Source organism: Virgibacillus ndiopensis (genome assembly GCF_900187325.1).
Taxonomy (GTDB): Bacteria; Bacillota; Bacilli; order Bacillales; family Amphibacillaceae; genus Virgibacillus_E; species Virgibacillus_E ndiopensis.
The window spans coordinates 173,015-403,700 of record NZ_FZMZ01000005.1 but is presented as its reverse complement, the minus strand read 5'-3'; the positions used below and the strand labels follow the sequence as shown (position 1 = coordinate 403,700).

At 36.0% G+C, this 230,686-nt stretch carries 233 protein-coding genes, 1 pseudogene and 1 other annotated feature (1 of these 235 only partly in view); of the genes and pseudogenes, 17 read left to right on the top strand and 217 right to left on the bottom strand.

Annotated features, from left to right (window positions below):
• Positions 1-147: 147 nt before the first annotated feature.
• Entirely contained in the window at positions 148-615 is a 468-nt protein-coding gene (locus tag CS937_RS09305) for a DUF2621 domain-containing protein (RefSeq protein WP_099158195.1), read from the top strand.
• Between the two features lie 13 nt (positions 616-628).
• On the opposite strand, the gene CS937_RS09300 is transcribed toward CS937_RS09305, so the two are convergent.
• The 9 genes from CS937_RS09300 to CS937_RS09260 form a co-directional block, all read right to left on the bottom strand.
• Positions 629-1,105, bottom strand: coding sequence for a CcdC family protein (locus tag CS937_RS09300; RefSeq protein WP_099158194.1), 477 nt, complete (start codon positions 1,103-1,105; stop codon positions 629-631).
• A 24-nt stretch (positions 1,106-1,129) separates the two neighbouring features.
• A complete protein-coding gene (locus CS937_RS09295; protein WP_099158193.1) occupies positions 1,130-1,516 on the bottom strand; it encodes a response regulator in 387 nt (128 codons plus the stop codon).
• 24 nt (positions 1,517-1,540) lie between these two features.
• Positions 1,541-1,966, bottom strand: a complete 426-nt coding sequence (locus tag CS937_RS09290) for a Na(+)/H(+) antiporter subunit B (RefSeq protein ID WP_099158192.1) — start codon at positions 1,964-1,966, stop codon at positions 1,541-1,543.
• Between the two features lie 79 nt (positions 1,967-2,045).
• Positions 2,046-2,750: a cytochrome c biogenesis CcdA family protein gene (locus tag CS937_RS09285; protein WP_099158847.1), complete on the bottom strand. Its 705-nt coding sequence runs from the start codon at positions 2,748-2,750 to the stop codon at positions 2,046-2,048.
• 214 nt (positions 2,751-2,964) lie between these two features.
• Positions 2,965-3,186 (bottom strand): YneF family protein, encoded by a 222-nt coding sequence (locus tag CS937_RS09280; protein ID WP_099158191.1) that lies wholly within the window; start codon positions 3,184-3,186, stop codon positions 2,965-2,967.
• 44 nt (positions 3,187-3,230) lie between these two features.
• Positions 3,231-3,689, bottom strand: coding sequence for a sporulation inhibitor of replication protein SirA (gene sirA, locus CS937_RS09275; protein ID WP_176555800.1), 459 nt, complete (start codon positions 3,687-3,689; stop codon positions 3,231-3,233).
• Positions 3,690-3,828: 139 nt separating this feature from the next.
• Positions 3,829-5,835, bottom strand: a complete 2,007-nt coding sequence (gene tkt / locus CS937_RS09270; RefSeq protein WP_099158189.1) for a transketolase — start codon at positions 5,833-5,835, stop codon at positions 3,829-3,831.
• Positions 5,836-5,962: 127 nt separating this feature from the next.
• The gene (locus tag CS937_RS09265; RefSeq protein WP_099158188.1) at positions 5,963-6,196 is read right to left on the bottom strand and encodes a DUF896 domain-containing protein; all 234 of its coding nucleotides are present in this window, start codon (positions 6,194-6,196) and stop codon (positions 5,963-5,965) included.
• A 68-nt stretch (positions 6,197-6,264) separates the two neighbouring features.
• Positions 6,265-6,924, bottom strand: a complete 660-nt coding sequence (locus tag CS937_RS09260) for a YneB family resolvase-like protein (RefSeq protein ID WP_099158187.1) — start codon at positions 6,922-6,924, stop codon at positions 6,265-6,267.
• A gap of 282 nt (positions 6,925-7,206) precedes the next feature.
• Between CS937_RS09260 and lexA the strand changes: the two genes are divergently transcribed.
• The 3 genes from lexA (at position 7,207) to CS937_RS09245 (ending at position 9,911) form a co-directional block, all read left to right on the top strand.
• Positions 7,207-7,830 (top strand): transcriptional repressor LexA, encoded by a 624-nt coding sequence (gene lexA / locus CS937_RS09255; protein ID WP_099158186.1) that lies wholly within the window; start codon positions 7,207-7,209, stop codon positions 7,828-7,830.
• A 1,111-nt stretch (positions 7,831-8,941) separates the two neighbouring features.
• A complete protein-coding gene (locus CS937_RS09250; RefSeq protein ID WP_099158185.1) occupies positions 8,942-9,154 on the top strand; it encodes a YhjD family protein in 213 nt (70 codons plus the stop codon).
• 277 nt (positions 9,155-9,431) lie between these two features.
• On the top strand, positions 9,432-9,911 hold the full coding sequence (locus tag CS937_RS09245; protein ID WP_099158184.1) for a PH domain-containing protein: 480 nt from the start codon (positions 9,432-9,434) through the stop codon (positions 9,909-9,911).
• A gap of 349 nt (positions 9,912-10,260) precedes the next feature.
• Here the strand turns inward: CS937_RS09245 and CS937_RS09240 are convergent, their stop codons facing one another.
• The 124 genes from CS937_RS09240 to smc form a co-directional block, all read right to left on the bottom strand.
• Positions 10,261-11,499: an IS256 family transposase gene (locus tag CS937_RS09240; protein WP_099157448.1), complete on the bottom strand. Its 1,239-nt coding sequence runs from the start codon at positions 11,497-11,499 to the stop codon at positions 10,261-10,263.
• 585 nt (positions 11,500-12,084) lie between these two features.
• On the bottom strand, positions 12,085-13,422 hold the full coding sequence (glnA, locus tag CS937_RS09225; protein ID WP_099158183.1) for a type I glutamate--ammonia ligase: 1,338 nt from the start codon (positions 13,420-13,422) through the stop codon (positions 12,085-12,087).
• Positions 13,423-13,459: 37 nt separating this feature from the next.
• Entirely contained in the window at positions 13,460-13,858 is a 399-nt protein-coding gene (locus CS937_RS09220) for a MerR family transcriptional regulator (protein WP_099158182.1), read from the bottom strand.
• A 130-nt stretch (positions 13,859-13,988) separates the two neighbouring features.
• Positions 13,989-15,233: a methionine gamma-lyase family protein gene (locus CS937_RS09215; protein WP_099158181.1), complete on the bottom strand. Its 1,245-nt coding sequence runs from the start codon at positions 15,231-15,233 to the stop codon at positions 13,989-13,991.
• A gap of 7 nt (positions 15,234-15,240) precedes the next feature.
• On the bottom strand, positions 15,241-16,476 hold the full coding sequence (gene hflX / locus CS937_RS09210) for a GTPase HflX (protein ID WP_099158180.1): 1,236 nt from the start codon (positions 16,474-16,476) through the stop codon (positions 15,241-15,243).
• A 163-nt stretch (positions 16,477-16,639) separates the two neighbouring features.
• Entirely contained in the window at positions 16,640-17,545 is a 906-nt protein-coding gene (gene spoVK / locus CS937_RS09205; protein ID WP_099158846.1) for a stage V sporulation protein K, read from the bottom strand.
• 158 nt (positions 17,546-17,703) lie between these two features.
• Positions 17,704-17,928 carry an RNA chaperone Hfq gene (hfq, locus tag CS937_RS09200; protein WP_099158179.1) on the bottom strand — a complete coding sequence of 75 codons (225 nt, stop codon included), beginning with the start codon at positions 17,926-17,928 and terminating at the stop codon, positions 17,704-17,706.
• 43 nt (positions 17,929-17,971) lie between these two features.
• Entirely contained in the window at positions 17,972-18,907 is a 936-nt protein-coding gene (gene miaA / locus CS937_RS09195; RefSeq protein ID WP_099158178.1) for a tRNA (adenosine(37)-N6)-dimethylallyltransferase MiaA, read from the bottom strand.
• 25 nt (positions 18,908-18,932) lie between these two features.
• On the bottom strand, positions 18,933-19,382 hold the full coding sequence (locus CS937_RS09190; RefSeq protein WP_099158177.1) for a Dps family protein: 450 nt from the start codon (positions 19,380-19,382) through the stop codon (positions 18,933-18,935).
• A 57-nt stretch (positions 19,383-19,439) separates the two neighbouring features.
• Positions 19,440-21,290, bottom strand: a complete 1,851-nt coding sequence (gene mutL, locus CS937_RS09185) for a DNA mismatch repair endonuclease MutL (RefSeq protein ID WP_099158176.1) — start codon at positions 21,288-21,290, stop codon at positions 19,440-19,442.
• Positions 21,291-21,350: 60 nt separating this feature from the next.
• A complete protein-coding gene (gene mutS / locus CS937_RS09180) occupies positions 21,351-23,927 on the bottom strand; it encodes a DNA mismatch repair protein MutS (protein ID WP_099158175.1) in 2,577 nt (858 codons plus the stop codon).
• A 124-nt stretch (positions 23,928-24,051) separates the two neighbouring features.
• The gene (cotE, locus tag CS937_RS09175; protein ID WP_099158174.1) at positions 24,052-24,621 is read right to left on the bottom strand and encodes an outer spore coat protein CotE; all 570 of its coding nucleotides are present in this window, start codon (positions 24,619-24,621) and stop codon (positions 24,052-24,054) included.
• Between the two features lie 178 nt (positions 24,622-24,799).
• Entirely contained in the window at positions 24,800-25,228 is a 429-nt protein-coding gene (locus tag CS937_RS09170) for a YlbF/YmcA family competence regulator (RefSeq protein ID WP_099158173.1), read from the bottom strand.
• Position 25,229: 1 nt separating this feature from the next.
• Positions 25,230-26,798, bottom strand: a complete 1,569-nt coding sequence (miaB, locus tag CS937_RS09165) for a tRNA (N6-isopentenyl adenosine(37)-C2)-methylthiotransferase MiaB (protein ID WP_099158172.1) — start codon at positions 26,796-26,798, stop codon at positions 25,230-25,232.
• A gap of 204 nt (positions 26,799-27,002) precedes the next feature.
• Positions 27,003-27,263 carry a stage V sporulation protein SpoVS gene (gene spoVS / locus CS937_RS09160; protein WP_099158171.1) on the bottom strand — a complete coding sequence of 87 codons (261 nt, stop codon included), beginning with the start codon at positions 27,261-27,263 and terminating at the stop codon, positions 27,003-27,005.
• 143 nt (positions 27,264-27,406) lie between these two features.
• Positions 27,407-28,204: a TIGR00282 family metallophosphoesterase gene (locus CS937_RS09155; RefSeq protein WP_099158170.1), complete on the bottom strand. Its 798-nt coding sequence runs from the start codon at positions 28,202-28,204 to the stop codon at positions 27,407-27,409.
• A 262-nt stretch (positions 28,205-28,466) separates the two neighbouring features.
• A complete protein-coding gene (rny, locus tag CS937_RS09150) occupies positions 28,467-30,026 on the bottom strand; it encodes a ribonuclease Y (protein ID WP_099158169.1) in 1,560 nt (519 codons plus the stop codon).
• 339 nt (positions 30,027-30,365) lie between these two features.
• Positions 30,366-31,403 carry a recombinase RecA gene (gene recA, locus CS937_RS09145; protein WP_099158168.1) on the bottom strand — a complete coding sequence of 346 codons (1,038 nt, stop codon included), beginning with the start codon at positions 31,401-31,403 and terminating at the stop codon, positions 30,366-30,368.
• Positions 31,404-31,578: 175 nt separating this feature from the next.
• Positions 31,579-32,823, bottom strand: a complete 1,245-nt coding sequence (locus tag CS937_RS09140; RefSeq protein WP_099158167.1) for a competence/damage-inducible protein A — start codon at positions 32,821-32,823, stop codon at positions 31,579-31,581.
• Complete coding sequence (gene pgsA / locus CS937_RS09135; protein ID WP_099158166.1) at positions 32,823-33,401, bottom strand: CDP-diacylglycerol--glycerol-3-phosphate 3-phosphatidyltransferase; 579 nt, start codon at positions 33,399-33,401, stop codon at positions 32,823-32,825. Before pgsA ends, CS937_RS09140 begins: the two co-directional genes overlap by 1 nt.
• Before the next feature lie 80 nt (positions 33,402-33,481).
• Positions 33,482-34,408, bottom strand: a complete 927-nt coding sequence (locus tag CS937_RS09130; RefSeq protein ID WP_099158165.1) for a helix-turn-helix domain-containing protein — start codon at positions 34,406-34,408, stop codon at positions 33,482-33,484.
• Between the two features lie 17 nt (positions 34,409-34,425).
• Positions 34,426-35,217, bottom strand: coding sequence for a DUF3388 domain-containing protein (locus CS937_RS09125; RefSeq protein WP_099158164.1), 792 nt, complete (start codon positions 35,215-35,217; stop codon positions 34,426-34,428).
• 360 nt (positions 35,218-35,577) lie between these two features.
• Entirely contained in the window at positions 35,578-35,832 is a 255-nt protein-coding gene (locus CS937_RS09120; RefSeq protein ID WP_099158163.1) for a DUF3243 domain-containing protein, read from the bottom strand.
• 83 nt (positions 35,833-35,915) lie between these two features.
• The gene (gene ymfI / locus CS937_RS09115; RefSeq protein ID WP_099158162.1) at positions 35,916-36,632 is read right to left on the bottom strand and encodes an elongation factor P 5-aminopentanone reductase; all 717 of its coding nucleotides are present in this window, start codon (positions 36,630-36,632) and stop codon (positions 35,916-35,918) included.
• Positions 36,633-36,641: 9 nt separating this feature from the next.
• Positions 36,642-37,925: an EF-P 5-aminopentanol modification-associated protein YfmH gene (yfmH, locus tag CS937_RS09110; RefSeq protein WP_099158161.1), complete on the bottom strand. Its 1,284-nt coding sequence runs from the start codon at positions 37,923-37,925 to the stop codon at positions 36,642-36,644.
• A complete protein-coding gene (gene yfmF / locus CS937_RS09105; RefSeq protein ID WP_099158160.1) occupies positions 37,918-39,207 on the bottom strand; it encodes an EF-P 5-aminopentanol modification-associated protein YfmF in 1,290 nt (429 codons plus the stop codon). The genes yfmH and yfmF overlap by 8 nt, the downstream gene beginning before the upstream one ends.
• A gap of 148 nt (positions 39,208-39,355) precedes the next feature.
• On the bottom strand, positions 39,356-40,309 hold the full coding sequence (locus tag CS937_RS09100) for an ABC transporter permease (protein WP_099158159.1): 954 nt from the start codon (positions 40,307-40,309) through the stop codon (positions 39,356-39,358).
• A complete protein-coding gene (locus tag CS937_RS09095) occupies positions 40,310-41,356 on the bottom strand; it encodes an ABC transporter permease (protein ID WP_099158158.1) in 1,047 nt (348 codons plus the stop codon).
• Positions 41,343-42,884 (bottom strand): ABC transporter ATP-binding protein, encoded by a 1,542-nt coding sequence (locus CS937_RS09090; protein ID WP_099158845.1) that lies wholly within the window; start codon positions 42,882-42,884, stop codon positions 41,343-41,345. The genes CS937_RS09095 and CS937_RS09090 overlap by 14 nt, the downstream gene beginning before the upstream one ends.
• Before the next feature lie 141 nt (positions 42,885-43,025).
• The gene (locus CS937_RS09085) at positions 43,026-44,138 is read right to left on the bottom strand and encodes a BMP family lipoprotein (protein WP_099158157.1); all 1,113 of its coding nucleotides are present in this window, start codon (positions 44,136-44,138) and stop codon (positions 43,026-43,028) included.
• 132 nt (positions 44,139-44,270) lie between these two features.
• A complete protein-coding gene (locus CS937_RS09080) occupies positions 44,271-44,996 on the bottom strand; it encodes a GntR family transcriptional regulator (RefSeq protein WP_099158156.1) in 726 nt (241 codons plus the stop codon).
• A gap of 298 nt (positions 44,997-45,294) precedes the next feature.
• Positions 45,295-47,556 carry an FtsK/SpoIIIE family DNA translocase gene (locus CS937_RS09075; protein ID WP_099158155.1) on the bottom strand — a complete coding sequence of 754 codons (2,262 nt, stop codon included), beginning with the start codon at positions 47,554-47,556 and terminating at the stop codon, positions 45,295-45,297.
• Positions 47,557-47,826: 270 nt separating this feature from the next.
• Entirely contained in the window at positions 47,827-48,033 is a 207-nt protein-coding gene (locus CS937_RS09070) for a YlzJ-like family protein (protein ID WP_099158154.1), read from the bottom strand.
• Positions 48,030-48,764: a ClpP family protease gene (locus CS937_RS09065; RefSeq protein WP_099158153.1), complete on the bottom strand. Its 735-nt coding sequence runs from the start codon at positions 48,762-48,764 to the stop codon at positions 48,030-48,032. The genes CS937_RS09070 and CS937_RS09065 overlap by 4 nt, the downstream gene beginning before the upstream one ends.
• Positions 48,765-48,858: 94 nt before the next feature.
• Complete coding sequence (gene dapA, locus CS937_RS09060) at positions 48,859-49,725, bottom strand: 4-hydroxy-tetrahydrodipicolinate synthase (protein ID WP_099158152.1); 867 nt, start codon at positions 49,723-49,725, stop codon at positions 48,859-48,861.
• Positions 49,726-49,761: 36 nt separating this feature from the next.
• On the bottom strand, positions 49,762-50,988 hold the full coding sequence (gene dapG / locus CS937_RS09055; RefSeq protein WP_099158151.1) for an aspartate kinase: 1,227 nt from the start codon (positions 50,986-50,988) through the stop codon (positions 49,762-49,764).
• Positions 50,989-51,023: 35 nt separating this feature from the next.
• On the bottom strand, positions 51,024-52,070 hold the full coding sequence (gene asd, locus CS937_RS09050) for an aspartate-semialdehyde dehydrogenase (RefSeq protein WP_099158150.1): 1,047 nt from the start codon (positions 52,068-52,070) through the stop codon (positions 51,024-51,026).
• Between the two features lie 61 nt (positions 52,071-52,131).
• The gene (gene dpaB / locus CS937_RS09045) at positions 52,132-52,722 is read right to left on the bottom strand and encodes a dipicolinate synthase subunit B (RefSeq protein WP_099158149.1); all 591 of its coding nucleotides are present in this window, start codon (positions 52,720-52,722) and stop codon (positions 52,132-52,134) included.
• Entirely contained in the window at positions 52,719-53,606 is an 888-nt protein-coding gene (gene dpaA / locus CS937_RS09040) for a dipicolinic acid synthetase subunit A (protein ID WP_099158148.1), read from the bottom strand. The genes dpaB and dpaA overlap by 4 nt, the downstream gene beginning before the upstream one ends.
• 159 nt (positions 53,607-53,765) lie before the next feature.
• Positions 53,766-53,999, bottom strand: a complete 234-nt coding sequence (locus tag CS937_RS09035; protein WP_099158147.1) for a YlmC/YmxH family sporulation protein — start codon at positions 53,997-53,999, stop codon at positions 53,766-53,768.
• A 585-nt stretch (positions 54,000-54,584) separates the two neighbouring features.
• Entirely contained in the window at positions 54,585-55,808 is a 1,224-nt protein-coding gene (locus CS937_RS09030) for a M16 family metallopeptidase (protein WP_099158146.1), read from the bottom strand.
• Positions 55,809-55,911: 103 nt separating this feature from the next.
• Entirely contained in the window at positions 55,912-56,865 is a 954-nt protein-coding gene (locus CS937_RS09025; RefSeq protein WP_099158145.1) for a polysaccharide deacetylase family protein, read from the bottom strand.
• 182 nt (positions 56,866-57,047) lie between these two features.
• Entirely contained in the window at positions 57,048-59,162 is a 2,115-nt protein-coding gene (gene pnp, locus CS937_RS09020; protein ID WP_099158144.1) for a polyribonucleotide nucleotidyltransferase, read from the bottom strand.
• Between the two features lie 206 nt (positions 59,163-59,368).
• Positions 59,369-59,638, bottom strand: a complete 270-nt coding sequence (gene rpsO / locus CS937_RS09015; protein ID WP_099158143.1) for a 30S ribosomal protein S15 — start codon at positions 59,636-59,638, stop codon at positions 59,369-59,371.
• A gap of 256 nt (positions 59,639-59,894) precedes the next feature.
• Positions 59,895-60,833: a riboflavin biosynthesis protein RibF gene (ribF, locus tag CS937_RS09010; protein ID WP_099158142.1), complete on the bottom strand. Its 939-nt coding sequence runs from the start codon at positions 60,831-60,833 to the stop codon at positions 59,895-59,897.
• 22 nt (positions 60,834-60,855) lie between these two features.
• A complete protein-coding gene (truB, locus tag CS937_RS09005; RefSeq protein WP_099158141.1) occupies positions 60,856-61,749 on the bottom strand; it encodes a tRNA pseudouridine(55) synthase TruB in 894 nt (297 codons plus the stop codon).
• 223 nt (positions 61,750-61,972) lie between these two features.
• Positions 61,973-62,317 carry a 30S ribosome-binding factor RbfA gene (gene rbfA / locus CS937_RS09000; protein WP_099158140.1) on the bottom strand — a complete coding sequence of 115 codons (345 nt, stop codon included), beginning with the start codon at positions 62,315-62,317 and terminating at the stop codon, positions 61,973-61,975.
• A gap of 131 nt (positions 62,318-62,448) precedes the next feature.
• Entirely contained in the window at positions 62,449-62,727 is a 279-nt protein-coding gene (locus CS937_RS08995) for a DUF503 domain-containing protein (protein ID WP_099158139.1), read from the bottom strand.
• The gene (infB, locus tag CS937_RS08990) at positions 62,724-64,898 is read right to left on the bottom strand and encodes a translation initiation factor IF-2 (protein WP_099158138.1); all 2,175 of its coding nucleotides are present in this window, start codon (positions 64,896-64,898) and stop codon (positions 62,724-62,726) included. Before infB ends, CS937_RS08995 begins: the two co-directional genes overlap by 4 nt.
• 20 nt (positions 64,899-64,918) lie before the next feature.
• Positions 64,919-65,221: a L7Ae/L30e/S12e/Gadd45 family ribosomal protein gene (locus CS937_RS08985; RefSeq protein WP_099158137.1), complete on the bottom strand. Its 303-nt coding sequence runs from the start codon at positions 65,219-65,221 to the stop codon at positions 64,919-64,921.
• Between the two features lies 1 nt (position 65,222).
• Positions 65,223-65,492 carry an RNase P modulator RnpM gene (rnpM, locus tag CS937_RS08980; protein WP_099158136.1) on the bottom strand — a complete coding sequence of 90 codons (270 nt, stop codon included), beginning with the start codon at positions 65,490-65,492 and terminating at the stop codon, positions 65,223-65,225.
• A 14-nt stretch (positions 65,493-65,506) separates the two neighbouring features.
• Positions 65,507-66,616, bottom strand: a complete 1,110-nt coding sequence (gene nusA / locus CS937_RS08975) for a transcription termination factor NusA (protein WP_099158135.1) — start codon at positions 66,614-66,616, stop codon at positions 65,507-65,509.
• Between the two features lie 15 nt (positions 66,617-66,631).
• Positions 66,632-67,102, bottom strand: a complete 471-nt coding sequence (gene rimP, locus CS937_RS08970) for a ribosome maturation factor RimP (protein ID WP_099158134.1) — start codon at positions 67,100-67,102, stop codon at positions 66,632-66,634.
• A 322-nt stretch (positions 67,103-67,424) separates the two neighbouring features.
• On the bottom strand, positions 67,425-68,276 hold the full coding sequence (locus CS937_RS08965) for an STAS domain-containing protein (protein ID WP_099158133.1): 852 nt from the start codon (positions 68,274-68,276) through the stop codon (positions 67,425-67,427).
• Between the two features lie 179 nt (positions 68,277-68,455).
• Complete coding sequence (locus CS937_RS08960) at positions 68,456-72,745, bottom strand: PolC-type DNA polymerase III (RefSeq protein WP_099158132.1); 4,290 nt, start codon at positions 72,743-72,745, stop codon at positions 68,456-68,458.
• 102 nt (positions 72,746-72,847) lie between these two features.
• A complete protein-coding gene (gene rseP / locus CS937_RS08955; protein WP_099158131.1) occupies positions 72,848-74,107 on the bottom strand; it encodes an RIP metalloprotease RseP in 1,260 nt (419 codons plus the stop codon).
• A 101-nt stretch (positions 74,108-74,208) separates the two neighbouring features.
• Entirely contained in the window at positions 74,209-75,006 is a 798-nt protein-coding gene (locus CS937_RS08950) for a phosphatidate cytidylyltransferase (RefSeq protein ID WP_099158130.1), read from the bottom strand.
• 15 nt (positions 75,007-75,021) lie between these two features.
• The gene (locus CS937_RS08945; protein ID WP_099158129.1) at positions 75,022-75,792 is read right to left on the bottom strand and encodes an undecaprenyl pyrophosphate synthase; all 771 of its coding nucleotides are present in this window, start codon (positions 75,790-75,792) and stop codon (positions 75,022-75,024) included.
• A 304-nt stretch (positions 75,793-76,096) separates the two neighbouring features.
• Entirely contained in the window at positions 76,097-76,654 is a 558-nt protein-coding gene (frr, locus tag CS937_RS08940; RefSeq protein WP_099158128.1) for a ribosome recycling factor, read from the bottom strand.
• Positions 76,655-76,656: 2 nt separating this feature from the next.
• Positions 76,657-77,379, bottom strand: a complete 723-nt coding sequence (gene pyrH, locus CS937_RS08935) for a UMP kinase (protein ID WP_099158127.1) — start codon at positions 77,377-77,379, stop codon at positions 76,657-76,659.
• A 111-nt stretch (positions 77,380-77,490) separates the two neighbouring features.
• The gene (gene tsf, locus CS937_RS08930; RefSeq protein WP_099158126.1) at positions 77,491-78,375 is read right to left on the bottom strand and encodes a translation elongation factor Ts; all 885 of its coding nucleotides are present in this window, start codon (positions 78,373-78,375) and stop codon (positions 77,491-77,493) included.
• Between the two features lie 98 nt (positions 78,376-78,473).
• Positions 78,474-79,217, bottom strand: a complete 744-nt coding sequence (gene rpsB / locus CS937_RS08925) for a 30S ribosomal protein S2 (RefSeq protein ID WP_099158125.1) — start codon at positions 79,215-79,217, stop codon at positions 78,474-78,476.
• Between the two features lie 173 nt (positions 79,218-79,390).
• A complete protein-coding gene (locus tag CS937_RS08920) occupies positions 79,391-79,855 on the bottom strand; it encodes a DUF6115 domain-containing protein (RefSeq protein WP_099158124.1) in 465 nt (154 codons plus the stop codon).
• Positions 79,856-79,865: 10 nt separating this feature from the next.
• Positions 79,866-80,168: a hypothetical protein gene (locus tag CS937_RS08915; protein WP_099158123.1), complete on the bottom strand. Its 303-nt coding sequence runs from the start codon at positions 80,166-80,168 to the stop codon at positions 79,866-79,868.
• Between the two features lie 30 nt (positions 80,169-80,198).
• Positions 80,199-81,566, bottom strand: coding sequence for a flagellar assembly protein A (locus CS937_RS08910; protein ID WP_099158122.1), 1,368 nt, complete (start codon positions 81,564-81,566; stop codon positions 80,199-80,201).
• 33 nt (positions 81,567-81,599) lie between these two features.
• Positions 81,600-82,382 carry a FliA/WhiG family RNA polymerase sigma factor gene (locus tag CS937_RS08905; protein WP_099158121.1) on the bottom strand — a complete coding sequence of 261 codons (783 nt, stop codon included), beginning with the start codon at positions 82,380-82,382 and terminating at the stop codon, positions 81,600-81,602.
• An 18-nt stretch (positions 82,383-82,400) separates the two neighbouring features.
• Complete coding sequence (locus tag CS937_RS08900; RefSeq protein WP_099158120.1) at positions 82,401-82,895, bottom strand: chemotaxis protein CheD; 495 nt, start codon at positions 82,893-82,895, stop codon at positions 82,401-82,403.
• The gene (locus CS937_RS08895) at positions 82,888-83,526 is read right to left on the bottom strand and encodes a chemotaxis protein CheC (protein WP_099158119.1); all 639 of its coding nucleotides are present in this window, start codon (positions 83,524-83,526) and stop codon (positions 82,888-82,890) included. The genes CS937_RS08900 and CS937_RS08895 overlap by 8 nt, the downstream gene beginning before the upstream one ends.
• Before the next feature lie 5 nt (positions 83,527-83,531).
• Entirely contained in the window at positions 83,532-84,002 is a 471-nt protein-coding gene (locus CS937_RS08890; RefSeq protein WP_099158118.1) for a chemotaxis protein CheW, read from the bottom strand.
• A 23-nt stretch (positions 84,003-84,025) separates the two neighbouring features.
• Positions 84,026-86,050 (bottom strand): chemotaxis protein CheA, encoded by a 2,025-nt coding sequence (locus CS937_RS08885; protein WP_099158117.1) that lies wholly within the window; start codon positions 86,048-86,050, stop codon positions 84,026-84,028.
• A gap of 11 nt (positions 86,051-86,061) precedes the next feature.
• Complete coding sequence (locus CS937_RS08880; RefSeq protein ID WP_099158116.1) at positions 86,062-87,117, bottom strand: protein-glutamate methylesterase/protein-glutamine glutaminase; 1,056 nt, start codon at positions 87,115-87,117, stop codon at positions 86,062-86,064.
• A gap of 7 nt (positions 87,118-87,124) precedes the next feature.
• Entirely contained in the window at positions 87,125-87,988 is an 864-nt protein-coding gene (locus CS937_RS08875; RefSeq protein ID WP_099158115.1) for a MinD/ParA family protein, read from the bottom strand.
• Positions 87,981-89,096 carry a flagellar biosynthesis GTPase FlhF gene (gene flhF, locus CS937_RS08870; protein ID WP_099158114.1) on the bottom strand — a complete coding sequence of 372 codons (1,116 nt, stop codon included), beginning with the start codon at positions 89,094-89,096 and terminating at the stop codon, positions 87,981-87,983. The genes CS937_RS08875 and flhF overlap by 8 nt, the downstream gene beginning before the upstream one ends.
• Positions 89,093-91,126: a flagellar biosynthesis protein FlhA gene (gene flhA, locus CS937_RS08865; RefSeq protein ID WP_099158113.1), complete on the bottom strand. Its 2,034-nt coding sequence runs from the start codon at positions 91,124-91,126 to the stop codon at positions 89,093-89,095. Before flhA ends, flhF begins: the two co-directional genes overlap by 4 nt.
• An 18-nt stretch (positions 91,127-91,144) precedes the next feature.
• Positions 91,145-92,224, bottom strand: a complete 1,080-nt coding sequence (flhB, locus tag CS937_RS08860) for a flagellar biosynthesis protein FlhB (protein ID WP_099158112.1) — start codon at positions 92,222-92,224, stop codon at positions 91,145-91,147.
• A 1-nt stretch (position 92,225) separates the two neighbouring features.
• The gene (gene fliR / locus CS937_RS08855; RefSeq protein WP_099158111.1) at positions 92,226-93,005 is read right to left on the bottom strand and encodes a flagellar biosynthetic protein FliR; all 780 of its coding nucleotides are present in this window, start codon (positions 93,003-93,005) and stop codon (positions 92,226-92,228) included.
• 3 nt (positions 93,006-93,008) lie between these two features.
• Entirely contained in the window at positions 93,009-93,278 is a 270-nt protein-coding gene (gene fliQ / locus CS937_RS08850; protein ID WP_099158110.1) for a flagellar biosynthesis protein FliQ, read from the bottom strand.
• An 18-nt stretch (positions 93,279-93,296) separates the two neighbouring features.
• Positions 93,297-93,962 (bottom strand): flagellar type III secretion system pore protein FliP, encoded by a 666-nt coding sequence (gene fliP / locus CS937_RS08845; RefSeq protein WP_099158109.1) that lies wholly within the window; start codon positions 93,960-93,962, stop codon positions 93,297-93,299.
• Complete coding sequence (locus tag CS937_RS08840; protein WP_099158108.1) at positions 93,955-94,617, bottom strand: flagellar biosynthetic protein FliO; 663 nt, start codon at positions 94,615-94,617, stop codon at positions 93,955-93,957. Before CS937_RS08840 ends, fliP begins: the two co-directional genes overlap by 8 nt.
• 16 nt (positions 94,618-94,633) lie before the next feature.
• On the bottom strand, positions 94,634-94,996 hold the full coding sequence (locus CS937_RS08835; protein WP_099158107.1) for a response regulator: 363 nt from the start codon (positions 94,994-94,996) through the stop codon (positions 94,634-94,636).
• Between the two features lie 21 nt (positions 94,997-95,017).
• Positions 95,018-96,187: a flagellar motor switch phosphatase FliY gene (gene fliY, locus CS937_RS08830; protein ID WP_099158106.1), complete on the bottom strand. Its 1,170-nt coding sequence runs from the start codon at positions 96,185-96,187 to the stop codon at positions 95,018-95,020.
• The gene (gene fliM, locus CS937_RS08825; protein WP_099158105.1) at positions 96,177-97,175 is read right to left on the bottom strand and encodes a flagellar motor switch protein FliM; all 999 of its coding nucleotides are present in this window, start codon (positions 97,173-97,175) and stop codon (positions 96,177-96,179) included. Before fliM ends, fliY begins: the two co-directional genes overlap by 11 nt.
• A gap of 40 nt (positions 97,176-97,215) precedes the next feature.
• Positions 97,216-97,638: a flagellar basal body-associated protein FliL gene (gene fliL, locus CS937_RS08820; protein WP_099158104.1), complete on the bottom strand. Its 423-nt coding sequence runs from the start codon at positions 97,636-97,638 to the stop codon at positions 97,216-97,218.
• Positions 97,631-97,849, bottom strand: a complete 219-nt coding sequence (locus CS937_RS08815; RefSeq protein WP_099158103.1) for a flagellar FlbD family protein — start codon at positions 97,847-97,849, stop codon at positions 97,631-97,633. Before CS937_RS08815 ends, fliL begins: the two co-directional genes overlap by 8 nt.
• A gap of 47 nt (positions 97,850-97,896) precedes the next feature.
• Complete coding sequence (locus CS937_RS08810) at positions 97,897-99,000, bottom strand: flagellar hook-basal body complex protein (RefSeq protein WP_099158102.1); 1,104 nt, start codon at positions 98,998-99,000, stop codon at positions 97,897-97,899.
• An 83-nt stretch (positions 99,001-99,083) separates the two neighbouring features.
• Positions 99,084-99,458, bottom strand: a complete 375-nt coding sequence (locus CS937_RS08805; RefSeq protein ID WP_099158101.1) for a TIGR02530 family flagellar biosynthesis protein — start codon at positions 99,456-99,458, stop codon at positions 99,084-99,086.
• A gap of 4 nt (positions 99,459-99,462) precedes the next feature.
• Positions 99,463-99,963, bottom strand: coding sequence for a flagellar hook assembly protein FlgD (gene flgD, locus CS937_RS08800; protein ID WP_099158844.1), 501 nt, complete (start codon positions 99,961-99,963; stop codon positions 99,463-99,465).
• A 9-nt stretch (positions 99,964-99,972) separates the two neighbouring features.
• Positions 99,973-101,259: a flagellar hook-length control protein FliK gene (locus tag CS937_RS08795; protein ID WP_099158100.1), complete on the bottom strand. Its 1,287-nt coding sequence runs from the start codon at positions 101,257-101,259 to the stop codon at positions 99,973-99,975.
• Positions 101,260-101,290: 31 nt separating this feature from the next.
• Positions 101,291-101,899 carry a MotE family protein gene (locus CS937_RS08790; protein ID WP_099158099.1) on the bottom strand — a complete coding sequence of 203 codons (609 nt, stop codon included), beginning with the start codon at positions 101,897-101,899 and terminating at the stop codon, positions 101,291-101,293.
• A 5-nt stretch (positions 101,900-101,904) separates the two neighbouring features.
• On the bottom strand, positions 101,905-102,351 hold the full coding sequence (fliJ, locus tag CS937_RS08785) for a flagellar export protein FliJ (RefSeq protein WP_099158098.1): 447 nt from the start codon (positions 102,349-102,351) through the stop codon (positions 101,905-101,907).
• Complete coding sequence (gene fliI / locus CS937_RS08780) at positions 102,351-103,670, bottom strand: flagellar protein export ATPase FliI (protein WP_099158097.1); 1,320 nt, start codon at positions 103,668-103,670, stop codon at positions 102,351-102,353. The genes fliJ and fliI overlap by 1 nt, the downstream gene beginning before the upstream one ends.
• Before the next feature lie 3 nt (positions 103,671-103,673).
• Positions 103,674-104,432 (bottom strand): flagellar assembly protein FliH, encoded by a 759-nt coding sequence (gene fliH / locus CS937_RS08775; protein WP_099158096.1) that lies wholly within the window; start codon positions 104,430-104,432, stop codon positions 103,674-103,676.
• Complete coding sequence (gene fliG / locus CS937_RS08770; protein WP_099158095.1) at positions 104,425-105,435, bottom strand: flagellar motor switch protein FliG; 1,011 nt, start codon at positions 105,433-105,435, stop codon at positions 104,425-104,427. Before fliG ends, fliH begins: the two co-directional genes overlap by 8 nt.
• An 11-nt stretch (positions 105,436-105,446) precedes the next feature.
• Complete coding sequence (gene fliF, locus CS937_RS08765; protein ID WP_099158094.1) at positions 105,447-107,048, bottom strand: flagellar basal-body MS-ring/collar protein FliF; 1,602 nt, start codon at positions 107,046-107,048, stop codon at positions 105,447-105,449.
• Between the two features lie 135 nt (positions 107,049-107,183).
• Positions 107,184-107,489 (bottom strand): flagellar hook-basal body complex protein FliE, encoded by a 306-nt coding sequence (gene fliE, locus CS937_RS08760; protein ID WP_099158093.1) that lies wholly within the window; start codon positions 107,487-107,489, stop codon positions 107,184-107,186.
• 15 nt (positions 107,490-107,504) lie between these two features.
• Positions 107,505-107,960, bottom strand: coding sequence for a flagellar basal body rod protein FlgC (flgC, locus tag CS937_RS08755; RefSeq protein WP_099158092.1), 456 nt, complete (start codon positions 107,958-107,960; stop codon positions 107,505-107,507).
• Positions 107,961-107,962: 2 nt separating this feature from the next.
• A complete protein-coding gene (gene flgB / locus CS937_RS08750; protein ID WP_099158091.1) occupies positions 107,963-108,361 on the bottom strand; it encodes a flagellar basal body rod protein FlgB in 399 nt (132 codons plus the stop codon).
• A 316-nt stretch (positions 108,362-108,677) separates the two neighbouring features.
• Positions 108,678-109,457, bottom strand: a complete 780-nt coding sequence (gene codY, locus CS937_RS08745; RefSeq protein WP_099158090.1) for a GTP-sensing pleiotropic transcriptional regulator CodY — start codon at positions 109,455-109,457, stop codon at positions 108,678-108,680.
• 27 nt (positions 109,458-109,484) lie between these two features.
• On the bottom strand, positions 109,485-110,876 hold the full coding sequence (hslU, locus tag CS937_RS08740; protein ID WP_099158089.1) for an ATP-dependent protease ATPase subunit HslU: 1,392 nt from the start codon (positions 110,874-110,876) through the stop codon (positions 109,485-109,487).
• A gap of 18 nt (positions 110,877-110,894) precedes the next feature.
• Complete coding sequence (gene hslV, locus CS937_RS08735) at positions 110,895-111,440, bottom strand: ATP-dependent protease subunit HslV (protein WP_099158088.1); 546 nt, start codon at positions 111,438-111,440, stop codon at positions 110,895-110,897.
• Positions 111,433-112,374 (bottom strand): tyrosine recombinase XerC, encoded by a 942-nt coding sequence (xerC, locus tag CS937_RS08730; RefSeq protein WP_099158087.1) that lies wholly within the window; start codon positions 112,372-112,374, stop codon positions 111,433-111,435. Before xerC ends, hslV begins: the two co-directional genes overlap by 8 nt.
• A gap of 259 nt (positions 112,375-112,633) precedes the next feature.
• The gene (locus tag CS937_RS08725) at positions 112,634-112,945 is read right to left on the bottom strand and encodes a hypothetical protein (RefSeq protein ID WP_099158086.1); all 312 of its coding nucleotides are present in this window, start codon (positions 112,943-112,945) and stop codon (positions 112,634-112,636) included.
• Positions 112,946-113,087: 142 nt separating this feature from the next.
• The gene (gene topA / locus CS937_RS08720) at positions 113,088-115,166 is read right to left on the bottom strand and encodes a type I DNA topoisomerase (RefSeq protein WP_099158085.1); all 2,079 of its coding nucleotides are present in this window, start codon (positions 115,164-115,166) and stop codon (positions 113,088-113,090) included.
• 133 nt (positions 115,167-115,299) lie between these two features.
• A complete protein-coding gene (gene dprA / locus CS937_RS08715; protein WP_099158084.1) occupies positions 115,300-116,199 on the bottom strand; it encodes a DNA-processing protein DprA in 900 nt (299 codons plus the stop codon).
• A 92-nt stretch (positions 116,200-116,291) separates the two neighbouring features.
• Positions 116,292-117,194 (bottom strand): succinate--CoA ligase subunit alpha, encoded by a 903-nt coding sequence (sucD, locus tag CS937_RS08710; RefSeq protein ID WP_099158083.1) that lies wholly within the window; start codon positions 117,192-117,194, stop codon positions 116,292-116,294.
• 65 nt (positions 117,195-117,259) lie between these two features.
• Positions 117,260-118,420 (bottom strand): ADP-forming succinate--CoA ligase subunit beta, encoded by a 1,161-nt coding sequence (gene sucC, locus CS937_RS08705; protein ID WP_099158082.1) that lies wholly within the window; start codon positions 118,418-118,420, stop codon positions 117,260-117,262.
• Positions 118,421-118,536: 116 nt separating this feature from the next.
• Complete coding sequence (locus CS937_RS08700) at positions 118,537-118,803, bottom strand: EscU/YscU/HrcU family type III secretion system export apparatus switch protein (protein WP_099158081.1); 267 nt, start codon at positions 118,801-118,803, stop codon at positions 118,537-118,539.
• Positions 118,800-120,431, bottom strand: a complete 1,632-nt coding sequence (locus tag CS937_RS08695; protein WP_176555799.1) for a hypothetical protein — start codon at positions 120,429-120,431, stop codon at positions 118,800-118,802. The genes CS937_RS08700 and CS937_RS08695 overlap by 4 nt, the downstream gene beginning before the upstream one ends.
• 158 nt (positions 120,432-120,589) lie before the next feature.
• Positions 120,590-121,360: a ribonuclease HII gene (locus CS937_RS08690; protein WP_099158079.1), complete on the bottom strand. Its 771-nt coding sequence runs from the start codon at positions 121,358-121,360 to the stop codon at positions 120,590-120,592.
• 292 nt (positions 121,361-121,652) lie between these two features.
• Complete coding sequence (ylqF, locus tag CS937_RS08685; RefSeq protein ID WP_099158078.1) at positions 121,653-122,501, bottom strand: ribosome biogenesis GTPase YlqF; 849 nt, start codon at positions 122,499-122,501, stop codon at positions 121,653-121,655.
• A 9-nt stretch (positions 122,502-122,510) separates the two neighbouring features.
• The gene (gene lepB / locus CS937_RS08680) at positions 122,511-123,074 is read right to left on the bottom strand and encodes a signal peptidase I (RefSeq protein WP_099158077.1); all 564 of its coding nucleotides are present in this window, start codon (positions 123,072-123,074) and stop codon (positions 122,511-122,513) included.
• A 206-nt stretch (positions 123,075-123,280) separates the two neighbouring features.
• The gene (gene rplS, locus CS937_RS08675) at positions 123,281-123,628 is read right to left on the bottom strand and encodes a 50S ribosomal protein L19 (RefSeq protein ID WP_099158076.1); all 348 of its coding nucleotides are present in this window, start codon (positions 123,626-123,628) and stop codon (positions 123,281-123,283) included.
• Between the two features lie 165 nt (positions 123,629-123,793).
• Complete coding sequence (locus tag CS937_RS08670; RefSeq protein ID WP_099158075.1) at positions 123,794-124,000, bottom strand: hypothetical protein; 207 nt, start codon at positions 123,998-124,000, stop codon at positions 123,794-123,796.
• Between the two features lie 22 nt (positions 124,001-124,022).
• On the bottom strand, positions 124,023-124,925 hold the full coding sequence (locus CS937_RS08665; protein WP_099158074.1) for a gluzincin family metallopeptidase: 903 nt from the start codon (positions 124,923-124,925) through the stop codon (positions 124,023-124,025).
• A 142-nt stretch (positions 124,926-125,067) separates the two neighbouring features.
• A complete protein-coding gene (gene trmD / locus CS937_RS08660; protein ID WP_099158073.1) occupies positions 125,068-125,796 on the bottom strand; it encodes a tRNA (guanosine(37)-N1)-methyltransferase TrmD in 729 nt (242 codons plus the stop codon).
• Entirely contained in the window at positions 125,796-126,311 is a 516-nt protein-coding gene (gene rimM / locus CS937_RS08655) for a ribosome maturation factor RimM (protein WP_099158072.1), read from the bottom strand. The genes trmD and rimM overlap by 1 nt, the downstream gene beginning before the upstream one ends.
• 12 nt (positions 126,312-126,323) lie before the next feature.
• The gene (locus CS937_RS08650) at positions 126,324-126,713 is read right to left on the bottom strand and encodes a YlqD family protein (protein WP_099158071.1); all 390 of its coding nucleotides are present in this window, start codon (positions 126,711-126,713) and stop codon (positions 126,324-126,326) included.
• Between the two features lie 86 nt (positions 126,714-126,799).
• Positions 126,800-127,027 carry a KH domain-containing protein gene (locus tag CS937_RS08645; RefSeq protein ID WP_099158070.1) on the bottom strand — a complete coding sequence of 76 codons (228 nt, stop codon included), beginning with the start codon at positions 127,025-127,027 and terminating at the stop codon, positions 126,800-126,802.
• A gap of 20 nt (positions 127,028-127,047) precedes the next feature.
• Positions 127,048-127,314 carry a 30S ribosomal protein S16 gene (gene rpsP / locus CS937_RS08640; RefSeq protein WP_099158069.1) on the bottom strand — a complete coding sequence of 89 codons (267 nt, stop codon included), beginning with the start codon at positions 127,312-127,314 and terminating at the stop codon, positions 127,048-127,050.
• A gap of 75 nt (positions 127,315-127,389) precedes the next feature.
• A complete protein-coding gene (locus CS937_RS19185) occupies positions 127,390-127,575 on the bottom strand; it encodes a hypothetical protein (RefSeq protein ID WP_141554343.1) in 186 nt (61 codons plus the stop codon).
• Between the two features lie 158 nt (positions 127,576-127,733).
• Positions 127,734-129,077 carry a signal recognition particle protein gene (ffh, locus tag CS937_RS08635; protein WP_099158068.1) on the bottom strand — a complete coding sequence of 448 codons (1,344 nt, stop codon included), beginning with the start codon at positions 129,075-129,077 and terminating at the stop codon, positions 127,734-127,736.
• A gap of 13 nt (positions 129,078-129,090) precedes the next feature.
• Positions 129,091-129,420 (bottom strand): putative DNA-binding protein, encoded by a 330-nt coding sequence (locus tag CS937_RS08630; protein WP_099158067.1) that lies wholly within the window; start codon positions 129,418-129,420, stop codon positions 129,091-129,093.
• Positions 129,421-129,476: 56 nt separating this feature from the next.
• Positions 129,477-130,472 (bottom strand): signal recognition particle-docking protein FtsY, encoded by a 996-nt coding sequence (gene ftsY / locus CS937_RS08625; protein WP_099158066.1) that lies wholly within the window; start codon positions 130,470-130,472, stop codon positions 129,477-129,479.
• Between the two features lie 18 nt (positions 130,473-130,490).
• Complete coding sequence (gene smc / locus CS937_RS08620; protein WP_099158065.1) at positions 130,491-134,057, bottom strand: chromosome segregation protein SMC; 3,567 nt, start codon at positions 134,055-134,057, stop codon at positions 130,491-130,493.
• 407 nt (positions 134,058-134,464) lie between these two features.
• On the opposite strand from smc, the gene CS937_RS08615 reads away from it, so the two are divergent.
• The gene (locus CS937_RS08615) at positions 134,465-134,689 is read left to right on the top strand and encodes a DUF1128 domain-containing protein (protein WP_099158843.1); all 225 of its coding nucleotides are present in this window, start codon (positions 134,465-134,467) and stop codon (positions 134,687-134,689) included.
• A gap of 120 nt (positions 134,690-134,809) precedes the next feature.
• Here CS937_RS08615 and rnc read toward each other — a convergent pair whose 3' ends face one another.
• The 10 genes from rnc to CS937_RS19440 form a co-directional block, all read right to left on the bottom strand.
• Positions 134,810-135,493 carry a ribonuclease III gene (gene rnc / locus CS937_RS08610; RefSeq protein ID WP_099158064.1) on the bottom strand — a complete coding sequence of 228 codons (684 nt, stop codon included), beginning with the start codon at positions 135,491-135,493 and terminating at the stop codon, positions 134,810-134,812.
• A gap of 241 nt (positions 135,494-135,734) precedes the next feature.
• The gene (gene acpP, locus CS937_RS08605) at positions 135,735-135,971 is read right to left on the bottom strand and encodes an acyl carrier protein (RefSeq protein ID WP_099158063.1); all 237 of its coding nucleotides are present in this window, start codon (positions 135,969-135,971) and stop codon (positions 135,735-135,737) included.
• Positions 135,972-136,037: 66 nt separating this feature from the next.
• The gene (gene fabG, locus CS937_RS08600) at positions 136,038-136,778 is read right to left on the bottom strand and encodes a 3-oxoacyl-[acyl-carrier-protein] reductase (protein WP_099158062.1); all 741 of its coding nucleotides are present in this window, start codon (positions 136,776-136,778) and stop codon (positions 136,038-136,040) included.
• A complete protein-coding gene (gene fabD / locus CS937_RS08595) occupies positions 136,778-137,719 on the bottom strand; it encodes an ACP S-malonyltransferase (RefSeq protein WP_099158061.1) in 942 nt (313 codons plus the stop codon). Before fabD ends, fabG begins: the two co-directional genes overlap by 1 nt.
• Positions 137,716-138,723, bottom strand: a complete 1,008-nt coding sequence (gene plsX, locus CS937_RS08590) for a phosphate acyltransferase PlsX (protein ID WP_099158060.1) — start codon at positions 138,721-138,723, stop codon at positions 137,716-137,718. The genes fabD and plsX overlap by 4 nt, the downstream gene beginning before the upstream one ends.
• Positions 138,707-139,300, bottom strand: coding sequence for a transcription factor FapR (gene fapR, locus CS937_RS08585; RefSeq protein ID WP_099158059.1), 594 nt, complete (start codon positions 139,298-139,300; stop codon positions 138,707-138,709). Before fapR ends, plsX begins: the two co-directional genes overlap by 17 nt.
• Positions 139,301-139,397: 97 nt before the next feature.
• Positions 139,398-141,431: an ATP-dependent DNA helicase RecG gene (gene recG, locus CS937_RS08580; protein ID WP_099158058.1), complete on the bottom strand. Its 2,034-nt coding sequence runs from the start codon at positions 141,429-141,431 to the stop codon at positions 139,398-139,400.
• A 6-nt stretch (positions 141,432-141,437) separates the two neighbouring features.
• Entirely contained in the window at positions 141,438-142,322 is an 885-nt protein-coding gene (sdaAA, locus tag CS937_RS08575; protein ID WP_099158057.1) for an L-serine ammonia-lyase, iron-sulfur-dependent, subunit alpha, read from the bottom strand.
• Positions 142,323-142,363: 41 nt separating this feature from the next.
• A complete protein-coding gene (gene sdaAB / locus CS937_RS08570; RefSeq protein ID WP_099158056.1) occupies positions 142,364-143,026 on the bottom strand; it encodes an L-serine ammonia-lyase, iron-sulfur-dependent subunit beta in 663 nt (220 codons plus the stop codon).
• A 175-nt stretch (positions 143,027-143,201) separates the two neighbouring features.
• On the bottom strand, positions 143,202-143,372 hold the full coding sequence (locus tag CS937_RS19440) for a hypothetical protein (RefSeq protein ID WP_176555798.1): 171 nt from the start codon (positions 143,370-143,372) through the stop codon (positions 143,202-143,204).
• 391 nt (positions 143,373-143,763) lie between these two features.
• On the opposite strand from CS937_RS19440, the pseudogene CS937_RS08565 reads away from it, so the two are divergent.
• Together CS937_RS08565 and CS937_RS08560 are read left to right on the top strand one after the other, a co-directional pair.
• Positions 143,764-143,991: pseudogene (locus CS937_RS08565) on the top strand (YitT family protein); the annotation flags it as partial.
• 255 nt (positions 143,992-144,246) lie between these two features.
• A complete protein-coding gene (locus CS937_RS08560; protein ID WP_099158054.1) occupies positions 144,247-145,317 on the top strand; it encodes an HD-GYP domain-containing protein in 1,071 nt (356 codons plus the stop codon).
• Positions 145,318-145,379: 62 nt separating this feature from the next.
• Here the strand turns inward: CS937_RS08560 and sda are convergent, their stop codons facing one another.
• Positions 145,380-145,505 carry a sporulation histidine kinase inhibitor Sda gene (gene sda / locus CS937_RS08555; protein ID WP_099158842.1) on the bottom strand — a complete coding sequence of 42 codons (126 nt, stop codon included), beginning with the start codon at positions 145,503-145,505 and terminating at the stop codon, positions 145,380-145,382.
• 707 nt (positions 145,506-146,212) lie between these two features.
• Between sda and CS937_RS08550 the strand changes: the two genes are divergently transcribed.
• On the top strand, positions 146,213-146,758 hold the full coding sequence (locus CS937_RS08550; RefSeq protein WP_099158053.1) for a CBO0543 family protein: 546 nt from the start codon (positions 146,213-146,215) through the stop codon (positions 146,756-146,758).
• Here the strand turns inward: CS937_RS08550 and CS937_RS08545 are convergent.
• Positions 146,751-147,092: a DnaB-like helicase C-terminal domain-containing protein gene (locus CS937_RS08545; RefSeq protein ID WP_099158052.1), complete on the bottom strand. Its 342-nt coding sequence runs from the start codon at positions 147,090-147,092 to the stop codon at positions 146,751-146,753. The two genes, CS937_RS08550 and CS937_RS08545, sit on opposite strands and share 8 nt — an antisense overlap.
• 198 nt (positions 147,093-147,290) lie before the next feature.
• On the opposite strand from CS937_RS08545, the gene CS937_RS19435 reads away from it, so the two are divergent.
• Both CS937_RS19435 and CS937_RS08540 read left to right on the top strand, forming a co-directional pair.
• Positions 147,291-147,458, top strand: a complete 168-nt coding sequence (locus CS937_RS19435) for a hypothetical protein (protein WP_176555797.1) — start codon at positions 147,291-147,293, stop codon at positions 147,456-147,458.
• 248 nt (positions 147,459-147,706) lie between these two features.
• Positions 147,707-148,993, top strand: coding sequence for an NCS2 family permease (locus tag CS937_RS08540; protein ID WP_099158051.1), 1,287 nt, complete (start codon positions 147,707-147,709; stop codon positions 148,991-148,993).
• A gap of 94 nt (positions 148,994-149,087) precedes the next feature.
• Here CS937_RS08540 and CS937_RS08535 read toward each other — a convergent pair whose 3' ends face one another.
• Both CS937_RS08535 and CS937_RS08530 read right to left on the bottom strand, forming a co-directional pair.
• Positions 149,088-150,749: a DAK2 domain-containing protein gene (locus CS937_RS08535; RefSeq protein WP_176555796.1), complete on the bottom strand. Its 1,662-nt coding sequence runs from the start codon at positions 150,747-150,749 to the stop codon at positions 149,088-149,090.
• 37 nt (positions 150,750-150,786) lie between these two features.
• Complete coding sequence (locus CS937_RS08530) at positions 150,787-151,149, bottom strand: Asp23/Gls24 family envelope stress response protein (protein ID WP_099158050.1); 363 nt, start codon at positions 151,147-151,149, stop codon at positions 150,787-150,789.
• A 224-nt stretch (positions 151,150-151,373) separates the two neighbouring features.
• Here CS937_RS08530 and rpmB point away from each other — a divergent pair, with 224 nt between their 5' ends.
• Entirely contained in the window at positions 151,374-151,562 is a 189-nt protein-coding gene (rpmB, locus tag CS937_RS08525; protein WP_072886868.1) for a 50S ribosomal protein L28, read from the top strand.
• A gap of 114 nt (positions 151,563-151,676) precedes the next feature.
• Here the strand turns inward: rpmB and spoVM are convergent, their stop codons facing one another.
• From spoVM to CS937_RS08450, 15 genes are all read right to left on the bottom strand, one after another.
• On the bottom strand, positions 151,677-151,787 hold the full coding sequence (spoVM, locus tag CS937_RS08520; protein WP_229683073.1) for a stage V sporulation protein SpoVM: 111 nt from the start codon (positions 151,785-151,787) through the stop codon (positions 151,677-151,679).
• A gap of 3 nt (positions 151,788-151,790) precedes the next feature.
• Positions 151,791-152,459 (bottom strand): thiamine diphosphokinase, encoded by a 669-nt coding sequence (locus tag CS937_RS08515; protein ID WP_099158048.1) that lies wholly within the window; start codon positions 152,457-152,459, stop codon positions 151,791-151,793.
• A gap of 4 nt (positions 152,460-152,463) precedes the next feature.
• A complete protein-coding gene (gene rpe / locus CS937_RS08510) occupies positions 152,464-153,120 on the bottom strand; it encodes a ribulose-phosphate 3-epimerase (RefSeq protein ID WP_099158047.1) in 657 nt (218 codons plus the stop codon).
• A 2-nt stretch (positions 153,121-153,122) separates the two neighbouring features.
• Positions 153,123-154,004, bottom strand: a complete 882-nt coding sequence (rsgA, locus tag CS937_RS08505) for a ribosome small subunit-dependent GTPase A (protein WP_099158046.1) — start codon at positions 154,002-154,004, stop codon at positions 153,123-153,125.
• A complete protein-coding gene (pknB, locus tag CS937_RS08500; protein WP_099158045.1) occupies positions 154,005-156,071 on the bottom strand; it encodes a Stk1 family PASTA domain-containing Ser/Thr kinase in 2,067 nt (688 codons plus the stop codon).
• Positions 156,065-156,826 carry a Stp1/IreP family PP2C-type Ser/Thr phosphatase gene (locus CS937_RS08495; protein WP_099158044.1) on the bottom strand — a complete coding sequence of 254 codons (762 nt, stop codon included), beginning with the start codon at positions 156,824-156,826 and terminating at the stop codon, positions 156,065-156,067. The genes pknB and CS937_RS08495 overlap by 7 nt, the downstream gene beginning before the upstream one ends.
• Before the next feature lie 253 nt (positions 156,827-157,079).
• On the bottom strand, positions 157,080-158,429 hold the full coding sequence (gene rsmB, locus CS937_RS08490; protein ID WP_099158043.1) for a 16S rRNA (cytosine(967)-C(5))-methyltransferase RsmB: 1,350 nt from the start codon (positions 158,427-158,429) through the stop codon (positions 157,080-157,082).
• Positions 158,426-159,370 carry a methionyl-tRNA formyltransferase gene (fmt, locus tag CS937_RS08485; RefSeq protein WP_176555795.1) on the bottom strand — a complete coding sequence of 315 codons (945 nt, stop codon included), beginning with the start codon at positions 159,368-159,370 and terminating at the stop codon, positions 158,426-158,428. The genes rsmB and fmt overlap by 4 nt, the downstream gene beginning before the upstream one ends.
• Before the next feature lie 16 nt (positions 159,371-159,386).
• Positions 159,387-161,795 (bottom strand): primosomal protein N', encoded by a 2,409-nt coding sequence (priA, locus tag CS937_RS08480; protein ID WP_099158041.1) that lies wholly within the window; start codon positions 161,793-161,795, stop codon positions 159,387-159,389.
• Complete coding sequence (coaBC, locus tag CS937_RS08475) at positions 161,792-163,000, bottom strand: bifunctional phosphopantothenoylcysteine decarboxylase/phosphopantothenate--cysteine ligase CoaBC (protein WP_099158040.1); 1,209 nt, start codon at positions 162,998-163,000, stop codon at positions 161,792-161,794. The genes priA and coaBC overlap by 4 nt, the downstream gene beginning before the upstream one ends.
• A gap of 120 nt (positions 163,001-163,120) precedes the next feature.
• Positions 163,121-163,315: a DNA-directed RNA polymerase subunit omega gene (gene rpoZ / locus CS937_RS08470; protein WP_099158039.1), complete on the bottom strand. Its 195-nt coding sequence runs from the start codon at positions 163,313-163,315 to the stop codon at positions 163,121-163,123.
• The gene (gene gmk / locus CS937_RS08465) at positions 163,312-163,932 is read right to left on the bottom strand and encodes a guanylate kinase (protein ID WP_099158038.1); all 621 of its coding nucleotides are present in this window, start codon (positions 163,930-163,932) and stop codon (positions 163,312-163,314) included. The genes rpoZ and gmk overlap by 4 nt, the downstream gene beginning before the upstream one ends.
• Before the next feature lie 155 nt (positions 163,933-164,087).
• Complete coding sequence (gene remA / locus CS937_RS08460) at positions 164,088-164,345, bottom strand: extracellular matrix/biofilm regulator RemA (protein ID WP_099158037.1); 258 nt, start codon at positions 164,343-164,345, stop codon at positions 164,088-164,090.
• Between the two features lie 113 nt (positions 164,346-164,458).
• Positions 164,459-165,340, bottom strand: a complete 882-nt coding sequence (locus tag CS937_RS08455) for a YicC/YloC family endoribonuclease (protein ID WP_099158036.1) — start codon at positions 165,338-165,340, stop codon at positions 164,459-164,461.
• Positions 165,341-166,032: 692 nt separating this feature from the next.
• On the bottom strand, positions 166,033-168,684 hold the full coding sequence (locus tag CS937_RS08450) for a calcium-translocating P-type ATPase, SERCA-type (RefSeq protein WP_099158035.1): 2,652 nt from the start codon (positions 168,682-168,684) through the stop codon (positions 166,033-166,035).
• A gap of 126 nt (positions 168,685-168,810) precedes the next feature.
• Here CS937_RS08450 and CS937_RS08445 point away from each other — a divergent pair, with 126 nt between their 5' ends.
• Complete coding sequence (locus CS937_RS08445) at positions 168,811-170,520, top strand: Rqc2 family fibronectin-binding protein (protein WP_099158034.1); 1,710 nt, start codon at positions 168,811-168,813, stop codon at positions 170,518-170,520.
• A gap of 79 nt (positions 170,521-170,599) precedes the next feature.
• On the opposite strand, the gene CS937_RS08440 is transcribed toward CS937_RS08445, so the two are convergent.
• Positions 170,600-171,019: an organic hydroperoxide resistance protein gene (locus CS937_RS08440; protein WP_099158033.1), complete on the bottom strand. Its 420-nt coding sequence runs from the start codon at positions 171,017-171,019 to the stop codon at positions 170,600-170,602.
• A gap of 63 nt (positions 171,020-171,082) precedes the next feature.
• Complete coding sequence (locus CS937_RS08435) at positions 171,083-171,943, bottom strand: LysR family transcriptional regulator (RefSeq protein WP_099158032.1); 861 nt, start codon at positions 171,941-171,943, stop codon at positions 171,083-171,085.
• Positions 171,944-172,056: 113 nt separating this feature from the next.
• Here CS937_RS08435 and CS937_RS08430 point away from each other — a divergent pair, with 113 nt between their 5' ends.
• Positions 172,057-172,818 carry a class I SAM-dependent methyltransferase gene (locus CS937_RS08430; protein ID WP_099158031.1) on the top strand — a complete coding sequence of 254 codons (762 nt, stop codon included), beginning with the start codon at positions 172,057-172,059 and terminating at the stop codon, positions 172,816-172,818.
• A 50-nt stretch (positions 172,819-172,868) separates the two neighbouring features.
• On the opposite strand, the gene CS937_RS08425 is transcribed toward CS937_RS08430, so the two are convergent.
• From CS937_RS08425 to CS937_RS08400, 6 genes are all read right to left on the bottom strand, one after another.
• Positions 172,869-173,519 carry a TVP38/TMEM64 family protein gene (locus CS937_RS08425; RefSeq protein ID WP_141554342.1) on the bottom strand — a complete coding sequence of 217 codons (651 nt, stop codon included), beginning with the start codon at positions 173,517-173,519 and terminating at the stop codon, positions 172,869-172,871.
• A gap of 38 nt (positions 173,520-173,557) precedes the next feature.
• Positions 173,558-174,217 carry a hypothetical protein gene (locus tag CS937_RS08420; RefSeq protein ID WP_099158029.1) on the bottom strand — a complete coding sequence of 220 codons (660 nt, stop codon included), beginning with the start codon at positions 174,215-174,217 and terminating at the stop codon, positions 173,558-173,560.
• Between the two features lie 38 nt (positions 174,218-174,255).
• Entirely contained in the window at positions 174,256-174,852 is a 597-nt protein-coding gene (gene sipW / locus CS937_RS08415) for a signal peptidase I SipW (protein ID WP_099158028.1), read from the bottom strand.
• Entirely contained in the window at positions 174,836-175,723 is an 888-nt protein-coding gene (gene tapA / locus CS937_RS08410; RefSeq protein ID WP_099158027.1) for an amyloid fiber anchoring/assembly protein TapA, read from the bottom strand. The genes sipW and tapA overlap by 17 nt, the downstream gene beginning before the upstream one ends.
• A 162-nt stretch (positions 175,724-175,885) precedes the next feature.
• Positions 175,886-176,455, bottom strand: coding sequence for a TasA family protein (locus CS937_RS08405; protein WP_099158026.1), 570 nt, complete (start codon positions 176,453-176,455; stop codon positions 175,886-175,888).
• A gap of 150 nt (positions 176,456-176,605) precedes the next feature.
• Complete coding sequence (locus CS937_RS08400; protein ID WP_099158025.1) at positions 176,606-177,232, bottom strand: TasA family protein; 627 nt, start codon at positions 177,230-177,232, stop codon at positions 176,606-176,608.
• Between the two features lie 397 nt (positions 177,233-177,629).
• On the opposite strand from CS937_RS08400, the gene CS937_RS08395 reads away from it, so the two are divergent.
• A complete protein-coding gene (locus CS937_RS08395) occupies positions 177,630-177,974 on the top strand; it encodes a helix-turn-helix domain-containing protein (protein WP_099158024.1) in 345 nt (114 codons plus the stop codon).
• Between the two features lie 77 nt (positions 177,975-178,051).
• Here CS937_RS08395 and CS937_RS08390 read toward each other — a convergent pair.
• The 42 genes from CS937_RS08390 to CS937_RS08185 all read right to left on the bottom strand — a co-directional run bounded on the left by CS937_RS08390 (position 178,052) and on the right by CS937_RS08185 (position 224,442).
• A protein-coding gene (locus CS937_RS08390) for an IS3 family transposase (protein WP_425445469.1) occupies positions 178,052-179,160 on the bottom strand; the annotation gives its coding sequence in 2 pieces (ribosomal slippage) (positions 178,052-178,932 and positions 178,932-179,160; 1,110 coding nt in all).
• Positions 179,161-179,335: 175 nt separating this feature from the next.
• Positions 179,336-179,950, bottom strand: a complete 615-nt coding sequence (pyrE, locus tag CS937_RS08385; RefSeq protein WP_099158022.1) for an orotate phosphoribosyltransferase — start codon at positions 179,948-179,950, stop codon at positions 179,336-179,338.
• Positions 179,934-180,647 (bottom strand): orotidine-5'-phosphate decarboxylase, encoded by a 714-nt coding sequence (pyrF, locus tag CS937_RS08380; RefSeq protein ID WP_099158021.1) that lies wholly within the window; start codon positions 180,645-180,647, stop codon positions 179,934-179,936. The genes pyrE and pyrF overlap by 17 nt, the downstream gene beginning before the upstream one ends.
• Complete coding sequence (locus tag CS937_RS08375) at positions 180,647-181,558, bottom strand: dihydroorotate dehydrogenase (protein ID WP_099158020.1); 912 nt, start codon at positions 181,556-181,558, stop codon at positions 180,647-180,649. Before CS937_RS08375 ends, pyrF begins: the two co-directional genes overlap by 1 nt.
• Complete coding sequence (locus tag CS937_RS08370) at positions 181,555-182,307, bottom strand: dihydroorotate dehydrogenase electron transfer subunit (protein ID WP_099158019.1); 753 nt, start codon at positions 182,305-182,307, stop codon at positions 181,555-181,557. The genes CS937_RS08375 and CS937_RS08370 overlap by 4 nt, the downstream gene beginning before the upstream one ends.
• The gene (gene carB, locus CS937_RS08365; protein ID WP_099158018.1) at positions 182,304-185,504 is read right to left on the bottom strand and encodes a carbamoyl-phosphate synthase large subunit; all 3,201 of its coding nucleotides are present in this window, start codon (positions 185,502-185,504) and stop codon (positions 182,304-182,306) included. The genes CS937_RS08370 and carB overlap by 4 nt, the downstream gene beginning before the upstream one ends.
• Positions 185,497-186,597 (bottom strand): carbamoyl phosphate synthase small subunit, encoded by a 1,101-nt coding sequence (locus tag CS937_RS08360; RefSeq protein ID WP_099158017.1) that lies wholly within the window; start codon positions 186,595-186,597, stop codon positions 185,497-185,499. Before CS937_RS08360 ends, carB begins: the two co-directional genes overlap by 8 nt.
• A complete protein-coding gene (locus CS937_RS08355) occupies positions 186,590-187,870 on the bottom strand; it encodes a dihydroorotase (RefSeq protein ID WP_099158016.1) in 1,281 nt (426 codons plus the stop codon). The genes CS937_RS08360 and CS937_RS08355 overlap by 8 nt, the downstream gene beginning before the upstream one ends.
• Positions 187,830-188,750, bottom strand: coding sequence for an aspartate carbamoyltransferase catalytic subunit (locus CS937_RS08350; RefSeq protein ID WP_099158840.1), 921 nt, complete (start codon positions 188,748-188,750; stop codon positions 187,830-187,832). The genes CS937_RS08355 and CS937_RS08350 overlap by 41 nt, the downstream gene beginning before the upstream one ends.
• A 139-nt stretch (positions 188,751-188,889) precedes the next feature.
• Positions 188,890-189,432 (bottom strand): bifunctional pyr operon transcriptional regulator/uracil phosphoribosyltransferase PyrR, encoded by a 543-nt coding sequence (gene pyrR / locus CS937_RS08345; RefSeq protein ID WP_099158015.1) that lies wholly within the window; start codon positions 189,430-189,432, stop codon positions 188,890-188,892.
• Between the two features lie 175 nt (positions 189,433-189,607).
• The gene (locus CS937_RS08340; RefSeq protein WP_099158014.1) at positions 189,608-190,519 is read right to left on the bottom strand and encodes an RluA family pseudouridine synthase; all 912 of its coding nucleotides are present in this window, start codon (positions 190,517-190,519) and stop codon (positions 189,608-189,610) included.
• Positions 190,516-190,986, bottom strand: coding sequence for a signal peptidase II (lspA, locus tag CS937_RS08335; protein WP_099158013.1), 471 nt, complete (start codon positions 190,984-190,986; stop codon positions 190,516-190,518). Before lspA ends, CS937_RS08340 begins: the two co-directional genes overlap by 4 nt.
• Before the next feature lie 97 nt (positions 190,987-191,083).
• Positions 191,084-193,846, bottom strand: a complete 2,763-nt coding sequence (gene ileS, locus CS937_RS08330) for an isoleucine--tRNA ligase (RefSeq protein ID WP_099158012.1) — start codon at positions 193,844-193,846, stop codon at positions 191,084-191,086.
• A gap of 597 nt (positions 193,847-194,443) precedes the next feature.
• Positions 194,444-194,662 (bottom strand) — a binding site (T-box leader).
• 58 nt (positions 194,663-194,720) lie between these two features.
• Positions 194,721-195,224, bottom strand: a complete 504-nt coding sequence (locus CS937_RS08325; RefSeq protein ID WP_099158011.1) for a DivIVA domain-containing protein — start codon at positions 195,222-195,224, stop codon at positions 194,721-194,723.
• A gap of 104 nt (positions 195,225-195,328) precedes the next feature.
• On the bottom strand, positions 195,329-196,102 hold the full coding sequence (locus tag CS937_RS08320) for a YlmH family RNA-binding protein (RefSeq protein WP_099158010.1): 774 nt from the start codon (positions 196,100-196,102) through the stop codon (positions 195,329-195,331).
• Between the two features lie 11 nt (positions 196,103-196,113).
• Positions 196,114-196,380 carry a YggT family protein gene (locus tag CS937_RS08315; protein WP_099158009.1) on the bottom strand — a complete coding sequence of 89 codons (267 nt, stop codon included), beginning with the start codon at positions 196,378-196,380 and terminating at the stop codon, positions 196,114-196,116.
• Between the two features lie 6 nt (positions 196,381-196,386).
• Positions 196,387-196,824 carry a cell division protein SepF gene (locus CS937_RS08310; RefSeq protein WP_099158008.1) on the bottom strand — a complete coding sequence of 146 codons (438 nt, stop codon included), beginning with the start codon at positions 196,822-196,824 and terminating at the stop codon, positions 196,387-196,389.
• A gap of 12 nt (positions 196,825-196,836) precedes the next feature.
• On the bottom strand, positions 196,837-197,514 hold the full coding sequence (locus CS937_RS08305) for a YggS family pyridoxal phosphate-dependent enzyme (protein ID WP_176555794.1): 678 nt from the start codon (positions 197,512-197,514) through the stop codon (positions 196,837-196,839).
• Positions 197,515-197,540: 26 nt separating this feature from the next.
• Positions 197,541-198,350 carry a peptidoglycan editing factor PgeF gene (pgeF, locus tag CS937_RS08300; RefSeq protein ID WP_099158006.1) on the bottom strand — a complete coding sequence of 270 codons (810 nt, stop codon included), beginning with the start codon at positions 198,348-198,350 and terminating at the stop codon, positions 197,541-197,543.
• 56 nt (positions 198,351-198,406) lie between these two features.
• Positions 198,407-198,676 (bottom strand): YlmC/YmxH family sporulation protein, encoded by a 270-nt coding sequence (locus CS937_RS08295; protein ID WP_099158005.1) that lies wholly within the window; start codon positions 198,674-198,676, stop codon positions 198,407-198,409.
• Between the two features lie 377 nt (positions 198,677-199,053).
• Positions 199,054-199,833: an RNA polymerase sporulation sigma factor SigG gene (gene sigG / locus CS937_RS08290; protein ID WP_099158004.1), complete on the bottom strand. Its 780-nt coding sequence runs from the start codon at positions 199,831-199,833 to the stop codon at positions 199,054-199,056.
• 127 nt (positions 199,834-199,960) lie between these two features.
• Positions 199,961-200,680, bottom strand: a complete 720-nt coding sequence (sigE, locus tag CS937_RS08285; RefSeq protein ID WP_099158003.1) for an RNA polymerase sporulation sigma factor SigE — start codon at positions 200,678-200,680, stop codon at positions 199,961-199,963.
• A 16-nt stretch (positions 200,681-200,696) separates the two neighbouring features.
• A complete protein-coding gene (gene spoIIGA / locus CS937_RS08280) occupies positions 200,697-201,617 on the bottom strand; it encodes a sigma-E processing peptidase SpoIIGA (RefSeq protein WP_099158002.1) in 921 nt (306 codons plus the stop codon).
• A 311-nt stretch (positions 201,618-201,928) separates the two neighbouring features.
• Positions 201,929-203,071 (bottom strand): cell division protein FtsZ, encoded by a 1,143-nt coding sequence (gene ftsZ / locus CS937_RS08275; RefSeq protein WP_099158001.1) that lies wholly within the window; start codon positions 203,069-203,071, stop codon positions 201,929-201,931.
• A 219-nt stretch (positions 203,072-203,290) separates the two neighbouring features.
• A complete protein-coding gene (ftsA, locus tag CS937_RS08270) occupies positions 203,291-204,577 on the bottom strand; it encodes a cell division protein FtsA (RefSeq protein ID WP_099158000.1) in 1,287 nt (428 codons plus the stop codon).
• 169 nt (positions 204,578-204,746) lie between these two features.
• Positions 204,747-205,115, bottom strand: coding sequence for a small basic family protein (locus CS937_RS08265; RefSeq protein WP_099157999.1), 369 nt, complete (start codon positions 205,113-205,115; stop codon positions 204,747-204,749).
• 2 nt (positions 205,116-205,117) lie between these two features.
• Positions 205,118-205,846, bottom strand: a complete 729-nt coding sequence (locus tag CS937_RS08260) for a DUF881 domain-containing protein (RefSeq protein WP_099157998.1) — start codon at positions 205,844-205,846, stop codon at positions 205,118-205,120.
• Between the two features lie 5 nt (positions 205,847-205,851).
• Complete coding sequence (locus CS937_RS08255; protein ID WP_099157997.1) at positions 205,852-206,553, bottom strand: DUF881 domain-containing protein; 702 nt, start codon at positions 206,551-206,553, stop codon at positions 205,852-205,854.
• Positions 206,537-207,328 carry a cell division protein FtsQ/DivIB gene (locus CS937_RS08250; protein ID WP_099157996.1) on the bottom strand — a complete coding sequence of 264 codons (792 nt, stop codon included), beginning with the start codon at positions 207,326-207,328 and terminating at the stop codon, positions 206,537-206,539. Before CS937_RS08250 ends, CS937_RS08255 begins: the two co-directional genes overlap by 17 nt.
• 636 nt (positions 207,329-207,964) lie before the next feature.
• Complete coding sequence (gene spoVE, locus CS937_RS08245) at positions 207,965-209,077, bottom strand: stage V sporulation protein E (protein WP_099157995.1); 1,113 nt, start codon at positions 209,075-209,077, stop codon at positions 207,965-207,967.
• Between the two features lie 87 nt (positions 209,078-209,164).
• Positions 209,165-210,514 (bottom strand): UDP-N-acetylmuramoyl-L-alanine--D-glutamate ligase, encoded by a 1,350-nt coding sequence (gene murD / locus CS937_RS08240; protein WP_099157994.1) that lies wholly within the window; start codon positions 210,512-210,514, stop codon positions 209,165-209,167.
• Positions 210,511-211,497: a phospho-N-acetylmuramoyl-pentapeptide-transferase gene (gene mraY / locus CS937_RS08235; protein WP_099157993.1), complete on the bottom strand. Its 987-nt coding sequence runs from the start codon at positions 211,495-211,497 to the stop codon at positions 210,511-210,513. The genes murD and mraY overlap by 4 nt, the downstream gene beginning before the upstream one ends.
• Before the next feature lie 36 nt (positions 211,498-211,533).
• The gene (locus CS937_RS08230) at positions 211,534-212,898 is read right to left on the bottom strand and encodes a UDP-N-acetylmuramoyl-tripeptide--D-alanyl-D-alanine ligase (protein ID WP_099157992.1); all 1,365 of its coding nucleotides are present in this window, start codon (positions 212,896-212,898) and stop codon (positions 211,534-211,536) included.
• Positions 212,899-212,900: 2 nt separating this feature from the next.
• On the bottom strand, positions 212,901-214,373 hold the full coding sequence (locus CS937_RS08225; protein WP_099157991.1) for a UDP-N-acetylmuramoyl-L-alanyl-D-glutamate--2,6-diaminopimelate ligase: 1,473 nt from the start codon (positions 214,371-214,373) through the stop codon (positions 212,901-212,903).
• A 256-nt stretch (positions 214,374-214,629) separates the two neighbouring features.
• Entirely contained in the window at positions 214,630-216,573 is a 1,944-nt protein-coding gene (locus tag CS937_RS08220) for a stage V sporulation protein D (protein ID WP_099157990.1), read from the bottom strand.
• A gap of 96 nt (positions 216,574-216,669) precedes the next feature.
• The gene (locus CS937_RS08215) at positions 216,670-218,886 is read right to left on the bottom strand and encodes a penicillin-binding protein (protein ID WP_099157989.1); all 2,217 of its coding nucleotides are present in this window, start codon (positions 218,884-218,886) and stop codon (positions 216,670-216,672) included.
• 16 nt (positions 218,887-218,902) lie between these two features.
• Positions 218,903-219,277, bottom strand: coding sequence for a cell division protein FtsL (ftsL, locus tag CS937_RS08210; protein ID WP_099157988.1), 375 nt, complete (start codon positions 219,275-219,277; stop codon positions 218,903-218,905).
• On the bottom strand, positions 219,277-220,254 hold the full coding sequence (rsmH, locus tag CS937_RS08205) for a 16S rRNA (cytosine(1402)-N(4))-methyltransferase RsmH (RefSeq protein WP_099157987.1): 978 nt from the start codon (positions 220,252-220,254) through the stop codon (positions 219,277-219,279). The genes ftsL and rsmH overlap by 1 nt, the downstream gene beginning before the upstream one ends.
• A gap of 24 nt (positions 220,255-220,278) precedes the next feature.
• On the bottom strand, positions 220,279-220,710 hold the full coding sequence (gene mraZ / locus CS937_RS08200; protein ID WP_099157986.1) for a division/cell wall cluster transcriptional repressor MraZ: 432 nt from the start codon (positions 220,708-220,710) through the stop codon (positions 220,279-220,281).
• A gap of 588 nt (positions 220,711-221,298) precedes the next feature.
• Complete coding sequence (gene bshC / locus CS937_RS08195) at positions 221,299-222,924, bottom strand: bacillithiol biosynthesis cysteine-adding enzyme BshC (RefSeq protein ID WP_099157985.1); 1,626 nt, start codon at positions 222,922-222,924, stop codon at positions 221,299-221,301.
• A gap of 256 nt (positions 222,925-223,180) precedes the next feature.
• Complete coding sequence (locus CS937_RS08190) at positions 223,181-223,561, bottom strand: DUF3397 domain-containing protein (protein WP_099157984.1); 381 nt, start codon at positions 223,559-223,561, stop codon at positions 223,181-223,183.
• 2 nt (positions 223,562-223,563) lie between these two features.
• Positions 223,564-224,442 (bottom strand): 2-dehydropantoate 2-reductase, encoded by an 879-nt coding sequence (locus tag CS937_RS08185; protein WP_099157983.1) that lies wholly within the window; start codon positions 224,440-224,442, stop codon positions 223,564-223,566.
• A 182-nt stretch (positions 224,443-224,624) separates the two neighbouring features.
• On the opposite strand from CS937_RS08185, the gene CS937_RS08180 reads away from it, so the two are divergent.
• Positions 224,625-225,095 (top strand): N-acetyltransferase, encoded by a 471-nt coding sequence (locus CS937_RS08180; RefSeq protein WP_099157982.1) that lies wholly within the window; start codon positions 224,625-224,627, stop codon positions 225,093-225,095.
• A 287-nt stretch (positions 225,096-225,382) separates the two neighbouring features.
• Here CS937_RS08180 and CS937_RS08175 read toward each other — a convergent pair whose 3' ends face one another.
• The 4 genes from CS937_RS08175 to CS937_RS08160 all read right to left on the bottom strand — a co-directional run bounded on the left by CS937_RS08175 (position 225,383) and on the right by CS937_RS08160 (position 227,682).
• The gene (locus tag CS937_RS08175) at positions 225,383-225,868 is read right to left on the bottom strand and encodes an RsfA family transcriptional regulator (RefSeq protein WP_099157981.1); all 486 of its coding nucleotides are present in this window, start codon (positions 225,866-225,868) and stop codon (positions 225,383-225,385) included.
• A gap of 92 nt (positions 225,869-225,960) precedes the next feature.
• Positions 225,961-226,719, bottom strand: coding sequence for an enoyl-CoA hydratase/isomerase family protein (locus tag CS937_RS08170; RefSeq protein ID WP_099157980.1), 759 nt, complete (start codon positions 226,717-226,719; stop codon positions 225,961-225,963).
• A gap of 225 nt (positions 226,720-226,944) precedes the next feature.
• The gene (gene rpmF / locus CS937_RS08165) at positions 226,945-227,118 is read right to left on the bottom strand and encodes a 50S ribosomal protein L32 (RefSeq protein ID WP_099157979.1); all 174 of its coding nucleotides are present in this window, start codon (positions 227,116-227,118) and stop codon (positions 226,945-226,947) included.
• A gap of 39 nt (positions 227,119-227,157) precedes the next feature.
• The gene (locus CS937_RS08160; RefSeq protein ID WP_099157978.1) at positions 227,158-227,682 is read right to left on the bottom strand and encodes a YceD family protein; all 525 of its coding nucleotides are present in this window, start codon (positions 227,680-227,682) and stop codon (positions 227,158-227,160) included.
• 214 nt (positions 227,683-227,896) lie between these two features.
• Between CS937_RS08160 and CS937_RS08155 the strand changes: the two genes are divergently transcribed.
• Positions 227,897-229,108, top strand: a complete 1,212-nt coding sequence (locus tag CS937_RS08155) for a nucleotidyltransferase (protein WP_099157977.1) — start codon at positions 227,897-227,899, stop codon at positions 229,106-229,108.
• Positions 229,109-229,154: 46 nt separating this feature from the next.
• Here the strand turns inward: CS937_RS08155 and CS937_RS08150 are convergent, their stop codons facing one another.
• On the bottom strand, positions 229,155-230,171 hold the full coding sequence (locus CS937_RS08150; RefSeq protein WP_099157976.1) for a SepM family pheromone-processing serine protease: 1,017 nt from the start codon (positions 230,169-230,171) through the stop codon (positions 229,155-229,157).
• A gap of 245 nt (positions 230,172-230,416) precedes the next feature.
• Here CS937_RS08150 and ylbJ point away from each other — a divergent pair, with 245 nt between their 5' ends.
• A protein-coding gene (gene ylbJ, locus CS937_RS08145; RefSeq protein ID WP_099157975.1) for a sporulation integral membrane protein YlbJ crosses the window boundary here: on the top strand, positions 230,417-230,686 show its start. It continues 939 nt past the right edge of the window; the window shows 270 of its 1,209 coding nt (coding positions 1-270); it begins with the start codon at positions 230,417-230,419; its stop codon lies beyond the right edge, outside the window.

The window sequence follows — 230,686 nt, the reverse complement described above, 5'->3', positions numbered from 1 at the left end:
AATTGTATTATCGTAAATAATAATTATAAATTCTTACCCAATTATTTGTAATGTTACTATAAACAACGATAAAAATAAATCTTTTGTACTGTTTACATTCAATATTCTATCAATTTTAATCGTTTTGTCAGAGAAGAAGGTGATTATATGTCAGTAATTGTCGATTATTTAATCGTAATATGGGGAATTTTATTAATTAGCTTAATGTCAATTGGTGGATTCTTTATGTTTCGTAAGTTTTTAAAACGTTTGCCCAAAGAGGATGGAAAATCTACACTTGACTGGGAAGAGTTTTACATGGAAAAAACAAGACACATGTGGAATGATGATGAAAAAAAATTACTGGAAGAACTTGTATCTCCAGTACCAGAATTGTTTAGAGATGTAGCTAGACAAAAAATCGCTAGTAAAATAGGTGAAGTCGCTCTACATAAAAATCAAAAGACGATTACCCAAGATGTTCTTATCGAAGGCTACATTATAGCGACTCCTAAACGTGATCATAAATTTTTAAGGAAAAAATTGCGTGAAAAAGAAATAGATGTTACACCTTATGAAGCATTGTTTGAGCTTTCACCTGATTCCTACAGAAATATAAAAAAGCGTTCACAATAACGTGACCGCTTTTTTATATGCTCTTATATTCTAATTGTTTTGCTAGCTTTTTGAATTTAAATAACATTGCAGCTCGCCATGTCACAATCATGCCAAACGCGAGTAAAAAAAACATTCCACTTGTTTCGCCTAAAGAAATAGTATTACCTATTGCTAACTTAATAAGAATTCTTACTAGTAATAAACCAAAAAGAATAAAAACAAACGACTTTGATGGAATTAAATAAATATCCTTCTCTTTTATCTCAAATTTAGATGTTTTAATAAGAAAAATGGAGAAGACAATTCCTAAAACTAACGCCTCAATTATTTCCTGTCCATTTAAACGAAATTCCGGAAACAAAAACATAAGTGCACCTGTACTCATAAAAATAGGTGGTAAAATAATTTTCTTTACACTTGCAGGTTTCTTGGCTGCTTTTAACCGTACAAAAATCATCAAAACAGCCATACATGCTGCACCTATTGTACTTGCTATTACCCAAAACATACTAAATCAACTCTTTCTAAGGTGCTAAAGCTTTGTATCAGTTGGTTCAATTTTATGTAAAACTCGATTTATTGTTTCTAGTACTCGATTTTCATCAAACGGCTTAACAATAAAGTCTTTTGCACCAATTTCAATCGCCTCTACAACAACCTTCTGCTGCCCCATAGCTGAACATACAACAATTTTTGCTTTTTCATCATATTTCATAATTTCTTTAATTGCATCAATTCCATTCATAACTGGCATGGTGATATCCATCGTAACTAGATCTGGTTCCATGTTTTTATAAAGTTCTACAGCTTCTGCACCATCTTTTGCTTCTCCGATAATGTCATGATTTTCTCTTTTTAGTATAGTTGCTAATGTAACTCTCATAAATTTTGCATCGTCCACTACAAGTATCTTTGCCATTTCTATTATTTCCCCCAACAATAGTTATTGATCATTTGCAATGGTCAAAATGATCGTCATTGTTACTCCCAATACTGTTACATAAACGCCAATATCAAAAAGCATTGCAGTTGCAAGCTCAATTTCCCCAAACAGTGGAAATGTGAAGTAACCAAACGTGTGCGATAAAAATGGTTCGTTGAAAGCAAACGATCCGACACCAGTTACAACAGCTATAAGTAAGCCGATTGGTATTAATGTCCGAAAGTTTATAGGTAGTATTTTTTTAACTGTTTCTATTCCATAAGACATATACATCAAGACAAAAGCTGATGCAGTCATTAAACCACCAACAAACCCTCCACCAGGTGAGTTATGACCCGCCAATAATAAATAAATAGCAAACCCTAACAATATAAAGGCAATCAATGATGTCGTAGTCCGTAGAATAAGGTCATTTGGTTTGTACATAAATGCGAGTCCCTTCCTTGATTTCTCTAACTAATATAATAATACAAAAGTTTTAAAAAATCTAATATAAGTGTTACAACTAGAATCCAGAAAATCCAAACCATTCATTTAAAAAAGAAGTAAGTTTTGTCATCCAGTCAAAAAATAGTGCTATACCCATCAGGATCATAATATAGCCTCCCATTTTGAGCAAAAGAGGGCTATGCCGTTTAATCCATGAAAGTTTACCAATAAAAAATGATAAAATTAAGAACGGTAATGAAAAGCCTAGCACATAACTGATCATCATAATCATTCCAAGATCAGGTTGAGTTGCTGTGAGCGAAACTACAACCATTAATATTGGTCCCATACAAGGGGTCCATCCCAATGAGAAAGCCATACCAATTATAAATGAGCCGAAAAAACCCGCTGGTCGATTTCTAAATGTAATTTTTTTATCTTTCATCAAAAATTCAAAGTTTAAGATACCAACAATAACTAAACCAAAAAATACAATTACTATAGCCCCTATTTGTCTTATAATATCTTTGTATGTAGTTAAAAATTCACCAACAAACGATGAGGTAAATCCAAGAATTAAAAATACACTTGAAAATCCAACTAAAAAGAATATAGTATGTAAAAGACTTTTTTTGTTAAATATCTTATTTTCTTCTTTTATTTCACTAACACTCATACCAGTTATATACGATAGAAAGGCAGGATATAGTGGAAGAACACATGGTGAGATAAACGATAAGAATCCTGCACCAAATGCAATAAATACATTAATATCAGTCAATTCAGACATAACCATCCTCCTAAAACATTCACTTTACTTATTTTAACAGATTCTAAGTTATGAGAAAGCAAATGAATTTGACAATTAATCAAACCTTTCTTAAACAACGGAGGAGATAGAGCTTAATAGTTTGAAATACCCCTTATTACCTAGTGGTAGCAAGGGGTATAGTGCAATGGTTTTTGCATTACCTTATATATGAGATAAGTGCTTTTTATTTTCCTTGTTGGTTATTCATTGCACGCATCATTTGATTGATTTTCTTCTGTGATGGTTTTTGACCCATTTGCATCATCAGAGTCCTGAGCATTTGCTCATTAATTGGTGGGTTTTTCTTTAAATAACTCATCATATACTTTCTAGCAATGAAAAATCCAAGAGCAACTCCAGCAATAAGAGCGACTATTGCTATTAATACGACCCAAATCACGTCCATTCAAGCTTTCCTCCTTCATGTTGTCTCTAATACAGTATAGTAAATCAAAGATAAGAATACAATACTTCTTGATTGATGTGTACTCTTTCTTTTGTTACTGGTGAAATCCAACCATAGTCTTCCCTATCATTTCCCATAATAAATAAAAATGGATGAAAAGAACGTAATGCTGGAAACAGTAACTTTTCTGCATCATGCAACATTTCACAACGAAAGTTTAAATGTTTTTTGTGTATATGTAAAGAAATATAGTGTTCGGCGTTAAATATTTCGAGAAAATTACCTTGTAATTTTGTGGTAACACTAGATTGATGGCATTTTTTTATGTGAGTTATCAATGTTGTGGATGGAAACGCATTTGTTATGAAATGGTATTGTTTAGATAAATCAACTCTATCTAAATTGTGTTGATATTCTTTAATAAATCTATATAAAATATCTCTCTTGTGGAAATAACGATAAGCAAATTCTTCCTTAATCCAATAAATAGAATAATTACCCAATATTAATCGCCTCCCCTTTACAGTCTATTATACTTATTCTAGTTAAAAACATTGTCATATCACGTTGCAGATTAGCACTAGTTTTGTCGCACTAGACAAAAAAAGAAAGTGGCCCAAAAATTTAGCCACTTTCTTTTAATTATTTATTCAATAAGTCTTCAACATGTTTCACAACGTTCTCGACTGTAAATCCATATTCTTCTATTACTTTTTCACCTTTTGCTGAAGCACCAAAAGTATCGATACCAATAATGGATCCTTGTTCGCCTACATATCGATCCCAACCAAATGAGGAAGCCATTTCAATTCCAACACGAGTTTTCACATTCGATGGAATTACTTCATTTTTATATGCCACATCTTGTTCATTAAAACGATCCCATGAAGGCATACTTACGACACTTACATCGATCCCTTTTTCTTTTAAGGCGTTCTTAGCTGATACAGCTAATTGTACTTCTGAACCAGTTGCAAGAAGCAAAGCATCTGGAACTTCTTTTGTTGCTTTACTAATTACATATGCTCCTTTTTTAACACCTTCATATGCACGCTCTTTCGTACCTTCTAATGTTGGTAATCCTTGTCTTGTTAATATTAATGCTGTAGGTTTATCATCAGATTCTACTGCTAAGCGCCAAGCAGCTTGCGTTTCGTTTCCATCTGCTGGACGGATAAGTGATAGACCTGGCATTGCACGAAATGCTGCTAATTGTTCAACAGGTTCGTGTGTTGGTCCGTCTTCACCAACCGCAACTGAATCATGTGTAAACACATATGTTACAGGCGTTTTCATAATTGATGAAAGTCTAACTGCTGGACGTAAGTAGTCACTAAATACAAAGAATGTACCTGCATATACTTTTAAACCTCCATGTAATGCTATTCCATTCAATGCTGCAGCCATTGCATGCTCACGTACACCAAACCAAATGTTACGACCAGCATAGTTATTACGTGAAAAGTCTCCCTCATCTTTAATAGCTGTTTTATTTGAACCCGCTAAATCAGCGCTACCACCAAAGAAATATGGTACAGATTTAGCTATTGCGTTTAGGACTTCACCAGATGATGCTCTAGTTGCCAATTTATCTTTTTTAGGTTCATATACAGGTAAGTCTTGTTCCCAGTTTTCAGGAAGTTCACCATTCATAGCAAGTTCTAATTCTTTTGCTAATTCAGGATATTTCTCTTTATAATCGTTAAACAATTTGTTCCAATTTTCTTCAGATCCAGCACCTTGCTTGCCAATTTTTTCATTGAAATCAGCATAGACTTCTTCAGGTACGTTGAAATCCTCATGTTCCCATTTATAATATTCTTTTGTTAATTTCACTTCGTCAGTTCCAAGTGGAGCACCATGAGATGCTGCAGAATTTGATTTATTCGGTGAACCATAGCCAATGATTGTTTTTATTTCTATCAATGTAGGTTGCTCCGTATTTTCTTTTGCCTGTTTAATAGCAGCGCGTAATGCTTCCAAATCGTTACCGTCTTCTACTCTGATAACTTCCCAACCATATGCTTTAAAGCGTTCTTCCGTATTATCAGAGAAGGAACGATCTAGTTCACCATCTAATGAAATATCATTAGAATCATATAATGCAATTAATTTACCTAATCCCAGATGACCAGCGAGTGATGCTGTTTCATGTGAGATGCCTTCCATTAAATCTCCATCACTTACAATAGCGTATGTGAAATGATCAATAATAGACAAATTTTCTTTATTATATTTTGCAGCTAGGTGTGCTTCCGCCATTGCCATTCCGACTGACATTGCAATACCTTGTCCCAATGGCCCTGTAGTTGCTTCTACACCGTCTGTATGGTGTACTTCAGGATGTCCTGGTGTTTTAGAATTCCATTGACGAAAATCTTTTAAATCATCAATGGTAACATCATACCCTGATAAATGCAGTAATGCGTATAAAAGCATTGAACCATGTCCAGCAGAAAGAACAAAACGGTCACGGTTAAACCACTTTGAATTTTTAGGGTTATGATTCATGAAATCTGTCCAAAGCGTATAAGCCATTGGCGCAGCACCCATTGGTAAACCTGGATGACCAGAATTTGCGTTTTCAATTGCATCAATTGCTAATGTTCGAATGGTGTTAATTGATAATTGTTCTGTGTTTTTTGACATGTTAGTTCCCCTTTCTAATTAAAAGGATTATATAATCCCTTATCATTCTATAATGAATTATAGACTGTAACAAGTGAAATGTGATTTTACCTTACTCTATCGCGAAGCTTTAAATTAGGGTTTGGATCTAATTGTCTTTGTTTTTACTTTGCAAATCTTTAACTTTTTGTGGTGTAACATCGTTTCCTTCGTGGTCTACAACTGTCATTGATTTAAATTGATTTTTAAACGAGCTACGTACATTTTGTAAATATTCCTGCCTAAGCCCTTTTTGCTCTTTCTTCTCTGTTTCTGTTAATCCTTCTGACTTAGCTTTTTGAGCAAGTTCATTTATACGATTCAACTTAACTTTAGATATCATGGAATTACCTCCTCGAAATAACGCATAGAAAAAAGCAAGAACGATAACGGTGTCCTTGCTTGTTTATATTACCTTTCCTCTGTGTTAGATTCAAGCATTATATATTCCTGATATCTTCTGTGCACCGTTGCCTTAGAGACTGAATAACCCATGCCATTTAGTGTGTTCGCAATTTCGGCAAACGTCAAATTTTTGTTTCTTAATTGAATAACTTCATCGATAGGGAATATCTTTCTTTCTCTACCAGGTGCCTTATCTCGATTTGATAAGTTTTTACTCGGATCATACCCGTCATGGACTGCCCTTCTCATTCCCCGTTTAATTTTAGCATTATGAATTCTCCGCTGATATTCTTCAACAACACTTACAATTTGCAGCACCATTGAATCAGATTCCGATAATTCAAGTTTTCCATCGTGTATCGCTGTATAAATCGAAATATTTAATTTTTGTATTTGATGAAATAGAGCTATTTTTGTGTTCCCTCTACCTAATCTAGTCTCATCTTGAATAAGTAAACAATCTGCTTTTTTTGTAGAAAAATAATCCAGCATACGAAAGATACCTTTACGTTCAACGTCATACCCACTCGCCTGTTCCTGAATGATATCTACAATTGAAATGTTGTATTGCTGCGCTAAAATCGTAAGCTCTTGTTTTTGTCTTGCTAGAGATGTTTCCTGTGCTTCTTTATCAGTGCTGACCCGACAATATATAATAGCTTTCACTTTAGATGCTCCTTAAAAATACTAAGTATACTACGAACTTGTAACCATGGAAAAGTATAAAAATACTAGAGTGAATACAAACGTCGCAAGATAAAATGCATCCGTTTTTGTTAGTTTCCCAAACATATTATCAGCCCCTCCTCCGAACAAGAACCTTTGTTCGTATACAATACTATACCGAACAAATGATCCTGTCAATAGTTTTTCGAACGAATGTTTGCTTTTTTAAAATTCTAGTGATAAACTATTATTAATAAATCCTATGTGTGAGGTGTTCGTTAAATGACAAAACTCTCCAAGAGACAAGAAATGATTCTGGATTATATTAAAGATGAGGTAAGTAAAAAGGGTTATCCACCGTCAGTAAGAGAGATAGCCGAAGCAGTTGGATTGGCATCTAGTTCTACAGTTCACGGCCATCTAGCAAGAATAGAAAGTAAGGGTTATATTAGAAGGGACCCGACTAAACCTAGAGCAATTGAAATTTTAGATCTATCAGAAGAGAGTAATATTCCAAGAGAAGAAGCTAGATATGCACCGGTAATTGGTAAAGTTACAGCAGGGATACCGATTACTGCTGTTGAAAACATAGAGGAATTTATTCCACTACCAATTTCAAGTGTTGCCCCAGATGAAAACGTATATGTGTTGGTAATTGAGGGTGAAAGTATGATAGAAGCAGGTATTTTAGATGGAGATAAAGTTGTTGTGAAACAACAGAGTACGGCGCAAAATGGTGATATTGTCGTTGCAATGACTGAAGATGACGAAGCGACTGTGAAACGTTTCTTCAAAGAAAAAGATCATATTCGCTTACAACCGGAAAACGCAACAATGGATCCATTAATATATAAAAACGTTACTATTTTAGGTAAAGTTATTGGACTTCATCGAACTATTCATTAAAAGTAATAAAACCCTTGATACATTAGTATCAAGGGTTTTATCTTTAGTATGAAGTTAAATACTGTTAACTCTCCCAAGGATGAACGGATTGGATTCTATACTAGACTATTTTTTGCTTACAAACATTATTAAAAATAGCTAATTTAAATATTTTAAAATTTAGCTTTTCAAATTAATTTCTATTCTTTCAAATATATGTGGTTGAATAGAGGTTGTTTTCGTGCGTGCAATAAATAGGAAGAGAAGGGGTATTTTATGTCTCCTTCCTACCTATTTAATAGGTACCAATTTTGCTCGTTATACTATCGCCAGCTACAAGAACGTAATTAGGCACACCGATTTCACCTAATATATTGTATTAACTACTAATGATCCGCTAGAATCACGAACTACAAAGTTGCTACTTCCACCAACAGGGAATGCTTCATTTCTCCCCGGCTTTAAAATAAATATAAGCATCTTTCTGTATTAATTTATGAGTAAGTTGTTCATTATGTTTCAATTTCTTGCTGCCTACTATTTCAATTCCTTCTTTTGTTCAGGAAATAAGCGTTCTCATTCAAACTAATAGAATCTGTTAATTGTTTTAATGTATAATAAAATTAGTGTTACGAACGCTTTTTGTATCGTGAAGGATCTGTATTTGCGTTCTTGTTAGTATCTCTAAATTCGATAAAGAGGTCAGTACCTTCATTTATCTGTTCGTGAGATTCACATGCTACAACCTTTCTATTTGTGACGTAATGATTTTGAAGTAAATTCTCGACTTGTTTATTTGTGATACGTGATACATTTCCGTACCATCCTTATATATTGCTCTGCCAGGTATTTTTTTAAATCGGCAGCTTGCGGATTTCCTTCACCCAAAACAACTATTCGACTAATCGTTATTGCGATAATATTCTTTTTCTGACTCCAATTTAAGCATTACTTTCTGTAGCAAATCGTAAATTTCGTTAAACAGGTAAGAGTATACCCTAATTAGAAAATGCTTTTAAATTAGCTGATCTGCTAAAATGCAAATCCGATGATCTCTACGAACGAAAATAGTTGATAGTTTATACATCCTTACATAAAATAAGAACAAACATTCTTATGTGCGGTGATATAAATGATTAAAGAACTAATCGATAAATACATTGCTCTATCAATGGCCATAAATGTATTTAAACAAGACCGTGAATCACTTGTAGGATCCAAAGTAGCTGTGGTTTATTTTGCTAAGATTAATGCAATAATCGAGCAAATGAAAAACGACTTCTATTCAATTAAATGGAAACTTTTGAATAAATATCATTTGGAAGTAAGAAGTATTGGTAATTAAATACGAGTGTAAAAATCGATTACGAGAGGATTAGATTTGTTGAGTGTATGATAGAAGAAAACTCACTACGTAAATCTGCTAAAATTGTTGGCAATGTATCTCACGTTTAAATAGAGGATGGTTACATCTCTCGTGTCTCAAGAACCAGCTTCCTAAAATGAAAGTATTATGCAAGAAATCTGTAATGAAATATTAAAATAAACCTACTATTAACATCAATTGAATTATTTTGATATGTTATCCATATAAATAAATTACCTTTTAGGAGGATTAAATAATGAAAAAAGATAAAAGACACTATAAGGAATTTAAAAAAATAGTGCATTCTGATGAACATCATCATTTTTACTTTACTGCATGGATGAACCATAAACGCGGGATATTGGCATTAACTGATAAGCGGTTGGTTTATGTCAGAAACAGCTTCTTATCTGGAGTTACAGTAAGGGATTTCTTAATAAAAGATATTCGTTCCTTCCAATACCATATTAATAAGCACTACGCTAATACTCTTTACATTAATTATTCAGGAAAAAATACTGAGATTAATGCAGCGACAACACGAGAAACTATTGAAGAATTGAAAGAAATTATTGAAAGGGCTAATCGATCTAAAATTAATCCTTCCGAAACGGACACCAACGCGAATGTGACTACCCTTACTCAACTCAATCAACTCGCTAAATTAAAGGAACAAGGCATCTTGACGGAAGCAGAGATTCAAGAACAAAAGAAGAAAATCTTAAAAAACAATTGAAATATATTTTTTAAAATGAATGTGGAGCCTTTAATATATGGTAATGAGTGAGAAAAAGATGGAAACTATAATGCTTTTGCATCGATGACTTTTGACAAATACAAGCAAGACCAAGTTGTTTAAATGAGATATGGAGAAAAAAATGGAAAAAGAAGTTATGGTTTTGGTATTTTTGATAGACCTATTAAAAACTTTAGAGAAATTTTAAATGCTGAAATTCCAAAAATGATGTTATTTCTGAGGAAAAAGACAATGCAATAAATGAAGAATTTGCGGGAAATGTCCAGCGTTGTAGATGAAATAATGTTAAATAGAAATCCCATAGGGCTTGTCAAGAAAAGTGTGTAAGTTATTCTAAATATTTTAACACACGTTTATTAAGATGGTCATGTATTAATAGCTGGTTCATCACCATTGCCCATTGTTGAATATGGCCACCTTCCCATTTGTTTTCAAGTTCTTTCGTTCGTAAATATAATACTTTTAGAAGAGCGTTCTCATTTGGGAATGCTCCTTTTTTAGTCACTTTTCTAAAGCTAGAATGTATGCTTTCTACCGCATTGGTAGTGTACATGATTTTGCGTATGGCACTTCCATAATCAAATAGTTGTTCCACATGGGAGAAGTTTCGTTTCCATACGTCAATAGCTCCTGGATAGGCAGACCATTGTTGTTGAAAGCTTTCGAATGCACTATGACAAGCCTTAAGACTTGGTGCAGCGTAAACCTTTTTTAATGCAGCAGTAAAAGCTTTATAGTCTTTACTTGGAACATACTTAATCGAATTTCTAATGAGATGAACAATACAGCGTTGTACGACAACTTGTGGGAAAATGGCACGAGCTCCATCTTCTAATCCACTTACTCCATCCATGGAAATAAAGAAAATATCTTCTACACCACGAGCTTTTATTTCATCAAAGATTTGCATCCATTTATGTTTACTTTCCGTTTCATTTAACCATAGACCAAGAATGTCTTTCTTTCCTTCCATGGTATAGCCTAACATGGTATAAACAGCGTATTTCTTGGTTTCGTAGTCATTACGTATCGTCGTATAAAGGCAATCTACAAATACAAATGGATAACAGTTACTTAAAGGGCGACTTTGCCACTCTTCTAAATCAGGAAGCACTGTATCGGTAATATCGGATATCATTTCATGAGACACGGAGAATCCATAGATATCTTCAATCGTGGATGAAATATCTCGCTGAGACATTCCTCTTGCATACATGGAGATGACTTTATCCTCGATGGCAGAAACATCTCTTTTACGCTTTGGAATAAGCTCTGGTTCAAATGAACCGTCACGATCACGAGGTACAGCAATATCCACTTCGCCAGCAGTCGTTTTGACTTTCTTTTTTCCGTACCCGTTCCGTCTATTGTTTGTTTCTTTTTCTCCCTTATCATTGGATTCATAGCCCAAATGATGATTCATTTCACCTTTTAACATCGATTCAAACATAGGTCCAAATATGTCCTTTAATGCATCTTGCATATCTTCTACAGACTTTGGTTGATACTGTTCAATAATCTTGTTAGCTAATTCTATGGAGTTGGGATCTCTTTTAGGTTTGCCCATTTAAAACACTCCTTTAGCTTTATAGTTATTATTCTACCAAATAAAAAACTGTGTGAGTAAGAAACCGTACGCATTTCTTACTTACACAGTTAATATTACACTCCCATCCCATATAAAATAAATTAAAATTTCATCTTAGCTTGGGCAAAACAAATTCAAACGAACATCAATGATTTGTATCATCACAATCTTAATTTAGTGTTATGTAGAAAAGATGGAAAACTTCATGCCGAAATCAAGTTTATTTAATGCACTTGAACGTATTTTAAAACGATCTAAAATAAAACAATTACCTGTTCACTCCTTATGCCTTACTGATGCAGTTCTTTTAATTGAAGCTGGATCAAGTATGAAGTATATACAAAAAAACTTGGCCATGGTAGTATGCAAATCACATCCGATGTATACTCTCCTGTTTCCCAGAAGATTGAGAAGGATAACACCGATCAATTTGAAAAAAACTATATGGCCAAGATTTTAAAATAATATTTTTTTATAACTTTTTTGGGTGTTTCGTGGGTAAAACCTATATCACAGCCTTAACAGACATGCGTACCCACAACACGAAATCCTGTTATATCAATATTAGTATGAAGTTAAATACTGTTCTCTCTCCCAAGGATGAACGGTCGTTCTAAACATATCCCATTCAATCTCCTTCGCTTCAATGAAATGTTCAAATAAATGTTCACCTAAAGCTTCAATGATTGTTTCATCCTTTTGTAATTCTTCAAGAGCATCCATTAACGTTGCAGGTAAATCTTTAATTCCGTTTTTCTCTCTTTCAGCTTTATCCATTACATAAATATTACGATCAACCGCAGATGGTGGTGTTAATTTATTTTTAACACCATCTAATCCAGAAGCAAGCAATACCGACATGGCTAAATATGGATTGGCTGATGGATCTACACTTCTCGCCTCAATACGTGTACTTAAACCTCTTGAAAAAGGTATACGAATAAGTGGACTCCTATTCATTCCAGACCAAGCCACATAACATGGTGCTTCATAACCAGGGACAAGTCGTTTATATGAATTTACTGTCGGGTTTGTTATTGCAGTAAAGTTAGTTGCATGTTTGATTACGCCTGCTGTGAACTGATACGCTACCTCACTTAATTGCAATTCGCCACTTGGATCAAAGAATTTATTTTCCCCATCCTGGAATAATGACATATTTACATGCATTCCAGATCCGTTAACACCAAATAATGGTTTTGGCATAAATGTAGCATGCAAATTATGTTTTCTAGCAATGGTTTTTACCACTAATTTAAATGTTTGAATATCATCTGCATGTTTTACTGCATCAGAATATTTAAAATCAATTTCATGCTGTCCTGGAGCAACTTCATGATGTGAAGCTTCAATTTCAAAGCCCATTTCTTCTAGCTCAAGCACGATATCACGGCGACAATTTTCTCCTAAGTCTGTAGGGGCAAGGTCAAAATATCCACCTTTATCATTAAGCTCTAATGAGGGTTCTCCTCTTTCATCTAGCTTAAATAAGAAAAATTCTGGTTCAGTACCAATATTAAATGCTGTAAAACCAAGCTCCTCCATTTTTTTCAGATTACGCTTTAAGTTATATCGTGGACAACCTTCAAACGGAGTGCCGTCAGGATTGTAAATGTCGCAAATAAAACGTGCTACTTTACCTTTATCTGATGTCCATGGAAATACAACAAATGTATCTAGATCCGGATACAAGTACATATCTGATTCTTCTATACGAACAAATCCTTCAATAGATGATCCGTCAAACATCATTTTATTGTCCAATGCTTTTTCCAATTGACTTAAAGGTATCTCAACATTTTTAATTGTTCCAAGCATATCGGTAAACTGCAAGCGAATAAATCGAACATTTTCCTCCTCAATCATTTTGTAAATTTGTTCTTTTGATAATTTCGAGCCCATCTTTTTTCCTCCCAATGTTTATAAAAGTTTAATTATGTTATTGGAAAAACCTAGATAACTCACCTTGTCTTAAGCTAGATTTTCCCATTCTTCCCGCTTCATATAATTCATTTTTAAGCATTTTTCGCAAATCCTTATCAGATAATAGAGCATACTGTTCTTCTTTTTTCTGTTTTTCCATTAGCATTTTCTGCTCTTCCATGACCAATAAATGTTTAATTCCTGCTAAATTAATTCCTTTATCAAGCAAGTCTTTAATCTCAAGCAAACGATCAACGTCGTTAAATGAAAATAAACGTTGATTCCCTGATGTCCTTTCAGGGTTTATAAGGCCATGTTCTTCATAATTCCGTATTTGTCTTGCGGTTAGTTCGGTCAATTTTTTTACGATTCCTATTGAGAATAAGGGCATGGAACGCCGGTCTTGATCGTTCATATACGTTGACCCCCTTCATTTATTATATTTAAAGTTTACAATATGTTATGTATATTGTCAATTGAATGTTAGATTTTCTTACATAAAAAATTAAAAAAGAAAAAGAGTGGCTAAACCACTCTTACATACCCTATTTTGAATTGAGATAACCTTTATCAACTAAATTGGTCACCGATTCTTTTAAAGCAATTTTTACATGCTCATACGTTAATCCACCTTGAACAAACGCTGTAAACGGCGCTCTGATTGGACCATCTGCTGTTAATTCAAGACTTGCACCTTGAATAAATGTTCCTGCAGCCATAATCACATCATCATCATACCCCGGCATTTCACTAGGGTATGGAGTAACAAATGAATTGATTGGTGAATTTTGCTGTATTGTTTGACAAAAAGCAATCATTTGTTCAGCATTTTCAAATGTTACGGATTGAATTAAGTCTGTTCGCTTTTCTAAATAATGCGGTTTTGTTGTAAACCCGGCTAATTCTAAAAATCTTGCTGTAAATACAGCACCTTTCAATGCTTCACCCACAATATGCGGCGCTATGAAGAACCCTTGGTACATTTCCTGCAGCATATGTAATGTAGCACCTGTTTCCTTACCTAACCCTGGCGCGGTTAGGCGATGCGCACATTGTGTAACAAGATCTTTACGTCCAACTATATATCCTCCTGCACGAACAATGCCTCCACCTGGATTCTTAATCAATGAACCAGCTATAATATCTGCTCCAACATGTAATGGTTCGATAGGTTCAACAAATTCTCCATAGCAATTATCAACAAAGATAATTAAATCCGTATTTATCTTTTTAATGAATTTTACCATTTTCTTGATTTCCGAAATGGTAAATGATGGTCTGTCATCGTAGCCCTTGGACCGTTGAATACCAATTACTTTTGTTTTATCCGTAATTAACTTTTGTACCATCTCAAAATTTACAGAACCATCTGGTAATAAATCTACTTCGTTATAATTTATCCCAAAATCCTTCAAAGAACCCGTGTTTTTCCCGCGTTTACCAATAACTGATTCCAATGTATCATAAGGCTTCCCGGTTATATAGATCAATTCATCGTTTGGTCGTAGCAGACCAAATAATGTTGTAGATATAGCATGTGTCCCTGATACGATTTGCGGTCTGACCAATGCATCCTCTCCACCAAACACATCTGCATAAACGGCTTCCAGTACTTCTCTGCCATAATCATCATACCCATAACCTGTGGTGGTATTAAAATGACTGTCACTGACTCGATTTTTCTTAAATGCATCAAGAACACGTTTTTGATTTATTTCAACTGTTTTTCTTATTTCCTCGTGAAGAATTTCACAATCTGTTTCTGCTAGTTGTACATAGCGTTTAATCATTACTACATTAATTCCCCTTCAGTTGGCTTGTTAACGGGTGTTCCTCCCTAACAAAGCCTTTTACTTTGTATTTTGCTTGATCTTCATCAAAATATCTTTCTTCCATTATGGTTTCATTTTCAATTCTATTTATTAATTTTCCTTCAACGGGACTAATCTCAGCACTGTACCAATCCCACTCATCCTTCAAAATAACTTCAATCTTTGTCAACAATCTACTGACATCCTGCTCGTCAAAAGCACTAATTTGAATGGATGGATGATTGGACGGGATGAAATCTTCGTTTAATTTGTCCGTTTTATTATACACTGTCAACATAGGAATTGTATTTGCACCTAATTCATCCAAAAGACTAAGAACTGTATCCTGATGTTGTACCTGGTCCGGATGTGATGCATCCACAACATGTAATATAAAATCCGCCTCTGTAACCTCTTCTAATGTAGAACGAAATGCGGCAATCAGCGTAGTCGGTAGTTCTTGAAGAAAACCAACTGTATCTGTAAGTAACGTTCTGAACCCTGATGGTAAATGAATTTGTCTTGTGAGCGGATCGAGTGTTGCAAACAATTGATCCTCTTCAAGTGAATGACTTTTCGTAATACGATTAAATAAGGTAGATTTTCCGGCATTTGTATAGCCTACGATTGCAATTTGAAATACATTGTTTGTTTTTCTCCGCTTACGATATTGTTCTCGCTGACTTACAGCTATCTTTAGTCGGCGTTTAATATCATATATTTTACGCCTTATGTGTCGTTGATCTGTCTCTAATTTTGTTTCACCAGGGCCACGTGTACCAATTCCCGCACCTAAACGAGATAGCGCCAACCCTTGACCACGGAGCCTCGGTAACATATATTCTAATTGTGCAAGTTCGACTTGGAGTTTACCTTCCTTCGTATGAGCACGTTGTGCGAAAATATCTAAAATTAGTTGGCTTCGATCAATTAACCGAACTCCCAACTGATCACTAAGATTTCGCAATTGACCAGCAGACAATTCATCATTTGCAATAACTAAATCAATATCAAGCTCCTGTATATCTCGTGAGGTTTCTTCGATTTTCCCTTCTCCAATATAATGTGCATGATGAATCTTTTCCCGATTTTGTGTAACAACCTTTAGCACTGTTCCACCAGCTGTATTACTTAGGGACTTTATTTCTTCTAATGATGAGTAAAAACGTTCGTCAGTATACTCTTGTTTTTTCACTGCAATGACTAGTATTTTTTCTGTCATGTATCGATTACCTCTTTCTTTTCTATCAGCATGCCTATATCATAGCAAAGAAAAATCCCCATCACAATTTATGAACAAAACCGAAGCCCCTGGGTAGCGACGAATGGAATGGACTGGACCGAACCGCAGGAGATAAAGAAATCTCGATGAGCGTAAGCGCCAATTACATTTCCTCAAAACTTAAATCACTTCCGATCAATTTCATCAAATCCTCAGGTGAATACTGTTCGTTCTTAATTAAACGAACTGCATGCCTACGTATCGACTGTTCAATCACATTTCGTACATACCGAGCGTTTGCGAAATTGCGCTCAACTTCACGGGTTTTTCTATATAAGTGCTCCTGTAATTTCCATTCCGCTTCTTGAGTTAATTGATACTCTCTTAATGTAACCATTTGTTTAGCGATATCCATTAGTTGGTTAACATCGTAATCATGAAAATCTAGAATAAATGGAAATCTAGACTTCAGGCCCGGGTTGAGTAACAAAAATCGTTCCATTTCATATGGATAACCTGCTAAAATCAAAACAAAATCATTTTGGTTATCCTCCATATGTTTTACTAATGTATCAATGGCTTCTTTTCCAAAATCCTTCTCGCCACCTCGAGCCAATGAATAGGCTTCATCAATAAAAAGCACTCCACCCATTGCCTTTTGAATTACCGCACGTGTTTTTTGAGCTGTTTGACCAATATATTCACCAACCAAATCCGCCCGTTCTGCCTCAATAAGATGGCCTTTTGACAATATTTCCATATCAAAATACATTTTAGCAAGCTTTCTTGCAACAGTAGTTTTACCTGTACCAGGATTGCCCTTAAATAACATATGAAGCACTTGTTTTGAACATGCTAGCCCCATTTGTTTTCTTCGTTCATTAATTACGATCGTAGCATATATCTCCTTAATTGTTTGTTTAAGGTTATCCATACCTATGAATGATGAGAATTCTTGATCAATATGCATGAATGGGCCACTTTCAATATGCCTTTTATCCGTATCAAGTTTTACACCTTTGTTATCATGCAAAACGATATTTATTTTCCCATTTTTATTGCGAACCATTTGTGTTTCCAATTCATCACCCCTCAGTCATCATAGTATACGTGATAAACTGAAAAGTTGTGACAAACGCCCATAAAACATTACGCTGGAGCAAATAGTTTAAGGGTAAAAATACACAAGCAAAACGGATACCCCATATAGAGTATCCGTTAAATTACCTATTCTTTATCGAGTGACACATTTTTAACCGGAGCAAATGTGGAAATTGCGTGTTTGAAAATGAGTTGTTGTTTTCCATCGGTTTCTAATAATACAGTGAAATTATCGAATGCTTTTACTATTCCTCTTAATTGGAATCCGTTTGTCAGAAATACCGTAACTGAAATGTGATCTTTCCTCAGCTGGTTTAAATATTGATCTTGGATATTCACTGATTGCGCCATTGCACTTCCTCCTCTTTTTCTATCTGTATATATATATTTATTTCTACTTTTCTTCCAACATTCCTGCTAAATCTTCTAAAATGTTTCGAATTTTTTCATTAATCGTCGAAGGAGTAAGCGAATACCATGTCACATTCATTTTGTTTTTAAACCATGTGTACTGCCGCTTCGCATATCTTCTAGAATTTTGTTTTAACTGCTCAATTGACTCTTCCAAGCTTTGTTCCCCTTTAAAATAAGGAATAAACTCTTTATAACCAATTGCCCGCATGGATTGACAGGTTGAAAAACCACTGTTGAATAAAGACCTTACTTCATCTAATAACCCATTTTCCATCATTCTATCAATTCGTTCATTTATTCGATTGTACAAAAGTTTTCGATCCATCTCCAATCCTATAAAAATAGGATTGTAAGGTGATTCTTTCTCTTGATTTTCCTGGTATTCGGACATCGTCATTCCAGTTGTTTCATAGATTTCAATCGCTCGTATTAACCGTCTATGGTTGTTGGGATGAACTTTACTTGCCTGTTGAGGATCTATTTCTTTCAAGTAATTGTAAAGAGGAGCAGAACCCTCGTTTACTATACGTTCTTCTAATCGCTTTGTTAACGTAGTATCACGCTTTTGATTCGAAAAATTATAATTATACAATGCTGCCTGAATGTAAAGCCCACTTCCTCCAGCAATAATTGGAATATGGTTATGATCAGAAATGTCATCAATATATTTCTGAACATTATACTGAAAATCTGCGACTGAAAATTCCTCATTAGGTTCTTTTATATCGAGCATATAATGGGGAATTTCTTGCATTTCCTCCATTGTAATTTTGGCGGTACCTATATCCATTCCTTTATATACTTGCATCGAATCTCCACTGATAATTTCTCCATTGAAAGCTTTAGCAATTTCAATACTTAGCTGCGTTTTCCCTACTGCGGTCGGGCCAACGACCACAATTACAGTTTTCTTCATCATTATTCCCCTAGATCACAAAGTTTTATTCATATGCACGATATGCGTGGAGCATCCAAACATATTTTTCTAGTTTCCCTTGGATAGCTACCAATAAATCAGTAGTTGGTTCATCATTATTTTCTGCTGCTAGTTTATACCCTTCACTCTGTATTTCATTAATGATTTGCTGATAATCTTCTATTAATTGTTGAATTATTTCATTTTCTTTATCATCAGCATTTGCTTCAACCAATGTTGCCTCTTTTAAATACTTAACCATCGTAGCCAGTGGTTTTCCATCAATCATTAAAATTCGTTCTGCAATTTCATCTAGATCAGCCGCAACTGTTGTATACATTTCTTCAAATTTCTCATGTAATTGAAAAAAGTGTCTCCCTTGAACAAACCAATGGTACCGATGCAGTTTTACATATAGCACAAAATAATTAGACAATAGTTGATTTAAAAAGTTTACTAATCGCTGATTATCCATAAACATACACCTCGCAGTTTTTATTAGCTTGTACGAGGTGCACGTGAATTATACATATTACATGACCCGCTTGAACATTTTCTCCAATTCGTAGGAAGAGAAATGTACAATTATTGGTCTACCATGTGGGCATGTAAATGGATCTGTTGTTGATCGTAAATCTTCTAACAGGCGAAACATATCATCCTGATTTAAGTAATGATTTGCTTTAATTGACCTTTTACATGACATTAGTATTGCTGCATCTTCCCTAATTGACTCGATATTAATTCGTTCTTCCTCCATAATTTGCGCAATCATTTCCCGGATGACTTCTTCTTCAAATCCTTGTGGAAACCAATTTGGATGGGAACGAATAATATACGACTGATTTCCAAACGATTCAAAGAACAGACCAACCTTCTCAAGTTCTTCCTTACATTGCTCAATAAAAATGGCTTCCTGTTTGGAAAAATCAAACGTCATTGGTATGAGGAGCTCTTGCGACTCGTTAGTAGCTTTACCTAGTTTTTGTTTAAAAAACTCATATTTAACTCGCTCTTGGGCCGCATGTTGATCGATCATATATAGGCCGTTTTCATTTTGAGCTATAATGTATGTCCCGTGTAATTGACCGATTGGGTACATCGTAGGAACACGTGGTGAATCTACCTTTTCTGTTTCTTCTTGTTTTTCAACCATAGACAATGTTTTAGGTTGAATCGTTTCTGGTATTGCTACATCTGGTTGATTATCTTTCGTAAATTCCTCTGTTGAAACATTGTTTTGACTGAATGGCATTTGATTTTCATTTATTCTTCTATCAGAATTCCAATTGATCGTTGGAGTTTTTTTAGATATAGTATCAAATTCCATTGTATTTTGGATGGAATTATTATTCTGATTTTGATTATGTTTTTCTTTCTGTTCCAATTCAGGAATTAATGTAATCTCCCTAAACTTTTTTCTGATTGTTTCTTCAATTGCACTAAACAATTCCTTATCTTTACTAAACCGAACTTCGAGCTTTGTTGGGTGAACATTAACATCGACTAAAATAGGATCCATTTCTATTGAGATAACCACAATAGGTTGTCGTCCTATTGGTAACAGTGTATGGTACCCTCTAATAATTGCCTGTGATAATGGAATGCTTTTTATATATCTACCGTTAATAATAGTAGATATATAGTTACGTGATGCACGAGTAACCTCAGGTTTTGCGATAAATCCGTTTATCGCAAAGTCGAGTGTTTCATGTTGAATAGGAATCATTTTTTTCGCCACGCTCATTCCATAAACGTGTGAGACAACTTGTAATAAATCTCCGCTGCCTGATGTTTTAAAAAGCTGTTTTCCATTATGTGTTGCTTCAAAGCGAATAGTTGGATGCGAAAGAGCTAAACGATTTAACAGATCGGTAATATGCCCTAGTTCAGTATGAATCGTCTTCATATACTTTAACCTTGCAGGCGTGTTGAAAAACAAATCTTCAACATTTATTTCCGATCCTTTACGCGCATCGCTTTTGCTTTTCTCGATCACTTTTCCGCCTTCCATTCGGAGAAATGTACCTGCTTCATTACCTTGAGACGTTTTGACTGTCAATCGACTGACTGCTGCAATACTTGCCAACGCTTCACCACGAAATCCAAGCGTTTTTACGTGAAATAAATCAGTTTCATTTTTAATTTTGCTTGTAGCATGTCGTAAAAAAGCTGTTTCACAGTCTTTCTCTGCCATCCCATCTCCATCATCGGTTATCTTAATTTGCTGTAGCCCAGCCTCTGCTAAATCTACCTTAATCCAAGTACTATTTGCATCAATACTATTTTCAATTAATTCCTTAACTACAGACGCAGGACGTTCGACTACCTCTCCAGCAGCTATCTTATTTGCAAGTGCATCGGACATTTGAAAAATTTTCATGGAAAACGATCCTTTCATAATTGCGATATTTCTGCTTGGCTTATAAGGTACAACACACATTTATTTTGTAAGTTTTTGTAAACGATACAATTCATTCATAGCTTGAAGTGGTGTCATATCGAATAAATCTAAATTCAAAAGCTCCTGTATTACTTTCGTTTCAGATTTTGTCTCATTTTTCTTTGTAGTAACCTTTTCTTCTTCAACAAAGAAAGATAATTGGGCAGTTTCATCATAGTTCGAATCCCTTTTTTCCTTCAATTCTTTATTTTCAAATTCATGTAAAATTGTATTTGCTCGATCAATCAATTTTTCAGGTAAGTTTGCTAATTTAGCAACATGTATACCGTAACTTTCATCTGCTGCCCCATCATTAATTTGATGGAGAAATACTACATTACCTTCATATTCTTCAGCTCTAACATGTATATTTTTTAACTTATCCAATGAATCCTCTAGTGCGGTCAATTCATGGTAATGTGTTGAGAATAGTGTTTTTGCATGGATATTATTATGGATGTATTCTACTATCGCCTGTGCTAACGCCATACCATCGTAAGTACTCGTCCCTCGGCCAATTTCATCAAGCAGAATTAAACTTTTGTCCGTTGCATTTGCAATAGCATGATTTGCTTCTAGCATTTCTACCATAAATGTACTTTGGCCAGAAACCAGATCATCTGCAGCACCAATTCGCGTAAAAATTTGATCAAAGATAAGAAGATCTGCTTGATCACACGGTACAAAACAACCAATTTGTCCCATGATTACAGTTAATGCTAATTGCCGCATATACGTGCTTTTACCTGACATATTAGGACCTGTAATCAGTAATATATCCCTGTCTTTATCTAAATGAACATCATTCGGAACAAATGATCCATCTTTCATCACTTGCTCTATTACAGGGTGTCTACCATTTTTAATCGTCAATGTACCTTCTACAAAACTTGGCCGTTTATAATGGTTCTCCTCACTGACAGTTGCAAATGCTTGTAAAACATCAATTTTACTAACAACTTCAGCTAATTCCTGTAAAACCGGTATTTGCTCTTTTAATTGTTCGCGAATTTCGATAAACAGGCTGTACTCTAATTCCACACTTTTTTCTTCTGCTTCTAAAATTAGCTGTTCTTTTTCTTTTAATTCCGGTGTAATGTAGCGTTCTGCATTTGTTAATGTTTGTTTCCGTTCATATTTTCCTTCAGGCAGCAAATGTAAATTGGCTTTTGTCACTTCAATGTAATAACCAAACACACGGTTATAACCGATTTTTAATGACTTAATGTTTGTTTCCTGTTTTTCTTTCTGCTCCAATTCAGCTATCCATTGCTTTCCGTTTTTCGACGCATCCCGATACGTATCTAACGTTTCATTATATCCATCTTTAATAATTGAACCTTCTTTAATTGAAACTGGTGGTTCATCTACTAAACTAGCTTCTAGTAATGAAACAATTTCCCCTGGCCATACAATATTTTCTCCTAATTCATTTATTTGCTCATGACCAAATTGATTTAGAGTATTCTTTATTTCAGGAATTTTCTCCAATGAATGTTTCAACTGAACTAAGTCGCGTGCATTTACATTGCCAAAAGCGATCCTTCCAGCAAGACGCTCTAAGTCATAAACTGATTTTAATGCTTCCCTCAATGAATCTCGTTCTATAAAAGCTTGATAAAAACCATCAACAATATTAAGTCTTTTTTCAATAAGGGTTTTATTAATTAGCGGTCGTTCTAGCCATTTTTTTAACAACCTCGACCCCATCGCAGTTACCGTGCGATCAAGAACCCATAATAAACTGCCATGTTTTCCTTTCTTTATGATGGTCTCCGTTAACTCTAAGTTTCGTTTAGAGTACATATCAAGGGATAAGTAATTTTTGAGTTCAATTACTTTGGCAGGCTGTAAATGATCAAGTGAACGTTTTTGTGTATGTTGTATATAGTTTAATAAACGACTAAATGCCTTCATCAATCGTTCATCATTCAATTCATCACACAAATTACGGTATTCCCCATTAAACGTGATTTCATCTTGATAGGATACCGTAACATTTAACTTTCCACGTAATTCTTGTTGCCAGTTCTCGGGTAAATTAGAGGAGACAACGATTTCTTTTATTGGCTGATTATATAACTCATGAATAACTGCGTCCCAGCCATGAGTAACTAAAGCAAGGCTATTTTCACCAGTCGACAAATCATTGTAAACAATGACATACGATCCATCATTAAAGTGTGAGAGACTGGCTATATAGTTATTTTCTCTTTCGCTTAGCATGTTACTCTCCATTACCGTTCCTGGTGTAATCAGTTGTACGACTTCTCGCTTGACTACACCTTTAGCTACTTTTGGATCTTCAACCTGTTCACATATAGCAACTTTATACCCCTTAGATATTAAATTTTTTATGTAATTATCTGCCGAATGATATGGGACCCCGCACATTGGAATTGGTTCAGTTTGACCCGCATTCTTTTTAGTAAGGGTTATTTCTAATTCTCTTGCTGCATTGATTGCATCATCAAAAAACATTTCATAAAAATCGCCTAACCGAAAAAATAAAAAAGCATCCTTATGATCTGCTTTAATTTTTATATATTGTTCCATCATTGGTGTGTATTTTGCCATTTTTAATCCTCCAAAACAAGCCGTATATAATATAATTATAGCATATTTTGTAGTATCGAGGCGACTTGTTCATATACCTAACAAACAAAAAAAACTTACGAGAGAATGATCCCTCGTAAGCTTTTTAATCTTTACTGCTACTTTCGTTTAAGAAATCATGATTGACCTCACTTAACTCATCATCTGTAATATCGAATCCCCAATCATCGTCATCATCAAAATCATAACCTTTAGGATCTACTCTAACACTAATCTTGGTTTCACCTATAATTTGGACAACGAATTCGCGTTCGATTTCCACAACAATTTTATGACCCTGATTAGCAATTTTGCATTCCAGACAATTTGGTTGCTGAATCACTTTAGCGATAACATCATAATCATCATTCAAGCAATGGTCATCTTTGACAGAGAGCGGAATAACATCACAATAGGTTACTCGTTCTGTTACAACCTCTGTTTTTGTATTGTCATTGTACGAATACCAGATATTAATGTCATAGCTACCATTGACTTCAACAGTATCCTCCGATTTTTTCTTAGCATTATACAAGTGATTTATTACCCAGCAACCAAGAATGCTTGAAGGTCTATGTGACGGTGATATGGAATGAGTTGCTTGCGTGAATTTACGTCCCTTACCACAAACAGCTTTTGTAATAATTTCTCTATATTCTTGATCAAGAAAACTCATAATTACGTATACCTCCTTTTTCTCATAGTCATTTTATGCAAGACAAATACCTAAAGTGCATAGCAATCCTATGAAAGATTAGAAGATAAAAATAAATCGTTAAAAATGCTTTTGTAGGTAACTGTTTATAGATATAAAAAAACCAAGTAGAAAAATTCATTCCTACTTGGTTGTGTTTTTAATGGCCACATGCGGAGCCGTTTTTTGCTTTTGAACCTGTTTCACCAGCTAATACATCTCCACCGGTTGATTCGATAACTTGATTCGTAACTTCCCTAGCAATTGTTCCTGTGACAAGCTGCAAGACATCATTAACGACAATTTGAGTTTCTTTAAATTCCTGTACGACTGGAATGTCATCAATTTCTTCTTGTAAACGGTCGATTTCCGCCTCAACTTTTTTCAACGCTTCTGTTTTATTATAAGCTTGAAAGTTTACAGCTTGTTTTTGTAGTGCTTTAATACGTGAAATTAATTGCTGTACCTTTTTATTATCATTGATCTTCGCTTCCACTTGTTTAAAGCGATCGATTTCTTCTGTATTTGCAAGCATGTCAGCTAATTTCTTTGCTTCATCTAATATTTGTGTGCGTGTATATTCAGCCATATTACTCCACCTCTACTGTATTTTCTACCATTATACCATTTAACGACCATGTTTTTGCATCCGTTATTTCAACTTCCACAATATGTCCAATTGCCGATTTCGGTCCTTTAAAGTTAACTAATTTGTTTTTCTCTGTGTAGCCAGCGAGAACATCAGGATCTTTTTTACTCTCGCCTTCAACTAAAACCTTAACTCTTTTCTTGTCATATTTCTTCATAGATTCGGCAGATTGTTTGTTAACAAGGTCATTCAAACGATATAGACGTTGTTTTTTAACTTCTTCTGGTACATCATCTTTTTTACGTGCTGCTGGTGTACCCTCACGAGGTGAGTAGATAAATGTATACGCAGCCTCAAAGCCAACTTCTTCAACAAGTGTCATGGTTTCTTCAAATTGTTCATCCGTTTCATTTGGGAAACCAACGATGATATCTGTTGTAAGTGTAGCGTTAGGCATAGCCTCACGTATTTTTTGTACTAATTCTAAGTATTCTTCACGCGTATATTTACGGTTCATTTTTTTCAATACTTCACTGCTTCCAGACTGAACTGGTAAATGAATATGATCAAGTAAGTTTCCACCTTTTGCAAGTACCTCAATTAGGCGATCATCAAAATCACGTGGATGTGATGTAGTAAAACGTATACGTGGAATATCAATTTTATGAATATCATCCATCAGATCACCAAGACCATATGTCAGATCATCAAAGTCTTTCCCGTATGCATTAACATTCTGACCAAGCAATGTGACTTCCTGATAGCCCTGCGCTGCTAATTGACGTACCTCTTGAATAATATCTTCTGGTCTGCGACTACGCTCTTTTCCACGTGTCATTGGTACAATACAATACGTACAGAACTTATCACATCCATACATAATATTTACCCATGCTTTAATTTTTCCTTTACGGGCTTTTGGAAGGTTTTCAATAATATCGCCTTCTTTAGACCATACTTCTACAACCTTTTCCTTACCGAACATAGCTTCTTTTACTAGTTGAGGTAAACGGTGAATATTATGTGTTCCAAAAATCAAATCAACTTGTGGATGTTTTTTCATAATCCGATTTACGACAGATTCTTCTTGTGACATACACCCACATACACCTAAGATTAAATCTGGTTTTTCCAATTTAAGTGGCTTTAAGTGTCCAATTTCACCGAAAACCTTATTTTCTGCGTTTTCACGAATTGCACATGTATTTAACAATATAATGTCTGCTTCATTTGTATCAGAGGTTGATTCATAGCCCATGTCGGTCAATATCCCTGCCATTACCTCTGTATCATGTTCGTTCATTTGACAGCCGTATGTACGGATCAAAAACTTTTTCCCTTCACCGATATTCTCCATATCTTCAGGGATGCCAAAGTCATAATGAACATTAACTTTGTCGCGACCGCGTTTTCGTGCTTTGTTGAGATTTGGTGGTTCGTATGTTGTTTCAAAATACTTCGCAAAATCGGCACTTGTTTTTTCATTTAATGGTTTGTCCTGACCGGATTTTTTGTCCGCGGCATCTACCTGGTTAATTTGCGACTGTTCTTTTCGCTGTTGTTCGTTCATAATGAAACTCCTTTCTATATTTAAAAAACGCTTAACTTACAAAGACATACATTGTATCAGTATAAAGCCTATAATCAAATTAAACAATACATGAGCGTTAAGCGCAAACAAAAATTCTTTTATACTAAGTCTGTTTCTTATGCAATAAAAAATAGTGTTACGTACAACGCAACACTAACACTTGTTAAATAATGTCTATATAATTTATCTAGGTTCTACAATCAACTTAATTGCTGTACGTTCTTCATTGTCGATCATAATATCGGTAAAGGCCGGGATACAAATTAAATCAACTCCACTAGGTGCTACAAACCCTCTGGCGATGGCTACTGCTTTCACGGCTTGGTTTAATGCACCTGCACCGATTGCTTGAATTTCCGCTGAGCCACGTTCTCGTAAGACGTTCGCAAGTGCGCCTGCTACTGAATTTGGACTTGATTTTGCTGACACTTTTAATATATCCATTACTAGTACCTCCTTCATTTACTATTGTAGTTCTAATGCTACTATATTCTTGGAGATGATAGCTTATTACCTTATTATGCAGGAATAATTCTAAAAACTCAAATAGTTAAAGTCGCTAGTAGATATGGCAGATAAACAGAGAATCACCTGAAAAACGGATGGTCATCATTTATTAAAATACGCTCAACCTTAGAAGCACGTCCATCTTTGTCGTTGATTGTTACTAAAAAACCATTTAGTTGTGTTCTACCCTTTTTATCAACTTCAAAACGTACAGGTAAATTTGTTAGAAATTTTTTCAATACAGCTTCCTTTTCAGTCCCCAAAATAGCATCATAAGGTCCTGTCATCCCTACATCCGTAATATATGCTGTACCTTGAGGTAAAATGCGTTCGTCTGCTGTTTGAGTATGTGTATGTGTACCAACGACAGCGCTTACTCTTCCATCGACATACCAGCCCATTGCTTGTTTTTCACTTGTTGCTTCTGCATGAAAATCAAGAAAAATTATGTTTGTACGCTGTCTAGCTTCCTTTATCAACTCATCTACTTTTCGAAATGGATCATCAAGAGCAGGCAAGAAAGTCCGTCCTTGCATATTAATAACAGCTACTTCTGTTCCATTCAAATTATAGTAAACAATCCCCTTCCCAGGAGTACCCTCTGGAAAGTTTGCAGGACGTATCATATATTTGGCATCATGTATAAACTCAAATATATCTTTTTTGTCCCAAGTGTGATTCCCCATTGTAATAACCTGAGCACCACTCTCTAAAAACTGTTTATATATTTTTTCAGTTATTCCTTTGCCAGATGCCGCGTTTTCACCATTTATTATTGTAATGTGTGGACGATATTTTTCTTTTAATTTTGGCAAATATTCCTGAACCATATCACGTCCTGGTGAACCTACTATGTCACCAATAAATAATATTTTCATTTCCATAATCATCCTATCTATAAAAGTATCATTAGTGTTTCATAACGGAATATGTATTGTCAATTTTACTGGAACAAAAGCATAAATACCCATAACATGGGATGCCCTCGGATAACACAGATAGCTTAAACGTTAGCGCATAAAGGGCGGTTATATGAAGTATTCCTATCCGCCAAAGATGGGCCTGGCTTACCATCGTTAGTTTAATGGAACCATGTTACTTTACCTGCCAAAAAAATAAAAGCAGCCAGATTGACCGCTTTTATTTTGCATATTCAACTGCTCTTGTTTCTCGAATAACAGTTACTTTGATATGTCCCGGATAATCGAGTTCTCCTTCAATTCGTTTGCGTATATCACGTGCAATTCGAACTGATTCAATGTCGTCGATCTCATCGGGTTTTACTATTATACGAATTTCTCTTCCAGCTTGGATAGCAAACGATTTTTCAACACCACCAAACGATTCAGAAATCTCTTCAAGTTTTTCCAACCGTTTAATATAGTTCTCAAGCGTTTCACTTCTTGCTCCAGGTCTAGCAGCAGATAGTGCATCTGCAGCAGCTACTAGTACAGAAATGATTGATGTTGGTTCCTCGTCACCATGGTGGGAAGCAATTGAATTAATAACAACTTCATGTTCTTTATACTTCATTGCAAGCTCTTTACCAATTTCAACATGGCTGCCTTCTACCTCATGATCAATTGCTTTTCCGATATCATGTAGAAGACCCGCTCTTCTTGCAAGTGTTACATCTTCACCTAATTCAGCAGCAAGCAACCCTGATAGGAATGCTACTTCGGTAGAATGCTTCAATACATTTTGACCATAGCTTGTACGATATTTTAGACGACCGAGTATTTTTACAAGGTCTGGATGTAGACCATGTACACCAACTTCAAACGTTGTTTCCTCTCCAACTTCCCGTATATATTCGTCAACTTCACGTCTAGCTTTATCCACCATTTCTTCAATTCTTGCAGGGTGAATTCTGCCATCCTGTACAAGTTTTTCTAACGCCATACGAGCGGTTTCTCTCCTAATAGGATCAAAACCTGATAAAATTACGGCCTCTGGTGTATCATCGATAATTAAGTCAATTCCAGTTAACGTTTCTAATGTACGTATATTACGACCTTCACGTCCTATGATACGACCTTTCATCTCATCATTTGGAAGGTTTACAACAGATACAGTTGTTTCAGCAACGTGGTCTGCAGCACAGCGCTGTAACGCTAAGGAAAGAATGTTTTTAGCTTTTTTATCAGCTTCTTCTTTCGCACGATTCTCAGCTTCTTTTATCATTAACGCTGACTCATGTGTAACCTCTTGTTCGATACGCTCTAAAATTACTTGTCTTGCTTGGTCAGTAGTATATCCTGAAATGCGTTCAAGCTCCGTTTGCTGCTCTTGAATCATAGCTCCCACTTTGCTTTCCATTTCTTCAATTTGTTGTTGTTTTTCTGTTAGCGATTGTTCCTTTCTTTCTAATAAGAGTTCTCGCTTATCCAGTGTTTCACTTTTTCTGTCCAGATTCTCTTCTTTTTGCATTAGACGATTTTCTTGTTTCTGCATTTCATTTCGTCTCTCACGCAGATCTTGTTCCATCTGCTGGCGAAGTGTATGATTCTCTTCTTTCGCCTCAAGAAGTGCCTCTTTCTTAGCGGCATCTGCATTCCGATGTGCTTCATCTACTATTTGCTTAGCTAGCTTTTCTGCACTAGAAATTTTAGCTTCAGCTATAGATTTACGAATCAGATAACCAACAACAATACCGACGATTAGGGTAAGCAAAATGGAGATGATTAAGGTAATGTCCACGGTTTCACCTCCTATTGCTATAAAGTTGTACAATTCATTATTGTCGGCATGTACAAAAATCAATTAGAAATAAATGACAAAAATTGTATAATAGAAATTATAAAATTATACATATTAATTTTAATTGTCATGTCAGCCAATGTCAAGGAAACGTCACAATTAAAAAAGTCTGATTAGAATAACTTTCTCTCAATAATTGGACATATAGTACCAAGTATCAACTAGTAATCATACATTCTCATTCTATCCATATTTTCTCCATAGAAGACAAAAAACCTCTGCAAAATTAATATTTTGCAAAGGCTTTTTTTAAGAGTAGTTATCCTACATTAAAGGACTTTATACATCTAACGTTTCTTGTTGTTCTTCCCCAACGGATTGGTCTTCAGTTTCATCTAAATTATAATGTTTACGAATGGCGTCATGTATTTCCGCCATTACATTATCATTTTCTTTCAAAAATTGTTTAGCATTTTCTCTTCCTTGACCAAGTCTTTCTTCATTATATGAATACCATGCGCCACTTTTTAATACGATATCCAAATCTGAACCAATATCAAGTATTTCACCCTCTTTTGAAATACCTTGCCCATACATAATATCTACTTCTGCCTGTTTAAAAGGAGGAGCAACTTTATTTTTAACTACTTTAATCCTTGCTTTATTCCCTACCATATCATTACCTTGTTTTAGTGTTTCCGCGCGACGGACCTCTAGTCTAACAGATGAATAGAATTTTAGAGCGCGTCCACCTGGAGTAGTTTCTGGGTTACCGAACATGACGCCAATTTTTTCACGAATTTGGTTAATAAAAATAGCAGTAGTTTTCGATTTATTAATTGATCCCGAAAGCTTTCTTAATGCTTGAGACATCAGACGTGCTTGTAGACCTACGTGAGAATCACCCATCTCACCTTCGATTTCCGCTTTTGGAACTAAAGCAGCAACTGAATCCACAACTATAATATCTACTGCACCACTGCGTACAAGTGCCTCAGCGATTTCCAATGCCTGCTCACCAGTATCTGGCTGTGATAAAAGCAGGTCGTCAATATTTACACCCAAAGCTCTTGCATAAGTAGGATCTAGCGCATGCTCTGCATCGATAAACGCTGCTTGTCCACCTTGTTTTTGTGCTTCAGCAATCGCATGTAACGCAACCGTTGTTTTACCAGATGACTCAGGTCCATATATTTCGATTACCCTGCCTCTTGGATAACCACCAACACCCAATGCAACATCCAATGCTAATGATCCACTAGGAACCGTTGCGATTTTTTGTCCAGCTTGTTCACCGAGTTTCATAATTGAACCTTTGCCAAATTGCTTCTCAATTTGTCTTAACGCCATATCTAAAGCTTGTTTTTTATCACTCAACGAGCTTACCTCCTTTAATTATCTATTTCCATCATACCTTGTTTTTGATGATTTGCCAACAATAAATCGAATAAATGTTCTCATTTTTACAGAGTTTATTTTCTATAAAACTATAATTTGCCTGTCACATGGCTAGTAAAAATCAATTTCCCATAACAAATTAATGGAAACTTTGCTATTTTAAATGTTTCAACAAAAGTTCATACCCTTTTTGTACAGTTTTACTTCTAACCGTCTGCCTGTTTCCCTGGAATATAAATTTCTCAACATGATGACCATTTTGGCTATCTGAAATCGCTATATACACTGTTCCAGGGGGATTTCCTTCTATAGGGTCTGGTCCTGCTACTCCAGTAAAACTAATACCGATATTAGATGCTAATAAGTTTTTAACATTTACAGCCATTTCAACCGCACATTCTTCACTAACTGTTCCTCGTTGATAAATTGTTTCAGGTGCAATTTTTAATACGTTTTCCTTAACTTTTGTATCATAGCATACAATCCCACCAGTACAAACAGAAGATGCGCCCTCATTTACAATTAGTCTGTCAGTAAACATGCCACCTGTAAGACTTTCAGCTGCTGCAATTGTCATTCTTTTTTCTCTTAACAAGTCAAATACTTTAGTCTCTAGAGATTGATCATCAAAACCGTAAAAATAGGTACCCACTTTGTCAAAGATTCGACTTTGTGTTTTTTCTATTAAAGTTGCTGCTTCATCCATTGTATCTGCTTTGGCTGTTAGGCGAATTGCTACACCTTGCTCCTGAGCAAGTGGTGCAATAGTTGGATTTGTCTGTTGCTGAATAAGTGTGCTCAATTCATGCTCCAAGGTAGCTTCACCAATTCCAATAAACTTGAGCATTGTAGATTTTATAACTTTGCTTTCTCCAGTCAGTTGTCTGAAAAAGGGAAGAACATCATTTGTAATCATTGATTTCATTTCTTTAGGAACGCCAGGAAGAAAAATCCATGTCTTTTTTTGATAGGATACAATCATTCCCGGAGCCATCCCAACTTTGTTTTCAATCACATTAGCACCTGCGAAAACGCGGGCCTGTTTTTTGTTGTTCGGAGTCATTCTACGTTTTTGTTTTTCGAAGTAGGATTCAATCTTGTTCATCGATTCCTTATGTTCAACCATTTTCAAGTTAGAAATGTTCTGAAATGCTTCTCTTGTAAGATCATCATCTGTTGGCCCAAGTCCACCTGTTACAATAATAACATCAGATCGTTTGGCAGATTGTACAAATTGCTCTTGTACTCGATGTAAATTATCCCCAACAACAGTATGATAATAAACGTCAAGCCCATGTAATGCTAGCTGCTGTGAGATCCATTGTGCATTTGTATTGGCAATTTGGCCAAGTAAAAGTTCGGTACCAACTGCAACAATTTCAGATTTTAGCTGTGTCATTATTTAGAATCCCTCATCACATTCCAGTTTTTAACAAAATAATCATATCCAGAAAGAGCGGTGAAAAATAACGCAACATAGAGCATGATTGTTGCAAATGGAAAATTTACATAAGAAAACGGGAAATTATGTAATAACAATGCTGAAATTGCAACTATCTGTGTAACAGTTTTTAATTTCCCCATTTTACTTGCAGCAAGGACAACCCCTTCTCCAGCTGCAACTAAGCGTAATCCTGTTACAGCAAACTCACGACTTATAATAATAATTACAACCCATGCAGGTGCTAAACCCATCTCAACTAATAGAATAAGTGCAGCAGATACAAGCAATTTGTCCGCGAGTGGGTCAAGGAATTTTCCTAAATTAGTAACAAGGTTGTGTTTTCTTGCATAATAACCATCGATCCAATCGGTTGTAGACGCAACAATGAATAGTAATGCAGCGGCAAAGTGTGAAACTGGTAAAGCTGTCTCATTGATTTGCCATTCTCCCCAATTAAACGGGACACTAAGCAGCACGATAAAAATCGGGATAAGAAAAATACGTGAAAGTGTAATTCTATTTGGTATGTTCATAACTTTTCCTCCTAGTTTTGTTATAACGGTATAAAACCCTTCCACAAAGGATGAAGGGGAAGGGTTTTTACCAATATTAGCTATGACTGCTGTTCTGGTGTCTTATTAATATTGATCCAAATATATTGGGAAACTATTTCTGGGTTAACAGGATATTCCAATTCAACACCATTTATTGTGATATCCAATTCAGGAGCTTTCCCAACATTGAAACGCACACGATCTTCACCCGATATATCAATCTCAAGTGGAGATTTTTCAGAAGTGACCATACCTGAATAGTAAGGTTTTCCATCTTCGTTTTTAACATCTAACCATGATTCCCCATCTGATTCGAAGGTTACTTTTACCTCTTCACCTGCATTTTCTAAAGCAAGCGTCGATTCAGGGCGATTACCTGTACCCTTCTCAACCACTGTCAACTTAGGTTTAGGATCTTCTGATTCAAGTTCATCCTGATTAGTCTCATCTGTTTTCTCTTCATTTGCTGCATCATTCGTCGTTGATTCTTCAGTATTTGAACTATCCTCAGTTTGACTATCGTTATCATCAGGATTATAAATTATTTCGTTGTCATCCTTTTGTTCTACAGGCTCCGTCTTATCGTCAGAAGCTGTTTTTTGAATAAAAAACCATGCAGCAAAAATAATACCAATTACCAGTAAAATGACGATAATGGTAGGTATAATAGAGAAAATCGACGAATTCTTAGTAGGATTATTTTCTTTTCTTGAACGTTGTATTCGTGTATATTGTTCCGTATCATTTTCTTCAGTTTTAGGAATTTCTTCCTTGTATTCCACTAAAAGCTCATCTGGATCTAGTCCCACGGCAGTTGCATATTCTTTTATAAACGCCCTTGCGTAAAACTTACCCGGCAAAATCTGAAAATTACCTTCTTCGATTGCAAGTAAGTACCTTTTTTGTATTTTGGTTGTTTCTTGAAGACTTTCTAGAGATATATCTTTAGAAAGTCTTGCCTCTTTCAGCCTTGCCCCTATTTCCATAAATAACACCATCCATTTTAAAAATCAAAAGTTGAAAAACCGTTCTCTTGATTAAATTGTTGTTCTGCAATTGGTTCGTAAGTAATTTCTTCATCTTCATTACTGCGAAGCTCTATTATATAATCAAAATCATCTAACTCATACTCCGTTGATTGTACAAACATATCTGGATGCTCGACAACTTTAATGGCTGGCAATTGCATAATTTCTCTAATTAATTGCCAATGTTTTTCATTTGCTCTTCGTGTTGATACAATACCATCAATAATATATAAATTATCACTATCGTATTCATCTTGAATTAATTGACTTCGGATGGTCTGCTTTAACAATGTGCTTGACACAAATAACCAGCGTTTATTAGCACATACACTCGCCGCAACAATTGATTCCGTCTTCCCAACACGCGGCATTCCCCGAATTCCGATTAATTTATGACCTTCTTTTTTATATAACTCAGCCATAAAATCCACAAGTAAACCTAGCTCGTTGCGAACAAAACGAAACGTCTTTTTGTCATCAACATCACTGTTAATATACCGTCCATGTCGTACTGCCAATTTATCACGTAATTTAGGTTTCCTCATTTTAGTAATTTTTATTGTATCCATTGTTTGTAATATAGATTTTAACCTAGTAATTTGTTCATCTTGATTGGAAAGAAGCAGCATTCCCCGTCTCGAATTCTCAACCCCGTTAATCGAAATGATATTTATGGATAACATACCTAATAAAGATGAAATGTCGCCCAATAATCCAGGTCGGTTATATTGGATTTCATATTCAAGATACCACTCTGTTTTCTCCATAATACGCTCCTTATTTACATGCCATATTAATTTAAGTAACAATCGTAAAATAGATTCTATCTTATATAATATATGATTTTCGGTTCAGTGAAAAGGAGATTATTCATATAAATATGGATTCCTAGAAAAATATTCAAAAATTAACTATTTCAGTTTTTATGGCCATCTTCCAAAAAGTTGCCATATTAGAAGCAAAAAAATCATTCGGACTATCTTTGAGTACCAATTTACAGTGCTTACATTAGAATGCATAAGGGGCAGGAAAAAATGTAATTGATTTAACACTGATCGTTGGGTGACTTTTTCCTCTTCAACAAAAATAAAGAAGCTGAGTAATGCAACAGCTTCTTTATTAAAAAATTAATTTGTTTTCCCTTGTACAAGTTTAACCATGGAGTTTGCGATTGCGTGTCGTTCGTCTTGAGAAGCAGCATTCCATAATTCACTCAATATTGCTTCTTCACTATTTTTTGCATCGGTATGTTTGGATAGGTAATCGCCTACTTCAAATGCCATATTTGAAATGGTTTGCTGGCTCATACCCTCTTGTTGCGCCTGTTCTAATCTATTGGCTAAAAAATCTTTCCAGGTATCAAAGTTATCCAATACTGACATGGTGTAGCCTCCTCATTTATTTTTACATGTATAGTATTTGAATTCCAATCTGGTTTATACATGTAAAACAAGTTTCGATTGACTTACCACCCGCCATTTATTCGAATAATTTCACCTTGTATATAATTAGATCTATCATCCAAAAGAAAGCTTACTGTATGTGCAACTTCATCCGGTAACCCTGCACGATTCATTGGTATCTCATTTATAACTGTTTCTCTTTCCGAAGCCGATAAATTTGCATTCATTTTTGTATCAATAAAACCAGGGCTAACTGCATTTACTGATATTCCGCTCGGCGCAACTTCTTTCGCCAAAGCTTTCACAAAGCTATTTTGCGCTCCTTTAACTGAAGAATATATTACCTCATTGCCTGCTCCAATGTCCCCCCATATAGATGTTATAAAGACAATATTTCCCGATTGATTTCGGATCAATCGTGGTAATAAGTTGTTCGTTATGATCCATGGTGCTTTCACATGTAAAGTAAGCATTTCTTCCATATCCACAACGTTTGTATGTTGAAATAACCCGTAGTGAGCATTTCCACTAGCAAATATGATGGAGTCAACAGGAAACACAACCTTTTTTAGAAAAGCTTCAATTCCTTGATCATGACGTAAATCCGCTTGTATTTCCATTAAAATACTTTCTTCAGCTACTTTATTCCTTAAGCAATCAATTGCCTCTTTGTTTATATGAAAATGTAACAGTAACTGATATCCTTCCCTAGCAAGACGTTCGGCAATAGCAACTCCTATATCACCACTAGCTCCAATTATAAGTACATTCTTTCCCATTCTATCCCCTTATTCTGCAACAATTTTACAAACCGACAACCGCTCCTTTTCAATCCAGCTTTGAAGAAAGGTGTTTGCTTGTTCTAATGTTAACGATTGAATTGTTGGTATTAGTTCAAATAAATCAATTCCAACTGTACGATAATGTATAAATTTGTTACTAACAAATTCGAGTGAATTCATTGCTCTCAATAACTGACCAATTTTCTTTTTCTTCATGCGATCAAATTCTTCATTACTAAGTTCTGCCTGATTAGTACTTAGTAGCATTTCGGTAATTCTTTTTGTGAATTCTTCCGGTTTTGATGTGTTCCCTCCGATTAAAGAATACCCAAAGTTTTTCTCTAAATTTGTTTCAAAATAAAAGCTGGCATCAATAAGTTGCTCGTCATACAATGTTTGATAAAATGATCCACCTTTTGAAAAGTAATGATCTAATACCATATTTTGTAGTAAATCCTTTATTAAAAATTCTTCCCCATTTAATGCCGTAAACGATTCTTTAATTCCTATCGTACATTTTGGAATAGAAACAGGCATAATTATTTTGTTTTCCTTCATAGCAACTTCTTTCGGTTCATCGGGGAAATCACGTTTAATTTCATCCATTTTTACAAAGTTTTTATTCGCCTGGTTATCTTTAATCAAATTCATCATGTTGTCTGGATCAAAATTTCCTGCAATAAACAGTGTCATATTTTCAGGATGGTAAAACGTATTATAGCAAGTGTATAGATCATCTTTCGTGATGGAATTAATCGATTCAACCGTGCCAGCAATGTCAATATTTACTGGGTGATTTTTAAACATACTCTTGATTGTCCCCATAAAAGCCTGCCAATCGGGTTGATCATCGTACATGGTAATCTCTTGAGCAATTATGCCTTTTTCTTTTTCTACCGATTTTTCCGAGAAATAAGGGTCTTGAACAAAGTCAATTAACGTTTCAACATTTTTATCAATATGATTTGTCGCTGAAAATAAATAAGCCGTTTTAGTAAAAGATGTGAAGGCGTTAGCAGAGGCACCTTGTTTACCGAAATCAGCAAATACATCTCTGTCTTCTTTTTCAAACAATTTATGTTCTAAGAAATGAGCAACACCTTCAGGCACAGTGATTTGTTCGTTTTCCTTGATTGGAACAAATGTTTGATCAATAGACCCATAATTTGTTGAAAAAATACCATACGTTTTTGCCATATCTGTTTTTGGCAACAAATACACCGATAAACCATTATCAAACCTCTCAGAATAAATTGTTTCACCGATATCCGCATAAGATTGTTTATTCATTTGAGTTACCTCCCTCATTTGTCAACAGGTACACTGTGTCTTGCTCAATCTTGTTGGCAATGTCGATTACGTTTTCCTTTGTCACTTGTTTAATATTCGAAATTAGTTGCTCTGGTGAAAGTTTTTTATTTGCCACAACCTGTTGGTACAACAATTCAATTAAGCCCTGTGGATGATCCATTGTTTCCAACAATTGATTAACAATTAATTCTTTCGTTTCACTCATGTTATCCTCTGTAAATTCACCTTTTTTCATTGTATCCATTTGAAGTTCGATAATCTCTCTTGCTTTTTCATAATCTTCTGGAGCAATACCACTAAAAACAAATAATAATCCTTTGTGACTTTCTAGACGAGATGCGGCGTAATAAGCCAAACTATTTTTTTCACGGACATTTATAAACAATTTAGAATTAGGAAATCCACCGAAAATACCATTAAAAACCTGTAATGCAAAATAATCATCATCTTGATACGTACAATTTGTTCGATAACCTAAATGTAGTTTTGCTTGTTGGATAGATTGTTTTTCAATGACAACATTTGGTTTTTCCTGTTTTTTTGGTTGAGTATCTTCTTGAATGAACGAAATATTAGCCTCTTCACGCTGCAAATGATTCGTAATTTTCTCCTTCATCGTTGTAGTTTCAAAGTCACCCAATAGATAAAGGTCTAATTGATCCTCTTTCACCATCGTCTGATAATAAGAATACAAATTTTCCGCTGTTATCGAAGAGAGATCTTCTTCATACCCATGCAAATGGGTACTATACTGTTCATCTTTACACATTGCATCAATCAAGCGCATATTTGCATAGCTCATTTTATCGTCTTGAATAGCGCTTATTTTTTGCTTAAGTGTTTCTTTTTCACGATCCACAATTGTTGAAACAAATGCCCCATTCTCGGTATTTGGATGAAAAATTATTTCGTTAAACAATTCTAGCGCTTCATCAATAATTGGTGACTGATCGGCAATAAACTTATGATTAGCTATTTCTAAGCGAATGGTAATGATATGATGATTCCCTTTTTTTGTACCATTAATTGACAAAACAGCTCCATAAAGTTCGTCTAATTTTGTTTGCAATGTCCTACTGCTTGTATAACATTTGGTACCTTGTTGTAATATATATGGAAGCAATGCTCTTTTAGTTATGGTTTCACGTTGCAAAGACGCCTTAAATTTAGCCACTATATTGATGGTTTTGTATTTTCTTGTTGGAACAAGGTGTACATTCATACCGTTACTATTTAGAACCTCTTCTGTAACTTCAGTCATTCTGTCTCCTCCATTATTATGTATTTGATTAAATGATCCTTCTTACTATTTCAATTTCAATTATATCTATTCCTTTTATTATAGGCTATTTTTGGAAAAAATAAAAAAACTGACTTGAATAATTTATAATCAAGTCAGTTTTTTTACATTATCTGCTACCTTTAATATACGGGACACCATTTGCTTTTGGTGCTTCTGATCGTCCTACAAAACCTGCTAAAGCAAGAATGGTTAATACATATGGCGCGATCAACAAGAATACTTGTGGTACATCTTCTAAGAATGGAACACCAGCACTGATGACACTTAGACTTTGAGCAAAGCCAAAGAATAATGCTGCTCCCATCGCACCAAGCGGATGCCATTTACCAAATATTACTGCAGCGAGTGACATAAAACCTTGGCCGACGATTGTTGCATGGGAAAAGTTAAGTGCAATAGTCAATGCAAAAACGGAACCACCTAGTCCTCCCATTGCACCAGAAATGATTACAGCTATATAACGCATTTTATAAACATTTATACCATTTGTATCAGCAGCTGCTGGATGTTCACCTACTGCTCTTAAACGTAAGCCAAAAGGTGTTTTATGAAGTACATACCATGCAACAAATGCTAATATAATAGCTAAATAAGAAGTCAAATAGATACCTTGGAAAAAGATATCACCAATGACTGGAACTTTGCTTAAAAGCGGGATATCCATTGTATAAAATGGCTTTGTAACCATATCAGTTTGCCCTTTGTCATACCATTGCTTTGTAAGGAAAACCCCTAAACCAAGTGCCAGAAAATTTATAGCCACACCACTAACAACTTGGTCTGCTCTAAATGAAACAGACGCTACAGCGTGAATTATTGAGAATATAGCAGAAACAACCATAGCAACAATAATCGATAACCAAGGTGTCCAGTCGCCAAATACATCAGCAAATGTTAAGTTAAATACAATACCAACAAATGCCCCCATTACCATTAAACCTTCTAAACCAATATTAACAACACCAGAACGTTCACTGAATACTCCGCCTAAGGCCGTAAAAATAAGAGGTGCTGAAAAGAATAGTGCTGGTGGAATGATTGATTGTAAAATATCTACCATTTATTTCCCCTCCTTTTTAAAGCGAAGTAAAATCCATCGTATAATGTAACTTGATGCAACAAAGAAAATAATCAATGCAATGATAATATCAACAAGCTCAGTTGGTACTTCTGCCCCTGTTGGCATATTGATAGCACCTACTTTTAATACACCAAACAAGATAGCAGCAAGTACAACACCTAAAGCGGTATTTGCTCCCAGTAAGGCTACTGCGATACCATCAAAACCCAAGTTCGTGAAGCCAGACATAACCGAAATTGATCCATAAGTTCCTAAACCTTCCATGGCACCTGCCAATCCTGCAAATGCACCAGCAATTACCATCGATAGAATAATATTTTTACTAACCTTCATTCCGGCATACTTTGAAGCATGTTGATTAAAGCCAACCGCTTTTAACTCATATCCAATGGTTGTCCGTTGCATAATAAACCACATAACCACTGCTGCAAATAAGGCAATTAAAATACCATAATGCATACGAGAAAAAAACGTTAATCCTTGCAACCATTCAGAAGCTAACGATGCAGAAGGAGGAATAATTTCAGTTGAATCCATATTATCTGTTAAAACACTTCTTATAATTTCATTTGTACAATATAAAGCGATATAATTCATCATGATAGTTACAATAACTTCATGAACACCAAGTTTTGCCTTTAATATGCCTGGTATAAATCCCCAAATTGCCCCTGCTACTGCTGCAGCAATAACTGCTAATGGTAAATGAATAATCATTGGCGCATCTATGGCCAGTCCAACCCATACAGCGGCGAGCCAACCAACAATAACCTGTCCTTCTGCTCCGATGTTAAATAAGCCTGATCTAAAAGCAAATGCAACCGCTAGACCTGTTAAAATGTAAGGTGTTATTTGCCTTACTGTTTCTCCCATGAAATATAAATCACCAAATGCACCATTCCACAATGCTGTATAACCAGCAATTGGATTATACCCTGAAACAAGCATAATGATTGCACCAGCAATTAAACCTAGTAAAACAGATATAATCGGTACGAGTATATTAAACAATTTATTCGATGCCATTCCAATCACCTGCCTCTGTCTTATTACTACCTGCCATAAGAAGTCCTAATTCTTGTTCGTTTGTTTCCTCAGGCTTCACGTTTGCCACTATTTTACCGTCAAACATAACAGAAATCGTATCACTTACATCTATTATTTCATCTAGTTCAAACGAGATTAATAGAACTGCTTTTCCTTTGTCACGTTCTTCAATCAATTTTTTATGAATAAATTCTATTGCGCCTACATCTAATCCTCTCGTTGGTTGTGCAGCAATTAATAGATCCGGCGAACGATCTACTTCACGACCAATGATCGCTTTTTGTTGATTTCCACCAGAAAGAGCACGTGCTTTTGTATATTCACTTGGCGTACGTACATCATATTCTTTAATTAATTTATTTGCTTTTTTGTAAATTTCTTTATAATTCAATACGGTTCCCTTTGAAAAAGGTTTTTGATAATACGTTTGTAATACCATATTCTCGCCAATTGGATAGTCCAAAACAAGTCCATATTTATGACGATCCTGTGGTATATGTCCAATTCCACTTTCAGTAACCTTACGTGGTTTCATATTCGTTATATCTTTATTATTTAGCTTAATTGTTCCAGATTCAGTTTTTCGGAGACCGGTAATAGCCTCAATAAGTTCGGTTTGACCATTTCCATCAATACCTGCTATCCCAACAATTTCACCTGCACGTAATTCAAGATTAAGACCCTTAACCAAGTCTACTTTTCTAGCATCTTTTACATATAAATCATCAATTTTTAATACAGTTTCTTTTGGATTTGCTTCTGTTTTTTCCGTTTTAAAGCTAATCTCGCGACCTACCATTAAAGAAGCAAGTTCAGTAGCGTTTGTATTTTCTACATCTACTGTTTTGATACCTTTACCCTTCCGAATTACAGTACAACGGTCACATACTTCCATAATTTCCTTTAACTTATGTGTAATCAAAATAATTGATTTGCCTTCCTTAATTAATGAACGCATAATCTCAATTAAATCTTTAATTTCTTGAGGGGTAAGTACAGCTGTTGGTTCATCAAAAATAAGCACGTCAGCACCACGATATAGCGTTTTCAGGATTTCAACGCGTTGTTGCATACCCACTGAAATATCACTAATTTTCGCAGTTGGATCTACTTTCAAACCATAGCGATCAGAAAGTTCCTGAATTTCTTTTTCTGCTTTTTTTATATCTATTTTCCCACTCTTCTTTTTCGGTTCATTACCTAAAATAATATTTTGTGTAACTGTAAATGGTTCTACCAACATAAAATGCTGATGAACCATACCAATTCCTAAATCATTTGCTATATTTGGATTGGTAATATTCACTTTTTTGCCTTTAACTTTAATTTCACCTTTTTCCGGCTGATACAAACCAAACAGTACATTCATTAAAGTTGACTTTCCTGCACCATTTTCTCCTAATAATGCATGTATTTCACCTTTTTTAACTTGTACAGTTATATTATCGTTTGCAACTATGCCAGGAAATTCTTTACGTATATTTAGCATCTCAATAACGTAATCCACCACTATTCACCCCTCTTAATAAAAATTACTGGTTAATAAAAACCACCAAATGAAAAGGCCGGAAAACATGTTAACTTTTCATTTAAAGATTTTTAGCCATGTTTAGTTTGAAAAAGGCTGGTAATTCCAGCCTTTTTCATTTTATAATGCTTTAAGAAAAGCGTCTGTTTCTTCGCGAGTTTTAGGAACTTCAACCTCGCCATTTACAATTTTCTCTTTCCATTCTTCTACGGCTTTTACAATATCATCTGTCATAGCTTCTTTATTTGTCATAGCTACACTTACAGCCTCATCCTCTAAACCATACTCTAGGATTTCTCCACCAGGGAATTCCCCATTCATTGATTTATTAGCAAGGTCTTGTACAGCGATATCTACACGTTTAACCATTGACGTTAAAGTAACGTTATAATCATCAATTTGTCCCTCAGCATATTGGTCACGGTCAACACCAATTACCCAAACATCTTGATCGGGATTGTTTTGTTTGATGTCTTTTGCTTGAGCGAATACACCATTACCTGTTGCGCCTGAAGCATGATAAATAACGTCAATTCCATTGTTATACATATTTGAAGCAATCAGTTTACCTTTATCAGCTGCTCCAAATGATTCAGCATATTGTACTTCAACTTCGATATCAGGGTTTACTGATTTAACACCAGCAATAAAACCAGATTCAAATTTGTTAATTAAAGGCGAATCAACTCCACCTACAAATCCAACTTTGTTTGACTTTGTTTTCTTAGCAGCTGCAACACCTACTAAGAATGATCCTTGATGCTCTTTAAATGTAACACTTGCAACATTTGGCTGCTCTACAACATCATCAACAATTGCAAAATGTGTATCCGGATATTGTTTTGATACTTTTGTAATATCTTCTTTTAGTTTGAAACCAATTCCAAAAATTAAATTATACTTTTGTTTAACAAGACGTGTTAGATTTGGCATATATTGAGATTTGTCATCTGATTGTGCGTAATCAAAACCATTTCCTTTTGTTAGGTCGTGCTCTTTCCCCCAAGCTTTTAGCCCTTCCCACGCTGATTGGTTAAATGACTTATCATCAACTCCACCTACATCAGTTACCATTGCTGCACTGAAGTCAGAAGCTCCTTCGCTGCTTGCATCATCTTCTGATTTACTATCGTTTCCCTTTGTTTCGTCATCCCCTGAACTTCCGCATGCTGCCAGCACCATTCCAAGCGTTAACAGTAAAGCAAATAGTAATAAAAATTTACGATTTTTCAATCAAAAAACCCCCTACTTTTGAATTGTATAAATAAGAATAAATGACTTGACGCAATAAGTAGTTCGTCTGTTTTACGACCACCTCCCTAAAGTGTCTATAAATCTTAAAATAAAGTTACAGTTTGAAACCCTTTACATACGTTTTCGTAAAACATGAAAACTAAACATATCCGATCTGAAATAATTCGCTGAGTATAGTACTGGTTCGTCTTCTGCTGTATAATGCATTTGTTTTAGTAACAACAATGATTGCTCTGGTTCACAGCCCAAAATATCATATATACGATCATGATAACTTATCGGTTCAATAAATGTAACAGCATAAGCAATTCGTTTTCCAGTATGGTTTTCCATTAGTTGAAATAATGAATCCTCTTTATGTACAAATTCTAATGGGATTAAACCTTCTGGAACCTTATCAATACAAAAAACAACCGGTTCATTATTTGCAGTTCGAACTCGCTCAATTTTTGCTAATGTTTTTATTTCTTTTGGAGAAAATCTTTTTCGGTCTTCCTCCGTAGGTTCAATAAATTCCGTTGATAGGTATTCAGAACCCGGTGCTTTTCCAGATTGTTTGATCATGTTTGTAACACTATTTAACTGTTCAATACCTGATGAAAATATTGGTTTTGGATTAACAAATGTTCCTACACCATGTCGTCTAGTTACAACATTCTCTTCTTCCAGAATTCTTAACGCCTCTCGCAACGTAGCTCGCGAAACCCCTAGATGCTTGGACAATTGAAATTCAGATGGAAGCTTTTGCTTTTCTTTGTAGATACCGCTTTCAATATCGCGCTTAATTTCATCAATAACCTGCAAATATAAATGACGTGAATCTAATTTAATCGACATGATGACCTCCTACAAATAAAATAATAAAATAATATAAAAGCCTTATGTTAAGCTAATTTTCTAAATAATCGAGCAAGAGATCTGACATCTGACGTATGACTGTAATGTCCGAAATAAATATATCATTTTTACGGAAGGAAATAAACAGTTATAGGACAAATTTCTTAAAAAATTTATGCAATCTCTCAAATTTCGACAAAATAACGCTACCATTTTACCGATATACTACAACAGACAGTATCTTCCTGAATGGATAGATACTGCCTGTATTTAATTTACCACTATAGAATAAATATGGTTAAGAGGTTTTCTCTTCTGATTGTGATATCAAGACTGTTCTAGGTTTACTTCCCTCATATGGTCCAACTATCCCTCTGTCTTCCATCGCATCAATTAACCGTGCTGCTCGTGTATAACCAATTCGGAACCTTCGTTGTAACATTGATACACTAGCACTTTGCATTTCAGTAATTAATTGCACAGCATCGTCATATAATTCATCATCGACTTCTGATGCTACTTCAGCTGTATCTTCTGGAATCATTTCTTCCTGATAGCTAGCTTTTTGTTGGTCAACACAATGATCAACAATTCGTTCTACTTCTTCATCTGATAGAAACGCACCTTGCACCCTTGTTGGCTTTGATGCCCCAACAGGCATAAACAGCATATCTCCACGCCCTAGTAGCTTCTCAGCACCACCTGAATCTAAAATGGTTCGTGAATCCGTTTGTGATGATACACTAAATGCTATACGTGATGGAATATTTGCTTTGATCACACCTGTTATAACATCTACAGATGGACGTTGTGTCGCGATTATTAAATGAATTCCTGCGGCCCTTGCCATCTGTGCCAATCTAGTTATAGAATCTTCTACATCACTGGATGCTACCATCATTAAATCAGCTAGCTCATCTACTAAAACAACGACATATGGAAGGTTAGGCTGTTGATCTTCAGCTGTTAGATTATATTTCCGTATATATTCATTATACCCTTCAATATTTCTCGTTCCTGTATCAGAAAAGAGGTCATATCGTCGCTCCATTTCAGCCACAACTTTTTTTAATGCCCTTGAAGCTTTTTTAGGATCCGTTACGACTGGAGCTAGCAAATGAGGAATTCCGTTATAAACATTCAATTCAACCTTCTTCGGATCAATCATCATCATTTTCACTTCATGTGGTTTAGCCCGCATTAAAATCGTCGTAATAATACCATTCACGCAGACACTCTTCCCACTTCCTGTTGCACCCGCAATCAATAAATGCGGCATTTTATTTAATTCACCAACTACTGCATCACCAGAAATATCTCTACCTAATGCAAATAACAGTTTAGATGCGTGCTTCATTGACGTATCGAGAACTTCCCGTAGCGATACCATTGCCACTTCCTGATTTGGCACTTCGATACCAACTGCAGATTTTCCTGGTATCGGTGCTTCAATCCGAATATCCTTTGCGGCTAATGCAAGGGCTAGATCATCGTGCAAGCCAACAATCTTGCTTACCTTCACACCCGCTTCTGGATAAACTTCATATTTTGTTACAGCTGGTCCAACATGAACCTTCGTCACTCTTGCCTTAACACCAAAGCTATTAAATGTCCGCTCCAATTTACGTACTGTAGCTTGAATATGTGATTTTTCATGTTGCTGTGAATTGTATGCCGGCTCAGCTAGTATACTAGGTGACGGCAATTCATATTCATAATTCTCTGTTTCTGTCATTGGCATTGCATTTTCAATTTCTATCTCATCAGTTTCTTGCTCATCTTCTTTTATTTCTTTTGTTTTCGGTTCCTCTTGTGGTGGATTGTCAAATGAATAGGCAACATCAGTAAAATCCTGAATCACTGGTTCATCTTGGTTAACGATATCATCATCATTTTTTGCTTCTAGAACATCAAGATCATCGGATATGGCTTTTTTCTCACGATACGCTTGAAAACGATCTTTATATTTTCTAAGTGTCTCTTTTATCTTTTTCAAGAATTTAGAAAAAAAGTCTCCGATTGAAAAATCCGTCATGAAAATAAAACCAATTAAAATTGAAAAAACGGCTACTATCTTTGCCCCCACTGCTGAAAACAAATAATAGCAAAAAGCAAATAGTATGGCTCCAATCAAACCGCCACCAGTTTGCATAGCTGTACCCTGCCCATTTAAATACGCAAAGAAGTTATCCCAGGTTGCTTTAAGTATCGATGTATCTCCAGTTAATAGCAACAAGCGTTCAAATGTTTGAATATGTGTTAATAACAGGCTTCCTGAAAGAATGATATAAAAACCTATCATTTTTTTATGGGTAAAGTCTGGATAGCGTCTTTTAACCATCAGGATGACACCGGTTATTAGTAAAAATATCGAAGCGATAAAATACCAGATTCCTAAAAAGAAACGAAATATATTCTCTAGACCACTTGGGATAGCACCATCACTTATTGCCCCAGCACCACTTCCAAAGATTGCTAGAAAAATAAATAATAGACCTAGTAATTCATATTTAACTTGTTTTTTTAGTTGTTTTTTTCTTTTCTTTCTCTTTTTTGCCACACTGTTCACCTCTATTATGCAAAAATAGATGAATTTAGAAACCCCTGCCAATATTCTGGCAAGGGTTACGTATCTATACAAATACTTCCATGATTATTATATCATAGATTGGCATGTGTGAAAGTAAAACGTGATAATAATCTTTTAGCGAGCGCGGGTTTCGTAATGATCTTTTCGGATGGATTCTTGTTATCCACCCCCTCCTACTAGTAACGCATGAGCCTTCTCTGAAAGGCAGTTACGAGACAAACACCCACTTCGAAAGCAGCCTTAACGAAAAACAGTACCTGGAGTAAACCTATCATCTAAAAAATCCTGTGGATCGGTTGACAGCAATTGTAATAATTGATAGGACCCATCTTCTGATTGTTCTACATACATTTCTTTACCTTGATATGTTACACACTGTCTACTTTTGAACGCTTCCTCAGAATATGGAAAAATATCTGTTTCAGATAATGGTGTATAAAGAATCATTGTATCACCTTACCTTCTCTATCCTTATTTACATTTATCAATTCATTCACCTTTTTCATTGCTTCTGTAACTCCACCAACCTCATCAATCAAACCAAATTCCACAGCGTCAGTACCGACAACATTTGTCCCGATATCTCTGGTTAAATTACCTTTTTCAAACATAAGTTCCTTAAATTTTTCCTCTTTAATATTCGAATGATGCGTTACAAAATTGATCACCCGATCTTGCATCTTATCCAAATACTCAAATGTTTGTGGAACACCTATAACTAACCCAGTTAATCGAATAGGATGAATGGTCATGGTGGCAGTCGGAACAATAAAAGAATAGTCAGTGGAGACTGCAATCGGTACCCCAATAGAATGCCCGCCACCTAAAACAATGGAAACGGTTGGTTTTGAAATAGAGGCGATCATTTCTGATAAAGCAAGGCCAGCTTCAACATCTCCACCGACTGTGTTTAGCAAAATAACAAGACCCTCTATTTTGGGATTCTGCTCAATTGCTATCAGTTGTGGAAGTAAATGTTCATATTTTGTTGTCTTATTTTGTGGTGGTAATTGTACATGCCCCTCTACTTGTCCAATAATGGAGAGTACATGAATATTTGAATCCGGAGCCTGGGGCACGTTTGACTGACCCAACTGCTGTATTTTTTGAACTAGTGATGAAGGATTGGACTGATCATTTTGGTTTTGATCCTCTTTTTTTGATTTATCTTCATTCATTTATCGACACTCCTTTTTTGTGTTCACACTATCTGTAGTATGAACGAAAAAGAAGTGTTGCATGCATAAAGAAAGGGCAAACCAGTAATCTGGTCTACCCATCAATCAATTCTTTTATTTCATTCTCTTCATCTTTTGTAAGAGTTAACAATGGTAAACGAACCCCACCAGTGGCAATACCTTTTATGTTAAGAGCTGCTTTTACGGGAGTAGGTGATGGATATTTAAATAGTCCAGCCATTATCGGTAACACACTTCGATGAATGGATGACGCTTTTTTTACGTCACCAGCGTGATATGCTTGAACCATTTCTTGAATTTCCTTTCCAATTATATGGGAAGCAACGGAGACAATCCCATCAGCTCCAATAGCTAACATCGGCAACGTAAGACTATCATCACCAGAATATACAGTAAAATTACTGGTTGTATTTTCAATAATATTCGCCACCTGTTCCAAATCTCCACTCGCTTCTTTTACGGAAACTATATTCGAGATATTACTTAAATCAATAATTGTATCTGCACTCATTTTAACAACAGATCTCCCTGGTATATTATATAACATAACTGGAAGAGTTGTTTCATTAGCTATAGCCGCAAAATGCTCATACAATCCGCGCTGGTTTGGTTTGTTATAATATGGCGCAACAAGCATAATAGCATCTACACCACAATTTTCTGCTTCTTTTGTTAACAATATGGATGAAGCAGTATTATTCGTACCTGTTCCAGCAATAACTGGAACTCTCTTGTTAACTACTTTTACAACGTGTTTAAAAAGGCTAATTTTTTCTTCCGTTGTTAACGTTGGTGACTCACCAGTTGTACCGGCGACGACTAAACCATCTGTTCCATTATTAAGCAAATAATTAATTAACATGGTTGTTTGCTCATAATCAATATTTCCTTGATCATCAAACGGGGTTACCATTGCTGAAAGCACATTACCAAAATTCATGTCAATCCCCTTCCATTCTTAGGTGCAATGAACGTGCTATAATTTTTCCATTATGCTTAAATTGAAAGCATCATGAAGGGCATTTACTGCTTTTATTAGGTCTTTCTCGTAGATTAAGACCCAAATAGTTGTATGACTGTCGGCGGATTGAAGTATTTGTACTCCAGAAGTTGTTAACGATTGAACTATTATAGAGGCAACTCCCGGAATTCCCGTCATACCTGCTCCAACAGCAGATACTTTTGCGCACTTTTCGGTTATTTCCGGTTGAAATCCTAGTCTTCTTAAAATATCAATGGCTCTTTTGGTAAACGCATTTGGTACTGTGTAGATAACTCCTGTTGGGGAAATATTGATAAAGTCAACAGAAATCCCGGCCTCTGCCATTGCTTTAAACACTTCGGAATGGAGCCGGTGAGCTTCTTCTTTCGCATGAACCTTAATTTGTGTAATAGATGCCATGTGTGCTATCCCGGTAATTAATCTGTCTGCTACATCCATACCTGATTCTTGAACTCTAGATGTTGTTACGAGTGTACCCTGGTCCTCGGAATGAGTAGATCTGACGCGGATTGGAATTTTTGCCTGCATCGCAATTTCAACAGCCCTAGGGTGAATGACTTTCGCCCCTTGATATGCTAAATTACATATCTCCGTGTATGTCACAACATCCAATGAGCGTGCATTTTTTACAACTCGTGGATCAGCGGTCATTATCCCATTTACATCAGTAAATATCTCAATTCGTTCTGCTTGTAAGGCAGCGCCCAAAGCGGATGCAGTTGTATCACTTCCGCCACGGCCAATTGTTGTAATCTCGCCATTTTTAGTCTGACCTTGGAAACCTGCCACAACAACAACATCATGCTCACTGAATTCCTTTACTATTCTTCTAGGATTGACTCCTTTAATTTTTGCTTGATTAAAATCTTCGTTTGTAACAAAACCAGCCTGGGCACCTGTTATTGCCGTTGAGGCGATGTGTTGTTTTCGTAATTCATTTGACAATACCACTGAAGCAATAGTTTCCCCACAAGACATTAATAAATCCAGTTCTCGATTAGAATTGTGTCCTTCAGGAAAACCAACCAAATCCAAAAGTGTATCGGTTGCATATGGATCAGGCTTTCTTCCTAATGCAGATACTACAACAACTAGTTTATAGTTTTTCATTAACGCAGCTTTTATATGTTTAATAACATGATTCCGATTTTCTTCTGATTGTACAGAAGTTCCACCAAATTTTTGAATTATAATCTGCATTGTTACACCTCTACCTTAAAATCTGTAACACCTTCTTAAAGCCAATTATTTTGAATTAAACGTTCAGCAATCTGCACCGTATTCCATGCAGCACCCTTCAATAAGTTATCGGAGACAACCCATAAATGAAATCCATTCGATTTATCGATATCCTTTCGTACTCTTCCTACAAATACTTCCTCCTTATTTGCAGCACTTAGAGGGGTAGGATATGTTTGCGTACTTGGATCATCTTCCAATACAACACCTTCAGCATTCGTTAATACATCCCACAGATCCTTAACCGCTAAATTATCCTGTTCTAATTCTACATATACACTCTCAGCATGTGATGTAAAGAAAGGCAATCTAACACATGTTGCTACTACGGATAATTCAGGCGAATGCATAATTTTTTTCGTCTCGTTAATCATTTTCATTTCCTCAAATGTATAGCCATTTTCTTGGAATACATCTATTTGTGGTAGTGCATTAAATGCAATTGGAAAGTGCTTTTTATCCCCTTTTACAGGTAATAGTTCTGCTGTCATTTCCTGGTTTTCTAAATATTGTTTTGTTTGATTTTCCAGCTCGTTACATGCTTGATTTCCAGACCCAGAGACAGCCTGATATGTTGATACAATAACTCGCGATAGACCAAAAGCTTTTTTGAGAGGCTGCAGTGCTGCAACCATTTGGATTGTCGAACAATTAGGATTTGCTATAATTCCATTATGTGCTTTAATATCCGATTCATTTACCTCTGGAACTACAAGTGGAACATTTTCATCCATTCTAAATGCACTTGTGTTATCGATAACCACTGCACCATGTTCAACAGCTTTTGGTGCTAATGCTTTAGAAACAGATCCCCCTGCAGAGAATAAAGCGATATCTATTCCAGCAAAACTTTCAGCTGTAGCCTTTTCTACTATAATTTCTTGGTTATTGAAAAGGAGTTTTTTTCCTGCAGATCGTTCCGAAGATAAAAGTTTTAACGTATCGATTGGAAATTTTTTATCCTCTAAAATTTGAACGATTTTTTGACCTACTGCACCTGTTGCACCAACTATTGCAATATTATATGCTGTTTTACTTGTCATTGTTATGACTCCCTTCCCTAGTTTGCAATATTTATAAAATTAATAATTAGTGTATCATATATTAGTCTACAAACGGAACAATAACAGGTTGAATTTGTTTATGATCCAGTGCAGTTTCTATGGTATCAGGCAAATAATCCATTTTAGCAACAAGAGAATTAGGCTTCTTGTATGGATCATCCTGCCCATATGGAATAAAATAAATAAACTTACTTGCCATTAATCGCATTAAATTTACACCATTTAATCCAAGAGCATCATTTGTAGATATCCCCAAAACAACAGGACTTTGATTTCGCATAGTTGCTTTAGCCGCCATTAAAACAGGTGAATCAGTAAGCGCATTTGCTAGCTTGCTCATGGAATTCCCTGTTAACGGAGCGATTACCATGCAATCTAACGGATATTTAGGTCCTAATGGTTCCGCTTCCGGCATTGTTGAAATTACACGTTTCCCAGTAATCGTTTCAATTTTTTTGATATGGTCCTCCGCCTTACCAAACTTTGTATCTATATTTTTAACTGTGTAAGTAACAATTGGAACTACATCTGCTTTTGCATCCACTAACCGCTGCAGTTGAGGAAAAACCTGATCATACGTACAATGTGACCCCGTTAATCCAAATCCAATTCGTTTTCCTTCAAGATTCATTCTGCATTCTCCTTTCCCTCTAATAAAAATTGTTTAATTACATCTGCAAGTATTTTTCCAGATGTTTTTGGTGCAACGATTCCAGGTAAACTACGTGCTAAAATTGCTTTTATACCACGTCTGTCAGCATAATCAAAATCAGTGCCTCCTGGTTTTGAAGCCAAATCGATTATTAATGCATGTGAAGGTAAATGCTGAATGGAATCTTCCGTAATAACACGTGATGGAATCGTATTAATTAATAGATCGCATTTGTCTGTATGCTCGTGTAAATTTGCTAAAGGTATTGCTGTTAAACCCATTTCGGTAATCCTTGCCAAATCCCTAATACTTCTTGCGCAAACGGAAACTTTTGCTCCTAGTGCTGAAAATTTATTTGCCACCGTATTTCCAACTCTGCCAAACCCTGTGACGATTACGCGTGAAGAGTGAATTGTATAATCTGTATGTTCAATAGCCATCATAATTGTTCCTTCTGCTGTTGGAATTGAATTGTAAATTGCAACATCATCACGATCAAACAAAGGAATCAATGAAAGATTTAATTCTTTTGTGACAGATGTTAAATAAACACTCGTTATCCCAGTAAAAATAAGCGTTGATTTTTTTAATTGACTAAACCACTCTTTTTCCAATTTAATATGTTGGTCTGAAAAAACAGTTTTAACAATACCGTTTTGGTCTGTACCAGTAATTGGAAAAATTACTGCATCTAATTTTTCTGGCTCTAGCTCATTGAAATCGATTTGTTTTAAACCTGTGAATCCTTGCTCTAATTTATCAAATCCTACTAGAAAAATTGTTGTATCAGGAAGCTCTTTCAACTGTCGTATTAATTCTAAATATCGTCCATCACCGCCTAATACAGCTATAAATCGACTCATTATTGTAAAACACCCCTCACCATATTAATACATACTTTTTAAACATCCTGTATTAAGTCATTTCCATATAGCTTATGTGTTAAATAGGTGTTAGTGATTAGTCTTTTGCTGAAAATAAAAAAAGACTAGTATCATGTAAACGATACTAGCCTTCGATAGTTAATCAATCTCTATCATTATCATGTCTTCACCTATCTTTTTAATCGCATTCCAGCGTATTTTTGTTTCATCACCCTCCTTTTTTAAACCAAACCATTTGTAATTAGGAATTATAAATGATTCAATCTGTCCGGTTTTTTCGTTTATTTCTAAATCGGTTTGCCCTAAAACGCCTAATCTTGCACCTTGGGAAACATCAACAATTTCTTTCCCGCTTATATCCTTATAACGCATGACAATTCTCCTCCCTGCCCTTTTTTCTTGTTGGCTCATTCGTAAATTTTGTTACATTTTAACTTCGTAGTTTCCGTAAAATGCGACGTAAGTGATTTAATTGTTAAATCTAATTCTTGATCGTCGTCCGGGATCGCTACGGGCGGATGCTTTCCGCGGGCACGGCCTCAACCTCCTCGAGAAAACCACTCTGCGGGGTCTTCGGACTCGTGCTGTTCCCGCAGGAGTCACACCCTCCGCTCACCCGGACTAGTGATGTGGTATAATGCGGTCTTCTATAACAATTTTTATTCCACCTATGGACCGTAAACGCACACCAGCGAAGGAAATACACGGAGACTCCTGTGGGATAGTGAAGACGATGAGACCCCACAGTGAGTGGGTTTCTCACGAGGAGGCTCATCGCGAGCCCACGGAAAGCGTAGTGTATTTCCGCAGCGGTAGAAGGTCACCAAACATAATTTTTCGTCATGTCGCAGTTTATGTATATTGTGTAATAACAGCAGTCTTCTTTTATTACATGTATATGTATAAAAAAATAACCTATGTTGAAAACATAGGTTATTTATGGATACACTAAGAATATCAGGCTTCAACTTTTGGTGCAATTAATGCTTTGGATGCTGGCTGTTTAAAAATTGACTGAATAACGGATTGAATTGAATCATGATTAACAGCATCTATTTCTTTAATCATCTCATCTAATGTACGATGACGTTTTAACAATAATTCATTCTTTCCGTTTCGACTCATACGGCTACTAGTACTTTCTAAACTAAGCATAAGGTTTCCTTTAAATTGTTCTTTACTATTGGTTAGCTCTTTATCCGTTAGACCCCGGTCAATTAACGTATCCACAGTCTGCTTAATCGTATCTTGCAATAGTGGTAACTGCTCTTTTCCAGTTCCAGCGTAGATAGTTAATAACCCATTGTCCAGAAATGAGGAATGATAAGAAAATACGGAATACGCTAACCCTTTGTTTTCCCTCACATCTTGAAACAGTCTTGAACTCATACTTCCACCAAGCACGTTATTCATAATTACTAAACTGTATGTGTATTCATCACCAACCGGAAAACCTTCATAACCTAAACATAAATGAGCTTGTTCAGTATCTTTATTTCTTTCAATATTATTTGCCAAGAAAATTGGTTTACTAATTTCTTCACGGCGATTATTCGATTCGTATGTGCCAAAATAGTTTTCGACTTTATTAATAAATGTATGATCAACATTACCGGCAATCGATACAACAACATTTTCAGGTGTATAACATTGAGAAATATAATTACGTAAAGTATCTGGTTTGAAGCCTTTTAAATGTTCCTCAGTACCTAAAATCGGGTATCCTAAAGGATGCTCACCATATGCTGCACGTGCCAACAAATCATGAACAATATCATCAGGAGTATCCTCATACATTTTTATTTCTTCTAAAACGACTTTTTTCTCCCGTTCCATTTCTTCTTCATCAAATGATGAATGAAAAAACATATCTGCTAAAATATCTAAAGCTAATTCTTTATGTGTATCAAGTACTTTTGCATAAAAGCAAGTGTATTCTTTAGAGGTAAACGCGTTGACTTGACCACCTATAGCATCAAATGCTTCAGCTATGTCTTTCGCAGATCTTGATTTGGTACCTTTAAAAAACATATGCTCAATAAAATGTGAGATACCATTATCCAGCTGTGTCTCATTACGTGAACCAGTTAAAACCCATATTCCAATTGTGACTGATCTTACTGCCGGTATTGTCTCTAAAACAATTCTAAGTCCGTTTTTACTTGTATGTTTTTCAATCAATTAGTTGTCCTCCCAAAATTTAACTATACTGTGAAATAACTAAAATTACATAATGAACCATGCCCTGCTCTAGAACATCTAAATTAGCGATTCCGTTTATTTTTTATCTTTCCTCAGTAAGCAAACTATCAACCGTACCTATTCTATATCCCTTTTTCTTTATGTTTTGGATTAAAGGTTTTAATCCCTGTGCAATTGAATTTGTTGGATGCATTAAGACCATGGCACCTGGATGAATTTTGCTCATTACTCGGTTCATCATAACAGAAACAGTTGGATTCTTCCAATCAATCGTATCTACACTCCAAAGAATTGTCTCCATATTTAATTCATCTGCTATTTTTACTACTTGATCGTTAAAGCCCCCACTCGGTGGAGCAAACCATTTTGGCGTTTTACCAGTAATCGCTTTGATTATATCATTTGTTTGTTCTATTTGTTCCCTTATTTCCTTATTTGATAAGCGTTCCATTGCTGGATGATTGTAGGCATGATTTCCAATGGTATGACCCTGTTCATCTATCATTTTAACCAAATCAGCGTTATCCTTAGCCCATTTGCCCTCAATGAAAAATGTAGCCTTTACTTCTTGTTCCTTTAATGTTTTTAAAATATTCGGGATGTACTCTGTACCCCAGGAAACATTTATTAAAAATGCAACCATTTGTTTTTCAGGGTGTCCGCGATATATAGGTGCAGGCGGCAGGTCTTCCATTGTAACTTTTGGAGGAACCTGGTCGTAAACAAGTAATGATTTATCAAATACACCCTTTTCTTTCATTTGTTGGTATGATTTATTAATATTTACTTTCCTCCCATTACGACCGGGAGTTTTTTTCCAAATCTCATCAATTACCGCATTTTGAGGAGATACAGCAAACTCGGAACTTTTTTGCTTTATTTCTTTATATAAAACATCTTCTTGTTTGCTCACATTTTCGATGGAGTTCGAAAATGTTTTCACATCATTTACAATAAATGGATTGTAATCATTATTAAACGATATTGCTACAATAATTATAAAAACAATAATATGTACAATACGATAACGGTACATACATATCCCTCCTCATTCACATATATGAAAAATGAGGACAAGATATGCTTATAAAAACGTTTGCCACGATATTAAGGATACTTACGTTCGAAAAGAGTCAGTAAATTAGCCGATTCCATGGTTATTATAACCAATAAAAAAAGAAACTGGTTTTCCAGCTTCTTGTTTCTTTGTTTTTCATATTAAGATTTAGTTTGTTCGCTTTTTTCCTTTTGTTCCTTCAATACCGCTTTTCGTGAAAGGTTAACTCTACCTTGATGATCAATTTCCTTAACTTTAACCATTATTTGATCACCAATTGAAACGACATCTTCCACTTTATTTGTTCGTTCTTCAGCTAGTTCGGATATGTGAACCAAACCATCTTTACCTTTAAACAATTCAACGAATGCCCCAAATTTTTCGATTCGCTTAACCGTTCCTAAGTACATTTGACCAACTTCAACTTCCCTAACAAGGTCCCCAATAATTTGTTTTGCTTTCTCATTCATTATAGAATCTGTTGAGGAAATAAATACATTACCATCTTGTTCAATATCTATTTTTACACCAGTCTCATCAATAATCTGATTAATTTGTTTACCACTTGGTCCAATTACATCACGGATTTTATCAGGATTAATCTTCATAGTTAAAATTTTTGGTGCATATTGTGATAATTCTGTTTTAGGTTCCTTAATTGTTGCAAGCATAGAATCTAAAATTTGCATACGACCTTTTTTAGCCTGTGTTAATGCTTCAGATAAAATTTCTCTTGATAACCCGTCAATTTTGATATCCATTTGTAACGCGGTAACACCTTGTGCTGTTCCAGCCACCTTAAAGTCCATATCACCTAACGCATCTTCCATACCTTGAATATCTGTTAAAATCGTATAATCGTCTCCGGATTTAACAAGACCCATTGCAATACCTGCTACTGGCGCCTTAATTGGAACACCTGCATCCATCATTGCTAATGTACTTGCGCAGATACTTGCCTGTGATGTAGATCCATTTGACTCCAACACTTCAGACACAAGACGAATTGTATAAGGGAAAACCTTGTCTGACGGTATAACTTTTTCAAGCGCTCGTTCCCCAAGTGCTCCATGTCCAATTTCACGTCGACCTGGTCCACGGATTGGGCCAGTAGCACCAACACTATATTGTGGGAAATTATAATGATGCATAAAACGTTTAGACTCTTCTAAATCTAACCCATCTAATATCTGTACATCACCTAATGCTCCAAGTGTACAGATGCTTAATGCTTGCGTTTGGCCACGTGTAAATAAACCAGATCCATGTGTTCTAGGCAATACGCCGACACGTGATGATAAAGGACGAATATCATCGATTTTACGACCGTCTGGACGTACTTTTTCTTTTGTAATTAAGCGACGAACTTCCTCTTTTACCATTTTATCCAAAATTGATTTTACTTGCTTTACAACATCATCTTCTTGTTCTTCATACAATGCAACGATTTCTTCTTTAACAGCATCAATTGCATCTTCTCTAGCATGTTTTTCTTGTACTTGTATTGCAGCAACTAATTTTTCTTTTGCTTCATTCTCCACTTTTGTAGTCAATTCTTGGTCAGGCTCGAATAAAATCACATCTGATTTTGCCTGTCCAATCGCTGCAACAATTTCCTCTTGAAAAGCAACTAGACGAGTAATTTCCTGATGTCCGAACATAATTGCCTCAAGCATATCTTCTTCAGGAATTTCCTGTGCACCGGCCTCTACCATATTAATTGCATCTTTTGTTCCGGCAACTGTTAAATCAATATCGCTTTTCTCTTCTTGCTCAACTGTTGGATTAATTATAAACTCTCCATCAACTCGTCCAACATGAACACCTGCAATTGGTTCTTCGAACGGAATGTCTGAAACGCTTAAAGCGATTGAGGAACCAATCATTGCAGCAATTTCTGTTGAACAATCTTGATCTACACTCATAACAGTACTAATTACTTGTACTTCGTTTCGAAAACCATCTGGGAAAAGTGGACGGATTGGTCTATCAATTAAACGTGATGCAAGTATTGCTTTTTCACTTGGTCTTCCTTCACGTTTGATAAACCCTCCAGGTATTTTACCTACAGCATATAATCGTTCTTCATAATTAACTGTCAAAGGAAAGAACGGTAAATCCTTTGGTTCCTTTGATGCCGTTGCAACGGACAACACGGATGTGTCTCCATATCTTATCATACAAGCTCCATTAGCTTGTTTAGCTAGTTCTCCAATTTCTACAATAAATTTTTTACCAGCAATATCTGTGGAGAAGACTTGTTTTTCATCTGCCATTAGTTGTAGTACTCCTTTCAATAACATTCTATCTCTCATTTTATAGTTAATAGGCTGAAAAGTAAATTTTATGTATTAAAAAATTCAAAAGTGTACGCTCTTGCCCAGTGACGAAGCTTAACATCGTTACCACATTTTATCCAAGATTCACAATTCATTATCTTAAAAGTATAAAAAAAGCGGGATTACTCCCGCTTTTTCCAAGGTTATCTACGTAAACCAAGTTTTTTAATTAGATCACGATAACGTGTAACGTCTTTGTTACGTAAATAGTTAAGTAAATTACGACGTTTACCAACCATTTTCAAAAGACCACGACGTGAATGATGATCCTTTTTATGAACTCGTAAATGTTCATTTAATGTTGTGATTTCCTCTGTAAGGACAGCGATTTGTACTTCTGGAGAACCAGTGTCATTATCATGAACTTTGTATTCATTAATAAGTTCATTTTTACGTTCTTTTGTGATTGCCATCCTGTTCACCTCCTATTAGTTGTTCATATCCCCATTCCCCTAGCAAACGTCGGAGTTTCGATTTGCCAAGCGAAGGTTTTACGTTGTTAAGAATACATCTTTTCAACATAAATTGCAAGTTTTTTAGTATGACAATTTCCAAAAAGATAGTAGCTTTTTCAATGCTGAATCTATATCCGGAACGGTAGCTCTAACATTAACTTACATTCTGTAAAAAGTGACAACCTATCAAAAAAGCCATTAGTATAAATATATATTACTTGGAAAAATAACGACGGATTTTTGCTTCATCATTACTAATTTCTTCAACAAGCTCTTCAACGCTGTTAAACTTCTTCTCATCACGAATGTACTTATGCCATTCAAGCTTAAGTTCTTCCCCATACAAATCGTTATTGTAATCAAAAATATTTACTTCTATAGAAGGTTCTACAACACCTGATTTAAAAGTAGGATTAACACCTAAATTAGCCATACCTTCATATACTTCATTTTTGTACAAAACTTTGACGGCATATACCCCAATTTTGGGCAACAATGCATTTGGATCAATACGCAAATTAGCTGTTGGATAACCAATTGTTCTTCCACGCTTATCTCCGTCTACTACGATCCCATAAATAGAAAGCGGTCTATCTAATAACTCATTTGTAGCTTCTACTTCTCCATTTTTAAGCAGCTCTCTGATCTTAGTAGAACTTACTTTCTCGTTGTCTAATTCAACTTTATCAATTATCGAATAGGAAAACGCTCCCTTTGCGTGGTCGCCAATTACTTTCATGTTTCCCTTTCCTTTATGACCATATGAGTAATCGAATCCCGCAACTAAATGATGAATATTTAGCCCAATTATAAAATGGTCAATAAAATCTTGTGGCGACAATGTGGACAATTCTTGATTAAAATTAATAATATACAATCGGTCAACTTGCATTTGCTGCAAAATTTCCTGTTTTTCTCTAAGTGGTGTAATGTACCTTACATGTTGAACGTCTTTCTTTAAAACAACTGATGGATGTGGGTGAAATGTAATTACCGCACTTTCCATATTTTTGTTCTTTGCCTCATCAACAGCTGTTTGAATAACCTTTTGATGTCCTTTATGTATTCCATCAAAAAAGCCAATAGCAGCAACTGTCTTTGGAAGTTCCTCCAAAACTAATGTATGGGGATATGTTAATTCAATCGTACGCACGTTTTAATCACCTACACTTTTCTTATCCAACTTGAAAAACACGAACTGGCTTAATCTGATCGTCTTTTTCAGGATGTGTTTGATAGATTGCTAATACTTGATCATCGTACATGATAACAAACGGATCGGTCGTGAACCTTTTATCCGGTTTAACTAACTTTTGTCCATTCAACACTTTTTCCTTGAGTTCCTCACTTACCATTAACCGATCTAGATGAGTAAGCCCACTTGAAATAGGCAAAAGTATATTATCCTGTTGTTCTGATTCAACAGCTCGTTCAATTTCGTTAAACGTATACGTATCCTCTTTCATAAAAGAACCCGTTTCTGTTCTGATTAAATCTGACATATGTGCAGGATATCCTATTCTTGCTCCGATATCAACACATAATGTCCTGATATATGTACCCTTTGAGCAGATTACCTTTACCTTAAAAGAATTGTTATTTTGTTGCTCTATTAATTCTATCTCAAAAATAGTGACTTGTCTTTTCGGACGTTCTACGGTTTGGTTAACTCTTGCATATTCATAAAGCTTTTTACCATTAACTTTTACCGCAGAATACATTGGTGGAATTTGTGTTATAACGCCTTTAAAAGATTTTAATACATCAACAATATCCTGTTTCATTGGTGGCCTTGTCACCGGTTTTTGTTCCACAATTGATCCATGAGCATCTTCCGTATCTGTGGCTGTACCTAATGTGACTTCAGCTATGTACGTTTTTTTCGTATTCGTTAAAAAAGGAACAATTTTTGTAGCTTGTCCAACACAAATTGGAAGAACCCCCTCCACTTCAGGGTCAAGCGTGCCTGTATGACCAACTTTTTTAGTATGTAATAATTTTCTAATTCTAAAAACACAATCATGAGATGTCATACCTTTTGGCTTCCATAACGGTAAAATACCATCCATAACATTCGGGCCTCCAATGTACAAAAGCGAACCGGACAAGACCTGCTACGCAAAGCATTAGTTAAGGGGCAAGCGATTGTTTTTTAGTGCTTGAATTGCCCACTGACAGTCTAGCGAGGTTAAACGGTGCTAACGCTTTTGAAAATTTTATTAATAAACAAGTACAAGGAAAAATCTGACCCATTGCTACCTTGAGTCAGATTCCCGTGTATTTACCCGTTCATTATTTGTTGTTTAAATCACGTAAAATGGTTTCAATACGATTGCCATATTCATACGCTTCATCAAATTCAAACGTTAGTTCAGGCGTTTTACGTAAGCGAATACGTTGCCCAACTTCTGAACGAATAAATCCCTTCGCCTTGGCTAAACCAACAAGCGTATCATGCTTTTGTTGGTCATCGCCTAAAACAGAGATAAATATTTTTGCTTGTTGTAAGTCACCGGTCACCTCAACATCTGTGACGGTAACAAAACCTACTCGTGGATCTTTTATCTTTCGAGTAAGAATTTCACCAAGTTCCTTCTTCATTTGTTCTGCTACTCTGTTTGCTCGTAAATCACTCATATAATCACCTCATATTAAGAAAAACGCCAACTCATTCTTCTAGTTGCCAGAGATCAGAAGTCGGATTGGGTGAAATAATCGAGTTTACAAATTTCACTTTCTCCAACTACCCTCTAATTTTTGTTACAACATTACAAATGCTCCACGTTTGTAATGGTACGCTCTAATTCAGGAAATGTATCCATAATCCTTAGAACCTCTTGAATTACTTGTTCTGCATGATTTTTATCGTTTGAAATGGTGACAATACCTACCTTTGTCCGCTGCCACAAGTCATGATAATCCAATTCCGTTACAGCAACATTGAAATCATTCCGTAGTTTTGCCAGCATTCGCTTTATAACAGAACGCTTAGCTTTTAGTGAATGTCCATCATAAAGCATACATTCTACTTCAGCATAGATAATCATTTACGTTCAATTTCTTCCATAACAAACGCTTCAATTACATCGCCTTCTTTAATATCATTAAAGTTTGCAATTGTTATACCACATTCATAACCTTGTGCCACTTCTTTTACATCATCTTTGAAACGTTTTAGTGCATCAATTTCGCCTTCAAATTGTACCACACCATTGCGAATCAGTCGTACACCTGAATCTCGTGTGATTTTACCTTCTGTCACATAGCTACCAGCAATTGTTCCAATACGGGATACTTTAAAGATTTCACGGACTTCTGCTTGCCCAATAACTTTTTCTTCAAATTCAGGGTCAAGCATCCCCTTCATTGCTGCCTCTATTTCTTCGATTACTTTATAGATTACGCGATGTAAGCGAACATCTACTTTTTCAGATTCTGCCGCTTTTTTAGCATTAGCATCTGGACGAACATTAAAGCCAACTACAATTGCATTTGATGCAGAAGCTAAAATAATATCAGATTCAGTAATTGCACCGACACCAGTATGGATAATCTTAATTTTTACACCTTCTACTTCGATTTTACGTAAAGAAGATGCCATTGCTTCAGCAGAGCCTTGAACGTCTGCTTTAATAATAATATTTATTTCTTTCATTTCACCTTGTTTAATTTGCTCAAATAAATCATCAAGACTAACCTTCGTTTGTTCTGAACGGTTTTCTTGAATGTGCTTTTGTTGACGTGCTTCACCGATTTGACGGGCTTTTTTCTCATCAGCGAAAACTAAAAATTGATCTCCTGCTTGTGGAACATCGTTCAGCCCCGTAATTTCTACTGGTGTAGATGGACCAGCTTCTTTAACACGTTTTCCCAACTCATTAACCATCGCACGAACACGGCCGAACGTATTTCCAACAACTATTGAATCACTAACACGTAACGTACCATTTTGTACTAGTAATGTAGCGACAGGACCACGTCCTTTGTCAAGTTGAGCATCGATTACTGTTCCAAATGCTTCGTTATTTGGATTGGCTTTCAATTCTTCTACTTCAGAAACGAGTAAAATCATTTCTAATAAATCGTCAATACCTTCACGCTTAACAGCCGATAGCTGTACAAAAATTGTATCACCGCCCCAATCTTCTGGAACGAGTTCATATTCTGTTAATTCTTGCATAACACGATCAGGATTTGCGCCTTCTTTATCCATTTTGTTTACAGCTATGATGATAGGAACCTCTGCTGCTTTTGCATGATTAATAGCCTCTACAGTTTGTGGCATAACACCATCATCCGCTGCAACAACTAAGATTGCAATATCGGTAACCTGTGCACCTCTTGACCGCATACTAGTAAATGCAGCGTGCCCTGGTGTATCAAGGAACGTAACTTTTTTACCATTACTTTCAACCTGATATGCTCCAATATGCTGAGTAATCCCGCCTGCTTCCCCTTCTGTCACTTTCGTATGACGAATGGAGTCTAAAAGTGTAGTTTTACCATGGTCAACGTGTCCCATTATTGTTACAACTGCAGGACGTTCAACTAAATCCTTTTCATCATCTTGCTGCTTATATTTATCAAAATCGGTATCTTCCAAGATTATCTCTTTTTCTACAGCTACATTGAATTCTTCACAGATAAGCTCAATTGCATCATCATCAAGATCTTGATTTTTCGTAGCCATAACTCCTAAAAACATAAGCTTCTTAATAATTTCTGATGCTTCTTTATTAAGTTTACTTGCTAATTCACTAACTGTTAATGTACCACTATATTTAATTTCCTTTGGTGTTTCTTTAACAACAGGTTGCTGGGTTTGCGCTGGTTTATTGTTATTGTTGTTACCTTTTTTATGATTTTGTTTATTACCACGATGATTGTTGTTCTTTTGCTTTGATTTTTGCGCTGGGTTATTTCCTGTTGTACCTTTATTCCCTTGTTTGTTTACAGGTCTTTTATCTGGATTTGGTTTATTTTTGTGTTGATTATTTTGTCCATTTGCTGGTTTTTTACTACCAGAATCGGCTTTTTTATTATTATCTTGTGATTTCGATTTTGAATTAAATTTTTGATCTAACTTACCCTTTACGTCCTCTGAAATAGTTGACATATGGTTTGTTACTTCTACATTTAAGGATTTTAAGTGACCGATCACTTCTTTACTTGTCGTATTGTTTTGTTTTGCATATTCATATACACGCATTTTACTCATACGTTCACCCCCGAATTTATTTACCCGAGTAACGATTTGATCTTAGTAGCAAAACCTGCATCTAAAATAGCAATAGCTACTCTTTGTGTCTTTCCAATAGCATTCGATAATACGTTTCTATCATCTTCAACTATCACAAATGGTATTTCATATGTTTTACATTTATCCGTTAATTTCTTTTTTGTTTGTGGACCTATATCACTTGCTAAAAGAACTAATCTCGCTCTTTTTTGTTGAATATCTTTAATGATTGTTTCTTCACCAAGTGAACATTTTCTAGCTCGATATGCTAGACCAACCATATTCAAATAACTGTTTTTCATATTAGTCACCATCAACAATTCGTCGTAGTTCTTGATATATAGCAGTGTCTACTTCTCCGTTTAAATGGCGATTTAACACACCTGTTTTTTCAGCTTTTTCAATAACCGCCTTATCTTTTGTTAAATAAGCACCACGGCCATTTTTCTTTCCTGTTTCGTCGACAAATATTTCGCCCTCTTTATTACGAACAATTCGTATTAACTCTTTTTTAGGCTTCATCTCATTTGTTACAATACATTTTCGCTCAGGAATTTTTCTTTTTTGAACCAACTGAAATCCCTCCCTTATTCGAACAAATCATCAATACTGTCAGAATAAGTTACTTCTTCATTGTCGTTATTATCCGCTAAGAGACCTTCTGCTCTAGCCTCTGATTCACTTTTAATATCAATCTTCCACCCTGTTAATTTGGCAGCTAACCGAGCATTTTGACCTCGTTTACCAATTGCTAGTGATAATTGATAGTCAGGTACGATAACAGTGGTCGCTTTTTCTTCCTCATCAACTAACACTTCCACTACTTTTGATGGACTTAAAGCATTTGATACATATACAACAGGATCCTCCGACCACTGCACGACATCAATTTTTTCACCTTTAAGTTCATTTACTATCGCTTGAACGCGTTGCCCTTTTTGACCGACACATGACCCAACTGGATCAATTTCAGGATCATCTGCGTAAACAGATATTTTAGAACGGTCTCCAGCTTCCCTTGCTACCGATTTAATCTCAACAACTCCATCGTATATCTCAGGAACTTCCATTTCAAACAATCGCTTCAAAAGACCAGGATGTGATCTGGAAATATATATTTGAGGACCTTTGCTCGTATTTTCAACCTTTGTAACAAATACCTTTATACGATCATGTACATAATAATCTTCTGTTGGCATTTGCTCTGCTTCTGGTAATTTAGCTTCAATTTTACCTAAATTCACATAAACAAAACGCGGGTCCATACGTTGTATTATCCCTGTCATTACATCTTCTGCACGGTCTGCATATTCACTGAATATTACACCACGCTCTGCTTCACGAATTCGTTGTGTCACAACCTGTTTTGCAGCCTGAGCAGCAATTCTGCCAAAATCTTTTGGTGTAACTTCAACTTCAATTACATCTTCCAAATCATAATTAGGATCAATTTTTTTAGCTTCTTCAAGTGAAATTTCTTGCTGAGAGTCTTCAACTTCATCGACAATTGTTTTTCTTGCAAATACTCGCATTGCCCCTTCACTTTCATCAAGATCTACCCGTACATTTCCCGCTGATTTAAAGTTCTTTTTATATGCTGAAATTAATGCAGCTTCTAATGCCTCTAAAAGGATATCTTTGTCAATCCCTTTTTCTTTTTCTAAAAAATCAATAGCGTCAAACAACTGACTGCTCACTTTTCTTTTCCCCCTTTATAACGTTACAGCTATTCTCGCTTTAGCTATTTTATCGAATGGTATTTCTACTTGCTTCTTCTTAGTTTTCACTTTGTATTCTAACGTAAGTATATTATTTGTGAATTCTTTTAGGATACCCTCGTATTCCTTTTCACCATCAATTGGTTCGTATAGTTTCACAAATATATTATTGTCCACATTTTTTTCAAAATCTTTCACCGTTTTTAATGGGCGTTCAACGCCAGGTGATGAGACTTCTAAGAAATAAGCTTCTTTTATTGGGTCTACCTCATCCAATTTTTCACTTAGTTGCTCGGATACCTGGCCACACTCCGAAATATCAACGCCGCCTTCTTTATCAATGTAAATACGCAGAAACCAATTCTTGCCTTCTTTTACATATTCAACATCAACTAATTCTAAATCCTTTTCCTGTAATATAGGCTGCAGTAATTCCTCAGTTGTTTTAATTACCTGTGAACTCAAAAGTCATCCTCCTTATTCAGTTGTTTTTATCTCTTTATGAACTATCATACCCATTTTTATTTGAATGCTATCCCTTAAATTACCTAAGTGACTAACTGGCTGTATATTGCTTAATCAATATAAAACCCCTGCCGATAATGTGGCAAGGGAGGAAGTTAAAATCACAGATAGCATTGAAGTATGAAGAAAGAGTGGGGGGCACCCACTCTTTTAACCGTTCGTATCATGACTTACCAATAAAACTATATCATAAGCTTACAGATGTTGCAAGGCTAGTGGATATTTATCGAATTCACAATAGGGTTTAAGAGTTGCATTTATATTATTCATTTTTGATTAGGTTGACGTCTGTATTAAGAAAATCATCTAACGCCTGTTGTAATGTCCCCTGTGTTTCAACTTTTTGTCCAAATTCTATATCTAAACTCATCATATTTCTGACAATATCAGGTCGTAAACCAGTAAGCACTGCCCTACATCCCATCATAGCAATTCCATCTAATAATTTAAGAAATCGGTGAATTGCGTCTCTTTCTATTTCAGCAACTCCAGAAAGATCCATAATTAAGGTTTGAACTCGTAGCTTCCCTATTTCAATTAATACTTTTTCTTCCAATATGACTGCACGATTTATATCTATTGAACCTATTAAAGGTAGTATACTAATCATTGGGGTAATAGGTATTATAGGAACTGACAAATTTTCTACCAATCTTCTTTGCTTTTCAAGTAATTCATCTTTATATGTAGAATAACTAATAAAAAAACCATTTAGAAATTGATCAATTGAGTTATTTATTTTGCTCTCCATTAGATAGAATTCTTCCCCAACACTAACCCTATCAGTAAATTTATCATGTTCATAAAGGAAATTCCATAATGTTCTACGAATTGCTTGTATCCATTCAATTTTAAAAGCTAAGGTTAATGAATATTTTGCCCAAGCAACACCCTCTTGTTTTGCAAATTCCACTACTTCCTCCTTTTTTTCATCTACAACGTATAAAACTAACTTATGTGCATTTTCTAATAAATTTATGTTCCCAATTAGTTGTATCTCATCAATCTTGTCACGAACATTTATAGCCTCGTTTAAAAGCCTTTCTTCAAAGGCCAGATCATTATTAATTAAAAATTCTCTTATTCCCTGTCCGCTTTGATAAGTTAAATCCAAAAACTCACTTCCTTTATAAAATTTGTTAGTGTATTGCCATTGTTGGTTTTATTGTAAAATTATATGAAAAATAGAAAAAATGATATATTTCATTGTAGCATAAGGTGCAAAAGTTTACATTAGAAAGAGCATTAACATACGTTAATGCTCATAAGTTATTGCTTTTTCTTAGATTATCCTTAAAATAATGATAATTGGTTCTTCTCTGCCATACCTTCTAAACAACCATGATTATCTAAATATTCTAGTACTGTTTTAGAAATTTTGCTTCGTTCACGTAAGTCTTCCTTCGATAAAAATTCACCATCTTCGCGAACCTTTTCAATATTAATTGCTGCATTTGTACCTAGTCCGTCAACAGCATTAAATGGCGGAATTAATGTATTACCTTCTACAATAAAGTTGGTGGCACTTGATTTATACAGGTCAACACGCTGGAATGAAAAACCTCTTTCACACATTTCCAATGCTACCTCTAGAACGGTTAATAGGTTTTTTTCCTTGGGTGATGCATCGTTTCCCTTAACAGCGATACTTTCTATTTTTTGTCTAATTGACTCAGACCCTTTAACCATAGTATCAAGGTCAAAATCCCCTGCTCTTACAGAAAAATAAGCAGCATAAAAGAATATTGGATGATGAACTTTGAAATAAGCGATTCGTACTGCCATTAATACATATGCAGCAGCGTGTGCTTTAGGGAACATATATTTTATTTTTTTGCATGATTCAATATACCAATCTGGTACACCGTGTTTTTTCATTTCATCTATCCATTCAGCCAGCAACCCTTTTCCTTTACGGACAAATTCCATAATTTTGAAAGCAAGTGATGCATCCAGGCCTTTATGCATTAAATAGACCATAATATCATCTCGACAACCAATAACATCTGGAAGCTCGCATATACCATCATTAATGAGCTCCTGTGCGTTACCTAACCATACGTCAGTACCATGTGACAAGCCTGATATGATAACAAGTTCCGCAAATGTTTTGGGCTTAGTATCCTCTAGCATTTGCCGGACAAATTTAGTTCCAAATTCCGGAACACCTAATGTCCCAGTTTTACAGTTAATCTGTTCTGGTGTTACCCCAAGCGACTCAGTACCCGAAAATATTTTCATTACTTCAGCATCATCAGTAGGGATTGTTTTCGGATCAATACCACTTAAATCCTGTAGCATACGAATAACGGTCGGATCATCGTGTCCGAGTATATCAAGTTTTAATAAATTATCATGGATGGAATGGAAGTCAAAATGTGTTGTTTTCCATTCACTTTTACGATCATCAGCCGGAAACTGAATTGGTGTAAAATCGAAAATCTCCTTATCCTCTGGCACAACAATAATTCCACCAGGATGCTGACCGGTAGTTCTTTTTACTCCCGTACAACCTTGAACCAGACGATCAACTTCAGCGTTTTTATATACTAGTTGTTTATCCGAAGCATATCCTTTAACATATCCGTACGCAGTTTTTTCCGCTATTGTACCAATAGTTCCGGCTCTATAAACGTTATCTTCTCCAAATAATACCTTCGTATAGTTATGGGCTTGTGGTTGATATTCCCCAGAGAAATTCAAATCAATATCTGGAACTTTATCCCCTTTAAAACCTAGGAAAGTCTCAAATGGGATATCTTGTCCGTCTTTTGTATAAGGAATTCCACAATTAGGGCAATCTTTATCCTCTAAATCAAATCCACTTCCCACAGAGCCATCCGTAATGAATTCATGGTGATGACATTCTTTACATACGTAATGTGGTGGCAATGGATTTACTTCGGTTATCTCTGTCATGGTTGCAACAAGGGATGAACCGACCGATCCACGTGAACCTACAAGATAACCATCGTCCAAGGATTTCTTCACAAGTTTGTGTGAAATTAAATAAATAACTGCAAAACCATGTCCAATAATACTTTCGAGTTCTTTTTCTAAACGATCTACAACTATTTTCGGCACAGGATCACCATAAATTGATTTTGCTCGGGTATAGCAAAGATCGCGCATCTCTTGATCTGCACCTTCTATTGTTGGCGTAAATAATCCATCTTTTACAGGTGAGATTTCCTCAATTTCATCAGCCAATCGTTGGGTATTCGTAACGACGAGTTCTTTTGCAACCTGATCACCCAAAAAGCTAAAACAATTCAGCATTTCGTTTGTCGTCCTGAACGGTGTATCAGGAAGTGTCTGTCTATTTAATGGATTACCTGCTTGTGACGCAATCAAGATTTGACGATATAATTTATCGTGTTCATCAATATAATGCGTATTCCCTGTCGCCACAATAGTTTTGTCCATTCGCTTGGCCATATCTACTAATTTTGTAATAATATCTAAGATTTGCGCTTCATTTTGCACAAGCTCTTTTTCAACTAGATGAACATAGTTAGCTGGCGGCTGCACTTCAATATAATCATAGAATTCGGCAACCTTTTCTGCCTCATCAGCAGATTTTTGCATCATTGTCTCAAATACTTCGCCTTTATCACACGCTGTTCCAACAAGGACGCCCTCACGGAATTTTTGCAGTTTGGAACGTGGAATCCTTGGAACTCGATAAAAATAATCAATATGTGCGTGTGAGACAAGCTTATAAATATTTTTCAACCCTTCTTGCGTTTTTGCAAGTAAAGTACAATGAAAAGGTCGTGATCGTTGATAGGCGTTCCCTTCACCCATATGGTTATTAAGATGGACATGATTTGTAATTTCTTTTTCTAATAATCGCTGTACTAACTTCCACAACAAATACCCGGTTGCTTCTGCATCATAAATCGCTCTATGATGCTGTGTTAATTCAATATCTAAATGTTTACAAAGTGTATTTAATCGATGATTTTTTAGCTCAGGAATTAGAAATCTGGCAAGCTCGAGTGTGTCAATTACTGGATTCTTAACTTTATCATAATCGATCCGTTTGTAACCCGCATTTAAGAATCCTATGTCAAAACTAGCATTATGGGCAACTAAAATTCCATCTTCAGTCCATTTAAAAAAATCTCTTAAAACATCATCTATTTCAGGAGCGTTCTTAACCATATCATCTGTGATACCTGTTAAATCAATGGTAGTTTGTGATAATGCATGATGTGGGTTGGCGAAAGACTCAAATCGGTCAACGATTTCACCTTTATGAACTTTTACCGCAGCTAGTTCGATTATCGTATCATATACCGCTGATAAACCTGTTGTCTCCACGTCGAACACAATATATGTTCCATTTTCTAAATCAACATTCTGCTCATTATAAGCGATCGGAACACCGTCATCGACCAGATTAGCTTCAACACCATACAATACTTTGATACCGTTCTTCTGTCCAGCTGCATGAGCTTCAGGATATCCTTGCACCCCAGCATGATCTGTGATGGCGATAGCTTTGTGTCCCCATTTAGCTGCTTGTTCAACTAGACGCGATGGTGTTACTACCGCATCCATTTGGCTCATTGTTGTATGGGCGTGTAATTCAACCCGTTTTTCTTCAACAGGTGACGTATCCTTACGCGTTTCAACGGTGACTTCATGCATATCGTTTGCCATCATTGCTAGTTCATTCGTATACATATCTGTTTGGATACTGCCCCTTGCTTTAATCCACATTCCTTTTTTTAATTGCTCAAACTTCTCCGCATCATCGTCTCCTTTCGAAAACATCTTTATTTGAAGAGAATCAGTATAATCGGTTGCTTTAGCAATTAATAAACTTCTTCCAGAACGCAATTTACGAACCTCAACAGCAAACACATAGCCTTGAACCGTAACACGCCGTTCTTCTTCCAGGATCTCTTCCATTTGCAATGGTTCATCTTGAATCTTATATCCTATTGAAAATGGTTTATTATTTCCTTCATTTGCCTTGTTTTGCTCACGTTTTTCTTTTTCTTGCACTGTCTTCATGATTAGTTGTTGGTCTTCTAGCGCTTTTTGCTCTCTAAATTTTTGTAAATCAGATTCTTCCGTTTTAACATCAACGACTAATGAATATAATGGTGTGCCTGCCTTTTTACAAAAAATACGGAATGCTTCTTCCAACCTTCTTTTTAAAGCACTAGCCTCGGCATCGTTTCTCGCAGTTAACATAAGTTTATTATTGTTTACTTTAGGTAACTGGTTATGAACCAAATCTTTATAAGCAGGTGATAAATCAGAGATGCTTTGCAAAAAGCTTTGCCAATAGCCACAAATTGTTTGTTCATCACAATTTTTTTCTTCTGTGTATAAAGTGAGATCTACCTTAGCGATATGCTGAAAGGAATCTTTCAATTTCGCCGTTATTAATTGATAAATATTGATTGGCAAAACACGCTTAACTTGTATATGAAAATGCCATGTTTGTGTTGTTTTGATGACCTCTAACTTGGTTAATTGACTATCTTGAAAATACCCTAGACTTTCCTCTGGCATATGAAGCTGTGTTAATAATAAATTCATTTTTTCATTTTCTGAAATAGCCATGACATTATCCCCCCTGTTACAGCTGTCATACTTAAAAATTATGGAAACCCTTGCCTATAATTACGACAAGGGTTGTATTCAAAGTTTAAGTTAACTCTTTTATTACAAAAACAATCGTTGTATGTCATTCCACGTTACGACTAACATTAACAGCATCAATAATGCAAAGCCAATAAAATGTACAATCCCCTCTTTTTGTGGATCGATTGGTTTTCCGCGAACTGCTTCAATCCCAACAAACAGCAATCGCCCACCATCTAGTGCAGGTAGTGGCACTAAGTTTACTATTCCTAAGTTTACACTTAAAATTGCCGTCCACATCACAAAATTCATGAAGCCTGTTTGGACAACTTGATCAGTTACATCATATATTCCGACAGGACCGGAAAGCATATCAATGGAATATTGACCAGTCACCAGCATCACTAAATTTGTAAGTATTAATTTGGTTGTATCGTACGTTTGAACAAAACCATATTTTAATGTACCAGTAATTGATTTCTCAAATAAATGGGTTACACCTATCTGTCCTATAGTCATTCCTTGCGTTTCTATTTTATCTGGGACAATGGTGAGATCCTCCGTCTTGCCATCGCGTTTCACAGTCATAGCAAGTTCTTCTTCTGGATTATCCTGAACTATTTTAGTAAATTCCTCCCATGTTGAGATAGAATTCCCTTCAATTTGCACAATTTCATCTTTATGCTGGAATCCAGCTTCTGCAGCAGGGCTTCCAGGTTGTGCTTCATCAATTATAGCTCTTTCGGTTGGAACACCATGGATTAGTCCAAGAAGGAAAAAGAGAACGATTGCCAGAAGAAAATTCATCATTGGTCCAGCAAACAATTGCATTGCTCTTTTACCAACACTTTTAGAAGCAAATTGTCTATCGTATGGTGCAATTTGTGTTTCTTTTTCATCCATTACAAAAAAAGCTTTTCGATCTACTTCAAAACTAAGCTTATGATCTTCTTCATCAATTTCATAACCCTCTATTACTAACCTATGGTCTAAATCAGCATGTTCTACCTCAATAACCCGAGCGTTCGGATGCTTTGATTTATTATTAATAATTATTTTGTTGACCTTCCCTTGTTGATCAAATTCCAAACCAACATGATGGCCAGGCTTGAGTTCAACAATTTCAGGATCATCACCAGCAACGCGAACATATCCCCCTACAGGAAGTAAGCGAATGGTATAAACTGTTTCATTTTTTGTAAATGCAAATATCTTAGGACCGAAACCAATCGCAAATTCTCGCGCAAGCATCCCCGCACGCTTAGCAAAAATTAAATGCCCGAGCTCATGAATGAAAACGAGTAGTCCAAACATAACAATAAAAGCAATAACTGTTGTCAAAAGAAGCACCTTCCTTTAATCGATGTAGGAAAACAGACTTTCTTCTATTTTAATTTATCGAGTTCCACACTGTAGAATCATTCATCTAACATTGAGTTAAATTAATGTATAAAATGAATAAAATGCAATAATGGTAAAACAAACAATAAACTATCAAATCGATCTAAAATTCCACCATGACCAGGTAATATATTTCCAGAATCCTTTACACCATAATGGCGTTTAAAGGCAGATTCAACAAGATCACCAATTTGACCAAATATGGATACCAGTATCGTTACCAATATAACTATCAACATTGAATATTCTTCTAATGGATAGGCAAATTGAAAAAGCACACCAACAATGCATGCTACCAATATACCACCAAGCGCACCTTCAATTGTCTTATTTGGACTTATTTTTGGCCACAACTTCGTCTTCCCAAAAGCTCGTCCGAAGAAATACGCCCCCGTATCAGTTCCCCAAATGACTAATAAAACGTAAAAAATATAGTTTAAACCATTATATTCACGTGTAACTAATAGATAATAAAATCCCATCCCAACATAAATCGTTGAAAGAAGGATAAATCCTGCTGCATCAAAATTAAATTTATTTTTTACTAATACAGTATATGTTAATAATAACATAACAAATATCATCGTTACTTCTGATTTGGTAAACTCTACATACGGCACAATATCATCAGGTTGAAAGTTCCCTAGGATTATCCATAACAGTATAATAGCTAAGAGTGCTGGTACTGTATACTTGCCAATCTCCCGCATTTTTATTAGTTCAATTAAACCTAACGTAGCCATTATATAAACCAATATTTGAAAAGGAATACCACCTATAATTACAAAAGGCACAAATATAATTAAAGCTAGGATTGCTATCAGAATTCGTTGCTTCATCTTTGTTTCAACACCTTAAATACCTCCATAACGTCGTTTACGCTGCTGATAATCCTGGAGGGCTTTGTGAAAGATCTCCTCATTGAAATCCGGCCATAACACATCGGTAAACCAAAATTCAGAATAAGCAACTTGCCATAGAAGAAAATTGCTCAAACGTTGTTCACCGCTTGTACGAATCAATAAATCCGGATCTGTTAAGCCAGTAGTATACAGATATTCAGAAAACGTTGTTTCATCCAATTTATCAATTGATATCTTTTCCCCATCTATATCTGTCATTATTTGTTTTATCGCTTGTATAATTTCAAATCTACTACCATAGTTTAAAGCAAAATTTAATAATAATCCATTATTCTCTTTCGTTTTTTCTTTTGCATATTGAATTGCTTCTTTTGTATGTTCAGGTAGTGCGTCAAAATCACCAATTGTTTCAATCCTAACATTCTTTTCAATAAGTTCTGGTAAAAATGTATGTAAAAATTCTTTGGGAAGCTTCATTAAAAACTCAACTTCCGATTTTGGTCTTTTCCAATTTTCTGTAGAAAAGGCATATAACGTAAGAATTTCCACGTTGTATTTTGTTGCAGTTCTCACTGTTTCTTTTACAACGTTCATACCTTCCTTATGTCCTGCAATTCTTGGAAGTCCGCGTTTTTTTGCCCACCGTCCATTGCCGTCCATGATGATAGCAACATGTTTCGGCACGTTTTGCACTTCAATTTCACATTGCTCATTGCTGCTATCAGATTGTTTATTTTTGAAAAAAGGAAGTCTTAATGACATAATTTGCCTCCGAATACGGTTGATTATCTTACCCTTTCAACTCTAATCAATATGAAGGAATAAAGAACTTTATGACTATAATGAGTAATCAATCGTATGACTAAAATGATTCTCATATTACACGATAATTCATTATTTATTATAAAGATTATTTATAGAAAACAAAAGCCCCCTTAAACAAGAGGGCTGATGCTTCTTATTTCTTCTTAATGAAAGGATAAAAATTTCAAGGTATATAGTGTATAAAAAACGTTACTATTATCAATAGTACCTATAATAACTACGTTTTTCTACCAATTATTTGTTAAACTTCCATAATTTCTTTTTCTTTATTTTTAGCTAGTTTATCAATGTCAGCGATATTGTTGTCTGTTTCTTTTTGAACATCGTCTTGTAAGTTACGTAGTTCGTCTTCCGTTAGATCACCATTTTTTTCAGACTTTTTCAATTGATCGTTACCATCGCGGCGAATGTTTCGAACTTGAACACGAGCTTCTTCAGCATATTTACCTACTACTTTAACTAGTTCTTTACGACGCTCTTCTGTTAATGCAGGGATATTAATACGAATAACTTGACCGTCATTCGATGGTGATAACCCTAAATCAGCTTTTTGAATTGCTTTTTCAACATCACCTACAGCTGATTTATCAAAAGGCGAGATAACCAGTAGTCTTGCCTCGGGTGCAGAGATTGTAGCTAACTGATTTAGTGGTGTAGATGCACCATAATAGTCAACATAAATACTATCTAACAATGAAGGATTTGCCCGACCAGCTCGAATGGTAGCCAAACTCTTAGAAAAAGCTTGAACAGCCTGTTTCATCTTATCACGTGTTTGATTCATAATAGCTTCTGACAATTTTATTTCCCCCTTATCGTTGTTCCGATTGTTTCACCTTGAACAACCCTTTTAATATTTCCTTCTTCCGTAATTGAAAATACAATTAACGGGATATCATTATCCATACATAGTGAGGATGCAGTTGAATCCATTACCCCTAAACCTTCATTTAACATATCCATGTAGGATAAATTTTCATACTTTTGCGCTTCTTTGTTAACTTTTGGATCGTCTGTGTATACACCGTCAACATTATTTTTAGCCATTAAAATAACTTCTGCTTCAATTTCTGCAGCACGTAATGCAGCGGTTGTATCTGTTGAAAAATATGGATTACCTGTACCAGCGGCGAAAATGACAACACGCTTTTTCTCTAAATGACGAATTGCTTTTCTCCTTATGTAAGGTTCAGCAACTTGACGCATTTCAATTGAAGTTTGTACACGTGTCGGAATACCGATATTCTCTAAACTATCCTGCAGTGCTAGAGAATTCATTATCGTAGCTAACATTCCCATATAGTCAGCATTAGCACGATCCATACCCATTTCACTACCAACTTTTCCGCGCCATATATTTCCTCCACCTACAACAACGGCTACTTCTACACCTAATTCTGCTACATCTTTAACTTGTGCCGCGATAGATTGGATAACTGTGGGTTCTATTCCATAGCCTTGTTTTCCACTTAGAGCTTCACCACTTAATTTTAACACAATTCTACGGTAACGAGCTGCTGTCATAATAACCTCCATAGAAATTTAGATTGTTTTTCTTGCTAGTAAATACAAATAACGATACTCAAGTTGTAGAGAAATAGGGAACAACACGCGTGTCCCCTAATTCAGCTTGTACTATTTTTTAATTTGGCTCATAACTTCTTCTGCAAAGTTTTCTTCGCGTTTTTCCATTCCTTCGCCAACTTCATAACGAACGAACGCTTTGACAGTAGCTCCTTTATCAGCTACGTATTTTTTCACTTTTTGGTCTGGATCTTTGACAAAGTTTTGCTCTAATAAACAAATTTCTTCAAAGAATTTACCAAGACGGCCTTCAACCATTTTTTCAACAATTTTTTCAGGTTTTCCTTCATTTAACGCTTGTGTGGTTAATACTTCACGTTCACGTTTTACTTCATCTTCTGCTACTTCATCGCGTGAAACATAACGAGGGTTAACTGCAGCTGCATGCATTGCAATGTCTTTCGCAACTTCTTCATCAGTTGTACCTTCAAGCAATGATAACACACCAATTCGGCCACCCATGTGAAGATATGCACCAAAAGAGTCATTATCTGTTTTTGATAATACTTCAAAACGACGAAGTGAAATTTTTTCACCAATTTTTGCGATTACAGAATTGATGTATGTTTCCACTGTGTCTCCGTCACTGTGAAGCTTTTGTTGTAACATTTCTTCAACGTTTGAAGGTTGTAGATCAACAATATGTTTTCCTAATTCAGTTAGTAATTGTTTAAATGTATCATTTTTCGTAACAAAATCAGTTTCACAGTTTACTTCTAAAAGTGCAGCAGTATTACCTGAAACCTCAATGTAGGTTGAACCTTCTGCAGCAATACGATCAGCTTTTTTCGCAGCTTTAGCCATTCCTTTTTCACGTAGGAAATCAACTGCTTTTTCAAGATCACCATCAGTTTCTTGAAGTGCTTTTTTACAATCCATCATACCTGCACCTGTTTTCTCACGAAGTTCTTTAACCATTTTTGCAGTAATTGCCATTGTACATCCTCCTTATTATTAGCTATTATGTTTGTTTGCTTCTTAAAAAAAGGTGATAAAAGGCTTATCCCCTTATCACCTGACCTTTTCTTTAAAACTTATGCTTGTGTTTCCGCTTTTTCTTCGGCAACTTCTTCTGTTGCAACTTCTTCAGTTTCTTCACCTTGTTTTACTTCTAAAATAGCATCTGCCATTTTTGAAGTAAGAAGTTTAACAGCACGAATTGCATCATCGTTAGCTGGGATAACGTAATCGATTTCGTCTGGATCACAGTTTGTATCAACGATTCCGATAATTGGAATGTTTAACTTATGTGCTTCTGCAATAGCGATACGCTCTTTACGAGGATCAATTACAAACAAAGCATCTGGTAGTTTTTTCATTTCTTTGATTCCGCCTAAAAATTTCACTAGACGATCTTTTTCTTTCAATAATCCAACAACCTCTTTTTTAGGAAGTACTTCAAATGTACCATCTTCCTCCATACGTTCAATGTCTTTAAGACGGTTGATACGTTTACGGATTGTTTGGAAGTTTGTTAATGTACCACCTAACCAACGTTGGTTAACATAGTACATACCAGAACGTGTTGCTTCATCACGCACTGAATCCTGTGCTTGTTTTTTAGTACCTACGAAAAGAATTGTGCCTCCATCGGCTGCAATATCTCTCACATATTTGTATGCTTCATCAACCTTTTTAACTGTTTTTTGAAGGTCAATGATGTAAATGCCGTTACGCTCTGTGAAAATATATTTTTTCATCTTAGGGTTCCAACGGCGTGTCTGGTGTCCGAAATGTACACCAGCTTCTAGTAATTGCTTCATAGAAATTACTGACATAATAAATTCCTCCTGTTTGGTTTTTTTCCTCCGTTTGAATCATTTTCGCATAAAGACCATAATCATTTATGGCACCCTTTGTACAAATCAACAAACGTGTGTGATTAAACTTGCTCATATGATGAACATAGTATTTACACCAAAAATAAATATATCATAAGGATTCTCTGCAATCAAGCCTTATTATCGTTTTTATTATGTAATTTTATTATAAGCTCTGTTTCCGTTTTACCACAGTTAAGTTCTTTAGCAATTGTTTCAGTTGATAAGCCTTGTGCGTGAAGTTGCAGTATCCTCGCTTGTAGCGATGTTTCAGAGGTGTCATCTGCTTCGATATCAAGTACTTTATAATCTTTTTCAGAATCATCTGTTTTGGGATTCTTTTGGTGATCAACAGATTTTTCTTGTGCCACCTCATCCACTGTTTGCCGTTTTTTTTGTAAACTGTTGTTATGTAACTTTTCTTCAAGTATTCTATTCTCTTCTTTTATTTCTTGCAAATAGGCTTCCAGAAGTTCGATTACATCTTCTGAATGGGTACGTTGTTTCAATTGCTTTATTTGTTTAAGTAGCTGTGCGATTGCAGCAAGTGCAATAATATGTAATAAAAAGCTAATCAAAAATATAAATGCTGTCATACGATCCCTTCTATCCACTAAAATCAATTTTTTTACCTAAATAAGGGTGTTCTAACTTTTCTTCGTCTGATTCATTTTCCTGTTGCTGGTCTTTTGAGGATTGACTTGAATTATCACGTTCGCGCTTAATTATCACGTCATTAATCTTTTCAAACTCATTTACACGCTTCCGTTTTTGTTCAGCCTGCTTCAATTGACTATCCGCAATCGACTCTTGTATATGTTGACCTTGCTTCAACATTTGTTCTTGGAGTTTTCCTGCATCTTTCGTTCGCGGAAGTGCCACTTGCATCTCGATTGACTTCCAGCTCATCAAGATCACTTCCTTCAAAATTATTGAAATTTAAAGCGCCTGGACTGTAATTTCATTTTGATCTAGATTCATTTGAACATGTTTATATGCAGTATCTATTTTTCGTTTGTACTTTCCAAAAGTAACCATAACATTAGGATAAAGATGCCCATTAGCAACAAGCTTTGCTTCCTTTTCACTACCTAAATATGAATTAAGCTGTGTTAACATTCCATCTATATCTGCTAATTGATCGGCAGTTTTTTTGTAGGAATTGCGTTGTCTTAGTAATGTTATTCGTGTTTTTGGATTGTTCTGATCTAATTCTGATTCTACTTTTTTGCCGATTACAGTTAATTTCTTTAAAGTATCTTCTAATTCCTCTTTTTTAGCTACTAATTGTTTTTCTTTTTCTTTGATTATTTTATTCATCCCAAAAACTATTTCCGTCTGTGTACTCATACGATTACCAATATCCTTTGCCTCAACGGAAATTCCTACTGAAAGAGTACCACCAATTATATTTCCTTTTTGGCAGTATACATTGTTCTTTGCTGTACATTCACTATGTAGAATTGAACTTTCTACAAATAAGTCATTTCCAGCATAGGCAAAACCTTGGTTGATATTACCAATATGGATATTTTCTCCAGCCTTAATATAACCTTTTTGCAGACCCGCTAAGCCTTCTGAAATAAAGATCGAGCCTCCTGCAATAATAGTTGCCGCTTCTACCATGCCAAATACTTTAATGTCTCCCTTAGCCTTTACCGTATAGCCTGTCGGAACATCTCCATGAATAATGATGGAACCGACGAAGTCCAAGTTTCCATTCTTCATGGAAAGACTTTCGTTCACTTTGAAAACCTTATGAATCTCTATGTATCGCTCATTTGTGCTTACTTGACCTTCAGAAGCAGCATAAAAGGAATGCTCTTTTTCATGATATACAACGTTTTTCCCTGCTTTTATTTGTACTGGTTTACCAGGAAGTGCTTGTATGGCATTTCCATTGACATCGGTTCCATTCTTTCCAGCTGTCGGCATGGTAACAGTTGCAATCTTTTGTCCAGTATGAACTGATGGAATACGCATAATATCACGAAAATTCCAATTAGGTGATTTCGATATTTCAGAGCTAAAGTTTAATTCATACGTGATATAACCATCGTTCCCATTTTCAACATGTAATCCTTGAGCAACGATTATTGGAAAATCATTTTTGTCTTTAGCAGAAATAACCTGTTGCAATGACCCATAATCTATTCCAAACACAATATTGTTTTCTTTTAAATAATAGATAATAGCTTGTTCGTCAATAAACATACCCATTTCTTCGTACTGATCTGAACAATGTAAACTAGCTATCATACAATCGTGCGATGTTTGTATATAAAAGTAATCCTGTATGCGATCCACTTCACCTAAACACCTCCACCAAAATTTCCAACTTTAAACTGCATTATCTTTAATTTTTTGCAATGTATTACGTAGCTTGAAAATGGCTTTTCTATGAATTTGTGAAATCCTAGACGTCGTTAATCCTAATACTTGTCCTATTTCAGTAAGTGTTAATTCTTTATGGTAAAACAAACTAATTACCAACTGTTCATTTTCCTTTAACGTTTTTATCCCTTCCGCTAGTTCCTTACTTATTTCTAATTTCACCAAATGTTCATCAGGTAATATAGAAGTCTCATCAGGAATCGTATATCCGATACCTTCCTTATGCTCACTTGAATTATCTTTAGGTTTTTCTTCGATTGACAATACATTTGCAAAAAGTGTGTCTTTTATAAGCGTTTCAACTTCTTTAGCAGGTATATCTAATTTTTGAGCAATTTCTTCTGCACTGGGTGCTCGTTGATATAGTTGTTCAAGGTCCTGTGATACCTGCTCAATCTTTTTTGTTTTCTCCCTAATTGAGCGCGGCAGCCAATCTTCTTTTCGTAATCCATCGATAATAGCACCGCGAATACGAAATGAAGCATATGTATCAAACTTTAAATCACGACTAGGTTCAAATTTATTTAATGCATCGAATAACCCCATTAAACCAAAGCTTTTTAAATCGTCTTTATTAACATTACTAGGTAAATGGCTGGCAATTCTTTCTACATGGAAGCTTACCAGGTACATATAATTTTGAATAAGCTCATTAGCAGCTTCATTATCCCTGTTTTGAAGCCAATTATCCCATAATTTTTGTTCAAGAGGAGACTTTTTAGTTGTCATTTAATTCACTCCTCCTTTTCAAATAATTGCTTCCCCTTTATTAACTGTACGTATTTTAAGTTTACCCGTATTTGGGTCAAACTCAATCGTTCTGCCACAATTTCCACCAACATCCAATGAAACAATAGAGATTTGATGGTCTTCGAGTTTTTGTTGCACCGCTTCAACGTTTCGAGGTCCAATTCGCATCGTATCTAAAGAAGATAATTGAAACATCTGTGCACCTCCGGCAAGTTTAGCTTGTAATGCATGTGTTCTTGCTCCATTTTTTAGTAACAATTCTACTAAACTATCAATAGCAGTATCTGCATATTTGTAATTATTAATCGTTGGTTGTTTAGCTAAACTGGAATCTGGCAGCATGACATGGGCAAGTCCCGCTATTTTTTTAGGTAAATCATAAATAACTGTCCCCACACATGAACCTAGTCCCGAAGTGCGTATAGTATCAGGTGCTGTTACAATCTTTAAATCTGCAATTCCTACTTTGATGACTGTTTGTGTATCATTCATGATCGTTGATTCCTAAACTTGAGAATATTTTCGGAACTGATTCTGGATCAGGCAATAGTAAAAAATGACCGTGAATGCCACTACTACCCGTTTGTTCATTTATTTTTGTGTCAATGACAATAGCATAATCTGTTACATGTGAAAGTTCCAACAAACCAACAGTTATAATCGCACCAGCCATATCAACACTTAATGAAGGTACAGAAGGTTGCATCTTAATACCCGTGAAATCGGATAAAGCAGAAAGATAGGAGCCAGCGAGTATATTTCCAATCTCATGTAATGCAGAGATTGCTAGTTCACTTGGTGGTTTATTATCCAAAAGCTTAAATTCTGTTTCATCTGTTAGGTGCCTGACCAAGAATTCTGCTTCCTCTTTTGTTAAGATAAAATACACTGACCCAGGAGCTTCTCCCTGAATTCGAATATATAGAGCAACAATCAGCTTTTCTGGGCCGCCTAACATTTCCATCACTTCGTCAAAAAGCACAACATGAACAGATGGGACTTGCATATCTACCTTCTTATTAATCAATTGCGACATAGAGGTAGCTGCATTTCCAGCTCCAATATTACCGATTTCGCGTAACACTTCTAATTGTACAATCGAAAAACCTGTATTAATTTCCATGGATGCTATCCTTCAACTGTTTTTAACTCGTTGATTTCTTCTTTCGACAGCACTCTTTGTAAATCAAGTAAAATTAATAGACGATTATCAAGCTTAGCAACACCTTCAATATAATCGACATCTACTGTCCCTACTACTTCTGGTGCAGGTTCAATTGCACTTTCTGGTATATCGATAACATCATTTGCTGCATCGACGATTAAACCAACTTCCATGTCATCCATATATACAATGATAATGCGTGTTGACTCACTAAAGTCTGTATCCTCCATGCCAAAGCGTACACGTAAATCGATGATTGGAGTAACTACGCCCCGTAAATTAATAACACCTTTTACAAAGTTTGCTGTTTGCGGAACTCGGGTAATTGGCATAATCCGTTCAATGGATCCAACCTGTTGTACCGAAACGGCATATTCCTCATCCTTTAATTGAAAAACAATTACTTTTTTATCGATTACTGTCTCATTTGCCATTATTAAACTCCCCCTAAATCTAACTATTTGATTAAAGCATTACTGTCAACAATTAACGCAACTTGTCCATCACCAAGGATCGTTGCACCTGAAATCGCAAAAACATTTGATAAATAGTTACCTAGTGTTTTTAATACCACTTCTTGTTGTCCTATAAACGAATCCACTACAAGTCCAGCCATTTTATCTCCTTTTCTTACTATTACAATGGAAACAAAGTCCGAATCGTTGGTATCTTCTTGAGAAACATTGAAAATATCATTTAAAAATGCTAAAGGAACTACTTTACCCCTAAAATCAATTACCTTTTTATTATGTGCATGCATGATTTGATCTTTATGAATAATCGCCGTTTCAATAATTGACGACAATGGAATAGCGTATTTTTCCTCTTTCAATTCGACCAATAACACTGAAATAATAGATAATGTTAATGGAAGTTGAATAGAGAAAATGGATCCTTTATCAACCGTTGCGTCAATTGATATATTGCCACCTAATGATTCAATCGTATTTTTAACGACATCCAATCCAACTCCGCGGCCAGATATATCTGATATTGTATCTGCAGTTGAAAAGCCGCTCTCCATAATCAGCTCATATATCTGCTTATCAGTTAATGTTTCAGCATGATTTCTACTAATAACTTCATTGGAAATTGCCTTTTCTAACACTTTTTCTTTGTTAATACCTGCCCCATCATCGGCTATTTCAATGAAAACATGATTCCCGCTATGATAGGCTTGCAATCTAATGGTACCTTGTTCCGGCTTACCTTTTTTAAGTCTTTCCTGTGGGGTTTCAATACCATGATCCATCGCGTTTCTAATTAAATGTACGAGTGGATCACCAATTTCATCTATAACTGTCCGATCTAACTCCGTTTCAGCACCAATGATGTCAATGGCAACATTTTTATTCAAGTCACGAGCTAATTTACGTATCATACGAGGAAATCTGTTAAACACTTGATCAACGGGAACCATACGCATTGTCAAAATAATACTTTGTAAATCACCTGAGACTCTTGACATTCGTTCAACTGTTTCCTGAAGATCTTGATGATTCAACTCGCCAGATATCTGTTCTAATCTTCCACGATCAATAACCAATTCCTCGAACAGATTCATCAAAACGTCTAAACGTTCAATATTAACTCTGATTGTCTTATTTGCAGATGATTTAACAGTGCTTTTCTCTGAATTCGTTGAAGAAGATTTCGATTGATCATTAGCGGTCTCGTTATCCTGTTTTACAGCATTTTGTTTACTTCCTTTTTCATAAGTAGCGATAGAGAAATGATTGACTTCCACATTATCAATCTCAGAAACTTTCTTAATTTTATCCTGTATCTCTTGTTCACCTTGTTTTGAAACTAAAATAACCGTAAATGAGTTTTCAAAATTTTCTTCTTCTAAATCATTAACAGATGGTTCTGATTTAATTACTTCGCCAAGCTTTTCTAATACTTCGAAGACCATGAATACACGCGCACCTTTTAGTAAGCAATCATCACGAAGCGTCACAGTAATTTCATAATTAGAGAATCCTCTTTCAGCTGATTCATTTAAAATTGCTATCTCAAATTCGTCTAATGTCGTAATTGTTTTAAGTGAACTTTGGCTAACGGACGGTTTTTGTACCGTTTCACCTGCTTGTTCAATTTGATCTCCTTTTTCGATTCTTTCGAGATAAGAAACAATTTGACTAACATCCCTTTTTCCATCACCTCCGCTTGAAATATCCTCTACCATTGCATTTAAGTGGTCAACTGTTTCAAAAAGAATATCCATCATATCTGTTTGGACAGTAATTTTATCATACCGAATTCCATCGAACACATTTTCTAATTTATGGGTCAGATTTGCTAGGTCATTATACCCCATTGTTGCAGACATTCCTTTTAATGTATGTGCAGCACGAAAGATTTCGCCAATTATTGCTTTTTCTGTTGGATTTTTTTCCAATTCTAAAAGCTGTTTATACAAAACTTCTAAATGTTCGTTGCTTTCATCAATGAAAACATCCATATATTGTGTTGTATCCACTCTACATCCCCCTAATTTTTATCTAAATATGTTATGGTTTCACCAACATGATGTAAATGAATAATCTTATTTACGCAATTTGTCTTCACTGCTGCTTTTGGCATTCCATAAACAACTGATGATTCTTCTGACTCTGCAATAACGAATGCATTTGGATCTTTTTCCTTCAAGTGTTTAATCCCATCTGATCCGTCACTTCCCATTCCAGTTAAAATTACGGCAAGTTTATTAATTTTGTTCAGGTGTGACACTGAATTGAATAATACATCTACTGCTGGCCTATGTCCGTGAAGAGTAGAATCCTGTGTTAATTCGACTGCAAGAGCTGTTCCAGCCTCACGTATACGCATATGGTAATTCCCAGGAGCAATATACGCTGTATTCTGTTGAATAATCTCTCCATGCTCCGCTTCCTTAATATGTATCCCTGATAACGTGTTCAATCTGTCTGCTAGTGACTTTGTGAAACCTGCCGGCATGTGTTGCACAATTACAATTGGGGTCTGAAAATCATCTGGCAAATCAGTTAACACCCGTTGTAAAGCTCGTGGTCCACCAGTTGATGTACCTATTGCAACAATAGACCTAGAATGTTTCTGTGAATAAGAAACTGGCTCTCTAATTCCTGAATTAACATGGGTGATCTCCGGCTTCTTTTTTGATAGTTTTACTTGTGATGCTGTGACAACCTTAGATATGATTTCCTCTTTTATCGTCGCTATGTCTAACGATATTGCACCAGACGGTTTTGAAATAAAATCAACAGCACCAGTTGAAATGGCTTGAACGGTTTTCCTTGCGCCTTCCATAGTTACACTTGATAACATAACCACAGGGAGTGGATTAGTTTCCATTATTTTCTGTAATGCAGAAATTCCATCCATTTTAGGCATTTCAACGTCTAATGTAACAACATCAGGGGCAAGTTCATTAATTTTTTTAATCCCATCTTCCCCATTTCTTGCTGTACCAATGATTTCGATACGATTTTCACTTGACAAAATATCTGAAATCATTTTACGCATAAATGCTGAATCATCAATCACTAAAACACGTATCGGATTCATTTGGGGGTTACCTCTCAATCATTAGTTGTTTTATTTTTTGTACGAAAGATAAAGGCTCCGTTGTAGATAGGGCAACTGAATTAGATAGATAATTAGAAACGATTTGTTTCATAGATTTTGAAATAGCTGCTTTATCATTTAATAATAGATAAGGTATTTGTCTCGTGACAGCAGTCTGAACCGTTTTATCATCTGGAAGGACCCCCATTAGCCGAACATCTACATGCAAAAATTGTCTAATAACGCCAGCGAATCTATCTAGGGCTTTTAACCCATGTTTTTTCGAAGCTGAACGGTTCATTACCACATATATCGGCATTTTTTTCGTATTGTTTACAATATGCTTAATCATTCCATATCCATCTGTAATGGAAGTAGGCTCTGGGGTTGTAATAACGAAACACTCATCAGATGACCTAATAAACGCAAAACTGTCGTGTGTTGCACCAGCACCCATGTCGAAAATGATAAAGTCATACATTTGGACTAAACCATTATACTGCTTTAAAAAAAATTCCATTTTTGTTTGGTCCATGGAAAAAAAATCTGTTAAACCTGAACCTGCCGCAATATATGCGAGATCCTCTGGCCCTTTTTCAATGATATCATAAATATAAAGCTGCTCATTAAACATATCGACAATTGTTTTTTCAGCCTTTAGACCCATTAATATATCAATATTCCCCATTCCAACATCCAAATCAAATAAGAGAACCTTATTTTGTTGTTTTACCAATTCTAATGAAAAATTTAACGCAAAGTTCGATTTCCCAACTCCACCTTTACCACTAACAATAGAAATTGTTTTTGCATGTTTAGGGTTTTTGGAAATGGACAATTTATGCCGTAAATTTGTTGCTTGATCACGCATCACAATTTTCTCCTATGAGATAGCTTCCTATTAATTCTGGTGTGGGCTGAATTAAATCATCAGGTACGTCTTGTCCATTAGTAAGATACGCTATTCCTTTGTTGTTGTTTAACATGACATTGAGCATACTGCCGTATTGCGTTGTTTCGTCAACTTTTGTAAAGATAAGCTCTTTTATGGGTATATGCTGAAATTGGTTAAATATATCATTGATATCTTTAGGCTTCGCAGTTAGTGATAGAACAAGGTATGTTTCTATATCTGCCTCAAATTGAATGCTACGTTTTAGCTCATCAACATATTTTTTTTCACGAAAATTTCTTCCAGCTGTATCAACAAGGATTAAATCATAATCCGAAAACTTATTGACCGCGTCTTTATAATCCTCGATATTATATGCAACTTCAATAGGTACATCTAAAATTCTTGCGTACGTTTTTAACTGTTCAATTGCTGCAATACGATATGTATCTGCCGTAATAAATGCAACCTTTTTCTGATCGTTCAACATACTTTTCGCAGCTACCTTAGCTATGGTTGTCGTTTTACCTACACCTGTTGGCCCAACAAAATGAACTATTTTCTTTGCATATGTTACACCTTCAAAAGACAGTTTGTGTAATTTGTTCGTAATTTGACATTTTACATCTTGAAAAATTTGATTAGGAGTTGCTTCAATTGCCTTTTTCTCGTGTTGTTTTACTACGTCATCGATCAATTGTGATGCTAGGTCCACTTCCATCTCTTGGTCTAATAAATGTTGATATACTAGTTTATAATCAGGTTTATAATTATGTTTCGTCTGTAAAGACTGCTGTTCAATAATTTTCTTTAAATGTTTAATTTCATGTAATACATTATCGTTAGCATTATTTTTACTAACTTCTTGTTTTTCGATAATAGTTTTATTGGCATTAGTTGTTTTAGGTGCATGTGGCTGTGGATCAAGGGCAGCAACTACTTCAATTTTCCGCTTCTTAAAAAACCCCAAAAAGCCACCTTGGTTAATTTCTTTTGAATTTAAAATGACTGCATTTGCACCAAGCTCTTTTCGAATTTGATTCATTGCTTCTGGCATTGTTGGTGCTACGTATTTTTTTACCTTCATGCTACATTCACCACTCCAACACTTTGAACCTGTACATTCGGTTCTAATTCATTATACGATAATACAACTACCTGAGGTAAGAAGCGCTCTAGCAATTGCTTTAGGTACATGCGTATTGCTGGAGAGCACAGAACAATTGCCGTTTCTTCCTGTAATGACAATTTTTCTACTTCGTCATGAATTGTTTTAATAATAGATTGTTGCGATTCAGGATCCAAAGCTAAATAATTTCCATGCTCTGTTTGTTGTATACCCTCTGCAATCATCTTTTCAACACTACCTGAAACTGTAATTACTTTTAATGATAGATCATTATTTACGTATTGCTTCGTAATCTGTGCTGACAATGACTGTCTTACATATTCCCCTAACAGTTCTGTGTCATTAGTCATTTTTGAAAAATCAGCTAATGTTTCAAAAATGATCGGCAGGTTACGTATAGAGATATTTTCTTTTAAAAGCTTTGCAAGCACTTTTTGTATATCACCAATACTTAATGGCTCCGGTGTAACCTCTTCTACGAGAATAGGATAATTTTCTTTTAAATGATCGATCAATTGTTTCGTTTCCTGGCGTCCAAGTAGCGTATGAGCATGTTGTTTTATTACTTCTGTAATATGTGTAGATACTACCGACGGCGGGTCAACAACTGTATAACCAGTTAATTCGGCTTCATCTTTACTATCTTCTGAAATCCACTTCGCAGGTAAACCAAAAGCAGGTTCTTTTGTTTCAATCCCGTCCAACCCATCATTATCAATGTCAGGCGTCATTGCTAAGTAATGGTCTAATAGCAACTCACCAAAAGCAACTTCATTCCCTTTTATTTTTAAACGATATTCGTTAGGGTTAAGCTGGATATTATCACGAATTCTCACAACCGGTATTACGATTCCTAGCTCAATTGCTAGCTGCCTTCTTATCATAATGACTCGATCCAATAAATCCCCACCTTGACCTGTATCCACTAATGGAATTAATGCATACCCAAACTCGAATTCAATCGGATCCATATTTAATAGATCTACGACATTTTCTGGAGATTTCATACTCGAACTTTCGGTTTCCTCTTCTTCTTCGATATCAGGTATTTCTTGCACGCGTGATTGCTGAAGTAGCATGTAGCCACTAAGAGCTAATAATCCTGCAATCGTTGTTGTTAAAAAGAAATTGATTGGTGTAAGACCAAGCAGGAAAATCGTACCTGCTGCGATAAATAAAAGTTTTGGGTATTGTAATAATTGTGAAGTAACGTCACTACCTAAATTACCGGAAGATGCCGTTCTTGTCACAACAATACCTGTAGCTGTAGAAATTAATAATGCAGGAATTTGGCTCACTAAACCATCACCGACTGTTAAACGCATATAGGTGTTGATTGCTTCAGTGAAGGTAAAATCCATTTGCACCATACCAATGATTAATCCAAAAATTATATTGATTAATACGATGATAATACCCGCAACCGCATCACCTTTAACAAATTTACTTGCCCCGTCCATTGCTCCATGGAAATCGGCTTCCTGTTCTACCTTTTCACGTCGTTCCTTTGCTTGTTGCTCAGAGATTAGCCCTGCATTTAAATCAGCATCAATACTCATTTGCTTCCCTGGCATTGCATCAAGTGTAAAACGTGCAGCTACTTCTGATACACGTTCAGATCCTTTGGTAATAACTAAAAATTGGATAATAACTAATATAATAAATACAACAAAACCAACTAACGGATTATCACCAATTACAAACGATCCAAACGTTGCAACAACACCGCCAGCTTCGGCTTCTGACAATATAGATCTAGTAGTCGATACATTTAAAGCTAGTCTAAATAAGGTCAATAGCAATAAGAGAGAAGGAAATATCGAAAACTGTAATGCTTCCTGTGTATTCATCGAAACTAAAATAACAATAAGTGCGAGTGAGATATTAAATAAAATAAGTACACTTAATAGCCATCCCGGTAGCGGAACAACTAACATAACAATAATTAATATAACTCCTAAAAGTACAGACAAATCGCGTGCCTTCATTGATGACTCCCCTTAATGCTAAACTTTATTTTCCAGTCGATAGACATAAGCTAATATTTCTGCAACTGCTTGGTAAAATTCCTCTGGTATGATGTCATTAATTTCTATCGCATCGTATAGCCCTCTTGCTAGTGGTCTATTTTCAACTGTTACAACATCGTTTGCCTTGGCAATTTCTTTTATACGATACGCAAGATGGTCTACTCCTTTTGCTACTACATATGGTGCACTCGCTTTCGTATCGTCGTATTTTATAGCAATCGCGAAATGCGTTGGGTTTGTAATAACAACATCTGCATTTGGAACCTCACTCATCATACGTCTCATTGCCATTTGACGTTGTTTTTCTTTAATTTTTGATTTTATTAATGGATCCCCTTCCATGTTCTTATGTTCATCCTTGAGATCCTGTTTAGACATTTTAATACTTTTTTCAAAGTCATATCTTTGATAGGTATAATCAATTACTGCAATAAACAACAAGGCAAATGTCGCTGAAATCCCCATTATTATTGTAATTTTACCGAAAAATCCTAGAGCGTTTTCAACCGATTTAAACGAAAGCATCATCATATCATCTTTATACAACCAGATAACAAAAAAAGTTATCGCGCTTATAAATACTATTTTTAATAACGATTTTAACAATTCAACAATTGCTCTCATCGAAAAAATCTTTTTTGCACCTTGAATTGGATCTATCTTTTTCAAATCTAGTTTCAAAGGTTCAGTAGTAAATAGGAAACCAATTTGTGTGAAATTAGAAGCCAGTCCAGCAACAATTGCAATCACCATTATAGGTGCAATAATTTTCGCTATTTCTATTGTTGATTCCAAAAAAACCTGATGAACACTATTTTCTGTTAGGTCCCATTGGATATACTCAGTGAAAGATGTTTGAAATAATGACGTCATCCCTTTTTTCATAAATCCGCCAAAAATATATAAAACCATAAATGTGAAAAATAACAAGAAAGCTGTATTAATATCCTGACTTTTGGCAACTTGACCCTTTTTCCGTGAATCCTGCCGTTTTTTTGGTGTTGCTTTCTCTGTCTTTTCGCCTGCAAAAAATTGTAAATCTAGTTGTAATTGCAAGTTAAGCACCCCCGAAGAGTTGCATGAGGCCTCTCATTGTATCAAACGTCGTTTCAAACAGACTTCGAACCAACACAACATATAAACTAAGAAACAACAATATAACAATAAAGCTTACAAGTATTTTTAATGGCAGCCCTACAACAAATACATTTAATTGTGGTACTGTTCTAGCAATAATACCAAGAGCAACATCGACTAAAAATAAACAACCAACGATTGGTATTGACATTTGAAATGCTATAAGAAACATTTGATTGAAAATATCAATAACAAAATCAACAATTGATCCATCTTGGAATGGAATAAATGCATCAATCGGAATTAAATTATAGCTATAAAAAATTCCATCTATTAATAAATGATGTCCATTAACCGATAATAAAAATAGTAGGGCAATAATATAAAAATATTGGCCTGTTAATGGGCTTTGGGCACCAGTTTGCGGATCTATTACATTAGCAATTGCAAAACCCATTTGAAAATCAATAAAACCTCCGGCAATTTGAATCGCGGCTAAAATGATATAAGCGATTAAACCAACTAATAATCCAACTAATGCTTCTTTTATCAGTAACATTAAATACATCTCGTCAAACGGAATAGTTGATACATCAACGGTATAATACATAATAAATGCCAGAAAAAAACTAAATCCTATTTTAAATGGAGTTGGTATTGTTCGATACGAGAACAATGGCAGTGTTACAAAGAAAGCTGCAACACGTACAAATATCAATAAAAAAACAGGTATACTCTCTAAATTAATTATGTCTAACATGCTTTACCCTACAAACTGGTTTAAATTTTGATAAATATTTACTGTAAACTCAACCATTTTTGTTAGCATCCAAGGTCCAAAAAATACTAGCCCAACCAATACGGCTACTATTTTGGGGATAAAGGCAAGCGTCTGTTCCTGAATTTGTGTTGTTGCTTGAAAGATACTTACTAAAAGTCCGACTGCAAGCGCTAATATAAGCAGTGGTCCTGTCACAAGTAAGATTGTATAAATACCTTTTTCGGCTAAAGTTAAAACAAATTCACTACTCAAACAAACAGCCCCCTTTCACTAAAATCCCTCTAACAAGGAATGAGTAATTAAATACCAGCCATCCACTAAAACGAACAATAATATTTTAAAAGGTAACGATATCATAACTGGCGGCAACATCATCATCCCCATTGACATAAGGACACTTGCTACAGCCATATCAATAATTAAAAACGGGACAAATATCATAAAGCCCATTTGGAATGCTGTTTTCAATTCACTAATGGCAAATGCCGGAACCAATGTTGTCATTGGTATATCCTGAACTGTTTCTGGCTTTTCAAGTTCAGCATAATTCATAAATAACGCCAAATCCTTTTGTCTCGTATGCTTTGCCATAAAATCTTTCATTGGTGCACTTGCTTTATCATAAGCCTCATCCAAAGTAATTTCTTCATCAAACAATGGCTGTAATGCATCGTCATAAACTTGGTTGAACGTAGGAGCCATAACAAAAAATGTTAAAAACAATGCTAAACCAATTAATACTTGGTTAGGTGGCATTTGCTGTGTTGCAAGTGATGTCCTAACAAATGATAAAACAATAATAATTCTTGTAAAGCTCGTCATTAAAATGAGAATACTAGGTGCTAACGATAAAACTGTTAGCAATAGTAGTAGTTTTACAGATGTTGCAATAGATGAAGGATCTGAACTAGAAAACATATTAACAAAATCATTCATGTTTATCTTCCTTATTCGTGTACTGATTAATTATTTTTTTTCTACCCTTTTTAAGTTTATCTAGTTCGGTTGAAAACATTTTTTTAAAATCATTCTTCTCATTTTTGGACGCTTCATCTGTAGCTGTTTTTTGTTTAAACAAAGATGTAAATAATGTACCTGCCTGAAATTCACTAGGTTCATTATTTATTAAATCGTTAATAACTTCTTGGTCTGTCACTTCTTGTAGCATTTCTACATTCTCACCCACGCCGACTAGATAGATTTTACTACCCACTCGTACAATCTGTATCGACTTATTGGGACCAACAGAAATACCGCCTAAATTCTCTAGTGCTGTTACTTTCTGAAACTTTTTATTCCGTTTGTTTAAAAATTTTAACAACGCATAAATAAGTCCAAGAACAATTAATAATGAAAAAAGCATTCTTATCATTGTAAATATTGAAAAACCATTGTCCTGATCTTTTTTAGAATTAGATGCAGAATCATCATCGTTAAACTCGTTTGGTGTTGATTTTTCCAAATCTGGACATTCTGCATTTCCTTCGATACACTCTTTTGCATTTAATGCTTCCGCATGAACTTGGTCATAAAACCCTGTTGTGAGAATGAACAGTAATACCCCGATGCCTAAACCAATTTTTTTAATCACATTACTCACTCGTTTCTTAATCAAGAGCCTTTTGGATTGCTTCAATTACACGGTCTGCTTGAAACGGCTTAACAATAAAATCTTTAGCGCCTGCTTGAATCGCATCAATAACCATTGCTTGTTGTCCCATTGCAGAACACATAATGATTTTTGCTTCGGAATTAAATTCCTTAATTTGTTTAAGAGCAGTAATGCCATCCATTTCAGGCATTGTAATGTCCATTGTTACAAGATCTGGTTTCAACTCTTGATATTTCTCTACTGCTTGTGCACCATCCTGTGCCTCACCTACAACATCAAAACCATTTTTGCTTAAAATATCTTTTATCATCATTCGCATAAATGCTGCATCGTCTACAATTAAAATACTGTGTGCCATTTTATTTCCCCCTCGGATTTTCTATTTAAGTTTCATTAACCTGGCAGATTGACTAATTATGTCTGTTACACGTACACCAAAGTTTTCATCTATTACAACAACTTCACCTTGAGCAATTAATTTCTCATTTACAAAAATATCAACCGGTTCCCCAGCTAGTTTATCTAGTTCAATAACTGATCCCGCAGATAAATCTAATATATCACGGATTGTCCGCTTAGTTCGTCCAAGCTCAACCGTAACTTTTAACGGAATATCTAAAAGCATATCGAGATTCCGTTGTTCATTTTTATTTAACTCCACCTGGTCAAAAGTCGAGAAATCTGCTTGCTCGATAGTTGCGTTTTTATGATTCACATCTCCAAGATATTGTGGGTTACTAGGTGCAACTTTCTCACGTTGTTCCGTATTTTGCTCGAGTGGTTCTGTTTCCGGTTTATCTAATTGTTCAATTGAAGCTGCTACTTCGTCCAAATCATTCTCATTAGAAGCATTTAATAATTGGTCAACTAACTGTTTGGCAAACGAAATAGGAATCAACTGCATGATATTAGAATCAATTAAATTACCAACCTTTAATTGAAATGAAACTTTTACAAAAACTAATTCATCTTGTATCACACTTGCATCGTCATCACTATTGGTATCTACCAGATTTATAGAAGGAGGCGATATATCAACTCGCTTTCCAAAAACGGTAGACATACTTGTTGCCGCAGACCCCATCATTTGGTTCATCGCTTCTTGTACAGCACTCAAATGAATTTCGTTTAACTCTTCAGTTGGTTTTGTACCATCGCCACCTAACATGATATCTGAAATAACTGCTGCATCTTCAGACTTAATCACGAGTACATTTTGTCCACTAAATCCTTCTACGTAATTGACCTGAATACTTACATGCTCAAATTCAAACTCATTTACAATATTTGATTTTTTTATGATGGATACTCTCGGTGTTGTTATATCCACTTTCTGATTTAACAAAGTTGATAATGTTGTTGCAGAACTTCCAAATGATATATTTCCTATTTCACCCAGCGTATCTACCTCAATACTTGATAAATAACCCTGAATGTCTTCCTCCATATCGGCTGAATTTAACGGATTTTCAATTTCTTCATCTTCATCGGCACCTACTTTTAATAGTGCATCTATTTCGTCTTGGGAAAGCATACCATCACTCATCATTATCGGTTCCCCCCTTAATTTCCTCAAGCACTTGTACGGACATCCTATTTTTATGCTTACCTGGTTGAACGTAAAATTTCGGTTCTTTATTAATTGTCATGGTTAATGCTTGATCAATTGGTTGATTCAGCGCGATAACATCATTTTGGTTTAAATTTAAAAATTGCTGAATATCTATTTTAGTCTCTCCTAATAATGTTACTGCCTCAACACTAGCTTGCTGTAAATTTTTCGATAATTTTTCATATGCTTCTGGATCTCTCGTTTTTGTAGACGTCTGCATCCAATAATGTACAGATAATTTTGGAATTATTGGCTCCAATACAATATGAGGAATACAGATGTTGATCATCCCGCTTGCTTCTCCAATAGTCGTGTTTAGCGAAACAACAACTACCGTTTCATTGGGAGAAACCATTTGCAGGAACTGTGGATTAACCTCAAAATCCTCTAAGATCGGATCGATTTCTACTAACGAAGACCATGCTTCTTGCAGATTAACTATTGCTTTTTCAAATAGCTGTGACATTAATATCGTTTCTATTTCTGTCAAGTTATCAACCTTGTTAACACTACTGCCTTTTCCTCCAAGAACCCTGTCCAACATACCATATGCGATGTTCGGATTAACCTCCATCAATATTCTTCCTTCTAAAGGTGCAACACTGTATATATTTAATACAGTCATTTTCGGCACAGATCGAATAAACTCTTCATAAGGAATTTGGTCAACAGACGCAACCGAGATATTGACATATGTCCGTAACTGGGCTGAGAAAAACGTTGTTAGTAATCTAGCATAATTTTCGTGTATTCTAGATAAGCTGCGAATTTGATCCTTTGAAAAACGCAAGGCTCTTTTAAAATCGTAAACACGAACTTTCTTTTCTTTTTCTTCTTTCTTTAATTCATCTGCATCCATTTCGCCTGATGATATTGCAGATAATAAAGCATCTATCTCATTTTGCGAAAGTACTTCATCTACCAAAAATCCTCACCTCCATATCGGAGTATTTGATACTGTTTTCTTATTGTAAAATCTTATTTATCGTATAAACGTCCGTAATTGTACCTTCTGTCATAACCTCGTTGAGCTTTAATTTTACGGTATCTTCTAAATCAGAAAGTCCTGTTTTGAAATCATCTTCATTCATTTTTGCTAACTCTTTAATTAAAATATTTTTTAATTGAAATTCTCTTTTTTGTATTTCTTCTTTAGCATCTTTACTATCTGTAATGATTTGGAACTGGATACGGACGAAGCTTCCATCCTGTAAGTCAGTTGTAAGTTCAGATGTTTGATAGGAATGTTCCACAATTTCATCGAGTGTTTGCGCATTACCTTCATTCTTATCTCCGTTTAAATTCAACACAACGATGAGTGCCACAACGCCTGCTAGTAGCAGTGTTATCAATGCAGTAACCATCGTCTTTACTAAGCTACTACTCATTTACTTCACCCGCTTCTTTTATCCAACCTTGTAACCCAATTTTTTGATAATAGGCTGTAATTAATTCTGTTACATGTATTTCGGTTTCCTTCACAACAAATGTCTTCCCATTCATCAATGTAATGATTGTATCTGGATGGGACTGTATTTTCTCAATCATCAATGCATTTAAAGTAAATGTTTCGTTATTTAGTCTAGTGAGTTGAATCATAGAATGGCGGGGATGTATTTAGTGTACGACATCCCCTCCCCCCTTACTTATCGTTTTAGATTTACAAGTTCTTGAAGGATCTCATCTGATGTTGTAATAATTCTAGTATTTGCCTGGAATCCACGCTGTGCTGTAATCATTTCAGTGAATTCTTCAGCAAGGTCAACGTTTGACATTTCAAGCGCACCACTGACGATGGATGCTGTTCCGTCAGTTTCAGGCTCTACTAAACCAGTGTATCCAGCATTTTCAGAATTTAAGAATAGGTTACTACCAGCCTTTTGAAGTCCTGCTGGGTTAGAGAAATTAGCAATAGCAATCTTTCCCGCAACCTGTATAGTTCCATTTTCATCAATGTAATTCACTGTACCATTTGATTGAATACTGAAGCTCTGTGCTGATTCTGGAATTGTTAAAGTGCTGTTAGTATCAGTAAAATCAACTAAAGATTCGACAGTTGTATCGAGTTCTTCACCATTATTATCCACTGCCTTAACTACATTATTTTCTGAATTAAACGTAAACGTCGTTTCGCTTCCATTAAATGTTACGGTAGTTGTTTTATTTCCTTCAGTATCAGTATTATTTTCTATATCTCCCTTAGGTATCTCTTGCCCATTAGCTGTAATCGTACCATCATTATTAAATTTAAATACGGATTTCTCATCTACATCATTTTTAATCGAAACTGTCTGTCCTGTTTCAACAGCTTCAAATCCCATTAAATATAAACCTTGAGGATTAACAATGTTTCCTGCCTCATCTAAGTAGAAATTACCAGCCCTTGTATAAGAAACATTAGCACCTTCAAGTGAATTTCCAGTTCCAAGCCCACTTGCCACAACAAACATTCCATCACCCTCTAAAGCAAAATCTAATGGATTATTTGTTGTTTGGCGAAATCCCTGTGTATGAATATTATCAATTGATCCTAATTGCGATCCTAAACCAACTTGTGAAGGATTTACCCCACCGCGTGTTGCTGTTGCGCCTTGCGCGCCTGATGTCATTTGACTCATCATATCTTGAAATGTAGCGCGACCCTTTTTAAATCCCGCTGTATTAACGTTGGCAATATTATTACCAATAACATCTAATTTTGTTTGAAAATTTTTCATACCCGAAATACCAGCATACATGGAACGTAACATAATTATTTCTCCCCTTTATTGGTTTGTTTATAAAGCTGTATCAATCAGTCAACAACTTCTTGGCCTCCCAATCTGGGTCCAGCCTATTCGTTAATTACTATCGTGCCATTAATATTCGTAAAAATTTTACTGGATGCTTCATCACGATTCATCGCGGTAACAACAGTATTGTTTTTCGCACTTACAAGTAACGCAGCTTTATTCGTTATTACTAATGAATCGGTCACACCTTTATGTCGTGCCTCTACCATTTTTTCAGAAATCGTTTGCCATTCTTTATCATCAATCGTTATATTTCGTTCATTCAATCGTTCTTTAGCGTGCTTACTAACCTTCAACGATTGAACATCCAATAAAACATCTTTAAAGCTTGTTTGAGGATATTGCTTATTTACCGGCTTCTTGACTTCCGGAAATTGCAAGGCATGTGACTGTATCTGATGGATACGATGGTCCATAAATTTATTCACTTCCTTCAGGTGCAGATCCTACAATACTTTCTGTTTCATTAGTCTCATCTATTTTTGCGTTCGGATCACTGATTTGTAAAATAGAATCAGCATAGATTTTTTTTCCATTCTCTAATTCTAAAATAGCCCATCCATCTTGTTGGCTTACTGCAATAACATTGCTAGTTTCCACATCCAATTTTTCACCTGTTTCCTCGTCATACCCCTGATAAGTAACTTCTTTGCCAATCATATGACTATATTTAATTACCGGAGATACTAACTGACTTTGCACAAGTGTGTCGATAGATTTTGTCATATTCATCATTTGTTCTAAGGATGAAAAAGTCGCCATTTGAGAAATAAATTCTTGATCTTTCATCGGATTTGATGGGTCTTGATTTTGCAATTGAGTCATCAATATTTTTAAGAATTGGTCTTTACCAAGTTCTGGACTTGGTGTTCTTGTTGTAGACTGATTATTTAAATACAACGATGGATCAATTTTAGTCACCTTTTTCACCTACACTTTCTCATTCATTAGTAACTCATGAAATTGCGTTTCAACATCATCATTTGACTGTTCATTTTGATTATCCTCATTTGAATGGTGTGATTGACCGCCATGATCACTTTCATTCCATGCATCTTCCTGTTGTTTACCTTGGAAGTTTTGCGCACCTTGTGAACTAATATCTTGTTTCTCAATCACTACCTGGTGTGGTGAAAACATATTCTTCAGTTGATGCATATTTGACTCAAGCATTTCTTTAGCGGCATGTGATGTAACCATTATTTTTACGGTCATTTCCCCGTTTACTTGGGTTAATTTCACCATCATTTCCCCTAGATTTTCTGGCCGTAATGCAATGGATAACTGTGATGTTCCATTGTTCGCTGATAAAAATTTACTTGTCTTTACCACCTTTTGGAACTGTTCCATTATTTGCTGATCAACAGGCTTAGAACTTTGTGATTGATTAGCATAAATAATATATTGCTCCAATTGTGACATTGGCATAGTTGACACTGATACTGCTTGTTGACCGGTCGGCTTATCTAATTGGATTTGATTGTGTAAGGCATTTTGTACCCATTTTGTTACATCTGTACTAGTTACCTTGGCATTTGTATTATACTGCCGATTTGATACAAGTTGATTCCTCTTTTGAAACGATTGTACTAACTCCCGCCATACCGCTTGTACCTTAGCTTGTTCTGTATTTTTGGGAAATTCTAATACATTCATTGCATTCTTACCACTGCTTTTTTCTAGTGTTGTCCATTGCTCCAATAATTTTAGTAAGGAAGCTGCTGCTTTAGGTACATTTTGTTGGTTTGATAGTTGAGATATTGCTTTCTCCACATTCTTAAATAATTCAGTAAATTGTTTCTGAATCGCTGTATTATCTACTGGTACGGATTTTAGAACAGAATCTAATAATGGTGCAGTGTTCATTTGAAATAAGCTACTCTCTTCTTCATCAGATAAATTGCTTAAGTGTTCCTCAAGCTTACGAATCACTTCATCCACTGCATTTGCACCATTAAATAATTTTTCTAATTCCGCTGACCCCTTCAGCATATCAACTAATTTTTCCGCAATTTCTGGTGAATTTTTGAGTAATGTCAACAATTCTTCCGCATTTGTTGGAATGTCCTTTATGTCCCTTGCCAATGAAGATTGCTGTTCACCTAACAATAATCCCTGAAAAATGGATGGATCATCATTAACTAGTTGCTTATTAGAGCTTTGCATATTATTTACAGGCTGCTTTACCAATTGACTCATCATTGCAATTGCGCTCATCTATTCTCACCTCCTTTCAATAGGGTTACATTTAATTACCGCTTTCAACGAATAATTGTGTTAATTGTGCAGCCTTCTCCGGATCCATTTCATCAAATATTGTTCCTCGAACATCATTTGGTAGTTCTTTTAAAATTGAAATTGCCAAATTATCCTCTAAATTTGCAATGATATTAGCAGCCTGTTCACTATCCATTTCCTTGTACGATGAAGCGATCGTCTTAACAGGGTTTGTGTTAGAGTTATCATCCCCGGCTTCACTAGATGTTTCTTCAGAAGTGCTCTGTTCTGTATTACTATTTTCAAGCTTGGCAATTTTTTGTTCCAATTGATCAATCGTTGATTCAAGGTCATCTACATTTTGTGTTAATTTATTAATTTTTGCATCCTTATTTTTAAGCGTTTCCTGCATTTTTGCTTCTGAACGTTCTATATCTTTTTCTTCATCTGTAGTTACGATAGAAGAAATAACCGGAATGTCATTTCCTGTTTTTTTGACCCAATCCATAACATTCACTCCAGCTACGGAGAAAATTATTACTGTAAGTGTAATGGCCACAATTATTGGAATGACAATTGCAAAAATAAACCAAAGTATTGGATTCGATTTTTCTCTTTTTTGTTTGTTTTGTTTTACCATTCGACTCACCTATATCCATGGCTTAAATACTGCTGTATTGATAGTTCATCCATCGTTATATTTTCTAGTTTTTTTACTTTTTCATCATGGTCCTGCTGACGGTGTTCAATAATTTTCTCGAACTTTTTCACTTCCACATGTGCATTTGTTAAATCTTCCTGTTTGGATTCCATTTCACTTCTTGCTTTTTGCACAGATTCCTGGAGCTGCATAATTTGTTTATTAAGCCGTTCTATGTATGATGCCTGCTCTTTAAGTTTATCGATTGCAGTAGTACGTTGCAGGTAGTCCTCATATGACTCTTCAGCTACTTCTTTTTTTCGAAGTAAGTTATATAACTGTAGTGCTATGTCCTCAAAAAATTCGATAGATTGCTGGTATGCTTTTTGTGCATCTAGTTTTTCATTTTCACGAACGTGCAAGATTTTCGATAACGCAACCGTTTCAGACATCAACCAGCACCTCCATTAAGTAGCTTTTGCATATGGTTAATTGATTCGTCCAATGTGACATATTCAAAGATATCCTGTTTTAAAAAGTTGTTTATCATTGGATTAAATGCAATAGCTTTATCAATTTCATGATCTGTTCCACGTTTATACGCGCCAATTTGAATTAATTCACTATTATTTTCATATTTCGCAAGCAATGAACGTATTTTTTGCGCAGTGTCCAGATGGGTTTTATCTACAATTTGATTCATTACACGACTTATCGATTTTAATATATTGATAGCTGGAAATTGGCCTTGCTCAGCTAGTTTGCGGTCTAATATAAAGTGTCCATCGAGAATCCCTCTTACTGTATCGGAAATTGGTTCATTCATATCATCACCATCAACAAGCACCGTATAAAATGCTGTAATGGTTCCATTCTCACTTGTCCCTGTACGTTCTAACAATTTTGGTAATGTTGCAAAAACCGATGGGGTATATCCTTTCGTAGTTGGTGGTTCACCAGTTGCTAATCCGACTTCCCGTTGTGCCATTGCTACTCTTGTAACCGAGTCCATCATCAAATTCACCTGAAAACCTAAATCGCGAAAGTACTCGCTGATTGCTGTGGCAGTGTATGCACCCTTAATCCGCATTAAAGCCGGTTGATCAGAAGTTGCAACAACTACAATTGATTTCTTCAGCCCTTCTTCACCGAGATCCTTCTCAATAAATTCTTTTACTTCCCTGCCTCTTTCACCTATCAAAGCAATAACATTAATATCTGCTCCACTATTCCGAGCAATCATTCCAAGCAAAGTACTTTTTCCAACACCACTACCTGCAAATATCCCAATTCGTTGTCCTTTACCAACAGTAAGCAAGGAATCAATTGCTTTAACACCAACCTGAATTGGTTCAGAGATCGTTGGTCTAGATAATGGGTTTGGTGGTGATTGTTCTGTTAAATAATTGGATAATCCTTTTGGCAGCTTGGAGTTATCTAGTGATTTACCTAAGGAATCTACTACTTTTCCAATTAAACCTCTGCCAATCTTCACTGTTAGAGCACTTCCAGTTGATTCGACCAAACAACCAGGACCAATTTCGTTAACCTCCGCATAAGGCATCAAAATAATTTTTTCATTATTAAAACCAACTACTTCGGCCAATACAGGTTGTTTTAATTTATTTGATGCATGAATATAACAAACCTCACCTATATTAGCATCCGGTCCTTGCGATTCAATCATTAGACCTACAACTCGTAATACTTTTCCATAACGCTTATATGTATCTGTTTGATCAATTGCAGTATGATAATGTTTTAGATTCATACGTTACGATTCTCCCGCTATTTCTTGAAGTACTTTACGTAATTGCTTTAATTGAGTGTCGACACTTGCATCAATTTCCCCAAATGGATGCTCGATTAGACAACTGTTAACTTCCATTTCACGATTTACATATATCGTTAATCTTGTTTCTTTATCAACAAGCTGAATAAGCTCTTCTTTCTGCTTAACTACATATTCATAATTATCTGGATGCAAATAAATAGATATTGTAGATTGATCCTTAATTTCCTTTATTGCAGCTTTAACGATTGGTAAAAATGATGATGGCTCTTCAACAAATCGTTGTTTTATAATCTTTTCAGCGACATGAACTGCCAAATCAACAATCTTCTCATCACTTTGTTCAAGGATAGAATGATAATCAGCGCTTGCGGCATCGATGGTTTCGTTTGCTTTGTCTAACAATCGCTGATAGTTTTCAAGACTTTCTCGTTTCCCTACTTCATAACCATCGTTGTACCCTTCTTCATGAGCTTGCTTGGTAAGCATCTGTTTCTCTTCTTGCCAATTTTTCTTTTCATCATCAATCGCAGCTTTTGCATCAGCGAGCATTTTTCCCTTTTCCTGCTCAATTTGTTGTAGTTCTTCTTGTGCAAGCTTGAGCTTATCCATTATAGAAGTACTTTCTTCTTCTAAATCGTTCTCCGTAACAACTTCCTTTTTTTCAAGCTGAATTGGTCTAATTTTTATCTGTTTTTTTCTAATGTTACTCGGATTATTGTTCGAAAAAATATTAGACAATTATATCGTCACCTCCACCGCGGGCGATAACAATCTCTCCTATTTCTTCTAATCTACGAATAACTGCAACAATTCTGGTCTGTGCCTCCTCAACATCGCGTAAACGTACTGGCCCCATAAACTCCATTTCTTCTTTAAATGTTTCAGCCATTCGTTGTGACATGTTTTTAAAGACAATATCTTTTACTTCTTCACTAGAAACTTTAAGCGATAAGCGCAAATCTTCATTTTCCACTTCTCGAATAACCCTCTGTATTGCACGATTATCCAAAATAACAATATCCTCAAAGACAAACATACGTTTTTTGATTTCATCAGCGAGTTCAGGATCCTGAATTTCCAATGCGTCCAAAATGGTTCGTTCTGTACTTCGATCAACGCCATTTAGCACTTCTACGACAGCTTGGATTCCGCCAGTTTGTGTATAGTCCTCCGTTAAAGAAGAAGAAATATTACGTTCCAACACCTGCTCAACCTGACTAATAATTTCAGGTGAGGTAGAATCCATTATCGCAATCCGTTTGGCAATGTCCGCTTGCATCTCTTGTGGTAATGCAGACAAAATTTGACCCGCTTGTTCAGGGTCAAGATAGGACAACACAAGTGCTATTGTCTGTGGGTGTTCACTCTGGATGAAATTCAATACTTGCTGCGGATCTGCCTTTCTAGCAAAATCAAATGGTCGAACCTGTAAAGAAGATGTTAACCGATTTATGATACTGGAAGCTTCTTGTTTTCCAAAGGCTTTTTCCAATACTGTTTTTGCATAACCAATACCACCTTGAGCCAAGTAATCCTGTGCTAAAGCAATTTGGTGAAATTGCTCTAGTACATCTTCCTTCAACTCAGATTCAACTTTCTTTACAGAAGAAATCTCCAAGCTTAATTTTTCAATTTCTTCTTCTGACAAATGCTTATAAACTTGTGCGGATACATCAGGACCCAAGGAGATTAAAAGTATTGCTGCTTTTTGCTTCCCAGTTAACCTTGTTTTTCTAGCCATTTTAATTCCCCCTAATCCTCCGAAATCCAACTTCTTAGTAGTTTTGCAAAATCTTCTGGTTTATCTTTCGCCATTTTTTCCAGTTGTTTTTTGCGGGAAATTGCTTCCGAATCTTGATTTTCGCCTATTTCCGGTACTTCAACCGTTGTCTCAGATGATATTGTTTCTTCAACGATTTCTTCATCTTCTTCCGTTTTGCGTTTACGAATTAATAGATATACTAAAATAATAATCGCAAGTAATAATAGACCACCTACTATGTACATCCATAAAGGTATTACAGGTGTTGTAGTGTTTGGAAATTCAGTTTCTCCACTAAATTCCTGAAAAACGATAGATATTTTCTCTTCAGGTTGAATTTCGCCATATTCTTTGTCTATTGATGTGCTAATAACTGAATTTAATATCGAGGAGATTCCTGATCTTACAGCATCCTGATCTGCTCCAGATAGGTATTGAATCTCATCACCATTTTTATCCTTTACGCTATCTACCGCTACTTGAATCCCTAGATCCCGAACTTTATAAGGAGATTCTACAATTTCTTTACGAATGCGATTATATTCGTTATTAATGGTCTCTTTTACTAATTCATATTCACCATTTTCACCGGTCTCTGTTGCTTGATAATTTGTTATATCTTCTCCAGCTGTTCCTTCTACTCCACCAACTGGAGGGTTTCCAGAATACGTTTCATGTACTGTCTCAATACTTACAGGTACACCTTCCATGTTTTCCAAGTCAACTGGTTCAACAATTTCTTCAGTACGGTTTTCTTTCGTAAAATCAATATCTGAAGTTACAGAAACGACAACATTTTCTGGACCAACCATTGCACCTATCATCTGTTGCACTCTACGTTTAATATCTTGTTCAATATCTTTTTTTACTGTTTGTTGGTATGTATAAGCATCTTGATTACTACTATTGGTGTTCTCTGAGTTACGATCAAAGTACTCAAAATACTGATTCATGATAACAATATTTTCAGGTGGTAAATTCGGAACTGCTTTCGATACTAAATGATACAATGAATCTATTTGATTCCCCTGAAATTCATATCCTGGCTGTGTATTAATTACAATAGAAGCACTTCCTGGTTGTTTGGCATCACTCACAAAGACAGGATCTTTGGGCATATTTATCATTACTTTTGCGTTCTCGATACCTTGTACACCTTTTATTAAGTTCGCAAGCTCCGTTTGCATGGCATCCAATTTGATCATACTGAATTCATTATCAGTAATTCCCCATGAAGCATTCTCACTAAAAAAGGAATAGTCGATATTACCACTATTCGGAATACCCTGCCCAGCAAGGTCTACCAATAACGTGTCTACTTGTTCTTCAGGCACCGTAATAGTAGTACCGCCATCCTGTAATTCATATGGAACCCCTCTGGTATCCAACTCTGTTTTTATTTGACCAACTTCTTGTAACGATAAATTGTTATATAATGGTACAAAACTTGAATTTGTAGTAAAAAATGTAATACCTATAATCAAAGCAACAACTATGGCAATGGAACCTAAGAAAATCCCTTTTTGGCTTTTCGAGCGATTGGTCCAAAAAGTTTTAGCTGATTCTTTGAATTGTAAAATTTTTTCTTTCATATATTCCCCCGCCAAATTCCTATATTTATTTAGACACATCTATTAAAAACGAATAACTTTCTATTTCTAGTAGTACATTTTAAGATCTGTAATTGTTAGACGCTTTAATAACAATTAATAGATTATCTAAACAGCCTATACCTGCATACGCATAATTTCATTATAGGCATCAATTACTTTACGCTGAATTTGAACAGAAGTTTCTAATGTAATACTTGCCTTTTGCGCAGTAATCATCACATCATGTAAGTCGTCAATTTGACCTTTTGCAAGAAGTTCCGTTTTTTTATCTGAAGCTACCTGTGAATTATTTACATTATCAATAGCTGACTTTAACATGTCAGCAAAATCTGCTTGTGCTTTTCCTGGAGAAATTGCAGATTTTTCATTTACAGAATTAGGTAATATACTATGTGAGATACCGTTTATGCTGTTATTCATTAAAAATTCTCCTTACTACTTTCCGATTTCTAGTGCTTTAAGTAACATGCTTTTAGTTGCATTTACAGATGTTATATTGGCTTCGTAAGATCTTGTTGCACTCATTAAGTCAACCATTTCTTTCAACGGATCAACATTAGGTAATTGTACATAGCCGTCCTCATTCGCATCTGGGTGATTCGGATTATACACAAGTTTAAATGGGTCATCATCCTCAATTATTTCCGTGACTTTCACACCAGAACCTGGATTCGATGATGTATTGGTAGCCTTTTGTAAATATGAACGGAAACTATTATCTTTTGGCTCCACAACTACCATTTTCCTCCGATATGGTTCAAATTCTCCATTCTCATTTATTGTAGCTCGTGTTGTCTGTGCATTGGCAATGTTTGAAGAAATAACATCCATTCGAAGTCTTTGTGCTGTTAATGCACTTGCACTTGTGTTTAATGCATTAAAAATTGACATTATTATCTTCCTCCTCTAATAACCGTTTGCAAGCTGCTAAATTTACCATTAATACGATCGACTAAGCCTTGGTAATATATTTGATTTTTTGCTAATTCAGACATTTCTTTATCGACATCAACGTTATTACCATTATGGTTATACATCGTGTTATTCTTAGAAATAATTCGATAGGAATGCTGCATTGATTCATTATCGAATGCAATGTGTTTGGTGTTTGTTCGTTTCGCTTCAATTGAACTTGATATTGCATCGTTTAACACATTTTTAAAAACGACATCTTTCGCTTTATAGTTAGGTGTATCGACATTCGCAATATTATTTGATATCGTACGATTTTTAGCAGTAGCATAATCTAATGATTTTTCTAGTGTTTGGAATGTGCCACCAAATAAATCCATCACAACTCCTCCTTAATAACTATAAAGTAACGGACATAAAATAAATAACTCATACGAATATTGTAATTTATCATATTGATAATGTCTATCTTATTTCGACATATTGCGACTTGGGAAACTAAAATAGTTATTATTAATCAGTGCTAAAGTCCTATATTTATTCCAATTAATGTAAAATATCCGCGTATATTGTAAAATTAATAGGTAATTAACCATGTTTAAAGTATACCTATTAGATTAATTTCATAAAATAGGCCCAATAAAAAAGCTAGAAATCCTAGCTTTTTTATTGGGCCTTTATTTTGTAGTCATGTTATTATCTTGAACGCAATTTTTCTAGTTCTACTAAGAATTTATTATTTAGAACTTTGATGTAAGTTCCTTTCATTCCTAGTGAGCGTGATTCAATAACACCGGCGCTTTCTAATTTTCTTAATGCGTTAACGATTACTGATCTTGTTATTCCTACTCTATCGGCAATTTTGCTTGCCACTAAAAGACCTTCATTACCATTTAACTCTTCAAAGATATGGTCAATTGCTTCTAATTCACTGTAAGATAATGAACTGATAGCCATTTGTACAACTGCTTTACTTCTAGCTTCCATTTCAATTTCTTCTGTTTTTTCATGTAGAATTTCCATTCCTACAACAGTCGCACCATACTCAGCGAGTAAAAGGTCATCTTCATTAAAGCTCTCTGTCAATCTGCTTAAAATTAATGTACCAAGACGTTCTCCCCCACCAATAATAGGAACAATTGTTGTTAATCCGTTTTGAAAAAGTTCACGATTTTCTACTGGGAATGCAGTAAACGGACTATCAATATCCAAGTTAGCTGTTGTTTCATGGATAGAGAAAAGACCTTGTGTATATTCTTCAGGGAATTGTCTATCTTCAAGCATTGATTTCATACGCTCATTTTCGATTTCCTGGTTAATAGCAAATCCTAATAACTTTCCTCTTCTACTTAAAATAAAAATATTACCTTTGATAACATCCCTAAGTGATGCTGACATCTCGTTGAAATTCACCGATTTTCCTGTTGCTTTCTGTAACATTGCATTAATTTTTCTTGCGCGATTTAAAAGTTCCATGTTAATCCTCCATTTCATTATTTAAAACTATAGTATAAATTGACTTAAATCTTTATTTTTTACAATAGTACTTAACTTTTTATCAACATATTCTGGAGTAATTTCAATTGTCTCCATTGTAATGTCAGGTGCTTCAAAAGATAAATCCTCAAGAAGCTTTTCTAAAATCGTGTGAAGACGACGCGCTCCAATATTATCTGTGTCTTGATTCACCTGATATGCAATTTCTGCCAGTCTAATCTCAGCTTTGTCTGTAAAAACAACATTTATACCTTCTGTTTTTAACATTGCTTGATATTGTTTAAGTAACGCGTTTGACGGTTCTTTTAAAATACGTCTAAAGTCTTCGACAGATAACTTCTCAAGTTCTACACGAATCGGAAATCTACCTTGAAGCTCCGGTATTAAATCCGATGGTTTTGCCATATGGAATGCACCTGCAGCAATAAAGAGCATGTGATCTGTCTTAACTGGTCCGTGTTTGGTAACAACTGTAGATCCCTCTACGATAGGTAAAATATCACGTTGTACACCTTCTCTTGAGACATTTGCATTGTTGTCACCTTTTCCAGCAACTTTGTCAATTTCATCAATGAATAATATTCCGGATTGCTCAGCCAGTTGGATAGCTTCTTGTGCTGCCTCTTCCATATCTACAAGCTTTTGTGCTTCCTGTTGTGTTAACACCTTGCGTGCCTCTGAAACGGGAAGCTTACGTTTTTTCTTTTTCTTCGGCATGAATTGCCCTAAAGCATCTTGCATATTCATACCCATTTGTTCCATCCCAGATCCTTGAAGCATATCAAACATAGAAGGAGGGAGTTCTTCTATTTCTACAGTAACCATATGATCTTCTAATTCACCTAAAGCTAACTGATGTTCGATACGCTTCCGTTTGTTCTTGATTTCGTCAGATTTGTCCTGATCGGCGTCATCATCGTCCTCAGACTGTCCCGCAAAAAGCATTTCAAATGGATTCTTGATGTTAGTTTGCTTTTTAGCTTGTGGAACCAACAATTGTACAAGCACCTTGTTGGCTTCCATTTCAGCCTTACCCTTAACCTCAGCCATTTTTTCCTCTTTTACCATTCGCATGGACATCTCAACTAAATCACGAACCATCGACTCAACATCTCGCCCCACGTAACCGACTTCGGTAAACTTAGTTGCCTCAACTTTGATAAATGGAGCTCCAACAAGTTTCGCTAAGCGCCTTGCAATCTCTGTTTTCCCTACACCAGTTGGTCCAATCATAAGAATGTTTTTCGGAACTATCTCATCTTTAATTGAGTCATCTAACTGCATTCGTCGATAGCGATTTCTTAATGCAACAGCAACTGACTTTTTTGCCTGATGCTGACCAATGATGTATTGATCCAATTGATCCACGATTTGCTTTGGAGTAAAATCAATTCCCATAAGTTAAATGCCCTCCTTTTAGTCAAGCACTTCCAATGTAATATGGTCGTTAGTATAAACACATATTTCTCCAGCTATTTCTAAGGCTGCCTGCGCGATTTCTTTAGCTGATAAACTTGCACTATACCGTTTCAAAGCTCGACCTGCACTCAAAGCATAATTTCCACCTGATCCAATAGCTAAAATGCCATCATCCGGTTCAATTACTTCGCCGGTTCCTGAAACTAGAAACATGCCGTGTTTATTCATCACAATTAACATTGCTTCTAATTTTCTAAGAACCTTATCACTTCGCCATTCCTTGGCAAGCTCAACAGAAGCTCGTGCAAGGTTCCCCTCGAATGCCTCAAGCTTTGCCTCAAATTTTTCAAACAAGGTAAAAGCGTCTGCAACTGATCCAGCAAATCCGGCTAAAACCTGCCCATTAAATAATGTACGTACCTTACGAGCTTTATGTTTCATTACAACAGCATTTCCTAAGGTTACCTGACCATCTCCACTCATTGCGCATTGCCCATCGTGCATGATTGCAAAAATAGTTGTAGCATGCATCTCATTATTCACTATCCTCACCTCTTCGATCAGAATTTTGATCACTTGCTCTTGGGTGGCTGTTCATATACACACTACGTAATCGATCTTTCGTCACATGTGTATAAATTTGCGTAGATGATAAACTTTCATGACCTAAAAGTTCTTGAACAGTACGTAAATCTGCACCAGCATTTAACATATGTGTTGCAAATGTATGTCGTAATTTGTGAGGATGAATACGTACTGTTAATGCCGCTTGTTCTACCATTTTATTCAAAATTAGTCGAATTCCTCTTGCTGTTAATGGACCGCCTCTAGCATTTAAAAAGACAGAATTAGTTGTTGCTTTTGCTTTCTCAAGAAGTTGATTTCTACCTTCATTTATGTAGGTCTCTAGAGCGATTTCCGCAAAACGGCCAAAAGGTATATAGCGTTCTTTTCTTCCTTTTCCTTTGACAAACATTGTTCCAATTGAAAAATCTATCGAATCAAGTGTCAATCCCTGGCATTCACTTACACGCATACCCGTTGCATATAACGTTTCTAATATTGCTTGATTTCGTTGGCCGATTGGATCTGTAATGTCACTAGTTTCAAATAGTTTCTCAAGCTCTTTCATATATAAAAATCCCGGAATCGGTTTCTTAGCTTTAGGTAATGTTAAATGAAGAAATGGATTGATTTGTACATTTTCTTCTCGTTCCAAAAATTTATAAAAACTTCTCAAGCTAGAGATTTTTCTAGATACAGATCGTCTACTCAATTTTTTGTCATAAAGAGTGGTTAAAAAAAGACGTACAACTTTCGTGTCAACCTCTTGCAAGTTAACAATTCCCTCTTGTTTTAAAAAGGTAAAGAACGTTTCCAGATCATTCAGATAATACTTCACAGTATAAGGCGACGCATTTTTTTCTATTTGTAAATATTCGATAAATGCATCACAAGTAGTAGGAAAACTATTCAATACTTCACCCCGCAAAACAGCGAATAAATCATATCATATTACAAACCGGAAAGCAATAAACTTGACTAAATTATAATAAAATTCTGAATTGACCGTAATGCATCTTTATCTATACCAATTTATATTAGTTTTGTATTATTACTGTCAAGTAAATTAACTTACCAATTCGTTATTATATCTTGTCCAAATTAAATAGTCAATAAACAGCTATTGAACAATTCTAAAAAGTTTTTTATACATAGACAATTTAACTCTGAAATTAAAATAGCCCTATTTCATTAATTTTCCTTTTTGTTTCTGCAGTTCCTAGTTCATATAAACGCCGATAAATAGTAACCAAATGTTCATCATACTTATTTCTTTCCGCGTCCGCACCCCATTCGTCAAATGGCTTCGCTAAATATTTCACTGCGTTTGTAGCATTAGTATTTTTTTCTCTAAACAGTACCTGAATTTGCTTTATTTCTTCCTGTGATGCTTCAATTTCATACTCGATTCCACTCTCAGGGATTGGCATTTCACGAATTTCTTGGGTATCAACAGTTACATAAAAAGTATTTCGATCAGGCATTCTCATTACCTCCCTTTTCAAAAAACATACCCTTTTTCATAAAAAAGAAAACTTGGCACGTTATTCCTTGAAGAAAGTTGCTAAAATCGTCACAAGTAAATGATTTCATAAGAAAAACTGCTCAGGAAATGAGCAGTTTTTCTTAGCTTTGTGTTGATTCTTTATAGTCACAATTTGTACACTGAATTTGTGTTTCTTTTTTGCTTCGCTTTTCAACAAGTAATGACTCACATTTTGGACACGGTCTTGAGATTGGTTTATCCCATGAAACAAAATCACATTCAGGAAAACGATCACAACCATAAAATGTTCTTTTCTTTTTAGATTTTCGTTCTACTACATTGCCTTCCTTGCATTTCGGACATTTAACACCAATCTCTTTTAAAATTGGTTTCGTATTTCGGCACTCTGGAAAATTGGAACAAGCTAGAAATTTACCATAACGTCCCATTTTATAGACCATTTCATGACCGCAATTTTCACAATCGATACCTGCTTGCTCATCTTTGATTTCAATTTTTTCCATTTCTTCTTCTGCAACTTCCAAGCGTTGATGGAATCCTTTGTAAAAACTATCTAGAATTCCCACCCAATTTGCTTTACCGTCCTCAATGGAGTCTAAGTCACCTTCCATTTTAACCGTGAAATCAACGTCAATAATCTCTGGAAAAAACTCTTGAAGTAACTCGATAACAATTTGCCCCAACTCAGTTGGAATAAAACGTTTATTATCAATACTTACATACCCTCTACGCTGTATTGTATCCAACGTAGGAGCATAGGTTGAAGGACGTCCAATCCCTTGCTCTTCCATTGCTCGCACAAGTCTTGCCTCCGTATACCTTGGTGGCGGCTGGGTGAAGTGTTGATTCGGTATGATATCCTGCGCTTCAACTTTCATGCCTTCTTGTAAATCGGGCAAAAATTTATTTTCTTCTTTTTTATTATCGTCATTTCCTTCAACATATACTTTCATAAACCCTTTAAATTTAACTTTAGAGCCTGTTGCACGAAATTCAACACCATTATTTAAAAGGTGAACAGTCATTGTATCCATCACAGCTGGTGCCATCTGGCTAGCTAAAAACCGTTCCCATATTAATTTGTAAAGACGAAGCTGATCTCGTGATAAAATTGCTTTTAATGATTTCGGTTCACGAATAACAGATGTAGGTCTTATAGCTTCATGGGCATCTTGTGCACCCTCTTTATTCTTTGTTTTTTTCGTTTGACCTACATAATCCTTGCCATGATTTTCTTCAATGTACCCTTTTGCTTCTTCCTTCGCAGTTTGTGAAATCCGTGTGGAATCTGTACGCATATAGGTAATTAAACCTGTAATTCCACCTGCTTTTTTTCCAAGATCGATACCTTCATATAATTGTTGCGCTACCATCATGGTTTTCTTGGCTCGGAAGTTTAATTTTCTTGCTGCCTCTTGTTGTAATGATGATGTTGTAAAAGGAACAGCAGGATTTCGTTTACGTTCTCGTTTATTTACTTTATCAACGGTAAATGATTTACCTTCTAATTTCTTTTGAATTTCTGTTACATCGTTTTCGTTTTTTAGTTCTTGCTTTTTATTATCTATTCCATAAAACGAACCCTCAAAGGTTTCTTTATCTTTAAGGAAATTAGCTTCAATCGACCAGTACTCTTCTGGTTCGAATTTATTAATTTCTTTTTCACGGTCGATAATCATTTTTACAGCAACCGATTGTACACGCCCAGCACTTAAACCTTTTTTTACTTTTTTCCATAATAACGGACTAATATTATAGCCTACTAAGCGATCAAGAATCCTACGTGCTTGTTGTGCAGCGACTAAATCTGTATCGATTGAACGCGGATGTTTAAATGACTCTTTAATAGCGTCTTTGGTAATCTCATTAAATACAACACGACATTGTGAGTTCTCATCAATGTTTAAACTATGAGCTAAATGCCAAGCTATTGCCTCTCCCTCTCTATCGGGGTCGGCTGCAAGATATACTTTTTTCGCTTTTTTAGCAGCTGATTTCAGTTCTTTAAGTACATCACCTTTACCACGAATCGTTATATACTTTGGTTTATAATCGTTCTCAGTATCCACTCCCATTTGACTCTTCGGTAAATCCCGAACATGACCCATCGAAGCTTTAACTTTATATTTTTTTCCTAAATATCGTTCAATCGTCTTCGCTTTAGCAGGCGACTCAACGATAACAAGATAATCTGACATATATTCTTTCCTCCCAAAATGAGGTTACCATAATTACAATTGGAAATCTTCACTAATATTAAATATATCGTATGGATTTGTCAAACTTAGTATGATTATTTTTTATATTAATCGTAAGCGTTTTCTTATTTTTTTATGTAGAAATCGCAGTAAAACGCTTGAGATATTCCCAATCTTCAACAATATCACTTGCATCATGAACCAGCTTTGCCCCATCTTGGATCATACGATGACACCCCTTTGTTTGCGGTAGGAGAGGGGAATCAGGTACTGCATATACTTCTCTTCCTTGATCTAATGCTTGATCAACAGTAATCAATGTTCCGCTGCGCTCTGTTGCTTCAATCACTAACGTACCAAAACTAAGTCCGCTTATAATTCGATTTCTTTCAGGGAAATGAAATCGTTTTGGAGGTGTACTTGGTGTGTATTCAGATAAAATTAATCCTTTAGAGACAATTTGATGAAATAGTGCTGTATTTTGCTTTGGATATATGTGGTCAAAGCCACCACCAAGAACAGCTATCGTTTTACCGAAATATTGTAAAGCCAATTGATGTGCATAACTATCTATTCCCTGAGCCATACCACTGACAATTAGCCATTTTTCCTGAATTAATGTTTTTAATATACAATCCATTTTTGCAAAGGCGTTCTGTGAAGGTGCACGTGTTCCAATCACACTTAGAGCGGGTCTATGATGTAATAAACTTGTATCACCAAATGCATAAAGCACTAACGGAGGGTCTTTTATAGTTTTTAACACAGGAGGGTAGTTTTCGTCAACTATGGTTAAAACAGTGTATTGAGCTAAATCTTGCTTTATTTTGTCATAAAATTGTTGATTATGGAGATCGGTGTATAGTTGTTGTGCATTTTTTTGAGGTATGGAAAAGTGCTTGCTCAGTTGTGAAGACGATAAATTGTAGAGGTTTTTTAATGAAGGATCATAATGAAGCATTTTAGCAACGGTGCGTCTTGTTATTCCTTGGCAACGATGTAAACAAATTAACTTTTTTCGTATAGATTTCAATAAATCACATCCTCTAGAGTCTATTTTTGTACTTATTTTAATAAGTTGCATAGAGTGGGGACTGGCCCCACCCTGCTATGCAACTTCATAGATTAATGCGTTTTACATTTTACATCTAAATTATTTTCTTTTAATACACTGATCATTGTTTCTCCCATTACTGCTGGAGTTTCAGCGACTTTAATTCCACATTCGTTCATAACGCGGATTTTTTCGTCTGCTGTTCCTTTACCACCAGAAATGATTGCACCAGCATGACCCATGCGTTTTCCTGGAGGAGCAGTTGCGCCGCCAATGAAGCCAACAACAGGTTTTTTCATGTTTGCTTTCACCCATTCAGCTGCTTCTTCTTCAGCAGTACCACCGATTTCACCAATCATAATAACTGCTTCTGTTTCTGGATCTTCATTAAATGCTGATAATACATCAATGAAGTCAGTTCCGTTAACCGGGTCTCCACCAATACCTACAGCAGTTGTTTGACCATAACCAGCTTCAGATAATTGATGTACTGCTTCATATGTTAGTGTTCCTGAACGGGAAACTACGCCAATATGGCCTTTTTTATGGATATAACCAGGCATTATACCAATTTTACATTCATCAGGTGTAATAACTCCTGGGCAGTTCGGTCCTACTAGACGGGTTTTCTTGCCTTCCATATAACGTTTAACTTTAACCATATCCATAACTGGAATATGTTCTGTAATACAAATAGCAAGATCTAATTCTGCATCAACAGCTTCTAAAATTGCGTCTGCAGCAAATGGAGCTGGAACGTAGATTACTGAAGCAGTTGCTCCTGTTTTGTCTACAGCTTCTTTTACCGTGTTAAAAACAGGTACACCTTCAACCTCTGTACCGCCTTTTTTCGGTGTAACACCACCAACGATTTTTGTACCATATTCAAGCATTTGTTTTGTATGAAATCTAGCTGTGCCGCCAGTTATTCCTTGGACAATTACTTTTGTATCTTTATTAACATATACACTCATTTTCGTCCGTCCTTTCTACGCATTCTTTGTCCATTTCTTCAAAGATCATGGTATGATTTTAAAATTTATTTCACCATTGAAACGATTTTTTCAGCACCATCAGCCATTGAATCAGCGGATGTAATATTTAAACCTGATTCGTTCAAGATGTTCTTACCTAAATCAACATTCGTACCTTCTAAACGTACGACTAATGGCATTTCCAATCCAACCTGTTTCGTTGCTTCCACAACACCTTCAGCAATAACATCACATTTCATAATTCCACCGAAAATATTAACAAAAATACCTTTTACATTTGGATCGGACAAAATGATTTTAAATGCTTCCGTAACTTTCTCAGCAGTTGCACCGCCCCCAACGTCAAGGAAGTTAGCCGGTTCTCCGCCAGAATGCTTAATAATATCCATTGTAGACATTGCAAGTCCAGCACCGTTAACCATGCAGCCAATATTTCCGTCTAAAGCAACGTAACTTAAATCGTATTTAGAAGCTTCGATTTCTTTTTCATCTTCTTCAGCTAAATCACGAAATTCAACAACATCTTTTTGACGGAACAATGCGTTGTCATCAAAGTTTAGCTTTGCATCAAGTGCGAGTACTTCACCATCACCAGTTGTAACAAGTGGGTTAATCTCTGCAATTGAGCAATCTTTTTCAACAAATGCATTATAAAGACCAGTCATGAATTTAACAGCTTTATTTAAGAGTTCATCTGGAATATTAATATTGAATGCTAGTCTGCGAGCTTGATATCCAGATAAGCCAACAACCGGATCAATAACTTCTTTAAAGATTTTCTCCGGTGTTTCTGCAGCAACCTCTTCAATTTCAGTACCGCCTTCTTCAGATGCCATCATAACAACGCGAGAAGTAGCACGGTCTAAAACAAGTCCTACATAGTATTCTTTTTTAATATCGCAGCCTTCCTCAATAAGCAAGCGTTTTACTTCCTTACCTTCTGGACCAGTTTGATGCGTAACAAGTGTTTTACCTAAAATCTCCCCAGCATATGTACGCACTTCTTCTAAATTTTTTGCAACCTTAACCCCGCCAGCTTTACCTCGTCCTCCAGCATGGATTTGTGCTTTTACTACTGTTACATCTGTACTTAATTTTTTAGCAGCTTCTACAGCTTCATCTACAGTATATGCAACATGGCCATTTGGAACGTTAACACCATATTTACGCAAAATTTCTTTGCCTTGATACTCATGAATGTTCATTCTTCATCCTCCCATCAAAATTCACTGCATTTCTATTGTATTAAAAAACAACAAATTTCACAAGAATAAGCGAACTTTGTTGCAAAGGGTCGTAATAGCGTTTAGGTTCTGATAATTTAGTCATTCATACCTTGATCAGTACGGTAAACAAATGCAAACACTTCAGCAACTGCTTGATACAATTCTTCAGGAATCGTTTCATTAATATTTAGTTCTGCAAGTAGTTCCACTAATGTTGAATCCTCTTGAATTGGCACATTGCTCTCTTTTGCCTTAGAAATGATATTGTCTGCCACTAATCCTTTTCCTGTTGCAGTGACTTTTGGGGCGTTATCCCGCCCTGTATTATAGCGTAATGCCGCTGCTTTTTTTCTAGAATTCATACGCGATAATCCACTCCCTGCAACGAAATATTGTTACTACGTCTTGAGGTTTCAAGCGTATGTATATCACCTTGTTGTAAGTTTTTCACAGAGACGTTTGACAAATGATACTCTATCGATTCGAGCCCTTGTTTTAACAGTGGTTTCAGCTCGTTTACCTTATCATTTAAACCATCATAATCGTTAAAAATAGTTACAGCAACAGTACGTTTTTGAATGTTCATATCAATTACTGTCTCGTTTAAATTACTTAAATTTAAATAAAACAATATTCGACAAAAATCAGGATTAATTTCGCCATTTTCGGTTTTCTTCCCCTCAAAATCTAGCTGCATATCCTCATGTAGCCCAAGTCTTTCACCTGGCAGCTGTATACTTGCCTGGAGGAAATTGGCCGATTCGTTAACGGAATGTATTTGTAGACCATTAATAACATGTAACAACTGCTGTGACCGTTCAGTTACTATACCATCACTTTGTTGTAGCAATTGGGTTAACATCGATTTAATTGTAGCTGTTTGGTGTTGATTATTCATCACCTGATTTTCATCAGATAACCCAGTATACTGTAAAACCTGTCGCATTTGGGATAAAAACTGTTCTTTAGGATTTGTAAAAAGTAATGATTCCCCTTGCTTTACGTTCAGCAAAAGCTGTTCAACCTGCGAATTGGAGGAATTGTTAGCTAATGCTTGTATCCGTGCTAACAGCTTACTTAACGATTCTGAGTTATTTTGTAGAAGTTCTGTGATTTGTTGTTGCCGCTTACTTGTTAGTGTTGGTAACAACGACTGTTCAATTTGTTGTTTAAAAGCAGTAAAATCGTGATTTCTCAACGATGAATTGGTTTGCAACGTCTGACCGATCACTTTCCCCCATTGCTGTAGCAATCCTAGTACACGTTTTCCAGTCTCATTAAATTGTTCAAGCATCTGGATACTTTTTTCATGATTAAATTGAAAAGGCAGCTTTTTAGATGGTAGGTTAAACTGAGCATTATTCTCATTAGAGAAATTCTCCCATTGCGCTTTCCACGATGCAAAATTAATTTTAGAATGAATTGCACCAGACGCTTTTAATAGATTAAATAATTGTTGATTATTTATCTTAGCTTCAGAGATTATTTGCTTAACCAACATATCTTTCCCGCTTGATGGCCGATCCGTCATCATTGAAAGTCGATCGATCAAATTTTGCTTTAATGGTCCTGGATTAGCATCTTGTTTTAATTGTACTAAAAGTGCATTCATTTGCTCAGACAAACCACTTGTACTTTTGGTATACAAAGCTTGAAAGATAGAATCTGTAATTGGTAATTTGTTAGCTATCATCTCTTTTAATACCTGTTGCGCTTGGACTTTGTTTTTAGCGCTTTCTACTAGCTCCAATGCTTTCAATAATTGCTCTTTATCAAATGGAACTTTTTTGTCCATTAATAACTTTATCAATGCTTGATTGGATTTCGTCACTTTAAGACCTAGTTGTTGCATAAGACTTAGCACATTTTCCTGCATATGACCTTTTAATTGTTCACCAAGTACCTTAAGACGAATAACGTCACCAGTAGATTGTACTTGAAAATGATAGCTTTCACCTGTGGACAAGGAGGCTTCCAATTGAGCAATCATGGATTGGGACCCAAGTTGTATTTGTGCTTTTTGATTAGGAAACAATTTTAATATTTTACCTTGAATAATTTGCCCTGCCCTAAGTGTTGGTTGCGTATGACTTATCTTTGATCCACCTTGAGTTGATATATGATGAATACTCAGGTTGAAGCACCTCCCTACTTCACTATATCCCTTATGGGCGCAAAGGATCTCCGATGATACGGCGTAACCCCGTGCAAATCAAGCATTTCCATGTGATGTTTTGTACCATATCCCATATTTGACGCGAAATCGTAAGCTGGGAATTTGTTATGTATATCCTTCATTAGACGATCACGTGTAACCTTCGCCAATATACTTGCAGCAGCAATTGTAATACTTTTTTGGTCCCCTTTTGTAATTGCTTCGTACGTACAGGGTAGTTCGTCGAGATGTACCGCATCAATTAGAACGTGTTCTGGTTTAGGATCCAATTGGTTTAAACAATCGCGCATTGCTAATTTTGTAGACTCAAATATATTTAATTGATCAATTTGTTGATTACTAATGATGGAAATACCATAACTTACGGATTCATTTTTTATGATGTCGTAAAATTTATTTCTTGTTGCTTCGTTTAATTGCTTTGAATCATCTAACCCCAGTAATTTAAAGTCTCTCGGTAAAATAACTGCAGCTGCTACAACCGGACCTGCTAACGGACCTCTTCCCGCTTCATCAATTCCGGCAATATAGTTACAGCCGTTTTGATAACATTTCTTCTCGTAATAGCACATATTGATAAATTTTTCTTCCAATTCCTGTTCCCTACGTTTTTTACTTTCAAAGCTTTTTATAAGCGCTTGAACACCTTTTCGCTCATCACTTTTTAAATTAGTGACATACTCGTCACTTATATCCCCTGAAACAAATAGCTGTTTCAAATCAGCAATTGATTTTTTCTCCATTTTTACACCTATCTCTCTAATCTTATATCGACTGCATTCTATTATAAATTAATTTCAAAAAGCAGTTTTCTAAAAGATTGTTGTATTTACACAACTGTAACGTAATATTGTGCTTGGCCAACGTTTCAGAAATATATACTTCGCGCACCTTAGGGCTCGCGATAAGCCTCCTCGGAAGAAGACCACTTCCTGCGGGGTCTTATCGTCTTTGCCTTCCCGCACGAGGTATAAAGCAACAAAAATTAAAAAACTACCTTACAAAAAACGGCATTCATCCGGGGATGTATGCCTTTTATCCTTCAACTGACTCAAGTGATACTTTTCCGAGTCGTCCTGTACGTAGATCACGTATCACAATATCAGAAACTTTATCAAAGTTTACATTGCCCCCACTTTCCAGGCAACCGCGTTGTTTACCAATTGCTACAAAAATGTCCCACATGTCTGTCATATCACGATCAATTGTATACCGTTCTTCAATTAGATCTGGATAATGCTCTTGGAAATACTTAATGACAAACGCTACGATATCTTGCAGGGAGAGTAATTGATCTTTAATCGTACCAAGTGCAGCCAATCGGTACCCAACCAGCTCGTCTTCAAATTTTGGCCATAGAATACCTGGTGTGTCGAGCAGTTCAAAATCTTTTTTGACCTTAATCCAAAGTTGCTGTTTTGTAACTCCCGGCCGGTCACCAGTTTTAGCAATATTTTTCTTAGCTAGACGATTGATTAATGTCGATTTTCCTACATTAGGAATCCCCACAATCATTGCACGTGCCGGACGTGGTTGAATGCCTTTTTTCATCAATTTATCCATTTTTTCTTGCCCGAATTCTTTCGCAATCTGAATTACCTTTTGAATATCAGCTTTTTCATTTACATTAATTGCAATGGCTTTAACATCTTTTTCGTTAAAATAGTTAATCCATTTATCTGTCTCTCTTTGATCAGCCAAATCCTTTTTCATTAATACGATTAATTTAGGTTTGTTCTGCAAAACTTCTTGAAGCATTGGATTTTGTGACGATAATGGAGCTCTTGCATCTACTAATTCCATTACAAAATCAACGAGCTTTAATTTTTCCTCGACTTGGCGTCTTGCTTTTGCCATATGACCTGGGAACCATTGTATTGCCATATTTTCACCCTATTCATTTAATGTCTGAAGTCGATCAAATGGCCAGTAAATTAAACTTGTTTTACCTACAATTTGATCCATTGAAATTAATCCTAGCATCCGGCTATCAGTTGAATTGTTACGATTATCACCAAGAACGAGCACATGATCCTCAGGAATCGTTTCATACCCTCCAGGAAGCTCTTCTAAAGTAAAATCACTTGTTAATGTTTCATAAGGTTTTAAATGCTGTTTACGTTCCTTTAAAAATGGTTCAGCAACCCTCTCTCCATCAATATATAACACTTCATCTTTTACAGCAACGTGCTCTCCAGGAAGTCCGATAACACGTTTAATAAAATCTTTTTTATCCGTTGCATGAAAAACAACAATATCAAATCGATTTGGATCATCAATTTTATAAATAAATTTGTTAACGATCATTTGGTCCCTGTCGTGTAGTGTTGGCATCATGGATGGACCATCTACCACAATTGGGGCAAATAGAAATATCCGAACGATAAAAGCTAACCCAAACGCTATAAGCAAAGCCTTCACCCAATCGAACCATTCACTCTTCTTACTCTTGGCCATGAAATTCCCTCCGACAACCGAAATATGTACATTACCATTATTTTAAGCTTGCCTTTTTTAGTCTATTCTACTTTATTTCTTAAATGAAAGAAAAGAAACCGAGAACATATCGAAATAATTGATAACTCATTTTTAAAATAAAAAAGAGCTTGCCAACAATGCCAAGCTCCTTTCCAATAACATGATTATAGCTCCAGCTACATGAACTAGCGGCGACGTTCTTTAATACGTGCTGCTTTTCCGCGTAGATTACGAAGATAGTATAGTTTCGCACGACGTACAATACCACGACGAGAAACTTCAATTTTCGCGATTCTAGGAGAATGTACTGGGAATGTACGTTCAACACCTACACCGTAAGAGATTTTTCTTACTGTAAATGTTTCACTGATTCCACCATTTTGACGCTTGATTACAACGCCTTCAAATACCTGAATACGCTCACGAGTGCCTTCGACAACTTTAACGTGAACTTTAACAGTATCTCCCGGGCGGAAATCAGGATGATCCGTGCGAAGTTGATCTTTTGTGATGTCTTCGATTAATTTTTGCATCCTGCTTCACTCCTTCCAAACCAATGCTCATATCTCGCTATGGGACAGCGGAACATCGTTTATACGACTTAAAGTATGTACACTTTAAGCACAACAATTAATATACCATAATAGCAGTCTGAGTTCAACTGTTTTTCGGATGTAATCAGTTACTTTATAGTACTTTTACCTTTTATTCCGTCTTACATTACTATCATGCAATTTATGATGTAAATATTCCGTATTCTTCATCTGAAAAATATTTGCAGCACCAATTGCAACTAATATGAAAATAAATCCAACTGTAAAGCCAAATTTAGAGTACCCTAATAAAAAACTTGCTACGATAGTTACCAAAAGAAACAATAAAATATATAATAGAATTTTTTTCAAAAACAATCCTCCTCGCTCCTGTTTATGCTTTTTCAAAAATCTCAGGATCAATCGAATCTATTTCAGAATTTATTATATAAAAAGAGTCTAATTCCAGCCTATCATCAGAAGTAAATGTTATATTTTTTTTAATATATTGTATCCATTCATTCTCCAATTCTACAGTTGTCATTCCATAAATTTCTGTAAGCCTATTTTCGGGTTCGCTTTTATTATACAATCGTTCAAATTTATCTAATCCATAAGTATCTATCAAATAGGTAACAAATGAACCAGCATGTATATAACTGATATGTTGAACAACATAATCCTCTGTTTCAGCAAGGAGTGGTCTGAATAATGAATGATCGTATTTTTTATCAATTAATTTTTGAAGTGGGATATTTTTATTATGATCAATAAAATATCGCATAAATGTATGAACTGGAGTCACCTTTTTTCCGTATTTATTTTCCATATATATAGCAAAACCTTCTTGAGTTAAATAACCATTGCTAGTATCAAAATTATCACCATATCCTAGAAGAGTATGCGTCAGCTCGTGTACAAGCTGAAAATCACTTCCAAAATTTGAATAAAGTCTTATGTCATACCTAAAACCAGAAGATGCTTCATTTCCATTTAATAAATGAATTGTTATTTTATCAGCAGGTTCGTAATCCGTTTGAATTGATTCGGTTATCACTTTATAAGCACGTACAATATCCTTTTTGAATTGATCTAACTTTTCATGTGATGCATTCACTTTGTTAATGATTTCAAAGGTAATCTCTTCGTCTTTGGTAATCAGTATGTTAATATTCCTGGTTCCTTCTTGTGTTGATATTTCTTTTGAAGTTGGTGGATTATTTGAACTTGGTTCTTCGTTTGAACAAGCTGTAATTAATAAAAATAGTAGAAGAATTCCAGTTGTTATACGATACATAAATTTCCCCCTTATTCATTTCTATCCACTCTAGCAAATCAATTAATTTTACGTTTCAAAACCAAAATGGTTCCACTTTTCAACCAATAATAAAGGAAATGTAGACTATGCTTTTAAAATAAAAACATAGTCTACATTTCCTTTATTTTTTAATTTCATTCAATATTTCTTGTTCCTCTTCTAATAGGGTTTGCTGGTCTAACAACTCTTTCCTACGTTCATACGTACGCTTCAATGATTCTCTCTTTCGCCATGCTTCTATCTTAGCATGATCTCCAGATAGTAACACATCTGGAACTTTCATTCCACGAAAATCAGCTGGTCTTGTGTAATGTGGATGCTCTAGCAATCCTGTTGAAAAAGAATCTTCAGGTGCGGATTCCTTGTTACCCAACACATCTGGCAGTAACCTGACAACACTATCAATCACAACCATGGCGCCGAGCTCCCCACCAGTTAAGACATAATCTCCAATCGATATTTCATCGGTAACCAGATTCTCCCTGATTCGCTCATCATATCCTTCATAATGACCACAAATAAACACAAGATGGTCCTCGTTAGCTAATTCTTCAGCTTTTTTTTGATTGTACGGTTCTCCTTGAGGACACATAAGAATAACTCGAGATTTTGTTGCTTTATCATATGTCACAGCCTCAACAGCATCGAATACCGGCTGCGGAGTTAAAACCATTCCTGCGCCGCCACCATATGGATAATCATCTACCTTTTTATGCTTATTTTCAGCATACTCCCGAAAATTAATAAGATTATAGCTAAACTTCGCTTTATCTTGCGCTTTTTTCAAAATGGAAGAATCAAAAACACCTGAAATCATTTCTGGAAATAAGGTCAAAACATCAATATGCATTAGTCAAGCAGTCCTTCCATTGGATCAATTACTACTCTTTGACTATCAACATCAATTTCCTTTACGATTTCCTCAATATATGGAACTAACAAATCTTTTCCTTTTATTTGCTTTACGACCCATACATCATTTGCTCCAGGTGATAAAATTTCTTTGATCGTTCCTAGCTTTTCTTCATTAGTCGTAAAAACATCACAACCAATGATTTCGTGGTAGTAATATTCATCTTCATCCAAATCGGTTAATTGTTCTTCAGAAATTTTAAGCTCGGAACCTTTAAAATGTTCCACATCGTTTATATTGTCTAGACCTTCAAAAGAAATTAAATCAAAACCTTTATGTATACGATGAGATTTAATTTCTAGCTGTAAAGGTTTTTCATTATCCTTTACTAAATACAATGTCTCCCCTATTGCAAAGCGCTCATCAAAGTCACTTATACGATGCACCTTTACTTCGCCGCGAATTCCGTGCGTATTTACAATTTTTCCAACGTTAAACATTTTTTCACTCATCATATCACCTGCTTATTCATCAATCCGAATTACAACATCGTCTTTAACTACGATTGCTTTTTCACCTATAATATCATTCCAATGCGTTCCAACACTTACCTCAACAAGAGCTTCAACTTCTTTTTCAACAATTTCACTACCGATTTCCAGCATATCCAGTTGCTCAATTTTAAAATCAATCAGTTTCATTTTCTCTTTACGATTTTTAATTTCTTGTTGAAAACGAGCAGTTACCTCTTGTTTGGAGACCCCTGTTTTATTTTGCAATTTTCGTTGTTCAAACAATAGTTGTTGACACTCTTGTTCAAGTCGCATTTTATGATTTTGAAAATTAGTTTGTAATTTTGATTTGCTTTTCTCTGTGACAATTTGTTTAATAAGAACCTTTTTTATTATCTTCATAATCGTTCCTCGCTCTCAATTACAAATCGAGTAAAGCATAATTTTATCCAATCATGTGTAAAAAGGGAAAGGTATCCCCTCTCCCTTTACATAATATCCAAATAAATTCGTTTGTTAGCATCCGACTTAGCTGCATAAACAACAGTACGGATTGCTTTAGCGATACGACCATTTTTGCCAATAACCTTACCAACATCATTTTGATGCACAGAAAGATGATAAACAATTTTTGTTTCCTCTTCTGTTTCTGTCACAACGATATCGTCTGGATGATCGACAAGCGGAGTAACAATTGATTCGATTAGGGCTTTCATGATATCACACTACTTTACTATTAATTTTTTTGGTCGTGGAATTTTTTCATGATGCCTTGTTTTGAGAAAAGGTTGCGTACTGTATCACTTGGTTTTGCACCATTAGTCATCCAGTTTAGCGCTTTTTCTTCATCAATCTTAACTTCAACCGGGTTAACTACCGGGTTATATGTTCCGATTTGTTCGATTTGACGTCCGTCACGAGGAGAACGTGAATCAGCTACAACAATACGATAGAATGGATTTCTTTTAGATCCCATACGTTTTAAACGAATTTTAACAGCCATGTTCTTGCACCTCCAATAATAATGTTTATCACAATTTTAGATTCTAACAGAAACTTGTATGCCTGTAAAGTGTTTTTACATTACAACGAAAAAATAGTCTAAAGACAATACATAAGTAATGCAGCGGGTATCTTCGGCCACATCCACATCCAGCTCCGGCTCCTTGAAATTCCCGTCATAAGCAATGGACACTTTAAGCACCAAACCCATGTGCTTTACGGTCCCTTGCTTATGCGTGCATTTCAAAACAATCGCCTCCACTTTAGCTACGTCCAGCTCCAGTTCCCAGTGGCTAATGTGCTTCCTTCACCTCCGTACGATAAGTCAACATCGGTTCACTTACGTTCACCGTGTTTCCTTTATCTCCTGCGGTTCAGTCCAGCCCATACGCCACTAACCGGGCACTTCCGCTTTAGATCTTACATAAACGGAAACTTCATGCCTTTGCCTTTTTTACCTTTTTGCATATTGGTCATTTGCTTCATCATTTTCTTCATTTCACCAAATTGCTTGAGTAAGCGGTTGACCTGTGAAACGGAAGTTCCAGACCCTTTAGCTATTCGTTTTTTTCGACTTGCATTCATGATGTCGGGGTCTTGCCGCTCTTTTTTTGTCATTGATTGAATAATCGCTTCAACGGAAGTTAGCTGGCTTTCATCAATTTGGGCATTTTTTAACCCTTTCATTTTCCCTGCACCTGGAATCATGGATAGAATATCTTCCAAAGGTCCCATTTTCTTCACTTGGCCCATTTGCTCCAAGAAGTCATCAAAAGTAAAAGATGCTGTACGCATTTTTTCTTCTAACTCTTTAGCTTGCTTTTCATCCACATTTGTTTGTGCTTTTTCAATCAATGATAGTACATCACCCATACCAAGAATACGTGATGCCATTCGTTCTGGATGAAATGCTTCCAATTGATCAAGCTTCTCACCCATCCCAGCAAATTTAATCGGTTTATCGGTTACTGCTTTAATTGACAATGCAGCACCACCACGCGTATCACCATCAAGTTTGGTCAAAACAACACCCGAGATGTCTAATTGTTCGTTAAAGCTTTCAGCTACATTAACTGCATCCTGACCTGTCATAGAATCGACAACCAAGAAAATCTCATCTGGTTTTACCGATGATTTAATATTCTGTAACTCGTCCATTAATTCATTATCAATGTGCAAACGACCTGCTGTATCAATGATCACATAGTCATTATGTTCTTCTTTCGCTTTCTCAATTGCTTTTGTCGCAATATCAACTGGATTTGCTTCTGTTCCCATTGAAAATACTGGCATGTTTAATTGTGTCCCCAGTGTTTCCAATTGCTGAATAGCTGCCGGGCGATAAACGTCACATGCTACAAGTAAAGGTGAACGATTATGTTTTTTCCGTAGTAAATTTGCAAGTTTACCAGTGGTTGTTGTTTTACCTGCACCTTGTAAACCTACCATCATAATAACTGTCGGTGCACGATCGGCAACTGCAATTTTACTTTGCTCGCCACCCATAAGATCGGTCAATTCTTCTTTTACTACTTTAATAACCTGTTGTCCAGGCGTAAGACTTTCCATAACTTCCTGCCCAACAGCACGTTCTTTAATCCGTTTTATTAAATCCTTAACAACTTTAAAGTTTACATCAGCCTCAAGTAAAGCAAGACGAACCTCGCGAGTCATTTCTTTAACGTCTTGTTCACTTACTTTACCTTTACCAGTGATTTTTTTTATCGTACTTTGCAGGCGGTCGGCTAAGCCTTCAAATGCCATAGAAGGTGTCCCCCTAATCTAATTCTTTTAATTGATTTATCATGCTTAATAATTCATTATTAGTCTTGTCTTCTACTAGCGATTGTTCAATCTTTTCTAACAGATCTGCACGCTTCTCAAACTTTTCGTATAAGTGCAATTTCTTTTCATAAGAATCAAGCATAGATTCTGTACGTTTAATATTATCATATACCGCTTGTCTCGACACTTGCGATAATTCGGATATCTCACCAAGTGAATAGTCCTCTAAATAATACATTTCCATGTAGCTTCGTTGCTTGGGGGTTAATAATGCTTGATAAAAATCAAATAAATAATTAACTCGCGTTGTCTTGTCCAGCAATCCATCCACCCCTCATAAACGTGTTAAGTGAAATACCTTTACAAATTATAGTACCATTATTCATCGCTTTCTTCAAGCAAATCGGCAAACAACCCGTATACAAAAGCATGTGCATTAAACGCTTGTAAATCAGTTACCTGCTCACCTAGCCCTACAAATTTAACAGGAATATTTAATTCATTACGAATCGCAAGCACAATACCACCTTTTGCAGTACCGTCAAGCTTCGTTAAGACAATCCCTGAGACATCAGTAGCCTCTGAAAATGTTTTTGCCTGACTCATAGCATTTTGACCTGTTGTCGCATCTAACACGAGCAATACTTCATGTGGTGCACCAGGAATTTCTTTTTCAATAACACGTTTTACTTTAGATAGCTCGTTCATTAGGTTTACTTTATTTTGTAGCCTTCCAGCTGTGTCACATAATAGTACATCAGCATCACGTGACTTGGCTGCTTTGATACCATCGAAAATAACGGCAGCCGGGTCACTACCGGCACTCTGTTTAATCACATCAACTTCAGCGCGTTCGCCCCACACTTCAAGCTGTTCAATTGCACCTGCACGGAAAGTATCACCCGCAGCTAATACAACTTTCTTTCCTTCCTCTTTCAATTTATGCGCCATTTTCCCAATTGACGTTGTCTTACCAACTCCATTTACACCCACAACTAAAATAACGGTTAAATTGTTTTCCTGGATATTTAATTCTTCCATTTCTTCATCATCGTCACCATAATAGATTTCAACTAGCTTTTCAGAGATGACTTCCTTAACTTCCTTTGTGTCTTTAATGTTTTGGCGTTTTACTTCCATTTTCAACTCATCAATTAAATCCATGACTGTCGTAACACCAACGTCTGCTGAAATTAACACTTCTTCCAATTCCTCAAAGAAATCCTCATCAACTTTGCGGTAGCGGGCAATTAGGTCATTAATTTTTCCAGAAAATGAATTTCTTGTTTTAGCCATGCCTTCTTTATATTTCGTTGACACTTCTTCTTTGTCATTTTGTTTGAATTTATTTTTTAACTTATCCATGAAACCCATAGCATTCTATCCCTTCATTTAAGCTTTAACTAATTCTTTTGTATCTTCAAGACGAACAGAAACTAAACGTGAGACCCCTGACTCCTGCATGGTAACTCCATAAAGTACATCCGCTTCTTCCATTGTACCTTTACGGTGTGTAATCACAATAAATTGTGTGTGCTCACTATATACTTTTACATATTTGGCAAAGCGTGCAACATTTGCTTCATCAAGAGCAGCTTCTACTTCATCAAGTACACAGAATGGTACCGGTCGAACACGTAAAATGGCAAATAACAGAGCAATGGCGGTTAATGCCCGTTCCCCACCTGACAATAATCCTAGGTGCTGCAATTTTTTCCCTGGTGGTTCTGCAACGATATCCACACCTGTTTCAAGTAAATTTTTCGGATCAGTTAATTTCAATTCTGCACGTCCACCACCGAATAACTCTTTAAACACAATTTCAAATTCAGCCTTAATTGCAGAAAAGGTTGTTTCAAAACGATTCTCCATTTCTTCATCCATCTCACCGATGACAGTATGCAATGTTTGTTTCGCTTGAACGAGATCATCCCTTTGTGCAGAAAGGAATGTATACCGCTCGGAAATACGCTCATATTCATCAATTGCACCAAGATTGACAGTTCCCAGTCGCTCAATCGATTGTTTAATCTGTTTTACATTATTCTTGGCTTGTTCTGTATCCGTAGCCTTTTTATACGTTTCTTTTGCCCGTTCGAAAGTCAATGTATATTCGTTCTGTAGGTGTGATAAGCGATTTTCAAGATCAACATCAAGTCGATTTGCTCGTACCTCTTTTCTTTGTATAACTTGTATATAGTCCTGATGTTTTTTATTTTCTTCTTTTAATTCTCGCTCTTGATCTTGAATTAGCTGTGTCCGTTCAGATCTATCTGCCCGTTTTTGTTGAATCTCAGCTGTGATTTTATCTTTAGCCACTTGCTTTTCCTTTATTTGTTCGTCAATTTCCTCTTCAGTAACCTCGCTTTGTTTAAGTTCTACTAGTTCCTCTAGTCGTTGTGTAAACTGATCATATTGTCCGTTTAGTTCATCTACCTGTGATTGTAGTCCGTTTGTTTTCTCACGCTGACTTTTTAAACGTTCTTCCTGTTCTGCCAATGTGACTTGATATTGATGGAATTCATGCTGTAATTGTTCCTGATTCTCTTTAAATTGTGAATCTTGTTCGCTTAATTCATCAATTTGTTTTTGGATTGATGTTAAGTGGCGTTCAATCTCACTTAATTCTTCTGACAGCTTAAAATCTCGTTTTTGTAATTCATCAGTATCTGAATCAAATTGTTGTTTATCTTGATCATATAGCGTAAGATTTTCATTTAATTGGGCTAGTTTTAATTCTATTTCGTTATGTTCTGATTGTAATTTTTGTAAAGCTTGCTGTTCAATAGTCAGCTCATTTTGTTGCGTTTCTAAGTTCGCTTCCTGCTTTTCAATCGTTTGTTTTTGTTCTTTTACTTTATTTTCAAAGGTTATTGCTTTCTCTTGAAATTCGTCCAACTTTATCGTAATCTCCTGTAAATCCTTATCCCTAGTAAACAAAGATTGGTTCGTTTTCTTTTGAGCTCCACCAGACATTGATCCACCGGGATTTACTACATCTCCATCTAAAGTGACGATTCGATATCTCCGCATAACGATTTTAGCAATTTCGTTAGCATCTTTTAAGGTTTTAGCTATTACAACATGACCCATTAAATGGTCAATTGCCTTTTTAAATTTTTCATCACATGAAATTAAGTTTGCTGCAATTCCAACATATCCTTGATGGTTTTCCACTTTTGCAAGAACATCTTTTGTTATATATCTAGGCTGGATTGAGCCTAATGGTAAAAATGTCGCGCGGCCTTTGTTGTTCTTCTTTAACCAAGCAATTGCTTTTCTTGCTGCCACATCATCTTGAACAACAATATGTTGTGCTTGGCCACCTAATACCGTTTCAATTGCGGTTATATATTCCTTTGGTACGTCAACCAATTCAATAACGGCGCCATGAATTGCTTCAAGCTTACGTTCTTCTCTCGCTCTTAGCACCTCTTTAACACCGAAAAAGAATCCTTGAAAATCTTCTTTCATTTCTTCGAGCATTTCTTTTTTTGACTTTAATTTCTCTAAATATTGATACCCTTGATAAAGCTTTGTCTGTGACTCTTGAAAAAGTTTTCTATTATGATCCAATTCACCTTTTAATTGTTTAATTGAAATTTCTTTATCTTGAAATTGTTGCTGTTGTTTTAGAAGGTCATTATTTGTATGCTTCTGTTTTTGATCTAATTCATCTCGGGAAGTTAAAAGATCACTAAACTTCTCTGCTTGTCTATCTTTTTTCACTGATATTTGTTGTAATTGTTGTCCAATCGATTGCTTCTCATTCCGTTTTGCCGCCTGATTGTTCAGATACTCAATATATTCCGTTTTCAATTCTTCAATTTGGTCTGCAATATTTTCTTTTTCTGTTGTTAGTTTCGCTTCTATCTGCTGAACGATTTGTTTTGTTTCATTTCGTTTCGCTGTAATATCCGATAATTTCGCCTTCTCCTCTGTTAGTTCATTCTTTATCCTTTCCATTCTATCAGAGGCTTCATTTTGCTGTGTTTCCAGTTCGGCCTTATTTTCAGCAAAGTGTTTTATTCGTTCATTTAAAACTTGCTTTCTACCTTCATGTTGTTCTAACTCCTGTGTTAAGGACAGCAATTTTGTCTGTAATGTATCAATTTGTTCATCAAGCTCCTGTATATGCTGACGCTCATTCTCAAGCTTTGCTTCTTTTTGTTGAATTATCGTTTTTAATTCAATTTCATTCATTTTCTCTTTATCGATATCGGCAAGTAATGACTGCCATTCTTCGTGAAGCTGCTCAATTTCAGCTATTAGTAGCGATACTTCCTGTTCTTTCAATCGATCTTTTTGTTTAAGGTATTCCTTTGCTGTTTCAGCCTGTTGCTCTAAAGGATCAATCTGCTGTTCAATTTCATGTATGATATCTTCTACTCTATTTAAATTCTCTTGTGTTTCGGCTAACTTATACTCCGCCTTCTTTTTACGTTGCTTATATTTTAAAACACCAGCTGCCTCTTCAAAGATGGTCCTGCGCTCTTCAGCCTTGGAACTTAAAATTTCTTCAACTTTCCCTTGGCTAATAATTGAAAACGCCTCGCGACCAAGTCCTGAATCCATAAATAAATCGACAATATCTTTTAACCTACATGATTGTTTATTAATATAAAATTCACTATCACCGGAACGGTAAACACGTCTAGTTACACTAACTTCTTCGTAATCAAGCGGTACTGCTTTGTCCGAGTTATCCAGGACAATTGTTACTTCAGCTACATTCAACGGTTTTCTTGTATCACTGCCTTGGAAAATGATATCTTCCATTTTCGACCCACGTAATGATCTCGCAGATTGCTCACCAAGCACCCAGCGCAACGCATCGGTAATATTACTCTTCCCGCTCCCGTTTGGACCAACCACTGCAGTAACTCCTGGAACAAAATCCACATTAATTCGTTCTGCAAATGACTTAAAGCCCACACTTTCTAACCGTTTTAAATACATATACATTCTCCTATCAACCCGAGTCTTGTGCCAATATCACAAACCGCCGTCCATTTTATCAAGCCAAAAATAAATTTGGCTTTTTACCGCATTTATTTTATCATAAACAGTGTAACAAAAGAAGAGCGGGGATTGATTTAGAGGCTTTATACATAAGCTTTTCTTGTTTAAAATAAAGCTCTTTTTTTATCGTTTGTTGTTATCTAGCCGCGGACAGCATACATTTTGCTCTCCTACGGGTAACCTGCGAGCTTCCTCAAACATTCTGTAGAAGCTCTTCTAATCACTATTCTCGATGGAGTTTCTGTGTATTCTGAATGCTTTGTGCATCTGAAAAAGCTCTTTCTGTTATACAAAAGCAACAAACGATTAGAACACACACTAAAATAAAATGGCGAGGTGTAGATATGAGATTAGAAAATCCTTCACAAGAAAACTTAAAGATTATTCTAGACGAATTAGCGGAACGTTTAAATGTGGTAAACCGTACCATTATGGATCCTGAAGATTATGATTTGGAAAAATACGATGAGTTAAAATTTATGTATGACATGATTAAGCAAAAAGGAAGTTTGAGTGCTTCTGAGACACAGGCTTTTATAGATGAATTGCGGTCTGTGAGGAAGGCATAACTATTAATTGAAAAAGACTGTTTTCGATGTGACCCTCAAAAGGTTTTTAATCTAACTTTTGAGGGTCAGTACATTTTCCAACATCTGAAGACCAGTCTTTTTTTGTTCTTATTCAATTAATCAATCATTAAACGTATCCAACGCTTGCTTCGCCGCGCGTTGTTCTGCTTCTTTTTTCGTACGACCAATTCCTTTACCAGAGACTTCACCTTTAATTAATACTTGTGAAACAAACTCTCTATCATGTGAAGGTCCTTTTTCTTCCACAATGTTATATTCTATCGTAGAATTTCTATATTGTTGAACTAATTCCTGCAGCTGACTTTTATAATCCATCGCATGCGAAAAAGCACCTGTACTTATTTTCGGAAAAACATAATTAGTAAGGAATTGTAATGAAACGTCAAAACCTTGATCCAAATACAATGCCCCAAGAAATGCTTCAAACGCATCTGCCAGTAGAGCTGGTCTAGAACGTCCACCAGTCTGTTCTTCACCCCTGCCAAGCAAGATGTAATCACCAAATTGTAAATCACGAGCAAAATTATTTAATGAGGGCTCACATACAATTGATGCACGTAATTTAGTCATTTCTCCTTCAGCCATAGTTGGATTGTTTCGATACAAATATTGCGAAACGCCTAATTCCAATACTGCATCTCCTAAAAATTCTAAGCGCTCATTATCCGAAAATGTCTCTTCCCGATGCTCATTCACATAAGATGAATGTGTGAAAGCCTGCTTAATCAAGTCATGGTTGTTAAACTTGATATTCAGTTGTTTTTCTAATTTTGCAACGTCCATATTGTGCCACCTACTCTGTCATTTGAGATAAGTTCTTTCATACAAAAATATATCGAAAGCCTCGCAATTTGCGAGACTTTCATATTAATATAATTAACAATGAGATATTATTGTAGTAACATCTAGCTCCGCGCGGGCTAGCGGCTACAAGACATAGACAAGTGACACTTCGAGCGCCAAACCGCTTTACGGTCCCTTGTCGATGCTTTTCGCAGCTGGACAAGCCCGCTTCGCTTTTGTATTAGGACTGTGTACTGTTTATGTAATTAACAGCATCACCAACAGTATTAATTTTTTCTGCATCTTCGTCAGCAATTTCCATGTCAAATTCATCTTCAAGCTCCATAACAAGCTCAACAACGTCTAAAGAATCAGCTTCAAGGTCATCTTTAAAAGAAGCTTCCATTGTTACTTTAGACTCTTCAACATCAAGACGATCAACGATAATATCTTTTACACGATCAAATACGTCTGCCACAATACTTCACCTCCTTTCAAATGGAATATTAATTGTTGCTGGGCAAGTCCGCTTCGCTTTTCGTTTTTACATCACCATTCCACCATCTACATGAATAGTTTGTCCAGTTATATAATTTGAATCATTTGAGGCTAGGAAGCGGACTACTTTTGCTACGTCCTCTGCTTCGCCTAATTTTGCTAGTGGAATCATAGTTAGCATACCTTCACGTTGTTCGTCTGTTAATTCATCAGTCATATCTGTAGAGATAAATCCTGGCGCAACAGCATTTACGAAAATGTTACGTGCCGCTAATTCTTTTGCAGTGGATTTGGTTAGTCCAATAACCCCAGCTTTAGCTGCAACGTAATTTGCTTGACCCGGATTACCACTTACACCAACAATCGATGCAACGTTTACGATTTTGCCACTTCTTTGTTTCATCATTTGACGAGTAACAGCTTTCGTACAAACAAATACACCTTTTAAATTCGTGTTAATAACTTGATCAAATTCCTCTTCTTTCATACGCATTAAAAGGTTGTCACGTGTAATTCCAGCATTATTAACAAGAATATCTAGGCTCCCGAACTCACCAATCACCTGTTTTACCATATCTTTTACATTTGCTTCATTCGCTACATCAGCTTGGATTTTAAACGCTTTTACACCTAATCCTTCTATTTCCTCTACAACTGCTTGTGCCTTTGCTTCACTACCTGCGTAATTTACAGCAACATTGGCACCTTGTTTCGCAAGTTCTAGCGCTATCGCTTTACCGATTCCACGTGAAGCACCTGTAACTAGAGCGCTTTTCCCTTTTAACATTAGGATTCCTCCTTAAACCAAGTTATAAACTTATCCATTGATTCTTGATCCTGAATCGCAAACGTTGGTGTTCTGCGGCTTATTTTTTTCACTAGGCCACTTAATACTTTACCATTTCCGACTTCTACAAAAGCGTCTACACCTTCGTCGAGCATGTTACGAATAGACTCCTCAAAACGAACAGGTGAATATAATTGTTTGATTAATAAATCTTTTATTTCTTCATTATCGATAACAGGAGATGCTGTTACATTTGCATAAACTGGAATACTGGCTTCATTTATCGATACCTTGTCAAGCTTTTTAGCAAATTCCTCGTTTGCAGATTTCATTAAACGGGAATGGAATGGCCCACTAACATTTAATGGCAAAACGCGTTTCGCACCAGCCTCTTTTAATATAGGGATAGCCTGTTCAATACCCTCTTTTGACCCTGAAATCACAATTTGTCCCGGACAATTTAAATTAGCAAGATCAACAACTTCATCTGAATTCATTTCGTGTAATGCAGTTTCAATTTGTTCTTGTGACAAACCCAATACTGCGGCCATTGATCCTTTACCAGCCGGGAATGCCTCTTCCATCAATTTACCACGTGTTGCCACTAATGGTAGCGCATCTTCTAGTGATAGTGCTCCTGCCGCTACTAATGCACTGTATTCACCGAGACTATGTCCAACTGCCATAACAGGTTGAATTTGTTCTTTTAAAAGTAATGTATGCACAGCGATACTTGACAATAATAGTGCTGGTTGCGCATTTTCGGTTTCTGTCAGTTTTTCCTGTGGACCTTCAAACATCAATTCCGTTAATGAAAAATCTAATAGTTGGTCTGCCTCTTGATACAGTTCCTTTATATCTGGGTAATTATCATAAAAAACTTTCCCCATCCCAACTGCTTGTGACCCCTGGCCAGGAAACATAAATGCTACGCGTTTCATTCGTTCTCCCCCTTTACTGTTTCTATGGACTCTATAGTAGTTTTAATCGTTTCGGTTACATTGTGCTCAATCATGTGACAGGCTTGCTTGATGGCACTGAAAATTGCCCGTCTGTTTGATGATCCATGCGCTTTAATAACTGGAGCAGCGAGACCAAATAAACCAGCACCTCCATATTCAGAATAATCCAGTTTCCCTTGTAGTCCTTTTAAATCACTTTTTACCATACTAGCAGCAATTTTAGTTTTCAAGGATGACATAAATGTTTGTTTTAACATCGTAAACATTGTCAATGCTGTACCTTCAATTGTTTTTAGCGTTATATTACCACTAAACCCATCCGTTACAACAACATCTGCTGCACCATCTAATAAGTCACGTGCTTCTACGTTTCCGATAAAATTAATTGGAGCATCCTTTAATTTTGTGAATGCTTTTTTTGTAAGGTCATTTCCTTTACCATCTTCTGTTCCAACATTTAATAAACCTACTGTTGGATTTTTGATTGATCGTACTTTTTCAGTATAAATAGAACCCATGATTGCATACTGGACAAGATGGTGTGCTTTTGCATCGACATTTGCTCCAACGTCTAGTAATAAAAAGCCTTTTTCATCGATTGTTGGTAAGGTAGGGCTTAGTGCAGGACGATCAATTCCTGGAATTCTTCCAACGACAAATAACCCCGAACTCATTAGAGCACCAGTATTCCCAGCGGAAATACATGCATCAGCTTTACCTTCCTTCACTTCATTTGCCATCAATACAAGCGAGGAATTTTTTTTGCGACGAACTGCTCTGACCGGTTCATCTTCTCCAGTAATCATTTCATTAGTATGAATAATATCGATATTTTTAGTATTGGTTAAAAATGATTTTATTTTTTCTTCATCACCAATTAGAGTAATGTTCAAGTTATCAATTTTGGCAATAGCATCCATAGCACCTAGCACTATTTCTTTTGGAGCATGGTCGCCTCCCATGGCATCAATTGCTATTCTCATGTTGCCTATCCCCTCTTTGTTCATTTGATCGGTACATATGAAATAACCCGGTAAAGACAACTTCATTATCAACAAAACTGTCTACACGGACAGTTGTTAAACCATTATCGTTTACCTCTTCAACAAACGCCTTAGCCACAACACGTTCGCCTTCTTTAACCTGACGTGTGAATTTCAATTCCGATTTAGCGGTTAATGCTAGTTCATCATCTATCACAGCTACTGCAAGTGAGTTTGCTTGGGCAAATAAATGATGTCCACGAGCAATATTATTGCGTGAAAAAACATGCTCTTCTTTAATTACTAAAATTGAAATTGCCCGTTTGTCTAATTCTAAATCTATAATTTCCCCAATGACTTCATCTAATGGCAGTGCCTTAACTGTTTCATTCCATTGAAAGGTCGCAACAGTCTTAATACGTTCCCGAAGCTCTGGGATAGCAAGTTCCATTCGATCAAGACGTATTGTTTGTATGCTTACAGAGAAAATTTTTGCTAATTCTTCATCTGTTATAAATGGTGTATCTTCAATAGTTTCTTTTAATAAACGTTGTCGTTCAACTTTGGTTATCTTCATTATGGCACCATCCACTAAATTCGTGTTTTATCTGTTAATATTATGACTTGGTACTAATAGTAATATATAATACCACTACTGATTATGCAAGAATCTTTTAGTCTAGTTTTTCTTTGAAGAAAGAGTCATTCTCCAACAGGACTCGTAAATTATAAAATTCCTCGTTTTCATCAAGCATATTTGTATCAATAATTTCTTGTGCGTCATTCCTTGCTGTTTCTAATGCTCGGTAATCGTGAATCATATCTGCTACCTTAAATTCAGGAATTCCGCTTTGTTTTTTACCAAAAAAGTCACCAGGTCCACGCAGCTTCAAATCTTGCTCTGATAATACAAAGCCATTATTTGTCTCGGTCATAATCCGCATCCGTTCCTTGCCTACTTCACCTTTTGGATCTGCAATTAAAATACAATAACTTTGCTTATCCCCTCGTCCAACCCTGCCTCTCAATTGGTGTAATTGGGACAAACCAAATCGTTCTGCATCATAAATAACCATGATGGTTGCATTTGGCACATTCACACCAACTTCAACGACAGTAGTTGAAACGAGTACCTGGATTTCGTTTGCAGCAAACTGTTTCATCACTCCATCTTTTTCATCCGCAGACAGTCTTCCGTGCATCAAGCCAACATTAACCGTTGGTGGGTAAAATTCTTGAAGCTGATGGAACAAATCAACTGCATTTTGTATATCCAATTTATCGGATTCCTCAATTAGTGGACAAATCACATAAGCTTGCTCCCCGACAGAAACTTGTTTCTCGATAAATTTCAATACACGATCAAGCGTATTTTCTTTTGTCCAGTACGTTTCAATTTCTTTTCTGCCTGATGGCATTTCGTCGATAACCGATACATCCATATCACCAAATGCTGTAATCGCTAATGTTCGTGGGATTGGTGTTGCTGTCATGAACAAAACATCGGGATTAAGTCCTTTATCACGTAATATCCGACGCTGTTCCACACCAAAGCGATGTTGTTCATCGACAATCGCAAACCCTAAATCTGCGAAATAAACATCGTCTTGAATCAATGCGTGTGTTCCCACTACGATATCAACTTCATGCGATTCAACCGCTGCTAAAATCTCTCTACGTTTTTTCCCTTTTACAGAACCTGTTAAAAGGACGATTTTTGCCCTGTAACCAAATAACTCCTTTAATGATTGACAATGTTGTTCTGCTAATATTTCTGTTGGTACCATTAATGCACCTTGTTTTCCTGCAGTGATGGATGCATAGAAAGCAATTGCCGCAACAGCTGTTTTTCCTGAGCCTACATCTCCTTGTAATAGACGATTCATTCGATAAGGGGATTTCATATCAGACAGAATTTGGTTCAGAGAGCGGGTTTGTGCTTTTGTTAACGGAAACGGAAAACTCTTAATAAAATCCTGCACACTCTCTGGGTCATAGTATTGAGCATTACCTTGTGTCGCCTCACGTTTAAGTTTGCGTAACAATTGCATTTTTAGCTGAAATAACAATAATTCTTCATATGTAAATCTTCTTCGTGCATGCTTCAGCAATAAACGATTTTCAGGAAAATGCATGGTCGTTATTGCTTCACTGCGAGCAGGTAATTTATAAGCTGTTAAATAGTCTGATGGTAATATTTCTTCTATTTGATTACCGTAGTCCTTTAAAGCACTCGTAATTGTTTTTTTTAATTTGATATTTGTAATGTTGCCCCTTAGTGAATAGATTGGTTGTATAGCAGCTTTATTCTCTGCGGGTCCTTTTTTATAATTACTTACCGTAATTTGCAATCGATGTGCATCCCATTTACCGGTTAAGGTCACAATATCATCAGTATTTAGTTGTTTTTTAGCAAACGCACGATTAAACATCACTGCTTTAACTGCAACATTTTCTACTTCAACCGTAAAGGTAAGACGTGATTTTCTCTTCCCATAAAAAGTGAGGGAAGGCGCATGTACTACCCTTCCCTCGATGGTAACTTTGTCATCATGAATTAATTCACTAAGTGGCTTAATCTCAAAAACATCATACCGATAGGGAAAATAATGCAGCAAATCATCTACAGTATAAACGTTGATATCTTCTAATTCCTGAGCGAATTTTTCGCCCACTCCTTTGATATTTTCTACAGATTCACTTAGCAATTTAGATCACTCTTTCGATACTGACATTCCAAATATTTTTTCCTTTAAAGTTTGACCAGTCGGTGTAGCAGCCAGGCCACCTTCTCCTGTTTCCCTCAAAGAGGACGGCATCGTTTTTCCGATTCGATACATTGCACCAATCACTTCATCACATGGAATTCTACTTGTCACTCCCGCAAGCGCCATGTCAGCAGATACAATAGCAAGTGAAGAACCTGCTGCGTTACGTTTTACACATGGAACTTCTACTAATCCCGCTACAGGATCACAGACAAGTCCAAGCATATTTTTTAACGTGATTGCAAATGCATCTGCTGATTGTTGTGGTGTCCCACCAGCCATTTCAACAATTGCAGCAGACGCCATCGCTCCCGCTGAACCAACCTCGGCCTGACAGCCTCCAGCTGCACCAGAAATGAATGCATTGTTTGCAACTACAAAGCCAAAAGCACCTGAAGTGAATAAATAACGAATCATTTGATCTCGAGTTGGATTTAATTGTTCCTTAACTGCAAACAACGTCCCAGGAACACAGCCTGCACTTCCTGCAGTAGGTGTTGCACAAATTGTCCCCATTGCAGCATTTACTTCGTTTGTTCCCATCGCTTTACTCACTGCATCCAACATTATATTGCCTGACAACGGCGTTTTTTCTTTCATATAGTTTTGGATTAAGACTGCATCACCACCAGTTAATCCAGTTACAGATTTCACACCGTTAAGACCATCCTCAACCGCCTTTTCCATAACATTTAGATTCTTTTCCATTTGCGCATATACTTCCTCGCGCGATAAATTTTTAACATCCATTTCCTGCTTAATCATTACTTCGGATATTAATATATTTTCCGTTTCAGCAATTTCTACTAATTCTTTAACAGTACGAAACATATGAAAACTCCTTTCTTGCTGCATAGATAATTAAATATATGTTAACTTGCAATTTTTGCAATCTGAATAATATGACTAGCATTCTCTAATTCTTGTAATACCGTATCTTCCAAATTTTGGTCTACCTCAATAACCATTAATGCCTCTTTTCCAACATCTTTACGGTTAACTTCCATATGACCAATATTAATTTCATATTTTGCTAGAATTTTAGTAACGGATGCAATTGCTCCAAAGCGGTCATTGTGCATAATCAATATCGCAGGATGATTACCGGATAAACGCAATTCAAAACCGTTTAACTCAGTAATCTCAACTTTTCCACCACCGATAGAAATGCCGACCAGCTCAATTTCATCTGTATCGTTTCCAATAATGAGTCGAGCAGTATTTGGGTGGTTTGTCCCAGCTGATTCTTCGATGAATTCAACATCTATATTTTTTTCCTTTGCTATATCTAACGCCTTGCTCATACGCGGATCATCCGTATCAAATCCTAGTAGTCCACCTACTAAAGCAAAATCCGTTCCATGTCCTTTATATGTCTTAGCAAACGATTCATATAAATGAATCTTTGCCCATTTAGGTTCTTCACCAAATAGATTACGTGCAGCCTTTCCAATTCTTGCAGCACCCGCTGTATGTGAACTAGAAGGTCCTATCATCACCGGACCAATAATATCAAATACCGAATTATATTTCATATATGAACACCTTCTTTTTTTGTAATCGTTTTCTCATATATTGCTCTATTATCAATTATAACAAAAACCTCTATAATAATCATTTCTGTTAGTAGGGTATTTTATCATATCTATTAGTATTTTAAGAATACTTTCAAAGCCTCTTTCATACCATGACTCATAATTTTATTATTATCTATATCATTGAGTTCTTGTTCAATGGATAACGTACTTTCTTTATTAAGAAATTCATTATTTCACGTACTACTGATTGGTTAGATTTATTATTCTCATTCATTTTTATTGAAGATGATTTCTGTATAATTCGATTGCTTTCTTCTTTTCGTTTATTGTCTCGATCTAACAAGTTCACAATCTCCGCAAAACCAAACAAAAAATGATTCCAACAATAAGGTATGATAAGAATACTGTCCAATTTGTTTCAGTGATAGGTTCATCCTCCATATAAGTGTACTCCTCATATCCTACTACTTGATCCATATTATGATTCCTAGAATGAGTCCTGCTACAATGCATATCCATCCTATAACAAAAAATGGCGCGCTGCTATGTTATTCAAAACTAAAATCCCCCCTTTTTTCTGAATCTAATTCTACATAATATGCCGGAATCCTCTAAATGAATGTGTAATTTAGTCATTGATTAATTTTTGAAATCTATAGTATTAACTCGATAACATTAACTTCACATGCAACAGCTGAAATTTACTTAATAAATGAAGACTACCGAACTTATTGATTATTAGTGAGCAACACATCGTGATTGGAAAGGCACTAAATGATCGCTTAGGAAGAGGTGTCACTTACCTCAATGGCGAGAGTACTTATACTGGGGAAGATAAAAAGGTTGTTTTCACTGTCATTACAAGACTTGAAGAAGCAAAAGTTAAAAGCATAGTTGATGACAAAGACGAGTCTGCATTCGTAGCAATCGGAAATATTCACGATATAAAAGGTGGCCGATAATTCATTACGTTTCATTTTAAGAAACCCCAAGTTGGGTTGGGGCTTCTTTTTAATAAGGATAATTATTAATATTTTAAAAACCAAATTTCCTAAATACCTCTTCATTTATATCTATAGGAAGTGCTTTTAGATAATCCATCAAACCGGTCCCGGTTAAGTTAGCACTTAATAAAATAGTTCCTATAAATAAAATTAAAATACAAACGATAAATAAGAAACACTCTTTTTTTTATAAAAAACATGGAGGAATAGAACATGACTATCGTTAATGTAAAAGATTTGCAAAATGGAGATATATTAGCAGAAGACGTCTACAGAGGAAAAACACTGATGCTTAAAAAAGGAAGCATTTTATCAAAATTATTTATCTCGAAACTGAGACAATGGGATATTACTTCCGTTGAAATTAATAATGAGAACGGTAATAATCCTGTAAGTGAAAAAGTTATAAATAATAACAATATTCCATTAAAATTTCCTCCTGATAAATCTGAATTAGAAAGGGATTTTTTAAATAACCTGTCTTATGTGGCTTATGAATATCGTTATGGTATTGCTCTCCATGAATTAACTGATTATCAATGGTTAGAAAATTTATTTATTAAATTAATGTCTGACACTACTACTTGTGAGTTAATGGAAAAACTTGGAAACTGGGACTTTTATTCATATAAACATTCATTTGATGTTTTTATACTTGGTTCATTGTTGGCGAAAAAATTAGAGATAGATAATATAGAAAACTTTGCAACTGGATGTTTATTACACGATATAGGGAAGCTGATTGTTCCTAAAAGTGTTTTAAATAAACCCTCAAGACTAAATTTGGAAGAATATAATTTAATAAAGAATCATACCGTTTTTGGGTATGATCTTTTAAAACAACATAATTTTTCGGAAGATGCAGCTATTTTAGCAAAGTATCATCACGAGCGCGTAAATGGCAGTGGTTATCCAGATGGTCTTAAAAATACCGAGATTACGGATATAGTAAAAATATTAAGTATAGTTGATGTTTATTCCGCATTAACACTTGATCGCCCTTACCGTGAAGCATATGGTTCAGCAACTGCAGAAAAAATTTTAATTAATGAATGTAAAATGGTAGGGAACTATTACTTTTACAATTTCTTTAAAATGCTAGACATTTTCCCATTAGATACGTTAGTTGAATTAACAAACGGTACTCACGCTAAAATTATTGATATAGATGATAAGCTCCCAACCTTCCCAATTCTCGAAGGTACCAATGATTCAAATCAATTTAAGAAATATGAGATACCTCTTGATAGATCAATTAAAGTTAAAAATGTTATCGAGTTCTAAAAGAATTTAATAAATATTTTAGCAAAAGCCCTTACTGATTGGTAAGGGCTTTTTTGAACCTGCTAATCAACCATAATGTTTCTTTTTTTCAGTTCTTGCCTTATCAGCTTAATAAAATCTAAGTTTAATCTTTGTTGTTTGGCTTTGTAATAAGCTTCTACAAGAAGTTCATTAGATATTTTTTCCATAGCCAAATAGTAAAATAAAGCTCCTTATTATAGTTTGAGAACAAAAACAACCGCTTATAGAGTACTATAGTCCTATTTATTTTCAACCATTATGCTTTTATAGATAAACTCCCTCTCTTTTAGGAGGGGATATTACTTATTATAAATAAAACAAACCCTAGGAGAGAAATCACATGCTATACTACAATATACTTTGATGAACTTCTAGTTACGCATATTTTTTAATGAACTTCAAAAACTAATTTTGAAGTTAGGATATGAATGACCCCCTTTTTTGCCCACCACCATCAGCCAATAAACTAATTTAGCTATATCTTTTCTCAATGATCATACCTCCTATGACTTAATTAATTGAGCCAAGCAAAAAATTACGTTCGCTCTAATTTTTTATTACAACTTAATCTTCTAGCAAACTTCTCTTTTCTTTTATCACATGCCTGCCGTAAATTATTAAACTAATTAAGTCATAGACTGGTATGTTATTTTTGTTTTGAGCTAATCGCGATTTGTTCTCATCTCCTTATAGTCGGTGTTTTTATCGTAATGCGACGATAGATAATACCTTTCTTTTTTGCTTCTATTAATTTGAAAGCAATTGAAACTGATTTCATATCTCTTTCTGTAAGAAACATTTCATTGAAAAATAAAAATTACCTTGCATAAAATCAATTCTTCAGAAAAAGAATAAAACTAGAAAGGTGATAAAAATGAATTCATACTCCGACTTAACAAAAAAGATGAACGAACAATTAATAAATGCTAATCAAGATAAGATCAACATATGGAAAGAATATGTTTTATTTGACTGGCATTGGTGGTTTGGTGTCTTACTTGCAATTGTTCCTATTATTTTATGGATTAAATTTCGAGATAAAAATTTGACCGTAGTATTATTACTCGCAGGGTTAACCTCTGCAATTTTATCAGCATACTTTGATACAACATTTCTATTTTTCGGTTTGTTTGATTATAGATATGAAGTAACTCCTATGGGTCCAAATTATTTACCTTGGAATTTTTGTTTTATTCCAGTATTAATAATGTTCACAGTTCAATTGTTTAGTAAAATCAACATTTATTTAAAAGGCGTTATTCTTTCTGCATTGGTCTCATTTATTGGACTCCCAATATTAAGTTGGATGAGAATTTTCAATTTAATAAATTGGAATTACTTTTATTCGTTTATTGTTTTTTTCACTATATTTTCCCTTTCTTATCAAATGAGTAAAATCGCAAAGTTTATTACTAAATAATTATCTTTGCTAATTCCTTTAAACTGCGAGTTATATCTACTACTTCCATATTTTTATTTTCATATCTTCTATCCGAGCGAATAAGCTGCAAATAATTAATCATTACAAGGGTGTCTTTGTCCGGGTGGTCTCTTCTCCATTTGCTGACCTTTGACCTGATATAAGTCACTTTCTGTCCTGATTTGTCATAGATATGTAGATTCATGTTGCTAAGAAGCATTGGAAAAGTTGCTCCAATCCTTTTCACTAAAATATTGTTTGGGATTCTCATTTTATGCCCATCAATTCTCCCTAACATAGAAAGAATTCGTTTATTAATAGATTCATCGCCCATTTCACATCTGCATTGTATTAGAATTAGTAAGGTATAAAAGGATGTTATTATGACATATTTTGATAAAGTAAATAAATTGTGTGATGAGAGGGTTTCAATTAATATTTGGAAAAATCACTAGGTTATTCCAAAAACACTTTATACCGATTAAAACACAAACTCCTGTGGCTAATAAACTTTAATCAATAGCGGACTACTTTGACGTATCTACAGACTACCTACCGGGACGAACTGATAAGAAGAGGATACTATGACTTAACAGAAATGGATGAACAAGACATCCAAAATGAACTCCAAAAGATGATTGATAGTATGGATAATACTACTGGATTTGCCTTGGACACAGTAAAACAAGTATTACATTAGACACTTACTCTCATTTAACAGAAAAATGAGAAATGCTACTGTAGATCTGTTCGAAAACCTCATGAATCAATAACTCCCCACCGCAAACTGAATTACGGTGGAGGAACACACTTCAATTTTAATTAAAAACTCCATAAACATTGATATGATTGACTTCTAAAAAGTTTGCCTCTATAATAATCATTTGTGGATTATATGATAATTATAATCGGGTGGGAGAGGGATAGAAAGAATTATGAGGAGATAACATGCCTTATAACGGTAATAATGCGATATCAAACGCTACAAAAGGTAAATGGCGTACAGAAATCATTGCTGGATTAGTTGGTTACCTTACAACAGTTTACATTGTTGTTGTAAATGGGTCGATCCTGAATGAGGCGGGAGTTTCGCTAGAGAGTGGAATGCTTGCTACTATTCTAGCAAGCTTTGTTGGTACAATCCTTATGGGACTTTTCGCTAACCTGCCATTAATTTTAATTCCAGGGATGGGAATTAACGCACTTTTTGCCTATTCAATCGTTGAAGGAACAGGTCTTACGTTTCAGGAAGGATTAGCAGTTGTATTAATTGCATCTATCATTTTTCTAATCACAGCATTCAGCAAGTTAGGAGTACTGTTAAAAGAAGCGATTCCTGATTCGTTAAAGCATGCAATTACAGTAGGCTTAGGTTTTTTCTTAATCCTAATCGGTTTAGAAAAAAGCGGTCTTGTTGTAAGTGGAGAGCACACAATTATTGCTATTGGTGATTTCACTTCCCCTACGTTTATCGTTAGTTTGTTAACATTGTTTTTAGCGATATTTTTATTTATTAAAAATGTTCCTGCAAACTTTCTGATTACAATGATTGGTGGAACAGTACTTGCATATGTTTTTGGAATACTTGATACCGGAAATAGCACTATGACTGTTCATGTAGATGAGTTTATGTGGGTACCGTCGTTTACAGCACTAGATAATTTGTCGTTTTGGCTAGCGATTTTTCCATTAGCGATGATCCTTATTTTTGAGAATATGGGGTTGTTAAATGGACAGCTTCAGATGCTTAAGCGAGATAATAGTTATAGCAAGTCATATCAGGTTACCGCTTTTTCATCGCTTGTATGTGCCTTTTTAGGAACGTCACCAACCGTTTCAGCGGCAGAAAATGCAGCTGTAATCGCATCCAAAGGGAAGACCGGTAAAGCTGCTATTATAGCTGGTTTATTATTTTTGGCAACCATTTTTATTATTCCATGGATATCAATGATTCCAAACACAGCTATTAGTCCGATTTTAATTATCGTCGGAGTATTGATGGCCCAGAATATTCGCCACATATCACTCGATGATTTGTCAGAAGCATTACCAGCATTTCTAATTGCTGTGATGATTCCATTTACGTATAGTATTGCCGATGGAATGGCGTTTGGTTTTATTGCATATCCAATTGTTAAAATTGCACTTGGTAAGCAGAGAGAATTATCAACAGCATTGATAGTCATTTCATCACTGTTTTTGTTTGATTTTCTTATGAAGATTGTTGGGTTATAAATATAGTTAAGCTGTCCAGTTTTGGGCAGCTTTTTTTACTGCCCCAAAAAATTATAGAGCCGTATCACAAGTGATAAGGCTCTATATAAATGCTTTATTCAACTGAGAAAATATACGAATAAATTGGTTGATTTCCGTTATGGACTTCTACCTCAACATCCTCATATGTTGCTTCCACAAAATCGACAAGCTCGCCAATCTCTTCCTCATTAACATCCTCACCATACAAAATGGTAAGAATTTCGTCATCCTCTGTAATCAATTCAGCAAGCAGCGCTTTGACTGTTTCAACCTTATCTTGATGACTTGCTGTAATTTTACCATCAGCAATACCCATGAAATTTCCATTTTCAATTGTAATGCCATCGATTTGCGTATCGCGAACAGCATATGTAACCTGTCCAGTTTTAACCTGTGATCCTGCTTGATCCATCGTTTCTTTGTTTTCCGTTATGTCTGCTTCTGGATGGAATACAAGCATTGCACTGATCCCCTGTGGAATTGTTTTTGTCGGTACAACTTGAACATTCTCTTCTGCTATTTTTGCAGCTTGTTCGGCAGCCATAATAATGTTTTTGTTATTTGGTAAAATTAGTATGTTTTTAGCATTTGCTTCTTTAATTGCATCAGAAATATCTTGTGTGCTTGGGTTCATCGTTTGACCACCTTCTATTACAACGGTAGCTCCAAGACTTTCTAGCAAAGTTTTCAAACCTTTACCCATTGCAACTGTCACAATTGCATATTCGACTTTTTCTTTTGGTGTTGCATTAACATCTTTTTCACCAACAATTGACGTATGCTGTTCACGCATATTCTCGATTTTCATATTGATCAGACTACCGTAGCGTTGACCAATTGTCATAACCGTACCGGGATATTCTGCATGAACATGAACTTTAACAATCTCATCATCAGCTACTACCAATAAAGAATCGCCATGTTCACTTAATTCATTACGGAAAGCTTCTTCACTAAAAGGATTTTCATCCATTTTATCCTTTTCAAATTTAACCATAAATTCTGTACAATATCCGAATTTGATATCTGCAGTATCCATAAAGTCCTGGGCAATTTTATGATGTTCTGCATTTACCATATCGTCCATTTCTACATCACTAGCATCCTCCGGGAGTTCTTCTCCCTTCAATGTAGCCAGAAATCCTTCATAAATGGTAACTAAGCCTTGCCCGCCAGAGTCCACCACACCAACTTCTTTCAATACTGGTAATAAGTCTGGTGTGCGTTTTAACGATGCTTTTGCCTCTCTTAAAACTTTTTCCATTAAAACAATTACATCATTTTCCCGTTTCGCCTCTTTAACTGCAAGCTTTGCTGCATCTTTAGCGACCGTTAATATCGTACCTTCAACAGGTTTCATAACTGCTTTATAGGCTGTGGTTACACCACTGTCAAACGCATTTGCTAAATCCTGAGCTGTTAATTCCTGCTTTTTCTCAATACCTTTTGCAAAGCCGCGGAATAACTGCGAAAGAATAACCCCTGAATTACCTCTTGCACCCATTAATAACCCTTTAGCAAAAGCCTGAGCAACAACTGATGCATCATCAGATTGAGTTTTCTTAACCTCTTTAGCACCAGATGTCATGGATAAATTCATATTTGTACCTGTATCGCCATCCGGAACGGGAAATACATTTAGTGCATCAATTTTTTTAGCATTATTCGTTAAATGGTGCGCTCCTGAGAGTACCATTTGTGCAAAAGTCTTGCCATCTAACGTTCGTACCGTCACTACTACTTCCTCCTTCTTGACCGTAAATAACAAGAGGCTATTCCTTCGCTACTCGAACCCCTTGAATATATATATTTACGGAATCAATCGATAATCCTAATGTTTTATTTAGTGTGTATTTTACTTGAGATTGAACGTTATGCGCTATTTCTGATATTTTGGTACCATAGCTTACAATAATATACATATCAATATGAAGACTATCACCATCTTGTCTAACTACGACACCTCTAGAAAAGTTTTCTTTTCTTAAAATCTCAGCAATACCATCTTTAATTTGACTTTTTGAGGCCATTCCAACAATCCCATAACATTCGATTGCTGCACCTCCAGCAATAGTTGCAATAACTTCATTTGTGATTGTTACATGACCATCATTCATATTAAGTTCAATGGACATCATTATCCTCCTTCTATACCCACCATTTATAAGGATAGTTTACTACAAACAAAACAGTTTTAAAAGCAGCTATTTTTACACATAACCCCTTATAACAATGGACGAAACATGTTAAACTGTCAAGCATTTTCACTTTATGCAGAAAAGGGAATTGCATTCTAGCGGCACTTATGATAAATTGTATTAGTAATAAATGACGCATGTAAAGAGTAAGGAGGGATACCATGGCTAGAAAATGTGTTGTTACTGGACGTAAAACTCGCAGTGGAAATCAACGCTCTCACGCTATGAATTCCAATAAACGTAATTGGAAAGCTAATGTACAAAAAGTTCGTATTATGGTAGACGGAAAACCTAAACGTGTTTATGTTTCTGCACGTGCACTTAAATCAGGTAAAGTTGAGCGCGTATAATATACCTTGAACATTAGTATGACAAAAAGCACCCACAACGGGTGCTTTTTTCATATATAACGATTGAACAAAAAAATGAGCTTCTGCCAAACAATTGACAAAAGCTAGCATTCCCTATTTATCTTTCTTGAATACACCAATAACGACTCGAACAAATCCGCCAATAACCCTTGGGAGTTTAATCGTATAAAATTTCAATGAGTCCCCTCCTCTAAATACAAACACAGCTTACTCTGGAATCGTTTCTTCTATGGCATCACGACTCTTTATTAGTAATAGTATGCCTTTACTAAATGAAAAAGTACCATTTTTTAAAAGAAGCTTGTTTGATATACAAAGCGTAGACCCCCAAGAAATTGTTTGATTAACCAAGGGGTAATAAAACCCGTCTAGCGTTAACCCGTCTACATTCTCTGTATGTGGGACAAAAGAGATAGTTGGATAGTTTTTATCAAATGAAAGATAATGCCTGCCTGGGGTTACCATTTCAAGTTGATTATTTTTATCTACAATAACTCCACTAATTTGATTTTTCATTATGGAATAAAGCGTCTGTATGTTAATTAGTTCATGATCTAATCTTCCACCCGTTACTCCAAATAAATAAATCTTAACTGGATTTAACTCATATGCTTTTAAAATAGCAATTTCTAAATCTGTTTGATCTTTTTCCACTGGGTATTCCAAAAAGTTCATTGCATAATTCTTAATCTGTTCTTTTTCTTCTACATTAATAGAATCAAAGTCTCCAACAGCATAATCAGGCTTAATTTGATTTTTTATTAATGTATATGCCCCCCGGTCTGCTCCGATCCATATATTAACTAAATCCTTATACAAAGCTAGATCTGGGAGGAGATTGGTTGGTCCGTTCCCTACGATTGCTATTGTGGTCATTCTCTTACTCCTGTGTTGCTTGAATAAGATCTCTAATAGCCTGGCTACGATCTTCTTTGTTAAATACGGCGCTTCCTGCAACTAATACATCTGCTCCTGCATCTGTACAAAGCTTGGCAGTATCAGCATTTACACCACCGTCAATTTCAATCTCGAATGTTAAATTACGCTCTTCTCTCCAGGTTGAGATTTGTTCTACTTTTTTCACAACACTATGAATAAATGATTGTCCACCAAATCCAGGGTTAACTGTCATTAACAACACTAGATCAACCTCGTGTAAAATTTCCTTGATCATTTCAGCTGGTGTAGCGGGATTGATAACAACTCCAGCTTTGACATGTTGATCTTTTATTAATTGTATGGTCCGATGCAGATGTGGACATGTTTCCTGATGAACCGTGATAATATTTGCTCCAGCTTTAGCAAACATCGGAATATACGCATCCGGATTTTCAATCATTAAATGGACATCAAGCGGCAATGATGTTACTGGTCTAATTGCGTCTACTATAAGCGGACCTATTGTTATATTAGGAACGAAATGGCCATCCATTACATCAACATGAATATAATCTGCCCCACCTTGTTCTACCTCTTTTATTTCTTCTCCAAGTTTTGAAAAATCAGCTGATAATATTGATGGTGCTATTTTTGTCATAGTTAATACCTCGGCTTTCTTGTTTGTATCTCCTCTAGGAAGCTTACATAATGTTCGTATCTAAACGGTGGAATTTCTCCATGATCTACAGATTGTTTAATTGCACATTTCGGTTCTTTATAATGCATACAACCTCGGAATTTACAGCCCTCTTTCCGTTCTCGCATTTCAGGAAAACAGTCTGCTAATTCTTCTAATTCTATTTCACCAAATTCTAAGGAACTAAACCCAGGTGTATCTGCTACCAAGCCACCATTTACCTCAACTAATTCAACGTGTCTGGTTGTATGTTTTCCTCTACCAAGACTTTTTGATACATCACCCGTTTTTAGTAGTAATGATGGTTTTAATGCATTTAACAAAGAAGATTTTCCGACACCGGATTGTCCAGCAAAAACGGATACTTTATCTGTAAAATAGTGTTCTAGACCAGTTAATTCGTTCGATCCTTTTGATGACAACAATTCTACTGGATAGCCAATGCTTTGATAATCTTTCTGGTAGTTTTCAATTGTCGTTACTTGCTCGTCAGTAATGGTATCCATCTTCGTAATAAAAATTACCGGTTTTATATCTTTTGCTTCAATTAATACAAGAAATCGATCCAACAATAACGTACTGAATTCAGGTGTAACAACAGAATTTACAATAATCGCTTGGTCAATATTTGCGATAGGTGGTCGTATCAATTCATTTGTTCGAGGTTTAATTTCTTGAATATACCCTTCATTAGGATTACTCTCGTCAAATAAAACAAAATCCCCAACAAGCGGGGTGATGTTCTTATTACGAAAAACACCACGTCCCCGACATTGATACATTTTATCCTCTGATTGAACATAATAAAATCCACTTAACGCCTTAATAATTCTGCCTTCTGCCATTTATTCACCCTCTTTATATGGAACCTTCTTATCGATAATTGTTTCATCATCACGCATTACTTTATACTGTGCAGTTTCTCCTGGAGGAATTGTTAATGTAATCGTATAATCCTTATCTTCTGTTATTTTATCTTCTTTGAAAACATCAGATAGATCATTATTCGCGTCTTTTACATATATCCTAACAGTTTGTTCTTTTGGCACCTGCTGATCGTCTTCTTGCTGTTGATCCTGTTGATCATCAGGTTGATCCGGTTGTTCCGGTTCTTTATAAGGTACCGTAAACGTAACAGAATGTGATCTAGGTGGTTTTTCTTCAGGTCCTATTGAAATATAGACATCAACAGTAGATCCTTCCTCAAGCTCCGCGTTTGGTCCAGGATCTTGCCGGAACACTTCACCATTTGGGGCATCCTCAGAATTCTCTTCAATAGCATTCATTTTAAGGTTATTACTTTCTAGATAATCCTTTGCTTCTGCTTCAGTCATCCCTTCAAGATTGTCTAGAGAAACTAATTCCGGTCCTTTACTTATTTCAAAAATAACTTTAGTTTCGCTAGGAATCACTTCTGTCTCTGGTGCTGGCTGTATTTGTGTGATAATTTCTCCAACCTGCTTGTCGGAAAATTTCTCAATTGGAATTATTTCATCATACCCTGCTTCTTCTAATAGTCGTTCAACCTGACTAAAATCATCTCCAAGGTAATCTGGAAAAGCAACCTTCTCCTTACCTTGACTTACATAAACAGTAACAGTAGACCCTTCTTTCACGGTCTTTCCAAATCGCGGATTGGTTTTCACAACAATACCTTCCTCGACGTCCTCAGAATAAATTTGCTCTTTTTCAGGTTTTAATTTTACCGACTCTATTTCATTAACTGCATCTTCATATTCCATATTCGCTACATCAGGAACATCTACCTCATCAGGCTGCAATAGTTCTGGCACTACAAAAAGTGCTGTAATGCCTGTTGCTATCAACATAAATAAGACTACGAGTATAATGATCCATTTTTTCTTCTTACTCTTTTTTTTCTTATCCTTACCCTTGCCCTTTTTCTTTTTGTTTTTCATTGGTTTTTCATCTTGATTATCACTCTGATATTTTTGCGTATTTCCATTCGTGTGATGAACGATTGTATTTTGGTTTGTATGTTGTTGCATTTGACTATCTGTAATAATCGGAATTGCTTTTGTTTCCTCACCAATTTCAACCGGAGGAGTATACTTTTGTTCGTCCAATTTACTAGGATCCAACGCTGTTTCAAGCGCATCTTCCATCTCGTAAACCGTTTCATATCGATGAAACGGATCTTTTGCTGTTGCTTTTAGAACGATATTTTCAACACTTTGTGGAACATCTTGATTAAACCTTCTCACGGATGGTGTATCGTTTTGCAAATGTTTTAAGGCAATCGAAACTGGTGATTGTCCCGAAAACGGTAATCGCGCAGTTAACAACTCGAACAAAACGATTCCAAGTGAATAGATATCCGATTTTTTGGTAGCCATACCCCCACGGGCTTGTTCCGGGGATAAATAATGTACAGAACCTAATATAGAGTTAGTTTGCGTCAACGATGTAGCACTTAATGCAACCGCAATTCCAAAATCAGTAACTTTAACCTGCCCATATGTATCAATTAGAATATTTTGTGGCTTTATGTCACGATGTACAATATCATTCGCATGTGCATGTGCAATTGCGGAACTAATTTGTTTCATAATATCCAATGATTCTTGAACATCAATTGGACCGTATTTCTGTATGTACTCTTTCAATGTCATTCCATCAACGTATTCCATTACCATATATAAATAATGATCTTCTTCTCCAACGTCATAAATATTGACGATATTTGGATGAGAAAGACTTGTTGCTGATTGCGCTTCACGATCGAATCGGGCAATAAACTCTTCATCATTTGCATATTCTAGACGAAGCACCTTAATCGCAACATCGCGGTCGAGAATAGTATCTTTAGCCAAATATACATTGGCCATACCACCGCCGCCAATGGTTTCCTTGATTTGATATCGTTCATTTAAAAGGTGACCGTTTAACATGATTTTTCACCTTCTTCCTGAGGAGCATCATGCTGGACAATTATGAGGGAAATATTATCCTCTCCACCCAACTCATTTGCTAAATCAATCATTTTTTTTGCTGTTTCGTTAATATCATTGTCCAATTTAATAAAATTTGATAGTTCTTCATCTGAGACTTTGTTTGTTAGTCCATCAGAGCATAATAGCAGCCGGTCCCCGTGTTCCCAGCCAATGGACTGTATATCAGCAATCACATTTTCTTCGGTTCCAAGCGCCTTTAATATAAGATTTTTTCTTGGATGATGTTCAGCATCTTCCTTAGAAATTTGCCCAGAACGCACCAATTCATTAACCAGAGAATGGTCCTCAGTAACTTGCTTGAACCCGTTTTCATTATAAATATAAATACGACTGTCACCAACATGTGCAGTTGACACAAATTCTTCAGTACATATAGCTATAACCGCAGTCGTACCCATACCCTGACATTCTTCTGATTGTAATGAATGATCGTAAATCGTTTTGTTCATTTCTACTACCGTTTTTGTTAGCCATTCTTCTGTTTCTTCCGGTGAATGAAGCTCGTCACTCGCTATCCATTTCTTTTGAACAATTGATGTGGCCATTTCACTTGCAACATCTCCTGCTTGATGACCACCCATTCCATCAGCAATGATTGCTAACAACTGTCCATCTCGATTATAAAAAATCCCCCCGGAGTCTTCATTATGACTCCGAATCTGACCACGATCGGTAAGAAATTGTCCTTTCATCCTTTCACCTCTCAAACATAAGCAGATTACCATCCATTTATCCAATTTTTTCATTTGATACTATTATTACACGAAACTGCACGATAAAGAACACTTTTTGTCATTTTTTTATCTTTTCCCAAGCGAGGAGGCTAATCGCGAGCCCTAAGGTACGCGAAGTGTATTTCCGGAACGATAGCATAATTTTTAGCTACGTCACTGTTTATACCCACTGGACGATTCCATAAACAGCTTTACCTAATTAAAAAGTAATTCAAGCTTTTCTAATTAACCTTGTAAGAAAAAATCCATCTGTTTGAAATGTCTGTGGAAATAGTTGCAGACCATAATCCGTTTTTCCTGGTGACTGATTTAAGTTAATTGGCAGCTCCTCAAAAAATGTAGTATCTATGCTATAATCTGGATGCTCCTCTAGAAAACGTTTCACTACACCCTCGTTTTCTTCCTTATCGACTGTACACGTACTATAAATTAATCGACCACCCTTTTTCAATAGCGGTGCGACACGTTGTAAAATATCTAATTGGATATTTGCTAAATTTACTATATCTGACTCTTGCTTTGTATATTTAATTTCTGGCTTCCCTCGAATTACACCTAGACCAGAGCACGGGGCATCAATTAGGATTCGATCAAAGCTTTCCTCATCATGAACGTTGTGCAGTTTTCTTGCATCAGCTTGATTTGCAACAATAATTGATAAATCAAGATCTAATGCTTTTTTACTCACCAATTTTGCCTTCTTTGCATGAAGATCGTAAGCATGGAGGATGCCCTGGTTTTGCATTTTTTCAGCGATGTGTGTTGCCTTTCCGCCAGGTGCACTGCACGCGTCAAGTACATTCATACCCGCCTCTACATCTAGCATTTCTGCAACTAGCATGGAACTTTGATCTTGAATCGTAATAAATCCATTTTTAAAAAGATCCGTTTTTAAAATATTTCCCTTTTCTACAACTATTCCTTGGTCTGAAAATGCAGATTCCCTTGCTTCAATCCCTTGTACATCTAATACATTCATTGCTTCATCACGTGAAACTCTTAGTGGTTGAATACGAATTGATACAGTTTTTCGCTCAAGATTAGCATCGCACATTTCACTTGTGATTTTTTCACCATACATAGATACCCATCGTTTAACTAACCATTCGGGGTGACTCGTTTCAACCGCAATTTGTTTAATATTGTCTTTAATAGTTGAAGTATCTGGAATACCTTTGCGTTGCACACTGCGAAGCACACCATTGACTAACGAAGAAATACCTTTATGACCTCTACGTTTTGCAATTTCAACTGCTTCATGGATGATAGCATGATCTGGTATTTTATCTAAAAATATCATTTGATACACCGACATTCGAAGTAGCATAACAACCCAATCATCCAGTTTTTTCTTAGGATCAATAAATGCTTTTAAATAATAGTCCAACGTTAATTTACGTTGTGTCGTCCCATACACAATTTCTGTTAAAAGTCCTTCATCCTTTGGGGCAATCTTTCCGGATTTTATTTCATGGTCAATTAATAAATGGCTAAACCCACTATCTTGTTCAATTCGTAATAATAGATTTACAACTGTATCTCTTAATTGATAATTACTCAATTCAATCCACCCATTTTAGTACCTAATTTTATTCGATCCGGTGCCCCACGCAAATAATCCGTAACTGTCATGCGCTTCTTCCCAGCTGGCTGTATTTCTGTAATCCGAAGTCCTAATTTGTTACCGCATACGACAACAAATGCTTGTTCGTCTACTCGAACAATCTCACCTGGTTCTCCATCATAGTTTGTATTGTCAACTTCTGCCCACCATATTTTCATCGGCTTTTCTTGATAAGTTGTAAACGCAACCGGCCATGGGTGTAGACCCCTGACTTGATTGTAGAGGTCTTCATTCGATCTATTCCAATCAATTCTCTCTTGTTCTCGCTTAATATTTGAGGCAAATGTTACTTGACTATTATCCTGCTTCACCGGTGTAATAGTACGAGCAAAAAGCTGTGGCAATGTTTCTATTAACAGCTCAGAACCTACCGTTGACAGCTTATCATGCATGGACCCTACATGATCATTGTCAGTTATCATTACGGTCTGTTGTGTCAGAATATCCCCAGCATCGAGCTTCTCAACCATATACATGATTGTAATACCGGTTTCTTTTTTCCCTTGTAAAATAGCATAATGGATTGGTGCACCTCCACGTAATTCCGGTAACAATGATGCATGAACATTAATACAGCCAAACTCAGGAGCAGTTAACAACTCATTAGGCAGTATTTGCCCATATGCCGCAGTTACAATTAAATCCGGTTTATAGGACAAAATTTCCTGATAGTCATTTTTTAATTTTTCCGGTTGAAATACGGGAATTTGATTGTTTAATGCTTCAACTTTTATCGGTGGTGGTGTTAATATTTTTTTTCTACCTTTAGGTCGGTCAGGCTGTGTTACCACTAGAACGACTTCATATTCTGAATCGATAAGAGCTTGCAATATTGGTACAGAAAAATCAGGCGTACCCATAAAAACGATTCTTTTCAAAACATATCCCTACTTCCTACATCAATTGATATGGTTGCATATCTACTGTAATTGTTACATCTTCTTTTCGAATTTCGTCATCAAATTGCTGAATAATCTTTTTAATAAGGGCTCGTAAGTGTGGTTCATTTTTGTATTTTACCATGCATTGGTAGCGATATCTATCCTTCATCCTAGCAATTGGTGAAGGAGTTGGACCTAGAACAACTGTATCCTCACGAATATGATTCATTAGCATTTGGACAATTTTTTGCGTTATTTGAACTACCTTAACCTGATTTTGGTGAGAAACCGTTACTAATGCCAAAAATACATATGGTGGATAGTTAAATGTCTTTCGCATAGCCATTTCCTGTAGATAGAATTGGTTAAAATCATAAATACTCGCTAACTCAATACTATAATGATCTGGTGTATAGGTTTGTACGATTACCTCACCTGGTAATTCATGTCTACCAGCTCGACCACTCACTTGTGTTAACAATTGAAACGTTTTTTCTGATGAACGAAAATCAGGTAAGTGTAACATCGAGTCTGCTGTTAACACACCTACTAGCGTGACATTTTCAAAATCAAGACCCTTTGCAATCATTTGTGTTCCTAGTAATATGTCGGCTTCTTTGTTTGCAAATTGATTTAATAGTTTTTCATGTGCACCTTTTCTTCTTGTCGTGTCTACATCCATACGAACTACTCGTGCTTCTGGGATTAATTGTGTTAATGATTCCTCTACCCGTTGCGTCCCTGTACCAAAGTACCGTATTAAATCACTGTTACATTCAGGACAATTCAATGGCATTGTTTCCTCGTATGAACAATAATGACATTTTAATTGATTACTATTTTTATGGTAAGTTAGTGCAATATCACAGTGTGGACATTCTTTAACATGTCCACAATCACGACACATAACAAATGTCGAATAACCACGTCTATTTAATAAAAGGACAATTTGTTCTTTCCTTTCCATACATTGTTCAATTTTTTCCTTAAGACTTCGTGAAAACATCGTCCGGTTACCCGCGTGAAGTTCATTGCGCATATCAACAATTTTCACTTTTGGCATCGCTTTTTCGTTAGTTCGTTTGTCTAGAGTTGCTAATTGGTAAACACCTTTTTGTGCTCTAGCATACGATTCCAATGTAGGTGTAGCACTACCTAATATGACTGGACATTGATGGTGTTTGCCGCGGTGAATGGCAACATCGCGTGCATGATACCGCGGCTGATCCTCTTGTTTATAGCTCGTTTCATGCTCTTCATCAATAATGATAATACCAAGGTTCTCAAACGGAGCGAAAACAGCTGATCGTGCTCCAACTACTACTTGTACTTCTTTACGATGAATACGTCGCCATTCATCATATTTTTCCCCGCTGGATAATGCACTGTGCATCACCGCTACATTCGATCCAAATCTTCCTTTGAACCTGTGAACCATTTGTGGAGTAAGTGAAATTTCTGGTACAAGCACAATTGCTTCTTTTCCTTTATCAATCACATCCTGAATCGCTTGTAAATAAATTTCTGTTTTTCCACTTCCAGTAACACCGTGCACCAAAAATACATCATGTTGATTATCTGCTATTTTTTGTTTGATTGGTGTAATTGCTTGTTTCTGCTGGTCAGTGAGCGTTAGTGCGGTCGTTTTTTCAAAATCATTATCATTATATGGATTCCGTAAAACTTCTACTTTATACGTTGTAAGCAATTTTTTATCCTGTAAAGCTTTAATTGTTGCACGTGTGGTTTGTAAACGATTCATTAATTTCTGTAGCTCGATTGGCTTTGGATATTCAATAAAAAATGCAATAATTTCTTGTTGTTTTCTCGCCTGTTTAGATAAATCATTATATGCTTCCTCTAACAAATGTATTGCACATGCAGGTTTTATCATGGTTACTTGTTTTTTGGTTATTTTTGATTTAACAAGGTAATTAACAGCAATATCTCCGTCATGAATTGCTTTTTGTAATTGATAGTAGCTAACCGAAGAACTCATAAATTCTTCATAAGAAATAACGTCACGACCAGCAAAAATATTCTCCAAATCATGTGGTAACTCCACTTCGGTCATTCGTGTTAGTTCTTTTCTATATTGGGATTTTAATACTTGGGGAAGCATCGCTTGAAATGAGGTGATATATAGACTTAACGTCTCATCAGCAAGCCATTTCCCGAGTTTTAGTAATTCAGGTGTTAAAACAGGTGTTATATCTAAAACATCTGTTATATTTTTCAATCCTTTAAACGAGGACTCACTTTTTCTACTAACGACAAACCCCATTATTTTCCTTGGTCCAAACGGAACGATAACCCGCATTCCGCTCTCAAGTACATCTTGAAACCGTTCTGGTATCTTGTAATCAAAGGTTTGATTTATTGAGCTTGCTGGAACATCAACAATAACGCTCGCTATATTCACTCTACTTCATCCTTTATATCACGTTCAATAAATTTCAATATACGTTCAGCAATCTCTCTTTTGGATGCCAGTGTAATCTCTTCTGGATTTAATGTTTTGTTTACGTACGTTACAATATTTGTATCTCCACCAAATCCCGCACCTTCAGTTGATACGTCATTGATAACAATAGCATCTAAATTCTTTTTCTCTAATTTCCCAATTCCATATTCTAATGGGTTGGAGGTTTCCGCTGCAAATCCTACTAAAAATTGATGCGTTTTTTTTTCGCCAAGTGATTGCAAGATATCTTTTGTACGTTCCATTTCAATTTGCCAGTCGGCTTGTCCTTTTTTTAGTTTCTCATCATGAATAAGCTTCGGTCGAAAATCCGCGACTGCCGCTGCTTTTATAACAATATCATTATTCGAAAAATGCTCGTGCATGGCATCGTACATTTCCGCAGCAGTAACAACATCTATACGATTAATTTTATTCTCAGCTAAGTCAAGCTCAACTGGACCGGCAACAAGGGTTACCTCAGCACCATAATTGGCAGCAGCCTCTGCCAGTGCAAACCCCATACGACCTGAAGACCGATTCGTAAAAAATCGAACTGGATCTATTGTTTCACGGGTTGGTCCAGCAGAAATTAATATTTTTTTCCCCGCCAACAATGAATTGGTAGACTGATGATTACGAACCGCTTCAATAATGGTCTCTGGCTCCTCTAATCGACCTTTCCCAATCCAACCACATGCTAGATACCCTGCTCCGGGTTCAATAAAATGATAGCCCCACTTTTCGAGCTGCTTCATGTTTTGAACGACAGCAGGGTGAGAATACATATTAACGTTCATAGCTGGTGCGATATATACACGGGCATGCGTTGCAAGTAATGTTGTTGATAGCATATCATCAGCTGTACCGTTTGCGAGTTTACCAATTATATTCGCGGTAGCAGGGGCAATAATTACAATATCCGCCCAATCAGCCACATCGATATGCGCTATTTTTTCCGGATCCTTTTCATCGAATGTGTCTATGTAAACGGGGTTTCTAGATAGGGCTTGGAATGTTAATGGGGATACAAACTCAGTTGCGTTTTCCGTCATCATCACACGAACATTTGCACCTTGTTGGGTTAGCTTGCTAGTCAGTGCACAAGCTTTATATGCGGCAATTCCCCCTGAGACCCCTAAAAGAATATTCTTGTTTTGAACCATTCTGCTTACCCCTCTCCATCAGTAGTTTCCTTGTTGTTTTATTTATACCATATAAAGCAGTGTATAATAAAGAAAGCCCTCGCAGAAAATGGCAGCGAGGGATATCTTCGTTTTTGTATGTTACTCTTTAATCGTCAACTTTTCTGCTTGCACTTCTTCCAGTGCAATGCCTACAAATTTATAAGACTTTGGATTATCAATTAATATATTTTTTCTTTCACGAAGTTGTCTTGCACGTCTTGCTGATAATGTTACTAGCGTATATTTTGATTTGATTTTTTCTTGTAATGCGTCAATAGATGGCTCTAACATCATTTCGTTTCATCCTCCAGTATTTGTTTATATTGTTTTTCAATCCGTTCGCGTTTACAATGTTCGCTTTGGATAATTGATTGAACTTTTTCTACTGCATGATCGACACGATCGTTTACGACAACATAGTCATAAGCATCCATCATTTCAATTTCATCCCTTGCGGCTTTTAATCGATTTACCACCAAATCCTCTGTTTCTGTGCCGCGACTGACAATACGGTTCTTTAATTCTTCCAAACTCGGTGGGAATAAAAAGATGAATACACCTTCTGGAAAATTTTTTTTGACTTGTAAGGCTCCTTGCACTTCAATTTCCAGAAATACATCATGTCCCTCATCCAATGTCTTTTCCACATATTCTCTAGGTGTACCATAGTAATTATTAACATACTGAGCATATTCTAATAATTGGTTTTGCTCAATTAATGCTTCAAATTCCTCTTTTGTTTTATAAAAATAATCAATCCCATTCGTTTCACCAGGACGTATATCCCTTGTGGTCATGGAAATGGAATATCTTAAATCCGTATCCTGTTCAAAAAGCTGTTTTCTTACCGTACCTTTTCCAACTCCAGATGGTCCAGAAAGAATAAATAAAATACCTTTCTCATCAATCAAAACAGTTCCTCCTATTTATCCCGCATTAACGAGCAGCAAAACCCCTATCATAAAGGATAAATGATAATTGTATGTAGGGGGTAACTGCCCGTTAATGTCCGATTCGTTCAACTAACATTCATCGGGAACAAACACCCACTGCATGAAGTTTCACTTTATTCATCAATCTCTTCATGACTCAGAACACGTTGTCCAACCGTTTCAGGTTGAACTGCTGATAGAACAACATGGTCACTATCGGTAATAATTACCGCTCTTGTCCTCCTGCCATAAGTTGCATCAACTAATTTATTATTATCCCTTGCCACCGTAATAATTCGTTTTATTGGTGCAGATTCAGGTGAAACAATAGAAATAATTCTATTGGCAGAAACAACATTCCCGAATCCTATATTAATTAATCGAAGACTCAAAATTTCTTCCCCCTTATAATTTTCCCCTTACGCTATTTCGTATCTATATCTATACAACTCTGTTTCATATAATATATCTATTATAAGAAAAAATAAATGCAAAATACAACTGTTTACTCGATATTTTGGATTTGTTCTTTAATTTTTTCAACATCACTTTTTAGTGAAACAACCCATTCACCAATCTTTGGATCCGTAGATTTGGATCCAATCGTGTTTGTTTCTCTGTGCATCTCCTGCAGAATAAAATCTAATTTTCTACCAATTGCATCTTGGTTTTCAGTTGTTTGCAGAAAATGATCGATATGACTAAATAACCTCGTAATTTCTTCTGTAATATCACCCTTTTCCGCTAATAGAGCAATTTCCTGCAGCATTCTTGCGTCATCAATTGAAGCACGTCCGTCTAAATGTTCATTAATCCGCCAGAATATCCGATCACGATACTCGTTAATAACACTTTCTCTACGCGTATGTAATAACGTTATAGTATTTCGAATCGTTTCCATCCTATTTAGTATATCATGCAGCAGGTGTTTACCTTCGTTCTCACGCATCTCACTAACTTTGGAACACGCCTTTTCAATACTTGTCAAAATAGATTCCGTTTGCCGGTCTACTTGCTGTTCCTCTCGCTGAATAGAAAATAAGTCAGGCATAGTAGTTATAATAGATGTTGGAATTTCCCCCGACAAATTATAGCGTTCTTTCGCTCGCTTGATTTGTTCCATATACTGGTCCATTAAATCCCAATCTGTATGAAGCGATCTTTTTACAAATCCATCTCCTTCTATGCCGATATAAATTTCAATACGTCCGCGTTTAAAATAAGATTGAACAACACGTTTAATTCTATCTTCCAGAAACAAAAATGCCGATGGAAACTTTGTGTTGAAGTCCAGGTATCGGTGATTTACACTACGAATTTCTACAGTAATTGTCGTTTCACCTATATGGACAACATCCCGTCCAAAACCCGTCATACTTTTTACCATTATAACCACATCCATTATGAAATAACTCATCTAATTATAGCAGTCATTACAAAAAATACAAAAGTGGCTGGGACATAACTTAAACTTTCGAGTCTAAAGAAGAACAATAATAGGATTGGAAGTATAGAACTTTTGGCTGGATCTTAATACGTAGTATACATAAACTGCGACATGACGAAAAATTATGTCTGGTGACCTTCTACCGCTGCGGAAATACACTACGCTTTCCGTGGGCTCGCGATGAGCCTCCTCGTGAGAAAGGGTCTCATCGTCTTCACTATCCCACAGGAGTCTCCGTGTATTTCCTTCGCTGGTGTTGCGTTTACGGTCCATAGGTGGAATAAAAATTGTTATAGAAGACCGCATTATACCACATCACTAGTCCGGGTGAGCGGAGGGTGGTGACTCCTGCGGGAACAGCACGAGTCCGAAGACCCCGCAGAGTGTTTTCTCGAGGAGGCTGAGGCCGTGCCCGCGGAAAGCATCCGCCCGTAGCGACCCCGGACGACGATCAAGAATTAGATTTAACAATTAAATCATTTACGTCGCATTTTATTGATAATCAGCAGTAAGGTTTAAGAATACAGCCAAAAAGAAATATCCGAACTATTACAAATTCTAGTTTAAGAATTTTGATTCTTAGTTCGGATTTCTTTTTGACTAAAACACTTTTTTCCCAAACTCTTGTAAAATTACTTTTTAGTAAAACCGAATAAAACAGTTGGAAGTGAACTTAATACGATGATAAACATCCAGTCTCTTATTCCCAAGAAGGTCGTATGGAAAATAGGTTGTAATGGCTCAAAGTAGATAACCACCAATAGCAATAATAATGACGATAGAACAGCTAATACGAGATAAATGTTTTCAAATGGATTCCTAGCAAAAACAGATTTTTCACTCCGGCAATCAAATACATGAATTAATTGTGCCATGACTAATGTCGTGAAAGCGACTGTTTGTCCATAAATCAAGTTGTCTGGATTATTTTGATAAGACATCATAAATGCGATTAGTGTCACGATTCCTATTAAAATACCACGACTAACTATTTTAAACCCAAGACCTCTTGCGAAAATCCCTTCTTTTGGACTTCTCGGAGCTCGCTTCATTACGTCTTCCTCTGGTTTATCAAGCCCAAGTGCCATCGCTGGTAGACCATCTGTGACCAAGTTGACCCATAAAATTTGAACTGGAACGAGTGGCAATGGTAATGCTAGTAGCATAGCAAACAACATTACTAAAATTTCTCCAACATTGGATGCAAGTAAATAACGTATAAACTTACGAATGTTTTCATAGATATTTCGTCCTTCGTTTATTGCTGATTTAATCGTAGCGAAGTTATCATCCATCAAAATCAACGAAGAAGCTTCCTTAGTTACGTCGGTTCCACTTCGTCCCATTGCTACTCCAATATCGCTCGCCTTAATTGCCGGAGCATCGTTTACCCCATCACCCGTCATCGCTACAATATGGCCTTTTTCTTGAAATGCCTTTACTATTTTCAGCTTATGTTCTGGCGTAACTCTAGCAAACACATATACTCGGTCAATAATATCGCTCAACTCAGAAGATGACATTTGATTTAACTGATAGCCGTTTAGCACAAGGCCATTTTCCGGAAGTAGCTGTAAGTGGGTAGCAATTGCTCGCGCTGTTTTTTCGTGATCTCCAGTTATCATTACAGTCTTAATGCCTGCTTCCCTACATTCTGCAATAGCCGATTTCACTTCTCTCCTTGGGGGATCAATCATGCCATATAGCCCGATGAAAGTTAAATCCTTTTCTAGTAACGCTGATTCAAAAGTATCCCGGTTAGAAATTGGCTTAATCCCAATAGCAATCGTTCGTAGGGCTTTTGATGCCATGTTATTGATTGCACCTTCGATATTCCGTTTATCAGCGGATTTTAACAGCTTTCTCCCATTTTCATCCATGTAAAACGAAGTCCTTGGCAATAAAACATCTGGTGCCCCTTTGGTAATAACAAACCGTCTATTATTTTCATCTTCTATGATAACGCTCATTCGCTTACGATCTGAGTCAAAAGGGATCTCTTCAACAATTCGATAGTTATCATTAGTTGGCTGGATCCCAATTTTTCTAGCTGCAACCAATAAAGCCCCGTCTGTAGGGTCCCCGTCAACAAAATATTTTCCTTTTTTAACTTTTAATTGTGCATGATTGCAAAGCATTCCATACAGCATCATCGATTTTAAATTGGGAAAATTGCTATCTAGTTTTCTTTTGTCTAGAAAGAAATCACCACGTATATCATAACCGTCACCTGTTACATATAAATGCTCCCCATTAATATAAACTTCTTTTACAGTCATTTGGTTTTCTGTCATAGTACCCGTTTTGTCTGAACATATAACAGAAGCACATCCGAGCGTCTCAACTGCTGATAGTTTTCGAACAATTGCCTTTTTCTTAATCATTCGCTGGACACCTAAAGATAGCGCAACAGTTACGATTGCTGGTAGACCTTCTGGAATTGCAGCAACAGCTAATGATACACCTGCTAAAAACATCTCGTACAATTGGTGACCCTGATAGACACCTACTACGACAACTAATGCGGTTAATGCTAGGGCTACTACAATTAAAATTTTCCCAAGCTCAGCAAGCTTATGCTCAAGTGGCGTAATCATTTTTTTCGTTTTAACCATTAACGAAGCAATTTGCCCCATAACAGTATTCATACCCGTTCCGACAACAATCCCAATACCAGTTCCACGAGTTACCAATGTACCCATGAACGCCATATTAACCTGATCTTGCGGGTCAAGATGATCTTTCCTAATCGATGTAGCATGCTTCATAACCGGGAGTGATTCACCTGTTAAAGCAGATTCTTCCGTTTCTAAACTATTCGATTTTGCAACACGTACATCGGCAGGAATTCGATCTCCACTCGTTACACGTACAACATCCCCAACTACTACCTCACTTGATGGGACTTTTATCCATTCTCCTTCACGCAAAACAGTGGCAATCGGTGCAGATAATTCCTTTAGCTTCGCTAGTGATTTTTCGGCTTTTTGTTCTTGAAAGTAGCCAATAAACCCATTAACCAACACGATTACCATAATCGCAATTGCATCAATATATTCCCCTAGCAATCCTGCTATTAATGTGGCAGCAAGCAGTACTAAAACCATGAAATCTTGAAATTGTTTTAGAAAAATCAACCATTTAGAAGTTGTTTTTTCCTCTTCCAACACATTCATACCATATTGCTTACGGCGCTCTCCAACCTGTTTGTCAGTAAGTCCTCTGTTTGCAGTTACGAATAACTTTTGTTCAATACTTTCTACATCTAATTGATACCATTTCACACCGCATTCCCTCCACATTCACCTGCAATCTTATTAGTATATCTTCAAAGCCTGAACTTTTCTCCTTATCGATATCTATGCAGACTCGTCCCAAAAAATGCTATAATTGCTTGAAGAGGTGATCGTATGCCATTTGATGGAATTGTTACTAGAGCAGTAACGGAAGAATTAAATGCAAAAATTATTCCAGGAAAAATCGCAAAAATTTATCAGCCAACACAAACAGAATTAGTTTTTACAATCCGAAGTCAAGGAAAGAACCACACATTATTATTATCCATTCATCCGACATATGCTAGATTACATCTAACAGATGATGACTATAAAAACCCAACGGAACCACCAATGTTTTGCATGCTTCTCCGCAAGCATTTATCGGGAGCGATTATCGAGTCTATTGACCAATATGGAATGGAACGAATTGTAACATTTACAATAAAGACACGAAACGAAATCGGCGACATTGCATTTAAAAGCCTCGTAGTAGAGTTAATGGGCAAACATAGTAACGTAATGCTTCTCGATCAGGAAAAAGGCCACATTATCGATAGTTTGAAGCATGTATCGATGGCGCAAAATCGGTATCGGACGATTTTACCTGGAGTTGAATATATACTACCTCCAGGTCAAGAGAAATTGAATCTATTAAAAATAGATGGGGAAACTTTTATAAAGAAGCTCGATTTTAATACAGGCAAAATTGAGAATCAAATCGTTCAAACGTTGGTTGGAATATCGCCATTAGTGGCAAAAGAAATCGTATATCGTGCAAATCTTGGTTCAGCACAAACATTCATGGAGAAATTTACGGAGCTACAGCAATTAATAAAAAATCACACGTACACCCCAACAATATACCGTGGGAAAAAAGAAGATTTTCATGTACTTCCTATTTCCTCGTTTGAAGGTGAACAAGAATTCCTTTTGTCAACAAACGACATGCTGGAGCAATTTTATTCCGGAAAAGCGGAGCGTGACCGCGTTAAACAACAAGCAAAAGATCTGTATCGCTTTATCAAAAATGAAAAAGATAAAAACGAACGGAAAATGAAAAAGCATTTAAAGACAATTAAAAAAGCAGAAGGTGCGGAAAAATATCAACGCTTAGGTGAGTTATTAACTGCCAATATGCATTTAGTGAAACATGGTGATGCAGCGGTTAATGTGATCGATTATTATGACCCTGAACAATCAGAAATAACAATCGAGCTTAACCCAAATAAGACACCAAGCGAAAATGCTCAAGGCTTCTTCAAAACGTACCAAAAGCTAAAAACATCAAAGCGAATGGTTGAGAAAGAAATTGAAAAAACCAACGAAGAGATAGATTATTTAGATCAATTATTACAGCAGATTGACGTTGCAAGTGTTGATGATATTGAAGAAATTCGTGAAGAACTTCGTGAGGAAGGATATTTGAAAAAACAAACAATCCAAAAGAAAAAGAGTAAACCGAATAAACCTATACCCGAACAATATACTGCAACTGACGGCACATTAATTCTGGTCGGTAAAAATAATAAACAGAATGAATATTTGACTACCAAACTTGGACATCGAGATGATATTTGGATGCATACGAAGGATATCCCGGGCTCCCACGTTGTAATCCGTAATCGCGTGCCAAGTGAGGAGACATTATTAGAAGCAGCAGAGCTTGCTGCATTTTTCAGTAAGTCACAACAATCTTCGTCTGTACCAGTGGACTATACGACAATTCGTCACGTAAAAAAACCAAATGGAGCCAAGCCTGGTTATGTTATCTATGACAACCAAAAAACATTATTTGTGACCCCAAGCAAAGCAACCGTCGACAAGTTAAGGAAAAAGAAATAAAGCAGGTATCTCAAGCTATGCACTTGAGATACCTGCTTTTATGCTTAATGAAATAGTTTATCAGAGTATCCTACTCTGATTAAACTGCTCGCGGCTCTAGCTTAACTTCAATATTTCCTCTTGTTGCCTTCGAATATGGACAAAATTGATGGGCATCTTCTGCTAATTGCTCCGCATCCTCTGGATTTACACCATTAATTTTTATAGTTAACGTAACTGCAATTTTAAATCCACCGTCTTCTGGATCCTTACAAAAACTAACATCTGCGGTTGTTTCAGAATCAATTTTTTTCTTTTGCTTTGACGCTACTAAGTTTAAAGCCCCATCAAAACAAGCTGAATAGGCTGCTGCAAAAAGCTGTTCTGGGTTGGATCCCTTGTCTTCTTTATTTGTTGCAGGATTAACTAATTTTAAATCAATCAACCCATCATCCGACTTAACATGACCATCCCGTCCATTTTTAGCTGTTGCACTTGAAGTAAATATAACGTCACTCATTAGTTAACACTCCTTTAATTTACGATATAGTTATTTGTTCCTTAAATTAGAAGTATTTAAACATTAAAGAAATGTTTTGTCGATAATGGCATTAATAAAATGATCAACTTGTGGCAATTTCCGAATGCCTTCCTGATAACAAACCCATGTATCTCTAGTAACGGCTTTTCCATTCAGTTTCAGTGGTATATTCGGGTATTCATCCATCATAAAATCCGATACACTTTCAGGCAAAACGGCCATCCCTAATCCCTGTTTCATAAATTGTTTGCATGTTTCAATTTGATCAACACGTATTGCTTTCTGGGGTTTTATTTGATCCTGATGATGATAGAGCCAATTATCCACTAATTCATGCATACTATCGTCACTTTTAAAAGAAATTAGCGGGCGCTCCTTCAATTTATTTTTTGGAAAAGGTTCTGTATCAAAAATGTACAAAGGATCGTCAAACAAACGCTCACATGTACTCTCCTTTAACTTTTCACCTCGAATAATACACACATGATAATTTTTATGATCTCGCTTTATATCTTCACTAATTCCTGTTACGAGATCAATTGCAACTTTAGGAAACTTTCTTGTGTATTCAGCTAATATTGCCGGCAAAAAGCGTTGGCTGATTATTGTTGAACATGCTATCGATAATGTACCTTGGACTTCTTCGCCCGACCGGACAATGGTGTTTTTGATCGCTTGTTCCTCTGTGATTACTTTATTCGCGTGCTCTAATATCAATTCCCCAGCAGGCGTGAGCATTAAGCTTTTTGACGTCCGAATAAAAATACTCTGTCCAAAGTATTCCTCAATATATTTAAGTCGTTGCGTTACAGCTGGTTGCGAGATTAATATTGCCTTCGCAGTACCCCGAATAGTACCTATTTCATTTAACTTTAGTAATAATGCATAATCATCAATTTTCATGTTCAGCCCTCATCATATAAGTATTTATTATTACTTTTGATTATAAACCAATATTATACTTATTGCATTAAATAGCATATGATTAATATATACATTGGAGAGAAGGTGCGATAATGAAGGAAAAAGATCATGTTAAAGAAGTTTTTTCAAAAAATAAAGAGGCATATGTTTCAAGTTCAACACATTCTAGTGGAGTTGATTTACCTTTAATGATTGAATGGCTTAACCCTGAAACCACCATGATAGCTCTGGATATCGCAACTGGTGGTGGGCATGTTGCCAAGCAGCTTTCAGGGCATGTGGGAAATATAATTGCAACGGACCTTACGGAGGAAATGCTCGAAAACACTGCTCAACATTTGAATTCGTTTAACAATATTAGCTATAAAGTTGCTGATGCAGAGAATTTACCATTTGATGATAATGCGTTTGACATTGTAACTTGCCGGATTGCTGCACATCATTTTCCTAACCCAGAAAAGTTTGTATCAGAAGTGTCTAGAGTGTTGAAATCGGGTGGGCAGTTTATCTTTATTGATAATATTGCACCGGAAGATCATGCTTTAGATAAGTTTAATAATACATTGGAAAAAATGCGGGATTATAGTCATGTACGGTCACGGACTGTTTCAGAATGGAAAAATATTTTTGATGAATATGGTTTAAAGATTTTAAAAGAAGAGACTAGAAAGAAAACGTTGCCTTATCGAGAATGGGTTACTAGAACGCTGGATAATAAGAATGATAGGAATAAGGTAGAACAGTTTATAATGGATGCTTCCGGTGATATTAAGAAATATTTTCAGGTGAAAGTGGAAGATGGTAGTATTGAGTCGTTTGCTATTGATGAGTGGATGGTTTTGAGTTGGAAATAAAGTTACTGAGGCTGGGACAATAATGTTTTAGTTTTATCCCAGCCCCTTTCCTATGTATGAACATTAGTATGTTGTTTCATCTTCCAAGTTACAAGAATTGAAATTAGTAAAAAATATACAACATATATTGAAATGGAAAGAATCGTATTTTGTGTTGCTTGAAGACCGGCAATTGTAAAAATTACAGTCCTAGGTAATTTTCCAAGTAAGCTAGCACTTATGAATATTAGTATTCTTACTTTTGTAATTCCGCATAATACGTTTAATAATGGAGATGGAATAATCGGCACAAGCCGCAAACCAAGAATTCCTATAAATGCATTTTGTTCAAAGTAAGTTTCATATTGTATTATTTTAGGATATTTTTCAAGCATCCGTTGACCCCAATCCTGGAATCCATAGCGAGCCATTAAAAACATAACAATTGTTCCAGTAATTACTCCTGATAAAATAATTATCGATCCATTGATAACACCGTAAGAGGCACCAATAATGCCTGCAGCCACAATAAATGGTACCGCAGGAAAAAATACGAGTAGTGCAAAAAGTAGAATGCTAATCATGATGGAAAGTTCGTCGCCGGATCGAATCCAGTTTAGAAACAAACCTTTATTTATGAATAAGATGACAATCAATCCTGCATAAATAGATAATGTAACTAACTTTTTCATTTGATCACCTTTCATATCGATAGTTTCCAAAAAAAAACAGCCCTGATTAATCTATCCAATCAAGGCATTTACACACGCTTATTATCAAGTCGTCTTATTCTGTATAATAAAAATACAATTCCTCCAGTTACAATTAAGGCGCCCCCAATTAATAGATACGTAAACATATTCGTAGCTGTAACTGGTAATTTCGATCCCCCACTCTGGAAGTTATCATCACCGCCAATGACTCCTCCACTAGTTTCCTGATCAGTATCGTTATTATCACCTTCTGCTGAGAATATAAGTGAAAAATTCACACTCAACCCCTGAAATTCATTTCCTAATTTCTCTGGAAACCTGATCGTAAAGGTTAACTCTTCCTCACTAGATGGTGCTAGAGTTCTTGGTGATAATTCTTTGAAATCCGCAAGATTACCACTATATATTTCCCCATTTGAATCACTGATTTCTAGAAGTAATTCATTAAATAATTTCTCAGAACCACTGTCATTTTGTAATGTCGTATAATAGTTAAATTCATTCAAACCTTTATTTTGAATAACTATTGTTCTTGGTGCCCAATCCCCTGGTTTCATATTATCTACATCAAATAAATACTCACTAGGTGAGATTCCAATATCAATTTTAGAGTTGGAATTTGTTTCACCGGAAACGGAATTATTTGGATAAATGAATGGTAACAAGAATAGGAATAACGTTACACCACATAACATGAACCTTTTCAATTGATTCCCCCCCTTAAAACTATCCTAAGTTTGAGTGATTATGAGACTTCTGCATTTTCTTTTACTTCATTTTTATTCTTCTTATTAACCACATCTAACTCTGACAATGTCTTCCAAATAATGAATCCAGAATAACAAAGGAGCAATAACCCTGGTATTAATAGTAAAAACGCTCCATTTTTTGATTGTGAAAAATTGACAAAATAGCCTACATAAGGGATTGTAAACCCTGTATATTCTGCTACAACATTTTCTGAAAGTACTGGATCCCTATCTGGAGCATTATTGTTATCACCTTTTGTTCGGTATAGCGTGTTGTCTCCGCTTTCAACAACCTCAACAATTCTATGTGTGATTAACTTTTCATCTTCTGCCATAAACGTAATTACATCTTCTTCTTTAAAACGAGTCATATCTCCACCAGGTTTAACTGCAATAATTGATCCAGTTTTGATACCAGGTTCCATTGATCCAGATAATACGGTTTTTAATTGATAACCGAAAATTTCAGGTTCTCCACCTGAAGCTTTGGAGATAACAACAATGGCCAACATTCCAATCAACACCACAAATAATATTCCTGTGGTAATATGATTCGTCAATTTCAAGACCTTTTTCTTATTTATTTTGCTCATTTGTTTCAACTCCTTCGGTTGCACTAGTTTCTGATTCCGTTTTTGTATTTTCCGTAGTTATATTTTCTTGTTTTTGATTGTCTTCTACCTCAGTGTTTTCTTCAGGTTTGTCATTTTCAACTGAAGAACCCTCATCTGTCTTTTCACTTGTTACATTATCTTTATTTTCTTGTTTACTTTCACCATCATTTTCTTCAGCTGCAGTTTTATCTACTGGTTCCGTTCCTTCCCCATTAGAAGTTTCTGTTTGAGGATTCGTTGTGTTATCTATTTTACTTTGATCAGGTGATTCTTCATTATTACTATTTTCTTTTTCATCTTCTTTTTTATCTTCTTTTGTAGAATCCACTTCTTGTTTTTCTATACATTTAACCATTACTTTTTCGCTCCATATTTCGTTTCTTGATTCATAATTTTCTTCATAACCAGGACGCTGTAATGCTTTAAACATGTATGATCCTACTTCTTCCGCTTGAAAAGAAAGTGTAGTAACTTTCCCTTCTCCAATAGGGTTAATGGTATCCTCTGCAACTTTTTCTCCTTGTTTTTTTGGATTTCCATTTTCAGAATAATAGACTTCATATGTAGTAGGTTCAATCATACCGAAGCCTTTATTTTTAATTTCTACTGTGATGTCTAAAGGAGGACATGCTTTATTATTTTGTGTTGGTTTACCTGTAAACACTAACTTACTTCCATCCCACCATGTTCCTGCTTGGATTACTTGTTTTTCCAAATTTGAATTAATGAAATAAGCACCAGTTCCAGTTGATAGATAACTAAATGTAAAAGTTGTTAAATAAAATAGTGCTAATAACTTACTAACCAACATAAGCTTCTTTCTCTTTTTAAATTTTTTCAGACGACTCATTCGCAAATGTACCCCCTCCTAATTGCTCTCTTTACATTGATTTTTCATAATTTTACAACTAACTAAAGGCAAATCTTTATATATATTCATAACTACAGAACAGTTGTTATGTGTTTACGAATATGTATAAAGCAGGAAGGAGAACAGCTCTCCTTCCTTTGCTTACCTTAGTTCTCCATCTTGCTGAGAGGCTTCATACGTAAACGTTACATCCAAAGCATCTCCTTGGAAGATGTTTTGCTGTTCGCCTGTATCAAGAAACGTGAATTGATATGTTAAAATCTCTCTATTTCCAACAGCAAGATTTTCATCAATTACCAAATCATTAATTTCATTCAATGGAACATTATCTATTATTACAGGCGTTCCAGCAGGTTCTTGAGGATCATAAACTGTAACATAAATTTGGCTGGCGAAGTCCTCATTACCATTATCACCTTTGACATCCTTTACCTTATAATCCACATTTAACATTACATCTTTTATTGACAAAGAACCTTCATTAATCAGCCGAACTTGACGATACATTTTATCTCCAGGTTTTAAATTTTCAACGGAAAAGTCTAAATTACCACCTTCATTCGTTGAAAGACCCAAGTCTAATGTTCCAGCTGCAAAGGTATTATCCGTATTTTCTGTATCATTGAAATAAGCAAATGTTCCTCCGCCTATAAAGCCTATTCCAAGTGCTGCTGTCATAATTCCCATTCCTAATTTTTTCTTTATACCCATGTAAGACTTCCTCCTATATTCCCTATTACGGTAATGTGGAAAAAATTCCACATTTGACTATAATATTTTTTCTTATTTAACCTGTCTGTTTTAGAGAATATGTATAAAGTGAATGAGAGGAGGAATTTCCCCCTCTCTATTCACTTTTAACTATCTGATTTCACCGTCAGTTTGGTTAGCAGTAAATTTCCATTCAAGATTTAAAGCATCGCCTTGGAATTCATTTTGATCAGCATTATTGTCAACGAATTCAAATGCAACATTCATTGAATCAGAATCACCAGCAACTAAACCACTATCTTCTCCAAAGAGGTTATACCAGTTTTGTAAACTCTCAACAGCATCTGGTGTCATATTTTTAAGATCATATAAAGTTGTTTCAGAGATTACATCGTTATAATCAAACTCCCAATTAATAGGATCAAATCCTGTTTTATCAGCATTTTCAAGGAAGTGAACGATAATATGTTTACCAAAGTCATCTGTATTATTTGAATCTGCATCATCTACTGTATACGATGTTTCTATTTCTACACTAGAAATATCAAGCGATCCTCCGTTAATTAATTCAAATTCACGGAACATTACATCTCCTGGCTTTAAGTTATCCACATCAATAATTGTAGTTGGATCAACTGATAAATCTAACGTACCCGCAGCGAAGGTATTATTCGTTTCTTCTGTGTCATTAAAATATGCGTATGTACCTCCACCAATTAATGAAACCCCTAGTACTGCTGATGCTACTCCTAAACCTAATTTTTTCTTAATACTCATTCTTGTTTCCTCCCTGTAAATTATAATTTTTTATTTTGAACTCTTTTCGCAGAGACAAAATCGTTATTGTTGTTTCATGTTGTTCAATAATACGAACGAAATGGTGATTCATTTAAATATAGTTCAGTTCACTCCCTTCGTTTCATTGACAGTCAAGTAATTATTGCTGTTTCGTTCTTTATCAAGAACCTAACGATTATGAGTATATTCCATAAGTCCTAGTTTGAAAAACTTCAAAAACAGCCAAAATTACGTTATTAAGAACGAATATCGTTCGTTATCTCGTTTATTCTTCAATTTTCATACAATTTCAAAACTTTATAAAGAACTAATTGTTCTATATAATGCACATATGTAATAGGATAAATTCAATATAAAAGCTAAGGAGACTAAGCCTATGATTGGTGAAAGACTGAGGAAACTTAGGCAGGAAAGGGGATATTCGCTTTCTGAACTTGCGGAACGAGCCGATGTATCGAAATCGTACTTAAGTTATTTGGAGAGGGATGTGAAAAACAATCCATCCTTACAATTCATTTCCAAAATAGCGGATACACTTGATGTTTCAGTAGAATATCTATTAGGCAACGAACAAAAAAGTGTCAAAGAGAAGGAATTGAAGGGACTTGATCAGGAATGGGTGGATTTGATTAAAAAGTTGGACGAGGAAATGGGTAAAGCAGATTTAGAGGAATTTCGTGAGTTTCTTGAATTTAAAAATTGGAAAACCTCAAATAAATAAAATGTCCTCCATTCACAGAAGCATAAAAAACACATGACCACTGAACTGACCTAGTAATATGAGACAAGAAAAAGCACCTATGCTGCCTTTGCCCTGAATTGAACAGGGGAAAGGCAGTTTAATTTTGAAAACGGTCGTATATAGTTGTAATAATACATGTAAGATTCTACTTTTTCTAGTACAATAGAGTTTGTAAGACGCGCCTTTTGGTGTGTGTAGAATTCTTCCGACTTTATGGTGGAGTGGAAGGATTCAATGACGGCATTATCAAAGCAATTGCCTTTGCGGGACATGCTTGTGATAATGCCTTTTTCTTCAGCCAACTCTTGAAAAGCATACGATGTGTATTGCGATCCTTGGTCACTGTGAAGAATCAGTCCCTTAGTTTCACGCCCATTACATGCTGCTTTTAAGGTTTCTAATACGAGTTCTACCTCTTGGGTGTGACTCACTCGGTAAGCAACAATTTCGTTACTATACAAATCCATAATGGTTGATAAATACATCATCGATTCTCCAAAAAACAAATAGGTAATATCTGTAACCCACTTTTGGTTTGGTCTCTCCGCCTTGAAATTCTGTTCCAATAAATTAGGTACAACACATTTACTTTCACCAGCTATGTTGGATTTTCTTTTTGGTTTAACTCGACATTGGATCTTATACTTCTGCATGATTTTTTGAACAGTAATTCTATTCATAGAAATGTTGTAATCCTCTTTTAATATCTTTTTTACCATTCTGTGTCCCACTCTGTATTTTAGAGATTTACAAATATCGATTATCTGTTGTTCTAGTTCCGCTGGCCTCCACGACTTTCGAGCCCAACGATAGTAAGTAGACCTAGGAACTCCAACACAATCGCATATCATTGACACAGTATAAACTTCCTTGAATGACTCTACTAGCTCTATTACTACTTCTGGTACCAATTCCTTTCGATTTCCCGGTACTTTTTTAAGATTTCATTTTTAATTTCCAGATGCTTCACTTGCCGTTTTAATTGATCTATTTCACTTAGTTCCTCAGGTCCTTTTCCATAAGAATATTGTTTACCAACGGGTTGTGACAGCCGATGTTCTTCCCCTTGTCTATACCATCTCATCCAAGTCATAATTTGAGATTTATTACGTATCCCAAACTCATCCATAATCTGTTTATTGGTGTACTTCTTAGACAACTTCATTTCAATTACTTCTCGTTTAATTTCTTCTGAATAGAATTTTTTCTTTTCCCCCACGAGAAAAGCACCTCCTAAAAGTCGTTAAATTTATATACGACTCAGGGGGTGCTTTTTCCTCTGTCTCATTTTTTTAGGTCTCTTCACACATTTTCAATTGATGGTCATGTGTTTTTCTATATCAGAGATTAATACGCCATTCCTCTAACGCTTTTTTTTCATCATCACTTATCGTCCCATCTTCAACCAATAACTTCAATACTTCATCATAATTCGTTATCGTCTGATAGTTCAATTCCGCTTCATTAAATTGCTTTTGTGATTTTTCAAGGCCATATGTAAATATAGCCAAGACGCCCAGCACATTGACCCCCTCAAGTCGAAGTGCTTTTGCTGCATCTATCGATGAACCCCCAGTAGAAATCAAATCTTCAATAACGATTACGTTTTGTCCTTTTTCGATTCGACCTTCGATTTGATTCCCTTTTCCGTGTCCTTTTGGTTTTGACCGGACATAAACCATCGGCAGGTTAAGCTTATCCGCAATCCATGCAGCATGTGGAATTCCAGCTGTTGCACATCCAGCAATTACATCAGGTTTTTGATCCATTTGTTCAATTAACTCGACAAATGCTTCGGCCACCTTGCTGCGTATTTTCGGATAGGACATGGTAAGTCGATTATCACAATAGATAGGTGATTTTATTCCTGAAGTCCACGTGAAATAATTTTCTGTTCTGATTTGTACTGCTTTTATGTCTAATAAATCCTTTGCTACTTCACGGCTTAATCCCATATCCCCACTCCTCTTTTACTTTTTCATATGCAACTTTTGGCTTTCCAGCTTTGGTCACTGTACGTCCTAGTACAAGAATGTCAGCACCATTATCTCGAGCAAATGCTGGTGTTGCTACACGCTTTTGGTCATTTACATCCGATTCCTGCAGACGAATTCCTGGTGTTACGGTTAAAAACGATGTTCCGCACGCTTCTTTTATCTGTTTAGCTTCTTGAACGGAACATACAACACCATCCGCCCCATTTTTACTAGCAAATTCGGCAAAATGAGTCGCATTATCTTGCACATTTCCTGGAATCATTAGTTCATTATTCAATACGTTATCGTCCATTGATGTAAGCACAGTAACTGCAATTAACTTTGTCACATGACTTGCGGAACCAGATATTAAACCCTCTTTTGCCTGCTGAATCATTTCACTACCGCCTAGTGCATGAACATTTACAATATCCACCTCAAGCTTAGCGAGATTTTTCATCGCTTTCATTACTGTAGTTGGAATATCATGAAGCTTTAAATCTAGAAAAATTGCATGATTGTCCTGTTTTAACTTTTCAATAATACTTGGACCTTCACGGTAAAATAACTCCATTCCTACTTTTACAGGTACACCATCTAATTCATTCTGGTCAAGAAAGCTTTTCGCTTCGACCCATGTAGGAAAATCTAATGCCAAATATAAATCATTGTACATCATTCTTGCCCCTTTCCTACTGCATCTAGAACAGAATTAAATCCGTATTGTTCAAGAACTCCAGGCAATGCTTCAATAATTTCTGGGCAAACAAATGGATTTTGGAAATTAGCGGTCCCAACTGCAACTGCACTAGCCCCTGCAAGCAAAAATTCTAGTACATCCTCGGCAGTTGAAACGCCGCCCATGCCAATAATCGGAATCGATACGTGCTGTTTAACTTCATAAATCATTCGGACAGCAATTGGTTTGATTGCCTGTCCAGAAAGGCCGCCTGTTTTATTTGCTAGTAATGGCTTTATACTTGGCAGATGGATTTGCATGCCGGTTAACGTATTAATCATTGACAATCCATCTGCCCCCGCTTGTTCTACCGCATTTGCCATCCCAACGATGTTAGATACATTCGGTGAAAGCTTAACATATACAGGTAGATTACTAGCTTCTTTAACCTTTTCTGTTACCGCCCGCGCCATGTCTGGATCAGTACCAAACTGGATGCCGCCTACTTTTACATTAGGACATGATATATTTAATTCCAGTGCATTCACAGATTCTGTTTTGTTAAAAGCATTAGCAACTTTTACATATTCCTCAAGTGTACTCCCCGCTACATTTGCAATGATTGGAATATCATAGTTTGCAAGAAACGGTACCTCATTTTCAATGATTTTTTCCACACCTGGATTTTGCAGACCAATTGCGTTTAACATTCCAGCTGATGTCTCGGCAACTCGTGGTGTTTTATTTCCATAGCGAACATCACCTGTAGCAGCTTTCATAATGACAGCGCCGAGTTTACTTAAATCGTAAAATTCACTGTATTCCCGTCCAAACCCAAAACAACCAGAAGCAGGCATGATCGGATTTTTAAGCTTTAAACCGGGTAGATCAATGCTTAAGTTTGTCATAAAATCACCTCTTTTGCTGCAAACACAGGACCATCTTTACAAATTTTCCGATATTCCCCCTCTGAATCAGTAGGGATAACACACGCAAAGCATGCACCGACACCACAGCCCATTCGTTCTTCCAGTGAAATAAATCCTTGATGGTCATGCAATTCTTTTGTCACTGCCTGAAGCATTGGGATCGGACCGCAAGAAAAGTAATAATCAAATTTTGCTACTTGACTCAGTACGTTTGTCACAAAGCCTTTGTGTCCATAGCTCCCATCATTTGTTACAACATAGGTTTCTCCTAATTCATTAAATTTAGCTTCATAAAAAACATGTTCTTTTGATTGGAAACCTAGGACTGCTATAACATTGATTCCTTTGTTCCTCAGTTCTTTCCCCAGATTATAAAGTGGGGGGATTCCAATTCCCCCACCAATTAACAACGCCGTTTTCATCGACGGATCGTACGAAAAGCCATTCCCGCTAGGACCTAATGCGTCAATTATCATGCCAGGTCTATACATAGCTAATCGTTTTGTTCCATTACCAATTTTTTTAAATAACATAGTAATAAGTCCGTTTTCACGATCTATATCCGCAATCGAGATCGGTCTTCTCAGTGAATGTCCTTCCACCTGCAGATGCAGAAACTGTCCCGATTGTGCATTTTTTGCCACATATGCATTTGAAAGTGTCATTTCAACCGTATCCAATGCAATCTCATTTACTGACTCCACAACCATCTCTACGCGTTTTTTCATGACATGACTACCTTTTTACCAGTTATTGGACTCGCACTGAATGTGGTGGAATCAATCACATTTAAAATTGCATTCGCTGTATCTAGATTTGTTAAGCATGCAATACCATGTTCAACCGCTTCACGACGGATCATAAACCCATCAGATCGAGGCTTTTTACCAGATGTCAGTGTGTTAACAACAAATTGTACATCACCATTTTCAATGATTGATAACACGTTCGGTTCATCTGAGCCCACTTTTCCTACCTCAGTAACTGGAATGTTATGTTGTTTTACACTTTCAGCAGTTCCTGTTGTTGCATACAATTGGAAGCCTAATTGATGGAAACGTTTTGCGATTTCCAGTGTTTCTGCTTTATCTTTATCGGCCACCGTTAAGAGAACAGCACCCTCTTGCGGTACAGACAACCCTGATGCTACTAGTCCTTTGTACAGTGCTTTTTCCAATGTTTTATCATGGCCGATTGCTTCACCCGTCGATTTCATTTCAGGCCCTAAGATCGTGTCCACGCTGCGTAATTTTTCAAAAGAGAATACTGGGACTTTTACAGAAACCGCATCCTGTTCAGGTAAAATACCAGATTCATAACCCATGCTCATGAGCGATTCGCCTAAGATGCATCGTGTTGCAAGGTTCGCCATTGTTACACCGGTAATCTTGCTTAGAAATGGAATCGTTCTACTTGCTCGAGGATTCACTTCCAGTACAAATACTTCGCCATCTCGAATGATGAATTGAATATTGACTAGCCCTTTTATATTCAAACCACGAGCAATTTTTATCGTTGCTTCCATACAATCCTGCTTCACTGCTTCACTAATGCGCTGTGGTGGATAAACTGCAATCGAATCCCCTGAGTGAACACCTGAACGTTCGATGTGCTCCATAATTCCTGGTACGATAACCGTTTCACCATCACTAATTGCATCAACTTCTACTTCAATACCGGTAATATATTTATCAATTAGAATTGGGTGTCCGTTATCGGTATCGATCGATTTTGCCAAATAAGCATGAAGCTCATCGTCATCATACACAATTTCCATTCGACTTCCACCGATTACGTAGGATGGTCGTACTAAGACTGGATATCCTATTTGATTGGCTACTGCTTCTGCCTGATCAAGTTTTAAAACTGTTTTTCCTTTAGGACGCAATAACTGTAGGTCGTTTAACAACTGTTCAAATTTATCGCGATCTTCCGCTTTATCAATCGCTTCTAAATTTGTCCCTAAAATTTTCACGCCACGACGCTGCAGCCCTTCAGCTAAGTTGATTGCCGTTTGACCACCGAACTGAACGATTACTCCTTCAGGCTGTTCCAAATTGATTACATGCATAACGTCTTCTAATGTAAGTGGTTCAAAATAAAGCTTATCTGAAATACTGAAATCCGTTGAAACTGTTTCCGGATTGTTGTTCATAATGATTGCTTCATAGCCCATTTCCTTAATAGCAAGAACGGAATGAACCGTCGCATAATCAAATTCAATCCCTTGACCGATTCTGATCGGTCCGGATCCGAGTACGAGTACCTTTTTACGATCTGATTGAATCGATTCATTTTCATCTTCGTATGTGCTGTAGAAATATGGTGTTTCTGATTCAAATTCAGCCGCACATGTATCAACCATTTTGTATACGGGATAAGTGGCATTTTTCATCCGAAGGTCATATACTTCGTCCACTGATGCTCCCCACGCTCGTGCAATATGCGCATCGGAGAATCCTAATTTTTTAGCTTCTTCCAAAACTTCTTGCAAAAATTTATTTTCTTTTAGCGTTTTTTCTAGCTCGATTAATTTTTCAATTTTTACGAGGAAGAAACGATCTATTTTCGTGAGTTGGAAAATTTCTTCAACGGTCATGCCGCGTCGGAACACTTCAGCTAAAACAAACAACCGCTCATCATCCGCTTTTATAAGTCTACCTTTAAGTTCATCAAGTGAAAAATCTACTAAATTCTTTAACCAAAATTCCTCTGTTCCACTATCTAACGAACGGATTCCTTTTAATAATGATTCTTCAAAATTTCGGCCAATTGACATAACTTCACCTGTTGCCTTCATCTGTGTTCCAAGGTAACGATCACCGGTCACAAATTTATCAAAAGGAAAACGGGGTATTTTCGTTACGACGTAGTCGAGTGCAGGTTCAAAACATGCGTATGTGTTACCTGTTATCGGATTGATAATTTCGTCTAATGTTAATCCTACAGCGATTTTCGCAGCCATTTTCGCAATTGGATAGCCAGTTGCTTTCGATGCTAAAGCTGACGAACGACTAACACGTGGGTTCACTTCGATAATGTAATAGTTAAAGCTATCCGGGTCTAGTGCTAGTTGTACGTTACAACCACCTTCAATTTGTAATGCTCGAATAATTTTCAACGAAGCATTACGCAATAATTGATACTCCCGATCACTCAATGTTTGCGATGGGGCAACAACAATAGAATCGCCTGTATGAATCCCAACAGGGTCAACGTTTTCCATGTTACATACAACAATTGCCTGATCATTTTTGTCACGCATTACTTCATATTCAATTTCTTTAAAGCCTGCGATGTTTTTTTCGATCAAACACTGGTTTACAGGAGACAATGCCAATCCGTTTCTTGCAATTTCTCTTAGTTCTTGTTCGTTATAGCACATTCCCCCACCCGTTCCACCAAGTGTGTATGCTGGCCGAACGATTACCGGGAACCCTATTCTCTCTGCAAAATCAACGGCTTGCTCTACAGAGTTTACAATTTGGCTATCGGGAACAGGTTCATCTAACTCCTTCATTAAGGTACGGAACTTCTCTCTATCTTCCGCTTGTTGGATAGCATCTAATGAAGTACCAAGTAATTCAACATCATATTCTGCTAATATACCTGTTGCTTCTAATGCTACGGCTAAATTTAAGCCGGTTTGTCCCCCTAATGTTGGAAGTAAGGCATCTGGTTGTTCTTTACGAATGATTTTGATCAAAAATTCAGTAGTTAGTGGTTCCATGTAAACTTTATCAGCTACTGTGTGATCGGTCATGATTGTGGCTGGATTTGAATTGGCTAAAATTACCGTGTAGCCTTCTTCTTTTAATGCTTGACAGCCTTGTGTTCCGGAATAGTCAAATTCTGCTGCTTGACCGATCACAATTGGACCAGATCCGATTACGAGAATTTTGTTGATGTTAGTGTTCTTAGGCATATGCTTCCTCCTCGTCTTTTGCTTTCGTTTGATGAATCATTTGTAAAAACTGATCAAACAGATGATTTGTGTCTTCTGGCCCTGGTGAACTTTCCGGGTGATATTGCACGGAAAAAGCTGGATATTTCAGATGTTTAATTCCTTCTACGGTGTTATCATTTAGTGCAATTTGCGTAATTGTTAGATCTGTTTGCTTTAAAGATTCAGGCTTAACCGCATAGCTATGGTTTTGTGAAGTCATATAAGTTTTGCCTTTTTCTAAATCCTTCACTGGATGGTTGGCACCGCGATGTCCGAACTTCATTTTTTCGGTGTCAGCTCCACACGCTAATGCAAGCAGCTGGTGTCCTAAACAAATTCCGAACAACGGTATTTTTCCAAGTACTTCTTTGATCATATCAATAGATTCAGGGACATCTTTTGGATCTCCAGGACCATTCGTTAACATAATACCATCAGGCTTTAGTCGTAAAATATTATCTGCTCCGTAATTGTAAGGAACAACAGTGACATGACAATTTCGCTTTGTAAGTTCGCGGAGTATTCCATGTTTCATACCGAAATCTACCAAGGCAATTCGTAAGCCTCGACCTGGCACAACATATGGTTTTACGGTCGATGTTTGTTGTACTTGGTCAGTACGCTCAGAAGTAAGTTTTAAGCGTTCAACAATTCTCTCGGCTGGCTCATCGATTGAAGTTATACACCCTTTCATTGTTCCATGCTGGCGAATAATCTTCGTTAATTTTCGTGTATCAATCCCTGCGATCCCCGGAATGTCATTAGCTTTTAAAAAGCTGCTTAAGCTTTCATCACTCCTGAAATTGGAAGGATGCTCACAATATTCTTTTACGATAAATCCTTGAATAAATGGTGTCACCGTTTCAAAGTCATCACGGTTAATTCCGTAGTTCCCAACCAATGGATAGGTCATCATAACGATTTGTCCATAGTAGGATGGATCGGAAATGACTTCCTGGTATCCGGACATTCCTGTATTAAAAACTACTTCCCCATTTGTGGGTTTTTCACTGCCAAATCCTTCTCCGATAAATACGGTACCATCTTCAAGAACTAGTTGTCGTTTATTCATGTAGATCCCCCTCATAGACGATTTTTCCTTCAGCGATTGTTAGCGCGGGTACCCCGGTAACTTTCCAATCATGAAACGGTGAATTTTTTCCTTTTGAGTAAAAGCTATACTTATCAATATTTAATTCTTTTTCAAGATCAACTAACGTTAGGTCAGCTATTGCTCCTTCTTCTAGGCGGCCGTATGGCAAGCCAAAAACATTTGCAGGCTTAATTGTCAGCCACTCGATTAGTTGGTTTAGCGTACATTTATTTGTTTTTACAAGATACGTATTTAATAATGAAAATGCTGATTCTAAACCAACGATTCCAAACGGCGCTTTCATAAAGCCCTGCGCTTTTTCATCTTCGGCATGTGGAGCGTGATCTGTTGCGACAAAATCTATCGTTCCGTCAAGTAAACCTGCTAGTAACGCTTCCTGATCCTCTTTTGCTCGTAATGGCGGATTCATTTTAAAATTTGCATCGTCTTCTTTTACAGCAGATTCATTTAAAAGTAGGTGGTGAGGGGTTACCTCAGCTGTCACGTTTATTCCAGCTTTTTTAGCATCACGGATAACACGAACCGATTCTTTCGTACTTACATGACAGACATGATAATGGCAGCCACTCGCTTCTGCTAAAAGTACATCCCGGGCAATTTGCACGGATTCGGCTAATGACGGGATACCTGGAAGCTGTAATCGCTCGCTAACCTCTCCATCATGTAAGACTCCTTCATAAACGATTGAGTTATCCTCACAATGGGCAACAACAGGAATTCCACAAGCGACCGCTTCCTTCATTGCGCGGAGCATGTAATCAGCTGTTTGAATTCCTACACCATCATCTGTAAAAGCGAAAATTCCAGTGTTCGATATATCCCGGATTGCAGTTAGTTCCTTACCCTTCAACCCTTTTGTAATCGCTGCATATGGTAAAACTCTGACGACAGCATCCTGTTCAATTTTTTCCAAAAGCTCGTTGATGGTTGTTACATTATCTGGCACAGGATTCGTGTTAGGCATGGAGCAAACAGTTGTGAATCCACCTCTAGCGGCCGCCTGTGTACCAGTTTTAATCGTCTCTTTATGCTCACCGCCTGGCTCGCGTAAATGGATATGGACATCAATAAACCCTGGGAATACCATTTTTCCTTTACAATCAATTATTTGTACTGCGTCCTCTGTAATAGACGGGCTAATTTCTTTAATTTTCCCATCCTCAATAAGTACGTCACATTCCTTCACCTCATTAGATGGCATAAGTCTTCGTGTGTTTTTCAAAAGAATCATTGATAATCCCCCAGTCGTTAAGTAATTTCGAGATAATTGCCATGCGTACATAAACACCATTTTCCATCTGTTTAAAAATCCGTGATCTATTGCATTCTACTAAGCTAGTATCAATTTCAACCCCACGATTAATTGGTGCGGGATGCAGGATAATTGCATGTTCTTTCATTCGTTTTTCTCTTTCTTTCGTCAATCCATACGTTTCAATATAACTTACATCCTCATACCTTGCTTCATGACGCTCATGTTGAATTCGTAGCAGCATGATAACATCACACGTTTCGACCGCTTCGTCCATGGTTAGATATGGAAAGTCCATCGTTGGATCCTCAAACCCAGGTGCTGCCGATAAATATACATTCGCTCCGAGTTTTTTCAGTGCATATGCATTCGAACGAGCTACCCGACTATGCCTAATATCACCAACAATCACTACGTTAAGACCAGTAAAATAACCGTATTCCTGATAGATTGTCGTTAAATCGAGCATACATTGTGTCGGGTGTTCCCCTTTACCCGCACCAGCGTTAATGATTGGCACTTGTAACCCTGGTATTAGTTCGTCATACCACGTATCATCCTCATGACGCATAACTAACAAGTTCGCTCCAATCGATTCAAATGTTTTTGCTGTATCGTATAGTGTTTCACCTTTTAAAACACTAGAGGATTCACTATGAAAATCTAAAACTTCGAGACCTAGTTTCCTTTGTGCAACTATAAAGCTCATTTTTGTTCGTGTACTTGGTTCAAAAAATAGATTTGCCACAAATACTTGTTTATTAATCGGTGCTTCCTTTTGGCGAAACCTCTCAGCGGTTTCGATAATCAAAAAAATATCTTTAGCATTTAACTGGTTAACGGATATAAAGTTTCGCATAGGCTCCTCCTTCATTTTCCCCATAAAAAAACCCTCTTTGCATAAGGCCGCAAAGAGGTACACGTGTAGTAAGGATACACGTATTCTTATGGGACCTTGAAAATCTCTCTGGATTTAGTTAAAGGTCTTACTATTTATTTTATTTTTCGTATATAGACACTTGATCCGCTTCGTCCGTTTCATTTAAATGAACAACAATTATTTCCTGTTCAGATGTAGGAATGTTTTTTCCAACATAGTCAGCGCGGATCGGTAATTCTCTGTGCCCTCGGTCAATCAATACGCCTAGTTGAATTTGGGATGGTCTGCCCAAATCCATTACCGCATCCATTGCAGCACGCACAGTACGGCCTGTAAAGAGAACATCGTCAATCAAAATCACTTTTTTGCCTGTAAGCTCGACTTCAATGTTTGTTTCTTTTAGTTCTGGTTCACTATTCTCAACCGATTTTTCTAAATCATCGCGGTAAAGTGTGATATCTAATTCACCCACCGGTACGGTTATATTTTCTATTTGTTTAATTTTTTCCTGCAAACGTTTTGTTATTGGAACACCTCTTGTTTTGATTCCTACTAAAACAAGGTTTTCCCCACCTTTATTTTTTTCAACGATTTCATGAGCAATCCGGGTTAATGCCCGATTAATTGCAGGTTGATCGAGTACTTCGGTCTTTTTCTTCATGTTCTCACCTCTATATATAGAAAAAATCCCTTTTCTTCTCCATGAGGAAAAAGGGATTTGGATATACGTATTCATACGTACAGTATAGATTCCGTTTCCTTTTTAGCCTCACGGGACTAATTTTTAAAGGATCATTATTTCATTGCATTTATTATTTCAAATTCAACTCTGCCTGTCAATACATTTTTTCTACTTGATCCAAAATGCCCTTAAATTCCATTGGCGCTTCTACTTCAAATTGCAACCATTCATTCGTCCGCGGATGCGTAAATCCGAGGACCCTTGCATGTAAAGCTTGTCCATTATTACCTAACGTTTTTCTAGGACCATATTTCGGATCACCTACAAGCGGAAATCCAATATATCTCATATGAACACGTATCTGGTGCGTTCTTCCAGTTTCCAGCTGGCATTCAACATGTGTGAATCGTTCATACCGTTTAAGAACCTTAAAATGAGTTACAGCAGGTTTTCCATTATCGACTACCCCCATCTTTTGCCGATCTTTTGGATCTCTAGCAATAGGGGCATCAATCAAGCCATTCTCATGTTCAATCACCCCATGAACGATTGCTTCGTATTTGCGCTCCACGTCTTTTTCTGCCAACTGGGCAGCTAGCGACTCATGTGCATGATCATTTTTAGCAACGACCAGTAACCCACTCGTGTCCTTATCGATACGGTGTACAATTCCAGGTCTTTCTATCCCATTAATACCTGATAAATCATGACAATGATAAAGTAATGCATTTACCAGCGTACCACCGGAATGGCCTGCTGAGGGATGAACTACCATTCCTTTTGGTTTATTGACAACAATGACATCACTATCCTCATACACGATAACTAATGGTATTTTTTCCGGGTTAATCTCTGCTGGCTTTGTTTCTGGAATTGACCATTTAACAATATCACCCGTATGGCATTTATAATTGGACTTTACTATACAGTCATTAACCGTAACCAAATCTTGATTGATCCACGTTTGCACCTGTGAGCGTGATTTATCTGGATTAATTTCAGCTAAAAGCTTATCAATTCGTATTTTACTTTGCTCAGCTTGAACTTCATATTGCTGATCGGTCATGATGCTGTCGTTCCCTTCTTTTTCTCATCAATAAATGTAGCAATTAATACAAGACAAACACCTACACATAAAGATGAATCCGCTACATTAAATATCGGAAAATCATAATTAAAGATAATAAAATCAAGGAAATCAACAACTTCTTGACGGAATATCCGATCAATAAAGTTACCAATTGCCCCGCCTAGAATTAAACTTAACGAGATAGCTAATAATATACTATCCTTGGCATATTTTTGCATGTAGAAAACGACGCCAATAATTACAACTGCAGTAATGAGATAGAAAAAAATCATTTGACCTTCTAAAATTCCCCATGCTGCACCAGTGTTTCGATGTGAAGTTAGATAGAAAAAGTCATCAATAATTGTAATTTGTTCATATAACTCCATATTTTTTACGACAATCCATTTTGTAAACTGATCAATTCCGATAATGATTACTGCAATAATATAGTACCAATACATTCTTTGTCCTCCGATTTCTCCAATACTATTTCTAATGCATTTTATTTTACCATAAAAAATACTCCTCTGCTCTTAGAGGAGTATTTTCTAACAAGCTTTATTTTGCTGTTGTATAATGCTCTTTTACAATATCCGCACAACGTGTACATAGTTCTGGATGGTCTTTATCTTCGCCAACAGTCTCCGAAGCTACCCAGCAGCGTTCACATTTTTCACCTGGATGCTTTTCAACTTTCACATCAACATAACGGTATTCACTTACTCCGTCAGCATTTTCAATAACGTCAACATGTGAAACAATTAATAATTGATGCATGTGCGGAATTTGTGCAAGCACTTCATTCGTTTTGTTATCTTTTGCAACAATCGTTAATTTTGCTTCTAACGATTTACCAATTACTTTTTCATTTCGTGCTTTTTCAAGTGCTTTTAATACATCATCGCGAACCTTCATAAAGTGATCCCATTTTTCTAAGGCATCGTTGTTTTCAAACACAGTTTTTGGCTCAGGAATGTCCGTTAATTGAACATATTCTGCTTCTGTTCCTGGAATGTACTCCCAAACTTCCTCTGCAGTATGTGGAATAATCGGTGTTAATAATTTGACTAAGCTTGTCAAAATATCATAATAAACCGTTTGAATACTTCTACGACGATGATCATCTTTTGCTTCGATATATAAAATATCTTTTGCAAAATCCAGATAGAACGAGCTCAAATCCACTGCACAGAAATTATGAATTTGATGATAAACTGGCGAATACTCAAATTTGTCATAGCTTTCACGAACGTTTGAAATTAAACCTTGTAAACGGTGAAGCATATAACGATCTACTTCTTCTAAATCAGTATCTGCCACCCGGTCTTTTGCCGGATCAAAGTCAGCAATGTTCGCCAATACGAAACGGAATGTGTTACGAATTTTACGATACGTTTCAGAGACTTGTTTTAAAATATCGTTAGAAATTCTTACGTCTGCTTGGTAGTCAACAGAAGACACCCATAATCGTAAAATATCTGCACCTAACTGTTTTAAGGTTTTAGATGGAAGAATAACGTTACCAAGTGACTTACTCATTTTTCTTCCGTCTCCATCTAAAACAAATCCGTGACTAATAACATTTTCGTATGGTGCTTTTCCAGTTACCGCTACTGCAGTTGATAAGGAAGAGTTGAACCAACCACGATACTGGTCACTGCCTTCTAAATATACATCAGCAGGACGTCTATGGTCTTCTCGTCCCATTAATACTGCTTCATGTGACGACCCAGAATCAAACCATACATCCATGATATCTGTTTCTTTGGTGAATGTACCATTCGGACTATGTTCAGAAGTGAATCCTTCTGGTAAAAGTTCCTTCGCATCCCATTCAAACCATACATTTGATCCATGTTCATTAAACAATTTCGACACATGTTCGATTGTTTCATCTGTGATAATTGGTGTTCTATCTTCACCGTAAAATACTGGAATTGGTACGCCCCAAGTACGTTGTCGAGAAATACACCAGTCTTCGCGGTCACGAACCATGTTGTAAAGTCTGGTTTCTCCCCAGCTTGGATACCAATTGATTCGTTTGATTTCGTCTAAAATATCTTGACGGAAATCCTTTATTGATGCAAACCATTGTGAAGTTGCACGGAAAATTGTTGGTTTCTTCGTACGCCAGTCATGTGGATACGAGTGTGTAATGAATTTTAGTTTTAGTAATGCACCCACTTCTTCCAGCTTTTCTGTAATCGGTTTGTTTGCTGTATCATAGAATGTACCTGCAAAACCTGGAGCATCATCGGTAAATACCCCTTTTTCATCAACAGGGCAAAATGCATCGATTCCATAACTTCTTGATACATAAAAGTCATCTTCCCCATGACCTGGCGCTGTATGAACACAACCAGTACCAGCATCTGTTGTAACGTGGTCACCGAGCATGATGAGTGAATCACGATCATAAAATGGGTGTCTTGCAACAATTTTATCCGCTTCTTGACCTTTGAAAGTCTTAACTACTTCAGGGTTCTCCCATTCAAGTTCCTCTGCAACTGCACCTAACAAATCATGTGCAATAACATATTTTTCACCGTTAACGGCAACTACAGCATATTCAAAATCTGGATGTAAACTAATTCCTAGGTTAGCTGGAATTGTCCAAGGTGTTGTCGTCCAGATAACAAATTTCTCTCCACCGTCAAGTAGTCCTTTTCCGTCTGTAACGCTAAATGCAACGTAAATGGATGGTGAACGTTTATCGTGATATTCGATTTCAGCTTCTGCAAGCGCCGATTCAGATGATGGTGACCAATAAACAGGTTTTAATCCTTTATAAATGTAACCCTTTTTAGCCATTTCACCGAATACTTTAATTTGTGCTGCTTCATAGTCTTTCGTAAGTGTAATGTATGGATTATCCCAATCGCCACGAACACCAAGCTCTTTAAATTGTGAACGCTGGTTATCGACTTGGCCCATGGCGTATTCAGCACATTTTTCCCTGAATTCAGCGACACTCATTTTTTTGCGGTCTACTTTTTTCTTTTTCGTCAACGCAGTTTCAATCGGTAATCCATGTGTATCCCAGCCGGGAATATATGGTGCATGATAGCCTGCCATTGATTTATAGCGTGTAATGAAATCCTTCAAAATTTTATTTAATGCATGCCCAATGTGTAGGTCACCATTTGCATATGGAGGTCCATCATGAAGGATAAACAATGGTCTACCTTTCGTTCTTTCAAGACTTTTTTCATATAAGTCTGTTTCATCCCATTCTTTTCGTCTTAATGGTTCTTTATTCGGTAAATTCCCACGCATTGGAAATTCTGTTTTTGGCATAAGTAATGTTTCTTTGTAATCCATGATGCAATTCCTCCTTAATTAGTCTTTTAAATATACAGGCTCTTTTCTTTAATTTTGTTGTTTTATACTTTCATAGTTGACAAAAAATGCCACGTAAATTTATGCTTGGGCAACCGTTCCGGAAATACACTGCGCTTTCCGCGGGCAACGATTCAGCCTCCTCGGAGAAACCCACTTTCTGCGGGGTCTAATCGTCTTCGCTTTCCCGCGGAGTCTACGTATATTTCCTCCACTAGTTTTACGTTTACAAACCATTAGCTAGAGTAGGACATTATATAAAACCACATGATAGCACATCACTAGTCCGGGTGAGCGGAGGGCGGTGACTCCTCGAAAATACAAACCAATTTTCTTCGTGCGATGCAAAAGCTCTCGAAGTATTCCTTGTCCTGCTCAGAACAGCACGTGTCCGAAGACCCCGCAGTGTGGTCTTCTCGAGGAGGCTAAGGCCATGCCCTAAGGTGCGCATCCGCCCGTAGCGATCTCGGACGGTGGACCGAGAATAGGTTGTTACGTCACATGTTTACTTATTTTATGTCAAAAACAACAATTCCTTAGAAAACAACCTTTAAATATAAAAAAGCCTTCGTCATCCCAACAAGGGACGAGAAGACTCGCGGTACCACCCTAATAAATTTATCATTTAAATTCACTCAAAATTCGTAACGTGAATGAATCGTCCATTTCTACTAGGTAACCGTTCGAATGGATACTCGGGAGTGATGTTCTAAAAGCACTTCTGTATCAGGCTTCCACCATACCCTGATTCGCTCAACAGATACCCTGCTTTTGTACTGTCTCCGTCATCGTATTTACTATTAAATTCAAATCTATGTTTTAAAATTATATGCATAAATTGAATTATCGTCAAGACTTATGATTTATTTTCTGCATATTCAAGTTCTTCGCCCATTTCCTCATCGAATAATTGTTCCCAATCATCGGTCCCAATCATATCTAATTGTGCTTCCACAAGCATTCTTAAACGAGTTCGAAATACTTTTGCCTGTTTTTTCAATTCTTCAACTTCCAGTGATATGCGACGAGATTTGTCCAATGACTCGTTAATAATACGGTCAGCATTTTTCTCTGCTTCTTTAATAATCAATTTGGATTCTTTCGAAGCATTACCTTTTAATTCTTCAGCAGTCTCCTGGGCAATTAGGATCGATTGGTTTAAGGTTGTTTCGATATTTGTAAAATGACCAAGCTTTTCATTTAATTGTTCTACTTGTTCCTTCAAATCTTTTTTCTCACGAATTACAATTTCATAGTCCTTAATTACTTGGTCCAAAAATTCATTGACCTCATCTTCATCATACCCACGAAAACTTCTTGTAAACTCTTTATTATGAATATCTAACGGCGATAATGGCACAATGGCCACCTCCTTACGAATAATTGCATTAATAAAATATCATTATAATTCCTTATTACGTTATAATTCGACATAAAACGGAAAATTCCTGCACCTAAACTAAATTATTTTAATATAGCCGCTTGAATTTTCCACTTACCTTTTTTCGATTGTCCATTTATCCCATTTAATTTACTTCTACCTTTTCCTCGAACAGAAATAAGATCTCCTTCTTGCAAAATAAACGCTGTATCTTCAACTACTTTGTAATTTACTTTGACAAAACTTTTCGTTATTAAATCAGCTGCATCTTTGCGTGATACATTATATATTTCTTTTAGTACAGCATCTAACCGTAATGACGAAACAGTCTTATCCGATGCTACCCAATTTCTTTCTATCTCCAAAAGTTGAGACATCGGTTTTTCTTCTAGCTTAATCTTTGCTTTTTTGATAGCAGTTAGATTGGCACGAACAAATGGGGCAATCTCATCGGCCATCACGATTTGCACAATACCATTTCCAACATAAATATCACCAAACTTCTTGCGTTTAATTCCAAGGGACAAAAAAGCTCCCATTACATCCCTGTGTGTTAACGAAATAAATTTATCCTGATACGAAGCTTGCATTAATGTAAGACCGAAATCATCGTCTGTTATCTCTTCATAAAACGGAGCTAACAATGCTCGTTTTCTTTCAGTATGTATTCCCCCACCAAAAACATGCAATAAGACTTCATGATTGGTGCCAATTAACGTATCCATTATTTGTTGTTCTCTTGGATCAAGGAAATCAGTTAACTTTTCCTGATACGTTTTTTCAACCTGTTCTTTCCACGATAATACTTGATCAAGAAAAGGTTGTTCATCTCTTCGAAAATGCTGATATATATCCATCGTACACTACCTTAATATAAAATCATTTTGAAAAGTTCAAGCAGACCCATTCTTGCTAGATACAAAACAAAAATCGCTACAATTGGGGATAGATCTATCATACCAAGTGGTGGAATGATTTTTCGAAATTGCTCTAAATATGGCTCTGTTATTCTTGCTAAAAGGCTACCAAATGTTGATTCTCGAGCTCCTGGGAACCATGACATAAATATATACACAATCAATGCATAGCTATAGATGACAATCGCAGTATCTAAAATATTATATAGCTGGTACATAATTGGTTACCACCCTCTCTCCATTTCATCTTCATCTACAAATGCCTCTGAAATCGTTCCAGAAACATCGACATTGTCAGGCGTACAAAGAAATGTTTGTGATCCAAGCTTTTGAATATCACCATTAACGGCATAAACAGTTCCACTTAAAAAATCAACAATTCTTTTTGCCTGGTTGTGATCAACACGTTGTAAATTGATAACGACTGCACGTCTATTCACAATATTGTCTGCTATTTCCTGTGCTTCATTGTATGATCTTGGCTCACAAAGCACTACTTTTGATGCAGGCTGCTGCATACTCTTTAGATTAACTACATTTTGCCCTTTCTGACTTCTTCGCTGAGGGGTTGAATTATCCTCTGGTAAATCGATTTCTTCTTCTACATATTCATATTCATCATCCAGTGTAAAAAATGTTTTTAATTTGTTCTTAATGGTCATGTTTTCACCTCACTAGTTTTCAGATCCAACTAATTTTGAACCGATACGGATGTGTGTGGCACCTTCTTCAATTGCAATTTTATAATCATTACTCATTCCCATTGATAAATAATGACAAGGTGCAAATTCTAAATTTTTCTCCTGGACCGTATTTCTTAAGGTTGCTAAATTTCTAAATATATTCCGAATTGTCTCTTCATCATCAACATGAGGTGCCATTGTCATTAATCCGACAATACGGATATTTTCATAGTTAGCTATACTCTCGATAAAAAATATTACCTCATCAGGTGCTAGTCCATGTTTTGATTCTTCACCACTTACATTTACTTGAACAAAACAATCGATAGGTTTTTTGCTACGCTTGTTAATTTCTTTGGCTAATGATTTACGATCTAGTGAATGAACGACATCAATCTTATCAATTATTTCTTTTACCTTTCTCGATTGCAGGGTTCCAATGAAATGCCAAGTTGCTCTATCCTGTATGTAATTATATTTTTCCAGGAAACCTTCTAGACGATTTTCACCAAGATTTTTAATACCTGTTTCAATCGTTTCCTCGGTTCGTTCTATTGTAACATATTTCGTTACGCCAATTATTGTAATTTCTTCAGGATCACGATTACTGTTATTACAGGCTTGTCTTATGTTAGTACGAATTTCTTCTAAGTTTGCAGCTACAGTCACTCTTAATTCTCTCCTCTCTAGCATCGTCAAGGTTTATAACCGATATACCCTAGCATTCTTCCAGTCTTCCCATTGTCCCTGCGATGTGAAAAAAATAACGATTCATCACGTAACGTGCAATAATTTGTTATATCTATATTATTACGTAATACATTACATTGTAAAAGGATTTCTACATTTAGTTGCTTTAAATCCAATAAATAGTGATTATGTTTTGTTTTGATTGCAGTTTTATCAATCATTTCTTTTGATAAATGATTGATTACATAATCATCTACCTCATACGCTTTCTGTGAGATACAAGGACCGATAGCTACTAAAAGATTTGAAATATCAACCTCAGCTTCTTGTAATTTTAGAACCATTTGTTCAGCAATACGATTCACAGTACCTTTCCATCCTGCATGGGCAATTCCGATATAGTTTGACACAGGATCGAAGAAAAATAATGGAACACAATCCGCAAAAAATGCTGTGCATAATATACCAGCTTGGTTTGTAATTATCCCATCAATACTTTCTAATGAGTCTTGAAACGAGACTGCCCCTCTCCCTTTATCCTTATTATTTATTATCTTGATTCGATTGGAATGGATTTGTTCTCCAGCTACCCAATCGTCAAGTGGAATATCTAATTTACTTGATAATAATTGTCTGTTTTTAATAACGTCATTTTTATCATCTGGTACATGTAATCCAAGGTTGAATGACTTGAAAGGTTCTTTACTAATACCACCTTTTCTAGTTGTAAAACCTACTCGTAAATTGGGATTTAGTTCCTGCCATTTTTCTATATGTAAATAGGATATATCCTTTTGATTAAAAGCTTCATTCATTTCTTTCCCCTCCTGTTGGATATGCATGTATCATTTTATCATAATTTGCGGATATATTAATATTTCACCTCCTTTTGCAAATATAATTGAGGTGAATTTTCACTTCTTCTTACCAAAATAACATCTGATCCAATTGTTACAATCTGTTCCCAGCGTATAGTAATTTCATCTATTTTTCCAAATAAACCTGCTTTTTTCCCCATTATAATCAAAGAAAGTATTTTCCCATTATTAACATCTAGCTCAAGATCGAAAATATGACCTAATCGTTTACCATCTTCCACAACAATAATTTCTTTTAATTGCAATTCCGACAGCTTCATCATATCCCTCACCCACCTTATTATAAATATATATGCAGGAAAACAGGAATTTTTCGTATGAAATTTGGCATAACAAAAGGGACAGGCTGTTACCTGTCCCTTTTTATAAAGACTATTTTTGTATAGATTGGTGTTATTTAACCTGCGTCAGCATACACTAAGCTTTCTCGTGGAGACCCATGAGCCCCGCCTCCAATTGATCTACTAAAGTGTCTCACTCTGGTAACTGTTCCTGCATACGTGTATCTGCTCTCAGTGCTCTCAGCATCTATTAAAGTTTATTACAAAGCAACAACGTATTTTATTGCTGCTGAAATCGTCTACTCCGCTTTTCTTATCACCTAACCTCATACTTTCGGAAAAGAACGAATGCATTTTCCTTATTCAAACATCTGTTTATTCATCTGCTGAATAGCAGCTTTTTCTAATCTTGATACTTGCGCCTGTGAAATACCTATTTCATCGGCAACTTCCATTTGCGTTTTTCCCTGGAAAAATCGTTTATTTAATATCATTTTTTCCCTAGCATTTAATTGAATCATTCCTTCTTTCAAGCTAAGCTTATCTAGCCAATTTTCATCCTTGTCTTTATCATCACTTAATTGATCCATGACAAAGATCGGATCTCCACCATCATTATAAATTGGTTCAAATAATGATACTGGATCTTGAATAGCATCCATTGCAAATACGACATCAGAATGAGGTACACCCATTTCATCAGCTATTTCCTGTGGAGTAGGTTCTTTTGATGTTTTATTAATCAATTTTTCCCTTACTTGAAGCGCTTTATAAGCAATATCACGTAATGACCTTGAAACTCTTATTGGATTATTATCTCTTAAGTATCTTCTGATTTCGCCAATAATCATTGGCACAGCATATGTTGAAAACCTAACATTATGTCCCAAGTCAAAGTTATCAATTGATTTCATTAACCCGATACAGCCTACTTGAAATAAATCATCAACGTACTCTCCACGATTATTAAATCGCTGAATCACACTCAAAACCAGGCGTAAATTCCCATTAACAAGTTCTTCCCGGGCGGATATGTCCCCCTCTTGCATTTTTACAAATAGCTTTTTCATTTCCTCATTCTTCAAAACAGGTAACTTCGATGTATCAACACCACATATCTCTACTTTATGTCTAATCATTCTGTTCTACCCTCCCAGTTGGAGATGCTGTTCTTCATGGACAGTATCTCCCCCTAAGAGGGTTTTTATGCAATCCTATTTGTGTTGAAATAGGTAAAATATTGTCGACATTCTAGTGTTCACAAGGCTAGACCATTTTATTAAATTCTTTTTTTAAGCGTCTAATTATTTTCTTCTCTAAACGCGAAATATACGATTGTGAAATTCCAAGCATATCGGCAACATCTTTTTGGGTTTTCTCTTCTTCACCGACTAATCCAAAACGTAATTCCATGATTTGCTTTTCCCGGTCATTTAAGGTTGATAAGGCATTTTTTAATAAATGTTTATCAACATTGCTTTCAAGATTTTTCGTAATGATATCATCATCAGTACCCAGTACATCGGACAATAGTAATTCATTTCCATCCCAATCAATATTTAACGGCTCATCAAATGAAATTTCCGATTTTAATTTATTATTTCTCCTGAGATACATCAAGATCTCATTTTCAATACATCTTGATGCATATGTAGCCAGTTTAATTTTCTTTTCCGGGTTAAACGTATTCACGGCTTTGATCAATCCGATAGTTCCGATACTAATCAAATCCTCAATGTTTATCCCCGTATTTTCAAATTTACGTGCGATATAAACGACCAAACGGAGATTTCGCTCAATGAGCATTGCCCGTGCACCCTTATCTCCTTTTGGTAAAAGTTCAAGTAATTCTTGTTCCTCCGTTTTGGATAATGGTGGTGGTAATGCTTCGCTTCCTCCAATATAATAAATTTCATCAGATTTAATCCCGAGCTTGATTAAAAGATTATACCACCATAAACGCATCCGAAGTTTCCATTTTCTCAAATTTTATCTCTCCTTTTTATGCTGTATCAACAGCTGCTAATTTTATGATTTGTGGATGAAGTAAACAATGATAACGTTGATCATTCGTTAAATCTGCGAATTGAATTCCAATCAAAATCTTTCTTGTGATAATTTTTTTTGAATCATAGTAGACAATTAAATTGTCAGGCTTGATTGCCAACATAAACGTACGTCTACCATCTACACCTTGATAAGGAACAATCTGAATTCGCTTTTCCCAATCCCCAGGAATTTTTTCAAAGTTTAATTCTTCATGTGCATCTTTTAACTGACCCCATTCATCTTCAGAAAACCATTTTTTTAAAAACTGCTCATCACAAATGATTACCGGTTTTTTTGTTAACGGATCGACTAATTGATTACCACTGTCAATATATCCAGTAGTTGAATTTGTCTTATTATTGATCTGTATCGTAACTGGATATAGTTGGTCATAGCGAATTTTTTCGGTTGCGTGCTTGTCCATACGAATCTTCGTAAACCACCAAATTACTGGAAATCCGATAACAACAAACAGCCAACTGACAGGATCACCATATCCAGCATTATATGTAAGTAATCCTGATGCCGATAAACCGATCGGATTTTGGAATAAAAAATGTAATGCTACTAACCCACCCCCAATAGCAAAAGTAGTGAAATAAAATAACAAAAGCATTTTGAAAGACTGATAAACAGAATAAAACTTAAAACTACATAGAATAATAATTATCGAATAGATAACTTTTCCGATAACAGTAGTAAAAAAGGAATCTGGAAAATAGAGTGATAATGGCACGAGCATAGAAGCGATCAATGCTCCAAAAACAATTCTAATTTTTCTCGTACTGTCTTTTGCTAGAATTTGCGCAAGCATTAGGAGCATCATATCCAATAGAAAATTCAATATCCAGACAGCATCGAGATATATAGTCACTACACTCTTCCTTTCTTCAAGGCCACTTAAGAATCCATTTAATATGTAAAATTTCATAGGATTACCTAAGTTAAAGAAAGTATACCGAACTATATAGGCAAAGTCTGTCACTTCTTGTCTGCATAAAAATGCTAATTTTAACAAGTTTTTAGGGAGTTTGTCGGAGAATAAAAAGCTACATGGGTTTATTCTTTGCATGTAGCTAATTTAATCGTTCATCATTAATTTTCACTTTACATTTATAAAATCTAGCAACAAAAAAAGCCAAACCGATAAATCTATCAGTTTGACCTTTTTCATTATATATCTACTTATCTGTTTCGATTACGGTTACGTAGAAATGTTGGTATATCCAACGTATCTTCTTCTTGTTTGGAACGTTGTGGTTGCTGCTGTTGCTGATTCAATGAATCTCTTTGAACATCATCGTTCATCGTTGTTGCAGCATGTTGTTTATGATTGATGACTGGACGCTGTTTTGGCTGATTATCAACTTTTTGATTTTCATCAAAGCCTGTAGCGATTACCGTTACAATAATTTCATCTTTTAGGTTCTCATTAATAACCGAACCAAAAATAACATTGACCTCATTATCAGCAGCTGAAGTTACTAAATCTGCAGCTTCTTGAACTTCATAGAGGCTTAAATTAGCTCCACCAGTAATATTCATTAAAATTCCATGTGCACCGTCAATTGATGTTTCTAACAACGGTGATGAAATAGCTTTTTTAGCGGCTTCTGTTGCACGATTTTCACCAGTTGCAACACCAATTCCCATTAATGCAGAACCTTTGTCAAACATAATTGTTTTAACATCAGCAAAGTCAACGTTTATCAAGCCTGGTTTTGCAATTAAATCTGAAATACCTTGTACACCTTGACGTAAAACATTATCTGCTTCACGGAACGCTTCCAGCATTGGAGTATTTTTGTCTACGATTTCTAATAAACGATCGTTTGGTATAACAATTAAAGTATCAACACTGTTTTTTAATGCTTCGATACCCGATATTGCTTGAGTTGACCTTCTTCTTCCTTCAAACGAAAATGGGCGTGTTACGACACCTACAGTTAATGCCCCAAGATCTTTAGCAATTTGTGCAATGATTGGAGCAGCACCCGTACCAGTTCCTCCACCCATTCCAGCTGTAACAAATATCATGTCAGCACCTTGAAGTACTTCTTCAAGTTGCTCTTTACTTTCTTCGGCAGCTTTTTTACCAACCTCTGGATTGGCACCCGCACCTAATCCGCGAGTAAGCTTACCACCAATTTGCACTTTTACTTCTGCTTTTGACAGATTTAGTGCTTGTGCATCGGTATTAACAGCGATGAATTCAACACCTTCAACACCGTGTTCAATCATGCGGTTAACAGCGTTATTTCCGCCACCACCGACACCGATAACTTTTATTGTCGCAAGTTGGTCCATATTTGTATCAAACTCTAACATAAATCGTTCCTCCTAATTATGCAAAATTACAAGTGTACTAGAAGTTAAGTGTATCATTGCCATGTCTAGCTTCAGTGCCCAGCGACTAGTAGATTTCCTTTGATAGGAATATTCGATTAAGATCACTGCTTTGCGCGGCAACATTGAATCACCCGCGTTAAACAGCCCAGTCCGTACGTAGCAATACGGGCACTTTCGCTTTTGGCTAGGAACGCTTGTCTAATCAAAGAAATACTTAAACAAATTAGCGATTCCGGATTCCTTTTTCTTCTTTTCCGTATGTTCTTCTGATTGTGGCTGTTTCTTTGCTCGTTTTGGTTTTGGTTGTTCATAAGAATTTACGATCACAGATGGAAGTAATTCTTTTCCTTGTATTTTCGCATTACGATAGGCAAATTGCAAGATTCCAACGCCTGCTGTATATTGTGGCTCTCTTACACCTATGTAATCTGGTATTGCCATTCTAACATTTGATTGGAATAAATCCTGTGCTAATTCTAAAACACCAGGCATTTTCATTGTACCACCTGTTAAAACGTAACCACCTGGTAATTCATGGTACCCCATTCTCCTAATTTCTCGTTCTGCAAAAGCATATATTTCTTCTAATCTAGCTTCAATCATATCAGCAATTTGCAGTTGATTATAGGTTTGAGAAGTGTTACTACCGATAATTGATGCTTCAAATGTTTCATCCTCTCGAGCATCATCGAAAAAAGCGTGACCATGATTGATCTTAATATCCTCAGATTCTTCTGTTGATGTCCTTAGTCCAATGGATAAATCTTTTGTAATATTATCCCCACCAAGTGGAACAACACTTGTAGATACTAAATGATCATTTTCAAAGATTGATACTGTTGAACATCCTCCACCAACATCAATTAACGCTACGCCAAGATTTTTCTCATCTTTAGATAATGCGATAGATCCAGCCGCGAGTGGTTGCAGGCAAATATCAGAAATTTGTAACCCTGCACGCTCCACACATTTTAAAATGTTATGTAAGGCAGTTCTTGAACATGTAATAATTGTACCTTCCATTTCTAAACGAACACCAATCATACCTCTCGGATCGTTTATCTCATCTAATCCGTCCACAATAAATTGTTTTGGTATGACATCGATAATTTCTCGTTCTGGTGGTATGGAAATAACCTTCGCAGCATCAAGTACTCTCGTTATATCTTCATCACCAATTTCCCTGTTCTCACTTTGTACGGCTACAACTCCATGGCAGGTTTGTAATTGAACGTGATTGCCATTAATACCAACAACCACACTATCAATTTGCATTCCTACCATTCTCTCTGCTTGTTCAATTGCATTTTTTATTGAATGGACGGTTTGATCTATATCGACGATAGCACCTTTTTTCATGCCATTAGATTTCGCGCTACCAACACCAATAATGTTAAGTGAATCATTCAATACTTCTCCGATAATTACTTTAATTTTTGATGTACCTATGTCGAGACTTACTAGTATTTCATTGCTGTTGTTCAAAGAAAGGCACCTCCTAGTTCAGACGAATCCGATAATTTTCTGAATATACAATCAGATCGTTTTACATTTACTACGTCTATTATATTATTATAATTAATAATTCTATAGGAATAAACAGAAAAAGAAAATATATTAATGAAATAATTCAACAAAAAATGCTGAATTCCTTTTATTTTTTTACTGTTTTTTTCCTTTTCTTCTTAAAATAGCTTTTTTCTATTAAATGTCTACGTATTAATGCTATATTTTGGAAGAGTCGAACGCCAAATGCAAATACAGCTGCTAAGTATAAATCAACACCAATTTGAACTCCCACAAAGGCTAGAAATGCTGCCAGTGAAACATTAAAGAAAAAACCACTAATAAATACTTTATCATTGAATTTTCCTTCTAAATGTGCACGAATTCCACCAAATAGTGTATCAAATGCAGCGAGTACTGCAATTGAAAGATAATCCGTGTATTCTTCTGGAATTCTAATATCTGTTAATAATCCTAACACGATACCAAATAGTAAAAAAACAAAAGGTAACCACATTTTTATTCTCCGTTCACATCTTCAGCCTCTTGCAGGTGGATTGATTTAAAATGAATTTCTTGATCATACTTAGGTAACACGATTTCGTTTTTTGTTTTCCCCAACAAATTAATGTTTTCAATAGCAAAATAATCACGTATTGAACTATATTCCATGTAGCTTAATAGTTTTTCAGGGTTTTCGGACAAAACTTTTATCTCAAAAGGTATTGGGGGTAAAGGATGGTTATTCACATAAATAGTTCCATTTACATTACGAATCGGTGTTATACTAATTACTCTCTCATTAGCGATTGAAATTTCTGTTGCCCCATATTTATTTAATTCATTAATAAATCGAGACAACAATTCAGGTTTCAACGTAGGAAATACCTGAACATCCGTATCATCCATCTCTTCATGGAATAACGGTTTAACCTTAAAAACAACACCATTCCCTTTTTTTTCGGTTAATCCGGCCTCTTCCTTTAATGCTTGCACAGATTTTTTTAACGTTGCTGTTGTTTGTGTAACAGAATCATTTTCATATTGATGAATCGTTTGTTCAGCTTGTTGAATTTTGGCATACAATTGCTGCTGTGTTTTTTGTTGTTCTTGAATGTCTGCACGTAGTTCCCATGTATCTCTTGTATCTCGTTCCTTAGGTTTCTGGATGGATTGAAATTGCACGGCTATCATAAAACCCGCAAGTAGAAATACGAGTAATACGACTAGTTTAAACTTTGATTTCACGAAAATCACCGGTCCCCTGCAATGTAAGCATCCATTTTCAAGTCATTTACCTTTGTAATGTCCACTTCTATATTTTCATTTTCTAGCTGATCCTTAACACCATTTGTCAATGTAATACTTGGAAAAAGTACTTCTGGATCACCAATTGCGCTAATAACAAACGGAGCTGGATATTCTATTCCATCAACAGAAATCACCGGTCCAATACAAGCTATAAATGTATCTTCCATAATACGTTGCCCATTTATCGCGACTGCTTTTGCACCTGCACTAAACAGTTCGTTAACAACTTTGTGTATGTGACTTTCGTGCACGATATAATTGTTTACATTTTCCTCACTTGGAATATAATTGGCATCATTTAATGTCACTTTAACACCATCACCAATTACCGCTAATTTTCCAGTCAATATTTGCAATTGTTTCTTTTGTTCTACATATTGACCGGCCAGTTCCTCTTTACCTGCAATCTCAGATTCCAAATCTTGTATCTTTTGCAATTTTGTTTCTAACTCTTCCCGTAACTCTTTGTTTTTGTCAACTAATTCAATAGCCTTTTTTCGATATTCATAATTCTTTTCCCATTTTTGTTCAGATAGTTGTACTACTTTTGGATCGTCTTTTGAATGTTGGTAACTGTATGCAACTAAAAACCCAGAAACGAGTAGAATAAGGGAAATAACCACATGTCTACCCTTCAGTTTCATTCTCTATCTCCTCTTCACTAGATTCTTTTTTGTCAAATGATTCAAAATAGGCACCAACTCCAATATGGATAATCCCTTTACTGTCTGGTTTTAATTGAGCGACGATTGATGGATAAACTTCCATTTTTTCTGCAAAATCTCGAATAGTACCATCTACCATGAATCCATCATTCATATACAAAACAATTTTCTTCGTATTCTCATCAGTTGGTACCCAATGTATCTCCGAGATAATATTCAAGATACTTTGAGGTAACTTTTTTAATTCATTTGTCATATTCTGCAGTTCTTTTTCATCTGTAAAATTTAATAACAGTGGAGCATCACCATTTAACGTTTTTTGTTCAAGTGAATCCAATTGTTGCCCATTACCTAAAACAGGATAATAACGATCGTCTTTTTTAATGTAACCAACTTTCTTATATTCTTTTATTTTAATCTCAACGGTCCATGGTAGCTTCTTGTCTAAGCTAACGGACTTTATCACAGGGTTTTTATGAATAGCTTGATTGATTTCTTTCTTATCAATTGTCCAAATATTTGTGTCATCCAATAATTTACTTTGTTCGATAATTTCTTTCTCAGAGACGAATGTATTACCGGTAACTTGAACAGTTTTAACATGACTTAATGGAGATTGTAAATAGACAATAACAGCTATAAGCAAGAAAAAAATAGAAAGATAAAAAATTAAGCGTCTATTGGCCTTCTTTTTACGGGCTTGTTTCAATTTTGGAATGCGATCTTCAATCGAAACAATATTCTTTTTGCTCATTCCTATATCTTCCTTTAACTGAAAATTAACAAATGAAACGGCACTATAAAATGCCGTTTCGCCATGTTACTAGAATTATATCACATCTCGCACATAATCATGTAGTACATTTTACCTAGTTTTAACCTAATTCAAAATTAGCAGTTTATGTAATAGATAGATTCTCATAAGGTCCTCTTCGTGATTTTTTTACAATATAAGTAGTTTACAGAAAATAAGACGTAAGTTAATGCTATAGCTACCGTTCCGGAATTAAACTTCACTTTCCGCAGGCTCCAGCTGAGCTTCCTCGCTCGCAATGACCACTCTCTGTGGGGTCTCAGCGTCTTCGCTTTCCACGCAGGAGTCTACGTGTATTTCCCACTAGTTTTTGTTTATAAACCATTAGCTGGAGTAGGAAGTTATATAAAACCGCATAACAGCACGTGTCCGAAGATCCCACAGCGTTATTTTTTTAACGGAGGCTGTGGCCGTGCCCTAAGGTGCGCATCCGCCCGAATCGACCCGGACGACAGTGCGAGAATTGAACTTACTTAAGAAAATATTCCAGCATTGTCTATTGTTTATAAATATAAAATAATAACCTCTTAGAATACAGTCATATAACAATTACCAATCTATAACCTTCTGCCAATTTTATACAGATGAATATCTACTAATGTTTAATAAAATCCCGACAGAGCAAAGAGTTAACGTCAATGAAGATCCTCCGTAACTTAAAAATGGTAATGTTATTCCAGTTACTGGTATTAATCCAATTACTACACTTATATTTATCATAACTTGAATGGTTAACATCGATACAATTCCTAATGCCAAAAAACGTCCAAATTGATCTGGCGCCCCAAGTGAAATCTTAATGCCTCGCCAAAATAATAGCGCAAACAATATTAACACAAAGGTACCACCAATAAAGCCTAGTTCTTCTCCTATTATTGCAAATATAAAATCGGTTTGAGGCTCAGGTAAGTAGAAATACTTTTGCAAGCTTTCACCCAGACCAAGTCCCATTAATCCTCCTGGTCCAATAGCGTAAAGGGACTGAATGATTTGAAAACCATCACCAAGTGGATCTTCCCATGGGTTCAAAAATGCTGTAATCCTGGCGATACGGTATGGGGCCGATATAATTAAAAATAAAAATCCAACTAAACCAAAGAATGCTAGTCCAAAAAAATGGGATAGCCTTGCACCGGCAGTATAAATTAATACCATACAAGTTAAAACCAAAACCACTCCGGTCCCTAAATCAGGCTGTAACATAATTAAACCGAACGCAGTAAAGACCAATAGTAAAGAAGGAATAAATCCCTTTCGTAATGAAGTAATATATTTTTGATTACTCGCTAAATACACTGATAAAAATATAATTAATCCCAGTTTCATAAATTCAGAAGGTTGAATGCTAAATGCCCCCACCCCTATCCAGCTTTGCGCACCACCACGTGTCATACCAACTCCTGGAATCAGCACGAGTAATAACAATATAAAACAACTTAATAAAATTATTTTTGCATATTTTTTCCATGTACCATACGGAATTATCATAATAAAAAACATAGCAATAATACCAGCACCGGTAAAAAGGAGCTGTCGTTTTAAATAATAAAACATATCACCATATTTATACTCCGCCCATACATATGACGAACTATAAACCATAACTCCCCCTACAATAATCAAAGAAAAGATTACCACAAGCAGGGTATAATCTGGTGCATTTTGATGCTTAAATAGATTTCGAAACAAAAGAAACACCCCATATCCATAATGAATAGGGGCGTTATTTCATCTTCCTAGTTGCATATCTGCAGTGACTGTTCCTGAAACAAGCCCCTACACTAATGTATGCACAGTTTGAATAAACATGTCTCCTCTTTCTTCAAACGTTCGATATTGATCCCAGCTAGCGCAAGCAGGGGATAATAATATCACATCATCAGGTTTTGATAGTTGATAAGCTTTTGTAACAGCTTTCTCCACATCTTCTACCATCTCAATCGTTTTAATTCCCGCCATTTCAGCAAGTTTTTTCAGTTTTTCTTTCGTTTGGCCAAATAGTACAACAGCTTTGACATGTTCCAAATAAGGTAATAAATCATCAAACCCATTTCCGCGATCAAGTCCACCAGCTAACCATATTGTAGGTTGTTTAAAGGACCGCAACGCTTTTTGTGTTGCTAAAATATTTGTCGCTTTTGAATCATTATAAAATACACGGTTGTTCATTTTCTCGACAAATTGCAGACGATGTCTTACGCCTGAAAACGTTGTTAAAACCTGATAAATACCTTCATTTGTCGCACCACTTAATTTCGCTGCTCCGATGGAAGCCAAGATATTTTCTAAGTTGTGTTCACCAACTAGTACGATATCTTTTTTATCCATTATTTTTTCATCCTTAAAGTAGATGCTCTCTTCATCAACCCATACTCCATTTTCAAGTGGGCGTTTTACAGAAAATGGTACAATCGTTGCCTTCGCATCTGTAACTGCTTCGACCACTGTTGGCTCTTCTGCATTGTATACGAGGTAATCTTCACTTGTTTGATTTTTAAAAATGTTACACTTTGCTTCTTTATAGTTTGCAAATGTTTTATGATAGTCCAGGTGTGCTTCAAAAACATTTAGCAATACAGCAATTTTCGGCTTAAACGATTGAATACCCATTAGCTGAAAAGAAGATAATTCCAATACCATTTTTTCGTCAGATCCAAGTGTTTGGGCAACCTCTGTAGCTACAGTTCCTATATTACCAGCCATTCTAGCGGGTTGTTCACTTTTATTCAGCATTTCTGTTGTCAGCATAGTAGTTGTTGTTTTACCATTTGAACCAGTTATGCCAATAATGGAATTTTCTACTAAATTTCCCGCGAGTTCAATTTCTGTGATGATCGGAATTCCACGCTTCGCTGCTTCTTCCAATACCGGATTTTCATAAGGAATTCCAGGGTTTTTAACGATTAATTCAATGTGTTCTAAAACAGAAAGAGGATGGGAGCCGACAACAACTTCTGCCCCCATCGTTGTTAATTCTTTTACAATGTCATCCGTTTCTTCTGTTTTCATATCATTCACACGGACGTGTATATCATTCTGTATTAGTAACTTAGCAGCAGCAGTACCACTTTTCGCTAAACCTAAGACGAGTACATGTGAATAAGGAAACTTTGTCAATTTTTTCAAGTTAACCACACCTCAATGTATATGCCAAGAGCAGCAAAAATAAGTCCTATCAACCAAAATGTCGTTACGACACGCCATTCCGACCACCCTAACAGTTCGTAATGATGATGTAATGGGCTCATTTTAAATACTCTTTTTCCTGTTGTTTTAAACGATATAACTTGGATGATTACTGAAAGTGTCTCAATTACAAATACACCACCGATAATCACTAAAATAATTTCCAGCTTTGTTAGAATTGCAATTGCCGCAATTGATCCGCCAAGAGCAAGCGAACCTGTATCCCCCATAAATACTTTGGCAGGATGGGCGTTGAAAACAAGAAATCCTAATAAAGCACCAACTACAGCCAGCGAGAAAACGGCAACCTCCTGCTGCGGAAATCCATACCAGGCTAAAATTCCAAATGCGCCAAACGCGATTGCAGCTGTTCCGGCTAACAAACCGTCCAAACCATCTGTTAAATTAACTGCATTGGAAGATCCTACTAACATAAAAATGATTAGAATTGCATATCCCCAGCCGAGTTCCCATTGAATGTCCGTTCCTGGAATTTGAATGTATGTAGGAAAGTTATTAGCTCGTAAAATATAATAAAATACAAGTGCTATAATCAACTGTCCAAGCAATTTTTGTTTTGATGTTAAACCTAAATTTCGTTTCATGGCAACTTTTATAAAATCATCAAGAAAACCGATTACTCCATATCCTAAAATAACAAATACTAATAACCAAAGCTCATATCCAATCTCATCTACATTTGTTTTATTAATCATAATGATTGAAGTAACAATAACACTTACAACAATCATAATACCGCCCATTGTAGGGGTACCTGTTTTTTTCTGATGGGATTTTGGTCCCTCTTCTCTAATACTTTGTCCAAACTTTAATCGTCGTAAAAATGGAATTAAAATTGGTGATAACAGGACGGTAATAAGAAATGCTATCGCTATCGTTAAAATTAATACGGTAATATTCACTGCTTCTCCTCCTCTTGCAACAACCGTCCATAATTTTTATGGCTGTACAATTTCTTTTACAAATAATTCGAACTGCATGCCACGGGATGCTTTAAATAATAGTAATGTGTCCTCGTTTAAATAGGGCTGCAATTCATTCAGTAATTCCTCTCGTGATGCAAAATGTCTGCAATCGATTAATTCATTATCCTTTTGAACTAACTTAGATATTTCCGCAGAATCCTTCCCGAAAGTAAACAACGCTGTTATCGGTGCATGAATTACTTCTCCAACAGATTGATGTAACACTGTTGCATGTTCACCTAATTCAAATATATCCCCTAACACAAGCACTTTATCGTTAAACCCAGTCATCTGCTTAACAACTTCGATTGCTGCCTTCATGGATGTGGGAGAAGCATTATATGCGTCGTTTATTACCGACACATTATGTTTCCCTTTAAGCATTTCAAAACGCATTGCAGTAAGCTCAATGGACAGTAATGCTTGTTTAATGTTGTCTGGACTAATACCTAGACGTTTTCCGAGTGTAATGGCATACGAGGCATTTTTAGCATGATGCTTTCCTAACAAGGTAATCGTATATTCTATTCCATCAGATAAATTAAAAACAGTTTGATTATGTTGAATAGAGACTTTTTCTAGTACCACATCATTATGGTTGGCAAACCCACAAGTAATAACATGATCACGATTATGTACTTGTTCCAACAGTTTTTCATCACCATCAATTATTAGTGTTCCACCCTGCTTCAGTCCAGTTACAATTTCTAGCTTAGCTTTCGCAATCCCTTCTCGTGACCCAAGATATTCAATGTGTGATTCCCCAATATTTGTAATAATAGCAAAATCGGGGCGTGCAATGGTAGATAATTGTTCTATTTCCCCAAAATGATTCATACCCATTTCAAGTACGAGTACCTCTGTTTGCCTATCCATTGCCAAAATTGTTAACGGTAGTCCTATATGATTATTAAAATTACCATCAGTATAATGCGTTCTATACTGTGATTTTACCACAGATGCCACTAAGTCTTTAGTCGTTGTTTTTCCATTCGATCCAGTTATACCAATTACTACTGGATTAATTTCGTTCCGGTAACCAGCTGCTAATTCTTGGAGTGCAGTCAACGTATTATCAACAAAAAATACCGGAAAATCTGTAGGAAGGAATTCTGGCAATGGTTTGCTTTTATCCCAAACTGTAGCAACAGCACCATTATCAAACGCTTGTTTTACATAATCGTGTCCATCAAAATTTTCACCAACTAATGGAACGAATAAACCCTTTTTCGTTTGCTTTCTGCTATCTGTTGTAACTTCATCAATTGGTATAGTATCTGTTGCCGCCCCTATATATTCCCTAAGAATAGCGGTTATCCATTTTGTCGTAAATAGCATGATTATTTCCCCTTACTTAAAATTGCTTCTTTTGCAATTTCTCGATCATCGAATTTATATTTTATGTTTCCAATTTGTTGATAGGTTTCATGACCTTTACCAGCAATTAAGACAATATCATCCGTTTTCGCCAATTCAATTGCTTGAGCGATAGCTTGCTTACGATCGACAACCACGTCATAATGCTCCTTGGTCAATTCAGTCGTCATGTCATCCAAAATAACTTGTGGATCTTCTGTTCTTGGGTTGTCGGACGTGAAAATGGCGTAATCTGCATAAGTTAATGCAATGTCCGCCATTAATGGTCTCTTCGATCGATCCCGATCCCCACCACAACCAACAACTACATACACGTTACCTTTAGCAAATTCTTTTATCGTCTGTAAAACATTTTCCAACGAATCTGGAGTGTGTGCATAATCTACTATTGTTGCAAACGATTGGCCCACTTGAACTGACTCAAAGCGACCACTCACACCAGGTATCGTTTCTAACGCATTTTTGATCACCGATAATGGTACACCGGAAACTATTGCAGCAGCACTTGCAGCAAGCATGTTATAAACATTGAACATCCCAATAAGTCTACTGTTAACCGTAACATCTCCGTTTGGCGTTGCTAATGTAAAGGAAGTTTTTAAACTATCTAATTTAACATTTCTTGCTTTCACTTGTGCATCATGTTTATAACCATATGTAATAACATGTTGTGCGGTGCTTTTTTTTATTTTTTCATAATACGGATCATCCCTATTGATAACAGCAAATTTTTTTCTTCTGTTATCATAAGTATTCCCTAATTGTGCAAACAACAGACTTTTTGCATGTAAATAATCATCCATATTCTTATGATAATCAAGGTGATCCTGTGTAAGATTTGTGAAAATTGCGATATCAAATTCACAGCCATATACCCTACCCATGTCTAACGCATGTGAAGAGACTTCCATAATAGCAACCGATACACCTTGATCTTTCATTCGGTTGAATGTCTTTTGCAGAAACAAAGCATCTGGAGTTGTATTTGGAACCGAGAAAGTTTCTTTTCCAATCTTGAGTTGAATGGTTCCAATTATCCCTGTTTTCATTTGTAGCTGTTGAAAAATAGTCTCCAATAAATACGTTATCGTTGTTTTTCCATTCGTTCCGGTAATACCAATCAATGGGAGCCCTGAAGTAGGAAAATCAAAAAACTTTGCTGTAATCATTGCTAGGGCGCGCGCTGTATCAGGAACAATGATAGTCTGTACAGTTGCTTTAACGTTTCTTTCTGCCAAAATTGCACGTGCTCCATTTTTAATCGCTTCATCGACAAAGTTGTGACCATCCACTTTAAAACCTCGTATACAAACAAATAAATCTCCTGTATTAATTTTGTTTGAATCCATTTCGATATTATTAATTTCAACGTCTTTTTCAGCTGAAGAAGTAGAATCATAGAATGGTAATACAGAAATAATTTCCGATAATTTCATCTTCATCATCCTATCTTTAATAATATCCCACATATGTATTCTAACGAAGATCAATTTTTAAGAGGGTGGATTCACCCTCTTTTTTATTTTTACACTTAAAAGAACAATCCTTACTAATATCGATTTCTAGATTCTAGGATGTTCCAGACATAAGCAATAGATGCTCTGAACGTTAAAACCATACGTTCTATAGTCCCTTGCTTATGCGTGTTATCCATACCTAGTTGCTTCCGCTTTAAATAATTATACCAAAGTTTTACTCGGAATTATTGTCCTTTTTATCGGATAAATAAATTCTGATTTTTGCACCTTGTTCAACTTTGGCACCAGGTTGCGGCGCCTGATTTATGATGGTATCACCCGAACCACTTGTTTCAATAGATAAATTCGTCATATACTCCGTTAACTCACTTTTCTCTAAGCCGATTAAATCAGGCACTTCAACTTTTGGCTGCTCAGGCCACATATATTCTTTATCTAATCCGCCTTCTCGCTGTTTAACCCCTAGAGCCCTTAGGCTGTCTCCGATAATCGTACCTACAATAGGCGCTGCAACTACTCCACCAAATTGAACCGTATTTTTAGGATTATCAATTGCTACATATACAACAATTTCCGGATCATCGGCAGGGGCAAATCCAATAAATGATACAACGTAATTGTTCTTTAAATAATGACCATCAGGTCCTACTTTTTGTGCAGTACCTGTTTTTCCACCAACACGGTACCCATCAACATATGCAGGTCGGCCAGTACCTTTTGCAACAACACTTTCCAAAGCAAGGCGCACTTCTTTTGACGTTTCTTCAGAGATAACACGCTCTTTCATATTAGGTTCAATCGTCTCTACAGCTTCCTCAGTTTTAGGGTCGATCCATTCTTTGGCAATATGCGGTTCATACAAATATCCTCCATTAACAGCTGCTGCGACCGCCATAACTTGCTGGATCGGTGTAACCGAGACACCTTGACCAAATGCAGTAGTTGCAAGTTCGACTGGTCCGATGTTTTCTGGTTTGAATAAAATACCATTTCCTTCTCCCTGCAAGTCAATACCTGTTTTCTTGCCAAATCCGAAATCGTTAATGTACGAGAACAACTTATCTTTACCTAATTCCATTCCTAAATTAACGAAGCCAGGGTTACAGGAATTCTGGACAACCTCCAAATATGTTTGATGGCCGTGTCCACCACTCTTCCAACAATGTAATTCCGTACCGCCAACTGAAATATCACCATCATCGTTAAATTCATCATTTTGTAGATCAACAGCATTTTCTTCCAGAGCTGCTGCCAAGGTAATAATCTTAAACGTTGACCCTGGTTCATACGTACTCCATATTGGCAAATTTCGATTATATATCTTAGAATCTACTTCTTGATAATTTTCAGGATTGAAATTTGGCCTTGATGTCATACCGATTATCCCACCCGTGTCTGGGTCGACTGCTACAGCAAGCGCTCCATCTGGATTATATTTAGTAACAGCTAAATCAAGCTCCCGTTCCATAATTGTTTGGACCTTAGTATTAATCGTTGTCTTTAAATCCAAACCATCTTTTGGAGACTTATAAATATCGGCGAGATCTTCAAGTTTTTTCCCTTTCGCATCTGAATAAAATGACAAACTACCCTTATCCCCGCTAAGTTTGTCATTATAATAGAGCTCAAGACCCATTAATCCTTGATTATCAATACCAGTAAACCCTAATACATGTGCCAAATTGTTTCCATCAGGGTAATTACGTTTTGAATCCTTTGCCAAATAAACACCATCTAAATTAAGCGTCCGTATTGCTTCTTCTTGCTCTTCAGATATTTTCCTTCCCTCTGGATGAACTTTAACCATTGATTCTTTTTTTGTAACGTATTCATAAGCTTTATCAACAGACATGTCTAGAATTTCCGCTAATTGCTCAGCAGTTTTTTGCGGATTTTTAATTTGCTTTGGAACAAGCATTACAGAAGGAGCAGAGACATTTTCAGCTAAAATCTCCCCATTAACATCTAGTATATTCCCTCGCTCCGCCTCAAATGTTATATCCCTTGTCCATAAATTGTTCGCTTTAGCCATCAATTGATCACCAATCACAAATTGTACGTAGCCCAAGCGAAAATCAATTATCGCAAGAATTAATAATCCACAAAGAAAAACAGTAACTATTCGTTTTCTAACTGTAACAGCAGATACACGTTTCATCTTCCATCCCCTTTTCATAGGTAGGCTTGTATCCACTATATGAACTAGAAAAACTGAATAGAACACTGTTTCTTTTATCTGGTATTACTTATGGTCTTATTCTGGTTGATTTGTTGCTTGTTCACCTTCTTGATTAGCGTTGTCTGATTCGTTTTTTTCAGTAGGCTTTTCTTTTTTAGGCGGTTCAAGTTCGACACCTAAATAATCACCTTTTTTAATAGCAGTTCCTTGTTTAATACTTTGACTAAAGACGTATCCATTCCCTATCGTTTCGATGTCCAGCTGTACCAAATCTGCCAGCTGTAACACATCCCTTAGAGACCATCCTGCAAGATTTGGCATGGTTGGCTTGTCTGTCAATAATAGTATTCTATCATTCGGTATCAATTCTTCACCTTCAGTAGCGCTTGCTCCAACAATATTATTTCCAGAGCCTATAACCGTTACATTTAGCCCTTTTAATGCTTGTTTGGCTCCGTCAGTGCTCTTACCAATTATTGCAGGCACCTTAACCGAATGAACTACATTGCTAGTTTCCTTGTCAGGCGTAATATTTAAATAATGCAAACTATTTTTCATCACATTTTTAAAGATAAATGATACCGGAACAGATCCGTGTTCAGCCTCTAATTGTGGATGTTTTACAGAAACATACATCATTAGTTGTGGATCGTCGGCCGGTGCCATCCCTAAGAATGAAAAGATATATTTTTCACGACCAGTTACATACTTTCCATCCACTGTATATTGTGCCGTACCTGTTTTACCAGCTACAGAATAATCCTCTAAACTGAACCCTTTACCTGTCCCATCTTCAGCCGATACGACTGAACCTAATAATTCCATCATTCTATCGGATGTTTTTTTTGAAATTGGAGTTCCGACAACCTCAGGTGAAGTTTCTTTCAGGGCTTCACCAGTCTTCGAATCAACTATTTTAGAAATAACGTACGGCTTAACCATTTTTCCATCATTTGCAATCGCCGAAGCTGCCTTCATGATTTGAATTGGTGTAAATGTACTTGCTTGACCAAAACCTGTTGCAGCTATGTCGCGTGGAGCATTGGGATTATGTACAATTCTCCCAGTAACTTCTCCCGGTAAATCAATCCCTGTCTTTTTATCAAAGTTAAACGCTTCTAAATAATTGATGTATTTTTCTGGTCCGATTACTTCTCTTACCAATTTTGCGGCAGCCACGTTGGAAGAACGCCGAAATCCTTCATCAAATGAAATGGTTCCCCAGCCTCTTCCTCCGTTATGATCTCGTATAGGTGTAGCATTTTCAACCACTTTATAACTACCTGATTTATATTGTGCATTCCCATTATATACTCCAGCATCGATAGCTGATGCCCACGTAAACATTTTCATCGTAGAACCAGGTTCAATTGGTGTCGAAACTACATCGTTGTACCAGTTTTCTACGTCTGCAGGGTTGTTTGGGTTATAACTAGGTCTGTTACTCATTGCCACTATTTCACCTGTTTTTGGATTCATGACAATTGCTGTCATCCGCTCAGGTTTATATTTTTTATCCACTTGGGACAAAACATCCTCTAGTAATGTTTGAACCTTTTGATCGATAGTTAAATAGACATTGTCCCCGTCTTTTGGTTGTTTAATAACCTCGTTTGGATCTAAAAGTTTTGTATTGTATTTATCGCGCTGATAGGAAATATGCCCAGGCTTCCCACTTAGAAGCTTATTCATTTCCCGTTCCATACCTGTCACACCTGTAATGTTTCCTTCCTCACCCTTACGAGCAAATCCAATTATGTGTGAGGCAAACATACCATTTGGATAGTAACGAATCGATTCTTTGTCGAATTTTATGCCCGGTAAATCCAACTTTTCAATCTTATCTTTCGTTTTTTGCGATAATTCCTTACCTCCTGATCCAAATTCCACTTGAAACCTATCTTTCTCAATCCCCTGCTGAAGTCTTTCTAGAATATAGTTTTTATCTATATTCAACAAAGGAGCCAGCATTTCCGCAGTTTTCTCCGGATCTTTTACATGCCTTGGCTCCTCCTTATCTGTCGTATATGCTTCATCAACAATGGCATAAATACTGAACGTTGGACGGTCATATGCCAATGTCATCCCATTGCTATCATAAATTTTACCTCGTTCTGCATTTAATGGGTAGGATGAAGTTCGTTTTTTATCAGCCCATTCTTCTAACGAAACACCATTAATCTCACCTGTTGCTTGTATGTACAAAAACCTTCCAGTTAAGATTAAAAAAATCGCAACAAATACAAGAATAAAAATCCCTGACATTAAGTGTGTTGTCTTATTTTTTTTCATGACATATCCACCCTGATTAGTTGTTTATTACACTTGCATGTTTAACCTCTGAATCTTGTATTTTCAATCCATTTTCTTTCGCAATCTTAATGATTCTTTCTGGTCTGCTTAATTCTTTCTTTTCATATTTCAATCCATCATTTTCTACTTTTTGCGTTTGTATAGTACGTTCTAAAGATTGTATTTCTCTATTTACTGAATCAGTCGTTGATGAAAAAGAGACAATGAAAATTCCAGCTAAAATTAAACTAACACCTATCACAGAATATAAAACTTTTTCACCTTTTGTAATCCAGCTACTTTTACGAACTTTAATGGCAACCTGTTTTTCTCTTTTCGGTGAATGTGATGTATGAGTCGGTTGAAAGCTGCGCGCGTGATTTATACTCATTATTTTTTCCACCCTTCCTGATAAGTAAATTCTGTGTTCCAACGATTAACTTTTTCAACAATACGTAATTTTGATGATCGTGACCGGCGATTCTCTGACAGCTCCAAATCACTAGGTACCATCGGTTTGCGCGTAATCATCTTAAATGGTGCTTCGTGATCCTTTGGGACAATTGGTAAGTTCCGTGGTACTTCCTTAGCAGTACTCCATTTTTTAAATGCTTGTTTACACAATCTGTCTTCCAGTGAATGAAACGTAATAACCGCTACTCTTCCACCCACATCAATAATATTAGCCGCTTGGTGTAATGCATCATTAAATGCAGTCAATTCATCGTTTACCGCAATTCGTAATGCTTGAAAAATACGTTTGGCAGGATGTCCTCCTTTTCGGCGAGCCGGTGCAGGAATTCCATCCTTGATAATTTCTACTAATTCGTGTGTTGTTGCAATTTCATTTGTCTTTCTGTATTCTTCTATTTTCCTAGCTATTTGTTTCGAAAATTTCTCTTCGCCATATGTAAAAAATATCTTTACTAATTTTTCATAAGGCCAAGAATTAACAATTTCATAAGCACTTAGCTCTTGATCTTGGTTCATACGCATATCAAGTGTTGCATCATGTTGATAACTAAAGCCTCGCTCCCCACGATCCAACTGTGGTGAGGAAACGCCTAGATCAAATAAAACCCCATCAATATGGTCAATATTATGTTGGTCAAGCTGTTCTTCTAGCATGCGAAAATTTGCATGAATAAATATGATGCGATCGTGATAGACTTCCAACCTCTTTTTAGCTGCATGTAATGCATCTATGTCCTGGTCAAACGCCACCAATAATCCATTTTCACTTAATCTAGAAGCGATTTGTTCGGAGTGACCACCACCACCGAGTGTGCAGTCGACATATGTACCATTTGGGTTGATATTTAATCCAATAATCGTTTCTTCCTTCAAAACGCTGTAATGTTCAAACATGGGTATACACCTGCTTCTATGCTGTTAGATATCAAAATCCATTAAATTCTCAGCAATCTCCGCGAAAGATTCTTCAGAGTCAGTGAAATAATCATCCCAATTTTCACTTGCCCAGAATTCAATTCGATTAGATACGCCGATAACGACGCATTCTTTTTCTAATACTGCGTAATTTCTTAATGGTCCTGGAATGTTTATTCTTCCCTGTTTATCAATTTCACATTCAACTGCTCCAGAAAAGAAAAAACGTGTAAATGCTCTAGCATCTTTTTTAGTAAGTGGGAGTTTTTTTAACTTTTCTTCTAGTAATTTCCATTCGCTCATTGGGTATGCAAACAGACATTTATCAAGTCCTCGAGTCACAACAAAGCTATCGCCAAGCTCTTCTCGAAACTTAGCAGGAACGATAATTCTTCCCTTTGCATCAATGTTATGTTGAAATTCACCCATGAACATATGGTTCTCCCCACTTTCATGTTTTTATATTACCACATCCCCCCACAATTCACCACCTAATTTTTCAAAAAAACTTTTTCACACCTAAATTTAGTAATATAGTCATAAAAAAAGCTATCTTTATAGCCTTTGATTACGTTTTTAATAAATAGCGAAACAATGGTAAATACGATTGTTTCGTGCATTTTAAACGTAATAACAAGCTTAAAGACAGCTTTAATTTCAAAATGGTGGGGGAATGTGGTGGATTCCCGTAAATTAAGGTTTATCTAATTTTAGTTAAGTTTGTTGTTAGACCACACTTGACTTAAAATACGACGTAGCCACAGCTGCGGAAATACACTACGCTTTCCCGCAGGAGTCTCCGTGTATTTCCTTCGCTAAGTTCGAGCGTCTATAATTCCGGTAACATTCATCACTTAACTTCAGTGATCTTCATTGTGAGCAGTTGACTCCTGTATAGGTGAGACCCCGGGATGAAAATCACGTTGCTGTTAAGCAACATTTTCTGTAAATAACAACAAACTATGAAAAGAGCCACTATAATTGTATTTAAAACCAGCAATCCCTTATAAATCAATCTAAATTTTAAATATATACTAGATAATGCTCATTCTCAAATGAACAGGACGCTTTAGTAAGTTGTTTAATAAAATGTGTTCCATGATCATTAATCCATGGTAAAGGATTCCAAATTCGTTCTTGTAATCCTCTATTCGGACGAAGTGCAGTATTGATTAGATTAAAATCGTATAATTCCTTAGCATATTTCGCTTCCATTGCTCTCATAATTCGATCTTCCAAAAATTCAATATCACGGAACAGGTAATTTAAATTTTTATCAGCTAAATCATCTAGGTCAGAACGAATACTTTTAGCAACTTCACGTAGTGGCTTATGGGCTTCGTCTACAATATCCTTTATCTGTTCAGCAATTTGATGGATTGGCGGATCATTTTTTGATTCAAGCCACTTATCTCGGTCTGATTCCACTCCATTGTTCACAGCATACGCTGCTGTTAATTCATACGTAGTTAAGATTCTTTCAATATTACGCTCGATAAAGGTGAACGATAATCGCGGAACAATTGGTGGCATTTTCATTTTAAACGCTTGGAAAACCGGTTTTAATGCAGACCAATAACTGATTTCGCCAGGTCCGCCGATAAATGCTAAACTTGGGAAAAGTAATTCCTGCATTAAAGGTCGTGTTACAACATTATTGCTAAGTAATTCCGGTTGACTTTCAGCAATTGTTACAAGTTCTTCTGTAGTAAACGAAATTTCATCTTGTTTGCCAACCCAGTCCCCTGATTGATTCCGGGCTAATAATATCCGTTCGCCATTCTTATGATAGAAAATGTGAGCATCATTTTCTTCAACATCCAACGAAATGGCGTAACCCAACTGTTTTATCTGTTGTTCATAATGATAAACACCTTTACTTATTTCTGGTTGAAGTTCAAGTAAGTTTACAAAATAGTCGCTTTCCAACTTCCGTATTTCTGGATTAGATGAATCAACTAACACGACACCCTCATCATCGAATAGTCGAAAAATTAATCGAGCAAAGAAATCAACATAATTATCAGATTTATCCAAACAATCCTCTATCGTAACTAATAAATGTCTCGTATACTGTGTTTCCTGCAATTGTTCAAAAATAGAATCTATCCACTGGCTTGCATAGATATCGTCTTTAGGGATATGACCAACCGATTTCTTTTCCAATACGCGCTGCAATAACTTATATTTTTTCATTTTAGGAACTTCTGGTAAGAAAATATGGTTGATCTCATCAAAGTCATGGTCTTCTCCAGCAATCCAAAAAACAGGAATAACCGGAATTTGTAACGCTTCTTGCTGTTGTCTAGCCAATTGTATGATAGAAATCAATTTATTTATCGAATACATCGGTCCCGTTAAAAGCCCTGCTTGTTGACCACCAATAACGACTACACTGTTTTCGTCCTTCAATCGTTCAATATTATCATATGTAGCTTTAGGCGCATCCCAATTTTCATTCAACGTTTTCAATTTTTCTGTCAATTGCTTTCGATTAAATTTTCGTTCCATTAAATCATTGACCCTGTTTTGATATGTGGTTTTTTCAAAAGGAAGGTAATCAAAATACTCCATAATCGTTGCTTCGTTGTTGCGATAATCCGTCATTAATTTAGTTTGTTTCTGTAATTGAATAGGGTCGATCCTCATAGATTACTTTCTCCTTTAAAACGTAATGAGTATAGTCCAATACGTATTGTACATAAAACCACAAAAAATTTCATTTAATCTGTTTCAGAAAAAGCGAATCGAACATACCCAGTAGTGAAATACGTGAGCAAGAGGCGACAGTACATTTAAGTTTGATGTGAACATCTAGATGAACATCTCGGAACCACTAGATTCCCTGCCTTGCTAAACATGGCCAATACTAACATTAACGCACCAACTATCCTTTTCTCTAAAACTACGAGAAAATTTCTTGAATAAGACCAATACACATCAAACATATGTAACAGAACGAAAAGACTAAGAAGGAAAAGCGCCAAAAACCTTTAAATGCTTTAGAGAATATGACCTCTGTTTTCGTTTTCCATTGAAAAATGATAATGATGGAAAAGAAACTTAGTAATATTATTAGGACGAAAGCAACTAGCTGTTTCTCAAAAATGACAGATATCAATGCTATTACTGCAAATATGTATAAACAAGTTGTCCAATTAACCGCAGTATGAATTGCTCGCCATTTTTGCTTATGTATTTTCATAGATATCTTGTAAACTAACCATGTTGCCACAATTGGTAACATTATTAAAAATGCAATAAAGTAAATAATAATATCAAACATGTTTATTCATTAATCCCCTTCTTTACTTCCAAGGCTCTAATGCTGTCATAAACAAATGCTGTATATGGAATTTTGTGCTTGCTAATGTTTAGTAAATAGCCAGAAATTGCCTCGATTTCTGTTTTGCGATTTTCCTGTAAATCTTTCCACATGGATGATATATTGTCCTTTGTAGTTGTCGCAACAGCTTGCAGCCTTCTCCATTGCTCTGAAAAATCTAATCCCAGAGTTTCAACAGCTTCCCTGCACAGTTCTTTTGCTAATTTTGTTACATAAGGATTACGAAATAATTGTCCGTTGTGGACTTCAAACATAGCAGTTAGGGGATTGATAACTGCATTAATTACAAGCTTCTCATATAGCATAAGCTGCCAATTTTCAACCAGATTAATAGGAAACAGAGAACTTGCTAACTGATCAACAAGCTTTTCTAACTCCTCCTCATCCCCATTAAATGCAGCAAGCTTAATACCACCTTTTCCTGTATGCTTTACAATATGGTCGTCTTTTTTTAATGCACCATGTTCCACAACACCCACAAAAATTGGTTGATTGAGATTATTAAGAGATGAAATATGTCCCATACCATTTTGCAAAAAAATGACAGAAGTATGTTGATTGGTTTTCTGTATGGTAGAAATAACAGCCGGAACATGACCCTGTTTGACACAAACAATTAAACAATCTTCATTATTTAGTTCCCTTGATAACAATGCCTCAACACGATAAACAGTGGCTGAATTGGATAGGAGAACCCCATGATCGTTCAATGCCTTTTTTTGCTCGTCTCTTCTCACATAGAGTGTTACATTATGCTCCGTACTCAAAAGAGCACTAACTAACAGACCGATTGATCCTCCACCAATAACCCCTATATTCATTGTCCTCACCTGTCCATCCAATACTTTAAGCCTATTGTAGCAAACTATTTATAGCAGAAACAGACAAAATTAATACTGTATTCATTATTTTTTGCTGAGTTCATTTCAATATAATTCTATTTATATTATAATAAAAGGAATAGTGAATTTAATATCGATGTATTTTTAAGGGGGAAAAATGGATGGTAAAAGTAGAAAAACTCTTAATCAATTATAAAACATTGGAGCAATTTAAACGTTTTAAAGAATATGGGAATCAAGAGTTATCCATGCTTGAGGATCTTCAGAGTAATATTGTAGAAAACGACAGCGAATCTCCATTTTATGGAGTATACTATGGTAATACGCTTGTCTCGCGCATGAGCTTATACAAGGTTCAAAAAAAATATGATAAATATTTTAAACCTGCACAAGATTATTTAGTACTATGGAAGCTTGAAGTGTTACCAGATTACAGAGGAAATGGCTACGGAAAAGCATTAGTTGAATTCGCTAAAAAATACCAGCTTCCTATAAAAACAAATCCTCGAATTAATTCACAGGGATTCTGGGAAAAAATGGGCTTTCAAAAAGCAAAATACGATATGGAACGGGATTTAGGGGAGAATCCATTAATTTGGATGCCAGAAGGTGTAGAAGAAAAAGAAGTATAAGACAAAACTTAGACATGAATGGTCAAAGCATTCATGTCTATTTTTAACTAGTAGGAAAGTATATATTGAAGCCGTGTATTATTAAGTATCTATATTGGTCACGTCTAGCTCCAGCACCCAATGACAAATGGACCTCCCTCACCCCGTACGATTAGTCAACATCGATTCGTTTACACTCCCATGTTTCCTTTATCTACTACGAAGGAATATTCGATTAAAACTGAAGATCGCACGGCAACACCGAGCCACTTTGCAGGGCATAGTCCCTAGGCGCCTACGCTTTTGAACTACTCCTTTTCCGATTTACTAACCCAGCTCCATAAATTACCCATTTCTTTCCAGGCATCTTCATAACGGAGTAATTGGGCTTTTAAGTTTTTGTTCTCTTCTTCTAAATGTTGTAAATGTTTTTCTTGTTCTAGTTGTGAAATTTGATTTTCAGGGGAAAAGTTTATTTTCATTTTCTCTAGTAATGAAATTGCGGTTTCAATCGTATCTTTTTCATGACTCGATTTTGGTTCGATATAATTCCATGTATTTTTTCTTCCACCTTGTTTCCGTTCCTCTTTCGCATGATGAACGGCTTCTTGATAATTTTTTCGGATTGTTGCATTCCACCGAAATCCACATGCAGCCGAAGTACGCGATAGCTGTTTTGCTACTTCTTTAAATGCCTCTAATTGGGTTTTCCCCTCTCTGATATAACGAAGCACGGTCTCAGCTAAGATTATGTCCTCATCTTTCGTCCATGCATCTTGACGTGTTGCATTCATAACATCCCTCCTTATACGTTTGCTATAAAATGTATGCAAAAAATAGGAGTGATAGAATAACTGTTTTACTATTTTTAATATTATATTTGTGTTTATCGCGCTAAAAATTTTTCTACAGCACTTTTATGCTCCTTAGAGTCCCAAAGCTTCGCACAATTTCGTACTTCTTCATCCATCAGCGCCGACAATCTAAGAATTGACATTTTTTTTGTGTATTGTTTTTTTACTATTTTCATTTGATCGTAAGACTTTGTTTTATATGGCTCTAATAATTTCGATTGATTATGCCATGCTTCATCTGACACTATCCTATGTACCCACCCTCGTTCATGCAGATAGGCAGCGTCATATATTTCCGCCTCCATTAGCCATTGATAAGCAAAACTAGAGTGAACCTTTTCGTATAGTAGTGCTCCTCCACCCCATCCTGGTGTAATACCTAATTTAGTTTGAACGAACCCGCATTCATTCGTTTCCTTTGTAATTCGAAAATCACATGCCGTGGCGATTTCACAACCACCACCAAGCGCATTTCCATTCAACAAGCAAACTGTCGGCATTGGAAATGACGCAAGTTCAAAAAGGACTTCTTTCATTGCATAGAGCTCAGAAAATGCCTCATCAAATGTTAAATCACCATGTAAATCTTGTAAATCCCCTCCGGCACAGAACATCTTATCTCCCGCACCTGTAATCACTAGAAATTTTACCGAATCCTGTTTAGCCTGTTCAATACATTGTTTTAACTCCTTAACCATTTCTTTAGATATTGCATTTCGTTTCTCTGGACGATTCAACGTAATAACACTATAACCCTCATGAAACAGCTGATATTGTACGATGTTTTTCATTCTATTCCCTCTCTCGTTATGTATATAACTATAGTAGCATATATTGTTGCTATTTAGTCCCTTCCTTAGGTGACCGCTATGCCTGATTAGGTCTCGACCTGTGAGTTCTTGTCTATCTCTTTTTCCCAAAGGCGCATACATGTATGTCAGATTGCTTAGACATAAAAGTGGCCAAATAGAAAAGCAGACCACCGTTAATCGTGATCTGCTTGGTTTAAGCTATTATTATGCTTCTACTACTGATTTTCCATCGTATTGCCCACATGATTTACATACGTGATGTGGTTTAGTTAATTCTCCACAGTTTGAGCATTCTACCATGCCAGGTACGTGTAATTTTTTATGAGTACGACGTTGATTTTTAACTTTTTTAGAAGTTCTTCTTTTTGGTACTGCCATGACTTACACCTCCTTCAAACGAAAGCTAAATAACTTTTCTTATTTCTCTTTCTCATTATCCTTCAATAAAGACTCCAATTTTTTCAAACGTGGATCTATTTTTTGTTCACTTTTCTCATCGGAAATAAAATCCCATCCATCGCCATTCATAGGGGCACCCTCTTTTGCATCATCAGAGAATACTCGAAATGGAACCTCTAGTAAAATATTTTCCTTTATATATGGGGTTAAGTCAAGCATTTCTCCATCAATTGGATGAATTTCATTTTCCATTTCCTCTTCGCCATAATATGGGGATAGCGAAAATACTTCATCAGCCCTGATCTCAAAGGGATATGGCACATCTACTAAAGTTCGTGCACATGGTAATATCATTTCACCTTTTATGGTAAAAGAAAAAAATAATTGTTCCCCTTGAATGTAGCATTGCCCAAAAACATGTACAGGTTCAATTTTACGAATGTCATTGTTCATCGTTTCTAATTCTGAGACGTCAACCTTTCCATCGAATGTGAAAGGTTCATTATGGGTAGTTCTTTTTATTTGTCCTACCGAAAATTTCATTATATCACCTCTAACGAGCAACAAAAGTTATTTTAAAAGGAAATTAGACTTTTGTCAACATATTTTCTTTACAGAATGACAAATTACTATAAAAAATCTACACTTTTTTAGGTGTAGCATTCCCTTTAACAGTTACATTAATCATGAAGAAAATGCTATTCTCATGTTTTTTTGTTAAAATAGATATATATCATATTAATTAGGAGATGAATAGATGCAAGCGTGTGGTTTAATAGTAGAATATAACCCATTCCATAATGGACATGTGTACCATTTAGAAGAAGCTAAGAAAAACTCGAATGCGGATTGTATGATTACCGTTATGAGTGGGTCTTTTTTGCAACGTGGTGAACCTGCAATTATTGATAAATTCCATCGGACAAAAGCTGCATTAGCAAGCGGTATCGATATTGTTGCAGAATTACCATATGTCTTTGCGGTTCAAAGCAGCGATTTATTTGCCAAAGGCTCTGTTCAAACATTACATGAATTAGGTGTCTCATCTATTTGTTTCGGAAGTGAATCTGGAAAAATATCTGATTTTACTACTAGTTACACTACATTTAAGGACCATGAAACGCATTATAAGAAAACATTGCAAACAAAATTAGATCAGGGTCTATCATTTCCTGAAGCTAGCAAGATTGCGTATAAAGAAATTGGGTTAACATCGAACAGAATGGATTTATCTAAACCAAATAATATTCTTGGTTTTAGTTATGTAAAAGCCATATTAGAAAATAAATTGCGAATTAACCCACTAACAATTAAACGGAGTAAGAGTAACTATCATGATGAAACAATCAACACCTCTATTGCTAGTGCTACGAGTATACGAAAGGAACTTTTTTCTGCAGGAAAAATAACACCTAAAATTGCTAATACCATCCCTAACAGTACAGAGCAGCAACTTAAAATTTACAAAGATAAAGCAACAAACTGGCATTCGTGGGAAGCATATTTTCCATTACTGCATTATCGAGTAATGACGATGACTACCAGTGAGTTACGAGATGTTCAAGGTGTTGACGAAGGCCTAGAAAATAGAATTAAAAAAACAGCCAATCAAGCAAACTCATTTCATGAATGGGTCGAAGCAATTAAAACAAAACGATACACTTGGACAAGGCTTCAGCGGATCTTCGTACATATTTTAACAAACACAAAAAAGACAGATATGGATTTTGTCCAACGCATTTCCAAAGTTCCCTATGTCCGCATTCTTGGATTAACAGAGACTGGAAAAGCATATCTTAATCAAATCAAAAAAGATATCGAAGTCCCCGTTATAACCCAATTAGGCCGCAACATGAATTCCATGCTATCAATTGAAGAAAAAGCTAGTCATGCTTATTATAGTATCCTTCCACCAAATATAAGAAAGCATCTTCATCATCAAGAAATAGCACCACCTATCTTAGTATAAAAAAGAACTGTTACATGGTCTAATCCCACATAACAGTTCTTCTATTTTATTCAAGCTTTTGTAAATATGTTAAGGCATCTTCAAATGTATCAACAGGAACAATTTTCATGTCTGTTCCAATTTCTCCAGCTGTTTTTTTGGCAACTTCATAATTGGAGTCAGCTGCTCCATTTTCATTTGGTGCAAAAAATATTTTACAGCCTTCTTTATCAGCAGCGATCACTTTTTTGTCAATGCCACCTATCCGCATTACATTTCCTTCATAATCAATTTCGCCTGTTCCAGCAATTTGATAGCCATGTGTTAAATCTTTTTCGGTTAATTGATCATAGATTTCCAATGAGAACATTAATCCCGCACTAGGACCACCAATGCTGCCACTTGAGAAATCTACTTTAGGATCAACTTTAACACGTCGATCCGTTACTAATTGGATTCCAATACCCACTTTGTTATCAAGTTGTTCAAATGCCTTTAATGTAATATTTTCAGTAATTGTTTTATTATCACGTACAACCTCAATTGAAATTTCGTCACCAGCTTTTTTATTCTCAATAAATTCAATTAGTTCTTGTGACTCCTTAATTTCGTTACCATCAATTCCAATAATTCTATCACCCATTTTCAGTATGCCGTCTGCTGGCATTCCTTCTATTACAGATACGACATATACACCATCGTATTCAATAGTGATATCTTCTTTGGCTGCTTTATAAGCGACAACCTTTGATGCTTCCTGAGAATTTTCCATCATTTGTAATTGAACATGAAAATACTCATCCTCGGAGATTCCTTCTGGTCTGATCTCTTCAATTGGATAAATTTCTTGATGTGGTAATAGCTTTGCCCAAAGATATTGAATTGGCGTTGCCTGCCCTCCCCTAACTGTAACGAGGTGCATATCTCCTTCACTTTTGTAACCATCCTCAACTGAAACGATGGGATTTAACGCATCCGCTCCTCCAGGTTTATAAATATAATATGGTAATTTATAAGCTGAGAGAAAAAAAGCGATGGCTACTACAATAACTAAGTATAGTATTTGCCGTTTAGTAAATTTCACTGTAGGAACTCCTTCCATTTCATACGAATTACACACAACACTTTCCAATCTAAAAAAGTGTATGGCATAAATGCTAAGGGTATGTGCGTATATTGATAAAAGACTTGTACAAAACACACAATACATTTTTTAAACAACTCTATGAGTCTCATATATGTTTGTCATTGCTTTTTAAAAAATAAGCTAAAATCATTCTACTACTATCAAAAACATAAGTACAGAGTAAGCTTACAATAGGGGGCTTTATGTTGAAACAAATAGTCAAAACATTACTATTAGCTGGTGTAACTGGCTTTATTGCATTTGCAATATTAACTGTACCTGACCAGGCTGCTGAGGCGAGTATTCGTGGACTTAGCATATGGTGGGAAAGTGTATTTCCAACATTACTGCCCTTCTTTATTATTGCAGAGCTGTTAATAAGTTTCGGGGTTGTAAAATTTATAGGTATACTATGCGAACCAATTATGCGACCAATTTTCAATGTACCAGGGGTTGGGAGCTTTGCTTGGACA

What these genes read in the sequence shown, in the direction of transcription:
- CS937_RS08405 (WP_099158026.1), bottom strand. Translation starts at nt 176,455, where the DNA reads ATGGGTATAAAGAAAAAATTAGGAATGGGAATTATGACAGCAGCACTT.
- CS937_RS08805 (WP_099158101.1), bottom strand. Translation starts at nt 99,458, where the DNA reads ATGGACCATCGTATCCATCAGATACAGTCACATGCCTTGCAATTTCCG.
- CS937_RS08920 (WP_099158124.1), bottom strand. Translation starts at nt 79,855, where the DNA reads ATGACAGCATTTATATTTTTGATTAGCTTTTTATTACATATTATTGCA.
- CS937_RS08690 (WP_099158079.1), bottom strand. Translation starts at nt 121,360, where the DNA reads ATGGAGAAAAAATCAATTGCTGATTTGAAACAGCTATTTGTTTCAGGG.
- CS937_RS09215 (WP_099158181.1), bottom strand. Translation starts at nt 15,233, where the DNA reads ATGATTAAACGCTATGTACAACTAGCAGAAACAGATTGTGAAATTCTT.
- infB (WP_099158138.1), bottom strand. Translation starts at nt 64,898, where the DNA reads ATGAGTAAAATGCGTGTATATGAATATGCAAAACAAAACAATACGACA.
- CS937_RS09125 (WP_099158164.1), bottom strand. Translation starts at nt 35,217, where the DNA reads ATGGAGAAAACAGAGTGGTATCTTGAATATGAAATCCAATATAACCGA.
- CS937_RS09170 (WP_099158173.1), bottom strand. Translation starts at nt 25,228, where the DNA reads ATGGCTGAATATACACGCACACAAATATTAGATGAAGCAAAGAAATTA.
- cotE (WP_099158174.1), bottom strand. Translation starts at nt 24,621, where the DNA reads ATGAGTTTTCTTGATCAAGAATATAGAGAAATTATTACAAAAGCTGTT.
- CS937_RS09290 (WP_099158192.1), bottom strand. Translation starts at nt 1,966, where the DNA reads ATGTACAAACCAAATGACCTTATTCTACGGACTACGACATCATTGATT.
- flhF (WP_099158114.1), bottom strand. Translation starts at nt 89,096, where the DNA reads ATGAAGGTAAAAAAATACGTAGCACCAACAATGCCAGAAGCAATGAAT.
- CS937_RS08375 (WP_099158020.1), bottom strand. Translation starts at nt 181,558, where the DNA reads ATGACAAACTTAAGCATTGATCTACCCGGTTTAAAGCTTAAAAATCCG.
- CS937_RS08395 (WP_099158024.1), top strand. Translation starts at nt 177,630, where the DNA reads ATGATTGGTGAAAGACTGAGGAAACTTAGGCAGGAAAGGGGATATTCG.
- rpsP (WP_099158069.1), bottom strand. Translation starts at nt 127,314, where the DNA reads ATGGCTGTTAAAATTCGTTTAAAACGTATGGGATCTAAAAGAAATCCA.
- ftsY (WP_099158066.1), bottom strand. Translation starts at nt 130,472, where the DNA reads ATGGGTTTCATGGATAAGTTAAAAAATAAATTCAAACAAAATGACAAA.
- ftsZ (WP_099158001.1), bottom strand. Translation starts at nt 203,071, where the DNA reads ATGTTAGAGTTTGATACAAATATGGACCAACTTGCGACAATAAAAGTT.
- CS937_RS08370 (WP_099158019.1), bottom strand. Translation starts at nt 182,307, where the DNA reads ATGAAAAAACGCGTAGAGATGGTTGTGGAGTCAGTAAATGAGATTGCA.
- tapA (WP_099158027.1), bottom strand. Translation starts at nt 175,723, where the DNA reads ATGAGTCGTCTGAAAAAATTTAAAAAGAGAAAGAAGCTTATGTTGGTT.
- CS937_RS08435 (WP_099158032.1), bottom strand. Translation starts at nt 171,943, where the DNA reads ATGAAAATTGATGATTATGCATTATTACTAAAGTTAAATGAAATAGGT.
- ileS (WP_099158012.1), bottom strand. Translation starts at nt 193,846, where the DNA reads ATGGATTACAAAGAAACATTACTTATGCCAAAAACAGAATTTCCAATG.
- fliE (WP_099158093.1), bottom strand. Translation starts at nt 107,489, where the DNA reads ATGAATAACAGCATAAACGGTATCTCACATAGTATATTACCTAATTCT.
- CS937_RS08170 (WP_099157980.1), bottom strand. Translation starts at nt 226,719, where the DNA reads ATGAAAAACATCGTACAATATCAGCTGTTTCATGAGGGTTATAGTGTT.
- rpsB (WP_099158125.1), bottom strand. Translation starts at nt 79,217, where the DNA reads ATGTCAGTAATTTCTATGAAGCAATTACTAGAAGCTGGTGTACATTTC.
- tkt (WP_099158189.1), bottom strand. Translation starts at nt 5,835, where the DNA reads ATGTCAAAAAACACAGAACAATTATCAATTAACACCATTCGAACATTA.
- CS937_RS09265 (WP_099158188.1), bottom strand. Translation starts at nt 6,196, where the DNA reads ATGATATCTAAAGTTAAGTTGAATCGTATAAATGAACTTGCTCAAAAA.
- sda (WP_099158842.1), bottom strand. Translation starts at nt 145,505, where the DNA reads ATGGAAAAAATATCTAATGAACTTCTTGTAGAAGCTTATTACAAAGCC.
- CS937_RS09065 (WP_099158153.1), bottom strand. Translation starts at nt 48,764, where the DNA reads ATGAATGAAGATAAATCAAAAAAAGAGGATCAAAACCAAAATGATCAG.
- CS937_RS08915 (WP_099158123.1), bottom strand. Translation starts at nt 80,168, where the DNA reads ATGAGCTGGAAGTCAATCGAGATGCAAGTGGCACTTCCGCGAACGAAA.
- CS937_RS08960 (WP_099158132.1), bottom strand. Translation starts at nt 72,745, where the DNA reads ATGGCTATTTCAGAAAATGAAAAAATGAATTTATTATTAACACAGCTT.
- CS937_RS08225 (WP_099157991.1), bottom strand. Translation starts at nt 214,373, where the DNA reads ATGAAATTATCGGAAATTATTTCTGTATTACCATTCTATGATTCTACT.
- CS937_RS08160 (WP_099157978.1), bottom strand. Translation starts at nt 227,682, where the DNA reads ATGAAATTTTCGGTAGGACAAATAAAAAGAACTACCCATAATGAACCT.
- fliF (WP_099158094.1), bottom strand. Translation starts at nt 107,048, where the DNA reads ATGAAAGAAAAAATTTTACAATTCAAAGAATCAGCTAAAACTTTTTGG.
- hfq (WP_099158179.1), bottom strand. Translation starts at nt 17,928, where the DNA reads ATGGCGCAATCAGTGAATATCCAAGATCAATATTTAAACCAGCTGAGG.
- CS937_RS08530 (WP_099158050.1), bottom strand. Translation starts at nt 151,149, where the DNA reads ATGTCCATTGAACTTAATATGAATGATGGTCATGTAACAATCACAAAT.
- dapG (WP_099158151.1), bottom strand. Translation starts at nt 50,988, where the DNA reads ATGCAGATTATAATTCAAAAATTTGGTGGAACTTCTGTACAATCAGAA.
- CS937_RS08295 (WP_099158005.1), bottom strand. Translation starts at nt 198,676, where the DNA reads ATGATGAAGCTGTCGGAATTGCAATTAAAAGAAATTATTGTTGTGGAA.
- CS937_RS09245 (WP_099158184.1), top strand. Translation starts at nt 9,432, where the DNA reads ATGAAAAAAGATAAAAGACACTATAAGGAATTTAAAAAAATAGTGCAT.
- CS937_RS08265 (WP_099157999.1), bottom strand. Translation starts at nt 205,115, where the DNA reads ATGTGGTTACCTTTTGTTTTTTTACTATTTGGTATCGTGTTAGGATTA.
- flgB (WP_099158091.1), bottom strand. Translation starts at nt 108,361, where the DNA reads ATGGATTTATTTGGTGGCACATTCCAAACACTAGAAAAATCATTAGAT.
- CS937_RS08645 (WP_099158070.1), bottom strand. Translation starts at nt 127,027, where the DNA reads ATGAAAGCCCTAATCGAATCAATTGTTACTCCGCTTGTCGATCATCCA.
- CS937_RS08880 (WP_099158116.1), bottom strand. Translation starts at nt 87,117, where the DNA reads ATGAATCCGATACGTGTTTTAGTGATTGATGATTCAGCATTTATGCGT.
- CS937_RS09130 (WP_099158165.1), bottom strand. Translation starts at nt 34,408, where the DNA reads ATGGAAATAGGGGCAAGGCTGAAAGAGGCAAGACTTTCTAAAGATATA.
- CS937_RS08615 (WP_099158843.1), top strand. Translation starts at nt 134,465, where the DNA reads ATGAGATTAGAAAATCCTTCACAAGAAAACTTAAAGATTATTCTAGAC.
- CS937_RS09300 (WP_099158194.1), bottom strand. Translation starts at nt 1,105, where the DNA reads ATGTTTTGGGTAATAGCAAGTACAATAGGTGCAGCATGTATGGCTGTT.
- CS937_RS08430 (WP_099158031.1), top strand. Translation starts at nt 172,057, where the DNA reads ATGAAGGAAAAAGATCATGTTAAAGAAGTTTTTTCAAAAAATAAAGAG.
- CS937_RS08725 (WP_099158086.1), bottom strand. Translation starts at nt 112,945, where the DNA reads ATGCCTGATCGAAATACTTTTTATGTAACTGTTGATACCCAAGAAATT.
- CS937_RS08190 (WP_099157984.1), bottom strand. Translation starts at nt 223,561, where the DNA reads ATGTTTGATATTATTATTTACTTTATTGCATTTTTAATAATGTTACCA.
- CS937_RS08355 (WP_099158016.1), bottom strand. Translation starts at nt 187,870, where the DNA reads ATGATTCTTTTGAAAAACACACGAAGACTTATGCCATCTAATGAGGTG.
- lspA (WP_099158013.1), bottom strand. Translation starts at nt 190,986, where the DNA reads ATGTATTGGTACTATATTATTGCAGTAATCATTATCGGAATTGATCAG.
- coaBC (WP_099158040.1), bottom strand. Translation starts at nt 163,000, where the DNA reads ATGGTTCAAAACAAGAATATTCTTTTAGGGGTCTCAGGGGGAATTGCC.
- CS937_RS08985 (WP_099158137.1), bottom strand. Translation starts at nt 65,221, where the DNA reads ATGAAAAACAGTTATTTGAATATGGTTGGTCTAGCATATCGAGCTAGA.
- CS937_RS08215 (WP_099157989.1), bottom strand. Translation starts at nt 218,886, where the DNA reads ATGAAAAAAAATAAGACAACACACTTAATGTCAGGGATTTTTATTCTT.
- CS937_RS08350 (WP_099158840.1), bottom strand. Translation starts at nt 188,750, where the DNA reads ATGCGAAACTTTATATCCGTTAACCAGTTAAATGCTAAAGATATTTTT.
- CS937_RS08320 (WP_099158010.1), bottom strand. Translation starts at nt 196,102, where the DNA reads ATGGATATATATCAGCATTTTCGAAGAGATGAACAACCTTTTCTTGAT.
- ffh (WP_099158068.1), bottom strand. Translation starts at nt 129,077, where the DNA reads ATGGCATTTGAAGGCTTAGCCGACCGCCTGCAAAGTACGATAAAAAAA.
- rnc (WP_099158064.1), bottom strand. Translation starts at nt 135,493, where the DNA reads ATGGACGTTGCAAAATTAGAAAAACAACTGAATATCAAGTTTAACAAC.
- CS937_RS09220 (WP_099158182.1), bottom strand. Translation starts at nt 13,858, where the DNA reads ATGAACGATCAAGACCGGCGTTCCATGCCCTTATTCTCAATAGGAATC.
- CS937_RS08550 (WP_099158053.1), top strand. Translation starts at nt 146,213, where the DNA reads ATGAATTCATACTCCGACTTAACAAAAAAGATGAACGAACAATTAATA.
- CS937_RS09120 (WP_099158163.1), bottom strand. Translation starts at nt 35,832, where the DNA reads ATGTCAGTATTGGATAACTTTGATACCTGGAAAGATTTTTTAGCCAAT.
- trmD (WP_099158073.1), bottom strand. Translation starts at nt 125,796, where the DNA reads ATGCATATTGATGTTTTGACCTTATTTCCAGAAATGATTTCAGGTGTT.
- CS937_RS09080 (WP_099158156.1), bottom strand. Translation starts at nt 44,996, where the DNA reads ATGTCGATTAAATTAGATTCACGTCATTTATATTTGCAGGTTATTGAT.
- ymfI (WP_099158162.1), bottom strand. Translation starts at nt 36,632, where the DNA reads ATGGGAAAGAATGTACTTATAATTGGAGCTAGTGGTGATATAGGAGTT.
- CS937_RS08905 (WP_099158121.1), bottom strand. Translation starts at nt 82,382, where the DNA reads ATGACAACTAAAAAGTCTCCTCTTGAACAAAAATTATGGGATAATTGG.
- pgsA (WP_099158166.1), bottom strand. Translation starts at nt 33,401, where the DNA reads ATGAACATACCAAATAGAATTACACTTTCACGTATTTTTCTTATCCCG.
- ylqF (WP_099158078.1), bottom strand. Translation starts at nt 122,501, where the DNA reads ATGGCAATACAATGGTTCCCAGGTCATATGGCAAAAGCAAGACGCCAA.
- dpaB (WP_099158149.1), bottom strand. Translation starts at nt 52,722, where the DNA reads ATGAATCTTGAAGGAAAACGAATTGGATTTGGATTAACGGGGTCACAT.
- lexA (WP_099158186.1), top strand. Translation starts at nt 7,207, where the DNA reads ATGACAAAACTCTCCAAGAGACAAGAAATGATTCTGGATTATATTAAA.
- CS937_RS08445 (WP_099158034.1), top strand. Translation starts at nt 168,811, where the DNA reads ATGCCATTTGATGGAATTGTTACTAGAGCAGTAACGGAAGAATTAAAT.
- CS937_RS08255 (WP_099157997.1), bottom strand. Translation starts at nt 206,553, where the DNA reads ATGAAACTGAAGGGTAGACATGTGGTTATTTCCCTTATTCTACTCGTT.
- pyrH (WP_099158127.1), bottom strand. Translation starts at nt 77,379, where the DNA reads ATGACAGCAGCTCGTTACCGTAGAATTGTGTTAAAATTAAGTGGTGAA.
- flhA (WP_099158113.1), bottom strand. Translation starts at nt 91,126, where the DNA reads ATGAAGGCACGCGATTTGTCTGTACTTTTAGGAGTTATATTAATTATT.
- ftsL (WP_099157988.1), bottom strand. Translation starts at nt 219,277, where the DNA reads ATGAGTATAAATCACGCGCGCAGCTTTCAACCGACTCATACATCACAT.
- CS937_RS09190 (WP_099158177.1), bottom strand. Translation starts at nt 19,382, where the DNA reads ATGGATAATCAGCGATTAGTAAACTTTTTAAATCAACTATTGTCTAAT.
- CS937_RS09305 (WP_099158195.1), top strand. Translation starts at nt 148, where the DNA reads ATGTCAGTAATTGTCGATTATTTAATCGTAATATGGGGAATTTTATTA.
- fliL (WP_099158104.1), bottom strand. Translation starts at nt 97,638, where the DNA reads ATGAGTAGTAGCTTAGTAAAGACGATGGTTACTGCATTGATAACACTG.
- CS937_RS08795 (WP_099158100.1), bottom strand. Translation starts at nt 101,259, where the DNA reads ATGAGCGCAATTGCAATGATGAGTCAATTGGTAAAGCAGCCTGTAAAT.
- sigG (WP_099158004.1), bottom strand. Translation starts at nt 199,833, where the DNA reads ATGATTAGACATAAAGTAGAGATATGTGGTGTTGATACATCGAAGTTA.
- CS937_RS09025 (WP_099158145.1), bottom strand. Translation starts at nt 56,865, where the DNA reads ATGTACCGTTATCGTATTGTACATATTATTGTTTTTATAATTATTGTA.
- pyrF (WP_099158021.1), bottom strand. Translation starts at nt 180,647, where the DNA reads ATGTACAATGATTTATATTTGGCATTAGATTTTCCTACATGGGTCGAA.
- spoVS (WP_099158171.1), bottom strand. Translation starts at nt 27,263, where the DNA reads ATGGATATATTAAAAGTGTCAGCAAAATCAAGTCCAAATTCAGTAGCA.
- CS937_RS08250 (WP_099157996.1), bottom strand. Translation starts at nt 207,328, where the DNA reads ATGAGCAAAAAGAATATTGTTTCGATTGAAGATCGCATTCCAAAATTG.
- sipW (WP_099158028.1), bottom strand. Translation starts at nt 174,852, where the DNA reads ATGAGCAAAATAAATAAGAAAAAGGTCTTGAAATTGACGAATCATATT.
- flgC (WP_099158092.1), bottom strand. Translation starts at nt 107,960, where the DNA reads ATGTCAATTTTTAATGCATTAAACACAAGTGCAAGTGCATTAACAGCA.
- CS937_RS08995 (WP_099158139.1), bottom strand. Translation starts at nt 62,727, where the DNA reads ATGATTATCTATGCTGAAGTAGAATGTATGCTTTATGATGGACATTCA.
- sdaAB (WP_099158056.1), bottom strand. Translation starts at nt 143,026, where the DNA reads ATGAAATATAATTCGGTATTTGATATTATTGGTCCGGTGATGATAGGA.
- lepB (WP_099158077.1), bottom strand. Translation starts at nt 123,074, where the DNA reads ATGGCCAAGAGTAAGAAGAGTGAATGGTTCGATTGGGTGAAGGCTTTG.
- fliJ (WP_099158098.1), bottom strand. Translation starts at nt 102,351, where the DNA reads ATGTCTGAAACGGTTGCGTTATCGAAAATCTTGCACGTTCGTGAAAAT.
- truB (WP_099158141.1), bottom strand. Translation starts at nt 61,749, where the DNA reads ATGGATGGTATTTTACCGTTATGGAAGCCAAAAGGTATGACATCTCAT.
- CS937_RS08185 (WP_099157983.1), bottom strand. Translation starts at nt 224,442, where the DNA reads ATGAATATAGGGGTTATTGGTGGAGGATCAATCGGTCTGTTAGTTAGT.
- rsgA (WP_099158046.1), bottom strand. Translation starts at nt 154,004, where the DNA reads ATGGCAGAAGGCAGAATTATTAAGGCGTTAAGTGGATTTTATTATGTT.
- plsX (WP_099158060.1), bottom strand. Translation starts at nt 138,723, where the DNA reads ATGAGAATAGCAATTGATGCCATGGGAGGCGACCATGCTCCAAAAGAA.
- CS937_RS09250 (WP_099158185.1), top strand. Translation starts at nt 8,942, where the DNA reads ATGATTAAAGAACTAATCGATAAATACATTGCTCTATCAATGGCCATA.
- CS937_RS08220 (WP_099157990.1), bottom strand. Translation starts at nt 216,573, where the DNA reads ATGAAACGTGTATCTGCTGTTACAGTTAGAAAACGAATAGTTACTGTT.
- CS937_RS08540 (WP_099158051.1), top strand. Translation starts at nt 147,707, where the DNA reads ATGCCTTATAACGGTAATAATGCGATATCAAACGCTACAAAAGGTAAA.
- mraZ (WP_099157986.1), bottom strand. Translation starts at nt 220,710, where the DNA reads ATGTTCATGGGTGAATTTCAACATAACATTGATGCAAAGGGAAGAATT.
- CS937_RS08315 (WP_099158009.1), bottom strand. Translation starts at nt 196,380, where the DNA reads ATGTACCAGCTATATAATATTTTAGATACTGCGATTGTCATCTATAGC.
- rpoZ (WP_099158039.1), bottom strand. Translation starts at nt 163,315, where the DNA reads ATGATGTTAGAGCCATCTATTGACGCATTACAAGAAAAAATCAAATCA.
- CS937_RS08155 (WP_099157977.1), top strand. Translation starts at nt 227,897, where the DNA reads ATGCAAGCGTGTGGTTTAATAGTAGAATATAACCCATTCCATAATGGA.
- glnA (WP_099158183.1), bottom strand. Translation starts at nt 13,422, where the DNA reads ATGGGCTCGAAATTATCAAAAGAACAAATTTACAAAATGATTGAGGAG.
- fliP (WP_099158109.1), bottom strand. Translation starts at nt 93,962, where the DNA reads ATGAATGATTTTGTTAATATGTTTTCTAGTTCAGATCCTTCATCTATT.
- CS937_RS09095 (WP_099158158.1), bottom strand. Translation starts at nt 41,356, where the DNA reads ATGGCATCGAATAAATTGTTTAATATACTCGTACCGATTATATCTGTT.
- CS937_RS08560 (WP_099158054.1), top strand. Translation starts at nt 144,247, where the DNA reads ATGACTATCGTTAATGTAAAAGATTTGCAAAATGGAGATATATTAGCA.
- CS937_RS08230 (WP_099157992.1), bottom strand. Translation starts at nt 212,898, where the DNA reads ATGCTATTTACGACAAAATGGATAACCGCTATTCTTAGGGAATATATA.
- CS937_RS08360 (WP_099158017.1), bottom strand. Translation starts at nt 186,597, where the DNA reads ATGAATAAACGACAACTAGTTCTTGAAGATGGTACCGTATTTATCGGA.
- CS937_RS08665 (WP_099158074.1), bottom strand. Translation starts at nt 124,925, where the DNA reads ATGTATCGTATAACAACTGGAATTCTTCTACTATTTTTATTAATTACA.
- asd (WP_099158150.1), bottom strand. Translation starts at nt 52,070, where the DNA reads ATGACAAGTAAAACAGCATATAATATTGCAATAGTTGGTGCAACAGGT.
- CS937_RS08695 (WP_176555799.1), bottom strand. Translation starts at nt 120,431, where the DNA reads ATGATTGCTCAATTGGAAGCCTCCTTGTCCACAGGTGAAAGCTATCAT.
- CS937_RS09240 (WP_099157448.1), bottom strand. Translation starts at nt 11,499, where the DNA reads ATGGGCAAACCTAAAAGAGATCCCAACTCCATAGAATTAGCTAACAAG.
- pyrR (WP_099158015.1), bottom strand. Translation starts at nt 189,432, where the DNA reads ATGAAGAAAAAGACCGAAGTACTCGATCAACCTGCAATTAATCGGGCA.
- yfmF (WP_099158160.1), bottom strand. Translation starts at nt 39,207, where the DNA reads ATGACTGAAGTTACAGAAGAGGTTCTAAATAGTAACGGTATGAATGTA.
- CS937_RS08455 (WP_099158036.1), bottom strand. Translation starts at nt 165,340, where the DNA reads ATGGTAAAAAGTATGACGGGTTTTGGACGGGATGTTGTCCATATAGGT.
- CS937_RS08400 (WP_099158025.1), bottom strand. Translation starts at nt 177,232, where the DNA reads ATGAGTATTAAGAAAAAATTAGGTTTAGGAGTAGCATCAGCAGTACTA.
- CS937_RS08945 (WP_099158129.1), bottom strand. Translation starts at nt 75,792, where the DNA reads ATGTCATTAAGACTTCCTTTTTTCAAAAATAAACAATCTGATAGCAGC.
- pgeF (WP_099158006.1), bottom strand. Translation starts at nt 198,350, where the DNA reads ATGAATGAAGCTTTTAATCAAAAGGATATATCCTATTTACATATAGAA.
- rpe (WP_099158047.1), bottom strand. Translation starts at nt 153,120, where the DNA reads ATGACAAAAATAGCACCATCAATATTATCAGCTGATTTTTCAAAACTT.
- rbfA (WP_099158140.1), bottom strand. Translation starts at nt 62,317, where the DNA reads ATGAGTGATTTACGAGCAAACAGAGTAGCAGAACAAATGAAGAAGGAA.
- mutS (WP_099158175.1), bottom strand. Translation starts at nt 23,927, where the DNA reads ATGGCAAAATACACACCAATGATGGAACAATATATAAAAATTAAAGCA.
- CS937_RS08900 (WP_099158120.1), bottom strand. Translation starts at nt 82,895, where the DNA reads ATGAATGATACACAAACAGTCATCAAAGTAGGAATTGCAGATTTAAAG.
- fapR (WP_099158059.1), bottom strand. Translation starts at nt 139,300, where the DNA reads ATGAAGATAACCAAAGTTGAACGACAACGTTTATTAAAAGAAACTATT.
- CS937_RS08545 (WP_099158052.1), bottom strand. Translation starts at nt 147,092, where the DNA reads ATGGGCGATGAATCTATTAATAAACGAATTCTTTCTATGTTAGGGAGA.
- CS937_RS09140 (WP_099158167.1), bottom strand. Translation starts at nt 32,823, where the DNA reads ATGACACAGCTAAAATCTGAAATTGTTGCAGTTGGTACCGAACTTTTA.
- pnp (WP_099158144.1), bottom strand. Translation starts at nt 59,162, where the DNA reads ATGGCAGATGAAAAACAAGTCTTCTCCACAGATATTGCTGGTAAAAAA.
- CS937_RS09100 (WP_099158159.1), bottom strand. Translation starts at nt 40,309, where the DNA reads ATGGTAGATATTTTACAATCAATCATTCCACCAGCACTATTCTTTTCA.
- fabD (WP_099158061.1), bottom strand. Translation starts at nt 137,719, where the DNA reads ATGAAACGCGTAGCATTTATGTTTCCTGGCCAGGGGTCACAAGCAGTT.
- CS937_RS08835 (WP_099158107.1), bottom strand. Translation starts at nt 94,996, where the DNA reads ATGGCACACAGTATTTTAATTGTAGACGATGCAGCATTTATGCGAATG.
- fliI (WP_099158097.1), bottom strand. Translation starts at nt 103,670, where the DNA reads ATGAATCTAAAACATTATCATACTGCAATTGATCAAACAGATACATAT.
- hslU (WP_099158089.1), bottom strand. Translation starts at nt 110,876, where the DNA reads ATGGGAATTGATTTTACTCCAAAGCAAATCGTGGATCAATTGGATCAA.
- topA (WP_099158085.1), bottom strand. Translation starts at nt 115,166, where the DNA reads ATGTCAGATTATCTTGTTATCGTTGAGTCGCCTGCTAAAGCGAAGACG.
- sdaAA (WP_099158057.1), bottom strand. Translation starts at nt 142,322, where the DNA reads ATGTTTCGTACTGTTAAAGAATTAGTAGAAATTGCTGAAACGGAAAAT.
- sucC (WP_099158082.1), bottom strand. Translation starts at nt 118,420, where the DNA reads ATGAACATTCATGAGTATCAAGGCAAAGAAATTTTGCGTAAATATGGT.
- hflX (WP_099158180.1), bottom strand. Translation starts at nt 16,476, where the DNA reads ATGACAGAAAAAATACTAGTCATTGCAGTGAAAAAACAAGAGTATACT.
- CS937_RS08495 (WP_099158044.1), bottom strand. Translation starts at nt 156,826, where the DNA reads ATGAAAGGACAATTTCTTACCGATCGTGGTCAGATTCGGAGTCATAAT.
- rpmF (WP_099157979.1), bottom strand. Translation starts at nt 227,118, where the DNA reads ATGGCAGTACCAAAAAGAAGAACTTCTAAAAAAGTTAAAAATCAACGT.
- rpsO (WP_099158143.1), bottom strand. Translation starts at nt 59,638, where the DNA reads ATGGCAATCACAAAAGAACGTAAAAATGAACTTATTAATGAATACAAA.
- CS937_RS09295 (WP_099158193.1), bottom strand. Translation starts at nt 1,516, where the DNA reads ATGGCAAAGATACTTGTAGTGGACGATGCAAAATTTATGAGAGTTACA.
- CS937_RS09280 (WP_099158191.1), bottom strand. Translation starts at nt 3,186, where the DNA reads ATGGACGTGATTTGGGTCGTATTAATAGCAATAGTCGCTCTTATTGCT.
- CS937_RS08175 (WP_099157981.1), bottom strand. Translation starts at nt 225,868, where the DNA reads ATGAATGCAACACGTCAAGATGCATGGACGAAAGATGAGGACATAATC.
- rsmH (WP_099157987.1), bottom strand. Translation starts at nt 220,254, where the DNA reads ATGTTTGAACATTACAGCGTTTTGAAGGAAGAAACGATTATTGGATTA.
- yfmH (WP_099158161.1), bottom strand. Translation starts at nt 37,925, where the DNA reads ATGAATAAACAATCTTATGCGGATATCGGTGAAACAATTTATTCTGAG.
- smc (WP_099158065.1), bottom strand. Translation starts at nt 134,057, where the DNA reads ATGTATTTAAAACGGTTAGAAAGTGTGGGCTTTAAGTCATTTGCAGAA.
- codY (WP_099158090.1), bottom strand. Translation starts at nt 109,457, where the DNA reads ATGGAACTTTTAAATCGCGCAAGAAAAATTAATGCAATGTTACAGAAA.
- fliG (WP_099158095.1), bottom strand. Translation starts at nt 105,435, where the DNA reads ATGGCTAGAAAAACAAGGTTAACTGGGAAGCAAAAAGCAGCAATACTT.
- CS937_RS08340 (WP_099158014.1), bottom strand. Translation starts at nt 190,519, where the DNA reads ATGACCGATCAGCAATATGAAGTTCAAGCTGAGCAAAGTAAAATACGA.
- CS937_RS08700 (WP_099158081.1), bottom strand. Translation starts at nt 118,803, where the DNA reads ATGAATTCTAGAAAAAAAGCAGCGGCATTACGCTATAATACAGGGCGG.
- CS937_RS08890 (WP_099158118.1), bottom strand. Translation starts at nt 84,002, where the DNA reads ATGGCAAATGAGACAGTAATCGATAAAAAAGTAATTGTTTTTCAATTA.
- pknB (WP_099158045.1), bottom strand. Translation starts at nt 156,071, where the DNA reads ATGTTAAACGGTCACCTTTTAAATGAACGATATCAAATCAAGGAAACC.
- rimM (WP_099158072.1), bottom strand. Translation starts at nt 126,311, where the DNA reads ATGAGTGAAAAAATGTTTAACGTTGGAAAAATTGTAAATACGCACGGA.
- fabG (WP_099158062.1), bottom strand. Translation starts at nt 136,778, where the DNA reads ATGTTAAAAGGGAAAAGCGCTCTAGTTACAGGTGCTTCACGTGGAATC.
- rplS (WP_099158076.1), bottom strand. Translation starts at nt 123,628, where the DNA reads ATGCAAAAATTAATCGAAGACATCACAAAAGATCAACTTCGCACGGAT.
- tsf (WP_099158126.1), bottom strand. Translation starts at nt 78,375, where the DNA reads ATGGCAATTACTGCAAAAATGGTTAAAGAACTTCGTGAGAAAACAGGT.
- CS937_RS08440 (WP_099158033.1), bottom strand. Translation starts at nt 171,019, where the DNA reads ATGAGTGACGTTATATTTACTTCAAGTGCAACAGCTAAAAATGGACGG.
- pyrE (WP_099158022.1), bottom strand. Translation starts at nt 179,950, where the DNA reads ATGGGATTAAGCCGTGAAGTAGCAAAGGATTTATTAGACATAAAAGCA.
- CS937_RS08180 (WP_099157982.1), top strand. Translation starts at nt 224,625, where the DNA reads ATGGTAAAAGTAGAAAAACTCTTAATCAATTATAAAACATTGGAGCAA.
- mutL (WP_099158176.1), bottom strand. Translation starts at nt 21,290, where the DNA reads ATGAAAATTTTTCAAATGTCCGATGCACTTGCAAATAAGATAGCTGCT.
- CS937_RS09035 (WP_099158147.1), bottom strand. Translation starts at nt 53,999, where the DNA reads ATGCGTTATAAGGATATAAGCGGGAAAGAAATTGTTGATGTTTCCCAA.
- miaB (WP_099158172.1), bottom strand. Translation starts at nt 26,798, where the DNA reads ATGAACGAACAACAGCGAAAAGAACAGTCGCAAATTAACCAGGTAGAT.
- bshC (WP_099157985.1), bottom strand. Translation starts at nt 222,924, where the DNA reads ATGAGGATCGACCCTATTCAATTACAGAAACAAACTAAATTAATGACG.
- CS937_RS08950 (WP_099158130.1), bottom strand. Translation starts at nt 75,006, where the DNA reads ATGAAGCAACGAATTCTGATAGCAATCCTAGCTTTAATTATATTTGTG.
- CS937_RS08810 (WP_099158102.1), bottom strand. Translation starts at nt 99,000, where the DNA reads ATGTTACGTTCCATGTATGCTGGTATTTCGGGTATGAAAAATTTTCAA.
- CS937_RS09070 (WP_099158154.1), bottom strand. Translation starts at nt 48,033, where the DNA reads ATGATTCTTTATACACCATTATCTGAAACAGATATTTTTCCATATTCT.
- CS937_RS08515 (WP_099158048.1), bottom strand. Translation starts at nt 152,459, where the DNA reads ATGACCACAATAGCAATCGTAGGGAACGGACCAACCAATCTCCTCCCA.
- spoVK (WP_099158846.1), bottom strand. Translation starts at nt 17,545, where the DNA reads ATGGTTCGCAATAAAAATGGGAAAATAAATATCGTTTTGCATGATAAC.
- CS937_RS08875 (WP_099158115.1), bottom strand. Translation starts at nt 87,988, where the DNA reads ATGCGTGATCAAGCAACAAATTTACGGCATAAATTGTCCATTTCCAAA.
- fliY (WP_099158106.1), bottom strand. Translation starts at nt 96,187, where the DNA reads ATGATGAGTGATGGTATGCTTTCCCAAGACGAAATAGATGCACTATTA.
- CS937_RS09155 (WP_099158170.1), bottom strand. Translation starts at nt 28,204, where the DNA reads ATGAAAATATTATTTATTGGTGACATAGTAGGTTCACCAGGACGTGAT.
- CS937_RS08895 (WP_099158119.1), bottom strand. Translation starts at nt 83,526, where the DNA reads ATGGAAATTAATACAGGTTTTTCGATTGTACAATTAGAAGTGTTACGC.
- miaA (WP_099158178.1), bottom strand. Translation starts at nt 18,907, where the DNA reads ATGAAGAAAACTGTAATTGTGGTCGTTGGCCCGACCGCAGTAGGGAAA.
- fliR (WP_099158111.1), bottom strand. Translation starts at nt 93,005, where the DNA reads ATGTTAGACATAATTAATTTAGAGAGTATACCTGTTTTTTTATTGATA.
- CS937_RS08815 (WP_099158103.1), bottom strand. Translation starts at nt 97,849, where the DNA reads ATGATTCAACTCACTAGACTAAATAACGAAACATTTACTTTAAATGCA.
- CS937_RS08790 (WP_099158099.1), bottom strand. Translation starts at nt 101,899, where the DNA reads ATGGTAAAACAAAACAAACAAAAAAGAGAAAAATCGAATCCAATACTT.
- dpaA (WP_099158148.1), bottom strand. Translation starts at nt 53,606, where the DNA reads ATGAGTCGATTTATAGCTGTATTAGGCGGTGATGGACGATATTTAGAA.
- rpmB (WP_072886868.1), top strand. Translation starts at nt 151,374, where the DNA reads ATGGCTAGAAAATGTGTTGTTACTGGACGTAAAACTCGCAGTGGAAAT.
- CS937_RS08650 (WP_099158071.1), bottom strand. Translation starts at nt 126,713, where the DNA reads ATGAAGATAATAAAAAAGGTTCTTATTAAACAAATTGTCACAGAGAAA.
- dapA (WP_099158152.1), bottom strand. Translation starts at nt 49,725, where the DNA reads ATGAATTTTGGTAATGTGCTTTCAGCAATGGTAACCCCGTTTGATGAT.
- sucD (WP_099158083.1), bottom strand. Translation starts at nt 117,194, where the DNA reads ATGAGTGTATATGTTAATAAAGATACAAAAGTAATTGTCCAAGGAATA.
- CS937_RS08310 (WP_099158008.1), bottom strand. Translation starts at nt 196,824, where the DNA reads ATGACCATTAAGAACAAATTAAAAACATTTTTTACACTGGATGATGAA.
- carB (WP_099158018.1), bottom strand. Translation starts at nt 185,504, where the DNA reads ATGCCTAAGAACACTAACATCAACAAAATTCTCGTAATCGGATCTGGT.